A 230,686-nucleotide genomic window follows, 5' to 3' on the forward strand; every position below is an offset into this window, starting at 1 on the left:
GAGCGGGACGTCGGGGACCTTCCACGTCGGGCTCTTGAGGATCGGCCGGCCGTAGTAGGAGCTGAACTCGGCGTCGGGCACCATCAGCTGCTCGCCGCGGCCGCCCTTGTGGCGCCCCCGTCCGGTGGTCCCGGCCGTCATCCCCGCCCTCCCAGGAATGCCGCCGCCACGGTGCCGGCGACGGTCAGCGCGGCCACCGCCGCGTGCCTCCACATCGAGGGCAGGTCGCGGGTGGTGACGACCGGGTCCGGAGGCAGGCCGTAGACCTCTGGCTCGTCGAGCAGCAGGAAGAACGCGCCGTCGCCGCCCACGCCGTCGTCCGGGTCATGGCCGTAGAGCCGGGCCTCCGGTACGCCACGTTCGTGCAGCTCCTCCAGGCGGGCGGCGGCGCGCTCGCGCAGCCCGTCGAGGGGGCCGAACTGGATCGACTCGGTGGGGCACGCCGTGGCGCACGCCGGCTGCAGGCCGGCGCCGAGGCGGTCCTGGCACATCGTGCACTTGAAGGCGCCCCCGCCGCCCTTGTCCCGGTCCCCCTTGCGCTGGTCGATGACGCCGTACGGGCAGGCGGGGATGCAGTAGCCGCAGCCGTTGCAGATGTCGTCCTGCACCAGCACGGTGCCGTGCTCGGTGCGGATCAGCGCTCCGGTCGGGCAGACGTCGAGGCAGGCGGCGTGGGTGCAGTGCTTGCAGACATCCGACGCCATCAGCCAGCGGACCTCGGTGGCGTCTCCCTCGGAGTCCGCCCCGGGAAGCGCGGGCGACGGCATCCCCAGGTCCACCGTGGCCGACTCGCGCTTGGGCACCTTCTGCTCGATGAACGCCACGTGCCGGTAGGTGCTCGCGCCCAGGCCGCCGGTGTTGTCGTAGCTCATACCGGACAGGTCGAGCAGGTCGGGCTCGTCGTGGTGGCTGCCGTCGGCGGGCAGCGCGTTCCACTCCTTGCACGCCACCTCGCACGCCTTGCAGCCGATGCAGACGCTCGTGTCGGTGAAGAACCCGACGCGCGGCGGGTGCCCGTCGGGGTATCCCGCGTTCCCCGACGGGTCCTCCAGCGGTCCGTACAGCGAGTGGGACATCAGCTCTCCAGGCCGGCACGCCGGCGGTAGTCCGCGAGGTAGGGGACCAGGTCGGGCCCGTGCGGACGCCGGCCGGGGCGGATGTCGCAGGTGGCGGCCTTGGTCTCCATGATGTGGACGTTCGGGTCGAGCGCCACGCTCAGCAGCTCGTTGGCGGCGTCGCCGGTCGAGAGGCCGTTGGAGCCCCAGTGCCAGGGCACGCCGATCTGGTGGACCGTGGCGTCCCCCAGGCGGAGCGGCTTGGCCCGCTCGGTGACCAGGGCCCGGCCCTCGATCGCCGACCGGGCCGTGACGACGTGGCACCATTGCCCGTTCTCCAACCCGCGCAGGGTGGCCAGCTCGGGGGAGATCTCCAGGAACATCTCCGGCATCAGCTCGTTGAGGTGCGGCGTCCAGCGGCTCATGCCGCCCGCGGTGTGGTGTTCGGTGACGCGGAACGTCGTGAACACGAAGGGAAAGACGTGCGCGCCGGGCACCCCTGGTTCGGGGTGGTAGCGGTTCTCCGGCCGCTGGAACTCCTGCCGGGCGGGGTTGGCCCGCTGCCCCGGGTAGAGCGCGTTGGGCACCGGCGACTCCTGCGGCTCGTAGTGGGTCGGCATCGGCCCGTCGAGCAGCCCGGCCGGGGCGTGCAGCCACCCGCGCCCGTCGGCCTGCATGATGAACGGCTCGCTTCCGCCGATGGCCTCCTCGGCGCGCGCCCCCTCCGGCGGGCGGTAGTCCGGGGCGGTGGTGGCCGGGAAGTCCGGGACATCCGGTCCGGTCCACGAATCGCCGTCCCACCAGATCAGCTTCTTGCGCTCGCTCCACGGCCTGCCGTCGGGATCGGCGGAGGCGCGGTTGTAGAGCACGCGACGGTTCATCGGCCACGCCCAGCCCCACTCCGCCGCGATGATGTCCTGCTCGCCGCCGGGTTTGCGGCGCATCGTCCGGTTGACCTCGTCGGCGTACACGCCGGAGTAGATCCAGCAGCCGCAGGAGGTCGACCCGTCGTTCTTCAACGCGGTGTAGCCGCTCACCGCCTTGCCGTCGGCGTCGACGCCGTTGATCTCGCGGAGCACGTCGCCGGCGCTGGGCTCTCCGATGTCGTCGACCATGTAGTCCCAGGTCAGGTCCTGGATCGGCCGGTCGCGCGGATCCGCCGAGCCGGCCAGCCGGGCCTTCATCCGCTTGCCGAGCTCGTAGTAGAACCACAGGTCGCTGCGGCAGTCGCCCGGCGGCTCGACCGCCTTGTGGTGCCACTGCAGCAGCCGCTGGGTGTTGGTGAAGGTGCCGTCCTTCTCACTGTGCGCGGCCGCGGGCAGGAAGAACACCTCGGTGCCGATGTCCTCGGTGCGCATCTCTCCCGTCGCGATCTCCGGGCCGTCCTTCCAGAACGTCGCCGTCTCGATCATGTTCAGGTCGCGGACCACCAGCCACTCCAGCTTCGCGAGCCCCCTGCGCTGCTGGCGCGAGTTGGCCGTGCCGACGGCCGGGTTCTCCCCGATCACGAAGTAGCCCGGCACCTCGCCGTCGGCCTGGGCCATGACGGTCTCGAAGCTGGAGTGGTCGCCGTCGAGGCGGGGCAGGTGGTCGAAGCAGTAGTCGTTCTCCGGCGTGGCCGCGTCGCCGAACCAGGCCTTGAGCAGGCTGATCACGTAGGCGTCCATGTTGCCCCAGTAGCCCTTGTCGCCGGTGTTGGCGGCGATGTAGGTCTCGAGGTCCTGCTCGCGGTGGGCGTGCGGCATCGGGATGTAGCCGGGCAGCATGTCGAACAGCGTGGGGATGTCGGTGGAGCCCTGGATGCTGGCGTGCCCGCGCAGCGCGAGGATGCCGCCCCCGGGCCGTCCGATGTTGCCCAGAAGCATCTGCAGGATCGACGCCGCGCGGATGTACTGCACACCCACGGTGTGGTGGGTCCAGCCCACCGCGTAGGCGAACGCACTGGTGCGCTCGCGGCCCGAGTTGCGCGTCAGCGCCTCTGCGACTCGGGTGAACGTCTCCGGGGAGATGCCGCAGACCTCGTGCACCATCTCCGGGGTGTAGCGGGAGAAATGGCGCTTGAGCACCTGGAACACGCACCGGGGGTCCTGCAGCGTGTCGTCCCGGCGGGGTTCCTGGCCCATCGGGGCACCGCCGGAGCCGGCGATCTGCCCGCGCTCGTGCTCGGGGACCTTCGAGCGGTCGTCGCGGGGGCCGACCGCGGCGCCGACCTCGGTGTCCTCGTACTCCCACGAGCGCACCTCGTAGGTGCCCTTCTCGGGGTCGAACCCGGAGAACAGGCCGTCGAGGTCCTCGGTGTCCCTGAAGTCCTCGCGCAGAATCATCGGGGCGTTCGTGTAGGCGCGGACGTAGTCCTCGAAGTACGCGCCGGTCTCCAGCACATGGTGGATGAGCCCGCCGAGGAACGCGATGTCGGTGCCGGCGCGGATCGGCACGTGCAGGTCGGCCACCGCGGACGTGCGCGTGAACCGCGGGTCGACGTGGATCACCGTGGCGCCGCGCTTCTTGGCCTCCATCACCCACTGGAACCCGACCGGGTGCGCCTCGGCCATGTTCGAGCCCTGGATCACGATGCAGTCCGAGTTGACGAGGTCCTGCTGGTAGTTCGTCGCGCCGCCGCGACCGAAGCTGGTTCCCAGACCGGGAACGGTGGAGCTGTGTCAAATACGGGCCTGGTTCTCGATCTGCACCGCGCCCATCGCCGTGTAGAGCTTCTTCATGAGGTAGTTCTCCTCGTTGTCGAGGGTCGCCCCTCCGAGGCTCGCTATCCCCATGGTCCGGTGCAGGTGCCGGCCCTGGTCGTCCACGTCCTGCCAGGTGTGCTCCCGGGTGGCCAGCACCCGGTCGACGATCATGTCGACTGCCGTGTCGAGGTCGAGGTCCTCCCACTCGGTGCCGTACGGCCTGCGGTACCGGACCTTTGTCTGCCGCGTGGGCGCGGTGAGCAGCGAGAGGGTCGAGGAGCCCTTGGGACACAGCTTCCCGCGGCTGATGGGGGAATCCGGGTCTCCTTCGACGTGGATGACCTTCCCGTCCTTCGCGAAGATCTGCTGCCCGCAGCCGACCGCGCAGAACGGGCAGATCGACTTCGTGACGCTGTCGGCGTCCTGCGTCCGGGCCCGCTTGTCGACCATCCCGCCGTGCGACCGCGACGCGGTGCCACGACCGAGCGGGTCGTCGCCCGACACCTGACGGACCACCGGCCAGCTCTCGATCCAGGCGCGCACTCCCACGCGATTTTCTTCCCCGCGCCCTGGCCCTGCTAAACGCGGACGGCCGAGATCGCTGATCACCCGGGCCCGCCGCCAAGCCCCCCGATTACCCGGACGGGCCCGGGAAACCGCGAAGCGCAATCTGCGCGATGACCTCACTCACGCACGGCAACCAGCTGAAGCCCTCCGTATACAGCAGACGCAAGAGATATTCTGAAACGGACTCTGAACCGGAAATTGGTTTCAGAATGAGCTCGGGGGCCTTGGCGTCTCATGGAAGGAGGGCTCTGACCTTTTCGGGATCCGGCCCCCCTGGTTCGATCAGCACGACGGCGTCGTCGAAGCCGGCCTCCGCGTAGCGCTGGAGCTGCTCGCCGGTGGGCCCGAGGTCGTCCGTTCCGGACAGCCGGACAGCGCACACGATGGCCCGTTGGCCACCGGCGGCCCGGTACCGCTCGTGGGCAGCGATGATCTGGTCGGTCGTGCGGCGGTATCCGGAGGCCAGCCAGCCGTCGAACTCCCGGGCGGCCCGCTCGACGTTGGCACCCCACGAGCCGAGGAGGAGCGGCGGCCCGCCGGTGGCAGTGGCTGCGGGGGCGAGGTCGGCGCGCTCGTCCCGCCCGTGGGCGAGCAGGACCCGCAGCCGCGCCACGTTCTGGTCGAAGGTTCGGAAGCGCGCGAGGTAGTCCCGGTCGAGAGCGGCGTAGTCGGCCTCGGTCGATCCAGGGCTGATGCCGAGGGTCAGGCGGTCACCACACACGGACATCAGCGACAGGATCCGGTGCGCGAGGTCGGCGGGATGATGGAGCGGCACCTGCACGGTGGCCGTTCCCACTTCCACCCCCTCGGTGGCCGTGGCCGCCACCGCAACCGTCACGAACGGGTCCGGGACCAGGGAGCCGCGTCCGATGATCTGGGGTGTCCACAGACTCTCGAAGCCGGCACCCACCAGCCGTCTCGCCCACTCGGCGACCGCGAACGGCCGCGCGTCGGACAGGTGGGCGAGCGTCGCACCCAGGCGCATGGGCTACTCCAGCCGGTCGGCCGCGAACCGCGCGTACCAGCGCAGCGCGTCGGGGTCGTCGACGGAAGCGATGTTCGCAGCCTTCTCCAGCGGCCTGCCGGTCAGCAGCTTCTTGATCGGGACCTCGAGCCGCTTGCCGCTCAGGGTGTGTGGCACGGCGGGCGCCTCGACGATCTCGTCCGGGACATGACGGGGCGTCAGACGGGTCCGTAGCGTGGTGACGATCCGCTGCTTCAGGTCCTCGTCGAGCGCGTGCCCGGGGGCCGGGACGACGAACAGGCCCAGCCAGTACCCGTCGTCGGGCTGGTCGACCCCGACCACCAGGGTCTCGGTGATCTCCGGCATGGTCTCGAGTACGTCGTAGAAGTCGCTGCTGCCCAGCCGCACGCCCTGCCGGTTGAGCGTCGAGTCCGATCGGCCGTGGATGGCGAGGCTGCCGTCGGAGTACAGCGTCACCCAGTCCCCGTGCCGCCAGACGCCGGGCCAGGTCTCGAAGTACGACTCCGTGTAGCGCGCCGCGTCCGGGTCGTTCCACAGGTGCACCGGCATCGACGGCATCGGCTGGGTGACGACGAGGTCCCCCACCGAGTCGACGACCGGACGGCCGCCGGAGTCCCAGGCCGCGCAGTCGACGCCGGCGAGCCGGCCGCCGATGCGCCCCACCCGGACCGGGGCGTACTCGTTGGCGCCGACGAACGCGCCGGAGATGTCGGTGCCGCCGCTGGTCGAGTCGATCCGCACGTCTGGGCCGACGTGCTCCATCACCCAGTGGTAGCCGGCCGAGGGCAGCGCCGAGCCGCTGACCATCACGTGCCGCAGCCGGCTCAGGTCGTGCTCCTGCCGGGGCGACACCCCGGTGTCCGCCGTCGCGGTGACCACGGCGGCGCCGAGCAGCATGACGTCCGCCCGGGTACGGGCCGCGACCTCGAAGACCGCGCCCGCCGGGTGGCCGGGGCTGCCCTCGTACAGCACGATGCTCGCGCCCCGGGTGAGCGCGCCCAGCTGCATGTTCCACAGCGCCCAGCCGGTCGAGGTGAAGGCGAACATCCGCTCGCCCTCGCGCAGCCCGCAGTACAACCCGGACCACATCAGACCCTGCAGCGTCATCCCGCCGTGGCCGTGGACCAGGCCCTTGGGCAGACCCGTGGTGCCCGAGGTGAACAGCACCCACAGCGGGTGGGAGAACTCGACCTGCTCAAACTCGAGCGGCTCCTCCTGCGACAGCAACTCGTCCCACGGGATCGAGCCCTCAGGGTGCGGCCGGTCGAACAGGTACGGCACGTGGACGAAGTGATGCACCGTCGGAAGCTGCTCGCGCAGCTTCGCGACGACGTCGCTGCGGTCGATCTCCTTGCCGTTCCAGTGGTAGCCGTCCGACGCGATGAGCACGCTGGGCTCGAGCTGCGCGAGGCGGCCGATGGTGCCCTCGGCGCCGAAGTCCGGGAGCAGCACGACCACACCGCGCCGACCGCGGCGGCGGCGAGGAGGCCGATCACCGCGTGCTCGGTGTTCGGCAGGTAGGCGCAGACCCGGTCGCCGGGGCGCACGCCCGCCCGACGCAGCCAACCGGCCGCCGCCGCCACCGAGCGGCGCAGGGCGCCCCAGGTGATCTCGCGCGCGGGCGCGCCACCCTCCTGGACGCACACCAGCGCGGTGGCGTCGTCGGCCCCGCGGCGCAACGCGTGCTGCGCCCAGTTCAGCCGCGCCCCGGTGAACCACCGGGTGTGCGGCATCGGGTCAGCCGTGCGCACCTGCGTCCACGGCGCGGAGAACTCGACCCCGAAGTAGTCGACAATGGACAGCCAGAATCGGTCGATGTCCTCCACCGACCACGCCCAGAAGGCATCGTGATCAGGGAACGGCCGCCCCTCGCGCTCTTCCGACCAGTTCAGATACTCGCGCAGGGCGGAGTTCTCGATACGGGCCGCCGTCGGGCTCCAGAGCGTGTCGGTCATCGGCACCGCCTCCCTGTCGACGGGCCCGGCCGGGCGGGCCCGTCGACATCGTCACACGAGGGACGCGGTCAGCCCGCCGTCGAGGACATAGTGGCTGCCGGTGACCCACGACGCCCGGTCGGATGCGAGGAACGCGGCCACCTCGGCGATGTCCTCCGGCGTGCCGAGCCTGCCCTGCTTCATGGCGACGAGGTCGCCGAACGGGACCTGGGTCGCCGCCTCGAAGTCCGGGACGAGCCGTTCGACCATGGCGGTGTCGGCGAAGCCCGGGCAGACCGCGTTGACCCGCACGCCCGTCGGGCGCATCTCCACCGCGGCGACCCGGGTCATCTGGATCAGCGCCGCCTTGGTCGCGCAGTAGGAGCCGAGCAGCGGACTGCCACCGATACCCGCGATCGAGGAGATGTTGACGACGTTGCCCTTCGACTCGATCAAGTGCCCGATCGCCGCCTTCATCGCGACGAACGGACCTCGCACGTTGACCGCGTAGATCTTGTCGAAGCTCTCCGTGGACTGCTGCAGCAGCGGCGAGGAGACCTCGATCCCGGCGTTGTTCACCAGCACGTCGAGGCCGCCGAGGAGGTCGACCGCCTGCTGGATCGCGGCCTGCACCTGGCCCTCGTCCGTGACGTCGCAGTTGGCGACGCCCGCCGCACCGATCTCCTCGGCCGCCTTCTTGGCCGCGTCGGCGTCGATGTCGCTGATCACGACCCGGGCGCCGCGCTGCGTGAACAGCGTCGCGATCGCCTTGCCGATCCCGGCACCGGACCCGGTGACGAAGACCCGCTTACCCTCGAGCTCGGACATCCTCTTCCTCTCACTTCGTTGTGGGACGGGCGGAACCGACTTCTCAGGAGGCCTCGACCTTCGGCATGATGTCGTTCTTGAGCCGCTTGAGGTCGTCGAGCGTCTTCGCCACCGGGACGTCCGCGAACGGCGGCCAGATGAGCGGCATCGTCATCCCGGCCTCCTTGTACGCCTTCAGGCGGTCGGTGATCTGCCGCTCGGAGCCCACCATCAGGTTCGTGGCCTTGCCTGCCGGGCTCTGGTCGACGTCCTCGTCCAGGATCACCGTCCAGAGCATGCTGCTGATCTCGAGGTCGTCGACCTTGCGGGGGCTGTCGAGCTTCTCGAGCTCGCGCTCGATCCCGCCGCGCCACGTCGCGATGTCCTCCGGGGAGTCCTGGATCCCGATCCAGCCCGCGAGGTCGTACTTGCTGACGCGCTTCGCCGCCCGCTCCGGGTCCTTCAGCCCGCTGAAGAAGATCGGCGGTCCCGGCTTCTGCAGCGGCTTCACCCCGAACCCGCACCGCTCGAAGTCCGCGAACTCGCCGTGGTACTCGAAGAGGTCGTTGCCCCAGATGCCCTGCATGATCTCGATCGTCTCGCGCACGTGCTTGTGCCGCTTCGGGAAGATGTGCGAGGCGCTCGAGGCGGCGAACTCCTCGGGCATCCACCCGGACCCGACGCCGACGTTGAGCCGGCCGTTCGAGAGGTGGTCGATGGTGGCCATCTCGGCGGCCAGGACGCCGGGGGCGCGGTACGGCGTGTCGATGATGCTCATGCCGATCCGGACCTTCGACGTCTTCGCCGCGAGCCACGGGATCAGCGGCATCCCCTGGAGCCACTCGCCGCGCGAGGACACCGGCAGGGCCTTGGGCAGGCCCTCCATCATGCCGAACGAGTACTGCAGCTCCTGCCGGTCCGACGCCTCCGGGACGACGATCCGGTCGAGCGTCCACACCGAGTCGAAGTCGAGGTCCTCGGCGAGCGCGGTGAGGTCCTCCAGCTCCTTGACGGTCACCTTGTCGCGGAAGTTCGGCAGGTAGAGAGCGAGCTTCATGATGCGGCCTCCTTGCGGCATGCATGTGGCGAGCGCTGATTCGGTCAGCGGCCCGAGAGTGTGACGCGGATCTCTGTCTTGAGGATCTTACCGATGGTGGAGCGGGGAAGATCAGCCCAGATCTCGATCTGCTTGGGCGCCTTGACGCTGCCGATGCGCTCCTTGACGAACGCGATGAGGTCGTCGACGTCGACCTCGGCGTGAGGTTGGAGTTGGATCACGGCGGTGACCCGTTCGCCCCACTTCTCGTCGGGCAGGCCGATCACCGCGCAGTCGCGGACGGCGTCGTGGGCCATCAGCGCCTGCTCGACCTCGGCGGAGTAGACGTTGAACCCGCCGGTGATCACCATGTCCTTGGCACGGTCCACGATGTACAGGTAACCGTCCTCGTCGAGGTAGCCGATATCACCGGTGTGGTGCCAGCCGTGGGCGGACGTCTCGGCCGTGGCCTCCGGGTTGCGGTAGTAGCCGGCCATCACCAGGGAGCCCCGGACGCAGATCTCCCCGCTCCCCGCGCGGTACGGGCCGGCCCTGCTGGTCGAGGATCGCCACCGTGACCAGCGGCGAGGGCCGGCCCGCGGAGGACAGCCGTGCGGTGTCGATCGTCCCGTCGGGCAGGCGGTGCTCGGCCGGTGACATCGTCGAGATCATCATCGGGGCCTCGGACTGCCCGAAGAGCTGCGCCATCGGCCCGATGCGGTCGAGTGCCTCGGCCAGCCTGGCCGCCGACATCGGCGCCGCGCCGTACCAGAAGCACTGCAGCGACGACAGGTCCGTGCTGTCGAGTGCCGTGTGCCCGAGAACCATGTAGATCAGCGTCGGCGGCAGGAAGGTGTGAGTGACCCGGTGCCGCTCGATCAGCTCCAGGAACCGGCCGACATCGGGCTTGGCCATGATCACGACCTCCCCGCCGCGGGCGAGGATCGGGAAGCACAGCACGCCGGCCGCGTGGGTCAGCGGAGCCTGGGCCAGGTAGATCGGACGCCCTTCGAAGGGATAGCTCATCAGCGTGATCGCCGACATCGCCTCGATGTTGCGATCGGTGAGCATGACCCCCTTGGGGCGCCCGGTGGTGCCACCGGTGCCGACCAGTGCCACCACGTCCTCGGGCTGCGCGGCCTCGGCGGAGGGATCGTCCCGGGCGGCGTCGAGCCAGGGGTGGAAGGCCTGCGCCAGGTCGTCGCCGTTGCCGAGCCGGACGAGCGTGGTCAGCTTCGGGAGCTTCGGGGCGATCGCGGCGACCAGCTCGTCGAAGGCCGGCTGGAAGATCAACGCGGAGCAGTCGAACAGGTCGAGCAGCTCCGCGTTCTCGCCTGCTGCGTTGCGCGGGTTGATCGGGCACCACACCGCGCCCGCCCGGGCGATCCCGAAGACGCACGAGAACGCGGTCGGGTCGTTGGCCGAGAGGATGCCGACCTTGTCCCCGGGCTCGACGCCCGAGCGTCGCAGCGCCCTGGCGATCGCGTGGGAGAGCTCGACGACCTCGCCGTACGACAGCGACGCCCCGTCCAGGGTCAGGCAGGACGCCTCGGGATCCAGGGAGGCACCCTTGTCCAAATAGGAGGTCAGCGACATCGTCGTCTCTCGATCTTCGTCAGCACCAGTGGTGGCAGGCACGACCGTGGCCTGATCTTGGACGGATGTCAAGATTTTCTTGGACGAGTGGTCAGGAAATCCACTCGTTGGGTATCGTCGCCCCATGCCCAGCTCAGCCGCCGTGCGGTTGCAGTCCCGTGTCGACAAGTTCGAGGACCGCCGCCGCGAACTCGCCGACGCGGCGTTGCTGACCCTGGCAGACCTCGGCTACGCGCGCACCAGCCTGCGCACGATCGCGGACAACACGTCGTTCTCCCACGGGCTCCTGCACTACTACTTCGCCGACAAGATCGATCTGATCACCTACTGCGTGCGGCGCTACAAGGCCGCCTGCGTGCAGCGCTACGAGGGCCTCGTCGCCGAGGCGTCCACACCCGACGAGCTCGCCGCAGCCTGCGGGAACGGGCTGGCCGCCACGCTCGCCGACGCCCCGCTCATGCACCGGCTCTGGTACGACCTGCGCTCGCAGTCCCTGTTCGAGGAGGCCTTCCGCGACGACGTCGCCGAGATCGACGGCAGCCTGCAGGACATGATCTGGCGCCTCGTCCGCGCCTACGCCGACCTCACCGGGACCCGGCCGACCTGCTCGCCCTCCGCGGCCTACGCGATGTTCGACGGGCTGTTCCAGCAGGCGCTGCAGCGCCACCTCGCCGGCTCGGCGGCAGCACTCGATGACCTCCGTGCCAGCAGCCGAGACCTGCTGCCCCGGCTCTTCGTCTGACGTACACACGAGACCCTGGCTCAGTCGCCCTGCCTCGACGTCCTCACCGACTGGCGGCGCGGTATTCAAAATAGTCCGGCGACGGATGCACTCTCGCGTCCATTGGCAGCCTCAGGGCGCGACCGTCAAGAGCCATGGTCACGTTTTGATCGGCCCCAGTCCACCGCTTAGCCGATGAACCGTTCAGAGGACACGCGATTCTGTGATCCTGATCAATCGTTAGTACACCCGCATCGAATAGAGCGTGATGGCTCGCGCACAGCAAGACACCATTCCTCCCGAGGTTCGCGCACTCATGTCCCGCTAGCCACGGTCACATTCCCGGAACATCCCTCGCGAACCGGAAGGCCGTAGCCGGTAACGCCGGCCCCGCTCGTCCCGACTGCACCGTCACGAAGTCCAGAAAACGCGCGGCACGCCGCCTCGAAATCCGTGCACACGGCCTGGAACCGCAAGCCCGAGTAGAGAAGGAGAGTTCTCATGCCGTACTACCTCAGCCAGGTCGGCTACACCCCCGAGAGCTGGGCCGCGCAGATCCGCAACCCGCAGGACGTCCGCGAGCGGGTGGGCCGCGCAGCGGACGCCGTCGGTGGCCGGATGGAGAGCGCGTTCTACGCCTTCGGCACCCACGACCTGGTTGCGATCGTCGAGTTCCCCGACGACGCCGCGGTCGCCGCCTGGGCCATCGCCACCGCGGCCGGCGGTGCGCTGCGCTCGATGACGACCACACCACTGATCAGCGTCGACGACGGCCTGAACATCATGCGCAACGCCGCCAAGGTCACCCAGGTCTACCAGCCGCCCAAGTGACCGCAGCACACCGTGGCCGTCCTGGCCGGGCTTCTTCGACGGGCCCGCAGGGCCTAACTGCAACCAGAAGCGAAACCAACTCGACCGAGAACGATCATGCGGTCCAGCGTTGTCGCTGGTAGGTGGTGGAGCCGCCTTGGGGAGTCGAACCCTATACCTACGCATCGCGAGAATTTCCGTCTCCGGGGTCACGACAGGCGTCAATCGCATCAATGCAGTTCAGCGGCTCGTTGCGGCGCATCACCGGCATCGTGAAAACCAGTTGGAGGCCACGAAGGAGGCCACGCGGTCGTTGCTCAGCCGGCCCAGAGCAACGAAACGACTTGGACCTCTCGCTCGCGCTCAAGAATCAGGTAGGTGAGCATCCCGGCGCCCCCGCCGACACGGCAGCTTCCGCGGGGGTGCGTCCGGGTTGGCGAGCTCGTTCACCGACTGGCCGGTCGACGGAGACAATTCGAGGAGGGCGAAGACCTCAACGATGATCAGTTCCTCCACCTTCGACGTCTTCGCCAGCACGAGGCGACCCGAGAACATCGCTCAGCGCTGCTCGTCGGTCCAGACGGTGGCCTTCGGCCTGGCCGACGGAGTGATCGGCGGTCCGGCCGGCGCCCCGGAGTCCGGCACCCCTGCATAGTCGGGGAGCTCGACGCCGTTGATCGCGCGCTCGACCAGCTCCATGAGCGACTCCATGTCGGGCTCCGGGACCGGCTCGGCCTCCGGCCCGGAGACGTCGCGGCTGCGCGCGTGCATCCGGCCGATCTCCTGGTTGGCTTCGACGAACGGGCGCATCCGCGCCTCGTAGCCTGCGAACCCGGCCGCGGGGTCCCACCCGGCGGCAGCGAGCTCTCCGGCCAGCAGGTACGCGCCGACCAGGGCCAGCCCGGTGCCCTGCCCGGACATCGGCGACGAGCTGAACGCCGCGTCCCCGAGCAGCCCCACCCGCCCCTTCGACCAGCGGTCCATCACCACCTGGGCGACCTGGTCGAGGTAGAAGTCCGGGGTGTTGTCGAGGTGGTCGAGGATGCGCGGGGTCAGCCACCCGAAACCGGCCATCCGCTCACGCAGCAGGCGCTTCTGGGCCGCGACGTCGCGGTAGTCGACGTCGAAGTCGGCAGAAGGGAAGGAGAACATGGCCATCGCCCGGGTGGCGTCCTGGATGGGGCGCAGACCCGCCGAACGCCCGGAGTCCTGGTAGTCGATCAGCCAGCGATCCAGCCCGAACTCGTTGGGCACACTGTAGAAGGCCAGCACGAGCCCGAGGTGGCGGACGAACCGCTCGCGCGGCCCGAAGACCATCGCCCTCAAGCCCGAGTGCAGCCCGTCCGCCCCGATCACCAGGTCGAAGTGCCGCCGCTCGCCGCCGGCGAAGAGCACGTCGACGCCGTCCGCGTCCTGGGTGAGCTCGGCGATCCGGTCGCCGAAGACGTACTCGACACCGTCCCGGGTGTCCTCGTGAAGCACCCGGGACAGGGCCCCGCGCAGGATCTCGATCTCCGAGATGTACCCGTCGCCGCCGTCGTCGTCCGCGCGGTAGGTCTCCAGTACGTTCCCGTCCACGTCCACCGTGTACGCGCCGACGGTCTCCGTGCAGGCCGCGCGTACCGCCGCGTCCAGCCCCATACGCCGGATGACCTCCTTGGCCACCCCGCGCGCGTCCACCGCCTGCCCACCGGGACGCAGCCCGGGGGCCCGCTCCACCACGGTCACCTCGGCACCCCGCCGGCGCAACCAATGGGCCAACGCCGGCCCCGCGATGCTCGCCCCCGCCACCAACACCCTGACATCGCTCACCGGTACCCCCTTCGTCGACTCGTCGAGGGAAAGACGCCGACAAGGCCCGAAAATCATCGCGGCCGGAGCCGAGGACAAGCGTGTCGCGGTAGTCGCGCTCGGCTGAGTCGTCGACGAGCGTGAAGACCTGCTCAAGGCCGCCCCGAAGCTCATCCAAGGACGAGAAGGACCTGCTCAACATCGCCGAAAGCCTCGCGCTGCGCCCCCACAACGTAGAGCAGAAGCGGGACTTCAACTTCTGGCGGCTGCTGGCGGCCATCGAGGTCACCGATGCCGTCCCAGCCGTGAACCCCGACGGCACGGACGGGGGCCGTGACCGCCGAGCCCGGCGGACGCCGCGACCTTGCGAACGGTCCCGGACCCGGCTGAAGACCGAGTCGATCCCTCGCCCGCGCACGTCGACAGTCCACTCGCGCCACACAGCCAGCGGATCGCCGTAGAGCTCCTCCAGGTCGTCCCGCGAATGGCCCGTGCGGATGTATCCGGCCACCCGGCCCCAGCACCGTCGTGCCCTCATGACCGGCCGAACCCAGCTACCAGACGAACTCCTGCCGGACATGCACCAACTGAGCTACGCACACGGAGGAGGCCACGGCACATCTCTCTGACCTGCAGAAAGGCTGCGAATGGAGGCCACGACGCTAGCAGAGCCTCGACCGAGGCTACACAACAAGCCTCTGACCTGCGAAAATGGAGCCGCCTTGGGGAGTCGAACCCCAGACCTACGCATTACGAGTGCGTCGCTCTAACCGACTGAGCTAAGGCGGCGTGGTGCGGAGCAAGCGTAGCAACCGCCTGCGACGCCCTCACCGACCCCCCGGCTGTCACCTGCACGGGCGGGTCCGCCGGGCTGTCCGGCAGTTCGCGGACCCGGCAGTTTGCGGACGACGGTCTGGCGATGAAGGTCAGCACCGGGCTGCGGATCGCCTGACGTCTGGTCGCCGGGGAAGGACCAGCACGGAGCAGCGGGGCCGGGCGGTCGAGGTCGCGGCCCGCGACGGTCCGGCGCGGGTCTCAGCCCGTCGAGGCCGGGACCTCGAGGAACGCGGCGGTGTCGTAGTAGGTCCGCACCCCGAGGATCTTGCCGTCCTCGAAGGTCAGGAAGGTGGACCCGACGTAGTCGATGTCGCGCCCGTTGGCCAGCGTGCCCGTGCTCTGCCACTCCAGGCCGGCGTCGCCGTCGCCCTCGACCACGTTGGTGAACTGCGTGCTGATCTCCTTGAACTGGTCCACGTACTGCTGCCAGAACTCCTGCGCCTCGCCGCGACGGGTGCCGGCGCCGTCGAGCCGGAAGAGCTCGGCGTCGTCGGCGAACAGCGCGACGAGGTCCTCGACGTCGCCCTTCTGCTCCGCGGCGCGCAGCGCGGCGACGAACTCGCGGGTCACGTCCTGGCGAATGTCGTTGTCCTCTATGCGGGAGACCTACCCGGGACTCCCGGGGGCTCAACCCGTGTGGAGCGAGGTCATCATCGCCTCGACGGCGATCCGGGGCTTCACGTTCAGCTCCAGCGCGTCCCGGCAGGCGAGGACGGCCTCGAGGCGGCGCAGCGTCGACTCGGGCGTCCACTCCCGGGCGGCGAGGCGGACGTCGGCGTCCCGGTCCGGGTTGCCCAGCGCGACCCGGGCGCTGCTGCCTGCCACCAGGACGTCCCGGAAGAACCCCGCCAGATCGACGAGGGCGCGGTCCAGCGCGTCCCGCTGGGTCCGGGTGGCCCGGGACTTCTGCCTGCGCTCGAGCTCGCGCTCGGCGGCCTTGGCGCCGCGGGCCGCGGTGGCCGCGCCCTTGCCCGTGCCGCCGGCGCCCATGGCGATCGAGAGCTCCTCGCGCTCGGCCGCGTCACGCGTACCGCTGACGTCCGCCGCCTCGGCCTCCGCGGAGCGCACGAGCGTGTCCGCGAAGGCGAACGCGTCGCCGAGGTTCCGCAGCTTCAGCGGGACGCCCAGGATGCGCTCGCGGCGTTCGCGCGCCTCGGGGTCCCGGGCGAGCCGGCGCGCGCGGCCGACGTGCCCGCCCGACACCGACGCGGCCCAGGCCGCGGTCTCGGGGTCGATCCCGTCGCGCTCCACGAGCACCTCCGCGACGGCCTCGGGTACCGGCGTGCGCAGGGGTACGAGCCGGCACCGGGAGCGGATGGTGACGGGGACGTCCTCCGGATGATCCGACGGCGCGCACAGCAGGAACACGGTCTGGGGCGCAGGCTCCTCGACGGCCTTGAGCAAGGCGTTCGACGCGCCCTCGGTCAGCCGGTCCGCATCCGTGATGATCAGGATCTGGTAGCGGCCGGTGGACGGGCGGCGCGCCGCGAGCTGCACGAGCGCGCGCATCTCGGCCACCGAGATCGACAGTCCCTCGGGCACGACCTCGCGCACGTCCGCGTTCGTGCCCGACATGATCGTGCGGCAGGCCTGGCACTCGCCACAGCCGGACTCCGGGCACTCCAGCGCGGCGGCGAAGGCGCGGGCGGCGACGGAGCGACCCGAGCCGGGCGGCCCGGTGAACAGCCAGGCGTGGGTCATCGCGGAGGGGTTGCGCGCGGCGTGGTCCAGCTCCTCGACGGCGGCGGGCTGACCCACCACGTCCCGCCACACGCTCATCGCACTCCCTCGCTGCGCGAGGTCGGCGCTGCGCGCAGGCGCTGTGTCCACGGTTCGCTCGCGCGCTCGCTCACGGCCTGACCTCCGGCTCCCCGGCGGCCTCGATGCGCTCCTCGGGCGGGCCGACCAGCGCGTCGTCCGGCGCGCGCCCGGCGGCGGGCTTCAGCACCGGCGCGAGCCCCGCGGCGACCCGCGCGGCGACCTCGGCGGGCTCGCCGTCGGCATCGACCACGACGTAGCGGTGCGGCTCGGCCGCCGCCATGCGGGTCAGCAGCCGCTGCACGCGGACGTGCTCCTCGCCGGCGACCCCGGGCGGGGTCTTGGGCGCCGGGTCCTCGCCCGTGGCGGGGGCGCGGTCCAGCAGGACCGACACGTCCGGGCGGAGCCGGCCGGTGGCCCAGACGGCAAGGCTCTCCAGCTCGCCGGCACCGAGCTCGGCGTTCATCCGGTCCGCGACCACGCCGAACTGCACGAGCGGGCTCGCGACGAACCGGTCCATGACCACGACCGCGCCGTCCGCCAGGGCCGGGCGCACCACGCGTTCCACCAGGTCCGCGCGGAGCGCGGCGGCGGCGAGGGCCTGGGCACGCGCACCGGAGAACTCGACGTCCCGCATCGCGGTGACCCAGCGGGCGCTCTCCGACTCGCCGTCACTCGGGACGACGACGGTGTGCCCCTGGGCGCGGAGCGACTCGGCGAGGCGGTTCGTCTGGTCCGCGGTCTCGGCCGGGGTGGCGCCCTCGACCGCGATCAACACGCCGGAGTGCCGGCGGTCCCCGCGGCGCAGGGCCGCGAGCAGATCCGGGAGCAGCGGCTCGAGCCGCCGGTCGTCCATCTGCCGGTACGCGAAGCTGCCGACGACCGCGGCCACGAGACCACCCCCGAACAGGACCAGCCGCGTGCCGTCGATCTGGAACTCACGCCCGAAGAGGTCCACGGTGCGCGAGGCGACCACGCCGACCAGCAGCGGGACCACCGACATCGCCCCGAGCAGGACCAGCCGGACCAGGGACTGGACGAACGCGACCACCCGGCCGCGCACCTCGTCCGCCACCTGGGAACCGATGATCGTCAGCCCGGTCAGGAACGCGATCCCGGCGAACGCGCCGACGAGCGCGACGGTGAGGAGCGCGACCACCAGGTGCGGCGCGAGCGCGACGAGGCAGAGCGCGAAGCCGGCGGCGACGATCGCGGTGCCGAAGAGGCGGTTGTGCGGGAGCCTGCGCGCCAGCCGCGGCGCGGCGCCCATGCCGATCGCGAGGCCGATGAACACGGCGGTGAACAGCAGGCTGTAGGACGCGTCCCCGCCGCCGAGGCTCGCGGAGTAGAGCTTGGCCGTCGCGATGACCGCGCCGCCCGCCGTGAACGCCCCGATGATGCCGATGACGAGACCGCGCACCAGCGGCGTGCTGACGACGAAGGTGAAGCCGTCCTTGAGCAGGGCGAGCAGACCCGGCGGCTTGTCCCCCTGCGCCCGCGGGCCCGTCCGGCCGGAGATCTCCTTGATGAAGAACCAGACCGTGGCCGCGGTGAGCAGGTACGCGCAGCCGTTGAGCATCAGCGCCACGTAGACCGTGGTGATCGGCGAGCTGCCCGCGAACAGCGAGCCGGAGCTCGAGATGATCGTGAACAGCCCGGAGGCGAGGAGCACGGCGACGCCGTAGGTCATCACCAGGGCGAGCTGGTTGGCCGTCTCCACCTGGTCCGGGCGGCGCAGCAGGTTCGGGACCGCCGCGTCCTTGGCCGGGATCCAGAACATCGCGCAGACCTCGATGAGGAACGTCGCGGCGAAGAGCCACCACAGCGACCCGACGATCGGGATGGACACGAACAGGCCGAAGCGCAGGATGTCGCAGGTGACCATGACGCGTCGCCGGTCGAACCGGTCCGCGAGGGCCCCGGCGAACGCGCCGCCCAGCAGGGCGGGCAGGAGCTTGGTCGCGACGACGCCGCCCAGGGCGAAGCTCTGCGCCGAGTACCCGTTCGTGAGCTGGGTGGCGAGCGAGGTCAGCGCGAGCAGGCTCAGCCAGTCCCCCGTGGCGGACACCGCGGTGACGGCCCACAACCGGCGGAACGCGGGGATCGCCAGGACGCTGCGAACCCGGTGCGACGTGGGCGCGGCGATCGACGGCGTGCTTGGAGCGGCGTCGGAAACGATCGCGCTCATCCTCCTCCGGAAGGGCCGGATGGGGGGCCGGCCGGTCCGCGGTGGCTGCCCCACGGGCAGCCGAGTCACGCCCAGGGTAGCTGTGTGGCCCGGCGGTTCCGGGATGCGGGCACGTCAGGGGCCTCAGCGGCTTCTCAGAGCGACCGGGCCTCACCCGAGGTCACGGGTTCACCAGCGACACGATCAGCTGAACCAGGATCACGCCGTAGACCAGGACGAAGAACAACGCGAACGCCCGGTTGCCGAGCCTGCTGCGGGCGTGCCGGGAGAGGCCGAGGATGTCCGGCTCGTGCTCGACCGGGGGCCGGTGCACGCCGGCGGGACCCTCCCACAGCTCGGGTGGCGGGGGCTTGCGCGGGGCCGGGGGGCGGGGAACCGGGCGCGGCCGCGGTTCCGTGCCGTCCGCCCGCCTCGCCGCCCGCAGCCGCGCCGAGGGCCATGGCTCCTTGCGCGGCGCGGGGGCCGGAGCAGGCGGGTGGACGGCCGCGTCCGCGGGTCCTTCCTCACCCATGCGCGAGATGCTAGGCCGGACCCCCGGGGCTCCGCCGCGGACGCGACCCGTCCGGGTGACGGGTCAGCCGTTCCCGCCGTTCCCGTCGCCGGCGTTCCCACCGCCCTGGTCCCCGCCCTGCCGGCCGGGCTGGCCGGGGCGGCCCGGCCGTCCCCGCCGGTGCCCGGAGCGGGCGGCGGCGCGGGCACGGTCCCGCTGCTGACCTGCAGCGTGATCGTCTCGCCCGGGAGCGCGGTACCCCGGGGGCTCTGCCCGACGACCGTGCCGCGCGCGGCCAGGTTGTCCACCGTGGTGACGGTGACCTTCCAGCCGGTGCCTTCGAGGAGGGAACGGGCGTCGTTCTGGCCGCGGCCCACGACGTCGGGCACCCGGGACTCGGCGCCACCCTGCAGGTAGCGGTCCACGACCGGCGGCAGCGGGAGCACCGGGGTGCCGTCGACCATCGGCTTCACCGCGCCGAACCACGTCTCGGCCGGCGTCTTGCCACCGAAGATGGTGCCGCTGCCGCAGGCGAACGGGGCGCCCGCCCCGTCGCAGAGCGGGCGGGGCGCGTTGGAGTTGTCGAAGGTGATCACCGAGCCGGCGAGGTTCGGCAGGAAGCCGACGAACGCGGCGGACTTGTGCTGCTGGGTCGTGCCGGTCTTGCCGGCCATCGGCCGGTCCCAGCCGACCTGCCGGGCGGCCGTGGCGGACGTGCCGATCTGGTCGTCCTTGCTCAGCGCGGTGAACATCGTGTCCGCGAGCCCGGGGTCGACGGCCTGGTTGCACGCCGCCTCGGTGAGCGGCACCGCGGCCCCGTTGACGTCGGTGATCGTGTCGATCGGGCTCGGCGGGCACCACTTGCCGTGGCTGGCGATCGTCGCACCGACGTTGGCCAGCTCGAGCACGCTGGTGGGGCTGACGCCCAGGGTGAACGACGCCAGCTTCTGCGCCTTGGTGACCTCGGCGATCGAGCGGTCCGTGCGCCGGCCGGTGTTCGGGTCCACGAACGGGGTGGTGGACAGCGACTTCATGCCCAGCCGCACCGCCATGTCCACGACGTCCGGGACGCCGGTGAACTCCTCGAGCTTGATGAACGCGGTGTTCGGCGAGGTCGCGAGGGCGTCCGTGAGGCTCATCTGGCCCGGGTAGTCCCCGGCGTTCGCGACCGGGATCGGCCGGCCGTTGCCGTCGATGTAGATCGGCGAGGCGTACCCGCTGGGGGGCACCGTGAGCTGGTAGTTGATGCCCAGGCCCTTCTCCAGCGCCGTCGACGCCGTGAAGATCTTGTAGACCGAGCCCGCGCCCAGGTTGACCGGCTGGTACGGCAGCCCGTAGCTGGTCTCCAGCTTCTCCGCGTTCAGCCCGAACGTGCGGCTCGACGCCATCGCGAGCACCTTGTGCTTGTCCTGCCCGGGCTCGACCAGCGACATCACGTTCGCGACGTTCGGCTGGGTCGGGGGCACCTCGGCGTCCAGCGACGCCTTCATCTTGGTGAGCTTGTCCCGGTCCAGCGTGGTCTTGATCGTGTAGCCGCCGCGGTTGATCTGCTCGGTCGAGAAGCCCGCGTCGGTCAGGTACTCCACGACGTACTTGCAGAAGTAGCCCGCGTCCCCGGCGCCGATGCAGCCGTTGGGCCGGCCGGTCAGCGGGTTCGCGACCCCCAGCGACGACGACGCGGCCTGGCGCGCCTGGTCGTCGGTGATCATGCCCTGCTCGCGCATCGCCCCGATGACGACGTTGCGCCGGTCCAGCGAGGCCTGCGGGTTCTGCACCGGGTCGAACTGGGTGGTGCTGCGGACCATGCCGGCGAGCATCGCGGCCTGCGGGACGGTCAGCCTGTCGGCGGTGGTGTTGAAGTACGTGCGGGCCGCGGCCTGGATGCCGTACGCCCCGTTGCCCCAGAAGACGATGTTCAGGTAGCGGGTGAGGATCTCGTCCTTGCTCAGCTGGCGCTCCAGCTGCAGGGCGATCCGCGCCTCCTTGAGCTTGCGCGCGGGCGTCTGCTCGGTGGCCTTGAGCCGCTCCGCCTCCGTCTGGGCCTCGACGTAGAGCGTGTAGTTCTTCACGTACTGCTGGGTGAGGGTCGAGGCGCCCTGCACGACGTCCCCGGACGCCGAGTTCGCGACGACCGCACGGATCGTGCCCTGCCAGTCCACGCCCTGGTGCTGGTAGAAGCGCCGGTCCTCGATGGCGACGATCGCGGCCTTCATCGCCGGCGAGATCTGCTCGGCGGTGACCTGGGTGCGGTTCTGGTCGAACAGGTAGGCGATCGGCTGCCCGCTCGAGTCCGTCAGCGTGGTGGCCAGCGGCAGGTTGCCGGAGACCAGCGTGCTGGACGAGCTGTTGACGCTGTCCCCCGCGTCGTTGGACAGCAGGCCGACGCCGGCGGCGAACGGGAACGCGATGCCCGCGGTCACGACACCGGCGAGCAGGCACAGCCCGAGCAGGAGAGCGATGGGGCGCTTCAGGTCACGACGGCTGCTCGACACATCGGGGGAGGGAGCCACGACGTGGGAGGTTACCGCCCCGGACATGCTGCTCCTGTCAGGTTGAGTAGTTCTGCGTTCTTACCGGGGTCCGTGATCTCTCGAAGAATCCGACGTGGGTCGGGAACTGCGAGGACGGCGAGAGGTGCGGACGTGGCCAGCGATGCGGATTCGGGCAGGTGGAACTGGCGCGGGGCGGCCCGCTGCCGCACCGGCGACGCCGAGGAGCTCTTCGTGACCGGCGCCGAGCAGCGGCGGGTGCGAGACTTCTGCAGGGCCTGTCCGGTGCGCACCGAATGCCTCTCGCACGCCCTGGACCAGCGGATCGAGTTCGGCGTCTGGGGCGGGATGACCGAACGGGAGCGCCGCGCCCTGCTGCGGGAACGCCCGGAGGTGACGTCCTGGGCGCGGCTGCTGTCCGACGCCCGGGCCGCGCACTACGCGTCGGCGGCGGACGAGTCCGCGGCGCGGATGGCGACGGCCGCGGAGGAGACCACGGGCGCCGAGGGGCTCACCGAGACGGGCTGAGGGCGGCCGCCCCCCGGGCGTGTCACGGCGCCGGCCGCGGCTACAGGTGGTGGACCTTCCCGGCCGGCTCCGGCGACGCGGACCTCCCGTCGGGCTGCGCGAGCCGCTCGCCCACCTCGCGCAGGCCGTCGAGGTCCGCGATGTCCCCGGCCACCGCCGGGACCCGCGCCACCGGGACGTCCGGGTGCGCGCCCACGAAGCGGCTCAGCAGCCGTTCCTCCCGGTCCGCGAGGTCCACCCGGTCCGCGTGCAGCCGCAGCACTGCCGCGGCGAGCCGCGACGAGCCCGCGTTCCCCGCCGCGTGCCTGGCCTCCGTGGCCGAGAGCGGCGCGAACACCGGGTGCGTGCGGTTGAGGACGAGCCCGGCCAGCGGCATCTGCTCGCTGGAGAGCCGGTCCACGAAGTAGGCGGCCTCCCGCAACGCATCCGGCTCCGGCGCGGCGACGACCAGGAACGCCGTCCCCGGCGAGCGCAGCAGCTCGTAGGTCTTGGTCGCCCGCTCGCGGAACCCGCCGAACATCGTGTCGAAGGCCTGCACGAATGCCGACGCGTCCGCCAGCATCTGGCCGCCGAGGATCGTCGAGACGGCCTTCGCGAACAGCTGGAACCCCGCCCCGACGATCTTGCGCAGGCCCTTGCCCCCGGCCCGCGCGGGCGAGGAGAGCAGCCGGATCATCCGGCCGTCGAGGAAGTTCGACATCCGCTGCGGCGCGTCCAGGAAGTCCAGCGCGGAGCGGGACGGCGGCGTGTCCACGACGATCAGGTCCCACTGCCCGCGAGCGGTCAGCTGGCCCAGCTTCTCCATCGCCATGTACTCCTGCGTGCCGGAGAACGACGAGGAGATCGTCTGGTAGAAGGGGTTCGCGATGATCTTCTCGGCGCGGTCCGGGGCGGCGTGCGTGTGCACCATGTCGTCGAAGGTCCGACGCATGTCCAGCATCATCGCCTGCAGCTCGCCCTGCGCGTCGTCGGTGGAACCGATGCCGGGGACGGTGCCGGGCTCGTTGCTCAGCTCGGTCAGCCCCAGGGCCTGGGCCAGCCGTTTGGCCGGGTCGATCGTCAGCACGACGACCTTGCGGCCGCGCTCGGCGGCCCGCAGGGCCAGCGCGGCCGACGTCGTGGTCTTGCCCACGCCGCCGGAACCGCAACACACGATGATCTTCGTCTGCGGGTCGTCGATCACCGCGTCGACGTCCAGGAACTGCGGCCTCGCAGGGCTCACGCGGACGCTCCCACGGTGGTGCCGACGCCCTGCGCGGTGAGCGCCTCGGCGAGCTCGTACAAAGCGCCGAGGTCCACGCCGTCGAGCAGCTGCGGGAGTTCCAGGCGCGCGAGGTGCTCGGTGCCGGCGGCGGCCTCCAGGCGCGCCGCGGCCGCGGACTCCGACGCGACCCGCACGGCGTGCTCGACCGTCTCGGCCACCAGGCCGTCGATCACGTCCGGCGGCAGGTCCAGCCCGGCCGAGGCGAGCCCGGCCCGCACCCGGGCGGCGTCGACGCGGCCGTTCGCAGCGGGCGCCACGGACCGGTCGGGGAGCCACTGCTCGCGCACCCGGTTGACGATCACCGCGCCGACCCGCAGGTCCGCCTCGGCGAGCTCCCGCACGGTCTCCAGCGTCTCCGTGACGGGCAGGTCCTCGAGCAGGGTGACCAGGTGCACGGCCGTCCGCGGCGAGTGCAGGAGATCGACGACGCCCTCGGCCTGGTTGTGGATCGGCCCGGTGCGGGCGAGCTCCGACATCGCCTTGGTGACGTCCAGGAACGTGACCAGCCGGCCGGTGGGCGGCGCGTCGAGGACCACGGCGTCGTAGACGGGGCGGCCGTTCTCGGTGCGGGAGACGCACTCCTTGACCTTGCCGGTGAGCAGCACGTCCCGCAGGCCCGGCGCGAGCGTGGTCGCGAACTCGACGGCCCCCATGCGGCGCAGGGTCCGGCCGGCCATGCCGAGCCGGTAGAACATCTCGAAGTACTCCAGGAGCGCGGCCTCGACGTCCACGGCCAGGGCGCGGACCTCACCGCCGCCGGGCGCGACCGCGATGCGGCGTTCCTCGTAGGGCAGCGGCGCGGTGTCGAAGACCTGCGCGATTCCCTGCCGTCCCTCGACCTCCACGAGCAGGGTGCGGCGGCCTCCCGACGCGAGCGCGAGGGCCAGGGCCGCCGCGGCGGTCGTCTTGCCCGTACCGCCCTTGCCGGACACCACGTGGAGCCGGGCACCGGCGAGTTCGGCGGGCCAACCGGATGACGTCACGGCCCCAGCCTACGGAGCGCCCGGCGCATCGGCCCGGCCAACCGCCCGGCACCGACCGCCCGTCGACCCGACCCGGTCCGACGCACGTCCGGGTGAACACCCCCGACTACAGTCCCCGGCCATGAGCTCTCCGGGCATCGTGAGGTGGGAATACCTCACCGCACCACTGCTGATCCACAACACCAAGGCGATCCTGGACAACTTCGGCCGCGACGGCTGGGAGCTGGTCACCGTGACGTCGGGGGCGAACCCGGAGCAGCTCGTCGCGTTCTTCAAGCGCCCGGTGGCCTCGTGACGGCCCCGTCCCGCAAGCTCGCCGAGCTGGGCCTGACGCTGCCCGCGGTCGCCGCTCCCGCGGGGTCCTACATCCCCGCCCGGCGTTCCGGCTCGCTCGTCTTCACGGCCGGCCAGGTGCCGTTCGTCGACGGCGCTCTGCCGCTGAGCGGCAAGGTCGGGGACGCGGTCACCGCCGAGCAGGCCTACGACCTGGCGCGCACGTGCGCGCTCAACGCGCTCGCCGCCGTCGACGCGCTGGTGGGGCTGGACTCGGTCACCGGTGTGGTGAAGGTGGTCGGCTTCGTCGCCTCCGCGCCCGGCTTCAACGGCCAGCCGAAGGTGATCAACGGCGCGTCGGACCTGCTCGGCGAGGTCTTCGGCGAGGCCGGGCTGCACGCCCGGTCCGCGGTCGGTGTCGCGGAGCTGCCGCTGGACGCGCCGGTCGAGGTCGAGCTGGTCGTCGAGGTCTCCTGATGGCCAGGAGCTCCGGATGAGCAGCGCCGGTGAGGCCGGGCACGAGCTGCTACTGCGGCTCGCCGGCCGGCTCCCCGACGACGTGCTGTGGCGGCTGCGGGACTGGCTGGCCGCAGGGGCCGTCGATCCCGTGGCGGCGCTGCTGCCGCGGGCGCTGCTGCGCAACCGGGTCGCGCTGACGGAGTCCGAGCGCGAGCTGCTCGTCGCCGCGGCCGGCGACGGCCCGCAGCGCCGGCTGATCGACGCCGTCCTGCCGCTGAACGGACCGGACGAGCCGCGCTACCCGTTCGCGGCCGGACCCGGCCTGCCGGACCTGGCCGCACTCGGGGCGATGGCCGTCGTGCGCGGCGACCCCGGGGCCGTCGAGCTGCGGCAGAGCAGGCGCGGGTCCCGCGGCGAGCAGCGCGTGCTGCTGGTGCTGGACGCCGCCCGGCCGCTCGAGCTCACCGGGACCCTGCAGCGCCTGCTGCGCGCCCACGGGGACCGCACGCCGTGCGTCGAGGTGCTCCCTCCGGGCCTGGAGCCGCCCGCCTACCACCAGGCCGCGATCCTCGGGTCCGCCGTGCTCTGGTCCCGCATCCCCCGCACCGCCTCCCCCGAAGAAGAAGCTGTCGTCCCCGCGACAACTGACGATCCCGCCGGCACGTCGACCCCGACGCCGAGCGGGGCGAGCTGAGCGAAGGAGGGCCCATGTCGGCCCCACCTGCCCTGACCACCCACGAACTGCTGCTCGCCCTCGCCGGCCGGGTCGACGACGACCTGCTGGGCATCGGCCGCGAGCTCGCCGCGATCGGGGAGGACCCGCAGGCCGTCGAGCTGCTCGCGGCAGCACTGGTCGCGGACCGCGCGGTGCTGCCGCCGTGGATCCGGGAGGCGGTCGTCGCGGGCGCGCGGAGCCGGCACGTCGAGATCGACGTCGAGGGCGGGCTGCCCGCCGCCGTCGCCGAGGACCGCACCGCGCACCGCTTCCAGGCGGACGCGCTGCCCGCCGGCCTGATCACGGACACGGTGCGCCGGGTCCCGCCGCGCAACCTCGCCGGCTGCACGATCCGGCTGACCTGGCGGCTCACCCCCGCCGGCGCCGCCCCCGGGCCGCTGCCGCACCCCGTCCTCCTGGTCGAGCTGCCGGGGCCGAGCACGTCCGCCGAGGTCCTGGCGTACCGGCTGAGCTCCGTGCTGGACCGGGCCGGGATGCCGTCGTCCGTCGAGGCGTACGGCGCCGCGGACGCGCTGCCCGCGTACCACCTGGAGGCGCTGCGGAAAGCGCGCACGATCGTCGACGGCGGGAGCGGGCGTCCCGCACCCCGGCCGCCGGTCGAGCGCGGCGCGGTGGCCGCGCCCGTCACGGCGCCCGTCGAGACCGTGGACCCGGCGGAGCTGATCTCGTCGGGGCCCCTGTTCACGGCGCCGATCCCGGCGGAGCCGGTGACGGCCGTGCTCGCAGGTGCGGACGCGCCGGTGCCGGCACGCGAGAGCGCGGACCGCGAGGCACCGTCGCTGCTGTCCGGCGCACCGGTCGTCGAGCCGGGGGTGGCAGCCCCGTCCGCGGCCGCGCCGGAGGACATCGCCGCGCGCGAGGAGTCGCGGGCCGAGGAGACGACCGCGATCCCCGTCGCCGGCCGTCAAGCACCGGCGAGCCCGGCCGCCGAGGCCCCGCCGGCCCGCCCGGACAGCCGTGCCGCGGAGGCGGAGGCCGCGTCCGCGGCGACGCCCGCGGCCGGTTTCCGCAGCCAGGACGCCGCCCGGTTCCCGCAGCGCTCCCGCGCGTCGTCGCGGCCGGACACGCCGATCAGGGCCGTGCCGGATCCCGTCCCGGGGAGACCGGGCCCTCGCCTGCGGCCGCGGAGCTGCCGCCCCGCTCGCCCGCGATCGGGCAGTTGCCGCGGCTTCCCGAGGAGCTCGACTCCGCGTCGGCCCGGCCCGGCTCACCGTCCGGGCGTGACGGCGCGGCGCCGCGCGGGCTCCGGACACCCGTGCCGGGTCGTGACGAGCAGCCCGAGGTCTCGGGCCCGCCGGACACCGGCCCGCAGGCGCTGCCGTCCCGGACCCCGCGTCCCGCCCCCGTGCCGCGCATCGGGCCGCCGCTGTCGGTGGTCCCACCCGCGCCGGAGCGCCACGGCGCCCGCCCCGAGCCGGAGAGCCGGGCGGACGACGTGGACGCGCTCGGCGGCCCGCCGGACCGACCCCTCCTGGAGCCGCTGCTCGAACCGACGGACGAGTCCGCACCCCCGGTCGCGCCCGGCCCGGCCCCGGCGCCCGGTGCAAGGGAGCCCGGTGCGCGCGCGGCCTCCTGGGCCGCGGACTGGGCATCCGGGGACTGGGCCATGCCCGACGGCGGACGCCGGCGCCCGGACGTGCCGGCGCCGGAGGCACCTGCGGCCGCGGAGCCCGTCCCGAGCACCGTTAAGCCGGCCGTGCCCGAGCCCGAATGCCCCGCAGCGGAGGCGTCGGCGGACGACGTGCCGGCCGACGACGACCAGGCCGTGGACGGCGCCGAGGATCACGGCGTCCCGGACGACGCGCCGTACGGCCGCCGCGCCGCCGTCGACGGCAACCCGACGCTGCGTCCCCTCCCCGGTGGACGGCGACGGGCCCGGCACCGCTCGGACGTCACGGACACGACGCCCCAGGGCCTGCCCGCGCCGCGGCCCGTCCCGCGGCCGTCGTCCCGGGGCGGGGCCGGCCGGCCCGAGGACGCCGCGCCGCGCCCGGCCGAGCAGGTCGACGCGCCCGCGGCGGATCTGTCGGAGGCGCCCGCGCAGGACGTCCTGTTCGGCGGGAGCTCGGCGGACGACCGCCCGGCCGCCGGGCACCGGGCCGACGCGCCGGACCGTCCCCACCGCGCCTCGGAGCCGGACCACCTCTTCGGGCCCCTCCCCGGGTCGGAGCCCGAGGCGGACGCCGGGGACGTGGACCCGGGCGCGAGCTGGCCGGGCCTCGAAGGCCCGGCGGGCACCCGGCCCGATCCCGCCCGGCCCGAGCACACCGATCCCGACCACCGGCACGACGACCACGGCCCGGACGACCACGGCGGGGCTGAGGCCCCGGGGCCCCTCGGCGAGGAGCACGGCGGCGAGCCTCCGGCACCGGAGCCCCGGCGCCGTCGCGAGCCGGAGCCCGAGCGGCCAGACTTCGACAGGCCCGCCTACGACCGGTCCGCCTTCAGCCGTCCCGCGTTCGGTGGTCCGCCGCCCGGGGAGGCACCCGGCTCGCTCTTCGGCGAGTCGTCGGAACGGCCACCCGGGGCGGGCCGCAGCCGCCGCTCGTGGACCGGCCAGCAGGGCCCCCGGCACGTCGGCCGGGATCGCGTCGGCGACGACGGGCCCGGTGGCGACACCTTCGGCGGAGAGCGCTTCGGGGGCGAGGAGTTTGGCGGGGAGAGGTTCGGGGGCGAGGGGTTCGGCGCCGAGAATCCCGGTGACCGGCCTCGGAACACGAGCCCGGACCGCACCCGCCCGGGTGGCGCCGGGCCGCGCGACAGCCGGCCCGACGCCTCCGGGGAACCCGCGGCCTCGACCGGACCGGGCGGTCACGCCGACCTCCGCTCCCCCGTGTCCGACGGCCCGGTGGCCGAACCGAACGGCGCCGGACCCGGCGGACACGCCGAGGTGCGCACCCCGGACCCCGAGGGTCCGGCCGGCACCGGCCCCCGGGAGTCCCGCCGCGCCACCCCGGGAGTCCCGCGCACCGAGGGCCCGGCCGGCCCCGGTCCCGGCGAGTTCCGCCGCAACACCCCGGACGCCCCGCCCACCGACGCCCGGGGCGGCACCCCCTGGCCGGCCGACCCCGCGGACACCCGTCAGGACACCGCCCCCGCCGCCCCGCGGCCCGCGCCGGGCGAGGAGCCGTCGGCGGAGGCGCTGGCCGCGCTGTCCGGCCGTGAGCGGGAGCTGCTCCGCCGTCTCCAGGAGGAGCTGGCGTCCCGCGAGCGCCCGCCTGCCCGGGACACCGGGCCGTACCCCGGCCCGTCCCGCCAGGGTGCCCGTCCGCAGCAGGCCCACCCGGGCTCGGAGGCCGGGCAGAACGGCCACCGCAACGGGCACGCCCAGGGCCACCCGCTCGGGCCGCCGGACATCGCCTGAGCCGAGGATCCCGAGGTCAGGAGCCGGACGCGCGCTGCACCGCGGCCAGCACCCGCTGGAGGTGCAGCGCGCGCCGGGCGCTCTGCGGGCCGTCGACGCGGCCGGCGCGGACCGCGTCGACGAACTCGTCGAGCAGCACGCCGTAGCAGGCCACCGGGTCCGCCGGACGGGTCGCGAGGACGTGCCGGCCGGCCGCGCCGAAGGCCGTCACCTCGACCTCGGTGGGGTCCACCGGCAGCCGCAGGGACAGCGTCACCGTGCTGTGTGCGCCGCCCGCGTGGACGAGGCCGAAGCGCCAGAGGTCCGGCGTGTCGAGGCGCGCCCACTCGACGTCCCGCACCTCGCCCAGCGCGGCGTCGAGCAGGTCCACGACGTGCGGCCCGATGTCCATGAGGGCGCCGCGCTCGGCGCGCCAGCCGGAACCCGCGTAGGGGCCGCCCAGGAGCGCCCCGGAGAGCCAGCGCGCCGACCCGACGGTGTCGGCGCCGGCGGGGTCGCCGGAGAGGCCGGCCAGCCAGCCGCGCACCGTCGGGTCGAACCGCAGCGTGAGCATCGTCGTCGAGCAGACCCCGGCGGCCGAGACGGCCGCCTCGACCTGCTCCGCCGCGGGCAGGGAGTCCGCGAGCGGCTTGTCCAGCACGAGGTGCCTCCCGGCGGCGGCGGCCCGCGGCGCGAGCTCGCCCTGGACCTGCGGCGGAACGGCGAAGGCGACGGCGTCGACCGCGTCGAGCAGCGCCTCGAAGCTCCCGAACGCCTCCCCGCCGTGCTCCGCGACGAGCTCCCGGGCCGCTTCCGGCCGCCGCGTCCACACCCCGGCGAGCTCGGTCCGTGGATGTCCGGCGAGGCCCGGCGCGTGCACCCGGCGGCCCCACGGCCCGGCTCCGACGAGCCCGATTCGCAACTGGTCCACGCGGACATCGTGCCGGTCGGAGCGTGGCGTCGTTCACGCCGCACGCGCCGGACGTCGCGCTTCGCATGGCTTATGGTCCGAAGGTGAGCACCGAGGATGTCACCGCCGACACGCCTGCGACACCGGTCGCCCCCCGACCTGCCGCCACCGTCCTGCTGCTGAGGGACCACCCGAACCCGCCCGCCGGCCGCAGCCCGCTGCAGGTGTTCCTGCAGCGGCGCGTGCCGCAGATGGCGTTCGCCGCCGGCATGACCGTCTTCCCCGGCGGCAGCGTCGACCCGTCCGACGTCCCGGACGCGGACGGCTGGGCGGGTCCCTCGCCCGAGGCCTGGGCCGAGACGATCGGCGTCCCCGCGGACCTCGCCGGCGGGACCGTCTCCGCCGCCGTCCGCGAGACGTTCGAGGAATGCGGCGTGCTCCTGGCCGGCCCCCCGGGGCGCCTCCCCTGGCCCCACAACCGCAGGCCGCACAGTGGCGGGCGGACCTCGCCGCGCACCGCCGCCCGCTCGCCGACGTGCTGTCCGAGGCCGGGTTCGTGCTCCGCTCGGACCTGCTGCGCGTCTGGTCCCGGTGGATCACCCCACCCGGGCCGTCCCGCCGCTACGACACGGTCTTCTTCGTGACCCTCGTGCCGGAGGGCCAGGAGGCGGACGCGCTGACGACCGAGGCCGTCGAGGCGGGCTGGTGGCATCCGGCCGAGGCGTTCGAGCGCCGCGACGCCGGCGAGATCGAGCTGATGATCCCGACCACGCGGACGCTCGAGGACATGGCGACGTTCGAACGGGCCGCGGACGTCGTCGCGGCGGCCGAGCAGCGGACGATCGTCGCGATCCGGCCGGAGGTCAGGAGACGGAACGGCCGGATCGTGATCGCCGTCGAGGGTCAGCCGGACTTCACCGGCCCGATCCCGGAGGCGGAGCTCCGATGACCCCGCCCGGCGCGACGCCCCCGCCCGTCGGCCGCGTCGACCATCCCGCGTACGGGGTGCTGCGGCCGGTCACGGCCCTGGCGTCGGTCCTGCTCGCGGAGAACCCGTCGCCCATGACCCTCGACGGGACGAACACCTGGGTGCTGCGTGCGCCGGGCGTCGAGGAGTGCGTCGTGGTCGACCCGGGCGAGGAGGACGACGAGGAGCACCTCCGCCGCGTCGCCGAGCAGGGTCCCGTCGCGCGGATCCTGCTGACCCACCGGCACCCGGACCACGCGGGCGCGGCGCGCCGCTTCGCCGAGCTGACGGGCGCGCCGGTGCAGGCGCTGGACCCGACGCTCGTCCTGGGCTCGGAGGCTCTGGGCGACGGCGACGTGGTGGCCGCGGCCGGGGTGGAGCTCCGGGTCGTCGCGACGCCGGGACACACGTCGGACTCGATCTCGTTCCTGCTCGCCGGCCCGGGCGGCGGCACCCCGTCGGTTCTCACCGGGGACACGATCCTGGGCCGGGGGACCACCGTCATCGCGCATCCGGACGGCGCGCTGGGGCCGTACCTCGACTCGTTGAAGGCCCTCGCGGAGCTGCCGCCCGGTACCGCCGTGCTCCCCGGCCACGGTCCGGACCTCGCCGACGCACCGGCCGTCGCGGCGCAGTACCTCGCGCACCGGGAACAGCGCCTCGACCAGGTCCTGGCCGCACTGAAGGCGCTGCCGGAGGGGGCGACCCCGCGCGAGGTCGTCGAGACGGTGTACGCGGACGTCGACGAGAAGCTGTGGCCCGCCGCGGAACTCTCCGTCAAGGCCCAGCTCGAGTACCTGCGGAGCTAGACGGCCGCGGCGACGGGCGCCGGATCCGGCGTCCGCACCGTGCGACGGCGGAACCACAGGACCGTCGCCACGACCAGGCCGCCGAGACCACCCGCGACGAACGCCGCCGCCGGGCCCGACGCCTCCACCGCGACCCCCGCGACGGACTGCCCGAGCGCGATCCCGAGCGTCGCCGCCGTGACCACCCAGCCGAAGGCCTCCGTGGCGCTGCCGCCCGGGGCGACGAGCTCGACGCCCAGCGAGTGCCCCGTGACCTGCGGCGTGATCAGCCCGCCGGCCAGCAGCATGGTCAGGACCAGCAGGACGAGCGAGCCGCTCGCACCCGCCACGGACATCAGCACCGCCAGCGCGCCGAACGTCGCCATCAGGACCGGGATCCGCAGGTACAGCGGACGCGGCCACGGCCGCATGCCGTAGAGCAGCCCGACGAGCACGGACGTGACCGACCACGCGGAGAGCAGCACCCCGCCGAGCGACGGCGAGCCGAGCGCCGACGCCACGGCCGGGACACCCACCTCGACCGAGCCGATGACCAGGCCGAACCCGAGCGACGCGAGCGCGACCGTGAGCATGCCCGGGTTGGCGATGACGCCGACGACGCCGGAGAGCCCGCCGCCGGATGCGGCCCGCGGCGCGGGCCGGGTCGTCCGGACCGGACGGCACAGCGCGAACGCCACGGAGCCGACGACCATCGCGGACGAGGCGACGACCAGGCCGGTCCCGGACCACGGCGCCGTCACGAGGAACGCGGCGAGCGCCGGGCCGAGGATGAAGAAGACCTCGAGGCTGATGGCCTCGTAGCTGTACGCCGCCTCACGACGTGGCCCGGCCGGCACCAGCTCTGTCCACAGCGCACGGGAGGCCCCGGGCATCGCGGGCTGGGTGAAGCCGGTGAGCACGGCCAGCGGGATCAGCGCGAGGAGCGGCGCGCCGCTCTCGATCGATACGACGAGGCCGGCCGCGGCCAGCGCGAACAGGGCCGCGACCAGCAGCAGTACCTGCGACGGGCCGCGCCGGTCCATCGCCCGGCCCTGGACCACCGAGCCGACCGAGACACCGATCAGCGAGCCTGCCGACACGGCACCGGCCACCGCGAACGAACCGCTCTCGCGCTGCACGTAGAGCAGCGTGGCCAGGCTGAACATGGCGATGGGCAGCCTGGCGAGGGCGGACGCGAGCACCGGAACGACCGCGCCTGGTACGGAGACGGCGGCGCGGTAGTCGGACAGCGAGACGGACACGACCCGAGGGTCGCACAGTCTGGTACGGCCGTACCAGTTGTTTAAGGGCCAGGTCCGTCACAGGCCCTAACGGGCGCGGCGGGCCAGCCGCTCGGGCTCGAGGATCAGCACGCTCTTGCCCTCGAGCCGCAGCCAGCCGCGGTGCGCGAAGTCCGCGAGCGCCTTGTTCACGGTCTCCCGCGAGGCGCCGACGAGCTGCGCGATCTCCTCCTGCGTGAGGTCGTGCGTGACCCGCAGCAGGCCGGACTCCTGGGAGCCGAACTGGCGCGCGAGCTGCAGCAGCGACTTCGCGACACGGCCGGGGACGTCGGTGAAGATGAGGTCCGCGAGCATGTTGTTCGTGCGGCGCAGCCGACGGGCGAGCACGCGCAGCAACTGCTCGGCGATCTCCGGGCGCTTCCCGATCCACTCGCGCAGGGCGGAGCGGTCCATCGTGTAGGCACGGACCTCGGTGACGGCCGTGGCCGACGACGTGCGCGGGCCCGGGTCGAAGATCGAGAGCTCCCCGAACATGTCCGACGGACCGGCCACCATCAGCAGGTTCTCGCGGCCGTCCGGGGACTTGCGGCCGATCTTCACCTTGCCACTGCCGATGATGTACAGCCGGTCACCGGGCTCACCTTCACTGAAGATGACGTGCCCGCGCGGAAACTCCACGGGCTCCAGTGTCTGGGCCAGCACCTCAGCGGCGTGGGGTTCCACGCCCTGGAAGATCCCAGCCCGGATCAGAACATCGTCCACAACCCTGCTCCTCGTCCACCCGGCCACAGCGCGGCGGGTCATCGGCGCGCCAGTCTAGGGGGTCGTTCCGCACAGTGTGACGAGACAGGGCATACAAACCGCGCTCGAACGGAGGAATCGTGCTGGCGGACCGACCCGAACGGCCCCCCGCCCGGTCGATCATCGCGACCGATCGGGCTACTGCGATACCTTACTCCGCCTGGCCGGGCGCCTGGCGCCCCGGTTCCGCAGACGGAACAGCTCCAGAGCGCGGCCGGTTCCCTGCCGGAACAGCGCACGCAGCTCGTCCGGGCGGGGCTGCTCGAGCATCTCGTCGAGCTCATCCTGACGCAGGGTGGACTCCCGCAGCCGGGACTCGACGCGCTCCATTCCGAGCGCGAAGAACATCACCAGCAGCGGCACGAGGACGGACAACCAGGCAGTCATGTCCCCTCGATAATCGCGCACCGGCGGCGGGACCCGCCCGGCGGGGTCCGCGGCGCGCCGCGGCCGATACGCATTCGTGACGTTCGCCCTCGTCGGCACCGGGGCTGACGGGGACCGTCGGTGCGCGCCCGTACTCTCGGTCGGGTGACCACCCCGACACCCGGGACAACTCTCGGCAACCGACGTCCCACCCGCCGCGAGGTCGCGAAGCTGGCCGCCCGCATCGCGGCCGGGGAGAGCGACCTGGGCCGCGCCCGGCGCGTCGCCCGGACGTTGCGCGCCCTCGCCGTCGCCTACCCGGACGCGTACTGCGAGCTCGATTTCACGAACCCGCTCGAGCTCGCCGTCGCCACCATCCTGTCGGCCCAGTCCACCGACAAGAAGATCAACGAGGTCACGCCGGCGGTGTTCGCCCGCTACCGCACGGCGGCGGACTACGCGCAGGCGGACCGCACGGAGCTGGAGGAGCTGCTCCGCCCGACCGGCTTCTACCGGAACAAGGCGGCATCGCTGATGGGGCTGGGGGCCGCCGTCGTCGAGCGGTTCGGCGGCGAGCTGCCCGCGAACCTCGACGATCTCGTCACCCTGCCCGGAATCGGGCGGAAGACGGCCAACGTCATCCTCGGCAACGCCTTCGGCATCCCGGGGATCAGCGTCGACACCCACTTCGGCCGGCTGGTCCGCAGGTGGGGCTGGACGGAGGAGCAGGATCCGGTCAAGGTCGAGCACGCCGTCGCCGCGCTGGTCCCGAAGCGCGACCAGACGATGGTGTCGCACCGGGTGATCTTCCACGGGCGGCGGGTGTGCCATGCGAAGAAGCCGGCCTGCGGGGTCTGCACGCTGGCGATGGACTGCCCGTCGTTCGGCGCCGGGCCCACCGAGCCGGAGGCGGCCGCCGCGCTGGTCAAGGGTCCCGAGACGCCGCACCTGCTCGAGCTGGCCGGATTCGCGCCCGCCGACGTGCGCCCGTGAGCGAGGGCGCCCGGTTCCGGGCCGGCCGCACCGAGGTCGTCACCACGGTCGTGGTCGTCCTGCTGGTGGTGCTGGGGGTCGTCGCCCTGTGGCCGCGCTCCGCCGCGCCGGAGCCGGCTGCCTCCGCGCCCGCCGCGGTGGACCTCACCGCGGTGCGCGCCGCCGCATCCCTGTCCCCCTGCCCGGCGCCCACCGGTGCCGCACCCGCGGGCCCGCTCGCCGGCGTCTCGGTGCCGTGTCTCGGGCAGGAGGGCGTCACGGACGTCGGCGCGGCCGTCGCGGGGCGGACGGTGCTGGTCAACGTCTGGGCGTCGTGGTGCGTGCCGTGCCGCCAGGAGCTTCCCGGCCCTCGCGGAGTACGCGGCCCGGCCGGACGCGGTGCCCGTGCTGCTCGTGGACGTCCAGGACCAGCCGGGCGCGGCGTTGCAGCTGCTTGCGGACGTGGGCGTGCGGCTTCCGTCGGTGACCGATCCGGACGGCGCGCTGCGTTCGGCGCTGGCCCTGCCGCCCGCGCTGCCGGCCAGCTACGTGATCCGCCCGAGCGGCGAGCCGGTCCGGGTGGACCCGCCGACGCCGTTCGCGTCGGCGGACGAGGTCGCCACCACCGTGGGGAGGCTGGGCGGATGAGCGATTCCGGGTCACAGCGCCTGTGCACCGGGCCGAGCCCGCGCGGCGAGGAAGCTCCTCGGGTCGATCCCACCCGGGCACCGGAGTTCCTCGTGCCGCTGCTGGACGGGATCCGCGGGGTCGACGCCGCCGGGCTGCTCCGCTTCCGCACGCCCCCGCCGACCGAGGGTGGCCGTCGCGCCGCGGTACTGATGCTGTTCGCGGAGGGCCCGGCCGGTCCGGACGTGCTGCTCCTCGAACGGGCCTCGACGTTGCGGAACCACGCCGGCCAGGTCGCGTTCCCGGGCGGCGGCATCGATCCCGGGGACGCCGGGCCCGTCGCGGCCGCCCTGCGCGAGGCGAAGGAGGAGACCGGGCTGGACCCCGCGGGCGTCGTCCCGCTGACCGTGCTGCCCGACCTGTTCCTGCCGCCGTCGGGTTTCGTGGTCACGCCCGTGATCGCGCACTGGCCGTCGCCGGTGCCGGTGCGCGCTGTCGACGAGGCCGAGACCGCGCGGGTCCTGCGCGTCCCGATCTCCGAGCTCACGGACCCGGCGAACCGGCTGATGGTGGCGCACCCGCGCGGCGGCCGGGGCCCGGCGTTCGACGTGGGGGGCCTGCTGGTGTGGGGGTTCACCGGTGGCCTGCTGTCCGCGCTGGTGGAGCACGCGGGCTGGGCGCGGCCGTGGGACGGTGAGCGCGTCGTCGAGCTGGGGGCCGCGTGGCAGGCGGCCCGCGAACGGGGCCGGGGCATCGCCGGAACATGATCTTCGCCCCGGTACGGTGCCGGCACGAGCAGGTGAAGGAGAGCCGCGTGAGCTTCCCGGACGAACACAGGCAGTGAGGTCACTTCGTGAGTTGGGTCGACATCGTCGTCCTCGCCCTGGCGCTCATCGCGGCGGTCTCGGGGTGGCGGCACGGCATGGCCGTCGCCCTGCTGTCGTTCGTCGGCGTGCTCGGTGGCGCGATCCTGGGCGTGCGGATCGCCCCCCTGCTCGTCTCGGGGATCCAGGCCCCCAGCACGAAGACGATCGTCAGCATCGTCGTGGTGGTCATGCTCGTCGCGCTCGGCGAGACCACCGGCGTCTACTTCGGCCGCAAGATCCGGGACCGGATCAGCGGCGAGCGCACCCTCGCGATCGACTCCACGCTCGGTTCGTTGCTGCAGGCCATCACGGTGGTCGTCGCCGCCTGGCTGGTGGCGCTGCCGCTCGCGTCGGCCAGCTTCCCGGCGCTCGCATCGAGCGTCCGGAACTCCGAGGTCCTCAAGGGCGTGGACTCGGTGATGCCGGCGGGCGCCCGCGCGCTGCCCGCCGAGCTGCGCCAGCTGCTGGACGCCTCCGGGTTCCCGGACGTGCTCAGCCCGTTCCAGTCCACCCCGATCACGCAGGTCGGCAGCCCGAACCCCGAGCTGCTGAACCTGCCGGTCGTGAGCCAGGTCCGCAGCAGCGTGCTGAAGGTCCGTGGCCGCGCGCTGTCGTGCCAACGCCAGCTCGAGGGCACCGGCTTCGTCGTGGCCCCGCAGCGGGTGATGACCAACGCGCACGTCGTCGCGGGCACCACGGACACCACCGTCGAGGTCACCACCCGCACCGGACGCATCCGCCAGCTCGACGCCCGGGTCGTCAGCTACGACCCGGAGGTCGACGTGGCGGTGCTCGCCGTCCCCGACCTGGACGCGGACCCGCTGCCCTTCAAGCCGACCCCCGCGGCCGCGGGGGACGACGCGATCATCCTCGGCTACCCGCTCGACGGTCCGTACACGATCACCGCCGCCAAGGTCCGCGAGCGCATCCAGCTCCGCGGCCCGGACATCTACGACAGCGGCACGATCACCCGGGACGTCTACACGGTGCGCGCGGTGGTCCGCTCCGGGAACTCCGGCGGCCCGATGATCACGCCGGACGGCCAGGTCGTCGGGGTCGTGTTCGGCGCGGCCCTGGACGACTCGGAGACGGGCTTCGTGCTCACCGCCCAGCAGGTCAACGCCGCGTTGGTCGCGGCCGAGAACGACACCCGGTCGGTCGACACCGGGGCCTGCGCCGCCTGACCCGCGAGCCGCGGCCCGATGGACCGAGGGACGCACGGCCTAGGGCGTGTCCTGTAAGGGATCTGAGCTGGCCTGATTGATCATGTCCCGGTGGTCGGTCGCGGCGAGCTGACAGACAAGGCGTGGGCTCGGATCGAGCCGCTGCTGCCCGCGGTGGCCGGAAACGGTCGCCACTGGCGCGACCACCGCCAGGTGATCAACGCGATCCTGTGGAAGCTCCGCACCGGAGCGCCGTGGCGGGATCTGCCCGAGCGCTACGGGCCGTGGAAGACCGCCCATGAGCGGCTGCGCCGGTGGACCGCAGACGGAACCTGGGACCGGATCCTCGACGAGGCCGTAACCAAGGACGATTCCGTAGGCGCCGTCGAGTGGACGATCAGCGTCGACTCCACCCATGTCCGGGCCCACCAGCACGCTGCCGGTGCCCGGAAAAAGGGGGCTGCACCTCGACCTGGATCGAAGACCTTGCCGTCGACGGCGAAGCCCTCGGCCGGTCCCGTGGTGGGCTGACCAGCAAGATCCACCTCGCCGTCGACGGCCGCGGGCTGCCGATGTCGGTCCTGCTCACCCCGGGCCAGGCCGGGGACAACCCACAACTGTTACCGCTGCTCGACGAGATTTCCGTGCGCCGCGACGGGCCCGGCCGCCCGCGCAAGCGCCCGGACCGAGTCGTGGCGGACAAGGCCTACTCCCACCCCTCGACCCGCGCAGCGATGCGCCGCCGCGGTATCGCGTTCACCAGCCCCGAACGCGACGACCAGATCGCCCGCCGCCACGCCAAGGGCGCCCGGGGCGGGCGCCCACCAGCCTTCGACCCGGTCGTCTACGCCGGCCGCAACGTCGTCGAGCGCTGCTTCAACCGGCTCAAACAGTTCCGCGACCTGGCCACCCGCTACGCCAAGCGCGCCGCATACTTCCGAGCCGAGATCACCATCGCCGCCACGATCCTCTGGCTCCGCCAGGACTTACAGGACACGCCCTAGTCGATACAGCCTTTCGGCTCATCAGAATTGACTACATTCCGTATGTCTACGTGCGCGCGTCGTAACAGCTCCCTCGACCCTCTCGACGAGCGGACGTGACCACTCCGCGTTCTCCCTACGGCGAGCAGCCGTACGCCCAGGCCCCTTCGGACCGGCCCGTCTACAGCCGGCTCGACTACGGTCACGCGCCTCACGGCGCACCGCAGCAGCGGCCCTACCAGCAGATCCCGCCGCAGTACCAGCCGCCCCCGCAGCCGCCGCGGTACCAGCCGCCCGCTCCGGCGCCCGAGGCGACGAAGCGGCGCAAGTGGCCGTTCGTCGCCGGCGGCATCATCCTGCTGATCCTGATCGTCTCGATCGCCGACGGCCGTGGGGAGTCGAGCGGTACAGGGGCGCCCGGCGCCTCCGACCAGGCGGCCACGGGCGGCAGCGCCGTCGCCTTCGCGGGCTCGACGTCGAACGACATCGTCGGCAACGCCGGGGACACCCTCGCCGTCGGCGACCTCAGGATCACGGCGGCCCCGCTGAAGGCCGGCGACCCGACACTCGGCGAGACCCTCTGCTCGACCGTCACCTACGTGAACACCGGCTCGGGGCAGGAGAGCTTCAACGGCGCCCTCGACTGGAAGCTGCAGGACCCCGACGGCGCGGCCCTGACGACCGGATTCACCGGCTCGAGCTCCATGCTCTCCGCCGGCCGGCTCGCGCCGGGCGGTCGGACCACCGGCGACATGTGCTTCGACGACAAGGCCGGCGCAAAGGGCCGGTACGTCCTGCTCTTCGACCCGAGGAGCTTCTCCTCGGGGCGCGGCGCCTGGATCATGCCCCGCGGCTGACCCGCACCCGAGCGCCCCTGATCCACACCGGGCAGCACGGGGTGGTCACGGTCGAGGGGCCCGAGGGTCCCGGCCCGGTAACGGCGTGACCCGTCCGGCGACGGCCGGGCGGGTCACTGCGTTCTCGGACGTGCGGGCGTCGCGGAGATCTTCGCGGCTCGGTGACGGCTCCACCGCGACTCGCGGGGCACTGGGGCCCGACTCGCGCGGTTCCGGAGCGCGACTCGCGGAGGGGCTTCGGCGGCCGGGGCCGGCTCGGCCGTCAGACGTCGCGGGTGATGGTCTGGTCCCGGCCCGGGCCGACCCCGATCGCGGAGACCGGCGCGCCGGTGAGCTCCTCGATCCGGTGCACGTAGGCCTGGGCGTTCGCCGGCAGCTCCTCGAAGGTCCGGAAGGCCGAGAGGTCCTCGAACCAGCCGGGCATCTCCTCGTAGACCGGGACGGCGTGGTGCACGTCCGTCTGGGTCATCGGCATGTCCTCGACCCGTTTGCCGTCGACCTCGTAGGCCACGCAGATCGGCACGTTGTCCAGCCCGGACAGCACGTCGAGCTTGGTGAGGAAGAAGTCCGTGATGCCGTTGACGCGGGCGGCGTAGCGGCCGACGACGGCGTCGAACCAGCCGCAGCGGCGCGGACGTCCGGTGGTGACGCCGACCTCGCCGCCGGCCTTGCGCAGGTGCTCGCCCATGGCGTCGAGCAGCTCGGTCGGGAACGGACCCGAGCCGACGCGCGTCGTGTAGGCCTTGAGGATGCCGATGACCCGCTCGATGCGGTTCGGCCCGATTCCGGAGCCGACGGCCGCGCCGCCCGCCGTCGGGTTCGAGCTGGTCACGAACGGGTAGGTGCCGTGGTCGACGTCCAGCAGGGTGCCCTGCGAGCCCTCCAGCAGGATGGTCTCGCCGGCCTCGAGCGCCTTGTTCAGCAGCAGCCGGGTGTCCGCGATGCGGTGGGTGAAGCCCTGCGCCTGGGTGAGGACGGTGTCCACGACCTCGTCGACGTCCAGCGCGCGCCGGTTGTAGACCTTCACCAGCACCTGGTTCTTGAACGCCAGGGCCGCCTCGACCTTCTGGTGCAGGATCTTCTCGTCCAGCACGTCCGCCACGCGGACGCCGACGCGGGCGACCTTGTCCTGGTAGGCCGGGCCGATCCCGCGACCGGTGGTGCCGATCTTCGCCTTGCCGAGGAAGCGTTCGGTCACCTTGTCGATGGCGATGTGGTACGGCATGATCAGATGCGCGTCCGCGCTGATCAGCAGGCCGCTGGTGTCGACGTCGCGGGCCTCGAGGCCCGCGAGCTCCTCCAGCAGGACTCCCGGGTCGACCACCACCCCGTTGCCGATCACGTTCTTGGCGCCCGGTGTGAGGATGCCCGAGGGGATGAGGTGGAGCGCGAAGTCCTGGCCGTCCGGGAGGACGACCGTGTGGCCGGCGTTGTTGCCGCCCTGGTAGCGCACCACCCATTGGACCTGGCCGCCGAGGATGTCGGTGGCCTTGCCCTTGCCCTCGTCGCCCCACTGGGCGCCGATCAGCACGATCGCCGGCATGTGACACTCCAAGTCCTGGCTAGCGGGGAGGATGACCGATCACGTGGCTTCGATCGATCAGGAACTGGTGCTGCTGACCTGCGCACGCAGGATCCGGCCCCGTTTCCCGCATTACGGTAGCCGCCCGGCCGCCGGTCCCGGACGGGTCCCCGCGGTCCTGGCCGGAGTTCCGGCCGTCGCGGTGCCCGCGAGGCCGGGCAAGGGTGACCTCGATCCGCTGTTGAAGGACGCGCCGCCGCGGCGGCTGATCGTGCTCGGCGAGGACGCGGATCTGGGATCCGTGCTGGTCAGACTGTTGCGACGGGAGCTGCTGGAGAAGGTCGAGGTGGCCTACGTGCCCGTCTCCCGGCGCTCCGCGGCGGCGGCCGCCTGGGGCCTGCCGAAGGACACCGGGCAGGCCGCCGCACTCGCGCTCGACGGCAAGGCGTCCCCGGTGCCCCTGATCCGGGACGACGTGGGCGGCGTCCTGGTCGGCCGCGGCGAGATCGGCCGGTTCCGGGGCGAGGCCTACTGCGACGACGAGCTGGTCGCCCGCGGGACGGTGCGCCGGCTGCGTGCGGCACCGGGCCCGGACGGCGTCTCGTCGATCGCGGCGAGCGGGGTGAAGGCGGCCACCGGTCGGGCCCTGCAGGTCGGGTGCGTCGAGGCGTCCGTGCTGGTCGACGGCGTGGCGCATCCCCGCACGGTGACCCGCTGGACCTGGTACCGGCACACGTCGGACTGGCTGCTCGTCCGGTGACGACGAGGTCACCGTCGGTGACCTCATCTCTGTCCGGCGAAACCTGCGCGGAATCTGTGAGCAACAAGCGGGCCGTAGAACTGTCGCCATGCACCTGAGCCCCCAGGGGCGGGACAAGCTGCTCGTCCACGTCGCGGCGGACGTGGCCCGAGCCCGCAAGGCCCGCGGCCTGCGCCTCAACCACCCGGAGGCGGTGGCCCTGATCACCGATCACGTCCTGGAGGGCGCGTGGGACGGCCGCACCGTCGTCGAGCTGATGAGCAGCGGCCGAGAGGTCCTGGGCCGTGCCGACGTCATGGACGGCATCCCCCAGATGCTGGACTCGGTGCAGGTCGAGGCCACGTTCCCGGACGGTACGAAGCTCGTCACCGTCCACTCCCCGATCGTCTGATGGCCGGCGGTGGCGGTACCCCGGACGGCTGGGCCCCCGGGCAGATCATCCCGGGCGGCGAGCCCGTCGAGCTCAACCCCGGACGCGAGCGGACCACGCTCGTCGTCTCCAACAAGGCGGACCGGCCCGTCCAGGTCGGCTCGCACTTCCACTTCGCCGCGGTCAACCCGGGCCTCGCGTTCGACCGCGAGGCCGCCTGGGGCACGCACCTCGACATCCCGGCGGGCACCTCGGTGCGGTTCGAGCCGGGCGTCGAGAAGGAGGTCACGCTCGTGCCGCTGGCCGGCGCGCGTGTGGTCCCCGGCCTGCGGGTCGAGTACTCCGGTGAGCTGGACGAGCGGGGCCCCGAGCCGACCGAGAGGACCTACGGCTCATGACGAGCGTCGAGCGCGGCCGGTACGCGGACCTCTTCGGCCCGACGACCGGCGACCGCATCCGTCTCGCGGACACCGACCTGCTCATCGAGGTCACCGAGGACCGCAGCCGCGGCGCCGCCTCGGGCGACGAGGTGTTGTTCGGCGGGGGCAAGGTCATCCGCGAGTCCATGGGGCAGTCCGCGGTCACCTCCGCCCAGGGCGCCCCCGACCTGGTGATCACCGGCGCCGTCGTGCTGGACCACTGGGGCGTCGTCAAGGCGGACGTCGGGATCACGGACGGCCCGTCGGCATCGGCAAGGCCGGCAAGCCGGACACGATGGACGGCATCGACCCCGCGCTGGTCATCGGCCCGTCCACCGAGGTGAACTGGTCGGGGCGGCCTTCGCGGCGGCTTCGGCGGTCCGGGCGGCTGACGCCGGAGCCGCTCAAGCGTCAACCAGCGCCGCTTGCGCCACTCGAGCGGCGACCTGGGCCGAGCTGGACGGGGAGCTCGACGCGCGCACGCCGTCGGTCGCGCAGCGGAACGCGTCGCGGGCACTGGGGCGGGGCACGCTGCGCCCCCCTCGGGCGGTCGGCCGCTCATCTCGCCGGGCGGCGGGTGCTCGGTACCGAGGTGCTGATCTGGGGCGACGACCCCGGGTCCGGCGTCGCGGGGGACTGGTGGTCGCTCACCCCACTCGCCCGACGCGGCTCGCTCGCCACGGCCGTCGGGCCGGATGCCGTGGTCGCGCAGCGCGGGCTCGCCGAAGCCGTCGCGGCGCATCCCGGCTGGACGAACGCGGTGCTCGCGCCCGCACCCGTCCTCCGCTAGAGGCTTCTAGCCCCGTATCGCGGAGACCCTAGAAAGCCTGAGACGAGGAGATCCGATGCTCGATCTGGTGCTCCGCGGCCGCCGGGTGATCACCGGCTTCGGCGAGGTGGACCGCTGTGTCGGCGTGCGGGACGGCCTGATCGTCGCGATCGAGCCCTACGACTCGCCGATCGCCGAGGACACCCGCGAGCTGGTCGACCTGCCCGACGACGAGGTGCTGCTCCCCGGCCTCGTCGGCACCCACGTGCACGTCAACGAGCCGGGCCGCACTGAGTGGGAAGGGTTCGCGTCGGCGACGAAGGCGGCCGCGCTCGGCGGGATCACCACCCTCGTCGACATGCCGCTCAACTCGATCCCGCCGACGATCGACGTCACGGCCCCGGAGGTGAAGCGCAAGTCCGCCGAGCACGAGGCGTTCGTCGACGTCGGGTTCTGGGGCGGAGCGGTGCCGGGCAACGAGCACGAGCTGCGCGGCCTGCACGACGCCGGCGTCTGAGGCGGAGAACCGGGAGCGGCTCTGGGGCGGCCTGACCGACGGCATCATCGACATCGTCGTCTCGGACCACTCGCCCTGCACCGCCGAGCTCAAGCAGCGCGAGACCGAGGACTTCGGCACGGCCTGGGGCGGCATCGCGACGCTGCAGATCGGGCTGCCGGCGGTGTGGTCCGGGGCGCGCGTGCGAGGGCACTCGCTCGCCCAGGTCGTCGGATGGATGGCGGAGCGGCCCGCGAAGCTGGCGGGGCTGACGCACAAGGGGTCGATCGCCCTCGGCGGGGACGCGGACCTCTGCGTGTTCGCGCCGGACGCGGCGTTCGTCGTCGACGTCCACCGGCTCGCGCACCGCAACCCGGTCAGCCCGTACGACGGCCGCGCCCTCTCCGGGGTGGTTCGACGGACGTGGCTGCGCGGGGCCAGGATTGACGTGTCCGACCCACCCGCCGGACGACTGCTGCGACGAGGAGCCCGATGACCCGGCCGAGCACCCGACCCGCCCCTCGTACCGAGTCCACCCGCCTCGACGGGCCGGACATGGACGCGGACTTCGTGCAGCTCCCGGACCTGGCCGCCCGCCGGCTGGGCGGGGCCGTGATCGCCGCGAACGACGACTTCTTCGCGGACCGGGCGGCGCTCGTCATGCCCGGGCCGGTGCAGCCGCGAACCGAGTTCGGCTACCGCGGGAAGGTCTACGACGGCTGGGAGACCCGGCGGCGACGCGAGCCCGGTTCGGACCACGCGATCGTCCGCCTCGGCATCCCGGGGATCGTGCACGGCGTCGTCGTGGACACGGCGTACTTCCGCGGCAACTACCCGCCGGAGATCTCGGTGGAGGGCACCGCGCTGGAGGACTACCCCGGTCCCGCCGAGCTGGCGGCGGCCGAGTGGGAGACCCTCGTCGAGCGGTCACCGGCCAAGGGCGGCCGGCCCAACGTCTACGACGTCCACAGCCCCCACCGGTGGACGCACGCGCGGCTGACGATCTACCCGGACGGCGGGGTCGCGCGGTTCCGGGTGCACGGCGAGGCGGTCGTGGACCCGCGGCTGCTGCACGGCACCGTCGACCTCGCGGCGCAGGACCGCGGCGGGCTCGTGGTGTCCTGCTCGGACATGTTCTACTCCTCGCCGGCGAACCTGCTGCTCCCCGGACCCGCCCGCACGATGGGCGAGGGCTGGGAGACCGCGCGGCGCCGCGACGACGGCAACGACTGGGTGATCGTCAAGCTGTCGGGGCCGAGCCGGCTCCGGGACATCGAGTTCGACACCAGCCACTTCGTGGGCAACGCGCCGGGGGAGGTGCAGATCAGCGGCACCCGGGTGGACTCGCCGAACCCGGATCCGGATGCGCTCGCGTCCCGGGTCTGGACGCCGCTCGTGCCGCGGCGGACCGTCCGCCCGGACACGCCGCACCGCTTCGGGATCGGTCCCGGCGCTCCGACCGTCACCCACCTGAAGATCGACATCTATCCGGACGGCGGGTTCGCCCGGCTCCGGGCGAACGGCGAGCTCAGCGACGGCGGCGTCGAGACCGCGGCCCACCGCTGGCTGGACGCCCTGCCCCCGATGCACCTACGGGACGCCCTCACGGGTGCGGGCCTGGACCGGGCACTGGTCGCCGGTGCCCTGCGCGCCGCGGACCGCCGGGGCTGGCCCCAGGAGCTCCTCGACGCCTTCGCCCCCCGCCGCCCCTGACCCTGTGAGTGCACGGCCGCCCCGAGTACACCGGCGACACCCTGCGGGAGGGCTTGTTCGGGCTTGGCCACGCCCGGCTCGCGGCCGGCCACCCCGGGCGCGCCTCCGGGTCGACCCCGGAGCCCTCGGGGAGGCGCCTCCGGCGCTCGTGCGCGGAAATCGTCGCCCTGGCAACGTTTCCGCGCACGGGCGGCGCAGCCGCGCTGGTGGACGACCCGGGCCTGCCGGGCAGTCCGGGTCCGTCTCAGCTCCCCCTGTAGGTCGTGTACGAGTACGGCGAGAGCAGGAGCGGCACGTGGTGGTGCCCGCGCACCGGGTCGACGGTGAACGCCAGCGTCACCTCCGGGAAGAACCCCGCCTGCCCGGTCGCCGCGAAGTAGGTGCCCGTGTCGAACGTCGCGCGGTGCACCCCTGCCGCGAGCGGGCCGGTGAACAGGTCGCCGACCCGGCCGTCCTCGTCGGTCACGCCGCTGTACACCGTTCCGTCCGGGCAGACCAGGGAGACGGGGACACCGGAGGCCGGACGGCCGAGCGCGGCATCCAGGACGTGTGTGCTGATTCCTGCCACGTGCTCGATTCCTCCTGGGAAGTCCCTACCGCTCGGCGCCCTTCCTCCCCGGGTGCACCCGCGCACGGGGACGGATCGAAACCCGCGGGAATGAGCGCGGGCAATCGATTCACACGAACGTAACGTAGAGCCGCTGTGATTCCTCCGGTACCCGCAACACCTACCGTGGCGAATCCACACCGGGCGAGACGGAACGAAGGAGGCGGGCATGCTCATCACCATCATCAACCCGAACACGACGGAGTCGATGACGACGACGATCGGCAAGTGCGCCGCCCAGGTCGCGGGTCCGGGCACCGTGGTCCACGCCGTCACGCCGTCGATGGGCCCGGCCTCGATCGAGAGCCACTACGACGAGGCGCTGGCCGTGCCGGGGCTGCTCGCGGAGATCGCCGCCGGCGAGCGGGCGGGATCCGACGGGTACGTCGTCGCCTGTTTCGGCGATCCCGGGCTCGATGCCGCGCGGGAGCTGGCGCGCGGCCCGGTCGTCGGGATCGCCGAGGCCGCGATGCGCACCGCCTGCTACCTCGGCCGCGGGTTCAGCGTGGTCACGACGCTGGGCCGGACCATCGGGCGGGCCCGGGACCTGGCCGAGATCTACGGCGCGTCCCGGTTCCTGCGCAACGTCCGGGCGTGTGAGATCGGGGTCCTCGAGCTGGAGGACCCGGCGTCGGACGCCCGCCGGGTGATCACCGAGGAGTGCCGGCGCGCCGTCGTCGAGGACGCCGCGGACGCCGTCGTGCTCGGCTGCGCGGGTATGGCGGACCTCGCCTCGCAGATCTCCGACGCGGTCGGGGTACCGGTGGTCGACGGGGTGGCGGCGGCTACCCGGACCGTGGAGACCCTGGTGGCACTGGGCCTGCGCACCGGCTCGCGCGGGGAGTTCGCGACCCCGCCGGCGAAGCCCTAAACCGGGATCCTGCGCAATTTCCAGATTCCCTGAGCGGATATATGTCGAGTTCTTACTGCCGAGTCTCACATCCATGTGAAGAAATCGGATCATCCATCCCAGCGGGAACTCGTTCACCTACCGTTGCTTCCGATATCGATCGGGCACTCGTCGACGCGGAGGACGGGGACACGGATGACGGAACCGACGGCGGTGGAGACCGGCGGCACGCCGGTGGCCACCAGCGGCACCCCGGGTGAGGTGAAGGCGGACCACGACCCGCGCCTCACCAATTCCGACCTCGCCCCACTCGAGAAGCAGACGTGGAAGTCGTACAACTTCTTCGCCTTCTGTATGTCCGACGTGCACAGCGTCGGCGGGTACGTCACGGCCGGCAGCCTGTTCGCCCTCGGCCTCGCGGCCTGGCAGGTTCTCATCGCGCTGCTGGTCGGCATCGGGATCGTCTACTTCCTCTGCAACCTCGTCGCCCGGCCCAGCCAGGCGACCGGCACGCCCTATCCCGTGGTCTGCCGCTCGTCGTTCGGCGAGCTCGGCGCCAACGTGCCGGCGATCATCTGCGCGCACTGAGCGCGACCGGCCCCTCCGTGTCAGGCGCGACGACGAGCCAGGACGGCCAGATGGTCACGGTCCGTGCCGGTCGCACGTTCCACCTCGTCGACGTCCAGGGCTCCGCAGTCCACGCCCCGCAGCAGGAACCCGGCAAGGGCGACGGCGGTGGCGGGCTCGTCCATGAAGCCCGATTCCGCCCGCTCGAGGTACGCCTTCAACCGGGCCCCCGCGGACCCCGCGCCGTCCCGGTAGAACAGGTGCACGGCGACGAAGCGGCTCGGCAGCTGGGCCGGGTGCAGGTCCCAGCCCTGGTAGAAGCCGCGTTCGAGGGAGCGCCGGACGAGCCGGCCGTGCAGCGCCCAGGCCACGTGCACCGCCGCCCCGTCCCCGACCGGGATCCGGTTCGTCGAGCCGTCGGAGAGCCGGACGCCGGTGCCCGCCGCGGCGAGCTGCATGACCGCCTTGGCGTGGTCCGCCGCCGGGTGCTCCATGCTCTGGTACCGCGCGGCGATCCCGAGCGAGGCCGAGTAGTCGTAGGTGCCGTAGTGCAGGCCGGTGCACCGGCCCGCCGCCGCGGCGATCATTCGGGGCAGCGGGGACGCGCCGTCGGGGCCGAGGACCGACTGCGGGGTCTCGACCTGGATCTCGAACCGGAGCGGCGCGATCCCGTGCTCTGCCTCCAGCGCCTCCAGCACCCGCACCAGGGCGCCGACCTGCTCGACGGCCGTCACCTTGGGCAGCGTGAGCACGAACCCGTCCGGGATCCCGCCCGCCTTCACCAGCGCGCCGACGAAGCCGGCGAGGGTGCGGATGCCGCGCCGCCGGGTCGGGGCCTCGAAGCTGCGGAAGCGGAGACCGGTGAACGGCGGGGCGGTGCCGGCTGCGACCGACGCGGCGAGCTCGACGGCGGCGCGCTCGGCCTCGGCGTCCTCCTCCGCGTCGGACCGGGTGCCGTAGCCGTCCTCGAGGTCGATGCGCAGGTCCTCGATCGGCTCGGTGCCGAGCTTGCGCCGGACCCGGTCGGTGAGCTCGCCGGCCAGCTCGTCCGGCACGCCCCAGACGTCTGAGAGGTCCGGGGCGTGGGCGTCGAGCGCGGCGAGCGCCTCGGCGCCCCAGCGCGCGGCGGTGTCCCTGGTGTAGCGGTCCGCGGGGACGTAGACGGTGTGCACCGGCTGCCGCGACCCGGCGTCACCCGGGTAGGCCGCCGCCAGCCGCGCGTCGACGTCGTGCAGCTCACGGTCGAGCTCGGACGCGAGCGCGTCGGCGAGATCCGTCATGCGCCGATCCTTCCGGATGGTCACCGGCCCTCGCTCGTTCTGTGACGACCCGGCGCATGTCCTTCCGGGGCCACCTGATCACCGGGAGCGTGACGTGGCTGCGTCTCCGACCGCGCTGGTACGACCTTCGCGGCGAGCAGAGGACGGTCCGGTCAGGCGGCGGCCTGGTCGCCGGGGCGGCGGTGGTAGCTGTCCACGTACTCGGCGCCGGAGAAGCTCCGCGATGGCGTCCATGATCTCGTCCGTGACCGCCCGGCGGATGGCGGCGGAGTTCTCCAGGCCCTCGTAGCGGCTGAAGTCCAACGGCTCGCCGAAGCGCACCTCGACCGGCGCGATCCGCGGCAGCTTCGCGCCGACGGGCTGCACCTTGTCCGTGCCGAGCAGCGCCACCGGGACGACGACCGCGCCGGTGGACAGCGCCAGGGAGGCGACACCGGTGTGCCCACGGTGCAGCCGGCCGTCGAGCGAGCGCGTGCCCTCGGGGTAGATGCCGAACGCGCCGCCCTGCTCGAGGACCTTCCGCCCGGCGTCGAGCGCGGCGAGCCCGGCCTTCGCGTTGGCCCGGTCCACCGGGACATAACCGAGGGCGGTGAGGAACCGAGCGAGCAGCCTGCCCTTGATCCCGCAGCCCGTGAAGTACTCCGCCTTGCCCAGGAACGCGACGGGGCGGGGGGTGACGAGGGGGATCACCGCGGTGTCGACCGCGGCGCGGTGGTTGGACGCGAAGATCACCGGGCCGTGGAGCGGGACCCGCCGCGCGCCGTGCACCCGGGGCCGCCACACGACCCGCACGAGCGGAGCGAGCACCCACTTGATCAAGAACTGCATGTCCCCTAGACCTTCCCGACATCCCCGGCCGACCTGGACGTGCACCCGAGGGCGCCCATGCGCCCGCGCCAGTGTGGCGCTCCCATTGTGTCCGCTGGGTCACCGGGACGGAACGGCTCCGGGACGTGAAGTCGACGGCTCGCGTCGGGGCCGCCCGCTGCAGTCGCCGGTGATGCGGTGGGGCACGGCCGAGTCGGCGAGCCGCGGGAGTCCGATCCGGGTGAGGAACCCCTCGACGTCCAGCCGGAAGGTCGTAAATCGGTTGCGGGCCTCCCGCGGTCCGCGCGATGCTGCGGGAGACATGAGGCACTGACACCATCCCCGCCCGCGACCGCGGCTCCACGCCCGGCGGGCGCACACCTGTGATCACCGGTGGTGTCCCCATGCCTGCAGCAGCCCTCCTCGCGCACGACCTCGTCCGGAACCTCGGCGGCCGCCGGGTCCTCGACGGCGTCTCCCTCGCCGCGGCCCCCGGCCGGCGGATCGGCCTGATCGGGGAGAACGGCGTCGGCAAGTCCACGCTGCTGCGCCTGCTCGCGGGCGTCGACGAGCCGGACGGCGGCTTCGTCGTCCGGCCGCCGGAACTCGGGTTCCTGCATCAGGAGATGCCGTACGACCCGGCGTCGACGGTCTCGGACGTGGTCGACGACGCGCTGCGCGTCGCCCGCGCCGCGGTCGCGGAGCTCGACGAGCTGAGCGCGCACCTGGACCGGCCCGACGCCCTGCAGCGCTACGGCGAGCTCCTCGGGTGGGCCCAGGACCACGACGTCTGGGACGCCGACCGGCGCGCCGGGCTCGTCCTGGCCGGGCTGGGGCTCGGCGGGATCGCGCTCCACCGCGCCCTCGGGACGCTCTCCGGCGGGCAGCGCAGCCGCCTCGGGCTGGCGGCCCTGCTGCTGCGCCGGCCCGCGGCGTTGCTCCTCGACGAACCCACCAACCACCTCGACGACGACGCCGCGGCCTTCCTCGAGGAGCAGCTGCGGGGACTGCCCGGCGTCGTGGTGGCGGCGAGCCACGACCGGGCGTTCCTCGACGCCGTCTGCACGGACGTGATCGATCTCGACCCGGCCGTGAACGGACCGACCCGCTACGGCGGCGGCTACTCGGACTACCTCGCCGAGAAGCACGCCGAGCGGGAGCGCTGGGAACGGCGGTTCGCCGAGGAGCAGGAGGAGCTCGGCCAGCTCCGCCACTCGGTCGGCGTCACCGCGCACCGGGTCGCCCCCGACCGCCCGAAGCGGGACAACGAGAAGATGGCGTACGGGTACAAGGGCGAGCGGGTCCAGCACCAGATCGCCCGGCGGGTCCGCAACGCCACCCGCCGGCTCGACGAGCTGACCCGGGACCAGGTGCGCCGGCCGCCGGAGCCGCTGCGGTTCCGCGTGGAGAACCTGGCGGCGCCCCGCGGTACGGCTCCGCTGCTGGCACTGCGGGACGTGCGCGTCCCCGGCCGGCTCACCCTGGACCGGCTGGACGTCTCCGCGACCGAGCGACTGCTGGTCACCGGGCCGAACGGGTCGGGCAAGTCGACGCTGCTCGCGGTGCTCGCCGGACGTCTCGGGATCACCGATGGGACGCTGCACCGCCGCCGGGGACTGCGGGCCGGGCTGCTGGCCCAGGACACCGTGTTCCCGCGGCCGGACCGCACCGTCCGGGACGTCTACGCCGCGGCCCTCGGGCCGGAGCACGCCGAACGAGTGCCCCTGGCGTCGCTGGGCCTGGTGGCGCCCCGTGACGTCGGCCGCCCGGTCGGCGAGCTGTCCGTCGGGCAGCACCGGCGCCTCGCCCTCGCGCTGCTGCTCGCGGACCCGCCGGAGCTGCTGCTGCTCGACGAGCCCACCAACCACCTCTCGCCGCGCCTGTCGGACGAGCTGGAGGAGGCGCTGGGGACCGGCCCGGGCGCGGTGATCGTCGCGAGCCACGACCGCCGGCTCCGGGACCGCTGGGCCGGGCGCGAGCTGCGGCTGGCCCGATAGCGCGGGTGTGCGCAGAGCGCTCCGTGCACCCCCGCGCAACGCTCAGAGCTGGGCGCGCAGGGCTGCCTGGGCGGCCTGCCGGGTCAGGCCGGTGGCCTGCAGGAGGTCGATCGCGATCGAGCGGAGCTGCGCGATCATGACCTGTTCGGACACCCCGCGGTCACCGGCCCCGTCGCCGAGGACCGGCGAGTCGTGGACGAGCTCGAGGATCGGTTCGCGGGCCTTCGCCCGGTCCCCGTCCTCCCCGATCTGCTCGGTCAGCTTCTGCACCGCCGTACCCAGCTGCGCGACGGCGTCGGCCAGCTCCTCGACGGCGGGCTCGTCGTCCCCGATGGCCGTGACCGCGCGCCGGGCGAGCACCCGGGCGTTGCGCATCGCGTAGTCCGTGCGCTCGGCGAGCTCGGTGAACCGGAGCAGCGCGCGGCGGTGCGGGCGGCGCAGGGGGGCCACCGACGTCACCTCGCGGCCCGAGGCCAGGGCGGCCCGCAGCGCGTCGATCAGGGGTTGGCTCCGCCGGGCCCGGGCGAGCGCCGCGCTCGCCGCCTCCGGGTCCCGTCCGCGCAGGGCGTCCGCGATGCCGAACAGGACGCCCGCGAGCTCGTCGAGAACCGCGTGGGCCTGCCGGCGGACGGGGCCGAGCGGGTGCGACGGCAGGACTGCGGCGACGAGCAGCCCGACCGCGCCGCCGATCACCGCGTCGAGGGCGCGATTGATCCCACCGACGCCTCCGGGCGGCAGCAGCGTCGCGACGAGCACGGCGGACGAGCCGGCCTGCGCGACGATCAGCGTGGCCCCGTCGGTGAACACCGCGGCCGCCATCGCCAGCGCCACGACCAGCGCGATCTGCCAGGTCCCCGAGCCGATCGCGGAGATCAGCAGGTCCCCGACGAGCACGCCGAGGCTGACCCCGACGACGAGCTCGACCACCCGCCGGCGCCGCGTCCCGAGGGAGACGCCGAGGCACAGGACCGCGGCGACCGGCGCGAAGAAGGGCCGGTCGTGCCCGACCAGGTCGTTCGCGACCCACCAGGACAGCCCGGCCGCCACGGCGCACTGCAGGATCGGCAGCGCCGAGACCCGCAGCCGCCGTCCGCCGAGCTGCAGCCGCGAGCGGGCCCGGGAGCGCACCCGGCGGAGCACGGTCGTCAGGCCAGGCCGAGCGCGGACGGCGCCGTCGGGTCGGACTCCGCGATGAAGGCGCGGAGGCGCTCGACCTCGTCCGTCTCGCCGATCGCCTCGGACGCGCGCAGCAGCGCGGCGAGCGCCCGCAGGACGCCGCGGTTGGGCTCGTGCGACCACGGGATCGGGCCGAAGCCCTTCCAGCCGTTGCGCCGGAGCTGGTCCAGGCCGCGGTGGTACCCGGTGCGGGCATAGGCGTAGGCGGTGATCGAGGCGCCCTCGGCGAGCGAGTTCTCGGCGAGGGTGGCCCAGGCGATCACCGACGACGGGCTGGCCGCGGCCACGTCGGCCGGGTCCTCACCGTTCTCCAGCGCGGCCGCCGCGGGATCGATCGGGAGGCGGGTCGGCTCCGGGCCGAGAAGGTTGCCGTGCACACTCATGCCGACATACTGCCTCCTCGGGCCCGGAGCATCCCCGCGGGTCAGCCCGCCAGCGACTTCCCTGTGGACTTCAGGGACTCGCAGGCCTCGATGACGCGCTCGGACATCGCGACCTCGGCCTTCTTCATGTAGACGCGCGGGTCGTAGGCCTTCTTGTTGCCGACCTCGCCGTCCACCTTCAGCACGCCGTCGTAGTTCTTGAACATGTGGTCGGCGATGGGCCGGGTGAACGCGTACTGGGTGTCCGTGTCCACGTTCATCTTCACGACGCCGTAGGTGAGCGCCTCGTGGATCTCCTCCAGCAGCGAGCCGGAGCCGCCGTGGAAGACCAGGTCGAACGGCTTCTCGCCGTGGCTCAGGCCGAGCTTCTCCCGCGCGACCTCCTGCCCCTGCTTCAGGATCTCCGGGCGCAGCTTCACGTTGCCCGGCTTGTAGACGCCGTGCACGTTGCCGAAGGTCGCGGCCAGCAGGTAACGGCCCTTCTCCCCGGCGCCGAGCACCTCGACCACGCGCTCGTAGTCGCCCGGCGCGGTGTAGAGCTTCTCGTTGATGTCGTGCGCGACGCCGTCCTCCTCGCCGCCCACGACACCGATCTCGACCTCGAGGATGATCTTCGCCTTCGCCGCCTCCTCGAGCAGCTCCGCCGCGATCTTCAGGTTCTCCTCGACTCCACCGCCGACCCGTCCCACATGTGGGACTGGAAGAGCGGGTTCAGACCCTTCGCGACGCGCTCCTGGCTGATCCTGATGAGCGGCCGGACGAAGCTGTCCAGCTTGTCCTTGGGGCAGTGATCGGTGTGCAATGCCACGTTGATCGGGTACTTGTCCGCGACCACATGGGCGAACTCGGCCAGCCCGACCGCACCCGTGACCATGTCCTTGACCCGGGTCCCGGAGAGGAACTCGGCACCGCCGGTGGACACCTGGACGATGCCGTCGCTGCCCGCCTCGGCGAAGCCGCGCAGGGCCGCGTTCAGCGTCTCCGTGCTGGTCACGTTGATGGCCGGGTAGGCGTACTCACCGCTCTTCGCCTTGTCCAGCATCTCGTTGTAGATCTCGGGAGTGGCGATCGGCATGGTTGACCTCCTCGACGTCCACGTATTTCGGCAGCCAGTATCGCCTACCCGGGACGCGCGGTGAGGACCCCTGATCGACCTCGCCGTTAAGCTGACGGCGTGGGGGACCGGATCGAGGGCCGGATCGACGGCCGGCTCGACGTCGCGGGCGACAGCGGCGCCGAGGGTGCTGTCGAGCGCACCCTCACCCGGCTGCGGCGGATCGACAGCCGCCCGGACCCGACGGTGGCCCCGCCCGCGGCCCCGCCGGCGGGGGCGCCACCGGCCCCGCTGACGCTCGCGGACCTCTACCGGGACCACCGGATGCGGCTCATCCGGCTGGCCGTCCTGCTCGTGGACCAGCCCGCCACCGCCGAGGACGTCGTCCAGGAGGCCTTCACCGGCCTGCACCGGCACTGGTCGGGGCTGCGGGACGAGGCCGCGGCCGTCGCGTACCTGCGCACCGCGGTCGTCAACGGGTCGCGGTCCGTTCTCCGGCGCCGCCGCACCGCCCGGGAGTACGTCGCGCCGCACGGCGTCAACGCGCGCTCCGCGGAGTCGCTGGCCATGCTGTCCGCGGAACACCAGTCGGTGGTCGACGCCCTGGGGTCGCTCCCGCCCCGACAGCGTGAGGTCCTCGTACTGCGCTACTACGGTGGGCTCTCGGAGGCGGAGATCGCCGAGGCCGCCGGGATCAGCCGGGGCACCGTGAAATCGACCGCCAGCCGGGCCCTCGACACGGTCGCCCGGGTGCTCGCGGAACGATCCGGGGGACGCTGAATGGACGGGAGGGGGACGCCGTGAGCCGGCCGGGAGGACCCCCGCCGTACCCCGCGCCGGATCCGGAGCAGCGGCTGGCGGAGGCAATGCGCGCCCACGCGTCACAGTCCGGCGGTTCTGCGCCCTACGTGCCGGAACCCGGCCCGTCGGCCACCCGGTACCAGCCGCCGCCGCAGCACACCCCCGGCCCGCCTGCCGCCCCGTGGACGGCCCCCGACCGCGGCCGGGCGGCGCCCGGGAGCGCGCTCGGGCCGATCCTCTGGCCGTTGCTGATCGCCCTGCTGGCCGGCGCGGTGCTCGGGTGCGGGCTCGCGCTGATCTCCATCCTGCTCCCGGGAGTACTGCCCCCGATCGGCTGAGGGGGCCGACCGGTACCGTCGTGCCCTGTGACGCCTCTCGCCACCACGACTCTCGCGCTCGGCCCCGAATGGCTGAAGCCCGACACCATCATCGAATGGCTCGGCCCCTGGGCGCTCGTCGGCCTGGCGCTGATCGTCTTCGCCGAGTGCGGCCTGCTCCTCGGCTTCTTCCTGCCCGGTGACTCGCTGCTGTTCACGGCGGGCCTGTTCGTGGCGAGCGGCGCGATCAGGACGCCGCTGTGGCTCACCTGTCTGATCCTGGTCGTGGCCGCGTTCGCCGGGAACGCCACGGGGTACGCGATCGGCCGCAAGGCCGGGCCCGCGATCTTCGACAAGCCGAAGAGCAGGCTGTTCAAGCCGAGTCACGTGGCGAAGACGCAGGAGTTCTTCGACAAGTACGGCAACCGGGCGATCGTGCTGGGCCGCTTCGTCCCGGTCGTGCGGACCTTCATCACCGTCATGGCGGGCGTCGGGCAGATGGAGGCCAAGCGCTACCTGACGTACTCGCTGATCGGCGGCGTCGCCTGGGCCGCCGGCGTCACGGTGCTCGGCTACTTCCTCGGCCAGTTCGACGTCGTCAAGAACAACATCGAGCTGATGCTCATCCTCATCGTGCTCCTCTCGGTGATCCCGATCATCATCGAGATCCTGCGGGCGCGGCGTGACCGCCCCAAGGGCGCGCACGCCCGCTGACGCACGCGACGGCGCCGGCCGAACCTCCCTTCCGGCGCCCCTTCAGGAGATCCGAGACGACGATGACGCCTGCAGACCGCTACCTCGCCTTCGAGCCGCTCGGTTCCGCGGGGCCGGTCACCGTCTGGATCGTCGTCCTGGCCTTCGTGTTCCTGGAGTGCGCGTTCGTCGTCGGGCTGTTCCTGCCCGGGGACTCCCTGCTGGTCGCCGCGGGCGTCGTGCTCGCGGCGCACGGCCACGAGGGCGGCGCCTGGCTGCTCGCCGCGGTCGCCACCGGCGCCGCGGTGGCCGGCAACCAGGTCGGCTACCTCGTCGGGCGCTACACCGGGACCCGGCTGCTGGCCCGCAAGGACGGGAAGATGCTCAACCGGGCGAACCTGGACCGGGCCGGGGCGTTCCTGGACCGGCGAGGCTTCTGGTCGATCATCGTCGCCCGGTGGATCCCCTGGATCCGCACGCTGGCGCCGATGATCGCCGGGGCCGCGCGGATGGACAACCGGAAGTTCATCGTGGCCAACGCCGTCGGGGCGGTCCTCTGGGTGCCGGCGCTGATGATGCTCGGCTTCTACGGCGCCGGGGCGCTGGACGGCATCCCGTGGGTCAAGCACGTGGTCGTCGTCGGCGCGATCGCGTTCTTCGTGGTCGGGACGGTGCTGGGGCTGGTGCGGTTCCGTCAGGAGATGCGCAAGCCCGTCGACGAGGCCGCCGAGCCCTCGCCCGGGCAGCTCTGAGAGCGCCCTCCTCGTACTACCGGCCTCGCTCCAGGCGGGCGGCGGCCTCGAGCAGCATCCAGCCCGAGAGCTGCACGGACAGCGCGGACTCCGGCGTCCCGGCCCGTGGTCGGCGCGCGGGACGCCGCCAGTCGTGGGCGAGCACCGGGCCGGAGGCGTCGGCGGCCCGGTTCTCCCACGCCCGCTCCGCGCTCGCCGTCACCAGGTGCGCGGCCGTGGGGGCGAGCGCCGGCAGCCGGACCGCCGCGTCCGCCAGGTAGCGGGCCAGGATGCCGTTGAACAGGCCGCCGTCCCCGCCGTCGTCGTAGCCGCCGATCACCCCGTCCGGCTCCGCCAGGTGCTCCCGGACCGCCTCGACGACGGCCGCGGCGCGGCGCGCCCAGCGCGGGTCCCCGTCGCGTTCGGCCAACTCGACGCAGGCGCCCAGGTAGACGCCCTGGCAGTAGGTGTAGGCCAGGCCCTCGACGGCCCAGACCCCCGTCACCGGGTCGGGCCGGATCCCGTCCCGGACCAGGCCGGTCTCCGGATCGACGAGGGTCGCGGCCATCCAGTCGACGATCGCGACGGCGCGGGCGACGTCCCCGGTCCTGGCCAGCAGGATCGCCGCTGGACCGTTCGCCGGGGCGTTCTTGAAGTCGTCGCCCCGGCGCCACCAGATGCCGCCACCGCCGTCCGGGGTGTGGCCCGCGCGTAGCTGCGCGGTGATCGCGGCGACGGCATTCGGCCCGGTCCGCCGGAGCCGGACGCCGGCCCGCCGCACGGCCAGGGCCAACCAGGCGATGTCGTCGTAGTAGTCGTTGGTCCAGCGGCCGAGGTTGCGCAGCCGGATCCCGCGGACGAGCGCGGCGAGCTCGCGGCCGCGGCGGTCCGAGGGCTCGCGCAGCTGGGCGTCGAGCAGGCAGTCCAGCAGGTGCGCCTGCCACCAGTAGTGCCACGGACCGAGCAGGGTGCGCGGGCCCACCGGACGGTTCGTGGCGACCCGCCCGATCCGGGTCCCGGGGACGACGGCGAGCCGGCGCAGCGAGCGGCTCCGGACGGCGCGCTCGGCCTCCGCCGCCCGCTCGGCCCAGACCCGGTTCCGTGCCGGGGCGTGTCTGCGTGCCACGCGGCGATCATCGCAGCCCCTCCCGTCCGGGGTCACCCCTGATGCCCTCGTCCTGCCGGTGGCGGGATCCGAGGGACGCCCGTCGTCGGCGCCATCCTCGCGGACGAGCTCAGCCGCCGGGTGAAGAGCGGGCTCGCCGGGTAGAGCGGGGCGGTCACCAGGCCCGGGAGAGGTCGCCGTGCGCACGGACCCACGCGTGCATGGCGATCCCCGCGGCCACCCCGGCGTTGATCGAGCGGGTGGAGCCGAACTGCGCGATCGACACCACGAGGCCCGCCGCCGCGCGCGCCTCCGCGGTCAGCCCGGGGCCCTCCTGGCCGAACAGCAGCAGGCACTCGCGGGGCAGCTCGGTCGTCTCCAGCGGCACCGCTCCGGGGGTGTTGTCCACCGCGACCAGCACCAGGCCGTGCTCCGCGGCGAAGTCGCGCACGCCGGCGACGTCCGGGTGATGGTGGAGCTGCTGGTAGCGGTCGGTGACCATGGCGCCGCGCCGGTTCCACCGCCGCCGGCCGACGATGTGCACGCCCGCCGCGGCGAACGCGTTGGCCGTGCGGACGACGGTGCCGATGTTGTGGTCGTGGGCGAAGTTCTCGATCGCCACGTGGAACGGGTGGCCGCGGGTGGCGAGGTCCGCCGCGACCGCCTCCCGCCGCCAGTACCGGTAGGCGTCGACGACGTTGCGCCGGTCCCCGTGCTCGAGCAGCTCGGGGTCGTAGCGCTCGTCGACGGGCCAGGCCTCCCGCCCGCCAGGCCAGGGCCCGACGCCGACCTGCCCCGGCACCGCCCACTCGGTCGGCCCGGTCTCCGGGCCGACGTCCACGGCGTCCGATGGCGGCGTACTCACCCCCGGATGATCCCACCGCCCGTCCGGCCGACCGCGTCAAGGAGCCACAACGCGAGTTCCGGGGCCGCCGGACCGCGTTGTGGCTCCATGACGCGAGGTCAGGGGGCGGGAGTGGCCGCGGCGGAGGTGCCCTCGTCGCGTTCCCGGTGCGACGCGGGCAGCGCCAGGCGGATCTGGGCGTGTGCGCGGTGCGCCCCCGCCGCGGCCGCGTGGTACTCCTCGAGCCGGCGCTGGAACTCCGGGTCCGCGTAGACCCGGCCGTCGACGGTCGGGCCCTCGCGGCCGTTCATCACGGCCTCGACGTCCTCGCCGGTCAGCGTCTTGTGCGTCTCCAGGGCGTGGGCCAGGGCGAGCACCGACGAACGGTTGTCCCGCAGGATCTCCTCGGCCCGGTCCAGCAGGGTCGCGAGGTGGTCCTCGATCCGGTCCGCCAACGCACGCCGGAGCATCGCCTCGGGCTTCTCGTCCTTCCCCGCGCCGCGTCCGCCACCGGGCGAGCCGACCTCCAGCCGCCGGGCGGAGGAGTACGACGACACCGTCGCACCCATGCCCCAGAAGCCCTCCATGAAGGAGGCCACCGTCGTCGCGGACTCGAGGTCCCCGGAGACGCCGGACGAGCTGTCGCCGTCGAAGAACATCCGCTCCCCGGCCAGCGACGCCAGCGAGACGAGGATGTCCGCCTCGTACTCCGAGCGCCACCGGGTGAACTGGTCCTCCGGCGGGATGCTCGCGACCATGCCGAGGTAGTCGCTGCCCTTCTCGATCGTCGCGATGTCGATCTCCATGTGCGCCCGCACCCGGGCTGCGACGACCGCGTGGCAGCCCTCGTGCACGGCGACGGAGTGCCGCTCGCGCTCGATGTACTCGACGTCCTCGGGCGGCCCGAGCTCCTTGAGCTGCTTGGCCTTGAGGACGTCCTTCCACGTGATGACCTCGCGGCCGTCCCGGATGGCGGTGATCAGGGCCTCGTTCACCAGGTCCTTGATGGTCGCGCCGGTGGCGTACGGGGTGATCGTCGCGAGTTTCTCGAGGTTGTCGTCGGTGATCTCGTGCGGGACCTTGTCCAGGTACCCCTTGTAGGTCATGATCCGGCCCGCCCGGCTCGGGTAGCCCACCTTGTAGATCCGGTCGATGCGGCCCGGGCGGAGCAGCGCCTCGTCCAGCGACTCCGGCATGTTCGTCGCCATCATCACGAGGATCCGGTACTTGGGCGGCGGCTTCGGCCGCATGCCGAGCGCACGCCGTCCCCACCGGTTGAGCAGGCCGCGCGGCTTCTTCAGGCCGGAGAAGCTCGGTGAGCAGGGCCTGCAGCGTGCCGCCACCGCCTCCGCCGCCGCCGTTCATCCCGCCCATGATGAATCGGCTGCGCCGTGAGGTGTCCTCGACGGGTTCCGCCGCCGACGAGAGAGCCCCCGACGAGAGAGCACTGCGGGTCAGCAGCGTGCGGGTGTCCTCCGAGAGGTAGGAGAACCCGTGGCAGCCGCCGGAGTGGAAGGGCGCCGCTCCCATGCCCCGCACCCCGCCCGGGCCGACGCCGGCCAGCGAGCCACGGTTGCCCAGCGCGTCCGCCTCGTCGAAGAACACGATGACGCCGCCGTAGCGCAGCGAGAGCTTGCGCAGCTTCCGGAACAGCGACTTCACCTTGAGGATGCCGACACCCATGAACATGTTGATGAAGGCGCCCGGGTCCACGAACACGTACGGCTTGCCCGTCTCGCCGGCGACCGCCTCGGCCATCAGCGTCTTGCCCGTTCCGGGCGGGCCCCAGAGCAGCAGGCCGCCGGGCACGTACCCGCCCTTGGCCTCGATCTCCTCCGGCTTCTCCAGGAACATGATGTTCTCCCGGATCCGCGCGACGACGTGGTCCTGGCCCCAGACGTCCGCGAAGCGGGTCTTGATGTCGTCCGGGTAGTAGGTGTCGACGCCACCCGGGAGAGCAGCCAGAACAGGCCGATGAACTGGAATGCGACGAAGAAGAACGCGAAGGCCAGCTGCAGGATCAGCGGCGCCGCCTGCCAGATCAGCGCGGGCGCCTCGAAGAGCGCGAGGATCGGCGAGGTCTGGAGGATCTGGGCGGCGACCACAGCCACCAGCGCGACGAACGCGACGATCTTGAGGAGCCGGGCGAGCCGGAACCGCGTCCAGTCCGAGAACCGCCGCTTCAACGCGCGGTCCGTGCCGCCGAACACCTTCTGCGACCAGAACCGGTGGTAGCGGGAGGACCGCTCGCTGACGAGGAAGTGCAGCTGGCGGAGCACCTCGAGCCCGGCCAGCCAGATCAGCCACTGGGACTCGTGGGTCTGGATCCTGAACGCGTCGGAGAAGGTGATCAGCGGGTTGTCCGCGACCTGCGCCCACACGATGATCATGAACAGCAGGACGAGGAGCAGCAGCAGCCGCGTGCGGTCCCAGATCGACATCCGCTTGCGGGTCACGTCGGTCCGCGGGGGTGGCGGTTCGTGCACCGGGGGCATCGGGGAGCCGTCAGGGAGCCCGTCCACGGAATCGGTGGTGGTCATAGGGCCTCCCGGACCGTGAACGAGGAGACGACGGAGTCGATCTCCTGCTGGCGCTGCTTGAAGCAGTCGAGGGAGCAGCGCGCGAGGGCGATGGACAGCTTGCTGGCGTCGTCGTTGAGGTAGCCGGTGAGATCGAAGACCTGGGCGTCCCCGCCGCTGATGCGGTACGAGTACACGGTGTGCACGCCGCGGATGCCGTTCCCGGGCGTCAGCACCTCGTCCGAGACGGATGTGAAGCCGCTGTACGGGTTCTGCCGACCCACCGCCGTCAGCTGCTGCCGGGACGCCGGAGACACCGGATGGAAGAAGTCCCGCAGCGAGTCCAGCCCGAGCCGGCCGCGGCTCTGCGCCGGGATCGCCTGCACCACGACCAGGATGGCGGGTGCCGCCGGCCCGACCGGGCTGTCGAGGACGTGGCTGACCGACGGCGAGGCGTCCGCGTCGTAGGCCTCGAGCCACACCCCCTTCGAGCTGTCCTTCGCGGGCTCGACACCCACCTGCGACTTGATGTCCTTCGGATCGATCTGCCGCCAGGTGTTCGGGACCTTCAGATAGGCGCGGTCCGCCGAGTTGGTGACGTAGGTGTACGACGGCGCGCCGCAGCCCACCAGCACCAGACCGAGCACGGCCACCACCATCAGGCCACGCCCGTGAGGCCGCCGGATCCGCCTCCCCCGACACCAGCCGGGTCGCACAGTCATGGAGCCTCCTGCCGTGACCGTTCCGTGATCTGTACGAGTATGCGCCACGACCGTGACCGAACACTGCCCCGTTCAGGTTGCGAGGACGGTTCCCGGGAGCCCCAACCTGATGGAAAGCCATGATCGGAAGGGCCGAGACCGGCAGACGGCTGTGACAGCGCCGTACGCACCGCGGGGCTCGGCGAGCGGTCCGCGATTAGACCGATCCGGGGGGCAACGACCCGAGCCTGGGAGGTTGCTCAGCTTTCGGAGCAATTATCGCAGCGTTCGGAGCAACTACGCACCGTTCACCGCTCCCCGGCGTCGTCGTGACCGACGGCAACCCCATGGAACTCTCAGTTTCCGCCCCCTCGCTCTCAGGGGTGCCTACCTTCGCCGCGTGGAACGGACGAGGGCCAGAACGGCGTGGGCAGCGGTACTGCTCGTCGTGCTGACCGGACCGGCGCTGATCTGGCTGGTGCGGTCGGACCCGATCGGCATGTGGCGTCAGCTCTCGATCGTCACCGGCCTGCTCGCGCTCTCCGCGCTGGTGTGCACGGCGTGCCTGCCGTCGCGGCTGCGCGGACTGACCCGCACGTTCGGCATCGAGAACATCCTCGGGCTGCACCGCCAGCTCGGCGTCCTGTGCGCCGTCCTGATCGCACTGCACCTGGCGGCCGTCGTGGCCGCGAAACCGACGCAGGTCGCCCTGCTCATGTTCCCCACCGCCCCGAACCGGGCCCGGGCCGCCGTCGGCGCCACCCTGGCCCTCGCGGGCCTGCTCACCCTCGCCCTGCAGCGCCGCCGGCTGAAGATCGCCTACGAGGTGTGGCGCTGGCTGCACCTGCTGCTCGCGATCTCCACGCTCGGGCTCTCCGCCCTGCACGTGCTGTGGCTCAAGCACCTCGTCACCGACGCCGTCCTGGGTCCGGTGCTGACCGGCCTCGGCCTGTTGATGATCGCGGTCCTGGTCGCCCGCTGGCTCGGCCGCACGATGCGCACCAGCGAGGAGTTCGTCGTCGAGCAGGTGCGACGGGAGAACCCGACGGTCGCGACGCTGGTGCTCAGCCCCCGCCGCCGACGGGGCCGCGGTTTCGCGTTCTCGCCCGGCCAGTTCGCCTGGATCCGGCTGCAGCGCTCCGCCATCGAGGAGCACCCGTTCACGATCGCCTCCAGCGCACACGACCCGGAGTTCGCGGAGTTCACCATCCGCGGCACGGGGGACTTCGCCTCCTCGGTCCGGACCCTGCCCGAGGGCAGCTCGGTGTGGGTCGACGGCCCGTACGGCTCCTTCACCGTGGACGACGTCCCGGCCGCCGGCCTGGTGCTGATCGCCGCCGGCGTCGGGATCACCCCGATGATGAGCATGCTGCGGACCGCCGCGGACCGCGGCGACCTGCGCCCGCACCGCCTCGTCTACGTCGCGCGGGACACCACTGACCTGCTGTTCCGCGACGAGCTGCTGGTGCTGCGCAGTCACCTGGACCTCGTGGTGACCGAGGTGCTGCGCCGCCCGTCGGGCGACTGGACGGGACACACGGGCGAGATCGACGTCAGCCTGCTGTCCACCGTCCTCGCCTCCCTGGACAGCGGGGACAGGCACGACTACTTCCTCTGCGGGCCGCCGTCGATGGTCGACGACACACTCGGCGCGCTGCAGGCCATCGGCGTGCCCGACGACCGGATCCACACGGAGCAGTTCGACATGGCCTGACCCCGACCGCGACACACGACCCTGACAGCAGAGGACAAGGCCCTCGCCCCCGCTTCCCCCGGCGGGTGCAAGGGGTTCGCTCCCCGTCGCCCGGGTGCTCCCCACATCCGTGCTCCCCCGAAAGGCTCCCCGCCTGATGCTTCACCGCATACCGCGTTCCGTGCGCTGGACGCTGGTCCTCGCCCTGCTCGGCGCCGTCACCGTGTCCGTGGTCCAGTCCTGGGCGTCGGCCGCGCCCGGCACCGGTGGCTGGACCCAGACCCAGTGGGGTCCCGTCGGGCCCGCGGACCGGGACCTGCTGGTCAAGGTGCGGCAGGCCGGGCTGTGGGAGCTGCCGACCGGCCAGCAGGCCGAGCAGCAGGCCACCAACCCGCAGGTCAAGGAGGCCGGCAAACACCTGGCGATCGAGCACGCCGAGCTCGACGCGCAGGTGCGCCAGGTCGCGGACCAGCTCGGGGTGCAGCTGCCCACCAAGGCGACGGACCAGCAGGTCGGCTGGATGAACGAGATCTCCTCGTCCACGGGCACGGACTACGACAAGGTCTTCGTGCAGCGCGTGCGCCAGGCCCACGGCAACGTGCTGCCGGTCATCTCCGAGGTCAGGGTCAGCACCCGCAACACGCTGATCCGCCAGTTCGCCGAGACCGCGGACACCACCGTCACCCGGCACATCGGCTACCTCGAGGCGACGGGCCTCGTCGACTACAGCTCGCTGCCGGAGGCGCCCTCGCCGGGGCTGCTCAGCGGCGGCACCAGCTGGATGGACATGATCGTTCCCGCTCTGGTGTTCCTGGCCGCGGCGGGCGCCGCGATCGGCCTGATCGCGTCGCTGCGGCGGAGCCGGAAGAAGGACACGCCGGCCAAGGGCGGCCCGACGACCGGTCGTGACCTCGCGAACCTGCACTCCGGCCCGATCCCCATGATCCCGGCGCCCCGGCGGGAGCGACAGCCGGTGCCCGAGCAGTACGAGCAGTTGGAGGAGTCCCGCAGCCGGGCCTCGCGGCACTCCTACCGCAACACCAACCCGCTTCCCCGACGCGCCGCATCCGCCGCGTCGCACCGCTCCCCGACCCGAGGATGACCGCCATGCTTCCCACCCGAAGGCCGCTCGGCTCCGCCCGGGCTCGCAAGATCCTCGTCGCCTCCGCCGCCGCAGCCGCCGTGGTGCTCCTGCCGACGGCCTGTACCGCCGCTTCCGCGGCGACGGCGGTCGACGAGAAGTCCCAGCAGAGTCACAGCCACCGCAAACAGGACGGGCCCCAGGACGGGACCCAGAACGGAAACCGGGACGGAAACCGGGACGGCAACCAGAACGGCGCCACCCGGACGGCGGCGCCCGCGGCGCCGACCGGCGACAACGGCTCCGGCTCCTCGGGCGGCTCCGGCGCCGCCGGGGCCGGCGCCAGCACCGACGCATCGCCGGCCCCGGCCGCGGACAAGTCGGGCAACCGGTCGGGCAACCAGTCAGGCAATCAAACGGGCAATCAAACGGGCGACCAGACGGGCTCCGAGCCGGGCTCGGCCGTGCCGGTGGAGGACGCCGCGCCGAAGGCGAAGAACCCCGAGGCCGCCGCGCCGCCCCCGGCGGGCGGGACCAACGGCCTCGACGTCCTGGCGCGGGACTGCAGCAAGAGCAAGCTCACCCCGGCGGACGGCTTCGAGAAGGGGAACGTGTGCGTCGACACCGCGTTCGGTGAGGTCGGCGCGGCGGCGAAGAACCCGTCGCTGCTGATCACCGACGCGCCGCAGGAGGTCAAGACCGGGCAGGCGTTCGAGCTCAAGGTCAGTACCCGCAACCTCGTGCGGGACCGCTTCCTGGGCGCCGCGGCCGGCGGCTACTACCTCGAGAGCTCGCTGCTGAACGGCCAGGGCATCCAGCGCGGGCACTTCCACACCGCCTGCCGCATGCTCAGCAGCGAGAACGAGGCGCCGGACCCGTCGCCGAAGCCGGACTTCTTCGTCGCCACGCAGGACGGCGGCGGCGGGGACACCCCGGACACCGTGACGATCAAGGTCACCGGGATGCCGTCCGCCGGTGTCGCGCAGTGCTCGTCGTGGGCCGGTGACGGCTCGCACCGCATCCCGATGATGGAGCGCGCAAACGAGACCCCGGCGTTCGACTCGGTCCGGGTGGCCGTCAAGTAGCACCCGTCCTCGCACCGTGGAGCCATGACGCTGAAGGTCGCGTCATGGCTCCACGACGCGGTGGCGCCGGTCAGGCGAGGTTCAGGTCGGCAAGGGTGAGGAGCGTGCGGTACTGCGCGCCCTCGGCCTCGATGGCCTCCCGAGCCCCGGTGTCGCGGTCCACCACGGTGACGACGCCGACGACGGTCGCGCCGGCGTCGCGGGCCGCCCGGACCGCGGTCAGGGCGGAACCGCCCGTCGTCGAGGTGTCCTCGACGACCAGCACGTCCCGGCCCGCGATGTCCGGGCCCTCGATGAGCCGCTGCATCCCGTGTTCCTTCGTGGACTTGCGGACGACGAACGCGTCGACGGCCGGGACGTCGGGGTCCGCGACCCGCTCCGCCGCGGTGGCGTGCAGGACGCTGGTGGCCACCGGGTCCGCGCCGAGTGTGAGGCCACCGACCGCCGAGTAGCTCCAGTCCGCGGTGAGCGTGCGGAGCAGGCTCCCGATCAGCGGTGCGGCCTCGTGGTGCAGCGTCACCCGCCGCAGGTCCACGTAGTAGTCCGCCTCGGCGCCCGAGGACAGCGTGACCTTGCCGTGCACCACACCGAGCTCGCGGACGAGCGCGGCGAGGCGCTCCAGGTCCCGGGTGGCGTTGCGCACCGTGACGGCCATCAGCGCTCCCGGCCGAACGTCGCGACGAGGCGGCGGACCACGGCGCGGGGCAGCAGCCCCACCATCCCGGCGATCGCCTTGTACTGCAGGCTCGGCACGGACACCACCCGTCCCCCGGCCAGGTCGGCCAGGCACTCGTCGACGACCCGTTCGGCGTCCAGCCACAACGGGCCACTGCGGCCGCCGGCGTCGATGCCGGCGCGTTCGTGGAACTCGGTGCGCACGAAGCCGGGGCAGAGCGCGAGCGCGCGCACGCCCGTGCCGGCCAGCGACGCGGCGACGCCCTCGGTGAAGGCGGTGACCCAGGCCTTGTCCGCGGTGTACGTCGAGCCGCTGCCCGGGAGGAACCCGGCGACGCTCGAGACGTTCACGACGCTGCCGCGACCGCGGTCCACCATGCCCGGGAGCACGGCGCGGGTCAGCTGCAGGACGCTGGTGACGTTGAGGTCCAGCTGGCGCTGCAACGCGTCAGGCTCGGCGCGCAGGAAGCTCGCGCGCATGCCCATCCCGGCGTTGTTGACCAGCAGGTCCACCGGGGCGACGTCCGGGTCCGCGAGCCGGCGCAGCACTTTCGCGCGGGAGTCCACATCGGTCAGGTCCGCCGGGAGCACCTCGACCGAGACCCCGGCGGCGCGGTGGCGCTCGGCGCACTCCTCGAGCCGCTCGGCGGTGCGGGCGACGAGGACGAGGTCCCGTCCGTCGGCCGCGAGCCGCCGGGCGAACGCGGCACCGATGCCGGACGTGGCTCCGGTGATCAGGGCGGTGGGCACCCGGGAAGACTAGTCGGCGGGTGCCCGGCGTCGCGCTGTGCGGTGCCGGGGACGATCAGGGCCGGGTCAGCGGGGGCTCGCGGTGAGGGCGTCCTCGAGCACGCTCGCGACCTCGGCGAGGTCCGCGAGCAGGTCCTGCAGGCGCTCCGGCGTCGACGCGACCGGTGCGGCGGCGAGCACCCAGGTGTCCTCGGCCCACAACAGCTCGATGTCGTCCCCGACCGCGTCCGCCGCGTCCGCCAGCCGGTGGGTGAGCAGCGGGCGGACCATCTCCGCGTCCGCGACGAAGGAGTAGCGGTCCCCGACGGGCTCGAGCAGGTCCAGGCCGCCGCCGTCCGGCAGCGGCGCGGACGGGAGCCGCAGCTCCACGGCCGCGGGGACCGGCTCGCGCAGCGCGACCGCGACCAGCACCGAGCTGACCCGCCCGACCTGCTCGTGGTCGAACACGTAGCCCTGGCGGCCGCCGTCCGGCGTCGGGACGTCCCCGGTGACGATGTTCCGGGCGACCCCGGGGCCGCCCTGGTGGATGGTCCCGTAGCGCCACCGGTTGGTCAGGACGGGATCGCTCTCCGCCCACTCCCAGTCGTGCAGCGCCGCCCACCGACGGCGGTCGCGCACGCCCCCGGACCCCCGGGAGCGGTCGGCGAACAGCAGCGCGACGCCGATCAGCACCGCGACCACGGCGATGAGGAACCAGACCGTCGACATACCCACGAGCGCACCCTAACCCTCCCGGCAGGGCAGAACCGGAACGCCACGATCACCCGACCGGGCCCGATCCGCCACCGGCCGGCTCCTCGGCCCACTCCCGGCGGTGCTCCCGCTCGTCGCCCCCCTCCTTGCCGGCCTCGACGGCGAGCGGCACGCCCGGCATCTCCTTCGCCGCGGCGATCGTGGGCCACGCTCCGGGCAGCGCCGACGCAGGCAGGCCGACCGGCGCCGAAAGGACGTCGTCCACCCTCGGCATCCGCTCGACCAGCGCGGTGAGCTCGGCGGCCACGGCCCTGACCCCCGCCGCGCCCTGCTTCAGGGTGCGCATCAGCGCGCCGATCCGGTCCGCGATCCGCAGCGCCAGGCGCACGGCCTGGGCGACCATCGACGGCACCGCGACGGTGAGGGCGACCCCGGCGCTGATGATGCTCGCGACCAGCCACTCGGCCACCCGCGCGAGGAAGGACGCCACGGCGTCCCGGACGACGGACCGCAGCGCGCCGATCTCCGCCGCGTTGCGCAGCACGTCCTGTGCGAGGCCGGACGCGACGCTCGACGCCGCCGCGAGATCGTCGATCCGGCGCGCGGCGGAGGTGCGGTAGGCGTCCGCGGCCGGCCCGTTCCAGCCGCCGAGGTCCGCATCGAGGTGGGCCGAGTAGCAGGCCGACTGTTCGGCGAGCACCGCAGCCAGCCGATGCCACGAGTCGGCGCTCGCGACGATCCCGTCCGGGTCTCCCATCAGGGCGTCCAGCGGCTCGCGGAGGAACGCGACGTGCTCCATCGCCCACCCCACGCCCGCCGCGAAGAGGGTGCCGAAGGGGTCCGTCACTGCGCCGAGGGTGTCCAGCCCGGCGGCGACCGAGTTGGCCATGATCGCGCCGGGGTCCTGGCGGGCGGCGACGGCGCCGCCGAGGTCGGCGTAACTGGAGAAGATCCCCGCGCCCGCGAACGGATCGTCCTCGTCGGCCCGCCAGGACGAGCCGTCGGGCTCCGCGGACGTCACCGCGTCCCGCCGATCGTGCCGGCGGCGGACCGGTCCGCCGTGATGTAGCCGTCCGCGCACTCCCGCAGCGCGGCGGCCTTCGTGGTCAGGTCGTTCCGCAGCAGGTGCAGTGCGCCGGCCGCGTCGTCGATCGCGAGGATCACCGGCACCGCGAACACCTGCCCGATCACCCCATAGGAGTCCGGGGACAGCGGCGCGGCACCCGAGAGGACCCGGTCGATCGCCCGGTCCACTCCCGCCACGTGGTCCGCGTGCACGAGCAGCGCCCCGGGGTCCACCCCGAACCCCGGCGCGGTCGTCACGACCCCGCCGCGAGCGGCCGGACCACCGCGGCCACCCGGGCCGCCACCTCGGCTCCCGCGTCCCCGGCCGTGGCGAGGACGAGCTCCGCGAGCCGGGTACGGGAAAGGCCTTCGGCCGCGGGGCCGAAGGCCAGTCCGGACAGGGCGCCGTCCCGTCCGACGGTGGCGGTGACCGCCCCGTCCGTGCTGCTCGCGGTGGCGCTCAGGCCCGCGAGCTCCTCGCGCGCCCGCTCGGCACGCACGCGGATCTCCTCGATGCGTCTGCGGTAGTCCGCGAGCCAGGCCTCGGCGGACCCGTGCAGCTGTTCCATGGGCCGGGACGGTAGGAAACTCCGTCCCGGCCCGTGGGCGTTCGGGGAATCAGTTCACGATCGCAACCGGTGCGGCCGGCGCGGCCGTGCCCTTCCCGACGATCAGTTCGCCGGTCCCGCCGGCCGCGGTGGGGTCCAGGTCGACCCGGACGGTGTCGCCCTCGCGGATCACCCCGCCCAGCAGCTCCTTCGCCAGCTGGTCCCCGATCGACGCCTGGACGAGCCGACGCAGCGGCCGGGCGCCGTAGACCGGGTCGAACCCGTTCATGGCGAGCCACTCGCGGGCGGCGTCGGACACGTCGAGGGTGAGCCGGCGCTTGGCCAGCCGCGTCTCGAGCACCCGCAGCTGGATGTCCACGATGTGCGTCAGCTCCGCCGTCGACAGGGCGTGGAAGACGACCACGTCGTCGAGCCGGTTCAGGAACTCGGGCTTGAAGTGCGCGCGCACCACGGCCATCACGGCGTCGGTCCGGCCCTGCTCGTCCAGCGCCGGGTTGGCGATGGCCTGCGAACCGAGGTTCGAGGTGAGCACCAGGATGGTGTTGCGGAAGTCCACCGTGCGGCCCTGGCCGTCGGTCAGGCGCCCGTCGTCGAGCACCTGCAGGAGCGTGTCGAAGACGTCCGGGTGGGCCTTCTCCACCTCGTCGAACAGCACCACCGTGTACGGGCGGCGGCGGACGGCCTCGGTGAGCTGGCCGCCCTGGTCGTAGCCGACGTAGCCGGGGGGCGCGCCGACGAGCCGGGCCACCGAGTGCTTCTCGGAGTACTCGCTCATGTCGATGCGGACCATCGCCCGCTCGTCGTCGAACAGGAACTCCGCCAGCGCCTTGGCCAGCTCGGTCTTGCCGACGCCGGTGGGCCCGAGGAAGAGGAACGAGCCGGTGGGCCGGTTCTCGTCCGCGATGCCCGCGCGGGCCCGGCGCACGGCGTCGGAGACGATGCGCACGGCGTCGGACTGGCCGACGACGCGGCGGCGCAGCTCGTCCTCCATGCGCAGGAGCTTCGCGGTCTCACCCTCGAGCAGGCGCCCGGCGGGGATGCCGGTCCAGGCGCTCACGACGTCCGCGACGTCGTCCGGCCCGACCTCCTCCTTGAGCATGACGTCCTCGTGGCGCTCCACGACGGCGGTCTTCTCCGCCAGCTCCTTCTCCAGCGCCGGGATCCGGCCGTAGCGCAGCTCGGCGGCCCGGCCGAGGTCCCCGTCGCGCTCGGCGCGCTCGGACTCCCCCCGCAGCTGCTCGAGCTGCTCCTTGCGCTCCCTAGTGATCTCGATGGCACCCTTCTCGTTCTGCCACCGGGCCGTCAGCGCGGAGAGCTCCTCGCGCTTCTCGGCCAGCTCGGCCCGCAGCGCGGCGAGCCGGTCGATCGACGCGGCGTCGGACTCCTTGGCCAGTGCCATCTCCTCGATCTCCAGCCGGCGCACGGCGCGCTCGACGGTGTCGATCTCGACGGGCCGGGAGTCGATCTCCATCCGGAGCCGGGACGCGGCCTCGTCGACCAGGTCGATCGCCTTGTCCGGCAGGAAGCGCGCGGTGATGTAGCGGTCCGACAGCGTGGCGGCGGCGACGAGCGCGGCGTCGGTGATCCGGACGCCGTGGTGCACCTCGTAGCGCTCCTTGAGCCCGCGCAGGATGCCGACCGAGTCCTCGACGGACGGCTCGCCCACCAGCACCTGCTGGAAGCGCCGCTCGAGCGCCGGGTCCTTCTCGATGTGCTGGCGGTACTCGTCGAGCGTGGTGGCGCCGACCATCCGCAGCTCGCCCCGGGCGAGCATCGGCTTGATCATGTTCCCGGCGTCCATCGCGCCCTCGCCGGTGGCACCCGCGCCGACGATCGTGTGCAGCTCGTCGATGAAGGTGACGACCTCGCCCGCCGAATCGGTGATCTCCTTGAGCACGGCCTTGAGCCGCTCCTCGAACTCACCGCGGTACTTCGCGCCGGCGACCATCGAGCCCATGTCCAGGGAGACGACGCGCTTGCCGCGCAGCGACTCCGGGACGTCGCCCGCGACGATCCGCTGGGCCAGGCCCTCGACGATCGCGGTCTTGCCGACGCCGGGCTCGCCGATCAGCACCGGGTTGTTCTTGGTGCGCCGCGACAGCACCTGCACCACGCGCCGGATCTCGGTGTCCCGACCGATGACGGGGTCGAGCTCGCCGTTGCGGGCGCGCGCGGTGAGGTCCACGCCGTACTTCTCCAGCGCCTGGTAATTGCCCTCCGGGTCCGGGCTGGTCACCCGCGCGGAGCCGCGCACCTTGGCGAAGGCCTCGCGCAGCGCCTCCGGGGTGGCCCCATGCCGGCGCAGCAGCGCGGCGACCTGGCCGCCCTTGTCCGCGAGCCCGACGAGCAGGTGCTCGGTGGAGACGTACTCGTCGCCCATCTCGGTGGCCAGCTGCTGGGCGGCGGTGATGGCCGCGAGCCCCTCGCGGTTGAGATGCGGGGCGCTGACGCTGGAACCGGCGGCGGACGGCAGCCGGTTGCCGAGCTGGGTGAGCTCGGCGCGGACCGACGCCGCGTCCGCCCCGACGGCGGCGAGCAGCGGCGCGGCGATCCCGTCACCCTGGGCCAGCAGGGCGCCGAGCAGGTGCGTGGGGCCTACGTCCGGGTTCCCGGCGAGCGTGGCCGCCTGCGCGGCGGCCGAGATCGCCTGCTGGGTCTTGGTGGTGGGGTTGAAGGAGTCCATTCCCCGCGTTCTCCTACTCGTTCGTGCCGGTCACAAGGCGTCAGGGCGCGCCGGCCACGTCCGGTCCGTGCGTCCAGTGTGCCCTCTGGTGTGCCCAACGGCAGGAAACTTGAGTCTGTTCCGCTCAAGGCGAAGAAAGTCACGCGGAGCCGGTGATCGGGTGGGTCTCGGCGGCGATCGGCGTGTCCTTGACCCGGAAGTAGTCCCCGCCCTTCCGGCCGGGGTCGTCCGTGCCCCACGCGCGCTCCTGGTCCACCCGCTGCATCCGCGGGATGTGCTTGCGGCAGTGGATGTAGGCCTCGTGGACGTCGACCAGCACCCAGCGCTCGGCCTGCGGCCTCCGCCCGGGGTCGACGGCGACCTCCGGGTACCGCGAGCGGAACTCCGCGTCGTCGAGGATCATGGCGCCGCCGTTGACGTGCAGGCCGATCAGGTCCCGCTCCAGGTCCACCGTGAAGAGGCCGACGCGCGGGTTCTCCCTGATGTTGCCCAGGCTCGCGTGCACCCCGTTGCCGCGGTACTCCGGGTAGGCGAGCGTCCGGTCGTCGAGCACGCGGACGAAACCGGGCGGGCCCGCCCGCAGCGACGAGTCGCAGTCCCCGTTCCCGTCCGCCGTCGCGACGAAGAGCATCTCCGCCCGCTCGAGGAACTCGATCATGCGCGGCAGCAGCCGGTCCCGGACCTGGTCGGAGTAGAACTTGAGAGGCTCGATCGGCCGTTCCGTACTCGTCCTGGAGGACGTGTTCGCCGGCGGATCCGGGGGGATCAGTGGGGAATGACACGCCACCACCGTGCCATCACCGCACCCGGGTGATCACCCCACCCGGGGTAACGCGCTAGGCTGACCCGCGGGCGCCGTGTGACACCGGAGCCTCGCTGACCACCCCGAACGGGCGAACCACGAACGCCGCGACGGGGTGGGAGACCATCCGGCCCCGGGCCGTGGCGGGAACGAGGAGGGTGTCGGCGGTCATGACCACCGAGCAGCTGCGCAGCGCCGATGCCCCGGTGCCGCCCGTTCCGCGGTCCGAGACCACCGGGATGGTCGAGATCATCCGTTCCAGCTTCGAGCTCGTGGCCCCGCAGTCCGACGAGCTCGGCCGGCACTTCTACGCCACGCTGTTCACCCGCGCGCCCGAGACCCGCGACCTCTTCCCGGTGAACATGGAGGTCCAGCGCAGCCGGCTGCTCCGCGCGCTGGTGCACGTCGTGCAGATGGTCGACCAACCGGACGACCTGGTCCCCTTCCTCCAGCAGCTGGGCCGGGACCACCGGAAGTTCGGCGTGATCGCCCGGCACTACGACGCCGTCGGCGGTGCCCTGATCGACGCGATCGCCCACCACGCCGGCGCGGTCTGGACCCCGACGGTCGAGAAGGCCTGGACGGACGCCTACGGGATCGTGGCCGAGGCGATGCGGGCCGCCGCCGAGGGCGAGCGCGGCGCGGCGTCCTGGTCCGGGCGGGTGGTCGCGCACCGGCGGATCGGCTGGGACGTCGCCGTCCTCACCGTGCAGACGGACGAGCCGGTGCCCTTCCGCGCCGGCCAGTACGTGAGCGTGGAGACCCCGCAGCGGCCGCGGCTGTGGCGCTACCTCTCCCCGGCGAACGCCCCGCGCCCGGACAACACGCTCGAGTTCCACGTCCGCGTCGTGCCGGGGGGTTGGGTCAGCCGGGCGATCGTGGCGCACTCGGAGGTGGGCCAGACCTGGCGGATCGGCCCGCCGATGGGGCGGATGGCCGTGTCCCCGGACAGCACCCGGGACCTGCTGATGGTGGCGGGCGGCACCGGCATGGCCCCGATCAAGGCCCTGCTCGACGAGCTGGTGCGGCGCCCGAAGGACGCGCTGCGCCCGCGCGTGCAGGTCTTCGTCGGCGGCCGGACCTGGGACGACCTCTACGACTTCGCCGCGCTGCGCACCCTGTCCTACGACCACCCGTGGCTGGACGTCGTGCCGGTCGTCGAGGAGGACGGGACGTCCGGGGCCGAGCAGGGCACGCTCGCGGACGTCATCACGCGCTCCGGCTCCTGGGCGGACCACGACGTGCTGGTCTGCGGCTCACCGGCGATGATCCGGTCCACCGTGTCCCGGATGCTGGTGGCGGGCACGCCGCTGGACCGGATCAGCTACGACCCGTTCACCCTGGACTGATCGCCCGGGGCCGGTCGTCCATTCGCCAGTTACTCGCATCTGCACGTCATTGGCTCGACCACCGCCCTTCCAGCCTCCGGCCGAGCAGCGACACGACCAGGGACGTCCCGACGACCGCCGCCGCGGGGATCAGCACGAGCTGCGGGGCGACGAAGAGGAACTGCCGGCCCTCGGCGAGCATCGCTCCCCACTCCGGTGTCGGTGGCGGCGCGCCGAGGCCGAGGAACGAGAGCCCGGCCAGGGAGAGCAGCACGTTGGCGAAGCGCAGGCAGGCGTGGGCGACGAGCGGGCGCAGCGCGTTGGGCAGCACGTGCCGCACCGCGATCCGCACCGGTCCGGCGCCGATCGCCACCGCGCCCTCGACGTACTCGCGGGAGCGCTCACGGACCGTCAGCTGGTGCGCGAGCCGGGCGAACGGCGTCCATCCGGTGAGCAGGACGGCGATCAGCAGCGAGCCCAGCCCCGGCTCCCGCACGGCGACGACGACCAGCCCGACGATGACCGTCGGCACCGCCACGAGCACGTCGACGACGCGTTGGACGAACGCCGCGACGGCCCCGCCCGCGTAGCCCGAGAGCAGGCCCAGGACCGTGCCCACGAGCGCGCACGACGCCACCGCGAGCAGGGTGAACCAGACCGAGAGCCGGGTGCCGACGGCGAGCCGGGCGAGGACGTCGCGGCCCAGGTTGTCCGTGCCGAGGAGGTGCGCCGCCGACGGGCCCCGGAAGCGCTCGCCGAGATGGGTCGTGACCGCGTCGACCGGCAGCAGGGCCGCGACCAGCAGGACGGCCGCGATCCCGCACGCGAGGACGGCCTCGGGCCGCCTCACCGCAGCTCCCGGGAGCGCGCGACCGGGTCCATGGCGAGCGCCACGAGCTCGGTCGCGACGCTCGCGAGCACCGCGATCACGACGATCGCGAGCAGCCCCGCCTGGACCATCGGCAGGTCCTGGGCGAGCACCGCGTCGTACAGGAGCCGGCCGAGGCCGGGGATCCCGAACACCACCTCGACGACCACCGCGCCGCCGATCAGGCCGGCGAAGAACAGCCCGGAGAGCGCCGTGACGCCGGTCAGCGCGAGCCGTGCGGCGTGCTTCCAGAGGACTCGCCGCTCGGTCAGGCCCTTGGCCCGCGCGACGGGGATGTGCGGGCGGCCGAGAGCGTCGAGCGTCTCCGCGCGGGTCAGCTGCGCGGCCAGCGCGGTCGGAAAGGCGGCCAGGGTGAGCACCGGCAGGACGGCCTGCAGCGGTCCGCCCCAGCCCGTCGCCGGGAGGAGCGGGACCGCGATCGCCAGTACCAGGACCAGCAGCGGCGCCAGGATGAACTCCGGGACCGCGACGCCCAGCACCGAGACGCCGGTGACCACGCGGTCCAGCGCGCCCCCGGGCCGGCCCGCCGCCCCCACCCCGGCCGGGATGCCGACGAGCCCGGCCAGCAGCAGGGCCAGCAACGCGAGCAGCGCCGAGACCCCCAGCGCCGCCCCCAGCTGCGGCGCGATCGGGCTGCGGGTGGCGAAGGACAGCCCGAGGTCACCGGTCAGCGCGCGGCCCAGCCAGCGGAGGAACTGCTCGGCCCACGAGCGGTCCAGGCCCAGCTCCCGGGTGATCCGCGCGGCGACCTCCGGGTCCGGCTCGGCCTCCGCGACCCGGCTGCGCAACACCGAGCGCGCCGTGTCGATCCCGGCGAGCCGGGGCAGCAGGAACACCAGCAGCGACGCCGCCAGCACCACCACCGGCAGTGGCAGCAGCCGCCGCAGCAGGGTCGAGGCCATCTAGCGGAGCGTGGCGAGCTCGGGGGTGACCAGGTCCTTCGCCAGGGGGTCCACGGTGTAGCCAGCGACGTTGCGCGCCACGCCGTTCTCCTGCGAGTGCACCAGCGGGATCCCCGCGACGTCCGCGGTCAGCTTCGCCGAGGCGGCGCGGAAGACGTCCTGCCGCGCGGCCGGGTCCGCGGTCGTCCCCAGCGGCGCGAGCAGCGCGTCGAACTCGGGCGAGCAGTACCTGTTGAGGTTGTACGAGCCCGCGCAGGAGTAGTCGCTGGCGAGCGCGGCACCGGCGTCCGGGACGTCGGTGAGGTAGTTCCTGGAGAGCAGGTACAGGTCGTACCGCCCGGCGAGCAGGTCCGGCTCCTGGGTGGCGTACTCGCCGATCCGGATCTGCGCGTCGATCCCGATCTCGCGGAGCATCCCCTGCACCGCCGTGGCGAGCGTGGGCAGCTCGGGCCGGTTGGGGTAGGTCTGCAGGCGCACCGTCAGCGGGTTGTCCGGGCCGTGGCCGGCCTGGGCGAGGAGCGCCTTCGCGGCCTCGACGTCCGGGCCGGCGGGCGGTTCCTGGCCGCCCCAGGCGACGGCCGGTCCGAACAGCTCCGACGCGGGCAGTGCCGCACCGGCGAGGGCCTGCTCGGCGAGCGCGGTCCGGTCCAGCGCCTTCTCGACGGCCTGCCGCACCCGGATGTCCGCGAACGGCTGCGCGGACTGGTTCATCAGCAGCGAGACGGTGCGCGGGGCGGCGACGGCCGAGTGCGTGAAGCCGCTGTCCTCGGTGAACTCGAGCAAGGAGGACTCGGGCAGGCCCTGGGCGATGTCGACGTCCCCGGCGCGCAGCGCGAGCGCCCGGGCGGCGGGGTCCGACACGTAGGTCGCGGTGACCTTCCTGACGCCGGGCTTCGGGCCCCAGTAGCCGTCGTTCCGCTCCAGGACGGCCTGCCGGACGCCGTCGGCCGCGGTGAGGCGCATGGGTCCGGTTCCGGTGCCGAGGATCCTCGGCGGGGCATCCCCGCTGTAGGCGGCGGGCGACAGGATCGCGGTGTTCACGCTGCTCATCCGCAGCGGCAGGATCGGGTCCGGCTTCGTCGTGGTGATCCGCACGGCGGCAGGACCGTCCGCGACCGCCGTCAGGCCGAGGCCCTTGACCGCGCGCGGCGGCGCGGCGACGCCGGTCACCCAGCTCAGCGCGTTGACGACGGCGGCGGAGTCGAGCGCCGCGCCGTCCTGGAAGGTGACGCCCGGACGCAGCTCGAACCGCCACGTCGCCGGGTCGAGCCGGGACCAGGACGTGGCCAGCGCGGGCTGCGGCCGGCCGTCGGAACCGGCGTTCACCAGGGTCTCCGCGGCGCCGAGCTGATGCAGGAGGAACGCGTCGTCGGTGTCTATCGCGTAGCCGGCGCGCGGTGAGAACTGCAGCGCCAGGCGGAGCTCTCCGTCCGGCTGGATCGTGCCGGCGGCCTGCCCGCCCCCGCCGCACGCGGTGACGAGCGCCAGCCCGGCGGCGAGGCAGGCTCCGGCGAGCGTGCGGGATCTGCGCGTGGCGCGAGGCATCGGGCGACCTTCCTCGGGGTCCGGCGGACGGCGGGGACGGTGCCCCGGCGCCTCGCCGACCGTGCGGCCGGGACGGGTTCCGGGCCACAGGAGATCATCTGTTCATCGGAACAACCTGTCAACCTTGTGCACCGACCTGCATGAGTTCTCCCGAGGACGGCCGCGGAACCACTTTGTCACGGTTGAGGTGCAGCTGCTACAACAGGGCAACTATGGCCAGCAGCGAGCCCCGCACCGGTCTGCACCGGTGGCGTCTGCTGGCGGACCTGGACCGGCTCACGCCCGTCATGCGGCTCCTCGTGGGCACCCAGCTGGCGTTCAACGTCGGCTTCTACATGGTGCTGCCCTACCTCGCGACGCATCTCACGGACGACCTCGCGCTCGGCGGCGGCCTCGTCGGGCTCGTCCTCGGCCTGCGCACGTTCAGCCAGCAGGGCCTGTTCGTCGTGGGAGGTGCGTGCGCCGACCGGTTCGGGGCCAAACCGGTGATCCTCACCGGCTGCGCGCTGCGCGTCCTCGGCTTCGTGCTCCTCGGAATCGCGACCGGGCTGGCGGGGGTGCTCGCCGGTGCACTGCTCACGGGTTTCGCCGCGGCGCTGTTCTCGCCGGCCGTCGAGTCGGCGCTGGCGCGCGAGGCCGGTGAGCGGCAGGAGGCGGGCGGGCTCGCGCGGACGGACGTGTTCGCGATGTTCGCCGTCAGCGGCCAGGTGGGGTCGGTGGTCGGGCCGCTGGTCGGGACCGCGCTGCTGCTCGTCGACTTCCGGCTGGCGTGCCTCGTCGCGGCGGCCGCGTTCGTCCTGATCGGGCTCGCGCACCTGCGGTGGCTACCGCGCCGCGAGGCCGCGCACGCGGGCGAGCGGATGCTCGCGGGCTGGGCGGAGGTGCTGGCGAACCGGCGGTTCCTCGCCTTCGCGGCGGGATACTCGGGCTACCTGCTCTGCTACAACCAGCTCTACCTCGCGCTGCCCGCGGAGCTCTGGCGCGCCACGGGCAGCCGGGCCGCGCTCGGTTGGCTGTTCGTGCTGGCGTCCGTGCTCGTGGTCGTCGGCCAGCTGCCCGCGACGCGCTGGGCGCGGGGCATCGGCGGAACCCGCGCGATCGTCCTCGGGTTCGGGCTGATGGCGGCGTCGTTCGGGGTGGTGGCGGTGACGACGGTCCTGCCGGTCCCGCCGTCGGCGTGGCCCGCGGTGGTGTTCGTCGCGCTGCTGACCGCAGGGCAGATGCTCGCGGTGCCGATGGCGCAGGACCTGGTGCCGCGGCTCGCGGGGGAGCGGCGACTCGGGGCCTACTTCGGGGTGCTGTCCTCGGCGGGCGGGATCGCGGTACTCCTGGGGAGCACCGCGGTGGGCGCGCTGCTGGACCCGGCGGTCGCGCCGCCGGTGGTGCCCTGGCTGGTGTTGACCGCCGTCCCGCTCCTCAGCGCCGCGACGATCGCCGCGCTGGCCCGCAGAGGCGCCCTCTCGTAGCCGCACCATGGATGGAGCCACACCGCGCAGAAACCCGCGTCGTGGAGCCACGACGCGGGTTTCCGTACGGCGGTTACTTGCCCTGGGGCTTGGGGTGCCAGACGACGATCTGGCTGCGGCGGTCGACCGGGACGAGGTCCCGGCGGTAGGACTGGTGCACCATCGCCGCGGCCTGCTCCGCCGCGGCGTGGGCGGCCAGGACCTCGTCCGCCATCTCGGAGATCCGCGCCTTCAGGTCGTCGACCAGCTGCTCCAGCTCGATGATCCGCTTGATCCCGGCGAGGTTGACGCCGTCCTCCTGGGAGAGCCGCTGCACCTCGCGGAGCAACGCGATGTCCCGCGCGGAGTACCGGCGCCCCCCGCCCGGGGACCGGCCGGGGCTGACGAGCCCCAGCCGGTCGTAGCTGCGCAGGGTCTGCGCGTGCAGTCCGGACAGCTCGGCGGCGATCGAGATGACGAAGACGGGACTGTCCTGACCTGCCCCGGGGGCAGCGGCGAGCCCTGGCCGTCAGACGGTGTGGTCATCCCTCGTCACCTCGTCACCGCGCGCCCCCGAGCAGGCCCGCCCGGGGGTCGTACGACTTCGTCGCCTCGACGTAGCGCTCGAGCGCCTCGGCCGCGGCAGCGTCCAGCTTCTGCGGGACGGCGACCTCGACCGTGACGAGCAGGTCTCCCTTGCGCCCGTCACGACGCTCCACGCCCCGGCCGCGCACCCGCAGCGTCCGCCCGCTGGAGGTCCCCGCCGGGATCTTCAGCGAGACGGTCGAGTCGAGCGTCGGCACTGTCAGGGTGGCACCCATGACGAGCTTCCGGGTAGGTCACCGGCACCTTCAGGGTGAGGTCGTCCGAGTTCTTGGCCGACCGCCCGAAGATCCGGTGCGGCGAGACGTAGATCTTCACGTAGAGGTCCCCGGCCGGGGCGCCACCCCGGCCCGGTTCGCCCTGCCCGGCCAGCCGGATGCGCTGGCCGTCGTCCACACCGGCCGGGACGCGCACGGTGAGCGTGCGCGTCCGCGTGCTGACGCCGTCCCCACCGCACTCGGGGCACGGTTCGTCGACGATCCGGCCACTGCCGCGGCAGTCCCGACAGGGCTCGGAGAACGCGAACGCGCCCTGGCTCCGGCTGACCAGCCCCTGCCCGTTGCAGGTGGGGCAGGTGCGAGGCGACGTGCCCGGCCGCGCTCCCGAACCGCCGCAGGTGTCGCAGCGGCCCGGGGACGAGAGCCGGATCGGCACGGTGGCGCCGCGCACGGCGTCCTCGAACGAGATCCGGAAGCTCGCTCTCCACGTCCGCGCCGCGCCGGGCCCGGCTCGCCGTGGAGTAGCCCTGGGCGCCGCCCCGGCCGCCGCTGCCGAAGAGTCCTCCGAAGAGGTCCCCCAGGCCACCGGCACCGCCGGCGCCGGAACGTCCGAAGATGTCCCCGACGTCGAAGCCCTGCGAGCCGCCCGGGAAGCCTCCGGAGAAGCCCCCCGGGAAGCCGCCCGCGCCGCCGCCGAGCCCGCCGCCCGCGAAGAGCGCGCGGGTCTCGTCGTACTCCTTGCGCTTGGTGGTGTCCGACAGCACGCCGTAGGCCTCGGACACGGACTTGAACCGCGCCTCGGCCTTCGCGTCACCGGGGTTGGCGTCGGGGTGCAGCTCGCGGGCGAGCTTGCGGTACGCCTTTTTGATCTCGTCCGCGGACGCCGTGGAGGCGACGCCCAGCTCGCGGTAGAAGTCCTTCTCGATCCAGTCGCGCTGGGTCATTCCGCCTCCTCTCCGTTCCGCACGCCGGTCAGGCCGGGTTGGTGGGTTCCTCGGGGTTCACCAGCGGGTCGTTCTCGTCCGCCGGGGCCGGTGGGACCGGCTCGTCGGAGAGGAACTCGGGCTCCGGCTTGTCGACGACGGTCACCATCGCCGGCCGCAGCACCCGGTCCTTGAGCCGGTAGCCGCGCCGCAGCACCGCCGAGAGCACCGTGACGGTGGCTCCCGGGGCATCCGCGGGCTCGTGCTGGACGGCCTCGTGCAGCGACGGGTCGAACAGCTCGCCCTCGGCGCCGAACGTGTCCAGGCCGAGCTTCTCCACCACGCCGACGACCTTGTCCGCCACCGACTTGAAGGGCCCGTTGAGGTCCCCGTGCTGCTCGGCGCGCTCGATGTCGTCGAGCACCGTGAGGAGGTCCGCGACGAACGACGCCTTGGCCCCGTGGAGCACCGCCTCCCGGTCCCGGTCGACCCGGCGCCGGTAGTTCGCGTACTCCGCGGAGACCCGCTGCAGGTCTGCCGTCCGCTCCTCGAGCTGCTTCTCCAGGTCCGCGATCCGCGGATCCGCGAGCGACTCGGCGGGGGGCTCGTCACCGCTTCCCGCCGGGGCCGGGTCGGCCCCGGCCGGGGACGCCAAGGCGTCTCCGGCCGGTGCCCGCACCTCGCCCGTCAGCGGGTCGATGCGCCGCCGGTCGCGCACGACGACCGGCTCCTCCTGCTCCCCGGCCGGTCCCTGTCCCTCAGGTCCGTTCGGGGTGCTCACTTCTTGTCCTTGTCCTCGTCGTCGACGATCTCGGCGTCCACCACGTCCTCCGCGCCGCCGGCCTGCTGGCCGGCGCCCGGGGCGCCCTCGGCACCGGGAGCACCCTCGGCGCCCGGCTGCTGGTAGAGCGCGGCGCCGAGCTTCTGCGACTCGGTGGCGAGCTTCTCCATGGCGGCCTTGATGGCGTCCGTGTCGGTGCCCTTCAGGGCCTCCTGCGCCTCGCCCAGGGAGGCGTTCACGCCGTCCTTGACGTCCGCGGGGAGCTTCTCGTCGTTCTCCTTGACGAACTTCTCCGTCTGGTAGACGAGCGTCTCCGCCTGGTTGCGGACCTCGGCGTCCTCACGACGCTTCTTGTCCTCCTCGGCGTGCTGCTCGGCCTCGCGCATCATCCGGTCGATCTCGTCCTTGCTCAGGGCGGACCCACCGGTGATCGTCATGTCCTGGCTCTTGCCGGTGCCCTGGTCCTTGGCCGAGACCTTCACGATGCCGTTGGCGTCGATGTCGAAGGAGACCTCGATCTGCGGGACGCCGCGGGGGGCCGGCGGCAGGCCGGTCAGCTCGAACATGCCGAGCTTCTTGTTGTAGGCCGCGATCTCGCGCTCGCCCTGGAACACCTGGATCTGCACCGACGGCTGGTTGTCGTCCGCCGTCGTGAAGATCTCCGACCGCTTGGTGGGGATCGTGGTGTTGCGCTCGATGAGCTTGGTCATCACGCCGCCCTTGGTCTCGATGCCCAGGGACAGCGGGGTGACGTCGAGCAGCAGGACGTCCTTGACCTCACCGCGGAGCACACCGGCCTGCAGAGCGGCACCGACGGCGACGACCTCGTCCGGGTTCACGCCCTTGTTGGGCTCCTTGCCACCGGTCAGCTCCTTGACGAGCTCGGTGACGGCCGGCATGCGGGTGGAACCGCCGACGAGCACCACGTGGTCGATCTGGCCGACGGAGATGCCGGCGTCCTTGACCACCTGGTTGAACGGCGCGCGGGTGCGGTCGAGCAGGTCGGAGGTGATCCGCTGGAACTCGGCGCGGGAGAGCGTCTCGTCCAGGAACAGCGGGTTCTTGTCGGCGTCCACCGTGATGTACGGCAGGTTGATCGTGGCGCTCGACGAGCTGGACAGCTCGATCTTCGCCTTCTCCGCCGCCTCACGCAGGCGCTGCAGGGCCATCTTGTCCTTGGTCAGGTCGATGCCCTGGGAGTTCTTGAACTTGTCGACGAGCCACGTGATGATCCGTTCGTCCCAGTCGTCACCACCGAGGTGGTTGTCGCCGTTGGTCGCCTTGACCTCGACGACGCCCTCGCCGATCTCGAGCAGGGACACGTCGAACGTGCCGCCGCCGAGGTCGAAGACGAGGATCGTCTGCTCCTTCTCGCCCTTGTCCAGGCCGTAGGCCAGGGCGGCCGCGGTGGGCTCGTTGACGATGCGGAGCACATTCAGGCCCGCGATCTGGCCGGCCTCCTTGGTGGCCTGGCGCTGCGCGTCCTCGAAGTAGGCGGGGACGGTGATCACCGCGTCGGTGACGTCCTCACCCAGGTACGCCTCGGCGTCGCGCTTGAGCTTCTGCAGCACGCGCGCGCTGATCTCCTGCGCGGAGTACTTCTTGCCGTCGACGTCTCCCGTCGACCAGTCCGTGCCGATGTGGCGCTTGACCGAACGGATCGTCCGGTCGACGTTGGTGACGGCCTGGTTCTTGGCCGACTGGCCGACCAGAACCTCACCGTTGCGGGCGAACGCGACGACCGAGGGCGTGGTTCGGGCGCCCTCGGAGTTCGCGATCACCGTCGGCTCGCCGCCCTCGAGGACGGCGACGACGGAGTTGGTGGTTCCGAGGTCGATACCGACCGCACGAGCCATGGTGGTTGCCTCCGTGTTGCTGTACTGACAGGTCTGGTTGAGCTTGTCGGACTCAAGTCTCGCCGCGATCCTGCCATAGGGTCAATCGGGCCTTGAGCCGGATCCGCTCAACTTGCTCACCCGACCCAACGAGCGGGTCCGAAAACTTGTTCCCGCCCGGCTCAACTTCTCTATCCGCCCACGGACAACTCACAGGTACAACGACCCGATCCGGCCCCCCGAGCCCCGCGAGCCGCGCTCCGAGGCCGGGCGAGTCGCGATCCGGGGCCGGGCGAGTCGCGATCTGCGACCGGGCGAGTCGCGATCCGGGACCGGGCGAGTCGGGATCCGGCGCGCCCTGCGCGTCGACTACTCGCCCGGTCCTCCTCGCGACTCCCGCGGTCCCAGACACCGACTCGCGGGGCCTGAGACCGCGACTCGCCCGGCGCCAGATAGCGACTCGCGGTGTATCAAGCGGTCTCGGGGCGGCGCTAGAAAGCGCTAGAGAGCAGTACGGAGGGCTACAGGGGGGCGGCCGGCCGGGGTTCGACCCGGCCCTCGGAGGGCGCGGGCAGCGGATCCTCGACGGGCGCGAGCACCCGGTGCTGCAGCGGGTCCGCGACCGGCGTGCCAGAGGCGTCCCGGTACTCGAGCTCGCCCGCCGCATTCAGGTCCGCGACGTAGCCCGCGGCGGCGAGCTGCTCCTCGTCGAGGTCGGTGAGCAGCTCCCAGCGGCTCGGGACGACCCGGTAGTCCGGCCACCGCAGATGCCCGTAGGCGTCGTGCAGGTCCGCCAGCATCCCGGCGAACACCTGCTGCCAGCGCAGCGGCATGGATTCGGCGAGCGAGCGCGGGACGACGAGGTAGTCCGGGCCGGCGCCGGGGGCGGGGCGGTCCAGGTAGTCCGCGAGCGGGGTCGTGGAGGCCGGGGTGCGCGGGAGGGGTTGGCGCGGGTCCGTGCGGGCCATCGGGCGGAGCTCTCCGAGATCGAGGTCAGGCGGTGTTGGGGGTGGTGCCGGGGCGGGTGGCCAGCGGTACCAGTTCCCGATAGTCCCACGACACCTTCTGCACCCGGACGTTCTGCCCGCTGTACGGCGCCTCGACCATCTGGCCGTCGCCCATGTAGAGGAAGACGTGGTGGATCGTCGTCGGGTCCGAACGGTCGGTCGCGTAGAACATCAGGTCGCCGGGCTGGGCCTCGCGGACGGGGACGTGGCCGCCGGCGTTGAACTGGTCCCGGGAGACGCGGGGCAGGTTGATCCCGGCGATGTTGTAGGCCCACTGCATCAGCCCGGAGCAGTCGTAGGTGTCGGGACCCTCCGCGCCCCAGACGTAGGGCTTGCCCACTTCCCTCAGCGCCGCGTCGATCGCCGTCCTGGCGACGCCGACGGGCAGGCTCGCCGAGCCGGAGCCGCAGCCCGACGGGTCCGGCACGTCGGCGAGGGTCCCGACCAGCTGGGCGGCGAGGCTTTCCCACTTGGCGTAGGCGTTCGGGAAGGCCGAACGCTGGACGTCCTGGGCCGCCTTGGTGACCGGCTTGGCCTCCCAGTTCCCGCTGCCCTGCAGCGCGTCGTAGAACTTCCGCGCGCTGTACTGCGGGTCCGTGACCTCCGCCGGCGAACCCCAGCCCTGCGAGGGACGCTGCTGGAACAGGCCGAGCGAGTCACGGTCGCCGTAGTTGATGTTGCGCAGGGTGGACTCCTGCATGGCCGTCGCCAGGGCCACCAGCCACGCCCGCGACGGGAGACCCATCTCCTTGCCGACGGCGATGATCGTCGCCGCGTTCCGCTTCTGCTCGTCACTGAGCGTCTCGATCGTGCTGCCGGCCTGGCGGGCCGAGCTGAGCGGGCCGATCCCGGCGTCGCAGGTCCGCGGACCCGGTGTCCCGGTGCCCGAGTTGGGCGCGAACACCACGAACCCGATGGACAGGAACATCACCAGCGCGGCCCCGATCGCGACGAGGGGCAGGAGGAGCCGCAGCGGGCGCAAGGCTCTCGTGTTCACGCCCCCGCCTCCACCGGAGGGAGCACGTCGGCGGGCCTCATGCCTTGTCGTAGCCGGCGACCTGCCAGCCACCGCTCTCGGTCTGCACGACCAGCACGCGCAGCGTCAGCGCGTCCGTCGGGACGTCGACCCGGACCGAGCGGGGCGAGACCTGCACGGCCTTCGGCTCACCGGTCACCCGGCTCGCCGGGATGTTGCGCGGGTCGACGCCGGTCAGGGTGCCGATGTACTCGTCCGTCGTGTACGGACGCAGGCCGGCCACCCACTGCTCGGACGTCATCCCCTCCGGATGCGTCGCCCAGTTCCGGGACCAGTCCGCCGCGACGGACAGGGCCTGCGCCGGGGCGGCGGAGAGCGGCAGGGTCGTCGGGGTCAGCGGGGCGACGGGCGGCAGCGCGGTCGGCTCCGCGGAGGCGGAGCCCCGGGACGCCCCGGCTCCGGCGCCGACCGCAGTGCCGGACCGCCCGCTGACGACCGGATCCGGCGCCGGCCCGCGCAGGGACGTCGCGAGCGCGCTGACCCCGATCACCAGGCCGAGGACGACGACGGCGGTCACGGCGAGCCGCAGCGGGGACCGCAGGGGCCACGACCAGACGGACCGGTAGGCCGCCGATCGCCCGCGCGGGGACCTAATCGGCACTGCCGCTCCAACCGGGCCGGTTCGGTCCCGCCCCGTTCGCGGAGGAGCGCGGGCGGTAGATCCGGTAGACCGGGACCCCGTCGACGAGCTCGGGCTCGACGGTGCGGGCCGGCGGCCGCTCCGCGTCCGAGCGGCGGTAGATGCCGCGCTCGTCGACACCGTCCGGGTCCGCGCGGCCGGGCACGCCGCCGGCCACCCGGGTGCCGCTGCCCCCGCCCGTCGGCAGGGCCTGGCGCCGGGCTCCGGAGAGCGCGGCCGACGACGCGGGCTCGGCCTCCGCGCGCCGGCGCGGCGGCCGCGTGCCGGAGCCCGTCGCCCGGGTGTCGGTCGCGGTGGCGCGAACGGTCTCGGCCTCGGGCCGGACGCGCTCGCCGAGCGGCGCCCCGCCGCCCCCACTGCGCTCGGTCCACCAGCGGCCCTGCCGGTCCTCGGGCTCGGCGCCGCGGATCCGGTGCCAGACGCGGGACATCGGCCCGTCCCCGGCACCGGGGACGATGCCGCCGAACTGGTCCCGGGTGAGGGACACCATCGAGACGAGACGCCGGAAGGGCCGCGCCACGGCCCAGAGGACGACGGTGACGACACCGGTGACGAGGAGAGCGAGCCAGAGGTCGATGCCGGCGCCGGGCCGGAACAGGGACACGACGAGCAGGGCGTGCAACCCCGCCAGCGCCCCCACGACGATGGTGTTGACGATCGCGGAACCGGCCACCCGTAGCAGGGCGGGGAGGACGTCCGGTTTCAGCACCGCGACGACGGCGATCGCCGGTGCGGTCATCACCATGAGCCGGAGCAGCAGCATCGCGACCAGCACGAGGACCTTGGAGAGGAGCTGGAACAGCGCGATGCACACGGCCTGGATCACCGCGAGCACCCCGACGCCGACCCGGCTGCCGGACTCGCCCTGGAAGTAGCTGTAGCGGTCGCCCATCCGTCCGGCGAGCGCCGCGTAGTCGGCCTTCTTCTGCTCGGCGAGCTCGGGCGTCGCCCGGCCCTCGAGGACCTCGTCGATGGTGAACGCCTGCGCCCGCAGCAGGTCCCGGCCCAGCTCCTGGGCCTGCGGGACGTCCGGCGCGCCGAAGTTGCCGCGCAGCCAGTTCTGGTAGACGACCTGGTCCACGAGCACTGTCGGCAGCGTGTCCTTGTCGCCCAGCCCCACCTGCGACAGGAAGCCCTGCTGCATCTGCGTGACGCCGTCCAGCAGCAGCGCGTCGCCGGCCTTCGCCCAGTCCACCGGCGCGAGGTAGGCCACCCCGGCGATCACCAGGGCCCCGAGCGCGAACGCGGCGCGCTGGGTCTGCCGGGCGAGGTCGCCGCGCATCGCGAGGACCAGCAGGATCACCGCGAGGATCAGCAGCGCCACGCCGATCCACACCGTGAAGACGGATTCGTACATCGCCCTGGTGGCGTCCGTGATGACCTTGTCGAGCGGATCGAGGAGCGCGCCGCCGTCCGCGATCAGGTAGTGCGCCCAGTTCACCCCGCCGACCGTGACCTTGGCGAGGTTGAACGTCTGGTTGCCGAGCCAGGTGTCCGTGCTGGTCGCGGGGTTGAGCGCGGAGCCCGCGCAGCCGAGGTCGTAGTTGTGCCAGACGAGGCCCGCGTAGCCGACCTCGCGGTACACGCTGCCGATCTCGCCGCCGTCCGCGCGCGGTCCGTCGATCGAGCCGACGAGGCCCGTCCCCGGCCGGTCCGGCTCCGGGGACTCCTTGCAGTCGAAGGGCTGCGCCATCGCGGGCGTGCCCATGAGCACCGATCCGCCGACGAGCGCCACGACGACGAGCAGCGCCGCCCGGCGCCGCCCCTTCGGCCGCCCGGACGAGCCGTCGACCGGGACACCCACAGCACGCGCGGCCTGTCGCCTCTTGCGCCACGCCAACACCACGGCTCCCAGCAGCACCAGGAGCACCGGCCAGGCGCCCGAGCCCGTGAGCGGGTCCTCCCCGGTCACCGCCGCGCGGCCTCGCCGGCGGCACCCACGTGCGCCCCGGGATCGTGCTCGATCGCGTGCCCGTCGCCGTCGGCCCGCTCGCCCCCGTGCGCACCGGTCCCGTTCTGCACGGCGCCGGTCGGCCCGGGGTCACCCTCGGGGCCGTTCCCGTCGACGATCTCGTCGTCCGCGTCGTCCGCCCAGGGGTCGTCCAGGTCGTCGAACAGGTCGACGTCCTCGTCGTCGAGCAGCTGGGCCTCGCTCGGCACGATCTGCACCGATCCGGCGCGCCCGCCGTACCGGCCGCCGACCAGCTCGTCGTCCCCGCCGGGGCCGACCCGCGTGGCCCGGCCGCTGCGGATGTCCGGCGCCGACAGGTCGAGACCCGACTCGTCGTCGTCCAGATCGATTCCGCCGGGGGGCACGGGCCCTGGCCGGGCGGCGAGCGCCGCGGGCTCGTCGGGCGCGCGGACGGCCGAGGCGGAGGCGGGGACGCCGCGGACCGCGACCCGGTTCGCGTCCGGGTTCGTGTCCAGCGCCTCGCGGACGTGCTCGAGATGCGGCGCCTCGAGGTCGATCCGCACCTTCTCGACGCCGCCGTGCCCGTCCGCGAACACGAACTGGCGCGGGGTGTCGTCCGGGCGGTCGTCGTGGCGCGGGCGGGGGACAAGGTGCCGAGCATCTGCTCGTAGCCGACGCCGGTGGGCACGCGCAGCAGCCGCAGCGCCTCGGTCTGCGCCTCGTCGTCGTCCGTGCGGCCGACGAACACCGCGTTGACCAGCGACGCGAAGCCCGAGACCCGCAGCAGGTCGCCGGCCAGCTGGGAGGCGAACAGCGCGCGGACGTTGAACTTGCGGGAGTCCCGGGCGAGCCGGTCGATCAGGACCTTGCCGGTGGGCACCTGGGAGAGGAAGTGGGTCTCGTCCAGGGCGACGCCCTTGCGCGCGTTGCGGTCCGCGTCGTAGATCGTGCGCTGGGTGAGCCAGGACGCGAGGTTCAGCAACTCGACGGCCAGGGACTCGCTGTCCGTCCACTCCTCGCGCGGGCTGCCCGGCCGCGGCAGGGTCATCCCCTGCATGGTCAGGACGGTCAGCCGGTAGTCCCGGTCCGCGGCCCACGGGTCGTCCCGGCTGGTGTCCGGGAAGAGCAGGGCCGCCTGGGGAAGCTCGCGGCGCTCCTCGAGGAAGTCCGCGACGACGCCCGCGTGGTCCTCGCCGTCCCGCGCGTGCCGGCGTAGCGCGTCGATGACCAGGCCGGGGTGGCGGTCCGGGGCTCCGCCGACCTCGCGCACCGCCCGGAGCAGCACGATCCGGGTGTGTGGCAGGCGCGCGACGTCGAAGGGCAGCAGCCCGGTCAGCACGTCGAGCACGAGCCGGCGGCGGGTCGCGGCGGCCAGCGAGCGCTCCCGGCGCCAGGCGCGCTCCGGGTCCTCCTCGTCCGCGAAGTGCTCGGGCCGCGGCTCGGCGACGACCCGGTACGGGTTGAGGATGCCGGGATCCGCCCGCAGCAGGTTGATGTGCCGGGAGAACGGCGCCAGCTCGGGCAGCCTGGTCAGCTCGGCGAGCGGGCCGGACGGGTCCAGCACGGTCCACTGCGCACCCGCGCGGAGGGTCTTGTAGACGATCAGTCCGGTGAGGAACGACTTCCCGGAGCCCAGCCCCCCGACGACGGCGGTGAGGCCCGACGCCCGCCGGACCTCCTGGGCCAGCCACGGGTCCCACGCCACGGGCCGCCGGGTGGCCGTGCAGGTCTCGCCCAGCATGATCCCGCGCCGGTCCCCGACGCTCGCCGTCGCCGCGGGCACCGCGGCCGCGGCCCAGGTGACCGAGCCGCGCCGCCGGTACGCGGTCGACGCCAGTTGCTCGCCGGGGATGAACTCGCGGGCGTAGCGGTACTGCGCCTCCGGGTGCTCGATCTGCACCTTCGGCGCGTAGGTCTCGAGCACCTGTTGGGCGCGGGTGATGGCCTCGGCCTCGTCCTTGCCGGCGACGGCGATCCGCCACCACCCGTAGAGCCGGGTGTTGAGCTGGGTGAGCCCGGTGGTCAGCTCGTCCTCGACCTCGAGCACCCGGTCCGCCTGCCGCGCCAGCGACATCGGCGGTTCGAGATCGTGGTCGTGCGTGTAGTGCCGGATCTGGCTGCGTACCTTGCCCATCTGGCGCTGCAGCTCGCCCGCCACCTCCTCGGGCCTGCGGATGTAGATCCGCGCGGACCACTCCACCGGGAACGGGAGCCGGTCCGAGTGCTGCATCCACGGGTCGTCGACCTCCGGGATGCGCAGGCCCTCCATCAGCCCGACGGAGAGCACGGCGACGTTGCGCTGCACGGTCCGGCTGCGCACCCGGCCGACGACCCGGACCGTGGGCGCGTACGGCTCCTGGTGCAGCTCGACGCCGTCGGTGAACGACGCCAGGTCCTCGCCCTCCCACCGGTGCACGCCGGCAGGGACGGACGCGAGGCTGCGCGGCGCGGGCAGGCCGAGTGCGACGCTGCGGTGCATCAGCCAGGCCATGTCCTCGGCCGTGGCCGGGACGGCATCCAGCCCCGCGCCGGCGACCAGGACGTCCAGGTGGTTGATCTCGGACTCGAGCGCGGAGAAGCTCGGCGCGCACCGCCGCGGGCGCGACCTTGCCGAGCACCGGTGCGGCCTTCTCCACCCAGCGGTCCAGCATGCTGCGCCCGGAGACCTCGATGCCGAGGAAGACCTCCTTGTCCGACATGGACAGGCCCATGAGGTGCCGCTGCTCGCCCTCGAGGAACGAGTCCCAGCCGAGCGCGCCGGGCACGTCCGGCATCCGGCCCAGGGCGTTGTTGTCGAAGGACTCCGCCCACATGTGGACCGGGTACGGCCGCGTCGTGACGCGCAGGTGCAGCCAGCGGCCCTGCAGCTCGCCGAGCTGCGCGGCGATCTGGCGGATCAGGATCTCGCGCTGGGAGTCGCTCCGGAAGCTCCAGGCCTGCGCGGCCAGGCGGTACCAGGCCATGACCTGCGTACCGGTCCGGGTGACGTGGCCGTCGATGGAGCGCAGGGCGATCGTCGGCGTGAACCTGGGCAGACCGGACTCGCCGGCCAGCGCGCGCCCGGCCGGGCGCCGCCCGTCGCGCAACGGGCCCTGCCCGCGGTCGTCACGGGCGGCCACGTGCACGGTCCTTCCCGGGCGTCGCCCCGACGGACGGCAATGCCTTCGCCACCTTCGCCACCGAGCCCGACGACCGCGTTCCCGACGGCGGCGAACCCTTGGCAGACCGTCCGGACCACTCGCGCGACGGGGCGGTCCGGTTGCGGCCCAGGCCCCGCTCGACGGACGAGCGGATCCGCACATGACCCGCGCGGATCGGCCCGCCCCGCGGCCCGGTCCGCACCCGCGGGCCCGTGACCTCGTGCGAGAACAACGCGAAGACCTGTCCGAGCGGCCGCTCGTAGTCGATGCGCTTGCCGAGCAGTCGCGTCACCACCACCGTGATGATCAGCCCCCAGGCGACCGAGAAGAAGCTCAGCCCGATCCCGACCCGGCGCTGCAGGAACATCACGATGATCATGACGAGGAGGCCCACGCCGTAGCTCACGTAGCGGGCACGCCAGGGAAAGGTGGCGCGCGGCGGGCCGAGCCAGACGGAGTCGACGCGGTAGACCTCGTCATCGGTGCGGACGAGCACGACTCACCCCACGATGAGGTTGGCGAGGAACGCCCCGACGCGCGGACCGTTCCCGGACACCGCGATACCCAGCGCGACCAGCCCCACGATGAGCCCGACGCTCCGGCGCGCGACGCCGGCGTTGTCCCCGCGGCCGCCGATCCACAGAAGGATCACCGCGATGGTGAGCAGGATCAACGGAACCACGTTGTCCTGGATCCAGCCCTGCAGACCGTTGGTCGTCAGATTCTGGGCGTACCAGAGGGCTGTCGCCCCCGGTGCGTGCATGACGGCTCCTCCTGTTGACCCCGCGAGGCAGCTTAGCGAGCGATCGTCCGTGGCTGGGCCTGAACGCGCGGGCTCACACGATGGCACGTGATCAACACCCAGCGTGACGCACGCTAAGGGCCGATCAGGTGATCTCGCAGTGAGGCGCACCGGGACCGCGCTCGAGGAGATCCCTCTCACACCGCCCCGGTCCCGAACGGTACCGGAGCGGCTTCCGACCAGGCCCCGATCCGGTGAAGACGGGCAATCGGTGCGCGTCCGAGCACGTCACAAGGGCGAGTCACCGCGCGGGTGACTTATTCTCCGGCTCACGCGAAGTCGTCGCGGGACCGCAGTGAGGCCGTCACACCCGAGGAACAGCCGGGCATTACCGACGAGTAACTCTCCGCGTAGCCTCCCGGGCGGAACGCACAACAGGAGGGTTTCGACGAGATGAGCTGGCTGCAGATCGTCCTCGGCGTGATCACGGCGCTGTCCGCCGTGGTGGCCGTCGCGCTCGTGGCACGCACCGTGGCGAGGATGCTCAGCATCATCAAGCTGGGGCAGCCCGACCCGACGCGCACGGGGCCGTTCGGCCCGCGCTTCGCCACGATGCTGAAAGAGACGCTCGGGCACACCCGGATGCTCAAGTGGAGCCACGTCGGTGTCTTCCACTGGCTGGTCATGGTCGGCTTCGGCGGCCTGTTCCTGGCGCTGGTCGAGGCGTTCGGCGAAGTCTGGAACCCGACCTGGCACCTGCCGATCCTGGGCCAGTGGGGGCCCTACAGCCTCTTCGTGGAGATCCTGGGCGTCGGCACGGTCGTCGGGATCATCCCGCTGATCATCTACCGGCAGGTGAACCATCCGCGCCGGCTGGGCCGCGAGTCCCGCTTCTACGGCTCCCACCAGGGCCGCGCGTACTTCGTCGAGGCGATCGTGCTCCTCGAGGGCCTCGGCATCCTGGTGGTCCGCGCGGCCAAGCACTCGCTCGGCGTCTTCGAGGTGCCCGAGTGGTCCGCGCCGGTGTCGATCGCGCTGAGCAACATCATCCCCGCGTCGCCCGACGTGGTCACCGTCTTCGCGACGGTGAAGGTGCTGTCCGCGACGATCTGGCTGATCGTCCTGGCCGCGACGCCGACGATGGGCGTGGCCTGGCACCGGTTCACCGCGTTCTTCAACATCTACTTCAAGCGCGAGGACGACGGCCGCAAGGCGCTCGGCAACGTCAAGCCGATGATGAGCCAGGGCAAGGTGCTCGACCTGGAGGAGGCGGACCCGGACACGGACACGTTCGGCGTCGGCAAGGTCGAGGACTTCACCTGGAAGGGCCTGCTGGACTTCACGACCTGCACCGAGTGCGGGCGCTGCCAGAGCCAGTGCCCCGCCTGGAACACCGAGAAGCCGCTGTCGCCGAAGCTGCTGGTCAACGCGCTGCGCGATCACACCTACGCCAAGGCGCCGTACCTGCTGGCCGGTGGCCGCACGGACATGGCCGGCGACGAGGTCGGCATCACCGGGGACGACGCCGAGGCGCGGCTCGCCGCGATCCCCGAGTCCGCCCGCAAGGAGGCCGAGCGGCCGCTGATCGGCGGCGAGGACGTCCTCGGGGTCATCGACCCGGACATCCTCTGGTCCTGCACCAGCTGCGGCGCCTGCGTCGAGCAGTGCCCGGTGGACATCGAGCACGTCGACCACATCGTGGACATGCGCCGCTACCAGGTCATGATCGAGTCCGAGTTCCCGACGGAGCTGTCCGGGCTGTTCAAGAACCTGGAGAACAAGGGCAACCCCTGGGGCCAGAACCAGAAGGACCGCCTGGACTGGACCAAGGACCTGCCCTTCGAGGTCCCCGTGTTCGACGGCGAGCTGGCCGCGGAGACCGAGTACCTCTACTGGGTCGGCTGTGCCGGCGCGTACGACGACAACGCCAAGAAGACGACCAAGGCGACGGCGGAGCTCCTGCACCGCGCGGGCGTGAACTTCGTGGTGCTCGGCACCGAGGAGACCTGCACCGGCGACCCGGCGCGGCGCTCGGGCAACGAGTTCCTGTTCCAGATGATGGCGCAGCAGACCGCCGAGGTCCTCAACAGCGTGTTCGAGGGCCGCGAGCCCGGCACCCGCAAGATCGTGACGACCTGCCCGCACTGCCTCAACAGCCTCGGCCGCGAGTACCCGCAGCTCGACGGGCACTACGAGGTCGTGCACCACACGCAGCTGCTGAACAAGCTGGTGCGCGACGGCAAGCTCGTCCCGGTCGCCTCCGCCGAGCCGACGGCGCCGGTCACCTACCACGACCCGTGCTACCTGGGCCGGCACAACGAGGTCTACGAGGAGCCGCGCCAGCTCGTCGGCGCGGTCGCGACGCTGACCGAGATGCCCCGGCACGCGGACCGCTCCATGTGCTGCGGCGCCGGTGGCGCGCGGATGTGGATGGAGGAGCGGATCGGCCAGCGGATCAACGTCACCCGCACCACCGAGGCGATCGAGACCCTCGACGGCGCCGGGATGAACGGAGCGGGCGGCACCATCGCCGTCGGCTGCCCGTTCTGCCGCACGATGATCGGCGACGGTCTGACGCAGAAGCAGAGCGAGGGCTCGGGCGAGGGCGTGCAGGTCCAGGACGTCGCCCAGCTGCTGCTCGCCGCCGTGAAGCGCGGTGACGCCCCGGAGAAGCCGGCCGAGGCCGCCGACGACGCGACCGAGGGCGACGTCGTGCAGACGACGGAGACGCCGCTGACCGAGCACGCCGACGCCTCTCCCGCGGACGGCGACGAGCCGGGTGCGGACGCCGAGCCCGAGACGACCCCGGCAACGGCCGACGCGGCGGGGACGGACGGGCCGCCGGCGGACACGTCGAAGGCGGACGTGACGACGGAGATGAACGACGCCGCGCTGAAGGCCTCGGACGAGCCCGGCCCGGACGATGCGAAGGCCTCGTCGAACGGCACCAACGGTCAGGGCCCGGCTGCGTCGGCCGGCTCGGACGACCCGAAGCAGGAAGACGCCACGAAGTAGGATCTCGCCCGGCCCGAACGGGGTCGGTCCGCGACTGCGGACCGGCCCCGTTCGCCGTTCGTGCGGCACGGAGATCACCGGGTGCGGTACATCCCGGCCACCAGTGGCCGGGATGTACCGCAGGCGCTGATCAGCAGGGGCGGAACGCGGCGATCTGGTAGGTCTCCTTCGCCGCCGGCGTCCGGACCAGCTCGACCTTCCCGAGCGCCGCGCCGGCGGCCTGCACCCAGGACGTCGCGCAGGCGTCGACGACGGTGGTGGCTCCCGGCGGAAGCGGAGCTGCGCTCGTGGCGCGCGGGACGGTGGCGGGGGACTCCGAACCGGGCCTGAGGCGCGTGTGCAGCACCGCGACGGCGTCGACGCAGGTTCCCGTCCCCGTGGCCTGCGCGAGCTGTGCGACCGCGGCCGGCCGGGCGATCCGGCAGATCCGCTGCGGGTCCGGGTCCTGGATCCCCGCGGTCAGGTTGGTGAGGACGAGCGCGGGCCGGGTGACGCCGACGCTCTGCTGCAGCTGGGCGCCGGCCTGCGCCGCCACCTGGCTCTCCTGCTCCCGCACGTCCGCCGCCCGGAACCGGTAGCCGACGAGCGACACCGCGACCAGCACCAGCCCGACCGCCAGCAGCTGCCACCTCGGCAGCCGGAGCAGCCCCACCAGCGCCACCCCGACGCTCGCCGCGAAGGCCCACGCCCACGGGTTCTCGCTGGTCGCGGACACCAGCGCGGCGACGAGAACGACGCCCGCGACGTGCCAGGTCCAGCCCTTGAGCAGCCGGTCGAGCCGGAGCACCGCGAGCAGGACGAGGGTGCCGGCGCCGAGGCCGAAGGGGATCCACCAGCGGTTCGGCTCGTCGAGGAAGGGGACGAGCAGCACGGCCGCGCCGATCAGACCGAGGCCCGTGGCCCCGCGCCAGCTCCGCGGCCGCGAGCGGCGCACCGGCCGGTCACCCGGGGGGGTCCGGCGGAGCCGGTCCCCGACTCCCGCCCACCACGGCGGCGGGGCCGCCTGCCGGCTTCCCGACCCCGTCCGGGTGCCCCACGGGGGCCCGCCTCCGGGGTCGGCGTCCTCGGCCCGCTGCGGCGTGCGCTCCGCGGGGACGGCCGGCACGTGCGGTCGGGGGCGGTCCGAGGGCTCCATCGCGGGTCAGCGTACTGGCATGCCCGGGGAGGAGGCCCTCTCGCGGCCCTAGTCCCGCTTCGTGTCCACGCGGTGGAAGTTGCGGTGGGCCCGCGAGGGCGTCGGACCCCGTTGCCCCTGGTAGCGGGAGCCGACGCCCTCGCTGCCGTACGGGCGCTCGGCGGGGCTGGAGAGCCGGAACAGGCACAGCTGACCGATCTTCATGCCCGGCCAGAGCGTGATCGGCAGGTTCGCCACGTTCGACAGCTCCAGCGTGATGTGCCCCGTGAAGCCGGGGTCGATGAAGCCTGCGGTGGAGTGCGTCAGCAGACCGAGACGGCCGAGGCTGGACTTGCCCTCCAGGCGTCCGGCCAGGTCGTCGGGCAGGCTGACCGACTCGAACGTGGAGCCCAGCACGAACTCACCCGGGTGCAGGACGAACGGCTCGCCGTCCTCGGTCTCGTGCGGCCGGGTGAGGTCGTCCTGCTGCAGCGCGGGATCGATGTGGGTGTACCGGGAGTTCTGGAAGACGCGGAAGAACCGGTCCAGCCGGACGTCGATGCTCGACGGCTGGAGCATCTCCTCGTCCCACGGGTCCAGGACGAGACGCCCGCCTTCGAGCTCCTTGCGCAGGTCGCGGTCGGACAGCAGCACCGGCGACGCCTTCCCCTCGTGTCTCGATGACTTGCGAGACACTAGCCGGGCGTCAGCCGCCGCTCGCCTGCGGTGCGGGCAGCTTCGACGACGGGGAGAGCCCGAACATCCACGCGACGGCCTGTTCGACGCGGGCCGCCTCCAGCCCGTCGTACTCCTCGACCCGGGGCGTGGCGCGCAGCATCTGCTCGACCGTGCTCATCACCGCGGCGACCGAGATGCTGCGGATCGAGTCCCCGGGCTCCGGGATCCCCGTGCCCTCGACGTGGACGGCGGGGGCGCCGAGCCCGGGCGCGTCCGCGACCAGCTGGTCGTCGTCCGAGACGACGACCGCGCTGAGCGGGGCCAGCCGAACGAGCTCGGTGAGGGCGATGCCGGGAACGACGATCACACGCTCGTGCCGCGCGAGGTCCAGGCTCGCGTCCGACCCGGCCTGCGTCCCCCAGACGACGACCTCGGTGTCCGCCTCCCGTGCGAGCAGCCCGGGCAGGCCGTCCAGCACGCCGGCCGAACGGGGCCGTTGCAGGTTGACGAGCACCAGGTGCCGGCTGCCGTTGCGGATCCGGTCCATCAGCTCGACGAAGCGCAGGTCGGACGGCGCGGGGTTCGCGTGCAGGGGGTCCCCGGTGACGATCACGTTGGGCCCGGACCCCGCCCGCTCGGAACCGCCCGCGGCGAGGACGAGCGACGCGAGCTGGCCGATGATCCGCCGGTTCGCCTCCTGCGGGAACGGGCAGAGCAGGTCGTCCGTGGCGGTGCCGGCCTGCATGTGGATCACCGGGATCTGCCGCCAGTACGCGACCTGCGCCGCGACCGTGGCCGTCATCCCGCCGCCGTACACGACGATCGCGGTGGGGTCCTGCTCGACGAGCAGCGCGTCCAGCCTGGTCATCAACGACGACGCGATCTCCGCCGGGTTCGGCCCGGGCAGCCGGCCGAGGAGGTGGGTGATCTCCGCCGGGACGGCGAGGTCCTCCCACGCGATGTCCACGCGCATCGGGTCCGCGCCGCTGGCGACCGTGATGGCCCGGATCCGGTCCGCCGCGGCGAACGCCGCCGCCACCGGCGCGAGCCGCGCGACCTCGGGCCGCGATCCCGCGATGAGCAGGACGTCGTGATCGTGGTCCTGGGGCGGGAGCGGCCCCAGGAGCGGGTCGAATGCCGTCATCCGGGAGGCCCTTCGGAGCGAGGAGCGGCTGTGCGGGGCAGGGTCGTGGTCCGTACACGGGGCGTCGAGGACGCTGCGCCCAGTGGTGGGCCGATCATGCCTCAGCCACTCGGATGGACGCGCACGGGCGGGCGTTCGATCACCGCGGGTGGGATGCTAGAGTTCGTTCACGCACGCTGCGGATGTAGTTCAATGGTAGAACATCAGCTTCCCAAGCTGAATACGCGGGTTCGATTCCCGTCATCCGCTCTCACCACGAAGGCCCAGCTCACACGGTGTCCACACCGGAGCCGGGCCTTCGTCGTTTCACGATCCACTCGCCTCGCGTGCCCGCTGCGTGCCCTCACGCCATCGAGTCAAGCGCGCCGCCTCCCGCGGCGCCGGGCCGGCTACGACGGCCCGAACACGCCGATGCCGGGCCGCTGTGTCTCATAGCGGCCCGGCATCGGTACTACGGGTAGAGCCCTACTCGTCGGCGGGAACCTTGCCCTGCAGCCAGTCCATCGACGCCTGGAAGGCCTCCGGGGCCTGATAGAAGGCGTTCAGGTCGTGGCCCGGGCCCTTGATGACCTCGGCGTCGACCGACGGGGCCTCGGGGAAGAACGGCTTCTCCTGCTCCACGACGCGCTCCGGGGAGGAGCAGTCGGTGCCCAGGTCCAGCGGCTCCTGGTTGCAGAAGATCCCGTCCTTGTCGCCGTTGATGATGAACACCGGCACGTCGATCTGCAGTGGAGTGTTCTCGACGATCGGGTAGTTCACCAGCTCGCTCTGGGTGACCGTGCCCTTGGTGGCCTCGTCGCGTTCGATGATCCGCGGGTCGACGTCGGTGCTCGGTGCGTAGTAGAGGCCGCGGTGCGTACCGGGGCGGGGGGTGATGTAGCCCGGGTCGAGCGACTCGCCCGCGAACTGCGGGTCCAGGACCGCCGGGTAGTCGCTGGTCTCGATGTTCACCGGGGTGCGGGTGTTCACCTTGTGCGTGAATCCGGTGAGCATCACCGCGTCGACGTCCTTGAAGCGGGAGGCCTCGATCATGCTGGTGAAGCTGCCGTAGGAGTGCCCGACAAGCGCGACCTCGTCGAACGCAGCCTTCTGGCCCTCGACGTCGCCGGCGCGCAGGGCCTGGACCACGTTGTGCAGTGCGGTGGCGTTCGAGGTGATGTCGACGAAGGTCGACAGCGGGTGGCTGGACTCGCCGTTACCGATCCGGTCGATGGCCGCGGTGGCGTAGCCGGCCTTGTTGGCGGCCGCCTCCCACGAGTACGTATCGGCCTCGGGGTTCGCCGGATCGGCGATGTTCCAGTAGCGGTGGTCGTAGGTGATGCCGTGCGTCAGCACCTGCACCGCCTTGGGCGACCTGCCCTCCGGCATGCACAGCTTCACGACCACGAACTGGTCGCTCTTCTCCTTGTCGAGCGTCAGACCCAGGTCCGAGCCCGGGGCGACCACGACGCCCGGCTGCAGGTCCACCGGCAGCTTGCTGGTGGTGCAGGTGCGCCCGTTGTCGGGGGCGACGGACGCGGCCACGACATCAGGGTCGGAGTTCGGACCGGCCAACGCGACACCGGACCCCAGCACAGCAGCGCCCGAGGCCAGGGCCGTAACCGTGACAAGGCCTGCGATGGCTCGGCGCCGTGCCAATGCCAGGGGTTTCCTCATTGATCCTCCAGTCGACAGCGCAGCGGGGAGCGTGATCAGCGGACCGCGCGCGAACGGCCTAACGAGATCACTCGCCGTTAGTTCCGCCCCTTTTGTCGGCTTTCGTGTTCTCCGAAGCCCTGCCTCGAGCCCGAGCCGAGATCATCCGGGTCGGCAGCAACAGCGCGCCGGCTAGGAGGCGAAGCGGATGACCGCGAGGACGAGAGCCAACAGGCCCAACACGAGCGGCGGGACGAACTGCTCCTTGCGGCGGATGTGGACGACCACGGCGCCCGCCATCACGGCTGCGAGCCCGACAGCCGCGATCGGCGTGAGGATCGGCGCGACGTCCAGGAGCCAGGGAAGGATCAGACCGACAGCGCCGACGATCTCGATCATGCCGATGGCCTTGATCGAGCCGTCGGCGAAGTCGTCGGCGTAGCCCATGCCCGCGGCCACCAGGGCCGGCTTCGGCCGCGCGAGCTTCATCCCGCCCGCGGCCAGGAAGGCCACGGCGAGCACGATCTGCAGGATCCAACCGACGACGTTCATACGGACTCCAGGGTGAGTGGCCCGACCGGACCGGGCATGGTTGAACGCTCATCAACCTAACCCGAGAAATATGAATCCTGAAGTACTTCTGAGGGACGTCATGAAACCGTGATCCGCCGGCGGCCCAGAGCAGTCGAACGGAGCTCGTCGGGCTCGGCCTGCAGCGGATGGCGCCTCCGGACGTACAGATCGACTTCCAGGACGAGCCGGCCTGGCGGATCGGGGTCCGGGACGTCCTCGCGCGGCTCGCCGCGGCCCCCGCGATCAGCCGGTGACCGTGCCGATGACCCTGGTGGAACCTCGGGCTGGAGCTCCGGGCGCCTCGGCGCCGCCGGGCCGTCCTACGGTGCCTCCACCGGTGACGCCGGGACCAGCAAGATCCGCATCACCGGCGTCTCCCGGCCCAGCTCGGACGTCACGCGCCCGACCACCGTCGCCCCCTGCCGCTCGTAGAACCCGACGGCGTAGGGCTCGGCCTCCCACTCCATCCGGGTCGCGCCCCGGGCCGCGGCGCGGGAGACGGCGTCGTCGAAGAGCATCGCGCCGATTCCGGAGCCGATGTGCTCCGGGACGACCCAGAGGTCGTCGAGGACCGCGACGCCGCCGTGCAGGATCGCGCTGAACCCGATGGGCGTGCCGTCGTCGTCCTCGAGCACGCGGACGTCCCGGCGGGTCACGTAGTCGTCGTCGGGGACGATCACCGCCGCGAACCGGGCCAGGAACTCCGGGCCGTAGGACCAGTGGCCCTTCGCCGCGACGGCGATGCGCCGCAGTACGGGCCGGTCCGCCGGGGTGCCAGCACGGATCCGCACGGACCGAGCCTAGATCAGCGAGCCTCCTCAGCTGTCGAGGAACTCCAGGAGCGCCCGGTTGAACTCCTCGGGGTGGGTCGCGTTGAGCCCGTGCGGCCCGCCCTCGATCACGACCGTCGTGCTGTTCCTGATCGTCTCGGCGGAGCGCTTGCCGCTGACCTCGAACGGGACGATGGCGTCCGCGTCGCCATGGATGACGAGCGTCGGGACGTCGACGGCCTCGACGTCCTTGCGGAAGTCCGTGCGGCCGAACGCGGTGATGCAGTCCAGCGTGCCCTTCGGCGACGCGATCGCGGCCATGTCGCGGTGGTACTCCCGGTTGACCTCGCTGACCAGGTCCGTCCTGTCGCCCGCGGCGAAGAAGGTCCGGGTGAAGTCGTCCAGGAAGGCGATGCGGTCCGCCTTCACGCCGTTCCGGAACTGCTCGATCGTCGCGTCGTCGAGGCCGCCGTCCGGGTTGTCCTCGGACCTGTAGAGGTACGGCGGGACGGCCGCCGCGAGCACGGCCTTGGCGACCCGGTCCGAGCCGTGCGCGCTCAGGTACCGGACGACCTCGCCGCCGCCCATCGAGAAGCCCACGAGCGTCGCCTCCCTGGCGTCGAGGTGGATGAGCAGCGCATGGAGGTCCGCGGCGAAGGTGTCGTAGTTGTAGCCCTCCCACGGCTGCGAGGACTTCCCGAAGCCGCGGCGGTCGTAGGTGATGACGCGGTGCCCGGCGTCGACCAGCGCGGGGACCTGCTTCTCCCAGGAGCGGCCGGACAGTGGCCAGCCGTGGATCAGGACCACGGGCTTCCCGGAGCCGTGGTCCTCGTAGTACAGCTCGATCGGGCGGTCGTTCTCGGTGCCGACGTTGAGGAAAGGCATGTCTCCGGGTGCCCGGTACTGCCGCGCTCAATCATCGCGCTGCCTGCGGAGCCGAGCGGAGGCCTTGATCCGCCAGGCGTCCTCGACCAGCTCCACCAGCTGGTCCGGCCCGCCCTTCTCGAGGTCCACGAGGATGGACGCCTAGCCCCAGGTCATGGCCCCATCGTCGCGGTTCGGCCGCGCGCCGTCGGGGCGAAACCGGATCAGGTGGAATGTCCGGCCAGGAACTTCTCGACGGCCTCGCGGGCGGCCGGCCGGTCCGCCTCGGACTTCCAGGACTCGACGAGCGACGCGTTCGGCGCCCTCTCCACCAGGTGCCGCGACGCGCTCTGCGGGTGGTGCTCGTCGTCGCCCATGAGCACGAGGATCGGCGTCGGGAACGCGGCGATCTCGGATCCTGGAACACTCCACAGCACGTCGTCCCCGCCGTAGAGGTTGTCCCTGAAGCCGGCCCAGTCCTCGGGACCGGCCTCCGGGTGGGCGTCGCGCCTGTCGTCCGCGAACGTGTCGAACGCGGTGAGGAAGAGGTCCCGGTTGCCCTCGAGCCCGATCGGCTGCAGGGCCACCGCGGCCGCGACGCGCTCCGGCGCGGTGTGGATCAGGCTGAGGATGAACGCGCCGCCGATGCACATGCCCAGGACGTGGAACCGGTCGACGCCCAGGTGGTCCAGCAACGCGAGCTGGTCCGCGGTGTAGCTGGGCCAACCGTCCGACGCGTGTACCGGGGCGAAGGAGCGGCCGGCGTTGCGCTGGTCCATCGCGATGACGCGGAAGTGCGGGGAGAGCTGTTCGACCGGGTTCCAGGGCGCCCGGTCCCAGAGGTCGATCGCGGAGCTCAGGCCGCCCGGCGCGAGCAGCAGGACGGGGAACCCGGACCCGGTCTCCTCGTAGTGAATGGTCAGCTCGCCGTGCTCGAAGGTCGACATCTCCACCACCTCCCTCTCGCCGAGGATCCGACCACACCCGGGGCGGTGCCGCGGAACGAGAACGGCGCGACGCCCGTGGGACGTCGCGCCGTACCGATATCGCGTGACCGAAGTCACTCCTGCCCGTCAGACGCGGGGTGCACCCGCCCGGTTCACCGGGCCCCACGTCGTCGACCCGCCGGCGGCCACCCGCTGCACCGGAAGCTCGTAGAACCCGCTCATCAGCCCGCCCTGGGGCGGTCGCGGCTGCTTCCGCCGGCCCGCGCGGAACGCGGCCAGCCGGCGTCGCGGCTCCTCCGAGACGTGGACGACCAGCAGCACCAGCGCGGTCCCCACGATCAACGGCGCACCGACCACCAGCATCGGCCAGCCGAAGGCCAGATACGCCACGACCAGCGCCACGACCTCCATGGCGATGACCGCTCCTGCCATACGCACCACCGTGCGCACCTCCCCTGGACTCTTCCGCCCGCCCCCGCGGGCCCCACAGCTTCTATCTTGTCGGGGCGGGCGTTCGTCACGCCGACCGGCCGGGTCGAGACCGAAGCGAGACCTGCCGCGTTAGCGGGCGCTCGGCGCAGCTCCGGACGGGGGCGGAGCGGAGGCCTGACCGGCCGCTCCGGCTCTGGACCCGTCGGTCGACGAGGCACCGCCGGACGGAGCACGGTTCGCGGACCCCGGGGCCTGCTGCCGGGGCGGTGCGCTGCCGCCCGCCGGCGGGCTCGAGGCCGGCCCGGGCTGCGCGGGCGCCGAGCCCTGCGGCGGCGCGCTCTGGCGCCGGTCCTGCGGCGCGGCCGGCGACCCGCCCGGCGGGCCCGGGGCGGACGGGTCCTGGGCGGCGGGACCCTGTGCACGAGGAGTCGCTGCACGAGGATTCTGTGCAGGCGGATTCGGTGCAGGCGGATTCTGTGCAGGCGGGTTCTGTGCAGGCGGATTCTGTGCAGCCTCGTTCCCGGTCGCAGGGTCCTGCGCCGGGGGCTGCGCCGCCGCCGAGGATTCGGGTGCGGACGAGTCGGGCGGCGAGTCCTGCGCGTTCCGGGCGGACCCGCTCGGCGTGGTCGTCCTCGCCCAGGGCCGCGCCTCCCCGGCCTCCCCGGCCTCCCGCGCCCCCGTCGACTGCGGCGCCACGATCCCTGCGCTCCCGTCCTCGGCGACCGTGGGGCTCGTCGACAGCGGCGCAACGGACGGCGTGGGGGGACTGCTCGTGGTGCCGGTCCCGAGCACCGCCTCCGCACCCGGGCGGAGGGCCTGCTCGCGTGGCCAGGCGGCGACGATGCCGGTCAGGCCGAGGGCGACCAGCAGCACCGAGGCGCCGATCAACACCCCGGTGCGCCGGCGACGGGACCCACCGCCGTCGTCGTGCTCCCAGGCCGATTCGGCGGCGGGCAGGCGGGTGACGGGGGGCGCGGAGTAGGACGCCGGATCCACCGCGGGGACGGACGCCGCAGGGGTGTCGGCGACCGGCGGCACGAACGACGTCGGCGGCAGGCCCGGGACCGACGCCGGCACCGGACCCGTCGCGATCGCGGTGACCGCGCCCGCGTTCGCCGCGGTCGCGCCGGCCGCGAGCACGTACGCGGCCGTACCCCGGTCCCCGGCGTCCCCGGCGGGCTCCGGGACCCCCGGCTGGATCGCCAGCACGGTCCCGATCGCGGCGGCGTGCTCCGGCTCGGGGTCGATCCGCACCGGACGGCCGAGCGTCTCCGCGACGACCGTGCCCACCAGCGGGACGCGCGCGGAACCGCCCACCAGCAGGACGTCCGCGACGTCCACGCCGGATGCCTCCACCGTCCGCCGGAGCAGTGCGGCGGCCGCCGCGACGAGGGGCCGGGCCAGGTCGTCGAAGGTGTCCCGGTCCAGCCACGAGGCGGGCGGCGAGGCGTGCAGCGGCGACGGGTGTCCGGTCGGGACGGCGATCTCGACGGCCGGCTCCGCCGACAACCGCTCCTTCCCGCCCCGGCACGCGTGCAGGAGCGCCGCGTCGTCCGCCGGGCCACCCGTCGCGACCCGTTCGGCGAGCAGCCGGTCGAGCTCCGTGCCGGCGCCGCCGTCGACCCGCTCGACCGCGAGGACGTCCAGGTCCGCGCCGACCACGGCCGCGGTGCAGTGGCTCTCCCCGAGGTCCAGGACGGCGAGCGGCCCGGCGGACCACCCCCCGTCCCTGATCGCGACGGCCCGGGGCGCCGCCACGAACGTGACCGCCAGGCCGAAGCCCTCCAGCGCCGCCCCCAGCAGCGACTCGGCGTGCCGACTCCACGACGGCGGGCGGCTGAGCGCGATCCCCTCGGGCTGCCCGCCCTCGCGCTCGGCGATCCGGTCGACCAGCCGGCGCACGAGCACCGCGCACAGCGTCTCCGCTGCCCAGGACCGGCCCGCGACCAGCAGCGGCCCGGGGACGCCGACGCGGGCGGTGAAGCCGCGCGCCTCCCGGGCGGGGTCGGCGGAGAAGCCGGGGACCATCGCGCCGTCGGCGTTGAGCGACAGGACGGACGACAGCTCGTAGACGTGCGTGTCCGGGGGCCCGTCGGGCGCCGGGCGGCAGACGACGGCGACGGTGCGCGTCGCGCCCAGGTCGATCCCGAGCCGGTAACCCATCCCACCCCCCTGCCGTGCGGGGCCGACCGCCGCGTCCGCGGAGAGGTCCCTCCGGGAGGATCGGGATCCGGCGGGCGCCGGTGAACCGTCCATGCCCGGGGAGTACCCGAAGGTGGGTCATCCCTCCGGGCGCCGCCGGGCCCGCGCCGGGGGTTGCGCCCCGGGTGTTCCAGCAATGATGCCAGAATCGGCCGCGATGCGACCGGAGACCTCGTGACGCCGTCCGACCCCACCGTCCCCGGGGAGTCGTGGTGCGTCGTCCTCGCGGGCGGCCAGGCCCGGCGGTTCGGGCGCCCGAAGCAGTTCGAGCCCGTCGGCGGCATCCGGATGATCGACCGTACGGTCGCCGCCGCGCGCCGGACGTGCGACCGGGTCGCGCTGGTACTGCCGGCCGGCGTCGCCTGGGACGGCGACCGCGTGGACGCCCTCGCGGTGGGCGGCGACCACCAGTCCGAGTCGATGCGCGCGGCGCTCGCCGTGATCCCCGACGACGCCGGGATCATCGTGGCCGCGGACCCGGCGCACCCGTTGGCGTCGGACCGGCTGTTTCTCGACGTCATCGCGGCCGTGCGGGCCGGGGCGGACGGCGCGGTGCCGGTGGTGCCGCTGCTGGAGATCGTCCAGCGCGTCGTCGACGGGGTGGTGCGGGAGACCCTGCCCAAGGACGACCTGGTGATCACCCAGGCGCCGCACGCGTTCCGCGCCCCGGTGCTGCGGAAGGTGCACGAGACCCGACCGCGCCCGGTGGAGAACTCGAGCCTGCTCGTCGAGCACGGCTACACCGTGGTGACGGTCCCGGGTGACCCCGGGAACCTGCACGTCACGACCCCCGAGGACCTCGGCATCGTGCACAGGCTCACGGGCCTGTGACGGTGCTGTGATCGATCGATCGACCGCACGACACGGACCGGCTCCCCAGGTCCGCCAGTAGCGACAATGCCGAACGAGATCGGAGAACGATGAACCAGGACACGCCGGTGGTGATCCTCTGCGGAGGACAGGGAACCCGAATCCGGGAGGTCAGCGAGCGCCTTCCGAAAGGCATGGTCGAGATCGGCGGCCGCCCGGTCCTCTGGCACATCATGAAGCTCTACAGCCACTACGGCTACCGCCGCTTCATCCTCTGCCTGGGCTACAAGGGCTGGGAGATCAAGCAGTTCTTCCTGGACTACCGCTCGCACCTGTCGGACTTCACGCTCTCCCTGGCCCAGGGCGAGCACGAGCCGGCGTTCCGCAACGGGGTCGCGGACGAGAACTGGGAGATCACCTTCGCCGAGACGGGTCTCGAGGCGGGCACCGGCGCGCGACTCAAGCGGATCAAGCAGTACATCGACACCCCGCAGTTCATGATGACCTACGGCGACGGTGTCAGCGACGTCGCGATCGACCAGTTGGTGAAGAACCACGAGCAGGCCGGCCGGCTCGGCACGGTCACCGCGGTCCACCCGACGTCGAAGTTCGGCGAGATGAACGTCGACGGCGACCAGGTCGTCGAGTTCAACGAGAAGCCCACCCAGGTCACCGGCTGGGTCAGCGGTGGGTACTTCGTCTTCGAGAAGTCCTTCCTGGACGACTACATCGACGACCGCGAGGACAACTTCCTCGAGGAGGGCCCGCTGGGCGAGCTCGCCCGGGACAAGCAGCTCTCGGTGAACAGGCACGAGGGCTTCTGGGCCGCCATGGACACGTTCAAGGACTACGAGACCCTGAACAAGATCTGGGCCAAGGGCGACGCCCCGTGGAAGCTCTGGGACGACGAGCCCCGCAGCTGGTGAGTCGCGCGGCGCCCGGTGGTCACCCTCAACGAGGTGGGCCCACTGGGTCCGCGGACGTGTCCGCGGGCTCGCCCGACGTGCCGAGCAGCTCCTGCCACTCCGGATGCTCGACGACGTCCGGCACGCTCTCGACCTGACGCTCCTCGGCGAGAACGTTCACGGCCTTCTCGGCCTCGGAGCCCTCGCCCCGGCGCACCGTCCGGGCCAGCACCGGCCAGGACTCCCCGCCGATGATCCCGTTCGCGTCCTCGGCCTTGGTCTCCGTCTGGAAGCGGCGCACCGTGGCCGTCATGGCCGGGGAGTACGCGCCGTCCACCGGGACGTCGTGCCCGGCGTCGCGGAGCAGGTGCTGGACGGCCAGCACCGTCGCCCCGCTGTCGCCCGGGCGCACCAGGGGCCATGAGGCCTTCACCGTCGCCTCGGCCTCCAGCCGCCGGCCCAGGATGCCGGCGACCTCGCCGCGCAGCCGGGGCAGCATCCCGTAGAGGCGATCCCCCGGGCAGGCGGTGTTCTTGAAGTCGCGGTGCCCGTACAGCTCGGTCGGCGCGATCCCGTACTGCGCGCAGATGTAGGCGCACGTGTTCCGCAGCGAGTTCCAGAGCGCGGGCGGCGGGCCGACGTCGACGTAGATGCCCTCGTTCTCGATCCCGACGGCGACGACGTTCTGCCCGGTGCAGTGCGCACCCTCGACCTGCTTACGGCCCCCGCGCAGCACCTCCAGGCTACGGTGCCGCCCCTCCAGCACGAAGCCGCCACGGCTGATCGTGAAGTGCTGCCCGCTGTCCAGCCAGCGCCGGCGGTCCATGTGGTAGTTCTGGATCGACCTGGCCAGCGCGTCCGCGGCGCCGCGGTCGGTGTTCGCCTGGTTCGGCGACGCCGTGTGGTGCACCAGAACCTTCACCGGCCGCTGGTTCCAGATGGGCACGATCCGGTTGTTCGGCCGGGCGCCCCAGCCGGGGCAGGGGACGATGGCCGGTCCTGCCTCCGCGAGGGCCCCGGAGTCCGGAGAGGCCGAGCGGAGCGCCGGATCGGCCGCGGCGGTCCCGGTGCTGACCAGGGACAGGCCGCCGACGGCGAGACCGCCCACCATCAACCCCCGGCGGGACATCTCCCGACCCGATCTCTGACCCACTGCTGCCCCCAGCTAGTCCAGGTGATGCATCATGCGTCACAACGACCTCATCAGGACCATTCGAACCATCGTCTACACACACAACGTGCACAAGCCGGGAGCCCGAAGGTGTGATCCCCGGGATGGGGTGCTTCCGGCAGGGCGCTTGCCTTGGTTACTGACGAGTAATATCCTCAGCTGTAGTTACCGGCCGGTAGGAACAGGGCGGCCGGACGGTCGACGAATTCCGCTGGAGAGACCGATGGGCCACTTCAAGAGCAACCTCCGTGACCTCGAGTTCAACCTCTTCGAGGTCTTCCGTGTGCAGGACGAGTTTGGCGCCGACGGCGTCGACCTGGACACCGCCAAGGGTGTGCTGAAGGAACTGAACGCCGTCGCGACCGGCCCGCTGGCCGAGTCCTTCACCGACGCGGACCGCAACCCGCCCGTGTTCGACCCGAAGACCCATTCGGTGACGCTTCCGCAGTCCCTCAAGGACGCCTACCAGGTCCTCATGGACGGCGAGTGGTGGCGCCTCTCGCTGCCGGACGACCTGGGCGGCTACGGCATCCCGCCGACCGTGCAGTGGGCCGCCGCCGAGCTCGATTCTCGGCTCCAACCCCGCCGCGTTCATGTACATGGCCGGGCCGAACTTCGCCTCCGTCGTGCACCGCAACGGCACCGAGCAGCAGAAGCACTGGGCCGAGCTGATGATCGAGCGGGGCTGGGGCGCCACGATGGTGCTGACCGAGCCGGACGCCGGATCGGACGTGGGCGCGGGCCGCACGAAGGCCGTCCGGCAGGAGGACGGCACCTGGCACGTCGAGGGCGTCAAGCGGTTCATCACCTCGGCCGAGCAGGACATGACCGAGAACATCATGCACCTGGTGCTGGCCCGCCCCGAGGCTCCCGGCATCGAGCCGCGGCCCGGGACCAAGGGCCTCTCGCTGTTCCTCGTGCCGAAGTTCCACTTCGACCCGGAGACCGGCGAGCCCGGCGAGCGCAACGGCGCCTTCGTGACGAACGTCGAGCACAAGATGGGGCTCAAGGCGTCGACGACGTGCGAGCTCACCTTCGGCGCGCACGGCACCCCGGCCGTCGGCTGGCTGCTCGGCGACGTGCACGACGGAATCGCGCAGATGTTCCAGGTCATCGAGTACGCCCGGATGATGGTGGGCACGAAGGCGATCGGCACGCTGTCCGCCGGCTACCTCACTGCGCTGGACTACGCCAAGGAGCGCGTCCAGGGCGCGGACCTGACGAAGATGGCGGACAAGGCGGCGCCGCGCGTCGCGATCACGAACCACCCGGACGTCCGCCGCATCCTCATGCTGCAGAAGGCGTACGCGGAGGGCCTGCGCGCCGTCTACACCTACACCGCGACGTTCCAGGACCAGATCCGCCGCGGCGGGGACACTGTGCTCGCCGAGAAGGTCAACGACCTGCTGCTGCCGATCGTCAAGGGCGTCGGCTCGGAGCGCGCCTCCGAGATGCTGCTCCTCTCGCTGCAGACCCTCGGCGGCTCCGGCTACCTGCAGGACTACCCGATCGAGCAGTACATCCGGGACGCCAAGATCGACTCGCTGTACGAGGGCACCACGGCGATCCAGTCCCTGGACTTCCTGTTCCGCAAGATCGTGCGGGACAACGGCCAGGCGCTCGCGCACGTCGCCGGCGAGATCCAGGCCTTCCTGGGGAACGAGACCGGCAACGGCCGGCTCAAGGAGGAGCGGGCGCTGCTCGGGAAGGCCCTCGGCGACGTCCAGGGCATGCTCGGCGCGCTGACGGGCTTCCTCTACTCCTCCGCCGAGGACCAGGCGAACCTGTACAAGGTCGGGCAGCACACCGTCCGGCTGCTGATGGCGGTCGGGGACCTGCTCGTCGGCTGGCTGCTGCTGCGCCAGGCGGACGTCGCCCAGACCGCGCTGGCGGGCGAGGTGGCGGAGAAGGACAAGGCCTTCTACGAGGGCAAGGTCGGCGCGGCCAGCTTCTTCGCCAAGACCGTCCTGCCCCGGCTCACGGGCGAGCGGAAGATCGTGGAGAACGCGGACAACGCCCTCATGGAGCTGTCCGAGGGCGCCTTCTAGCCGCGCCGCCAGGCGCCGACAGGCAGCGTCATGGAGCCACAACGCGGTTCATCGGCCCCGAGAAGCGCGTTGTGGCTCCATAGTGCGGCCGGGCCTATTGCTTGATGTAGGACTCCAACTGCTCGCGCTCGACCTCCAACATGTCGATCCTCGCCTTGACGAGGTCGCCGATGCTGACGATGCCGCGGAGCTCCCCGTCGACGATCACCGGCAGGTGCCGCACCCGCCGGTTCGTCATCACCCGGGCGAGGTCCGCGGCACTGTCGTCCGGGGAGCAGGTGACCAGATCGGTCGTCATGATCTCGACGATCGGGGCCTCCAGCAGCGCGGCGCCACGCTCGTGGAGCCTGCGGACGATGTCGCGTTCGGACGCCATCCCGACCAGGACGCCGTCCCGGACCACCGGCAGGGCGCCGTAGTTCCCTTCCGCCAGCAGGGCGAGCAGGTCGCTCACCAGCGCGTCCGGTTCCACCGTCGCGACGGCTGTGCCCTTGCTGCGCAGTACGTCGGCAATACGCATGGCGTCCCCGATCGTCGTGACCACATTGTCCTGACGAAGGGTACGAGGAGTGCGCCGCGTCTCGCGACTGCCGGCCGGGTGCTTCCCCCGGTTACTGCCCGCAGACCACGATCGGTGACGGGTTGTACTTGACCGTGCGGGTCCTGTTCGTGACCTCGCCGGTCTGCACGTTCCGCATGGTCCTCGTGTCCGTGACCGTGAAGCCCGGCGCGCCCTTGCTGGGCGAGCAGGGCTCACCCGGCGGAATCGTGATCGTCTGCGGCTCCGTCGGGTTCGTGCGCGGCCCGGTGGTCGACGTGACGTCGTAGCGCTTGCTGCCGAACATCTTCACGGTGAGCGACGACGGGGTCCAGAAGGTCTGGATGAGGACACCGGTCGGACCGTCGTTGCGGAACTTCAGGTCGATGATGTCGTCGAAGACGGTCGCCTCGCGGCCCGCGGGGTAGCGGCTGATGTAGAAGCTGTGCTCCTTGTGCTCGACGTCGACCATGCCGGCGAAGTACGCCGCGTTGTACGTCGTCGTCGCCACCTGGGAGACACCGCCGCCGATGCCGCGCGACGCGTGACCGGCCTCGATGATCCCGGCCTCGACGTAGCCGTTGGCCGCGTTCCGCGGGTTGGTCGCCTGGTTCAGGCTGAACGTCTCGCCCGGGCCCACGATCGTGCCGTTGATCTGGTCCGCGGCCCGCTTGATGTTCTGCCCGGAGTCTGCCGCGAACCCGCCCGTGGTGAACGAGCTGATCTCGCCGGTGATGCCGAGCTTGTCGATCTGGTCCGTGGTGATCTTCGCCGGCTGGTCCGCGTAGACCGCGGTGACCTGCCGCGCGCCCTGCCCGGTGAGCACCGGGACCAGGTCCTTGAACGTCGCGGCGTAGTCGATGCCGCGGCCGTCCTCCGACGGCACGATGACCGGCGAGCCGGTGGAGAAGTCCAGGGTCGCGTCCCGGCCCGGCTTCTCGGTGGCCGCGAGCTGCGGCTGCACGGCCTCGGTCACCGTGTCGATGTTGATCTCCGGCACGAGGTGGGGGTCGGCGTTCTCGTCCGCCTTGAAGGTCAGTGCCCCGGCGATGGCCTCCGGGGCGAGCGTGGCCTGCGCCCCTTCGCCGAGCACCGTCACCGGCGCCGCGACCGCGGGCGTCGCGAACTGGTCGATGGCGCGCCGGACGTCCTCGAGGCTGGTGATCGTCGGTCGCCGGACGAGCGGGAGCGCGACCGGCGACCCGGTGGCCCAGTCCCGCTCGAGCACCCCGACCGCGGCCTGCAGGTCCAGCTGCTGGCCGGGGACCGGCGGCACGGCGGTCGGGACGATGCCGTCGAACTTCACGTTGCCCTCGACCGGGTCCTTGTCCACGACCGGCGCGAGCTGCTCGAGCGCGGTGGTCACCGAGCGCTCGTCCGCGGTGTTGACGACGCCGACCTCGCGGTCGGTGAAGAAGGACGTGACCCGGGTGATCGGGTTGAGCGGCTGCGCGCCGGCCGCGTCGATCGTCGCGGGGTAGTCGACGGCCAGGCCGGCCGCCTTCGGGTCGATCTGGCTGGTCACGGTGCCCGCGGTGATCTGCACGGGCAGCGACGACCGGGGCTCGACCTCGGCCTGCAGCCGGCGAGTGGCCTCCGCCTTGGACAGTCCGCCGATCTCCAGCCCGGCGACGGTGACGCCACGCGGGACGTTGCCCGTGCTGAACACCAGGTCGCCGACGTAGAGCAGGGCCAGCGCGGCGACGACGCCGGCCAGCACCAGGACGCGGCGCCTGTGCTTCGGCCGGGACGCGCCCTCGTCGTCTCCGCCGCCACCGGAGCCGGTGGGCGGGCCGGGGGCGGGGTCCCGCCCCCCGTGGCCGCGAACTGCTCGGTGGGCGGGTCGATCACCGAGGTGGCGGCCGCGGCCCCACCGGCGGCCCCACCGGCGCGGGGGATCGTGTCCGTGGGCTGCTCGCTCGCGGGGCGGTCGGTGCCGTTGGGCCCGTCGGCGCGGGACACGAGCGGGATGGCCTGGGTGGACTCGGCGCCCCAGTCCGCGGCGCGGGGGTCGCCCACGGCCGGCGCCGGAGTGGGCACGGTGGCGGCGGCGGAGCCGCTGGCTCCGCCCGGGTTCCCGGCACCGGGCCCCGTGGCTCCGGCCCCTGCGGTTGCGGTGGCCTCGCCTGCCGACTCGCCGGCGCCGGTGACGCCGGCCGTCTCGTTCCCGGAAGCGGGCGTGGGAGCGGGACCCGCCGCCTTCGTCTGCACGGACGACGCGCCGGAGGCCTCGGCGCTCGTCTCGGAGGCCACGGCACCGGCCGTCGAACCCGCTCCGGTGGTGGGTTCGGCTGCCGTCGATTCCGCCGCGGTCGTGGCGACCGTCGGCGAGTCGTCCCCGGCCGGCTGGGGCTGGGGACGGGGGCGCGGCCGTAGCGAGGAACCGGGCGCCGTGGAGGAGGCCGGGGAGGGGCTGGTGCCGCTCACCGCCGTGCCGTTCGTGGCCGGTGCAGGCTCGCTGCGGGCCGGAGCCTCGGCGTCGCCGCTCCCTGCCGGGCGCTCGGCCGGGCTGGGAGCCTCGGCCGGACGTGCCGGGTCACCGGACGGGCGGGCGTCGGTTGCCACCGACGTCTCTCGATCGGTCACCTCGCCGGACGAGGGCTGCCGCTCGGACATGAAGTGCGTGTTCCTTCCCCACGAATACCGCCGACCCGCCCCGCGTCGACGGGGCGTCAGAGATACAAACCGGTGCCCTGCGAGGCGCTCTCCGCGCTCGCCGTGGCGACGGCATGCAGGTCCCGCTCCCGCATGACGAGGTAGGAGGCCCCCTGGATCTCCACCTCGTACTGGTCCTCCGGGGCGAGGAGCACCCGGTCTCCCGCCTTCACGCCGCGGACGTGCTGACCGGTCCCTACGACCTCTCCCCAGACGAGCCGCTTCGCCACCTGCGCGGTGGCCGGGATGACGATGCCCGCCGTGCTGCGCCGCTCGCCGGATCCCTCGACCATCTTGATCATGACGCGGTCGTGCAGCATCTGGATCTCGAACTTCGGGTCCGACACCGGGCAGATGCTACGGGGGGGCCGCCGTACGCCACCCGGCGGTGCCTCCGCCGAGCTCCCGTGGCGGCGGCCCCGGACACGAGAACGCCCCGTGGAGCTGCCAGGTCGGGGGTCCGACAGCGCCACGGGGCTGTACTGGGAATCGGTACCCCGGCCCCCCGCGTTACCCCTCGGACCGCGATTCCCCGACTTCACCCGCTCGGCCTAATGTCTCTGCCTACGTGTGCGCCAGCAGGTAGCGGCCGAAATGCGGAACGGTGAAGGCGATCTGGCCCCGTTGCGCCGAGAACACCAGGCCCTTCTTCAACAGGCTGTCCCGCGCCGGGGAGAGTGACGACGGCTTCCGCGCCAGATGGTCCGCGATGCCCGAGGTGACGACGGGCTCGTCCGTCCCCTCCGCCAGCTCGGCCATCGCCCGCAGGTACTCGCGCTCCGCGGGGGTCGCCCGTTCGAAGCGGGATCCGAAGAAGCCGACGGCCAGCTCCGCCTCGGCCTCCGGCGCCGCCACCGCGACGTCCGTGACGCCGATGGGGCTCGTGGGCGCGGCGTCCCAGGCGGCCTTGCCGTAGGCCTGGACGAAGTAGGGGTAGCCGCCGGAGCGCTGGTAGAGGTCGTCGAGCGCCTCGCCGTCGAAGCCGGCCTCCTCGCGCTCCGCGGGCGCGCGCAGCGCGAAGTCCGCGTCCGCCCGGTCCAGCTGGCCGATCCGGCTGTACTTGAACAACCGCTCCGAGTACGACTTCGACGCCGAGAGCACCGCGGGCAGGTGCGGCAGCCCGGCCCCGACGACCACGAGGGGCGCCCGGGACTGGGAGAGCTCGTGACAGGCGGCGCAGAGGGCGGACACGTCGTCCGGCCGCAGGTCCTGCATCTCGTCGATGAGGATCGCGATGCCGGTGGAGACCTCGCTCGCCAGCTCGGCGACCTCGGTGAACAGCTCGACGAGGTCGATCTCGATGTCCCCCGAGTCCGCCCGCCCGTTCTTCACCGGAACGTCGATGCCGGGCTGCCAGCGGTCCCGCAGCCTGGCCTCCGACGGCGACGCCCGCAGCGCGAACGCCTTGAGCACGCCGAGGACCTCGTCGACGCGTTCCTGCCGTGGATGCTGGACGGCGAGGTCCCGGATCGCGCGGTGCAGCGCGGCGGCGAGCGGGCGGCGCAGGTCCGCGTCCGGCCGGGCCTCGATCTTCCCGGCGCCCCAGCCGGCGCGCAGCGCCATCGAGCGCAGCTCGCCGAGCAACACGGTCTTGCCGACGCCGCGCAGCCCGGTGAGCACCAGGCTGCGTTCCGGGCGCCCGCGCGCGACCCGCTCGAGCACGATCTCGAACGCGTCGAGCTCCTTGTCCCGGCCGGCGAGCTCGGGTGGCCGCTGACCAGCGCCGGGAGCGAACGGGTTGCGCACCGGGTCCATGGGATCGGACGGTATCCGGCCGTCTTGCCGGAACCCTAGATTTCGCTATCGGGCCCGATCGGCGTGTCGCCCGATCGGGACGTGGTGCGCGTGGAGCCGGACAGCGCCACGCGAAAGGCTCGCCCTCGCCGTCCGGGGTGACCGGACTCGGGGTGACCGCCGCCGGCCGACGCGCACGGTCCGGCGCGACGCGCGTGGGGCTGAAGAGCCCGCGTGGGCTGGGGCGTCCGCGCTCTCGGGGAGCTCGGTGGACGGCCCGGTCACGCCCTGCGGGTGAGCGCGTCCGCGATGCAGAACAGCCCGAAGGCCGCGAACCCCAGTGCCACCACGATCAGCACGGACGCACCCAGGGGGGTGGTCGCGAGCAGGCGCAGTGCCGCGTCCAGCCCGCCGGCGCGGGCGGCGTCCGACGCCAGCGCGGCGGTCCCGAGGAGTACCCCGACCACACCGAGCGCCAGCGCCCGGGCGACGTGCCCGAGCGCGCCGAGGATCTCGATGCCGTGCCGCACGCCCTCCGGCAGGTGGCGGACGTCGAGGTCGTCCATGAAGGTCCGGCGCACGCCCGTGTAGGTCATCGCCACCGCGATCACCAGCACGACGACCGCCGCGCAGGCCACCAGCAGCCGGCCGGCCGGGAGGGCGAGCAGGTCCGCGGTGGCGGCCCGGGCGCCCGCGTTCCCGGAGCGCCGGCCGCCGCCGAGGAATGCCACGGCCGCGGCCGCCAGGCCGAGCATCGCGATCGCCTTCGACACCGCGCCGACGCGCTTGCGCACCCGTCCGCCGCCGGACACCCAGCGGAAGCCGAGCACCGCGGCCGTCAGCTGCCAGAGCGCGAACGCCACCAGGCACACGACGCCGACCACGAGCGCCACCTCCCCGAACCGGGTCGAGGCGACGGACGCGACGGCTCCCTGGACGTCCGCGTTGCCGGCGGGCGTGCCGAGCGCGATCTGCACCGCCAGCCACCCGACGAGCAGGTGCACGACCCCGTACCCGGCGAGCCCGACCCGGCCGAGCAGGTCCACGACGGGACCCGGCGCGTCGGAGTGGCCCTGCCGCACGAGCCGGCGCAGGTGCGGGAGAAGGGCGACCACGGGATGCACGGTAGCGATCGCCTCCTCTACGGACGTCTAGCCCCGGCACGAGATAGGCCGAGACGGCCCGATCTGTTTGGCTTCGGTCATGACCCACATACCCGAGATCGTCACCGAGGGCACCGGGCACCACGAGGAGATCGCGGACCGGGCGGAGTTCGAGCTGGGCTTCTCGGCGAAGGGGCGTACGCGCGCCGCCGCCGTCACCGCACTCGGGAAGCTCGTCGCCGCGGCACAGCCGGCGCTGGACTCGCCCGCGGTGGCCGTCACCCACCGGCGGTTGTGGGTACACGACGAATGGCGGCGCGGCTCCCGGACCGGGACCTGCCGGGCCGAGGAGCACCTGACGCTGCGGGTCACCGCCCTCGACCGGCTGGAGTCCGTGCTCGGGTCGCTGCTGGCCGCCGAGCCCGCGAGCTTCTCCGGGCCGTCCTGGACCCTCGAGGACTCGGACGCCGCCCTGGCCGCGGCGCAGCGCGAGGCCGTGCGGGACGCCCGGCGCCGGGCCGAGGGCTACGCGGCGGCGCTCGGCGGCCGGCTGGGCGCGCTGCGCCGGCTCAGCGAGTCCGACGGGCGCGGGGCGCCGATGATGGCGATGCGGGCGGCCGTCGCCGAGGGCGGCCCGGACGTCGACGTCCACGACCTCGAACTGGAGCCGGAGCCCGTCCGCGTGACGGTCCGGTGCACGACCACCTGGGCGCTGGAGACTTGAGGCTCTTCACCCGTACGGGACAGGACACACCCCGACTCCGCCGTAGAACACGCTCTACAGGGTGATTCCTGCTCCTCGGCTGGCGCAGTGACCCGGCAGGCAACACACTCGTTCGGAGTAATCGTGTGTGCGCCTACTCGACGGGGAGGGTCCGTGGGATCCGGACGGCACAGCATGACGAAGAAGACGCGGCAGGAGCTGCGGATGCGGCCCGGCCACCACGCGCGGACGGGCGTCCGCGCCGGTCAACGCGCGCTCCTGGGCGGCGCGGTGGCGCTCCTGCTGACCGGTGGTGCCGCCACCGTGCTGAGCCACCAGCAGGGGCCGGTGCCGATCGCGTTCGTGATCTCGACGGACCGGTAGGTCAGTCGACGATCGTGCCCTCGATGACCGTCGGGCCGGCCGCGTCCGGCCGGCGCCGGGGGCCGCCGTCGTAGGTGGGCTCGCCGACGACCTCCGCGTCGACGATCGGGCCCTCGCTCCGGATGCGCGCGGTGCGCAGACCCGGGCTGCGGCGCTCGGCGGACGCCACGATCCGCCTGCGCACCAGCGCCCGGGTGGGCGGCAGCACGAGCAGCAGCCCGAGCACGTCCGTGACCAGGCCGGGGACGAACAGCAGCACGCCGCCGGCCGCGACGAGCATGCCGTCCGTCATCTCGGAGTGCGCGACCTCACGGCTGCGCGCGGCCTCGGCGAAGGCCTGCGCGGCGCGCAGCCCCTCGCGGCGGGCGAGCAGGAGTCCGATCACGGAGCTCGCCAGCACGACGAGCAGCGTGGCGGCGAACCCGATCCACGAACCCAGCGCGATGAAGGCCGCGATCTCGACGACGAGGTACAGCAGCACGAACGGCATACCCGTAGAACGTCGGAGATGCCGTCCGTGCTCCCGGTTCACCTGATTGTTCGCTGTGAGCCCTACCAGGTCAGGGCCAGGCCCGGGTCCTCCAGCAGCGCCCCCACGTCGGCGAGGAAGCGCGAGCCCTGCTCGCCGTCGACCAGGCGGTGGTCGAAGGAGAGCGCGAGCTGGCAGACCGTCCGGACCGCGAGCTCGCCGTCGACGACCCACGGCGCCGGTTTGATCGCGCCCACGGCCAGGATCGCCGCCTCGCCCGGGTTGAGGATCGGCGTGCCCGTGTCCACCCCGAACACGCCCACGTTCGTGATCGTGAACGTGCCGCCGACGAGGTCCGCGGGCGGCGTCCTCCCCGACCTGGCGGTGGCGGTGAGCGCGCCGAGCGCGCCGGCGAGGCCCGCGAGGTCGAGCGTGTCCGCGTCCCGGATCTTGGGCACGATCAGCCCGCGCGGGGTCGCGGCCGCGATCCCGAGCTGGACGTGGTCGTAGTAGACGATCTCGCCCGCCGCCTCGTCCCAGCTCGCGTTGACCTCCGGGGTGCGCCGGGCGGCGAGGCAGACCGCCTTCGCGACGAACGCCAGCGGGGTCGGCTTCACCTCCGCGTACGCACGGGTGCCGCGGAGCCGGTCCCGCAGCACCATCGTCGCGGTCACGTCCACGGCCAGGAACTCCGTGACGTGCGGGGCGGTGAAGGCGCTGGACACCATGGCCGCGGCGGTCGCCTTCCGGACGCCTCGGATCGGCTCGCGCCTGCTGCCGCCCCTGTCCGGGGCCGGAGCGCCCGCCGTGGTGCCGCCGGCCGGAACCGCCTGTTCGGCCGGCGCGCTCGCGGCCGCCCGGACGTCGTCCCGCGTGATCGCACCGGTCGCGCCGGAACCGGCGAGCGAGCGGAGGTCGACGCCCAGGTCCTTGGCCAGCTTGCGGACGGGCGGCGTCGCCAGCGGGACCCGCTCACCGGGTGAGGGCGCGGAGCCGTTCGCCGGCCTGCCCTTCGTGCCGCTGTCCGCCGGCGCCGGCTCGCGGTGACCCGCGGGCGGTCCGGGGGAGGCCGGCAGCTCGGGGGACGGCGGCTCGGCCGCGAGCGGCGGGACCGCCGCGGTACCGCCGGCCCGGCGCGGCCGGCGCCGGGCCGTGCCCTGCCGTGGCCCGTACCCGACGAGCGTCGCGATCCGTCCGTCCTTGCCCGCCTCGCCGATCTTCGCCCCGGCGTCGGCCTGGTCACCCGGAGCCGGGCCACCCGCCGTCTCGATCGCGATGATCGGCGTCCCCACCTGCACCGTCGCGCCGGGTTCGGCCAGCAGCGCGCCCACCGTCCCCGCGAACGGCGACGGCAGCTCGACGACCGCCTTGGCCGTCTCGATCTCCACCAGCACCTGGTTGACCGCGACCGTGTCCCCGGCCGCGACCTGCCAGCCGACGATCTCGGCCTCGGTCAGGCCCTCGCCGACGTCCGGCAGCCTGAACTCCTGTCGCACGCCGATCACCAGGCCAGCGAACGGTCGACGGCGTCGAGCACCCGGTCGAGGTCGGGGAGGAAGTCCTCCTCGCACGCGGACGGCGGGTACGGGGTGTCGAACCCGGTCACCCGCAGTACCGGCGCCTCCAGCGAGTAGAAGCACTCCTGCTGCACACGCGCGGCGATCTCCGAGGTCACCGAGGACTCGGGCGGCGCCTCGGACACGACGACGAGGTGCCCGGTGCGCCGCACGGACTCGAACACCGGCCCGAGGTCGAGCGGGGACAGGGCCCGCAGGTCGATCACCTCGAGGTCCAGGCCGTCCGCCTCCGCGGCGGTGGCCGCCTCCAGGCAGGTCTTCACGAGCGGGCCGTAGCAGGCCACGGTCACCTGCCGCCCCGGCCGCAGCACCCGCGACGCGAGCAGCGGCGCCGGAGCGTGCCCGGTGTCGACCTCGGACTTCTCCCAGTAGCGCCGCTTGGGTTCGAAGAAGATCACCGGGTCGTCCGTCTCGACGGCCTGCTGGATCATCCAGTAGGCGTCCTCCGCGTTCGAGCAGGCGACCACCTTCAGGCCTGCGACGTGGGCGAACAGGGACTCGGGGGACTCGCTGTGATGTTCGACGGCGCCGATCCCGCCGCCGAACGGGATCCGCACGACCACCGGCATCGGGACCTTGCCCTGCGAGCGGAAGCGGACCTTCGCCAGCTGGGAGACGATCTGGTCGTAGCCGGGGAACACGAAGCCGTCGAACTGGATCTCGCAGACCGGGCGGTAGCCGCGGATCGCGAGCCCCACGGCGGTGCCGATGATGCCGCTCTCGGAGAGCGGGGTGTCCAGGACGCGCTGCTCGCCGAAGTCCTTCTGCAGGCCGTCGGTGACCCGGAAGACCCCACCCAGCTTGCCGACGTCCTCGCCCATGACCAGGACCTTCGGGTCCCGTTCCATCGCGGCGCGCAGGCCGTCACCGAGGGCCTTCGCGATCGTCATCTGCGGCATCTCACTCACCACCCTCGAACGACGCGTGGTACGCCAGGTACTCGGCGCGCTGCGCCTCCAGCTGAGGGGAGGCGTCCGCGTAGACCTCGGAGAACATCCGGTCCGGCGACGGGTCCGGCATCGCCAGGCAGAAGGCCCGCAGCCGTTCCGCCAGCGCGTCCGCCTCGGCGTCGACGCCGGAGAAGAACTCGGGCTCCACGCCGTGCTCACGGACCAGGTTCACCCGGACCCGCTCGATCGGGTCCTTGAGCTTCCACAGCTCCACCTCGTCCGCGAGGCGGTAGCGGCTCGCGTCGTCCGACGTGGTGTGCGAGTCCATCCGGTAGGTGAACGCCTCGACCAGCACCGGGCCATTGCCGCTGCGGCACTCCTCGAGCGCCCAGCGCGAGACGGCGAGGCAGGCCAGGACGTCGTTGCCGTCGACCCGGATGCCGGGGAAGCCGTAGCCGCGGGCGCGCTGGTAGAGGGGCACACGGGTCTGCTTCTCCAGCGGCACCGAGATGGCCCACTGGTTGTTCTGGCAGTAGAAGACGACCGGCGCGTCGTAGGCGGCGGCCCAGACGAAGCCCTCGTGGACGTCGCCCTGGCTGGTGGCGCCGTCGCCGAAGAAGCACATCGTGGCCTCGTTCGTCCCGGTGTCGCCCGGGGACCCGCCGACCCTGCTGTCGAAGAGCTGGCCCATGGCGTAGCCGGTCGCGTTGAGGCACTGGTTGCCGATGACGATCGTGTAGAGGTGGAAGCGCTTCTCGATCGGGTCCCACGAGCCGTTGTCGGTGCCGCGGAAGATGCCGAGCAGGTCCGTCGGGTCGATGCCGCGGCACCACGCGACGCCGTGCTCGCGGTAGCTGGGGAACGCCATGTCCTGCGGCGCGAGCGCGCGGCCGGCGCCGATCTGTGCGGCCTCCTGGCCGAGCAGCGGCACCCAGATCCCGAGCTGGCCCTGGCGCTGCAGCGCGTTGCCCTCCCGGTCCGCGCGCCGGACCAGGACCATGTCCCGGTAGAGGTCCTTCAGTGCGGCGACGTCGACGTCGGCCGCGTACGCCTCGAAGCGCTCGTCGCGCACCCGGACGCCCTCGGCCGTCAGCATCTGCACGAGATCGGCGCCACCGGAGTCCGTCCCCCGAGCCCGGAGAGGATGTTCTCCCTGGTGGGGCGGGAACGGGGATCGCCCGGGATCCAGGCCTGCGGATCGGACACGGTGCCTCCTGTTGCCTCGCGGCCCGCGGCCGCTGGTGGCGGCGCGTGGACCTGTGGCGCCGGGGGCCCCGCGGGTGGGCGGGTCGTCCGGCGCCGGACGTCCTGGTGGGACCGATCCTGGCACGGCTCGCGGCCACCGGGGAGCGCGCGCGGCAACGTGATCGGTTCCGCGTCCGTGGGCGCGGCAACAGGGTGTGAGGACGTCCGACGCTCGGAACCACGGCCGTCGGACCCACACACGACGGGGCCCGGGCCACCGTCAGGTGACCCGGGCCCCGTCGTGCGTGCTCGGTCAGTTCGGCCGGTACGGCGACGTCGGTGGGGTGTCCTTCGCCGGTTGGCCGGCCGCGCTGTTGCCGCTGCCGGGGATGGACCCGGTGTGGGGCGCGTCGTACGCGGTGGTGGTGGTGCCGGGAGCGCCGTAGCCCGCGCCCGGCTGCGGAACGCCCGCGACGTCCTTGACCTTGCGCGTCGCGCTCGAGATCTGGCCCGAGTACTTGCCCTTCGTCTGCTTGTCGACGAACTGGGCCGCCTGGTCCAGGATCTTCCCGGCCTTGTCCGGGTTCTTCTTCGCATAGCGGCGGGCGGCCTCGGCCGCACCCGCCAGCGCGGTCAACTTCCTCATCATGGCCATGCCGTCCTCCGGGGCTCGGGGTGTGTCGTGAGAGGAACGCGTGGGCGCTCCGTCCGGTTCCGCTTACCCTCGGGCCGCTCCGGCCAACCGCGTGTCCCACAGATGTCCGCCCGGCCTCCGTCCGGTAACGGGGGCGACGAGAAGATGTCCCGCAGACACCGAGGTGGCACGATCCCCGCAGATCGAGCAACTCGTGGGTGACCCCGACCGGGTGGCCCGCTCCCCATTCACGGAGGTCCGCAGTGCACGCCCGAACCCGCACCACCATCCCCTGCGCCGTCGCCGCAGCGGCGTTGGCCGCCCTGCTCGCCGGCTGCGGCGCGGGTGGTGACGGCAGCGGGGGAACCGGCGGTGGTGCCGCCCCGAGCAGTGCCGCGATCCCGGCCGCGGCCAAGGACGACGCGCTCGCCGCGATGGTCCCGCAGTCCGTGGCCGCCGACGGCAAGCTCGTCGTCGGCACGGACGCCTCGTACGCGCCCAACGAGTTCACGGCCCCGGACGGCGTCACGATCATCGGGATGGACGTGGACCTGGGCACGGCCGTCGCGCAGAAGCTCGGTCTGACGCCGGAGTTCCAGAACTCCGCGTTCTCCGGGATCATCCCCGGCATCGAGGGCGGGAAGTACGAGGCCGGCATCTCCTCGTTCACGATCAACCCCGAACGCGTGCAGACCGCCGACATGGTGAGCTACTACATCGCCGGCACCAGCCTGGCGGTCAAGGCCGGCAACCCGGACGGAGTCACGCTGGACAACCTGTGCGGCAAGGCCGTCGGCGTCCAGGCGGGCACGGTGCAGGTCGAGGACATCGCGGCACGTACCAAGGCCTGCACGGACTCGGGCAAGCCGGCCATCCAGGTCACCGAGCTGCAGGCGCAGACCGACGTCACGCTGGCGCTGACGTCGAACCGGATCGTCGCCATGCTCGCGGACTCCCCGGTTGCGGCGTACGCGGTGACCACCACGCACGGCGCCGTCGAGGTCGTCGGCGAGCCGTACGCCACCTCGCCCTACGGCGTCGTGCTCAAGAAGGGCCAGGGGGACTACCCGAAGGCGGTGCAGGGCGCGATCCAGGCCCTGATCACCGACGGCACCTACAAGGCGATCCTGGACAAGTGGAACGTGGCGAACGGCGCGATCTCCACGTCCGAGATCGCGAGCTGACGTCGTGACCACCTCCTCGACGGACCGGGACGTCCGCTCGTCGGAGCCCCTCGACGCGGTCCCGGTCCGGCACCCGGGGCGGTGGGTGGCGGTCGCCGTGCTGGCGGTGCTCGCCGCCATGTTCGTGCACACCGTCCTGACGAACGACAACTTCCGCTGGAACGTCGTCGGCAGCTACCTGTTCTCCGGACCGGTGCTCAACGGGCTCGGGAACACGCTCGTGCTCACGGTGATCTCGATGGTGATCGGCATCGTCGGCGGGATCCTGCTCGCCGTCATGCGGCTCTCGCCCAACCCGATCCTGTCCTCGGTGGCCGCGCTCTACATCTGGGTGTTCCGCGGGACCCCGCTGATCGCCCAGCTGCTGTTCTGGAACTTCCTCTCCGCGCTCTACCCGCGGCTCGCGCTGGGGATCCCGTTCGGCCCGGAGTGGATCTCCTTCGACACGAACCAGCTGATCAACCAGTTCGCGGCCTGCCTGCTCGGCCTCGGCCTCAACGAGGCCGCCTACATGGCCGAGATCGTGCGCGGCGGCATCCAGTCCGTCGACCACGGGCAGACCGAGGCGGCCGGCGCGCTGGGGATGTCCCGGGCGCAGACGCTGCGCCGGATCGTGCTCCCGCAGGCGATGCGGGTGATCATCCCGCCGACCGGGAACGAGACGATCTCGATGCTGAAGACGACCTCGCTCGTCGTCGTCATCGGGTACTTCGAGCTGCTCACCTCGGTCCAGCGGATCTACTCGGTGAACTTCCAGACGATCCCGCTGCTCATCGTCGCCGCGGCCTGGTACCTGGCACTGACGTCGGTGCTGTCGATCGGCCAGGGGTTCGTGGAGCGGCGCTTCGGACGCGGTCTGCAGACCGGGCCCGCCGGGCCCCGGTTGTTCCCCGTCTCACCCGAACGACCCGCAACGAGGAGCGCACGGCATGACCCCGATGGTCGAGGGCATCGGCATCCACAAGAGCTTCGGTGCCACCAAGGTGCTCCAGGGCGTGGACTTCGTGGTGCAGCCGGGCGAGGTCGCGTGCGTGGTGGGGCCGTCGGGCTCCGGCAAGTCCACGATGCTGCGCTGCATCAACCACCTGGAGCGCATCGACTCCGGACGGCTGCGCGTCGACGGGCATCTCATCGGCTACCGCGAGGCCGGCGGGAAGCTGCACGAGATGCGGGAGTCCGAGATCGCGCGGCAGCGCCAGGACATCGGGATGGTGTTCCAGCGCTTCAACCTGTTCCCGCACAAGACTGCGCTGGAGAACGTGATGGAGGCGCCACTCGTCGTGCGGCGTTCGCCTCGCGATGCCGCCCGGAAGCAGGCCGAGGAGCTGCTGGACCGGGTGGGTCTCGGGGACCGGATGGGGAACTACCCGGCCCAGCTGTCCGGCGGGCAGCAGCAGCGCGTGGCGATCGCCCGCGCGCTCGCCATGTCGCCACGGCTCATGCTGTTCGACGAGCCCACCTCGGCGCTGGACCCGGAAGCTCGTCGGCGAGGTCCTGGACGTCATGCGCGGGCTCGCGAGGGACGGCATGACCATGGTCGTGGTGACGCACGAGATGGGCTTCGCCCGGGAGGTCGGGGACTCCCTGGTCTTCATGGACGAGGGCCGGATCGTCGAGTCCGGCGCCCCGCGCGAGGTCCTGGCCAACCCCCGGGAGGAGCGCACCAAGGCCTTCCTGTCCAAGGTCCTCTGACATTCCCGGGGTCCGGGCCGCACACCCCCCGCGAGTCGCGCTCCACGACCGCGCGAGTCGCGATGTGGAGCCCCGCGAGTCGCGGCCGGCGACCGCCCGAGTCGCGCCCTGAGGCCCCGCTCGGGATCGGACCGGAGGCGTCCGGCTCGGGGACGGCGTCGTCTCCGGTCGCGGTCGTTGCGGGGCAGACCGGACGAAGGGCCGTCTCGTCAGATTTGATGATCTGCCGAACAATCTTGTTGCACACTGCAAACACGTCCCGATGGAGGGACGTGAACCGCACGTCGCGCACCGTCGCGCTCTCCGTCCTCGGTCTCTTCGGCCTGTTCGCCGCGGGCTGCGCGTCCGAGGCCCCCACGCTCGCCGCCGCCCCCGTCACGATCACGGTGACCGCGGCGCCCGCCCCGACCACGACGATCGCGCCCGTCACGGAACCGGTGACCGCGGCCCCGACGACGACCCGCCCGCGCGCCACCACGACCACCCCGCGCACCACGACCCGCAGCCCGCGGGCCACGGTCGTCGCGCCCGAACCGGTCGTCGCCGCAGCCGCCCCGGCGCCCCGCCGGGCCGTCACGACCGCCGCCCGGCCCGCGCGCCCGTCCGGCTGCGACCCGAACTACAGCGGCTGCGTGCCGATCGACTCCGACGTGGACTGCCAGGGCGGCTCCGGCAACGGCCCGTCGTACGTCAAGGGCCCGGTGCGGGTGACCGGGAACGACATCTACGGGCTGGACGCGGACAAGGACGGGGTCGGCTGCGAGTAGGCCGGACGTCCGGAATCCGCGGCTCGGTGACCCGAGAACGCCGACTCGCGGGACGATCGCGAGGGGTGGCGGGCGGCGTCAGCGGGGGAGGCGGCCCATCAGGAAGAACTCCGGGTTGGGGCGCAGGGCCGTCAGGTGGGCCATCCGGTTCGAGAGGGCGAAGAGCGCAGTGATCGCGCCGACGTCCCAGATCTCGTCCTCGGACAGGCCCGCGACCCGCGCGTCGTCCAGCTCGGCCTCGGTGAGCGAGGCGGAGTCCGTCGCGATCATCAGGGCGAGGTCCACGATCGCGCGCTCGCGGGGGCTGAGCTCCACGGCGTAGGGGTTCGTCGCGACCCGGTCCGCGATCTCGGCGTCCTTCGTCCGGACCCGCAGGATCGCCCCGTGCGCGACGACGCAGTACGTGCAGTGGTTCGCCCCCGACGTCGCGACGACGACCAGCTCGCGCTCCGCCTTGCTCAGTCCGTCGTCCGAGTCCATCAGCGCGTCGTGGTAGTCCAGGAACGCGCGCAGCTCGCGCGGTCGGCGGGCGAGCGCGAGGAAGACGTTGGGGACGAACCCGGACTTCTCGGCGATCGCGCCGATCCTGTTCCGCAGGTCCTCCGGCATGTCCCCCAGCTCGACATGCCCGAATCGGCTCACCGACTGATCAGTCATTCCCGCGACGTTACCGTCCGATACCGGCTCCGCCAGACCCTTTCGCGGGGGCCGGCGGACCTGCATGATCTGCGGGCATGGCGATCCCCGAGGACGTCCGTGCCCGCGTCGCCGAGTGGTGCGCGGAACAGGTCCCGGACAGCACCAAGGACGAGCGCCGCATCGGCTACACGACGGCCGGCGACCACCTGACGATCCTGGACCGGCGCCCGCCGGCGATCCCCGAGCTGGGCGCGGCCTGGACGTCGACGTCCCTGGCGCAGCTGCGGGCCGACGACCCGAAGCCGGGCCGCTGGACCCTCTACATCGCCGGCCCCGAGGGCGGCCCCCGGTGGGAGCGCCAGGAACCCTCCGCGGACGACCCCGTCGCGCTGCTGGAGCGGATCGAGTCCGCGCTGCGTTCGGCCGGGCCCTAGTGCGGTGACTAGGCCTGCCGCTTCCCGGCCGACTCGACCCCGCCTCCCCGCGGGCCGCGCCGCGCCTGCGGCAGGTGCACCACGCGCCCGGACCCCAGCGCCGGGGACTGCCCCCGGACGGCCGGCGCACCCGCCTGCGCGAGCACGCCGAGCAGCGTGTTCGTCCCGGACCGGCGGGCCCCGGACGCGACGGCCACCAGGCGCGGTGCCGCGCCCGTGACCAGCAGCCGGTTCACCCCGAGCTCGGCGGCGTCGAGCAGGATCACGACGTCCAGGGCGTCCGTGCCGGGCAGCCCGGAGAGCAGCTCCTCCAGGGGCACCGGCCAGACGAACCCGAACCCGGCGGCGCCGGCGACCGCGGCCCGCTCCCAGGCCTGCGCCAACCCCGGGCTCGTCTCCTGCAACCCGCGGAGCAGCTCGACGGCCTCGCTCTCGTCCGCGATGTCGCGGCGGGCGGCGGCGAGCCGGCCCAGCGCCGCGGCGTAGGCCTGCGCGTCCCGCGCCCGGAGCGCCTCGACGACGTCCCGCAGCTCGACCGGGACGCTCCCGCCGGGGAGGGACTCCGTCAGCGCCCGCGCCGCGTCGTCCAGCCGGGCGGCGGCCTGCGCGGCCGACCCGTGCTGCCCGTAGTCCAGGATCGCGCCGGCGACCCGCTCCGCGGTCTGCAGGTCGGGGACCGAGAGCGGCGAGGACGGGTGCAGGAAGAGCACGTCGTGCCGCAACGCGGCGACCGAGCGGGAGGCCGCGGCGACGCGGGTCAGCCCGTCCGCGAGCTGTGCGAGCTCCTCGGCGTTGCGCGGAGCGGGGATGTCCAGCACGCGGCAGCCCGCGTCGATCCGGGTCAGCCGCTCGGCCAGCTCGACGTGCTCCAGGGCGAGCAGCACGTGCTCGGCCTCGGTGGGCTCCGCCCCGTCGACGCGGAGCACGCGCAGGACGGGGGCCACGTCCCGCTGCACGCCCGCGCGGAAGAGGTTGCGGTTGCGGCCGCCGCTGCGCAGGAAGTCCAGGTAGCGGTGCAGCAGGTCGGCCGCGTCGCGGGGCAGCGGGCCGACCACTGTGACCCGCGGGGTGTGCAGGGTCCGCTCGGCCGCGACCATGGCCTGCGCGGTGTCCGCGACCAGCGCGTCGAACTCCTGGCGGTGCCGGTTGTGCACGAGCTGCGAGAGCACGTCCCGCTCCCAGCTGCGCCCGGGCGCGAGCGCGCCGAGCGTGCGGCCCGCGCAACGCGCGACCGCCGTGACCGCTTCGAGCCGCTCCGGGTCCAGCTCCTCGAGCAGGCCGTGGACCATCGCGCTGCCGTCGCGGTCCGACGCGCGGTGCGCGGCGCGCCGGCACAGCTCCCCGACCACGTCGACCGTCGGCACCGCGTCCACCGGGGGCAGCTGCTGCCCCGCGCGGGCCCGGCGCTCGGGGGTGGAGGTGACGAGCAGGCGACGGAGCCGGCGCTGCTCGGCGGGGGTCTGCGCGGGCAGGTCCTCGACGAGCGGGCCGCGCGCGCTCACCCCCTCCAGGCGGGCGGTGTCCGTGGCGGCGACGGCGACCCGGAACCCGTCCTCGACGAGCGTCCCGACGGCCGCGACCACCTCGGCGGGCGTGAAGTCCTCGAGGACCACCAGGGACTCGGCGCGCACGGCGGAGAGGACGGACACCGGATCCTCGCTCGGCCGGCGCTGCTCCGGCAGCGTCCCGACCGAGGCGGCCAGCGCCTCGGCGAGCCGGCGCAGCCCGGCGGGTGCGTCGCCGGCGCCGATCCGGGCCGTGATCTCCTCGTGGGCGGCGACGGTGGCGTCGTCCGGCCCGGACTCGGCGATCCGGTTCACGAACGTCCCCAGGCCCGCGTCGTCCAGCTCACTCGACAGTCCGACATCGAGCATCCCGGTCACCTCCCACTGCCCCCGCGCCCGCGCGACGGTCCGGGTTGTATTTCGCCCGTCACGTCATGACGTTTCACCTCGTTCGGGTACATCCACAAGCCGAGGGCGCTCAGTGGTGACCCTATGCGCCCGTCGGGTGTCCGATCCGGGGATCTTTCTCACCCTTTCGACGCCGGGGAGGCGCTACACGCATGTCGTCGTGCCTGGTCGACCGTTCGAAGCGGGACTTCCGCGCAGGTCGGCGACCCGTCCCCCGCTGATCGTCACTCTCAGTGAGAGGAAGGTCGGGAGCCGAAAAGGGCTCCCAGGGCTTCACGACACGGGCTTCACGACACGGGAAAGGCCCGCCGCGAGCGAGGCTCGCGACGGGCCGTCCGCCGTGCTCGGGAGGATCAGGCGCCGAGGCGCTGCTTGAGGTTCTCCAGCTCGTCCCGCATGGAGGTGGGCAGGTTGTCACCGACCTTCTCGAACCACTCCTCGATCAGCGGGATCTCCGCCTTCCACTCCTCGATGTCCACCGCCAGGGCCGCGGCGACGTCCTCCTCGGTGGCGTCCACGCCGTCGAGGTCCATCTGGTCCGGCGTCGGGACGTAACCGACCGGGGTCTCGACCGCGGCGGCCTTGCCCTCGATCCGCTCGATGATCCACTTCAGGACGCGCGAGTTCTCGCCGAACCCGGGCCACAGGAAGCGGCCGTCCTCGCCGCGGCGGAACCAGTTGACGTAGAAGATCCGCGGCAGCTTGTTCGCGTCCGCGCCCTTGCCGGTGTCCAGCCAGTGCTGGAAGTACTCGCCGACGTTGTAGCCGAGGAACGGCAGCATCGCCATCGGGTCGCGACGGACCTGGCCGAGGCCGCCGGTGGCCGCGGCGGTCTTCTCCGACGACATCGTGGCGCCCATGAAGGTGCCGTGCTGCCAGTCCCGGGCCTCCGTGACGAGCGGGACGGTCGTCTTGCGGCGGCCGCCGAAGAGGATGGCCGAGATCGGCACACCCTTGGGGTCCTCCCACTCGGGCGCGACGACCGGGCACTGCGCGATCGGGACGGTGTAGCGCGAGTTCGGGTGGGCGGCGTCGGTGCCGGACTCGGGCGTCCAGTCGTTGCCCTTCCAGTCGATGAGGTGCTGGGGGTCACCCTCCAGGCCCTCCCACCAGACGTCCCCGTCGTCCGTCAGCGCGACGTTGGTGAAGATCGCGTTGCCGGCCTCGTTGGTCCGCATCGCGTTCGGGTTGGTCTTCCAGTTCGTGCCGGGCGCGACGCCGAAGAAGCCGAACTCCGGGTTGACCGCGTAGAGCCGGCCGTCCTCGCCGAAGCGCATCCACGCGATGTCGTCACCGACGGTCTCGGCCCGCCAGCCCGGGATGGTCGGCTGCAGCATCGCGAGGTTGGTCTTGCCGCACGCCGACGGGAACGCCGCGGCGACGTAGTAGGACTTCTCCTCCGGGCTGATCAGCTTGAGGATCAGCATGTGCTCGGCGAGCCAGCCCTCGTCGTGCGCGATGTTCGACGCGATGCGCAGCGCGTAGCACTTCTTGCCCAGCAGGGCGTTGCCGCCGTAGCCGGAGCCGAAGCTCCAGATCTCCCGGGACTCCGGGAAGTGGGTGATGTACTTGGTGTCGTTGCAGGGCCAGGGCACGTCCTTCTGGCCCGGCTCCAGCGGCGCGCCGACCGTGTGGATCGCGGGCACGAACGCGTCCCCCGCAGCCGTGTCGAACAGCGGCAGGACCGAGGCGCCCATCCGCGTCATGATCTTCATCGACACGACGACGTACTCGGAGTCCGTGATCTCGACGCCGAGCTTCGAGTTCTCGCCGTCCATCGGGCCCATGCAGAACGGGATGACGTACATGGTGCGGCCCTTCATGGCGCCGCGGAACAGGCCGGTGAGGGTCTCCCGCATCTCGGTGGGGTCGACCCAGTTGTTGGTCGGGCCCGCACCCTCGGGGGTGGCACTGCAGATGAACGTCCGCTCCTCGACGCGCGCGACGTCGTCGGGGTCGGAGACCGCCCAGAAGGAGTTCGGCTTCTTCTCCTCGTTCAGCTTCCGGAACGTCCCGGCCTCGACGAGGCGCGTCGTCATGCGGTCCCACTCGGCGTCGGACCCGTCGCACCACACGACGGCGTCCGGCGTGGTCAGTTCGGCGACCTCACGCACCCATGACAGCAGGCGCTCGTTGGTCGTGGGGGCGTCGTCGATCCCTGGAACGGTCGCTGCAGTCATTCTCGTCCTGTCTCCTCGCCCGGTCGGCCCCGCCCGTCCGGGAAAACGGCAATCAACCCGCCCGTGTCTTGAGCGGGGGGTGTAACGGGGAAAGGTGACTACGGAGGTTACCGGCGATGTACCGCTGACCCCACAGGGGAAAGCTGTCGGTCGGCTCACAACACCGATCATGGAATCGATTCAGAGACGGTCAGGGCGCTGTTGACCACCCGAAACGCCGCAAGGTTGCCCTGCGGTAAGGATCACCACCCCGGGCACGTCACAAGCGCGGTCGGCCGGCGTGGTTACCGGACATGACGGGCATGTGAAATCGACGCCCGGGCTTACGGTTTCGAAAGGCGGAATGGCGCCTGCAATTCACGCAGAAGCGCGGCGGAACCTGTCGGAACGATGGCCGGGGGAGATCGTCGCGATCTGGGGGAGCATCAGCGGGAGCCGGTGCGCCGTCACCTGCCAGTAGCGGCACTCGGGGTCGACCGCCCGCCAGGCGTCGGCGAGCCGCGTCGTCGCGTCGGAGTCCACGACCCGCCGGGGCCGCGGGCGCATCGCGCACCGTTCCCGGATCAGGGCGTCGAGGGCGCGCCACGCGTCGTCCGCGGTCGTGTGCACGCTCACCGTTGCGGGCTCCTCGTCGTCGCCCACCACGAGCGTGTACGCGCTCACTGCGTCGTAGGACACGGCTGTCACCCTCCTCGCACCCGCTCCGGCGGCACGCCACGTCGGTGGTGCGGCCTCCCGACACTCAACTGCATGCGGACCACGGAGGCACGCGGTTCGCTCCGCGACGCGCCGGGGAGTCGCCGAAGTACAGCCGTCGGTGCCGCGAACGGCAGGTCCGCCCGAAGACCGGTGGACGGAGGTGCCGCTCGCCGGGATCAGCCGAGCTCCGCGAGGAGCGACGCGAGGGCCTTCGGCTCCGAGAACATCGGCCAGTGGCCGGTCGGCAGCTCGGTGAAGGACCACTCCCGCCCGCTCATCTCCGCGAAGCCGGGGACGCCGGCGTCGATCAGGCCCTTGGCGTCCGCGGCGGTGAAGCTGCAGGCCACGACGGTCTTGGGCAGCGTCGGATCCGGGGTTCCGCGGCGGACGGAACCGGTGACGACGCCCTCGGGCTCGGGGCGGGAGCGCTCGTGGACCCGGGCGAACGTCGCGTCGTCCAGGCCGGCCGTGCTCGTGCCCTGGGCGTCGAACTCCTCGCGGGTGGGCATCGGGTTCACCCCGTCGTTCGCCGCGATCCGCGCCCGGGTCCACTCCTGGCCCTCCGGCGGGGCGAAGTCGATCTGCGCGAGACCGTCCGGCAGCGGTCCGGTGTCCACGAACACCAGGTGGGACACGGCGTTCCGGGCCTGCTCGGCCGCGGCGGCGACGACCGGGCCGCCACCGCTGTGCCCGACGAGCACCACTCCCTCACGGCCGCCGAGCGCGGCCACCACCTCGTCGACGTGTGCCTCGGCCGTCGACCCGAGGAGGTCCAACGGCACGACGTCGTGTCCCGACGCCCGCAGCTCGGCGCCCACCTCGTCCCACGCCCACGCGCCCAACCAGAACCCGGGGACCAGCACGTATGTCGTCATAGGAAGAACGGTAGAAGCGAATCAGGACGGTTCCTGCCCTGTTTCTCGGGCGGGATCCTCCGACATCTCCGCGGCCCGCGTCCTCGCCTGCTCGAACTGCTCAGCAGGTCTGAGCGAAAGTGCCGCTCGTGAAGATCACCGGGATCGCAGGCCGACCGCCACGGTGACGGCGACGGCCAGCAGGACCGCCGTGCCGACGCCCGCGGTGACGTCGACCCCGGTCGCGAACGCCTCGCGGGCGGAGTCGAGGAGGGCCGTGCCAGCCGGGGCCGGGAGGGTCACCGCCGCGTCGACGGCGCCGCCGAGCGTCTGGGACGCGGCGGCGTCGGCGCCCGCGGGGACCTCGACGCCCGCCCGGTAGACCGCGCTCAGCACGCTGCCGAGCACCGCGGTGCCCAGGACCGCGCCCACCTCGTACCCGGTCTCCGAGACCGCGGAGGCGGCGCCGGCCCGGTCCGCCGGGACGGCGGCGAGGATCGCGTCGTTCGTCAGGGTCTCGGACAGGCCGATGCCCGCGCCCAGCAGCACGGACGCCACCAGCAGCGTCAGCTCGCCGGAGCCTGCGCCGAGCATCGTGCACAGCGCGTAGCCCGCGGCGGCGGTCGTCAGGCCGGACGGGACCAGCAGGCGCAACGGGAACCGGCGGGCGAGGGCGGCGGCCCCGAGCCCGGCGACGATCGTCGCGACCATGCCCGGCACCAGCAGCAGCCCGGCCTGCATCGGCGAGTGGCCGAGCACGAGCTGCAGGTACTGCGCGGCGAAGAACAGCAGGCCGGTGCAGGCGAACATCGTCGTGGCGTTGGCCAGCACCGAGACCCGCAGCGCCGGGGCGGCGAAGAGGTCGAGGTCGATCAACGGCGCGCGGCCCGCGCGGACCCGGGCCCGGCAGCGGCGGACGAACGCGACGCCCGCGGCCACGGCGACGCCGGCCGTGAGGACGACCTCGGGGGTGATCCCGTGCTCGCCGACCAGCTTGATCGCCAGCACGCCCGGAACCGCGGCCAGCAGCGAGAGCACGACGCCGACCAGGTCCAGCCGCTCCGGCACGGCCATCCGCGACTCGGGCAGCATCGTCGGCACCGCGACGAGCAGGAGCACCGTCACCGGCACGTTCGCCGCGAACACCGAGCCCCACCAGAAGTGTTCCAGCAGCAGGCCGCCGACGAGGGGAGCGAGCGCGGCACCGGCCGCGAAGCCCGTCGCCCAGATCGCGAGCGCCAGCCGCCGCTGCGCCCGGTCGACGAAGAGCATGCGCAGGATCGCCAGCACGGACGGCATGAGCATCGCGCCGAAGACGCCGAGCAGCGCCCGGGCGACGACGAGGTGCGCCGCGTCCGTCGCGAAGGCGGCGAGCAGGGACACCGCACCGAAGCCCGTGACGCCGATCATCAGCAACCGTCGGCGACCGATCCGGTCACCCAACGTGCCCATCGTGACGAGCAGGCCGGCCAGTGCGAGGGGATAGGCGTCGACGATCCAGAGCAGCGTCGTGGCGTCCGGGGCGAGCGCGGTGCTGATCGCGGGGAGCGCGAAACCGAGCACCGTGTTGTCCACCGCGACGAGCAGCGTCGGCAGGAACAGCACCGCCAGGGCGAGCCATTCCCGCAGGCCGGCGCGGGTACGGGCAGTCGTGGGGAGGGACGACGAGCGGGGGGCGGGGAGGGTGGCGGTCATCGCGGGTCCTAGCGGCGCCCACCGGGCGCGTCGTGCGGATGAGAAGTCGGGACGAGCTGTACCGTCCAGACGGTACAGTAGCTCAACGTCACCGGAGCAGGCGAACTTCCGGGACGCCGGGTGAGCCGTCTCACCGCGATCACGCCCCCTAGACTCGGCAGGTGGCGAGCGCGCGGGATCGGGTCCTCGACGCCTACGAGACCCTGCTGATCGAGCAGGGGTCCGCGGGCGCGACGCTGGACGCCGTCGCGGCCGTGGCGGAGGTGTCCAAGGGTGGCCTCCTCTACCACTTCGCCTCGAAGGACGCGCTGGCCCAGGGCCTGTTCGAACGCCTCCGCGAGCGCAGCAAGGCGGACGCCGCGCTGATGCGGGAGAGCCCGGACGGCCCCGTCGCGTACTACCTCCTGACCTCGGTCCCCGGTGCGGCGTCGCCCGTCGGGCTGAGCCGCACCTACCTCGCGACCCTGCGTCTCGCGGACGCCAGCACGATCGGCGCGGCGGCGCGCGAGGCCGTGGCCGGCGTCGACGCGGACGGGCTCGCCGCGCTCGCCGAGGAGGTCCCGGACCCGGTGCTCGCCTGGCTGGTCCAGCTCGTCGGCGACGGCCTGTACCTGCGCACCCTCACCGGCGCTCCGCTCACCGGGGGCATCGCCGTGGACGACCTGCTGGACCGGCTCCGACAGATCATCGGCCGGTCCGGAACCGGCGCGACCGGCTAACACCGGTCCCCACGGCGCCGAACCCCCTCCCACGAGGGGGGATCGGAATGGTGGTGAGGACCCGGGGGACGGTCCGCGTCGACGTCCTGGAGAAGGGCTCGGGCCCGACGGTGGTGCTGCTGCCGGGCGCGCTGGCCGGGCTGTCGCGGTGGGAGGGCCTGGTCGAGGAGCTGGCCGACGACCACCACGTCCTGATGGTGGCGCTGCACGGGCACGGGGCGACCCCGCCCTGGTCCGCGCCGCGCCGGCAGTCCCTGACGGACCAGGTCCGGCTGGTGCACGCCGTCACCGCGGGGCGGGACGAGCCGGTGTCGCTGATCGGGCACGGGATCGGCGGGGCGGTCGCGATGCGCGCGGCGGTGGAGCTGGGCGAACGGGCCGAGACCCTCGTCCTGGTGGAGCCGGTGCCGTTCAGCCTGCTCGCCCGGGCGGGCAGGCACGACGTGTTCGACGACGTGTGCCGGCTCCGGGATCGGGTCGTCGAGACCGCCGAGGCGCAGCGCTGCGCCGAGGCGGCGCCGTCGGTCACGGACCAGTGGTTCGGCGAGGGCACCTGGGCGAGCCTCTCGCAGCGGTGCCGCACCCAGATCGTCGAGGCGATCGGGCCCGGGCGCCACGAATGGGACGCGATCACGGACCCGGGGCTCACCCTCGCCGAGGTCGCCTCGGGCTCCGCCGCGACGTTGCTGCTGGTCGGGCCGACGCCGCAGCCGTCCATCCGCGATCTCGTGGACGTCCTGGCGCAGGCCCGGCCGGACTGGACGGTCCGGGAGCAGCCCGGGGCCGGATCGCCGGCCGAGCCCGGGAGCGTCGCGGCGCTCGACTCCGTCGTCCTCGAGTTCCTGCGATCGGCCCGGTGACGACCGGTCCGTGCGGCGGATCCGATCACCGCATGCGTACGAGTGGGGCGAAACGGGTAATCGACTTCGCCACCGACCGGTGGCCGTGCGCCTGAGGAGAGTCGATGGGCACCACCGAGTACGTGATCTACCTGTTCGTCGCCGTCCTGTTGACCGTGGTGGTCGGCCAGGTCCTGCTGCGCAGTGGACAGCCCTTCCTGGAGGAGGTGTTCCGGAGCAATGAGACGGCGCACTCGCTCAACATCCTGCTCAGCGTGCTGTTCCACCTGCTCACCCTCGGGGTCCTGGCGCTCCTCTCGACCATCGACGTGCCGATCGAGGCGCCCCTGCAGGCCACGGTGACCCGGTTCGGGGTGGCGTTGCTGGTGGTCGGGATCGCCTACGGCGTCTCGATGCTGGTGCTGCTGCGGATCCGGGAACGCAGGCGCCAGGCCGTGGTGTCCGACCGGATCGACGAGCGGCTGGCCGAGCAGCGCCGTCGCCCCGCCCCGACCGCCGACCCGGTCCCGCCGCCCCCGCCGGCCTAGGAGGGTGATGTTCAGCACCCCTCCCAGGACGGGCTACCGCCCGAGGGACACCGAGCTCATGTGGAAGTCCGGCACCCGGACCGGCGGCATGGCCGTCCGGGTGAACCAGTCCTTCCACTCCCGCGGCAGCGTCGGGACCGTGGCGCCCACCTCGCTCGTCCGGCGCAGGAGGTCCAGCGGGGAGTAGTTGAACCGGAAGTTGTGGTCGACCTCGGCGACGACCTCGCCGTGCTCCACCAGGTAGACGCCGTCCCGGGTCAGGCCGGTGAGCAGCAGCGTCGTGGGGTCGACCTCCCGGATGTACCAGAGGCACGTCAGCAGCAGGGCGCGTTCGGTGCGCGCGACCATCTCCGGCAAGGACGTGTCGGCGCCGCCGGTCAGGATCAGGTTGTCCCCGGCCGGCGTGAACGCCGTCCCGAACTCCGCGGCCTCGGCCCGGCTGTAGACCAGCTCGCTGATCACGCCCTCACGCACCCAGTCCACCCGCCGGTTCGGCGCCCCGTTGTCGAACACGCTGGTCCCGCCCCCGGACGCGGTGGCGACGACGAACGGCTCGTACTCCATCCCCGGCGCGTCCGGGTCGCTGCTCAGGGTCAGCGGGAGCGACGTCAGCTGCTCGCCGATGCGCGGCCCGTCCGGCCCGGCGAGCGCGCTGCGCCCCTCCTGTGCGGATCGCCCCTCCATGGACCAGGACAGGTAGACGAGCATGTCCGCGACGGCCGACGGCGGCATCAGCGTCTCGTAGCGGCCGGGCTCCAGCGTGACCTTGCGGGCGCCCCAGGCCAGCCGGTCCGCGGCCTCGGCGGCGAGCGCGACGACGTCGACGTCCGTGAAGTCCGTCGTCGCCGCGCCGGCCCAGGCGGAGCCGGACAGGTCCGACGTCTTGACGTTGAGCTCGACGGAACCGGTGGGCTGCACCCAGCGGCGGCGCACGCCCGCCGAGGTGCCCAGCCATACCGTGGTGAGCGAGTGGCTCGCGAAGCCGTACTGCCGGTTCGGCCCGGCCAGCACCTCGGCGAGGCCGCTCGCCAGGTCCGAGTAGACGGCGATCGAGGTCTCCGCGGCGGGATCGCCCCACGCCACGTCCTCGCAGGTCGGCTCGGGGAGCGGCGCGGCGTCCTCCGCCGGACCCGCGTCCCGGGCGCTGCGCTCCGCCTCGCGCACCAGGTCCTCGAGCTGGGCCGGATCGGTGACGGCGACGCTGGAGCTGACCGTCCCGGCCGCCGTCCCGCCCTCGACGTCGACGAACGCGATCACCGTGACCCGGCGCGACGTCGTGTGCCCGTTGGTCGTCATCGTCGAGTTCGCCCAGCGCAGGACGGCCTCACCGGTCTCGCTGACGATCACCGCACAGCCGGCGAGCCCGGCCGACGCCGCCAGGACGCGCTCGACGATCTCCTGCGGGGACAGGGTGCTCACTTGCCCTCCTCCTGGGTGTTCAGCACCGAGATCCCGCGGAACCGCGCGGACGGGCAGCCGTGGCTCACCGGCGCGGCCTGTCCCGGCTGGGCCTTGCCGCAGTTCATCGCGCCGCCGAGGCGCCACGTGGACGGGCCGCCGACGGCGTCCATCGCGCCCCAGAAGTCCGTGGTCGTGGCCTGGTAGGCGACGTCGCGCAGCTGCCCGGCGAGCCTCCCGTTCTCGATCCGGAAGAAGCGCTGGCCGGTGAACTGGAAGTTGTGGCGCTGCATGTCGATGGACCAGGACTTGTCCCCGACGACGTAGATCCCGCGTTCGACGCCGGCGATCAGCTCGGCCGTGCTGGTGTCCTTCGCCGGGTCCGGCGCCAGGGACACGTTGGCCATCCGCTGGATCGGGACGTGGTGCGGGGAGTCCGCGAACGCGCAGCCGTTGGACCGGTCGAGGCCCAGCCGGGGTGCGAAGGTGCGGTCCAGCTGGTAGCCGACGAGCACGCCGTCGCGGACGAGGTCCCACTCGCCGGTCCGCACGCCGTCGTCGTCGAACCCGATGGTGGACAGGCCGTGCGGGACGGTCCGGTCGCCCGTGACGTGCATGTGCTCCGAGCCGTAGCGCAGCGTCCCGAGCTTGTCCGGGGTCGCGAACGACGAGCCCGCGTACGCCGCCTCGTAGCCGATCGCACGGTCGTACTCGGTGGCGTGCCCGACGGACTCGTGGATCGTGAGCCAGAGGTTGGTCGGGTCGATGACCAGGTCGTACACCCCCGCCTCGACGCTGGGCGCCTTCGACTTCCCGGCGAGGAGCTCCGGCATCTCGGCGAGCTCGGCGTCCCAGTCCCAGAAGTCCCCGGTGAGGTACTCCCAGCCGCGGCCGACGGGCGGGGCGAGGCTGCTCATGGTCTCGAAGCCGCCCGCCGCCCGGTCCACGGCGGTCGCGGTGATCCCGGGCTCGAGCCGGACGCGCTGCTGCAGCGTCGTGGTGCCGGCCGAGTCCGCGTAGAACTTGCACTCGCGCACCTGCAGCACCGAGGCCGCGACGTGGTCCACGCCGTCGCTCGCGAGGAGGCGCCGGGACCGGTCCGTGAGCAGCTCGACCTTGTCCCGGATGGGCACGGTGAACGGGTCGACGTCGTAGGCCGAGACCCAGACCGATCCCGGATGGACGGGCTCGTCCGCGCGCTCGACCCGTTCGAGCGCCACCGGGAGCAGCGTCCGCGCGACGGCGACGGCTCGTTCGGCGACCGCGACCGCGGACTGCGGGGTGAGCTCGACGTGCGAGGCGAACCCCCACACGCCGTCGACCAGCACCCGGACCGCGAGCCCGGTGACGGTGGAGTCCGCGACGCCGGTGACCGAGCCGTCCCGGAGCCGGATGGTCTGCGACACGATCCGCTCGACCCGCAGGTCCGCGTACTCCGCGCCGAGGAGCCGGGCCCGGCTCAGCGCGGCCCCCGCCAGGCCGGCGAGCGGGAGCGCCCGGAACTCGGGATCGATCAGGGTGTCGTCCACAGCGGGATCGGTGGCTGGCACCGCGTCAACCTACCGGCCGCCCCTGTCCGGGCCCGGAGTCAGTGCGGGCACGGAGTCAGTGCGGGCCCGGAGTCAGTGCGGGTCCGGGGGCAGCCACCACGGGTGGTCGTCGTCCGGGAACGCGGCGTCCATGAGCAGCGGACCGAAGACCGTGCCGGTCAGGAGCGGGCCGCCCGGGTCCACCGGGGCGAGGCGGAGGATCTGGTCCGCCAGGCCGTCGCCGTCCAGGTCGGTCGCGGCGACCGGCCCGTCGTCGTCGACGAGGATCGAGTCCGGCACGCCGTCGCCGTCCGTGTCGAGGTCCCACGGGCCGATGACGAGCTCGCCGAGGGGCTCGTCGGGCCGGTCTCCGTCAGCGCGCACCGGACGGCTCCAGGGCCCGCAGCTCGGCGACGACCTCGGCGCGGCGCGCGGCGACGGCCGCGTCCAGCGCCGTTCCCACCCGCCGTTCCACCTCGATCAGCCGCCTTCCGACCACCGTGTCGTACGCCGCGCCGAACCCTTCGAGGGCCTCGGCGACCCAGCCGCCCCAGCGGGCGCGGTCCGCCGCGGCGCGCTGCGCCACGATCGTCCCCGCCACGGCGGCCACGGACAACCCCATGAGCAGCGGCAGCAGCGCCCGGAGCCCGGTGAGCGGCAGGACCGGCAGCCCCAGCAGCGGCAACGCCGCCGCGAGCAGCGGGCGCCAGGCCCCGGGACCGGCGCGCAGCAGGAGGTGCGGCCACCCGGGAAGCGCGGGCGGCGGTGGCAGCCGGACCGGTGGGGGCTGCGGCGGGCTCCCGGGATCGACGAGGGCGGGATCGAGCCCGAGGCCGCCGGCGAGGGCGCGCAGCGGCGGCAGCGCCCGGGCGCGGACGCGCGGCTCCAGCCGGGCGGCGGCCTCGGTGAGCGCCGCGCCCAGGACCTCCGGGAGCCGGGCCCGGCCACGGTCACCCGTCCGGGCGATCCGGCGGCCGGCGTCGGCGCGCAGCCCGAGGACCTCCGCCCGGAGCGCGGCGGCCAGGTCCAGCCGGACCAGGGCCAGCGCGGAGCGGGTCTCGGCCCGGTGGCCGCCGCCCAGGGCGGCCCGCTCGGCCCGCAGCTCCCCCTGCCGGGTGCGTACCGCGGCGGCGTGGCGATCGTTCATGTCCGAAGAGTGCGGCACGGCCGGTGCTCCGCGGGGCCGGTCGGCAGGATCGTTCCCGGGAGTGAACGGTCCTGCGCTTTCCCACCGCCCGGGGGTGGACCGGGCCGCGCGTCGGGCGGGAGAGTGCAGGACCGGGATCCGGGGTGCCCGGTCGTTCGGGGGGAGGAATGCGCGGGTGGGGGACGGGTCTGTGCCGGTGAGGGCCGCTGCCGTCGTGCCGGCCGGGGGAGCCGAGCCGCCGGAGGGGGACTGGGCCACGCTGGACGGCCGCGCCGTCGCCGTGACCGTCGTGCTGGTCGCCGGGCTGGTCACCCTCGCCGGGGCGCTCACGCTCGTCGGTGTCGCGGTCCGCGACCCGGCCCGGCTGCCCGTCGCCCTCGCCGCGACGCTGACCGCCGCGCTCGCGATCGTGGCCGCCGCGGCGCTGGCGGCCCGGCTGAGCTGGCGGCGCGCCCGCTACCGCGTCACACCCGAGCGCGTCGAGGTCCGCTCCGGGGTCCTGGTCCGACGGCGGCGGAGCCTCGCGCTGCAGCGCGTCCGCACGGTCGACGTGACGGCCGGTCCGGTACTGCGGACGTTCGGCCTGGTCACGTTGCGGGTGGGCACCGGGCAGCGCAGCGGCACCGGCGAGACGATCCTGCAGCTGCGCCCGGTCGACCGCCTCGAGGCCGACCGGCTCCGGACGGTCCTGCTGGACCGGGTCCGCTCCGCGGGCGGCCCGCAGGCCGGGCCCGGGGACGGCCGCATCGCCAGCGGCAACCCCCGCTGGATGCGCTACGGACTGCTCACCGCCGCGACTCCGCTGCTCGCGATCGGCGTCCCCGGGATCCTGCTGCAGCTCGCGGACTGGCTCGGGCTCCGCGACGGCCTGTTCGACGCCGTCGGCACGGCTTCCCGGGCGGTCTCCCCGGCCGCCGTGGCGGTCGTCCTGGTGGGTGTCCTGCTGCTGGTCGGCGGGCTGTCCGCGCTCGCGCTCTACGCCGAGACGTGGGGGCACTTCCGGCTGGACCGCGAGCCGGGCGGGACGCTGCGGGTGCGCCGCGGCGTGGTGACCACCCGTTCGATCTCGCTGGAGGAGCGGCGGTTGCACGGAGTGGAGCTCGTCGAGCCGCTGGGGGCGCGGCTCGCCGGGGCCGCCCGGGTCGACGCCGTCGCCACCGGCCTGGTCGTCGGCGCGGACGCGGAGAGCACGGAGCACCGGACCCTGCTGCCGGCGGCGCCGCGCTCGTTGGCCGAGCGGGTGGCGGCGGCGGTGCTGGGCGAGTCGCTGTGCCCGACCGCGCAGCCGCTGACCCCGCACCCGGCCGCCGCCCGCCGCCGCCGGCTCGCCCGGGCGCTGCTGTGCGTCGCCGTCCCGGTGCTGGCGCTGGCGCTGCCCGGTCTGCTCGTGCCGGTGACCCCGCTGGTCGTCGCGGCGGTCGTGCTCATGGTGCCGGCCACGCCCCTCGCCCTGCTGTTCGCGCGGGACGCCGCCGCCAACCTCGGACACGGCCTGACCGGCCGCTACCTGGTGACGCGCTCGGGGTCGCTGCGGCGCAGCACGGTCGCCCTGCGCCGGGAGGGGGTCATCGGCTGGCGGATCCGGCAGTCCCCGTGGCAGCGCCACGCCGGCCTGGTCACCGTGACCGCGACGACGGCCGCGGGCCGGGGCGCGTTCACCGCCCACGACGCCGCCGCCGTCGACGGGGTGGAGTTCGCCGCCGGGGCGGTCCCCGGCCTGCTGTCCCCGTTCGTCCGGTCCTCAGGCCCCGGCCGGGGTTGAGGGCGTCTCCTCCGCCCGCGCCGGTTCCTCCTGGGCCGCGGCCACGACCTTCGCGTACCGGGTCCCGGCCGCGAGCAGCACCAGGCCGGCGCCCAGGAACGCGGCGACGCGCGCCAGGCCGTCGAGGGCCGTGAGGTCGAACAGCACCAGCTTCGCCACCGCCGCGGCGACGAGCACGAGCCCCGTCACCCGCAGCGCGGTCCGGCTGATCCCGCGGGCCAGCAGCACCAGCGCGGCGACCGCCCAGGACACCGTGACGGCGGCGTGCCCGAGCAGGAACCCGTCGCGGTCCGGCGAGATCAGCAACGCGGCGGCGAGCACCAGGCCCGCAGCGCCGTACAGCCCGACCAGGCCGGTCGGGACCCAGAGCCCGGCCGTCGACGAGTCCGCCCGGACCACCCCGGTCCGCCCGGCGGCGGCCAGCACCGCGACGGCGAGCGCCAGGATCAGCGCGGACAGCCCGAGCGCGGCCACGAGCGCGCCGGTGCGGACCTCCGCACCCGCGAGGAACGGCCACCGCGGGAACGCCGCCAGCGCCTGCGGCGGAACCACCTCGGCCACGGCCAGCAGCACCCCGACCAGGCCGTACACCCCGCCGACGAGCAGCGGCAGCCGCGCCCTCAGCACCGTCGCGAGGACGGCCAGGACGATGCCCTGGCCGAGGAGCACGGCGTGCTGGGGCGTGCCGTCGAAGGCGAGCATCGTGGCCTGGAAGAGAGCCACGGCACCGGCGGTCAGGGCGGTGATCCGGATCGCCTTCACCGGGGCGGGCCACGCACTGAACCCGAGCAGGACGACGGCGGCGCCGGCCGCGAGCACCGCACCGCGCCAGCCTTGCAGCAGCGCGCCGAGGGTGAGCGTCGGCAGGGCCGAGACGGCGAGCGCGGCCGCGACGGCCCCGGGCCCGGCCGCCGGCCGGACGGCCATGGGCGCGGCGAGCGCGACCCCGACGACCAGCACCGCGACGCTCGCGGCGATCGCGGCCGGGGTGCTGCTGTACCAGGACGTCCCGGCCGCGACCATGCCGTACAGCGCGGGCCAGGCGGCCGCGACGGGGACCAGCGTCGGCCAGCCGCGGCGCAGGACCGCCGCTGCCGCGGCGACCTGCAGCGCGAGCACGAGCGCGACCAGCAACGGGGTGAAGCCGTCGGTCACGAACGGCGCGAGCACCGCCGCGCCCACCACGGCGCCGACGGCGAGCAGCCGGGACCGCCAGGCGTCCGCGAGAGTGATCCCGCCCGCCGCGACGAGCAACGCCAGCGCCAGCCCGGCGACGTCGGGCAGGAAGCCGTACAGCGCCGTCGCGGCCGCGACGTCCAGGTAGAGGGCCGCGACGCCGGTCCCGGCCAGGGCTAGCGCACCGACCGGCGAGTCCTTGCGGTTCAACCGCACGGCGAGCCCGACGAGGGCGAGGCCGAGCACCGCCCCGAGGCCCACCCGGGCGCCGGGGGAGAACCAGCCGCGGGACGCCGCGAGCACCAGCAGCATGACGACGCCGAGCAGGGTCACCGCACCGCCGGTCCAGGCCAGCAGCCGGGCACCGGACAGCGAGGAGACCCAGGTCCTGAGCGCGCGGCCGGGCGCGGGCCGGGGCGGGCGCGGAGCGGGGTACCGAGGGATCCCGAGAGGCCGGGGGGCGCCGCGGTCCGGCCCGACACGCGGCGGGTAGGGCTGGGCACCCGGGTACGGCTGGGCACCCGGGTACGGCGGCTGCGAAACGCCCGCACCCGCGTGCTGCGGGCTCGGGTACGGCGGTCCCCCGTAGGCCGGGCCCGGGTACGGCCCGCTCGCAGGCCCCTGCGGATCCGCGGTCGGTCCACCCGTCGGCCGGCCACCGGGTGCGGCGGACGGCTCGGCGGCCTCGCCCGCTCTCCCCGGCGCGGCCGCGAGCGTGAGCAGCTCCGACCCCATGTCGTCGAGGCGGCGGCCGAGACGACCCAGCTCGGCGGCGAGCTCGGTGATCCGGTCGGGCTTTCCCGTCGGTGCGGACATGCCCGAAGACTCCCGGATCGCGGGCGGTTCCGGATCAGTACTAGTACGAGGATCCGCGCACGATCGGACCGTGATCACCCGAACGAGGACTCCCGCCGACCCCGGGGCAACCCCGTCGCCTGACGGTGCGTCCTAACGGGTGGAGATGTCGATCACGCACATCCGAGTGGTCGTGTCCTCGTTGTCATCATCGAGCGGACCTGTATGGAGGTTGTGTGAGCGCCGTTTCGACGCCCCGTCCGGCCCCCACACGTGGGGTGGTGCCGGGCGCGCCACCACGCCCGGGGCAGCAGCCGGGCCCGCACCCCGGTCCGGGCCAGTACCCCGGCCCCGGCCAGTACCCCGGCCCCGGCCAGTACGGCCCGCCGTACGCCGCCCCCCACGGGGCCCCCTACGGCGGACGGCCGCCGCTGCGGCCCGTGCCCCCGCCGGAGCTCAGCCGGCGTCCGCGGCCCCGCCCGTCGCCGCGGCGCTCGGCGAACCCGGCCGTCACCGTCATCGTCCCGACGCGGAACGAGGCCCGGAACCTCGAGGTCGTGCTCCCCGCGATCGCGGCGGTCCGCCCGGCCGTGCACGAGATCATCGTCGTCGACGGCAACTCGACGGACGACACGCTCGGCACCGCCCGCCGGACGCTGCCGTGGGTGCGCTGCATCACCCAGACCCGCAAGGGCAAGGGCAACGCCATGGCGTGCGGGTTCGCGGCGGCGACCGGCGACGTCATCGTCATGTTCGACGCGGACGGCTCCGCGGACCCGGCGGAGATCCCGGCGTTCGTCTCCGCCCTCGTCGCGGGCGCGGACTTCGCCAAGGGCAGCCGGTTCGCCCGCGGCGGCGGCAGCGAGGACATCACGCTGCTCCGCAAGACCGGGAACGCCGGGCTGAACACCGTGGCCAACGCGCTGTTCGGCACGTCGTACACGGACCTCTGCTACGGCTACAACGCCTTCTGGGCGGACCTGCTGCCGCTGCTCGAACTGCCCGACCCGGCGCTCCCGCTCCCCGAGGACGGCACCATGCTCTGGGGCGACGGGTTCGAGATCGAGACCGTGCTGAACTGCCGGATCGCGGCCGCCGGGCTGCGGATCACCGAGGTGCCGTCGGTGGAGAAGCTGCGGATCTTCGGCGAGACGAACCTGAGGACCTTCGCGGACGGCACCCGGGTGCTGCGTACCCTGCTCTCCGAGCATCGCCGAGCCGACCGCCGCAAGCCCTGACACCTGATCGGGTGCGGACGGCGGCCGCACGCACCGCCCGTGAGGAGACCGTCGAAGTGAACCCGGCCCAGCCCGACCCGGCCGTGACGGCGAGCGTCGTCATCTGCGTCTACACGGACAAGCGGTGGTTCGACATCGTCGCCGCCGTCGAGTCCGTCGCGGCGCAGGACGTCGCCGCGGCCGAGACGATCGTGGTCGTCGACCACAACGACGCCCTGCTCGAACGGGCCTCGCGCACCTTCGGCCCCCGCGGGGTGCGGGTGCTGCCGAGCGTCCACCGGCAGGGCCTCTCGGGGGCACGGAACACCGCCGTCGAGGCGGCGACCGGCGAGATCATCGTCTTCCTCGACGACGACGCCGCGGCCCGTCCCGGCTGGCTGCGGGCCCTGCTGACCCCGTACGCGGACCCGGCCGTCATCGGCGTCGGCGGCATCGCGCACCCCCGCTGGCCGGAGCGCCGCCCCGTGATGCTGCCGGGCTACGCGCCGGACAACCGCGACGCGACGGGCGAGCTGGACTGGGTCGTCGGCTGTACCTACACCGGCCAGCCCACCACGGCGGCCGAGATGCGCAACCTCATGGGCTGCAACATGTCCCTTCGCGCCGAGGTGTTCAAGCGGGTCGGCGGGTTCGCCGAGGACATCGGCCGGATCGGCAAGAACCCGCTGGGCTGCGAGGAGACCGAGCTCTGCATCCGGGCCACCCAGGCCTACAAGAAGGACGGCCGGCCGGCCCGGATCCTGTTCGAGCCGCGGGCCGCGGTGGACCACCGGGTCAGCGAGGACCGCGTGCACTGGGAGTACCTGCGCCGGCGCAGCTGGGCGGAGGGCCTGTCGAAGGCCGCCGTCGCCGGGCTGGTCGGCAGCGACGACGCCCTGTCCACCGAGCGCGGCTACGTCACCGGCGTGCTGCCCAAGGGCGTGCTCCGCGAGCTGCTGCGCCGCCGGCCCAAGGGCGCGGCCGCGATCGTCTGCTGCCTGGGCTGGACCGCCGCGGGCTACCTGCGCGGCAGGCTCCCCGGCGCCACCGCCCACGTCCGGCTGCCCGCCTCGAACGCCGGTGCCTGAGCAGGACACCCGGCCCGAGGTGGATCGCCCGGCACGCATCCCGAGCTTCGTCCAGCACCGCAACCGGCTGACGGAGGGCCAGCAGCGCGCCTGGGACGAGTGGTGGTCGGTCTACGGCGGTGACGTCGCGGACGCGGTCCGGGCAGGCACCTTCGACGCCGCCGCCACGTTCGGCCGGACGGCCCCGCTGATCCTGGAGATCGGCTCCGGGTCCGGGGAGTCGACGGCCGCGATGGCCGCCGCCGAGCCCGGGGTGAACCTGCTCGCCGTCGAGGTCTACGAACCGGGACTGGCGCGGCTGATCATGCTGATGCGCGCCGACGGCACGGAGAACCTGCGGATGCTGCGCGGGGACGCCGTGGAGCTGCTCGAACACGTCGTCGCGCCAGGATCGCTCGACGGCGTCCGGGTGTACTTCCCGGACCCCTGGCCCAAGCGCCGCCACCACAAGCGGCGCCTCGTGCAGCCGGAGTTCGCGGCACTCGTCGCGTCGCGGCTGGCGCCCGGGGCGACGCTGCACCTCGCCACGGACTGGGAGGAGTACGCGGAGCAGATGCGCGAGGTCTGCGACGCCGAGCCGCTGCTGCACCGGGCCCCCGGCACCGGGGCGGACGGGTGGTACCCGCGGCCGGACTTCCGGCCGCTCACCAAGTTCGAGCAGCGGGCGAAGGTCGAGGGCCGCGTGGTGCACGACCTGATCTACGTGCGCTGACCTCAGGGCAAGGTGGGGCCGGGCAGACCGGGCACCTGGCGGGACCGGCCGCGGAACTCCGCGACGACCTCGCCCGCGCCGGTCCGGACGGTCACGTCGTAGATCCCGGAGCGGCCGAGCGCGCGCTCGACGGCCTCGGCCACGAGTTCGTCGCCGAGCTTCGCGGGCCGCAGGAACGTGATGTCGCCGCCCTGCGCGACCGTCGAGACGCCGTGGCTGTTGCAGGCGTAGGCGAAGGCGCAGTCCGCGAGCATGAAGATGTAGCCGCCGTGGCCGATCCCGTGCCCGTTGACGTGGCGGTCCTCGACGGTCATGGCCGAGCGCGCCCGGCCCGGCCCGATCTCCACGAGCCGGATACCGGCTCCCCTCGCCGCCGCGTCGTGATGGGCCATGGCGGCCCCGACCCGTTCGGCCACCTGCTGCGGCGTCTCGCCCGACTGCGTTCCCACACCGATCATCCTGACGTGCCGCCGGGCGGCTCGCCCGGCGTGGTCCCGGCTCGGCCCCGGGGCCGTATAAGGTCGCGGGATGACCCGCCGCAGTGCCCCGGAGGACCGGACGTGACCGCCACCGGACCCCAGCCGCGCGTGCTGCTCGTGTGGGACGCCCCCAACATGGACATGAGCCTCGGCTCGCTGCTGGGGGCGCGCCCGACGTCGGCGTTCCGGCCGCGGTTCGACGCCGTCGGCCGCTGGCTGCTGGACCTCGCCGGTCCCGACGCCGTCGCCGAGGCCTGTGTGTTCACCAACGTCGTACCGGGCAGCACCGAGGTCGTCCGGCCCTGGGTGGAGGCGCTGCGGAACGTCGGTTTCGCGGTCTTCGCCAAGCCGAAGGTCACCGACGACAGCGACATCGACGACGACATGCTCAGTCACATCGAGCTGCGGCGGAACGAGGGGTCGCTGCGGCACGTCGTCGTGGCGTCCGGGGACGGGCGCGCGTTCCTGGACCCGCTCGAGAAGCTGATCTCCGAGCACGTCGACGTCACGGTGATCGGGTTCCGCGAGTACGCCAACTTCGCGCTCGGCTCGGAGACGATCTCGTTCCTCGACCTCGAGGACATCGACGGCGTCTTCCGCGAGCCGCTGCCGCGCATGACGCTGGAGTCCCTGCCGGACGACGGTGCCTGGCTGCCGCCGTTCCGCTCGCTGCGCTCGCTGCTGGAACCCCGCCGCTGATGTCCCTGCGGCTCGCCGCCGCGGTCGCTCTGACCTGCGGAAAGGGCTTCCCGGTCGTCCGCGACGCCGTGGTGGACGTCGACGACGCCGGCCGGATCGCGTGGGTGGGCCCCCGCGCAGAGGCGCCTGCGGCGCCGTCGACACCGGTGCGGGAGCTGCCCGGGCTGCTCATGCCCGGGCTCGTCAACACGCACTGCCACACGCCGATGTCCGTGCTCCGCGGGATGGGCGGGGACCTGCCGCTGATGTCCTGGCTGCAGGACGTCATGTGGCCGGCCGAGGGCATGCTCGACGACGACGACGTCCGCGCCGGGATGCTCGCCGGCTGCGTCGAGCACCTGCGCAGCGGCTGCACCACGAGTACCGAGATGTACTTCTTCACCGACGCGGTGATCGACGCCGTGCTCACCGCGGGCTCCCGGGTGCTGCTGACCCCCGGGATCATCGCCGCGCCCGGCTGGGACCGCCTGGGCACCTGGCAGGAGATGCGGGACGACGTGTCCGCCCGCATCGACGCCGGCGGGCTGCGGTTCGGGCCCGGCGAGCGCGTCGAGCTGGGGTACGGGCCGCACTCCGCCTACACGCTGTCGCCCGAGGCCCTGACGACGATCGCCGAGGCCGCCCGGGCGCGCGGCGCGCTGATGCACGTGCACGTCGCCGAGTCGAAGCAGGAGGACGTCGCGCAGCGGGCCGCGTACGGCTCGGTGCCGGCCGAGCTCCGGGAGATCGGCGCGCTGGGCGGCCGGGTGCTCGCCGCGCACTCCGTGCAGCTCTCGGACGCGGACATCGCGCTCCTCGCGGACGCGGGTGTGGCCGTCGCGCACTGTCCGGGCTCCAACGCGAAGCTGGCGGCCGGGGTCGCCCGGGTCCTGGACCTGCGCCGGGCCGGCGTCCGGGTCGGGCTGGGCACCGACGGCCCCGCCTCCGGGGACGACCAGGACCTCTGGCTGCAGGCCCGGCTCGCCGGCATGCTCGCCCGGATCGACGCGGGCGACGCCGCGGCGTTGACGGCCGCGGACCTGCTGCTGATGGCCACCCGGGACGGCGCCGAGGCGATCGGCCGGGACGACATCGGGGCCCTCGAGCCGGGTCGCTGGGCGGACCTCGTCCACGTGGACCTCGACGACTCCGTCTTCGTCGCCCCCGACGACGACGCCCAGCTCGTCTCGAACCTTGTCTGGGCGGGCGGGGCGAGGCTCGTGAAGGACGTCTGGGTCGCGGGGGAGCAGGTGCTGGCGGACACGGAGCCCACGCGGGTGGACCGCGCGGAGACCCGCGCGAACCTGCGAGCCGTCTCCGCCCGCCTCCGCGCCGCCCTCTGACAGCCGCCGGGCCGCCGCCCCACGACCTGCCGCCCCCCGCGAGTCGGTACCTGAGACCCCGCGAGTCGCGATGTGAAGCCCCGCGAGGCGCGATGTGAAGCCCGCCGAGTCGGGGCGGAGAGCCGCGGCTCGCCCGGCCCCACACCCCGACTCGCCCGGCCCCACACCCCGACTCGCCCGGTCTTGCGGACCGACTCGCGGGTTGGCTCGGGTGGGTCAGGGGCCGAGGAGGGTGTCCAGGTGGTCGTTGGTGAAGCGGCGGCCCGGGTCCAGGCTGTCCCGGACGTCCAGGAAGTCCGGCAGCCGTGGGTACGTCCGCTCCAGCTCGGCGACCGTCCAGTCGTGGCGGCCCGCCCAGTGCGGGCGGCCCTCCAGGTCCTCCAGGACCGCCGCGACCAGCCCGAACAGCGGTCGGTGATCGGCCCCCCGGGGGCTGCGGACGGCGATCCAGGCCGTCGCCCGGCCCTGCGCGGGATGCAGCCAGCCGGTCTCCGCGGGCCCCACCCGCACGTCGACGGGGCGGCGCAGCTCGAGCCCGCGCGCGGACGTCGCCGCTCCGAGCTCGCGCAGCGCCGCGCGCAGCGCCTCCCGCGGGATCGCCCACTCGGTGATCTCCCCGCGCCAGGGCCGGGGGTCCGGCAGGACGATGTGCGGATCGCCGATCGCCAGGCCGCCGTCCCACCTGCTCGACGGCTTCCACGCGGGGCGCGAGCCCGGCCACGGAGCGGGTGCGAGCCACGACACCACCCGACCCAGCGCCTCCGCGGACCCGCTGGCGGCCGCCAGTACCGGATTCGCCGGCGCCGCCGGCCCCTCGGCGGCGGCCCGGTCGTCCGCGCCGACGGGATCCCCCCGGCGCACCACGGCCTCCCCCGAGGGCACGTGCACCTCCAGCGCGGCCCAGGCGTGGGCGTCGAGGGTGCCGTCGGCGAGGGCGGCGTCGAACGGACGGAGCTCCTCCCGCACGGCCAGCTCCGTCAGCGGGACGGTGCGCAGCTCGACCTCGGTCAGGACGCCCAGCGCGCCCAGCCCGGTGCGGACCGCGTCGAGCTCGGGGCTCTCGGCGTCCAGGGCGCGGAGCGTACCGAGCCCGTCGACCAGCCGAACGCCGGTGACCTGCGCGGAAAGCGATCCGGTGGCGGCCGAGCCGCCGTGGGTCCCGGTACCGACCGCCCCGCCGACGCTGACCGCGAGCGCCTCCGGGATCACGGCGAGGGTGCGGGCGCAACCGGCGAGATGACCCAGCAGCGCGGCCAGCGACGTCCCGGCGCGGACGCGGACGCGGTCGCCGTCGAGGCTCACGACGCCGGTGAGCGCGGAACAGTCCAGGTGGACGTCATCGGTGACGGCGAGGGGACTTCCCGACAATCCCGCCCCGACGGGCCGTACCCGCGTCCCCCGCTCCGCCGCCCGCTGCACGGCGGCCACGACACCCGCCTCGTCGAGCGGACGGTCCGTACGCCGGGGGTTCGCCTGCTGCCCGCCCGACCAGTTGACCCACATCCGGACGAGCCTAGGCGAGAGGGCCACGCGGGGGTGCGGCGTCGCCCCGGGCAGGGGTGTGCGGACGTGCGGGAGGGCCGGCGGATGATCCACCGGCCCTCCCGTACGACGATGCCCCGCTCCCCAGCGGGGCATCGTCGGCCGCGGCCCGAAGCCGCCGCGGGTCGGTCACCAGTGCCGGGAGTACCCGGAACCGGCAGCGACGGGCAGGCGGTGGTGGCGTCCACCGTCCTGCGGTTCGTCGCGCAGCGCGTGGGCACCCGAGGCCAGCGTGGCGATCGCGGACCCGGACACCGAGGGGCGCCGCGGCTCGTGCACGGCGGCCCGGGGCTGGGCCACCGGGAGGGGCTGGGCCACCGGAAGAGGCTGGCGGGGTTCGGCCACGGGCAGCGCGTCGGCCGGCGGCGCCAGGATCGAGTACGCCTGCACCGGGACCGGCGCCGTCAGCGGGTCCTGGCGGAACGCCGCCAGGGACTCCCGGGACCGGCGCGGTGGCGCCGGCTGCTCGTGCTGGCGGCTGCGCCAGCCGCTCGCCGTCAGGGCGTGGAAGATCGGCGTCTCCGCTGCGATCTCGGTGCGGCTGGCGTGCCGCCCCGGAAGGGACCGGTGTCCTCGACGCCGCGGACACGCACCGCCGATCGTCGCTCGACCGACCCGTTGAAACCTCGTTCCGTTCCGGACACCCGTCGCACCTCCGTCATCAGCTCTGGCGTGCGCGCCGCTCGAATGAGTTCTCGCGGTCCCGTCGACCGCCGGCGATTCGGCGCACTCACACCCACAACGGGGTCACCTGCTCGGGGAAACGGTCGGGGTGCGGCCATTACCGCGATTTCGTCGACGTCCAATCGTTCGGGTGGTTTTTGCCCCTGCAGCCCTCCGGGTGGGTAGCGGAGAGCACTCATAGCGACGGCCGACGAGGTCCGTGCAACGTTTCCGCGGTCTCGCCGGCACCCGGAGCACGCCTGTGACCTGCGTCGTCACCCCCCTCCACCCGATCGGGGAGCCGCGGCCGGAATGGCCCTGATCTCCCTGCCCGACGCGCTTTCGTTCCCTGACGGAGACACATCCGTGACCGTCCCCCGACACGCCGTCATGAACGGCGGATCCGCTGGTCGGACCCGTCTTTCACGATCGAGCGAGGACAGGGTCCTCGCCGCGTGGTCCGCCGTCGGGAACACTTGTCCCGTAAACAGTCGAACGCCCACCGCGTGCCCTCCGGGACACCTCACCCGGGAGCATTGAGGCAGCCCGGACAGCGGTTTCTCCGCTCTGTCACCACTTTCAGCCCCGATGGAGCAGCGTGCCGTCGAGTGGTGGTCAACTACACGGGTGTAATTCGACGCTGCGTGACGATTAGCCGTGACAACTACTCCGGTTCAGCCATGGCTCGCGCGGGAGGTCACCGAAGCGGAGCAACACCTCGCTCGGGGCTCGAGAGCGTGAGAGAACCGGCCGGAACCCGGGGACCGGGCTATGTTCCGACCATGAGCGACGACACGGCGAACGCCCGCCCCACCGGCGACGCCACGCCACCGCGGATCCCGGCTCAGGCGGTCCCGCTCACCCCGCGCACGGCCGGGAACTTCGAGCGGCGGAGCAACCCGATCCCGACGCCGCTGCGCGTCTCGTCCGAGGTCTGCGCCCGGCTGCTGGTCATCGCCGCCGCGCTGGCTCTGTTGCTGTTCCTGATCGTCCAGCTGCGGATCGTGGTGATCCCCGTGGCGATCGCGGTCCTGCTCTCCGGCCTGCTCGCGCCGGTCGTGCACTGGCTCACGACCCGTCGCGTGCCCCGCGGGCCGGCCACCGCGCTGGTGGTCGTCGGCGGGCTGGCACTGATCGCGGGGCTGCTGTCGTTCGTCGTCAACACGTTCATCAGCGGCCTGCCGGCGTTGCAGAGCCAGCTGGCCTCCAGCTTCACCGCGATCCAGCAGTTCCTGGCGGGGCCGCCGTTCAACCTGTCGACCGAGCAGCTGAACAACCTGCCGGCCCAGATCGGCGACTCCCTGACCGCCAACCGGGACGCCCTGACCTCCGGCGCCCTGACGACCGCGACGACCGTCACCGAGGTCGGCGCCGGGATCGCCCTCGCCCTGTTCTCGCTGATCTTCTTCCTCTACGACGGCCCGCGGATCTGGAAGTTCCTGCTGCGCGGCGCGCCCCGCACGCGCCGGGAGCGGGTCGACGTCGCCGGCCGGCGGGCGTTCGCCACGCTCGTCGGGTACACCCGCGCGACCGTCCTGGTCGCGTTCGTGGACGCGATCGGCATCGGTATCGGGCTGTGGGCCGTCGGCGTGCCGCTCGTCGTCCCGCTCGCGGCCCTGGTGTTCCTCGGCGCGTTCATCCCCACCGTCGGCGCCGTGGTGACGGGTGTCGTGGCGGTGCTGATCGCACTGGTCGCGAACGGGCTGATCCCCGCGGTGATCGTGCTGGCCGTCGTCGTCGCGGTGCAGCAGCTGGAGGGGCACGTGCTGCAGCCGCTGCTGCTCGGGCGGGCCGTCAAGCTGCACCCGCTCGCCGTGGTGCTGTCGGTGGCGGCCGGCGTGGTCGTGGCGGGCATCCCGGGCGCGCTGCTGGCGGTGCCGCTGCTGGCGATCCTGTCCGCCGCGGTCCGCTCGATGAACGCGCCCACGGAGGCCGAGCCGGAGACGGTGAACGCCGTCGACCCGCACGAGGGGGACGTCCACAACGCCGGTGTGCCGCACGGCCCGTCATGGGCGCTGCGGCTGTGGGGCAAGATCACCGGCCGGCCCCTGAAGGGCGAGCGGGAGGCCGCGGCCGCGGAGCGGGCGGACGAGGCCGACGAGAGGGCCGAGCAGGCCGAGCGGCAGGCGGACGGCTGACGTCGAGGTGCCGATCCGCACCTGACCCGGGAGGATCGCGCCATGCGACACCTCGTCACCGGAGCGACCGGGTACATCGGCGGCCGGCTGGCGCCCCGCCTGCTCGAGAACGGGACGACGGTCCGCTGCCTCGTCCGTGACCCCGGCAAGCTCCGCGACGTCCCCTGGGCGGCGAAGGCCGAGATCGTCCAGGGCGACCTGCTCGACCCGGACGCGGTGCGGGCGGCGTGCGCGGACGTCGACGTCGTGTACTTCCTGGTGCATTCCCTGTCGGACTCGGACTTCGCCGCCAACGACCGCAGGGCCGCCCTGCTCGTCGCCCAGGCGGCGCGCGAGGCGGGCGTGCGGCGGATCGTCTACCTGGGCGGCCTGCACCCGGAGGGCGCGCTCTCCGAGCACCTGGCGTCCCGCACCGAGGTCGGCGAGATCCTGCTGCGCAGCGGCGTGCCGACGGTGGTGCTCCAGGCCGCGGTGATCCTCGGCTCCGGTTCGGCGAGCTTCGAGATGCTGCGCTACCTGACCGAGCGGCTGCCGGTGATGCTCACGCCGCGCTGGGTGCACAACCGCATCCAGCCGATCGCGGTGCGGGACGTGCTGCGCTACCTCGTCGCGGCCGCGGAGCTCCCGCCCGAGGTGAACCGCACCTTCGACGTCGGCGGCCCGGACGTGCTCACCTATCTGGACATGATGCAGCGCTACGCCGCGGTCGCCGGGCTGCCCCGGCGGCAGATCATCCCGGTCCCGGTCCTGACGCCCCGGCTCTCCGCCCACTGGGTCAACGTCGTCACGCCGGTGCCGAAGGGCATCGCCGCGCCGCTGATCGACTCGCTGGTGCACGAGGTCGTCTGCCGCGAGGACGACGTCCGGGCGTTCGTGCCGGACCCGCCGGAGGGCCGGATCGGGTACGACCAGGCCGTCGAGCTGGCCCTGCAGAAGATCGGCGGCGGGGACGTGGAGACCCGCTGGTGCGGCGCGTCGATCGGGGACACCCCGGCGTATCCGCTGCCCAGCGACCCGGACTGGTCCGGCGGCAGCGTCTACCTCGACGAGCGGGAGCAGCCGAGCACCGCGACCCCGGACGAGCTGTGGCGGGTCGTGCGGGGGATCGGCGGGGAGCGGGGCTGGTACTCGTTCCCGCTGGCCTGGTCCGTGCGCGGCTGGATGGACCGGCTCGCGGGCGGCGTCGGGCTCAGCCGGGGCCGGCGCGACCCGGACGAGCTGCACACCGGGGACGCGCTGGACTGGTGGCGCGTCGAGGAGCTCCGGAACCGGGTGGGCGGGGAAGTGGACGCGGGCGCGCTACTCAGGCTCCGCGCCGAGATGAAGGTCCCCGGGCAGGCCTGGCTGGAGATGGGCGTGCGGCCCGGCCCCGGCACCGGCTCGGTCTACCACCAGCGGGCGGTGTTCCTCCCGAACGGCCTCGCCGGACACCTCTACTGGTGGGCGGTGGCGCCGTTCCACGGGATCGTGTTCGGCGGCATGGTGCGCAACATCGCCCGCACCGCGGAGAGGTCCGCGCCCCGTCCGGGACGGGACCGGACCGCGGCGTGGCTCAGGACGCGGCCGCGCCGTCGAGCTGGTCGACCTCGTCCAGGGACAGGGTGAGCGTCGCGGCCCGGCAGTTGTCCTCGAGGTGGGCCAGGCTCGTCGTGCCCGGGATCGGCAGCATGACCGACGAGCGCTGCAGCAGCCACGCCAGCACGACCTCGGACGGGCTGACCCCGTGCGCGAAGCCGATCTCGGTGGCGACCTCGTGCGCGGAGAGCGAGCCCGCGCCGACCGGCGCCCACGGCATGAAGCCGATGGCGTTGGTCGTGCAGTAGCGCAGGACGTCGTCGCTGGACCGGGTCTCGATGTTGTAGCGGTTCTGCACGGTCGCGATCTCGACGATCCCGCGGGCCTGCTCGATCACCTCGACCGAGACCTCGGACAGCCCGGCCTCACCGATCTTGCCCTCGGCCTTGAGCTCCGCGAGCACGCCGAACTGGTCCGCGGCCGGGACGAGCGGGTCCACCCGGTGCAGCTGGAAGAGGTCGATGCGCTCGACGCCGAGGCGGCGCAGGCTCAGCTCGCACTGCTGGCGCAGGTACTCCGGACGCCCGCACGGGACCCACTTCCCCGGGCCTGGCCGGACGAGGCCGGCCTTGGTCGCGACGGTGACCCCGTCGTACGGGTGCAGGGCCTCGCGGATGAGGACCTCGGACGTGCCGGGTCCGTAGGAGTCCGCGGTGTCGATCAGGTTCACGCCGAGCTCGGCGGCCCGGCGCAGCACGGCGACCGCCGCGGCACGGTCCGCGGGAGGCCCCCAGACGCCCTCCCCGGTGATCCGCATGGCGCCGTAGCCGAGGCGGTTGACCGTCGGGCCGTCACCGACCTGGAACGTTCCGGCCACGGCGGCCGGGGTGTCGACGTGGTCCGCCGAGAGGCGATCGCTGTCGAGTGCGCTGGTCATCGTGCGAGGGTTGCACCGCCGCTCCGCGTCGTGCTGCCGATCGTGACCGGCGACGCTGTGCGTCTCGGCACATCGAACCCGGACGGGTGTAGCCGCGGTCGTCAGTGAAGCACGGCGGCGGCTGTGGTCAGCACGGACAGCACGATCAGCAGCCCGCTCGCGGCGAGCAGCGGGATGCTGGCGAACGCCGCTCCCAGCACGCCGCACCCGGTGAGCCGGGACGCGGCCGTCGGCGGCTCGGCGGCCGCCGCGAGGTACCGCAACCGCAGGTCGACGGCGTCGCGCGCCATGGCGAGCGCCTCCGCGGGGGTGCCGGCTCCGGTCACCGCGAGCAGGGCCGCCCGCATCGCGTCGGCCCCGCAGGCCCGCACGGCGCTGATGTCCGCGACGAGCTCCACCTGCTCGCGCACGGCGCCCGGCGCCGCGACGAACAGCGGGACGAACGGCAGCGCGCGGGCCAGCCCTTCGACGACGGCGACGAGCAGGTGGTGCCGTCCGCGGACGTGCGCCCGCTCGTGCGCCACCACGGCGTCGACCCCGGGACCCGGGAGCCGCTCGCGCAGCCCGTCCGTGAGCACGACCGCGCCGGGCCGCCCGCCCAGGCTGAACGCCACCGGGCTCGCCGAGCTCAGCCACAGCAGCGGGGCACCGGGCCCCGAGGCGGGGTCCGGGGTCCCGAGCAGGCGGACGACGTCGAGCTTGGTGCGGACGCGGATCCGGCGGGCCCGCCCGTCGCGCACCGTGACCCAGGCCAGCCGCAACAGCCCCGCGAGCAGCGCGCCCAGCGCGAGCCAGCCGACGACCCGGTAGGCGACGTGCGTGGGCGCCCCGGAGACCGCGTGCCACCACGGGCCGTGGACCAGCTCGTCGAGCGGGGTCTGCGACGCCAGCCCCGGCACGGCCAGGAACACCAGCCCCGCCGCCCCGGTACCCAGCACGCCGACGGCGGCGAGCGCCCAGCCGACCAGCACGACCACCGGGTCCACGGCGCGGCGGGCGAGCGTCCGCAGGGTGTGCGGGGCGACGACGGAGACGAGGGCGGTGCCGAGCAGGAGCATCACCCCGACCGTCACGAGCGGTCCTCCGGACCCAGTGCCTCCCGCAGCACGGCGGACTCGTGGTCGGACACCGACCGGGCGAAGTGCAGCAGCACCGCGTCGACGTCCTCGCTGGCGTCGAGCAGATCCCGCAGCGCGCGGGCCGTGACCACCTCGCGGCTCGCGACCGGCCGGTAGAGGAAGGCCCGGCCGTCGAGCTCGCGGGTCACCCAGCCCTTGCGGTGCAGGTTGTCCAGCACGGTCATGACCGTCGTGTAGGCCAGCGTGCGCCGCGGGGCCAGCTCGGCCAGCACCTCACGCACCCGCAGCGGTTCGTCGTGCTGCCACAGCACGTCCATCACCGCGGCCTCGAGCTCGCCCAGTCCTCGCATCCCGCCCCTTCCGCGGCGCCACGATATCTGGCTCTAGTGTCGCGGCAGACACGACGGAAGGGGTTCGCGGGTGCAGGTCCACACCACGGAGATCGACGGGGTCCTCCTGTTCGTTCCACAGCCGCATCCCGACGAGCGCGGCTTCTTCAGCCGGACGTTCGACGTCGCCGTGGCGAAGGAGGCCGGCGTCGACGGGACCGCGTTCATCCAGGACTCGCAGTCCCGCTCCGCGAAGGGCGTCATCCGCGGGCTGCACGGCCGGGTCGGCCTCGGCGAGTCCAAGCTGGTCCGCTGCGCGCACGGCGCGCTGTTCGACGTCGTGGTCGACGCCCGGCCCGGCTCGCCGACGTTCGGCCGGGTCGCGAGTTTCCGGCTCGACGACGAGAACATGGCGTCGATCTACATCCCGGCGGGCTGCCTGCACGGCTTCCAGGCGCTCAGCGACGTCGCGGACGCCTGCTACCGGATGGACCGCGAGCACGACCCGGGCGAGGACGTCGCCGTGCGGTTCGACGACCCGGACCTCGGGGTCGAGTGGCCGCTGCCGGCCGGCGTGATGAGCGCGAAGGACGCCGCGGCGCCGTCCTGGCAGGCGCTGTGCGCGCGGCTCGGCGTCTCCTGACGGGAGGACCTGGGCCCTTCCGTGCGATTGCCGGGCCGGACCGGCGGGGTTAGCGTTCCGGCGTGGCCACGATCGTGCCCCTGTCGGACGCCGTCGCCGACCTCGTCCGGGACGGGGACGAAGTGGCCCTCGAGGGGAACTCCGCGCTCATCCCGTTCGCCGCGGCGCACGAGGTGATCCGCCTGCGCCGCAGGGACCTCACGCTCGTCCGGATGTCGCCGGACCTCGTCTACGACCAGCTCGTCGGCGCCGGGTGCGCGCGCAAGCTGGTGTTCTCGTGGGCCGCCAACCCGGTCCTCGGCGTCGCCGGGTCGCTGCACCGGCTGCAGGACGCGCTGGTCGACGGCTGGCCGGCGCCGCTGGAGATCGAGGAGCACAGCCACGCGGGGATGGTCGCCCGCTACGTCGCCGGCGCCTCCGGGCTGCCGTTCGGGATGCTGCGCGGCTACGCGGGGACGGACCTGCCGCAGTACACGGCGTCCGTCGCGACCGTGCGCTGTCCCTTCACCGGCGAGGAGCTCGACGCGGTGTCGGCGCTGAACCCGGATGTCGCGATCGTGCACGCGCAGCGGGCGGACAAGTCCGGGAACGTGCAGTTCCGGGGGGCCGGCGGGATGCAGAAGGAGGCCGTGCTCGCCGCGCGGCGCTCGCTGGTGACGGTCGAGGAGATCGTCGACGAGCTGAGCCCGGTGCCGGACGCGACGGTGCTGCCCTCGTTCGCGATCACCGCGGTGGCGCACGCCCCCGGCGGCGCGGCGCCGTCGGCGGTGGACGGCTTCTACGACCGGGACGACGACGCCTACCGCGCGTGGGACGAGATCTCCCGGGACCGCACGCGCTTCAACCTCTGGCTCGAGGGGATCCGCGCCGAGGGGACGGACCCGGCATGACCACGCTCGACCAGCCGGCGACGGACGCCGGCTCCTGGACGTCGGACGAGATGCTGGCCGTCGCCGCCGCCCGGACGGTGCGGGCCGGCCAGGCCTGCTTCGCCGGCGCCGGGCTGCCGGCCCGCGCAGCGGAGCTGGCCCGCCGGCTGCACGCCCCGGACCTGCTGCTCGTCCACGACGACGGCCGGCTCGGCGAGCTTCGGGGCGGTGAGCCTGCCCGAGCTCTTCGGCTACTGGATCCAGTCCGGCCGGATCGACGTCGGCCTGCTGTCGGCCGCGCAGATCGACGTCTTCGGCAACCTCAACACCACCGTGCTCGGCGACTACGCCGAACCGGACCTCCGGCTCCCCGGCTCCGGGTCCGCGCCGGAGATCGCGGCGTCCTGCCGCGAGGTCGTCGTGGTGATGCGGCACCGGCTGCCGGCGTTCGTGGAGCGGGTGGACTTCGTCACCTCGGTCGGGTTCGGCGCCGGGCCGCTGGACCGGGCGATGCTCGGGCTGCGCGGCGGCGGCCCGCGGCAGGTGATCACCGATCTCGGCGTGCTGGAACCGGACCCGGACAGCGCCGAACTGCGGCTGACGGCGGTGCACCCCGGGGTCCGCGTCGAGCAGGTGCGGGCGGAGACGGGCTGGCCGCTCGAGGTGTCCGAGGACCTCGTGGTGACCGACGCGCCGACGCCGCACGAACTCGCGGCCCTCCGCTCGGTCATGACAGGGTCGGGGTCATGAGCACCGTTGTCCTGCACCACGAGATCGACGGCCCGGAGGACGCCCCGGTCCTCGTCCTGTCCGGTTCCCTCGGCAGCACCCTGGAGATGTGGGAGCCCAACCTCCCCGCGCTGACCTCCCGGTTCCGCGTCGTCCGGCTGGACCACCGCGGCCACGGCCGCTCGCCCGTCCCCGAGGGCCCCTACCGGATCGCCGACCTCGCGGGTGACGTCCTCGCGACCCTGGACGAGCTGGGCCTGGACCGCGTCGCCTGGTGCGGGCTGTCCATGGGCGGCATGGTCGGGATGTACCTGGCGTCCGAGCACCCGGAGCGGATCAGCCGGCTCGTGCTGTGCTGCACCTCCGCGCGCTTCCCGGACCTGACGGCCTGGAAGGACCGCATCGCCGCCGTCGCCGAGCAGGGCACCGCGCCCCTGGCTCCGGGCATCGTCGCCCGCTGGTTCACCGCGGAGTACGCGGCCGCCCACCCGGACGTCGTGAAGCGCGCCGAGAGCTGGGTCGCAGACTCCTCCGACGAGGGCTACCGCGCCTCCTGCCAGGCCATCGAGGCCTGGGACCACGTGGACCGGCTGCCCGCCATCACGGCGCCGACGCTGGTCATCGCCGGTTCGGCGGACCTGTCGACCCCGGTCGAGCCGCACGCCCGCACCATCGCGTCCGGCATCCCCGGGGCCCACCTCGAGGTCGTCGAGGGGGCACACCTGGCGACGATGGAGCTGTCGGAGGAGACCTCGCGGCTCATCGCGGAGCACGCCGGAGACTGACGGCGCAACCGCATTCGGCCGTCCGGGTGTGGGGAGGCCCGCAGCCGAGGTCACGATTCGATCACATAGGATCGTCGCAAGGCGGCACTCCCCGGATCAGCGGCGAGCGAGGGTGACGTCGGGGCCGAATCGGCCCCTCCAGCACCCGTCCCGTCACCCCGGGGGTCCGAGATCCACATGCTCAACGACCGCGAACGCAGCCTGCTCGCCCTGATCGAGCGTGACCTGCAGGCCACCGATCCCGGCCTGGCCGCGCGCTTCTCCCGCCTCGGTCGCCACCCCGGCACCCGGTCCGTCCGCGGTCCCGGGGTGATCCCCATGGTGCTGCTGGCCGGGGGCCTGCTCCTGCTGCTGGTCGGTGGGGTCACCGCGGCGGTGCCGGTGGTGGTCTCGGGCATCCTGATGGCGGTCGCGGCGCTCGCGCTCGCCCTCGTCGCGCCCCTTCCGGCGCGCCCGTTCCCCAGCTCCTGAGCCCGCGCTCAGACGCGCTTGAGGATCCGGGCCGCGCCCGCCGCCGCGGTCGTCGCGAGGAACGACGCGCCCTCGAGGCGCCAGCAGCCTTCCTGCCCGAGGCCGACGAAGCCGTCGTTCATCGCGCCGAGCTTCTCCACGATCGCCCGCCGTGTCCATCACTCGTCGGCGACGCCACGTGCGGCGAGCGCCTCGCCGAGCTCGTCGGCGTGCTTGAGCGTGCGGACGAGGAACGGCACCGCGAACGCGACGACCGAGCGTTCCACCCCCCGGGCCCGGGCCGCCTCGCGGACGGACGCGGCGATTTCGGACAGCGTGGCCACGGCCTGGAGGGTGAGGCCGACGAGCAGGCCCACCCGGTCCGGTCGCACGCCGAACCGGCCCAGCAACCTCGGCGAGCACAGCGGGCCCAGCGCCCGCTCGATGGCGCCCACGACGTCGTCGATCCTGGTGGTCAACGTGAACAGGCTCGCGGCTCCCAGCGCTGCGACGAGCCGCAGGACGGTGACCCCGGCGGACCGGACGTCGAGCAGCCAGGCCTGCAGCGCGAGGATCACGACGGCGAGCAGGAGCACCGAGCGGAGCAGCGGCCACACCCGGTCCCACGGGATCCGGGCCAGCGGGTAGCCCAGCGCGACCACGGCGCAGATCACGCCCAGCGCGATCGGCGATCGCAGCACGACCGTGACGGTGACGAGCGCGAGCATCCCGAGGAACTTCGCGCCCGCGGGCAGCCGGTGCAGGGGGCTGGCCCCGGGGACGTACAGGCCGAGGGGAGTCACCGGGCCAGCCCGCGGTAGTACGCGACGGCGGGGCCCGGCTCGTCGTCGGCGACCACCCGGCCGCCGTGGATCACGACGACGCGCTCGAAGCCGCCGAGCAGGTCCAGGTCGTGCGTCACGAGCACGACCTGCTGGCGCAGCCGGCCGAGCAGCTCGACGAACCGGCGCTTGTTGCGCAGGTCGAGCAGGGTCGTCGGCTCGTCGCAGACCAGCACGTCCGGGTCGAGCACGAGCATCCCGCACAGCGCCAGCAGCTGCTTCTGGCCGCCGGACAGCTGGTGCGCAGGGTGGTCCGCGTAGCCGTCGAGGCCGTGCTCGGCGAGCACCTCGGCGGCCCGGCGGGCCCGCTCGGGCCGGCTCAGCCCGCTACGCCGCAAGGAGAACGCCACGTCCTCGCCGGCCGTCGGCATCACGATCTGGCTGTCCGGGTTGGTGAAGACGAACCCGACCCTGCGCCGGACCGCGGCGCCCTTCTCGGCCGGGTCGAGGCCGTCGACCAGGACCCGCCCGCGCGTCGGGCGCACCAGGCCGTTGATCATCCTCGCGAGCGTGGACTTGCCCGAGCCGTTGAGCCCGACGAACGCGACGCGCTGTTCGGTCAGGGTCAGGTCCACCTGCTCGAGCACCGTCCGCTCGCCGTAGGCGTGCCCGACGCCGTCGAACTCGATCACACGACCTCCCACAGCGCGGCCACCCCGACGCCGCCCCCGGCGGACAGCGCGGTGAGCCCGCTCCCGCCTCCGCCCTGGCCGACCAGCCGGGCGAACAGCCGGACGACCAGCACCGCGCCCGACGCGCCCCAGGGGTGGCCGAGGGCGATCGCACCCCCGTCCGGGCTCACCGTCTCCTCGTCGATCCCTGCGGCGTCGAGACACGCCAGGGCCTGGCCCGCGAAGGCCTCGTTGAACTCGACCACGTCGGGCGTCCGGTCCAGCACGCGGGTCATCGCCGGGACCGCGCCGAGCCCGAGCAGGTTCGGGTCGACGGCGGAGGTGGCGGACGCGACGAGCCGCAGCCCGGGCAGGCCGCGCTCCCGCCGGATCCGCTCGCTGACGACCAGCACCGCGGCGGCGCCGTCGTTCACGCCGCAGGAGTTCGCGGCGGTCGCGGTGCCGTCCGGGGTGAAGGCGGGCCGGAAGCGGGCGAGCCGCTCGACGGTGAAGGCGCGCGGGCGCTCGTCGGCCGCCACCCCGGCGACCGGGACGAGCTCGCCGGCGAACCGCCCGGCGCGCTGCGCGGCGAGGGCCCGGGCGTGGCTGCGCGCGGCGAACCGGTCCTGTCGGTCCCGGGAGATCCCGGCCTCGGCGGCGACGCGGTCCGCGGCCGCGCCCATCTCCGGGTCGCCGATCTCCGGGGGCGCGAAGGGGGCCCGCGTGTAGGGGACGGGCGGGTCCGTGCGCCAGGCGCGGTGCGGGGCGGTGGACGCACTCTCCCCGCCGCCCGCGAGGTAGGCCTCGCCCTCGCCGGCGCGGATCATCGTGGCCGCCAGGGTGACCGCGGCGAGGCCGCTGGCGCACTGCCGGTCCACGGTCATGCCGGGCACGCCGGAGCCGAGGCCGGCACGCAGGGCGGCGACCCGCGCGGGGTTGCCGCCGGGGCCGAAGACGTTGCCCAGCAGCACGTCGTCGACGGTTTCGAGGCCCGCGTCGTCGAGCAGGGCGCGGAGGACGGGCGCGGCCAGTGTGTCGACGGACAGGTTCCTCAGCACCCCACCGGCGCTGCCGATCGGGGTGCGCCGGGCCGCGACGACGACCGGGGTCCGGTCGTTCATCGAAGGGGCTCCGCGGCGAGCGTGCCGTCCGCGAGCTGCTCCGCGACGAGCGCGCGGGCGGGTTTGCCGGAGGCCGTGCGGGGAAGCGCCTTGGTGCGCAGCCAGCGCCTCGGCCGCTTGCCGGGTTCCAGCGCGGCGCGGGCCGCGGCCCGCAGCTCCGCGAGGGCCGGTGCGGTGTCCGCCTCGACGACGGCGGTGACGAGCGCACCCAGCCGCGGGTGCGGGGTGCCGGTGACCAGGACGTCGTCGACGCCGGGGACGGCGCGGAGCACGGCCTCGACCTCCTCCGCGGACACGAGCCGGCCCCCGCTGGAGATCGTCGCCGAGTCCCGGCCGTGCACGACGAGCGTGCCGTCACCGCGTAGCTCGACCCGGTCGCCGACGCTCGACCACTCCGGTGCGGGCTCGAGCTCGCCGCCGCGCAGGTACCCGTCGAACGCGAGGGGCGAGCGCAGCCGGAGCACGCCGTCGCGGACGTCCAGCTCCACGCCGGGGACGGGCCGGAGGCCGGCGTCGTCCCGGCGGATCGCGATGAGGGAGTGCTCCGCCGAGCCGTAGTACTCGACCAGCCGAGCGTCCGGGAGCGTCCGGGCGAACCGTGCCCGCAACGCGTCGCCGACGTGGGCGCCGCCGCACACCACCGTGCGCAGCGCGCACGGGCCGGGCTCCCGCTCGAGCTCGCCGAGGAGGTTCACGAGCATCGCGGGCACGAGGTGGACCGCCGCGGCCTCCCGGGCGTCGGGGGCGCGCAGGTGGTCGCGGACGCGCAGCTCGGCGCCGCACCACAGCGCGTGCAGCGCGCCGAAGGTGAACAGGGACGAGCTCAGCGGGCCCGGGACCAGCACCGGGCCGGGCAACGGGCCCAGCGCCTCGAAGCTGCGCCGCCAGGACTCCCGCGAGCGCACCAGCACCTTGGGCCGGCCGCTGCTACCCGAGGTCGTGGGCAGGTAGAACGCGGTGCGCTCGTCCCCCCGGGCGGCACGGGGAGTCCGGGCGCCGGATCACCGTCCACGACGACATCCGGAAGGGCGTCGGCCACGATCGCGGCGCGTTCCCGGGCCGTCCACCGCGGCTCGACGACGAGGGTGGCGGCGCCGAGCAGGTCCGCGCCGAGCAGCCAGGCCAGGACGTCTCCGCCGTCGACCGCGACGCGGGATCCCTGCCTGACGCCGCGGGCGGCGAGCACGCGCGCCGCGCCGTGCGCGCGGGCGGAGAGCTCGCCGGGCACCTCACCGAGGATCATCGGGACCGGGCCGGCGGCGCCGCGAACCTTCCCGGCAGGGCGCGGTGCACGACGGCGGCCACCAGCGCCGTGACCACGACCTTCGCCACGTCACCGGGGACGAAGACCAGCGATCCGACGAGGGCGGTCCGGACGTCCCCGAGGTAGACGGCGAGGAAGCCGATCCCGAGGACGTAGTCCACGACGAGCCCGGCGAACGCGGCGAGCAGCAGGATCGGCAGGAGCCGCCCGTTCCCCTCGCTACGCATCAGGCGCTCCGCGACGAGCCCGGTGACCAGCGCGGACAGGATCCACCCGAGGAGGAAACCGGCGCTCGGGCCCGCGAACGGCGCGAGCCCGCCCCTCCCGCCGGAGAGCAGCGGCAGGCCGATCGCGGTGAGCGCCAGCAGCAGGACCACGGACAGCGTGCCGCGCCGGGCGCCGATCACCGCCCCGGCGATCAGCGGCCCCATGTTCTGCAGGACGATCGGCACCCCGGACCCGCCGACGTAGAGGCCCGGGAAGATGCCGAGCACCGCAATGAACGCGGCGAAGACGACGACCGTGGCGAGGTCCGCGGCGGGGGACGCCGAACGTGAGGCGGGCACCGTGGAAGGTAACCACGCCTGCCCACGGGTCCCACAACCCAGCGCCCGCCGATGTGAGCGATCAGCCGTGGGCGAGGTCGGTGAACCGGCTGTAGTGCAGCTGATGGGCCACCGTGATGGTGCCCTGCGGCCCGTTTCGGTGCTTGGCCAGGATCAGGTCCGCCTCGCCCGCGCGGGGGTCGTCCCGCTCGAAGGCGTCCGGACGGTGCAGCAGGATCACCATGTCCGCGTCCTGCTCGATCGAGCCGGACTCACGCAGGTCCGACAGCATCGGCCGCTTGTCCGTGCGCTGCTCCGGTCCACGGTTGAGCTGGCTCATCGCCACGACCGGGACCTCGAGCTCCTTGGCCAGCAGCTTGATCTGCCGGGAGAACTCCGAGACCTCCTGCTGCCGGGACTCCACCTTGCGGCCCGACGTCATCAGCTGCAGGTAGTCCAGGATCACGAGCTTGAGATCGTGGCGCTGCTTGAGCCGGCGCGCCTTGGCCCGGATCTCCATCAACGTCAGGTTCGGCGAGTCGTCGATGAAGATCGGCGCCTCGCTGATCTCGCTCATCCGCCGCGCCATGCGGGTCCAGTCGTCATCGCTCATCCGCCCGGCGCGCATGTCCGCCAACCGGATCTTCGCCTCCGCCGAGAGCAGCCGCATCACGATCTCGGACTTGCTCATCTCCAGCGAGAAGATCGCGCTGGTCATGCCGTGCTTCACCGAGCACGACCGGGCGAAATCCAGTCCGAGCGTGCTCTTGCCGAGCCCGGGACGGGCCGCCACGACGACCATCTGGCCCGCGTGCAGGCCGTTGGTGATGGCGTCCAGGTCCGCGAACCCGGTGGGGACGCCCAGCGCCACGCCGCCGCGGGAGGCGATCGCGTCGATCTCGTCCATCGTGGGCTGCAGCAGCTCCTCGAGCGGGGTGTAGTCCTCGCTCGTGGTCCGCTCGGTGACCTCGTAGATCGCGGCCTGCGCGCGGTCCACGACCTCCTCGACCTCGCCGCCGTCGGCGCCGTGGTAGCCGAGCTGCACGATCCGGGTGCCCGCGTCCACCAGCCGGCGCAGGATCGCCTTCTCCGCGACGATCTCGGCGTAGTAGGCCGCGTTGGCCGCCGTCGGCACCGTGGCGATCAGCGTGTGCAGGTAGGGCGCGCCGCCGAGGCGGATCAGGTCGCCCTTGCGCTGCAGCTCCGCGGCCACGGTGACCGCGTCCGCCGGCTCGCCGCGGCCGTAGAGATCCAGGATGCAGTCATAGACCGTCTGATGGGCCGGGCGGTAGAAGTCGTCCGGGCGCAGCACCTCGACGACGTCCGCGATCGCGTCCTTGCTCAGCAGCATGCCGCCCAGGACGGACTGCTCCGCGGTGAGGTCCTGCGGAGGCTGGCGGTCGAACGGGGCCGGCGAGTCGTCGCGGGCGCCATCCCCTTCCCGGACCGCACGCGGCCGGCCGGCCGGGCGATCATCTGTCACCGCCATCCGCCGTATCACCTCCACGTCGTCACTTCCGGGGCGTCGCCGGGGTGCGGCGCGTCTCGTGGAGGGGTGACCCCCCGTGACGAACAAACGTCAGCCTATCGAACATGAGTTCGATCCGCGAGTGGTGGAACCGTGACCTCCACCGCCGTTCCGACGGACGAGGCGGGGAAGCCGGGCACGGATGCGCCGCCCGGGCGGACCGGGAGACCCGAGGCTAGGCCGATACCGACCCGGGGCGCGAACGAGCATGTGTACGGACCTGGGGACGGCGTGGGGACCAATCGGCTCCCGTGCAGGTCGCTGTCCGGAGGGCGTTGTGGACGGAGTGGGGACAACTACGGATCTACGGGCGTTTCCGCTGGTGAAGGCCAGGGGGGAGGCTGTGGACAACTTTACCCGGCGTGTCGTTCGGTGAGCGGTGCCCGGGAGTGTCCGCTCGTCGCACCGAGGCCCACCCGGCGCAATCGGACGGTCACCCGACGACGTCACCGTCACTCCTGGCCGGTCGTTCGGACAGCCTGCCACGCCGAGTCGTCGATCACCGGACACCGGTCGGACCGGCCCGGGCACGACTCAGGGCGGGACCCGGGTCCCGTGGACCTGGATCCCGCCCTGATGACGGAACGTGACCGGCAGCCTGCGCCGGGCGAACCGGGCTCAGCTGGCGACGACCGCCACCTGCAGCTCCGCGGTGACCTCCGGGTGCAGCCGAACCGTGACGGGGTGCGTGCCGACCGTCTTGATCGACGACGACACCTCGACCGCGTGCCGGTCCAGCACCGGGCCGCCGGCCGCCTTGACGGCGTCGACGACCTGGGCCGGGGTGACCGAGCCGAAGAGCCGGCCCGAGTCGTTCGCGGCCTTGGCCTTCACGGTGACGGACAGGTCGCCGAGCTGGCCGGCGACCTCCCGGGCGTGTCCGAGGTCCCGGATCTGGCGGGCCTTCTGGGCCCGGCGGATCTGCTCGACCTGCTTCTCGGCGCCACGGGTGGCGGGGATCGCGAACTTGCGCGGCAGCAGGTAGTTACGGCCGTAGCCGTCCTTGACCTCGACGACGTCGCCGGGGGCCCCGAGGTTGGGGACGTCAGCGGTGAGGATGAGCTTCATGGCTGGATCTCCTTCCTCAGCGCGCGGTGGACGTGTACGGCAGCAGGGCGACCTCGCGGCTGTTCTTGACCGCGACGGCGACGTCCCGCTGGTGCTGGCGGCAGTTGCCGGTGACGCGGCGGGCCCGGATCTTGCCGCGGTCGGAGATGAACTTCCGGAGCAGTCCGGTGTCCTTGTAGTCGATCTCCTGGGCCTTGTCCTTGCAGAATGCGCAGACCTTCTTCTTGGGCTTGCGCAGGACGGGCTTGGGCATTGCTGATGCTCCTGGTTACTGGTCCCCGCCGTGGGCGGACCCGGGCGGGAGTGTCTGGAGAGGTCTGGGGTTAGAAGGGGGGCTCGTCGTCGGCCGCGGGACCGCTACCGGCGGGCGGTGCGGAACCCCACGGGTCGTCGTAGCCGCCGCCTCCGGAGTTGCCTCCGCCGGAGCCGCCGAAGTTGCCTCCGCCGCCACCCTGGCCGCCGTCGAAGCCGCCGCCACCGCCACCGAAGCCGCCGCTGCCTCCGCCGCGGCTGACCTTGTTGATCTTGGCCGTGGCGTACTTGAGCGACGGGCCGACCTCGTCGACCTCCAGCTCCACGACGGTGCGCTTCTCACCCTCGCGGGTCTCGAAGGACCGCTGCTTGAGCCGCCCCTGCACCATCACGCGCGCGCCGCGGGTGAGCGTCTCGGCCACGTTCTCGGCCGCCTGACGCCACACGTTGCAGCGCATGAACAGCGCCTCGCCGTCCTTCCACTCGCCGGACTGGCGGTCGAAGGTGCGCGGGGTGGACGCGACGGTGAAGTTCGCGACCGCGGCGCCCGAGGGGGTGAACCGCAGCTCCGGGTCGGCGGTGAGGTTGCCGACCACGGTGATGACAGTCTCGCCGGCCATGTGTGGCTCCTCAGCTCGCGGCGGGGGCGGGCGTGCGCTTGGGCTCCCGGCGCAGCACCTTGGTGCGCAGCACCGACTCGTTGAGACCCAGCTGCCGGTCGAGCTCGGACACGGTGGCCGGCTCGGCGGTGACCTCGAGGACCGCGTAGATCCCCTCGGCGTTCTTGTTGATCTCGAAGGAGAGCCGGCGCTTGCCCCAGACCTCGACCTTCTCGACCGAACCGCCATCGGTGCGGATGACGTTCAGGAAAGTCTCGAGCGACGGCTGCACGGTGCGCTCGTCGAGGCTCGGGTCGAGGATGACCATGATTTCGTAATGACGCATGAGAACCACTCACCTCCTGTGGACTGGACGGCCGCGGTACTTCCGCGGCAGGAGGTTCTCACGCCACCCCGACAGAAACGGGCCGCTCGACGCCGGTGACCGGCGGGCGGCCCTGCTCGCGGTGCCCGGGAGGGCGCCGTTCAGGGCAGCGCAAGCCAGGTTACCAGCGGCGATCCACCCACCCGGCACCGCCCGCACGGGCGAGCGCCCACCACGGGTGGGCACGAACCCGCACAGCGGTACATCGTCGTCGATCACGGCCCACCGGTCGTCGAACAGCAGCGACCCACGGCCGGGAGGCCGCCCTCCGCAGAGGCGGCTCCGGACCGTGGTCCGCCGGGCGCCACGCGGATGCTGTCCGGGCGCTGTGCGGTGGCGGCCGCGCGGTGATCAGGGCCCGGGGGGCGCGGAACCGTCGGGGGGCCGCACTACTCTCGACCCATGCTCATCGGCGCCCATGTCCGTGACGACGATCCGCTCGCCGCGGCGGAGGAGCGCGGTGCGGAGATCGTGCAGTTCTTCCTCTCCGACCCGCAGGGCTGGAAGAAGCCGCAGCCGCATCCGCACGCCGAGGCCCTGGTCGCCTCCGACGTCGCGGTGGTGGTGCACTCGCCCTACGTCGTGAACGTCGCGTCGCCGAACAACCGCATCCGCATCCCGTCGCGCAAGATCGTGCAGCAGCACGCCGAGGAGGCGAAGCGGGTCGGCGCGATCGGGCTCGTGGTGCACGGCGGGCACGTGACGAAGGACGAGGACCCGGCGGTCGGCGTGGACAACTGGCGCAAGTTCGTGGAGCGCCAGCACGGCGAGGGCGGCTTCGCCGTCCCGGTGTTCATCGAGAACACCGCGGGCGGGGACAACGCCATGGCGCGGCGGTTCGACGCGCTGGCCCGGCTGTGGGAGGCGGTCGGCGAGTTCGGCGTCGGCTTCTGCCTGGACACCTGCCACGCGTTCGCCGCGGGCGAGGACCTGGTCGACGTCGTGGACCGGGCCAAGGCGATCACCGGCCGGATCGACCTGGTGCACCTCAACAACTCCCGGGACGAGTTCGACTCGGCCCGCGACCGGCACGCGAACATCGACTCCGGGACCATCGAGCCGGAGGTGCTGGCCGCCGTGTGCGCCTCGGCCGGGGCCCCGGTCGTGGTGGAGACCCCGGGCGAGGGCCAGACCGCGGACATCACGTTCCTCCGCGAGCGGCTCGGTCGGTGACCGGTGCCGGGCGCCGGCCGCTCGGCTGGCTCGCGCTCGCGCTGCTCGTCGCGCTGACCGGGATCACCCTGGTCCTCGGCTACGCGAACAAGGCCCGCTGCGTGGGCCCGGAGTTCGACGGAGCGGGCCGCTCCCAGCCGGACTTCACGATCCGCGGCTACCGGGACATCTGCTACTCGGACATCCAGAAGCTGTGGCTCGGCCGCGACATCGACACCCACGTCGTCCCGTACGTGGACGGCTCCATCACCCCGGACGGCGAGCTGCGCGGCGGCACCGTCGAGTACCCGGTGCTGACCGGCCTGCTGATCTGGGTGAGCGCGCTCGGCGCGGACACCGACGGCGGCTTCCTCCTCGGTTCCGCGCTGATCATGGCCCCGTTCGGGCTGCTCACGGGCTGGTTGCTCGGGCGGCTGGCACGCTGGCGGGCGCTGCTGTGGGCGCTCGGCCCACCGCTGGTGCTCTACGCCTTCCACAACTGGGACCTCCCGGTCGTCGCGTGCGCGGTCGCCGCGGTGGCCGTGATGCACCGGCCCCGGCGGTGGCCGCTCGCCCGGCGCGGGGTCGTCGCGGCGGTGCTGCTCGGCCTCGGGTTCGCCTTCAAGCTCTATCCGGGGATCTTCGTCCTGCCGCTCGCGCTCTACGTCCTGACCCGGGGGCAGGACGGGACCGGCGCGCTGGACAGGCGCGGCGCGTTGCAGGTCTGCGGCGCCGCGATCGCCACGGCCGTGCTGGTCAACCTGCCGTTCGCGCTCGCCGGCTACGAGGGCTGGCGCGCGTCGATCACCTTCCAGCAGCTGCGCAAGGTGGACCTGACCACCAACTCCATCTGGTACTGGGCTTTCCGGCCGTACTCGGAGCCCGGGAACGCGGTGTTCCAGTCCGCGATGGACCGGGTGACCCCCACGCTCGTGCTGCTGTCGTTCGCGGTCGCGGCGGCGGCCGGCTGGCGGCGGTGGCGGCGCGAGGGCGTCTACCCGTGGCTCGGGGTCAGCGCGGCGATGCTGTGCGGGTTCCTGCTGCTGCACAAGGTGCACTCCCCGCAGTACACGCTCTGGCTGCTGCCGTTCTTCGTGCTGCTGCGGGTGCCGTGGCGCTGGGTCGCGGCCTACCTCGTGGCGGACGCGGTCATGGGGATCTCGATCTTCCGCTGGCTGTGGCTGCTCAACACCGGCGGGGACCAGAGCATCCTCGGCGGGCTCAGCGCGCAGGGCGTGGTGCTCGGCGTCTGGGGACGGGCGGTGCTGCTCGTCGTGCTGTTCGTGCTGTTCCTCCGGGTGCCGGACACGCTCACCCGCAGCGCCCCACCGGCGAGCGGCTCAGCGCCAGGCGAAGACCGGCTGCTCGAGGTGCGCGACGCGGGTCGGGCGCCCGTGCAGGACGACCTCCCGGAACTGGTGCAGCACCGCTCCGGTGGGGGCGTGCACGAACCGTTCGAAGAGCGGGACCTGGATGACCGGGGCGTCGGACTCCGGAATGGTGATGAAGCGCGGCTCGACGTCGATCATCCGTAGCGGGAGCCGGTGCAGCTCGCCGACCTCGTCCGGGTTCGGGGTCAGCTCGTCCACCCGGCCGGCCCACAGCACCACCGGCGTGATCACGTAGCCCGAGCGGCTCACGTAGTCGTCCAACAGGCCCAGCACCGCCTCGGGCCCGAGGTGCAGGCCGAGCTCCTCGCCGAGCTCGCGGCGGGCGGCGTCGACGAGCGTCTCACCGGGATCGGCGCGGCCGCCGGGGAGCGCCCACTGGCCGCGGTGCCCGCGCAGGGTCGCGGCGCGCCGGGTGAGCAGGAAGGCCAGGCCGTCCGCGAGGCCGTCCCCCTCGCCCGTGGTGACCAGCGTGATCGTCACCGCGGCGGCCTTGAGGTCCGGCCGGTCCGCCGCGATCCGCTCGAACCCCGCCAGCTGCTCCACGACGGCGGCCCGCAGGTCGCTCTCCGCGGACGTACCGTCGATGCACACGCCTCATCAGTACCAGACGCGGCAGGCGGGGTCGACGCTCGAGACGGACCGGGACCGGGAGGCGTCAGACCCGGACGACGGAGGCCGGTACCGGACGGGCATCCGCGTCCGCGGCGGGCCAGTCGGGGTCCGCCGCCGATCCCGGGGCCCGCAACGGATCCGTCTCCGGCCGCAGCACGGACCGCACCACCAGCACGCACAGCACGACGACGAACGCGTCCCGCACCAGCACGGCGCCGAGGAACCAGTCCGGCGGGAGACCCTTGTGGTCCGTGCCGAGGTAGTAGAACATCCGCGGCACCCAGACCAGGGCGTCCACGGCCATCCACGCGAGGAGCAACCGCCAGCGCGGCAGGGCGAGCACGGCCAGGGGCACGAGCCACAGCGAGTACTGCGGGCTCCACACCTTGTTGACCAGCAGGAACGCCGCCACCACCAGGAACGCCAGCGACGCGAGCCGGGGCGGCCGGGGCGCCCGGGCGGCCAGCACCGCCAACCCCGCACAGACCACGACGAACAGCCCGGCGGTCACGGCGTCGAGGATCACGGGTACCTCGCCGTGCTTCAGCGGGCCGTCGAACCCGTCCCAGCCGGTGAAGTAGCTCAGCGCGTAGTAGAGCGAGTCGGGATCCGCCGGGCGGGACTGGTTGAGCCGGAAGAACTCCCACCAGCCTGCGGGATAGGCGACGGCGACGGGCAGGTTCACCGCCAGCCAGGAGACCGCCGCGCCCACGACCGTGCGCCACACCGGCCCCGGCTCCCGCCGGCGCAGCCCGACCATGATCACCGGGAGCAGGAGCAGCAGGGGATAGAGCTTCGCGGCGCCACCGAGGCCCAGCAGGATGCCGCCGAGCACCGGTCGTCGACGCGCGACCGCGACCAGCCCGCCGAGCGCGAACGCCACGGCGAGGGCGTCGAAGTTCGTGAACGCGTGCACCAGGACCAGCGGCGAGATCGCGACGAGCGCGGCGTCCCACGGGCGGTGGGGCCGCAACCGGTGCACCGACCGGACGACGACGAGCCAGGACAGCGCCAACCACACGGCGACGAGGTCGAAGTAGACGACGACGGGCAGCCCCGACGGCAGCGGGACGTGCGACGCGACGGCCAGCCAGCCGTCCGCCAGCCGCGCGTTCGCCCACTGGAAGAAGCCGGTGAGCACCGGGTACTCCATGTACCGCACCGTCTCCGAGCCGTCCTGCGCGGTCTCGGTCCACGGATCCCGGTAGGGCAGCGCGGCCGGGTCGTCGAGGCGTTCGATCCCGTAGAGCGGCACCGTGTCCGAGTAGCACATCGCCACGTACTGGCGGCTGTTCTGCCAGTCCAGGGCGAGGGTGCCGTCAGCGGTGGGGTACTGCTGCAGGCAGGCGGACTTGCCCAGCCAGGACATCGCGAGCACGACGACGGCCATGAGGAGCACCACCCGCAGCGGCGTCCAGAACCGGCTGCGTCCGACGAGCGCGTGCCGGCCGAGCGGACCGCCGACGACCCTGCTGGCCGAGGCCGCGAGCGGTTCGGCCCAACTGGGCACCACACGGGCCGGTGGGCGCGGCGCCGGCCCCCCGCCGGCGCCGGGCCTCATCCTCCGTCCGGGGTCGTGCCGCCGTTCCCGCCGGGCAACACGTCTGCGTTGTTCGTGCTGCCGGAGTCCGGGTTGTTCCCGTTCCCGCCGCTCCCGCTGCCGTTCCCGCCGTTCCCGTTCCCGCCGCTCCCGCTGCCGTTCCCGCCGCTCCCGCTGCCGTTCCCGCCGTTGCCGTTCCCGCTCCCGTTGTCGGCGTTGTCACCATTGCCGCTGTCGCCGTTGCCGTCGCTGTTCCCGCTGTCGCCGTTGCCCCCGGGCTGGTTCTCCGTGGACGGGGTGGCGGAGCGGGTGGCGTCGGACACGGGCGGCTGGCCGATCGGGTCGAACGCCGAGAACTGCTCGCGGGGTGTCCCGCTGAGCACGGCGTTCATGTACTCCTCCCAGATGGAACCCGGGAGCATGCGGCCGTAGATGGGCCGGCCGGCGGAGTTCTTGATCGGCTGGTTGTCGTCGGTGCCCACCCAGACGGCCGTGGAGACGGACGGGGTGTACCCGACGGTCCAGGCGTCGTTGTTCTGCCCGGCGACGCTGCTCTGCACCGTGCCGGTCTTGGCGGCGACGGGACGGCCACCGTTGAGCGGGATGCGCGAGGACTGCGCGACGTCCGTCATCGACTCCGTGACGTTGCGGGCGACCTGCTCGGGGAAGGCCTGGGTGCCCGCCGTGCCCGTGCCGTGGTCGTAGATGACCCGGCCGTCGCTCGTGGTGACCCGGGAGACGAGGTACGGCTCGCGGTACACGCCGTCGGCGGCGAAAGTGGCGAACGCCGACGCCATGTCGGCCGGGTGCACCTCCTTGTCTCCCAGGGCGATACCGGCGCTGAGCTTGTCCGCGGGCAGCAGGTTCGCCGGGATGCCCGCCTTGTGGGCGGCCTCCGCGACCGCGGCGGGGCCGACGTCGATCGCCATCTTGTAGAAGACGGTGTTGATCGACTGCGTCATGGCCGTCTTCACCGAGCACCGGCCACAGCTGACGCCCTCGGAGTTCGAGACCTTCTGGCCCGCGAGGACCTGCGGCGACGAGCCGTCGTACTGGGTGCCCAGGCCGATCGGGTCCGGCTGCTGCAGGGCCGCGGCCAGCACGAACGGCTTGAACGACGACCCGGGCTGCTTGAGCGCCTGCGCGTAGTCCAGGCCGACGCCGTTGTCCCCGCCGTAGTAGGCCAGGACGGCGCCGGTCTTCGGGTCCACCGACACCACGGCGGTCCGCAGGTTCTCGGGCTGGCTCTTCATCACCTTCTCGACGGCGTCGACCGCCTCCTGCTGTTTCGCCGGGTCGATCGTCGTCTGGACCGTCAGGCCCTCGGTGTTGATCTCCTGGTCCGTGATGCCCTTCGCCTCGAGCTCGGCGCGGACCTGGTTGTAGATGTGGCCGCGGCTGTCGCCGGGGATGCCGCCCTCGTTCACCGACGGTTGCTTCCACTGGGGGTAGACCTGCGCGGCGCGGTCCACCGGGGTCATCCACCCCTGCGCGACCTCGCCGTCCATCACGAAGTTCCAGCGCTCGAGGGACTTCTCGGGGTTCTTGGCCGGGTCCCAGCGCGACGGGGACTGGATGAGCCCGGCGATCATCGCGCCCTCGGACGGTGTCATGTCCTGGACGTTCTTGCCGAAGTACGCCTGGCTGGCCGCCTGGATGCCGTACGCGCCGCGGCCGAGGTAGATCGCGTTCAGGTAGTTCTCCAGGATCTGTTCCTTGGTCTGCTCCTTGGAGATCTTCGCGGCGAGCACGATCTCCCTGTACTTGCGCCAGAGCGAGACCTGGTCCTGCCCGGTCGTCACCTTGATGTACTGCTGGGTGATCGTCGACCCGCCGCCGATGCCGCCGGTGAGCTGGCTCCACACCGCGCGGCCGATGCCGGACACGTCGAAACCGGGGTTGGAGAAGAAGGAGCGGTCCTCCGCCGAGAGGACGGCGCGCTGCACCGGCAACGGCACCTGGTCCAGCGTGACGTTCGTGCGGTTGACGTTGTTCGGCCGGACCGTGGCCAGCGGGGAGCCGTCGGTGTAGTTGAACGTCGCGACCTGCGTGACGGCGGCGTCGTCCGCGCTGGGCACCTTGAAGATCATCCAGCCGACGGCGAAGGCGATCGTCGGCACGACGACGAACAGGCCCAGCAGCACGTAGAGCACCCGGCGCACGAGGCGCCACGTTATGTCCTCGCGGCGCAGGGCCCACCACCGTCGGGGCGGCTCGTCGCCGCCACCACCCGTTCGGGCGGCGGGCGGGCGGCCGCCGGCCGGCGGGACGAACGCCCCGGCGGCGCGGTCGGCGCCGGGACCGGCCGGGCCGGGGACCGGCCGGGGCGGCCCGGACGGGGCCGACGAGGCGAGCTCCTCGTGCGTCAGCAGCTGCGGCGGCCCGGAGCCGGGGGCGCCGCCGTCCGGACGGAAGCGGGCGGGCACCGGCCTGCCGGGGGGCGGGGGAGGACCGGCCTGGGAAGGGCCGGGCCGCGGTGGACCACCCGGCCCGGGCACGGCACCGCGCGGCCCGGGAGCGGCCGGCCTCGGCCTGGGAGCGACACCGGGCGGGCCCGGGCGCCCCTGCTGGTTCGCGAACGCCTGGCCTGGCCCGTCGGGCCGCGGCGGGGGCGTCCCCGCCGGGCGGGACCGGGCGGGCCGGCGGCGGCGTCGGGATCGGGGGTGCCGCCGGGGAACGGCATGCGCCCCGGCCTGCGCCGGGAGTCACTCTGGTCGGTCACCGCGGGCTCCGTGGTTCTCCCCGGCCCGCCCTACTGGGGAGCGGGACGGCCGGGGCGGGGGGATCGACGGGGTCGGATCGAGAAGATCGGCGGGTGGGGTCGACGGGGGTGGGCGGGCGGCTCACTCGGCGGCGGTCCTTCGTCGCTGGTTGCGCCCGGGGCTGCCGCCCTTGCCCAGGACGTAGGACTGCACCAGGTGGTTCCAGCTGCAGGAACGACAGACCTCGACGACGTAGACGGAGAACTCGTCGAAGGAGTTCTCCAGCGCGGCGAGCTCCTCGGGCTTGCGCGCGGACCCGGACGCCTGGCGCAGGGCCTCCCCGAAGATCCAGCTGACCTGCGTGAGCCGCTCGCGGCGGCACACCGGGCACTGCTGCTCACCGGCCTGGCCGTGGAAGCGGGCCGCTCGCAGCAGGTAGGGGCTGGCGTCGCAGACCTCGGCCACGCCGACACGACCGGAGTGGACATCTGCGAGCAGCGCGCGACGCTGCAACGCATAGTCGACGACCTGTCGCTGGGTGAGCACCCGACCAGGGTACGCGCGGGGGCCACCCCGGAACCCGGAGCCGCCTCCGGAGATCGCCGCCGGTCAGATGATCACGGCCTCGACACTGCGCGCAGATGTATCGGACCGATATAGTCGGGTTACCGATCGGCCGGAGGACAGCGGGGTCGTCCGGCGGGACGGGAGGAGGCAGGGCACGATGCTCGAGTTCGCGATCCTGGGGCTCCTCTTCGAGGCGCCGATCCACGGTTACGAACTGCGCAAGCAGCTGGGCCTGCGGCTCGGCGGCTTCCGCGTCTTCTCCTACGGCTCGCTCTATCCGGCGCTCCGCAGGCTCACCCGGGCCGGGCTCATCGTCGAGGACCCGGACCGTTCCACCGGCCCCGACGCGACCGGGGCCGGCGGCTGGTCCAAACGGGCCCGCCGCGTCTACCGGATCACCGCGGAGGGCAAGGAGCGCTTCGCCACGCTGCTCTCCGAGGCCGGTCCGCAGACCTGGGACGACGAGAGCTTCGGCGTGCACCTGGCCTTCTTCTCCCGTACCCCCGCCGAGACCCGCATGCGGATCCTCGAGGGACGGCGGCGGACGGTCGAGGAACGCCGGGAGGGCATGCGTTCGGCCCTGGCCAGGGCGGGCGAGCAGATCGACCGCTACACCCGCGAGCTCCATCAGCTCGGGCTCGACACCACCGAACGCGAGGTCCGGTGGCTGAACGAGCTGATCGCGAGCGAGCGGCAGCAGGACCCCGGCGACGGCGCCGGAGCAGATCACGACCAGGTTCCACGAGAGAAGGAGAACCCGCATGAGTGAGGTGCGAGTCGCCGTCGTCGGCGTCGGCAACTGTGCGGCGTCGCTGGTCCAGGGCGTCCAGTACTACGCGGACGCCGACCCGGCCGCCCGAGTCCCCGGCCTGATGCACGTGGACTTCGGGGGCTACCACGTCCGCGACGTCACGTTCGTCGCCGCGTTCGACGTGGACGCCAAGAAGGTCGGGCGCGACCTCTCGGAGGCCATCGGGGCCAGCGAGAACAACACGATCAAGATCGCGGACGTGCCGCCGATGGGCGTGCCGGTGCAGCGCGGGCACACCCTCGACGGGCTGGGCCGCTTCTACCGCGAGACGATCACCGAGTCCGACGAGGAGCCGGTGGACGTCGCGGCGGTGCTGCGCGCGACGAAGGCGGACGTGCTCGTCTCCTACCTCCCGGTGGGCAGCGAGGCCGCGGACCGCTTCTACGCACAGGCGGCCATCGACGCGAAGGTCGCGTTCGTCAACGCGCTCCCCGTGTTCATCGCCTCGGACCCGGTGTGGGCGCAGAAGTTCCGCGACGCCGGTGTCCCCATCGTGGGCGACGACATCAAGTCCCAGGTCGGTGCCACGATCACGCACCGCGTGCTGGCGAAGCTCTTCGAGGACCGCGGCGTGCAGCTGGACCGCACGATGCAGCTCAACGTGGGCGGGAACATGGACTTCCTGAACATGAAGGAGCTCGAGCGCCTCGAGTCCAAGAAGGTCTCCAAGACCCAGTCGGTGACCTCGCAGGTCGACCGGGACATGGGCAAGGACAACGTGCACATCGGCCCGTCGGACTACGTGGCCTGGCTCGACGACCGCAAGTGGGCCTACGTGCGCCTCGAGGGCCGTGCCTTCGGTGACGTCCCGCTGAACCTGGAGTACAAGCTCGAGGTCTGGGACTCACCGAACTCCGCCGGCATCATCATCGACGCCGTGCGCGCCGCGAAGATCGCGAAGGACCGCGGCATCGGCGGGCCGATCCTGTCCGCGTCGAGCTACTTCATGAAGTCCCCGCCCGAGCAGTACGGCGACGACGTCGCGCGGGACGCCGTGGAGGCGTTCATCCGCGGCGAGCGGCAGGACTGACCTCCCCCGCACCTTACCCACCCGGCGGCCCCGGCCGCGACGCTCCTGGCGAGCGTCGCGGTACGGGGCCGCCGTCGTCGGCGAGCACTTTTGCTTCAGGACCGGAAATATTCGTGACGCTTCCGAACCGGAAATGTTTTCACTCGCCCAGAGTAATCACGAGCAGATAACGGCAATACCGGCTGCGCGCTCGACCTGCAACGATGCAGATGACGGTCGAAGGAGTGGCGCACAGCACTGAAACTGCTCCGCACGAGAACATTTGCCGTGAGTACGCTCACTCTGATGCGGCCGGCTTTATGAGACCTTCGTCATGACACGGCCTCGTAATGGTTTCGTAATTTGCATAACGGCCACGAACACCAGCGCTCACCGGGAGTGCCGGGTTCGGGGTCACCGTCCGAACGGGCGGGGTGCGGCTCGGCCGAGTCCTTCACCGATGGCCGCAGTGTCCAGACGCCCCGCTGTCGCGACCGCCGTTTCTCCCGAACCGGCGCGCTCCTGTCCACGTTCGGCGGTGCTACCTCCAAGGAACCCGCGTGTCGTCTCTTCGACCTGCACTGGCGCTCCGCACCGCCACCGTCGCCGTGCTGACCACCGCGACCGCCGCCCTCTTCACCCTGGTCCCGGCCACGGCCGCGACCGCCCCCGCCGCGTCGGCCACCACCGCCGTCACCACCCCCGTCACCGCCCCCGTCCGCAACGTCGCCAACTCCTCCTCCGCCTTCGCCTCGCCGGCCGCGGCGGTCGCCGCCGCGAAGACCGGCGCCTCGCCGGCCGCGGCCCGGGCCTCCGCGGTCCAGAAGGCCCTGGGCAAGGTAGGCGCCCCCTACCGCTGGGGCGCCTCCGGCCCGTCGGCCTTCGACTGCTCGGGCCTCACGTCGTGGGCCTTCAAGCAGGCCGGCATCTCGCTGCCGCGCACGAGCCGGGCGCAGTCCAGGGTCGGCACGCCCGTCTCCAAGGCGAACCTGCAGCCCGGGGACCTGGTGTTCTTCTACAAGCCGGTCAGCCACGTCGCCATCTACATCGGCAACGGCAAGGTCGTGCACGCGAGCAGGGCCGGGCAGCCGGTGAAGATCAGCAACCTGAACAGGATGCCGTTCAACAGCGCCCGCCGCGTCTGACGCGTTAGCGTTCGTGGCTGTGAACGAACCACGTCCGCTCGCCCTCGTCACCGGCGCCTCCCGGGGCATCGGGGCCGCCGTCGCCCGCGCCCTCGCGCCGACCCACGACCTGCTGCTCGGCGGCCGCGACGCCGCCGCGCTGGAGAAGCTGGCGGCCGAGCTGCCCGGGTCCCGCCCCTGGGCCGTCGAGCTCACCGATCCGGAGGCGACGGCCGCCGCCGTCGAGGGCATCGAACGACTCGACGTGCTCGTGCACTCCGCGGGCGTCGGCATGCTGGGCACCGTCGCGGAGACGCCGCCCGAGACCTGGCGGCGCCAGTTCGACGTCAACGTCGTGGCGGTCGCCGAGCTCACCCGGCTGCTGCTGCCCGCGCTCCGGGCCGCCGACGGCGACGTCGTGCTGGTCAACTCGGGGTCCGGGCTCGTGGCGCGCGCGGGCTGGGGCTCCTACGCCGCCAGCAAGTTCGCGCTCCGTGCCTTCGGCGACGCCCTGCGAGCCGAGGAGCCCGCGTTGCGGGTGATCTCCGTGCATCCCGGGCGGGTGGACACCGACATGCAGCGCGACGTCGTCGCGCACGAGGGCGGGGAGTACGACGGTTCGAGGTTCCTGCGTCCCGAGTCCGTGGCCGCCGCCGTGCTCGCCGGCGTCACCGCGTCACCGGACGCCCACCTCACCGAGATCGTCGTGCGGCCCAGAGGCTGACCTGCGGGGCTAGCATTCCGCGCATGCTGGATCCGGAGCAGGTGAACCTCGAGGAACTCGGCACGGCACTCGAGGACCGGACACCCGAGACGAGCTGGTGGATCCACCCGGAGACCGGGGAGGTCGTGCCGCACGTCCCCGTGGAGTACACCGGCGTCGACGAGTCCGAGGCCGACCTCGAGGACGCCGGCTGGGTCCGCATCGAGCCCGCCGAGGGCCGCGAGGGCTACCGGGACATGGCGGACTTCACCGCCGGCGTGCAGCACCGCCGGGCCGCCGAGCTGCTGGACCGGGCCATCAACGGGCGCGGGGCGTTCCGCCGGTTCAAGAACACGCTCTTCGAGTTCCCCGAGGTCAGGGACCAGTGGTACCGCTTCCGGGACGCCCGTTCGCGGCGCCGGGCGCTGGGCTGGCTGGCCGACTCCGGCCTCGTCGAGCCGGCGGCCGCCGAGCGCGCGGCGGCGCGCTACCCGGACCCCTCCCCGCAGAACGAGGACGTGCCCGCGGTCGTCGCGGCGGACCTCGCCTCGCTCTACGGGCCGCGTCTGCGACAGGTCCTGCTGTTCGGCTCCTGGGCGAGCGGGGAGGGGTCCGTCGAGTCCGACCTGGACCTGCTCGTCGTGCTCGACGAGCTGGAGTCGCCGTGGACCGAGCTGCGCCGGATGGACGCGGTGCTCTGGCCGCACACCGAGCGCTCCGGGATCACGCTGACGGCGCTGCCGGTGAGCCAGGAGGCGATGTCGCAGCCGAGCGAGCCGTGGCTGGTCCGGGCGAAGGCCGAGTCGGTGCGACTGCGATGAACAGGCAGCCGGGATGAACAGGCAGCCGGGATGAACAGGCGAATGGGATGAGCGAACCGCAACCCGCACCCCGACCACCGGCCGATCTGCTCGCCCTGCCCCGGCCGGGGATCGCCCGCGCCCGCCAGGAGCTCGGCGCGGTCCGCATGCTGCGCGACGGCGGCTACCCCGCCCAGGCCGTCTCCCGTGCCTTCCACGCCGCCCGTTTTGCGGCCGAGGCGGCGCTGGGTGCGCTCGGCGAGACCCGGGACCGGCCGTCGGACGTCGTGTCCGCGTTCGTCCGCCGGGTGGTGCGCGAGCGGGCCATGGACCCGGTGAGCGGACAGCTGCTCCGCTCGCTCTTCAACCGCGCGGTGCTCGCGGACCGGACCTTCCTCACCGTCCCGGGCGACGAGGCGGACGCCGCGCTCGCGGACGCCGAACACGTCGTCGCCACGGTCGGCGAGTGGCTCGACGACCCCGCCCGGAGCACGCCGGCCCACGGCGGGGCGACCCGCCTCCCCGCCCGGCCGGCCAGGCGGCGCCGGGCTACCTGACGACGTTCACCAGGCGGCCCGGGACCACGATCACCTTGCGCGGCTCCGCGCCGGCCAGCGCGGCGACGATCTTCTCGTCCGCCAGCGCCGCCGCCTCGACGTCCGCGACCGCGCTGTCCGCCGGCACGACCACCCGGGAGCGGACCTTGCCGTTGACCTGGATCGGGTACTCGACGGTGTCCGCCACCAGGTACTTCTCGTCCGCGACGGGGAAGTCGGCGTAGGCCAGCGAACCCTCGTGGCCCAGGATCGACCACAGCTCCTCGGCGATGTGCGGGGTCAGCGGCGCCATCATCAGCACCAGCGGCTCCGCCACCGAGCGCGGCACCCCGACGGACGCGTACGTCTTGGTCAGGTGATTGTTCAGCTCGATCAGCTTCGCCGCGGCCGTGTTGTAGTGCAGCGCCGGGTAGTCCTCCCGGACGCCGGCGATCGCCTTGTGCAGGGCGCGCAGGGTGTCGTCGTCCGGCACCTCGTCCGTGACCCGGGAGCGGCCCGTCTCCTCGTCCACCAGGTTGCGCCACACCCGCTGCAGGAACCGCTGCGGGCCGACGACGTCCCGGGTCGACCAGGGGCGGGAGGCCTCCATCGGGCCCGTGTACATCTCGTAGAGCCGGAAGGTGTCCGCGCCGTAGCGTTCGCTCATCTCGTCCGGCGTGACGACGTTCTTGAGCGACTTGCCCATCTTCCCGTACTCACGGTTGACGGGCCGGCCGTTCCACGTGAAACCGCCGTCCCCGTCCTCCACGACCTCCTCCGCCGGGACGTAGGTCCCGCGGGCGTCGGTGTAGGCGAACGCCTGGATGTAGCCCTGGTTGAACAGCTTGCGGAAGGGCTCCTCGCTCGTGACGTGGCCGAGGTCGAACAGGACCTTGTGCCAGAAGCGCGAGTACAGCAGGTGCAGCACCGCGTGCTCCACGCCGCCGACGTACAGGTCGACGCCGCCGGGATCGTCCGGCCCGCGCCGCAGGTCCTTGCCGACCCAGTACTTCTCGGCCTCCTCGGAGACGAACCGCTCCGTGTTCGTCGGGTCCAGGTAACGCAGGTAGTACCAGCACGAACCCGCCCACTGGGGCATCGTGTTCGTCTCGCGCGTGTAGTCCTCGAACCCCCTGTCCCCGTTGTCCGAGCCCAGGTCCAGCTCGACGTTCACCCAGTCCAGCGCGCGGGACAGCGGCGGCTCGGGCTCGGTGTTCGCGTCGTCCGGGTCGTAGGTCTTGGGGGAGTAGTCGTCGACGTCCGGCAGCAGGACCGGCAGCTGGTCCTCGGGCAGCGCGACGGGGCCGTGCTCGTCCCACACGATCGGGAACGGCTCGCCCCAGTAGCGCTGCCGGGAGAACAGCCAGTCCCGCAGCTTGTACTGGACGACGCCCTCACCGGTGCCCTGAGCGGCCAGCCAGTCGATGATCGTGCGCTTCGCGTCCGCAACACCCAGCCCGTTCAGGCTGATGTCGTCGTTCGCCGAGTTGATCGCCGGGCCGTCGCCGGTGAACGCCTCGCCGTCCCAGCCCTCGCCGGGGTCGACAGTGCGCACGATCGGCAGCCCGAAGGCCGTCGCGAAGTCCCAGTCCCGCTGGTCCTGGGCGGGAACAGCCATGATCGCGCCGGTGCCGTAGCCCATCAGCACGTAGTCCGCGACGAACACCGGGACGTACTCGCCGTTGACCGGGTTCACCGCGTACGCGCCGGTGAAGACACCGGTCTTGTCCTTGTTCTCCTGGCGGTCGAGCTCGGACTTGCGGCCGGCCTGCTCGCGGTAGGCGGCCACGGCCTCACCGGGGGTGGCGGCACCGCCGGTCCAGCGCTCGTCCGTGCCTGCGGGCCAGGCGGCCGGGACCAGCGCGTCGACCAGCGGGTGCTCCGGCGCCAGCACCATGTAGGTCGCGCCGAACAGCGTGTCCGGGCGGGTGGTGAAGACCTCGATGCTCTCGGGGCCGCTCGCGAACCGGACCCGGGCGCCCTCGGAGCGGCCGATCCAGTTGCGCTGCATGGCCTTCACCGAGTCCGGCCAGTCCACCCGGTCCAGGTCGGACGCCAGCCGGTCCGCGTACGCGGTGATCCGCATCTTCCACTGCTTGAGGCTGCGGCGGAACACGGGGAAGTTGCCGCGCTCGCTGCGGCCGTCCGCGGTGACCTCCTCGTTCGCCAGCACCGTGCCCAGGCCGGGGCACCAGTTCACCGGCGCCTCGGAGATGTAGGCCAGGCGGTATCCGTCGATCACGGCGCGCCGCTCGGCCTCCGACAGGGCGGACCAGTCACGGCCGTCCGGGGTGGCCCGGGTGCCGGCGGCGAACTCCGCCGCCAGCTCGGCGATCGGCCGGGCGCGCGCGGCGTCCGTGTCGTACCAGGCGTTGAAGATCTGCAGGAAGATCCACTGCGTCCACCGGTAGAACTCGGGGTCCGTGGTCGCGACGGAGCGCCGGTCGTCGTGGGCCAGGCCCAGCTGGCGCAGCTGCTCCTTGTAGCGGGCGATGTTGGCCTCGGTGGTGGTGCGCGGGTGGGTGCCCGTCTGCACCGCGTACTGCTCGGCGGGCAGGCCGAACGCGTCGAAGCCCATCGCGTGCAGCACGTTGCGGCCGTTCATCCGCAGGTAGCGGCCCAGCACGTCCGTGCCGATGAAGCCCAGCGGGTGCCCGACGTGCAGTCCCGCGCCCGAGGGGTACGGGAACATGTCCAGCAGGTAGACCTTCTCGCGCTCCGAGCCCGGCTCGCCGGGGTTGGGCGCGTGGAACGTGCCCTCGGCCTCCCAGCGGTCCTGCCACTTGCGTTCGATGCTCGCAGCCAGGTTCGCGCCGTACCGGAACGGCGGTGCGGCGGGGGCGCCCGCTCCGCTGTCCGCCTGACCGGCGATGGTGGTCTCCGTGGTCATGTCCCGCTCACCTCGTGAAAGAACCGTGACGACCCGCCGGTGACGACGGATCGGCCTGTGACACAACTGACCCCTCCGGCCGAGGGCACTGGAGGGGTCGCCGCGCCGGGGGATGCTCAGCTCGACGCGGCGCCGAGAAGGCCGGTCCGACGGGTCGCCTGCACACCCTCAGGGTAACGCCGCTGGCCGCGGGCCTGCGACGGGGTTGACGGCGGACGCCGTCTAACCTGGTGTCGTGCCGCAGACCCTCCGCCTCGTGCTCGGCGTGCTGTTCGTCCTCGCCGGTGTCGCCCTGCTCGCCGTCGCCGTGCTCGGCGGCCGTTCGCGGCTGCGGCGCAACCGGTACGCGGGCGTGCACACCGCGGCCACGATGGCGTCGGAACGCACGTTCGCGCTGGCCAACCGGGTCGCCGCCCCACTCCTGGGTGCCGCGGGGGCCGTGCTCGTGGCCGCCGCGGCCGTGCTGCTGGCCGCCCCCGCCGCCGTGCTCGCCTGGATCGTCACCGCGGTCGGCGGCATCGGCGCGGTCCTGCTCGCCGGGGCCGGCGGCACGCTGGGGGACCGGGCCGCGGCCCGGCTCGCGGCCACCGAGCAGCCGGAGTTCGCGTGCGCCGGGGCCTGCGCGGGCTGCTCCCTCGTCGAGGGCTGCCAGCCGAACCCGTGACGCCGGCGGGTCACCAGCCCCAGGAGCCGGGGCCTCCCTTGAACGGCCCGGCGATCTCGTCGGTGATCCAGCCCCCGTAGAAGCCACCGGGTTGGGGGACGACCTTCTCGGCGTCGAGGGTGATCTCGTCGAACGGGCCCGCGTACAGCGCGACCCTGTCCGTCACCTCGGGATAGCGGCGGTCCGGCGCCGGGTACCACCAGCCGATCGCTTCCAGCGGCGGCGCGCCGGGCACCACGACGTCGACGTACCGGGCGACGCCCTTCCATTCGCAGAAGGTCTCGCGCTCGACGGGGCGCAACACGCCGTCGGTGAAGGCGGTGCGGGGCAGGTAGTAGGTCGGCGGGTGGCTGGTCTCGAGCACCCGGACCAGGTCGTCGGTGTCCACGACGACCGTGCCGCGGTGGGTGACGACGGCGCGACGAGTGATCCGCTCGGCCCGCGGCGGGCGGGGGTAGTCCCACACGGACTCCTGGCCGGGGCCCGGGACCTGCGGGGTGGGGCGTGGCATGTGACCTCCGTGCGTCGGACCCCCAGTGTCGGACCCCCAGTGTCGGACTCCCAGTGTCGGCCGCGCACCACCCGGGCGCGCGCCGAACTCTCGTTCACACGTTCGTCCTGGACGATCGTATGAACGGGACGGTCGTCAGAACGCGGACCCGACCTGGTAGTCCCCGTTGCTGTCGAGGATCGTGACCGGCACGCTCAGCCGCAGCCCGTCCCCCGTCACGTCGCAGAACACCACCAGGTTGCGGTCCGCCGGGACGTCCCGCGGGCAGACGACCCGGGCATCGGCCGCGGCGTCCCTCGTGGCCGGGTCCGCGGCCACCACCTCCCGCACGTCCCGCTCGACGGCGGTCGAGTCCAGCACCCGGCGCGGCTCCGCCGTGGCCGTGCCGGCGACGGGGTGCGTGCACCCCAGGAGGAGCAGGGGCAGGGCTAGCACCACGGACCTGCGCGCACCCGACATGGGGGCTCCTCCCGCCGGCGGACCGCTCCAGGGTCCCCGCCCACGGGCCGTCGCGGAAGGCCTCGGCCGAGGCCCGCCGTCAGTTCAGGCCGATCTCCGCGGGGAACGTCGCCAACAGCGCCAGTGGTACGCCCTGACGGCGCAGGACGCGGCCCCACAGGTCCGAGTGCCGGCCGGTGAGGACGTCGTCCGGCAGGCCCGGGACGACGATCCAGTCCCCGCGGGCGATCTCCCCGGCGAGCTGCCCGGAGTCCCAGCCGGAGTAGCCGGCGAACACCCGCAGCCCGCGCAGCCGGGGCGCGATCCGGCGCACGTCGCCGTCCAGGTCCACGAGCACCACCGGTCCGCGCACGACGACGACCCCGTCCAGCCCCTCCGCGTCCTGCCCCGTGCGCAGCGCGGCCAGGCACAGGGCGGTCGTCCCGTCGACGGGGCCGCCGGTGAACACCGTCCGGGGCTCCGACGCGGCGGATCCCCAGGCCGGGAGCACGTCTCGGACCTCGGCGTCCCCCGGTCGGTTGAGCACCACGCCCAGGCTGCCCTGCGCGCGGTGCTCGACCACGTACACGACGGTGCGTGCGAAGTTGGGGTCGGTCAGACCCGGTGCGGCCACGAGCAAGGTGCCCGGACCGACAGGGGTGGAGGCCCCGGGGCCGGTGCGGTCGTCCCTCACGTGGTCCATCGTCGCACCCTCGCCGGCGCAGTAACCTCCCACCCGTGTCAGTTCCTCGCACCACTTCACCGGCGAGTGACGAGGACGTCACTTCCTGCGACGGGCAGGTTCGGAAGCTCGGGATCGCCGGGCTCCTGCACAGCCCCGGTTTCGCCAGGTTGATGGCCGTCCGGCTGCCCGCGCAGTGGGGCGACGGCATGTTCCAGGCCGCGCTCGGCGGCGCGGTCCTGTTCAACCCGGAACGGCAGGCGGACCCGATGGCCGTCGCCGCCGGGCTCGCGGTGATGCTCCTGCCGTACTCCGCGCTCGGCCCCTTCGCCGGGGCGCTCCTGGACCGCTGGGACCGCCGGCGGGTCCTGTTCGTCGCGAACCTGCTGCGGGTCGTGCTGATCGGCCTCGTCGCGGTGGCGGTGGGCGCCGGGGTGGCGGGGGCACCGCTCTACCTCGGGGCGCTCGCCGTCATGGGGGTGAACCGGTTCGTGCTGTCCGGGCTGTCCGCGGCGCTCCCGCACGTCGTGCTGCGTCGACACCTGGTCGAGGCGAACGTCCTGGCCGTCACGATCGGGGCCGGGATCGCGGCGCTGGGCGGGGCGTCGGCCGTCGGGATCCGGATGCTGGCCGGGGCCGGAAATGCCGGGTCGGCGATCACGACGGCCCTGGCCGCGGTCGGACCGCTGGTCGCCGGGCTCGTCGCGGCGACCTTCGCCCGGAAGGTCCTCGGACCGGACTCGCGCGACGAGCCGGACCGGGCACTCACGGCCGTCGCGCACGGGTTCGTGGACGGCGCGCGGGCGGTCTTCCGGACACCCACCGTCGCCGCCACCTTCCTCGCCCTCGCCGCGCACCGGCTCGCGTTCGGCGTGAGCACGCTGGTGTCCCTGCTGCTGTTCCGCTACGCCTTCACGGGCTCGGGGCTGCTGTACGGCGGCATGGCGGGGCTGGGCGAGGCGGTTGTCGCCGCCGCGGCCGGGATGGGCGTGGCCGCGTTCCTGACGCCGTTCCTGGTGCATCGGATCGGCCGGCCGCGGACCGTGCGGGTGGCCTTGCTCGTGGCCGCCGCGGCGATGGTCGTCGTGGCCCTGACGCTGTCCCCGCCGAGCGTGCTCGCGGGCGCGTTCGTGCTGAGCACTGCGGGGCAGATGGTGAAGCTGTGCGCGGACGCCGGCGTGCAGAGCGAGACCGACGACGCGGTGCGCGGCCGGGTGTTCGCGCTCTACGACGGCGTCTTCAACGTCTGCTACGTCCTGGCCGTCACCGTGGCGGCGCTGCTCAGCCCTCCGGACGGGGTGGCCCCGCTGCTGCTGGGGTCCGCGGCGGCGGTCTACCTGGTGGGCCTGCTGGCCCACGACCGGCTGCTCCGCCGCCGCGCCTGACCGGCTACTCCGCCGGGACGTTCTCCGCGGCCCAGGCCCGCAGCTCGCGCTCGGCCTCGTCCCGGCCCAGCGGGCCGCGCTCCATCCGCAGGCCCAGCAGGTGCTTGTACGCCCTGCCGACCAGCGGCCCCGGCTTCATGCCGAGGATCTCCATGATGGCGTTGCCGTCGAGGTCCGGGCGGATCGCGTCGAGCTCCTCCTGCTTGCGCAGCTCGCCGATCCGGTCCTCGAGGGAGTCGTACGAGCGCTGCAGGGCGGCGGCCCGGCGCTTGTTCCGCGTCGTGCAGTCCGAGCGGACGAGCCGGTGCAGGCGCTCCAGCAGCGGGCCCGCGTCGGTGACGTAGCGGCGCACCGCCGAGTCCGTCCACTCGCCCTTGCCGTAGCCGTGGAACCGCAGGTGCAGGTAGACGAGCTGGGCCACCTCGTCGATCAGGTGCTTGGGGTAGCGCAGCTCCCGCAGCCGCTTGCGCACCATCTTCGCGCCGACGACCTCGTGGTGGTGGAAGCTCACCCGGCCGTCCGGCTCCTTGCGCCGGGTCGGCGGCTTGCCGACGTCGTGCAGCAGCGCGGCGAGGCGCAGCACGAGGTCCGGGCCTTCGGTCTCCCGGTCGATCGCCTGCTCCATGACCACGAGCGAGTGCGTGTAGACGTCCTTGTGCTGCATGTGCTCGTCGATCGCCAGCCGCATCGCGGGCACCTCGGGCACCACGTACTCGGCCAGCCCGGTGTCCACGAGCAGCTCGATGCCGCGCCGCGGGAACTCCCCGAGCAGCAGCTTGCTGAACTCCGCCTGCACCCGCTCGCGGGTGATCCGGGCGAGCTCGCCGGCCATCGCGGTCATCGCCGCGACGACCCGCTCCGACGGCGTGAACCCCAGCTGGGAGACGAACCGCGCGGCGCGGAGCATGCGCAGCGGGTCGTCGGCGAAGGAGTCCTCCGGGGCGGCCGGGGTGTCCAGGATGCCGGCGGACAGGGCCGCGACCCCGCCGTGCGGGTCCACGAAGCGCCGCTCGGCCAGCTCGACGGCCATGGCGTTGACGCTGAAGTCCCGGCGGACGAGGTCGTCGTCGATCGAGTCCCCGAACCGCACGACGGGGTTGCGGCTCACCCGGTCGTACGCGTCCGCGCGAAAGGTCGTGATCTCGACGACGTGGTCGCGGCGGCGCGCGCCGATCGTGCCGAACTCGATGCCGGTGTCCCAGACAGCGTCCGCCCAGCCGGAGAGCAGCCGCAGCACCTCGTTCGGACGCGCGTCCGTGGTGAAGTCCAGGTCGTTGCTGCCGCGGCGCAGCAGCGCGTCCCGCACGCTGCCGCCGACGAGGTAGAGCCGGTGGCCGGCCGCGGCGAACCGGGAGGCGAGGTCCTCGGCGACCGCGGGGATGTCGAGCAGCTCCACGAGTGCATTCTCCTGGGCCCTGTGCAGTGCAGCCGGTTCGGGCACGGCGGCCGGTACGGACGGGGTACCCCGATCGAGGGCACCGTCGGCGGGGTGGGCCGCGACGGCGGTTCCCGGGATCACGAGCGGAGAAGACACGGCGGGCCAGTGTAGGCGCCGCCCCGGACGTCCGGCGCACCCGTACTTCTCCGGGGGTTCAGCGGCCGTCGACGTGCCCCGTAGCTGGCGGGAAGCTCCGAACGGCGGGGACGCGACGGAGGCCCGCCGAGCGAGTGGACCACCGTCGACCTGCTCCCTCGTTACCATCGCCACATGTCCTCTTCCCGCGGTCGCTCCGGAGGGCGCCGCGCGGGCCGTCCCGCCGACCGGCGTCGCCGGCTGCGGACCGTGGACGAGACGTCCGCCGGGGGACTGGTCGTCGACCACGAGCACGGCACGGCTGCGGTGATCGGCCGGCTGGACCGCCGCGGCCGGCTGCTCTGGTCGTTGCCGAAGGGACACATCGAGGCAGGGGAGACCGCGGAACAGGCGGCGGTGCGCGAGGTCGAGGAGGAGACCGGCATCATCGGGCGGGTGGTCGCACCCCTGGGCACCATCGACTTCTGGTTCATCGCCGAGGACCGCCGCGTGCACAAGACCGTGCACCACTTCCTCATGCGGGCCCTCGGCGGCGAGCTGTGCGACGACGACGTCGAGGTCTCCGAGGTCGCCTGGGTGCCGCTGGGCGAACTGGAGTCCCGGCTCGCCTACGCCGACGAGCGGCGGTTGATCCGCCGGGCCACGGAGTTGCTGGAGGAGACCGCGTGAGAGGGGCCGCGGCCGCGGCCGTGCTCGTCCTGCTCATGCTCACCGGGATGGCCGGCAGCGCATCCGGTGCGGTCCCGGCCGCCCCGCCCCGGAACCCGGCCGCGGGTCCGCTGCAGCTCACGCTGGACCAGCTCGCGCCCGGCCTCGTCACGTCGGACGGGCCGGCCGAGCTCACCGTCACCGGCACCCTGACGAACACCAGCGCCACCGCGGTCGACGGGATCGGTCTGCGGATCCAGCGCGGGGACGCGCTGACCGCCGAGGGCCAGGTGCGCGACGCGCTGGAGGGCAGTGCCGCCGTCGACGCCGTCACCCCGACCTTCACGGACCTGCCGGACGCGCTGGCCCCCGGCGGCTCCGTCCCGGTGCGGATCACGCTCCCGTTCGCCGGCCCGCCGACGACGAGCCTCGCGCTGACCCGGCCGGGCGTCTATCCGCTGCTGGTCAACGTCAACGGTGCGCAGGACGGGGTCCGCGCACGGCTCGCCGCGGTGCGGACCCTGCTCGCCGTGCAGTCGCTGCCGGGCAGCAGGCCCCCGCCCGTCGACGGGGCCGCGACGCCGTTCACGATGCTCTACCCGATCGCGGACGTGCCGCACCGGCTGCCGGTGGTCCCGAGCGAGCAGACCACGCTGACCGACGACGACCTCGCCGCCTCCTTCGCCCCCGGTGGCCGCCTCTACGGCCTGGTGTCCACCCTGGCCTCGCGAGCCCCGGCCGGGACGCCGCTGCGGGCCGGGATGTGCGTCGCCGTCGATCCGGAGCTCGTGCAGACCGCGGCCGCGATGCGCGACGGGTACGTCGTGCGCACGCCGTCCGGGACGATCCCCGGCGCGGGTGCCCAGGCCGCGGGCCGCTGGGTCGACCGGCTCTCCACCGTGCTGCGCGGCAGCTGTGTGCTCGCCCTCCCGCAGAACGACGCGGACCTCGTCTCGCTGGTCCGCAACGGCGCCCCGGACCTCGCCGCGCGCGCCGTCGACGACGGCCGTGCCATCACCGCGGCCACCCTCGGGACCCCGGTCCTCGCGGACACCCTCTGGCCCGCCGACGGCCTGATCGACGACGCGACGCTGGGCCGGGTCGGGATCGCGCAGGACAGCTCGTCGGCGGTGCTGCTGTCCGCGGACGGGATCGCGCAGGGGCGTGCCACCCAGACCTCCGGCGTGGTGGCGCTGGAACCGCCCGCCGGGACCCCGACCAACACGGCGGTCACCGCCGTGATCACGGACCCGCTGCTCACCGAGGCGGCCGCGGGGACGACGGACCCGGGGACCGGTGCCGCTGGCACGGGCGCGCCCAGCACGTCGCTCTCCGGCAGCGACGGGCCGCTCTCGACCCAGGACGCCGTCGGGGCCCTGGCCTTCCGGGCCCGGGCCGCCGCCGCGGCCGCCCTGGGGAGCGCGGACCGGCAGGGGCCGCTCGTGCTCGCCCCGCCGCACCGCTGGCAGGCGGAGGGGGCCGGCGCCGACGCCCTGCTCGCAGCGGCCGCCCGGCTGTTGCAGGACGGCCTGCTGGCGCCGCGCGCGCTCGGGGCCTCCGTCTCCGCGGGACCCACGCGCGGCGCCCCGCCGACGGCCGTGGCGTACCCGGTGCGGGCCAGCGCCGCGGAGGTCCCCGCATCGGTCGTCGCGGGCCTGGTCGCGGACCGGGACGCCGTCGAACGCCTGCGAGCCGCCTCGACCTACGAACCGGGCGTCGGCGCGAGGCCGGCGGACGCCTTCGACCCGCTGCTGCGCGGACTGCTGCGGGGCGCCTCGTCCGCCTGGCGCGGCGACCCCGGCGCCGCGGCCGCCGCCGCGGCAGCGGTGCGCACCCGCATCTCCGAGTCGTCGGCTCGGTCCGGGTCCTCGAGCCGCCGGGCCCCTACTCGCTCGGCACCCGGGACGCGCCGATCCTGCTCACCGTGGCGAACGGGTTGCCCGTGACCATGACGGTGCAGGTCGAGCTGGCGAGCGTCGGCGGCGGCCTGCGGGTCCCGACCATCCCGGTGCAGCGCGTCCCGCCGCTGGGCCGCGTCCAGGTGCGGGTCGACGCCGAGGTGACCCGGTCGGGCACCTTCCCCGTCGAGGCGGCGGTCCGGACCCCGGACGGCGGCACGCTGGGCCCGCCGACCCGGCTGCAGGTCCGGTCCACGGTCTACGGCGTGGTGACGGTCTGGCTCACCGTGGTCGCGGGCGTGGCGCTGGTGATCCTGGCCGGATTCCGGATCGTGCGGCGCATCCGCTCCGGGGACGGCGGCGCGCCGGGCGCCGGCGTCCCGCCGCCCGGCCGCGGGCCCGACGAGGCTCCGACCGGCGAGATCGCCGGGGTGACGGGTGCCGGGAGCACGGCGTCGCCGCCCGTCCGGCCGGCCCGTCCCGCGCGCGACAGCCGGCCGCCGAACGACCAGCCGGGACGCGCATCCCGGGGACCGGGGGCCGGGGGAGACCCGACCGGACCCACGGTTCCGCTGCGGCGGCCGCCGTCGCGTCACTAGTGCGCGGCACGCCACAGTGGTTGCAGCGCAGGGGTGCGCGCCGGCGGATTCGGGCCTCGGCTCGCCGGGCCCGAATCCTCGTCGCGGGCACGTCACCTGACGTAGGCTGGGCCCGGCACACGACGACGGACCGGAAGGTCGCTGGGGAGGGGTCGACGCCGGTGAGCGGGCAGACGGGACCGCGGCCCGCCGCAGGTGGAGACCGCCCTGCGGTGCGTGGCAACGCCGTAGGTGTCCGTACCGCCGAGGAGCCGATCGTGCCCGCGCAGCAGACTCCCTCCGAGCAGGTCCGGCCGCCGAGCGGGCTCCGCGCCCCCGATCCCGCCGGCACCTCCGCCGGCGACGTCATCGCCGAGCGCTACGCCCTGCGGGCCCGCGTGGGCGCGGACCTGCGCGCGGGAGCCGAGTTCTGGCGGGCCGAGGACACCGTGCTGCAGCGGGACGTCGCGATCACCGTGCTGCGCCGGTTGCCCGTCGACGGCACACCGGACCCGGACTCGTCCGCCCGGGCCGAGGACATGATCGTGCGGGCGCTGCGGGCGGGTTGTTTCGAGCACGCCGGATGCGCCCGCCTGCTGGACGTGCTGGCCGCCGGGTCCCGGGGCATGCCCGAGGACGTCCTGGGCGCCGCCGTCACCGAATGGGTCCCGGGCCGCAGCCTGGCCGAGACCGTCGCGGACGGCCTGATCCGGCCCCTGGCCGCGGCCCGGATGGTCGAGCCGCTCGCCGCCGCCGCGGAGGACGCGCACGGCCACGGCCTGGTCCTGGGCTGCGACCACCCGCAGCGCATCCGGATCACCCCGGACGGCCGGGCGCAGGTCGCCTTCGTGCTGCCGCGGCCCGGGCTCACCCCCGCGGACGACGTGCGCGGCCTCGGCGCGATCCTCTACACCCTCCTGACCTCGGCGTGGCCGCTCTCCGGCTCGGACGCCGCGCGCGCCGGGCTGGCCGCCGCGGACCGGTCGAACGGCGAGCCGCCCGCCCCGTCGGCCGTCCGCGAGGGCGTGCCCGTCGAGCTGGAGGCGGTCTGCACCGGCACCCTCGGCATCGGCGGCGAGACCGCCTCGGGCCGGGTCCACACCGCGGCCGCGGTGCGCTCCATGCTGGACGAGGTCGTCGCGGAGGAGGACCGCTCCGCCCTGTTCCCGCCCGTCCACGACGGCACCTCCACCAGCCCGGGTGACGTCTGGCAGGACCGCAGGCGGGACAGCGGGACCGGGGACCCGGACCGCCGGCGCAAGCTGCTGGTCGGGCTCGGGGTGCTCGCCGTCGGCGTGCTCGTCGTGCTCGGGTACCTGGGCGTGCAGCTCGGGGCCCTGTTCGGGAACGGCGGGGGCGGGCCGCCGATCGTCGTCGGCGGGTCGGCCACCCCCGGCCAGGACGACCAGGCCACCCCGCCCACCCCCGGCGTCGCCATCGCGAACCCGCAGGCCAGGGTGTTCGACCCGGTCGGGGACAGTGACAACGCGGCCCGGGTGTCCAGGGCCGTCGACGGCAACCTCACCACCAGCTGGGCCACCGCGGAGTACCGGCAGCCGTTCCCCGCGCTCAAGCCGGGCATCGGGATCATGACGTCGTTCGTGTCCGTCGAGCAGCTCTCCCGGCTGACCGTCCAGTCCCCCAGCGAAGGCACCGTGGTCGAGATCCGGTCGGCCCCTTCGGAGAACGCACAGCTGGGCGAGACGGTGCTGCTCGCGAAGCAGACGCTGAAGTCCGGCAGCACCACGATCTCGCTCGCGGACAGCCAGCCCGTGGAGCACGTCCTGGTCTGGATCACGAAGCTCGGCGGGGGCGGCAGTGACAACGTCACCGAGATCGACGAGCTGACGTTCTACCGCGCGGACGTCTGACCCGCGTTCCGTCCGACCTGCGTTCACTGTCGCTAACGGCTTCCCGGAACCGTCGCGGGGGACAGCGGCACCGACATAGCGTCGTTCCGTGTCCGCACCCACCCGTCCACCTCGGGGCCCCGCGCCCGGCCCGGTGCGCGCGGACCGGGAGCTGTTGGACGCGCACCTCGCCGGGGAACGGGCGGCGTTCGACGAGCTGGTCCGCCGGCACGGGGACCGCCTCTGGTCCGTCGCCCTACGGATCCTGCGCGATCCCGAGGACGCGAAGGACGTCCTGCAGGAGGCGGTGGTGTCCGCCTACCAGGGCGCGGGCCGGTTCCGCGGGGACGCGTCGGTGTCGACGTGGCTGCACCGCATCGTCGTCAACAAGTGCCTGGACCTCGTGCGGTCCCGACTGGTCCGGCCGCCGGCGGCCGGCTGGCCTGCGACGGACCCCGCCGACCCGCGGGACGTCGCCGCCACCCTGGTCACCCGGATCACGATCACGGACGCACTGGCCCTGCTGCCCGTCGAGCAGCGGGTGGCGGTGATCCTGGTCGACGTCCAGGGGTGTCCGGTCGCCGAGGCCGCGGAGATCCTCGGGGTACCGGCCGGGACGGTGAAGAGCCGGTGCGCGCGGGGACGGCGGCGCCTGGCGCCGATCCTGGGCCATCTGCGGGAGGAGGCGCCGTGAGCGACCCCGAGATCGTCCGCAGGGCGCTGGCCGCCACCCGGGCCGAGCTGGCCGCCGCACCGCCCCTGCGGATGCCCAGGGACCTCGCGAGACGGCTCGCGGAGGAGCTCGACCGGGTCGACCGGGAGGCGGACGGGGTGGCTCGGACACCGGGGTCCCCCGCAGCACGACGGCGCCGGCCCCTGGTGCTCACGGCCGCCGCGGCCGCGGCGGCGGTCGCGCTCGCGCTGCCCGTGGCGCAGCGGCCCGCCGATCCGGGGGACGCCGCGCCCGATCTCGCGGGGGCGGTCGCCGCGACACTGGCCGCCCCGCCCGGCGGACCGTTCACCGACCGCTCCCGGCTCGGCGCGTGCCTGTCGGCCGTCGGCGCGGCCCCGCCCGGACCGGTCGTGGGCACCCGGGAGACTACGATGAACGGCAGGTCAGGGGTTCTCGTCGTCATGACGACAGGGGTTCTGGGGCGGTTCCGGGTGGTCCTCGCCGAGCCTGGATGCGGCCTCGACGCTCCCGCCGCCGGCGGTGCCCTGCTCGTCGACTCCGTCGTGGGCGGGTGACCGGGCTCACCAGCAGGTGGCGGCGGGCGTGGCACGGGGAATGACCGCTCCTAGGATCACGTTGAGCAGTCTGCGACCGGCGAAAGGACAAAGAACCCGTGACCACCCAGAGCAGCAGCGCCGACCAGGTGCGCAATCTGATCATCATCGGGTCCGGGCCCGCCGGCTACACCGCAGCCGTCTACGCCGCCCGGGCCCAGCTCGAGCCACTCGTGTTCGAGGGGACGCAGTTCGGTGGCGCGCTGATGACCACCACCGAGGTCGAGAACTACCCGGGCTTCACGGACGGGATCATGGGTCCCGACCTGATGGAGCAGATGCGCGGGCAGGCCAAGCGCTTCGGCGCCGAGCTGCGCGCGGAGGACGTCGAAGAGGTGAAGCTCGAGGGCGCGGTCAAGGAGGTCACGGCCAACGGCGTGACCTACCGGGCCCGTGCCGTCGTCCTCGCGATGGGTGCCGCGGCGCGCTACCTGAACGTCCCCGGAGAGCAGCAGCTCCTCGGCCGCGGCGTCAGCGCCTGCGCCACCTGTGACGGCTTCTTCTTCCGGGACCAGGACATCACCGTCGTCGGCGGCGGGGACTCCGCGATGGAGGAGGCCACGTTCCTCACCCGTTTCGCGAAGTCCGTCACGATCATCCACCGCCGGGACGACTTCCGTGCCTCGCGCATCATGCTCGAGCGCGCACAGAACGACCCGAAGATGCGCTGGGAGACGAACAAGGCCGTCACCGAGGTCGTCGGGGACAAGAGCGTGTCCGCGCTGAAGCTGAAGGACACGGTCACCGGCGAGGAGTCGACGCTGGACGCCACCGGCATGTTCGTCGCGATCGGCCACGACCCGCGTTCGGAGCTGGTGAAGGGCCAGGTCGAGCTGGACGACGCCGGCTACGTGAAGACCAAGTCGCCCACCACGTACACGAACCTCCCGGGCGTCTTCGCCTGTGGCGACCTCGTGGACCACACCTACCGGCAGGCCATCACCGCGGCCGGCTCCGGCTGTTCCGCCGCGATCGACGCCGAGCGCTGGCTGGCGGAGGAGCCGATCGACCCCGAGCTCGCCGGCGGCGGGTACGGCTCGTCCTCCCAGGACGTCGCCGCCGCCCTGAGCTGAACTTCGACCTCGCCACACCGATCCGAGGAGATCATCTGATGGGAAAGAACACCGTGGACGTCACCGACGCCTCCTTCGAGGCGGACGTCCTGAAGAGCGACAAGGCCGTGCTGGTCGACTTCTGGGCCACCTGGTGCGGTCCGTGCAAGATGGTCGCCCCGGTCCTCGACGAGATCGCCGGCGAGCACGCCGAGACGCTGACCGTCGCGAAGCTCGACATCGACGCGAACCCGGCCACGGCGCGTGACTACCAGGTCATGTCGATCCCGACGATGATCCTCTTCAAGAACGGCGAGCCGGTGAAGCAGATCGTGGGCGCGAAGCCGAAGGCCGCGCTGCTGTCCGATCTGTCCGACCACATCGGCTGAGCCGGAAAACCTCCAGCGTGTCCCGGCCGGCAACGGTCGGGACACGCCCGTGTACGCCCCGCTGTCGCCCGACCGGGAAGGAGCAGGGCACAATGGTCGACGGCCGACGCCGGGAGATCCGGCGGTGACGGTGCGTCGCCGAAAGCCTCCCGGGCACCACGCCGGGGTGCTCAAGGGGCCGCCACGATCGATCGAGCGAGGGGTGCATGCAGCTGCTCCGCCGCGGGGACAGTGGTCCGGCGGTCGTCGAGATCCGGGCGAAGCTGCGGGAGTACGGCCTGTTGGCCCCTCCCGGTCCGGCGCCGTCCGAGAACTACTTCGACGACGACGTCGAGCACGCCGTCCAGGCCTTCCAGCAACGCCGGGGGCTGATCACCGATGGCATCGTCGGGCACGCCACCTACCGCGCGTTACGTGAGGCGAGCTGGAAGCTCGGGGACCGCATGCTCGCGCTGCTGATCTCCTCCCCGATGAGCGGCGACGACGTCGCCCAGCTCCAGGAACGGCTGCTCGAGCTCGGGTACGACCCGGGCCGCCCGGGCGGCGTGTTCGACGACATGACCGAGAACGCCCTGCGCGGGTTCCAGCGCGACTACGGGCTCACGCCGGACGGTGTGTGCGGGCCGGCAACGCTGCGCTCGCTGCGACAGCTCGGCCGCAAGGTGACCGGTGGGCGGCCGGGACTGCTGCGCGAGCAGGAGCTTCTGCGGCGCGCCGGGCCCCGGCTGCGGGGCAAGCGGATCGTGGTGGACCCGGGGCACGGCGGACAGGACCGCGGGGTCCAGGTCTCCGGGGTCGACGAGGCGGGCCTCGTCTGGGACCTCGGGCGCCGGCTGGTCGGGCGTATGGCCGCCACCGGCATGGAGGCGCTGCTCTCCCGCCGCGAGGACACGTGCCCCACGGACGCCGAGCGCGCCGCGTTCGCGAACGCCGCGGGCGCAGACCTCGTCCTCTCTCTGCACACCGACGCGAACCAGAGCATGCACGCGCACGGGCTCGCGACCTTCCACTTCGGCAACGGCTCCGGCGCGACGTCCACCGTGGGCGAGGCGCTCGCGGGGCTGATCCAGCGCGAGCTGCTCACCCGCACCGCGATGCTGGACTGCGGCAGCCAGGCGCGGACGTGGGAGCTGCTGCGGCTGACGCGCATGCCCACGGTCCGGGTGGAGATCGGCTACCTGACGAACATGGGGGACCGGCAGAAGCTGCTGGACCCCGCGTTCCGGGACATCGTCGCCGAGGGCATCCTCGTCGCCGTCAAACGGCTGTACCTGCTCGGCCAGGACGACCAGCCGACCGGGACGTTCACGTTCTCCGACGTCCTCGCCCGCGAGCTGGGTCGGGGCCAGGCACAGGCGATCTAGTCCGGTCACTCCGGGGCCTACTCGCCCCTACGACGATCTGAGGGCCGGGAACGGGCATTCGCCCGTTCCCGGCCGTCTCTGTCTCGGATGGATCTTCCAGGCCGCTGGCGGGGCGCTCAGCGAGCCCTCAGAACGTCGCTGGCAGCACCTGGGCCGGGGCCGGTACCCGGGGTGCGGGGCGCTCGACCGGCGTCGCAGCCTGCATCGGGATGGTCACGGTCCCGAGGAGTTGCTCGAGCGCGTGCTCGACGTCCTCCTTCCACGTGATCCCCGAGCGGAGCTCCATCCGCAGCCGGGGCCAGCGCGGGTGCGGCCGGACGGTCTTGAAGCCGACGCGGCGGAGGAAGTCCGCGGGCATGACACAGCCCGGCTCCGATCCGGAGCGCGCGTCCCCGAACGCCTCGACCGCCTTGACGCCGCGGCGGGTGAGGTCCTTCACGACCGCCTGGGCGAGCATCCGACCGAGACCCTCGCCGGAGAACTCCGGCATCACCTGCATCGTGGTGAGGAGAACCGCGTCCGCGCTCACGGGACCGGTCGGCATCTCCTCGGCGCGGGGGACGGCCGACGGCGGCGCGTACACGACGTAGCCGGCGGGGACGCCGCGCATGTAGACGACCTTCCCGCAGGAGCCCCACTCGAGGAGGATCTCCGAGATCCAGGCCTCCTTCTCCAGCTCAGTGGAGGCGAAGTCCTCCGCCTGCCGGGAGAGATGCGGTGAGCTTCCCAGAAGACACAGCGACGACACCGCTTGGGCAGGTCGTCGAGATTGTCCAAGTTGAGTGAGTCGACGTGCCAGGACAACGAGAGGACCTCCGGCAGGCAGCCCGGAGTACGGGCGGCCGTCGTGACGACACTGAACTGACAGATGCTGCACTGACAGCTGTACCGGATGCCCCCGGCGCTCGACGAGCTTAAATCGATACAGCTCCACGCAACACCCCGAGTGAGGCGACCGGCGGCCCAGCCTCGCCGAAGGGCAGGAGGACCACCCGTCCCGGTTACACTCGCCGGGTCCTTTCCCCGTGAGCAGGAGGATCCCCGTGTCGATCCCGCCGTACAGCCAGCCCGAGTTCCCCGTCTCGCGGGCGGCGGCACCGGCGGCAGCGGCGGCGCTCGTACCTCCCACCGAGCGGTTCGCCACCCGCACCTCGGGGATGATCGCCTCCGAGATCCGGGCCCTGTTCGCCGTCGCGAGCCGGCCCGAGGTCGTCTCGCTGGCCGGTGGGATGCCCAACCTGGCGGCGCTGCCGCTCGAGTCGCTGTCCGCCGAGGTCGCCGATCTGGTGGCGCGGGACGGCCAGGTGGCCCTGCAGTACGGCTCCGCGCAGGGCGTCCCGCGGCTGCGCGAGCAGATCTGCGAGGTGATGCGCGAGGAGGGGATCGAAGCCGATCCGGACGACGTCGTCGTCACCGTCGGGTCGCAGATGGCCCTGGACCTGATCACGCGGATCTTCTCCGACCCCGACGACGTCATCCTCGCCGAGGGTCCCTCGTACGTCGGCGCGCTGGGCAGCTTCGCGGCCTACCAGGCGCGCGTCGTCCACGTGGCGATGGACGAGCACGGACTGGTGCCGGAGCTCCTGGAGGACGCGCTGCGCAGCCTCGCCGCCCAGGGGATCACGCCGAAGTTCCTCTACACGATCCCGAACTTCCACAACCCGGCCGGCGTGACGATGGCCGTCGACCGCCGGCAGCGGGTTCTGGACCTGTGCGCCGAGTACGGCGTCGGCGTCGTCGAGGACAACCCGTACGGCCTGCTCGGCTTCACGGGGACGGTCTACCCGGCGCTGCGGTCCATGGACCGGGACGTCGTGTACCTCGGCTCCTTCTCCAAGACGTTCGCGTCGGGGCTGCGCGTCGGCTGGGCGCTCGTCCCGCCGGCCGTGCGGGACCGGCTGGTGCTGGCCGCGGAGTCCGCGACGCTGTGCCCGCCGAGCTTCACGCAGATGCTCGTGTCCCGGTACCTCGAGAACCACGACTGGCGCGCCCAGATCAAGACGTTCACCGAGGTGTACCGGGAGCGCCGGGACGCGATGCTCACCGCGCTCGAGACCCATCTGCCCGCGGGCTGCACCTGGACGGTTCCGGACGGCGGCTTCTACGTGTGGCTCACCGTGCCCGAAGGCGTGGACAGCAAGGCGATGCTGCCCCGCGCCGTCACCGCGCGGGTCGCGTATGCGTCCGGCACGGGCTTCTACGCGGACGGCCTCGGCAGCCGTCAGTTGCGGCTCTCCTACTGCTACCCGACGCCGGAGCGCATCACCGAGGGCGTCCGGCGGTTCGCCGCCGTGCTCGAGGCGGAGCTGGACGTGATGAGGACGTTCGGGGTGCAGGGGAGGCCCGACCGCGCGGTGCTGGGTCAGGGGCCACAGGCCCCGTCCCCGGACACCGCCTGATCCACCTCTCCCAGGCCGACCACAGCGGGCCCTGAGTGCGCCTCTCCGGCGCATTCAGGGCCCGTTGCGCGTGGCGGGACTCTGTGGTCGGCAGCTGCGGTGGGGGGTGTCGGTGCTGATGCGGCCCTACGGCCCCCGCCGAGCCGAGTACGCCGTCGTCGACCTCCGGACCTCGGGTGTCCCGCGCTGGACCCGGCGGCACGGGCACGCACGTGGTGGTGCCGAGCTGCAGCGGTGGCCACCGGCGGCTCATCGCAAGGAGTCGGGGGCTCAGCGGTGCGGCTGCCGCTGTTTCACGTGAAACAGCACGTTTCCAGCACCCCCGGCGGGCTCGGCGCGTTTCACGTGAAACCGTGCCTGCCGGGCGCCGGGCGTGCTCGCACTCCTTCCGCGTGCGGACTTCAGCACCCGCCCGAACGCACTTCACAGTGTCGAAGTGAACCGGGGGAGCGGCCTGTTCGACCTCGTCCGGAGTGCAGCCGTTCCGTGCGCGGTTCCACGTGAAACAGGGCCTTCCCCGGCGCCGGGAGACGGAGTCCTGGTGCCGGCCCGATTCAGGGCGACTCGGTGCGTCGCCTCTTCGAGTCCGGCTCCCCTTCGTGCTCTGCGCCGCCGCGTGGGCGCACCGAACGGCAAAGCCCCCTTTCGCCGCGTGAATCCCGTACCGCGTTCCCGCACAACAAGGTTGACGAGCGCCGATGTTCCACGTGAAACGACGTCGCTCGGCCAGTGCCGCGCGGTTGACGACGTCCACGTCGACGCGGCGCCGCGCGCGGGTGGCCAGCATTCACTGGTCCCGCAGGTCGCCCGGCCACTTCGCGGGGGCAATTCGACAGGCGCTGTTCGCCGTGTTTCACGTGGAACACTCTGAACACGTGGAACAAGGGCACCGACCGCGGAGCGGTGTTTCACGTGGAACATCGAGCACCCGCCCCGTCCGATGTCGTCTGTCGGCGCCCCCGGCCGCACCCGGCGCTACACGCCTCCACGGCGGACGCGCAGCCCCTGATGATCCCGACCCGATCGGACATCGGCTGTACGGCGTCACCCGGACGGCGCGCACGTGCTGCGTCGCGCCCGTCGCAGCAGCCGAGGTCTCCGGCTCTCCGCCACCTCGTGCGCCGTGGTGAGCGCGTGCCGGACGAGAGGGCGGAGCCGATCGACGTCCGGCGCTGGTCGGGGATGCGGTCCTCGGACGATGCGGTCCCCGGACGCCGCGCCGGCGCCTCGCCGCGGCGTGGGAGCGACGCGTCCTCCGCGCCGTTCGGATCTCTTCGCCCCGCCTGCCAAAAGGCGGGGCGACCAGCCGGCCGGAGGAGGCAGCTGGGGCCGACCGCGCCTCCGCAGATTCCCGTACCGGCTCGCGTGAAGCGGTGGCCCGCCTGCCCGCCTCGGACGGATGCCGCCCGCGACGTCCCGTGTCCCGGCTCCCTGCGATCCAGGGGAGCGCGCCCTCGCAGCGACGACGGATGGACAGACCCGAAGACGCGGCAGCACCTCGACCGCGAGAGCCGGGCGACGCGGCAAGGCCGGGGGTCCAGTGAGCGGCCACCAAGGAGCAAGAACTCGAGGATCCCGGCGAGTTCCTCGGGCGTCGCCGACGAGGCGCCCGGACACGATCTTCCGCCGAACCACCAGACCCGCACGCCGGGACCGAGCAGCTCGAAGGCTCCCGTTGCTGTTTCACGTGGAACATCGCCCCGCTCGCGCCGGCCGGATGACCGGGCACTCCGGGCCGTAGCGCAGAATGCCGGCGTGACCGATCGAACCGTGGCCGTGTTGGCGGGTGGGCTCTCCCATGAGCGCGAGGTGTCCCTGCGATCGGGCAGGAGGCTCGCCGGGGCGCTGCGCAAGGCCGGGGTCGACGTCCGTGAATGGGATGCCGACGCGTCACTGATCGAACGGCTGCGCACGGACCGGCCGGACGCCGCCGTGGTCGCGCTGCACGGGGGAGAGGGCGAGAACGGCTCCGTGCAGGCGGTGCTGGAGCTGCTCGGCATCCCGTTCGTCGGCACCTCGGCCCAGGCCTCCCGCCGCGCATGGGACAAGCCGACCGCCAAGGCCGAGCTCGCGCGCTCGGGCCTGAGCACGCCGGACTGGGTCGCGCTTCCGCACACGACCTTCCGTGAGCTGGGGCACAGGCCGTGCTCGACGCCATGGTCGAGCGACTCGGCCTGCCGCTGATGCTGAAGCCGGACCAGGGCGGCTCCGCGCTCGGCGCTCAGGTGGTCCGGGCCGCCGCGGACCTGCCCGCCGCGATGGTCAGCTGTCTCGCCTACGCGGACACCGTCCTCGCGGAGCGGTTCGTCGTCGGCACGGAGGTCGCCGTCTCCGTGGTCGACGACGGCGCCGGCGGCCCGCGCGCCCTGCCCCCGGTCGAGGTCGACGTGCCTGGCGGCGTCTACGACTACACGGCTCGCTACACCCAGGGTGCCGCGACCTTCCACTGCCCGGCCCGGCTGCCCGAGGAGACCGTGGAACTCCTGAAGGAGACCGCCCTCCAGGCGCACCAGCTCCTCGGGCTCCGGGACATCTCCCGTATGGACGCCGTCGTCGATGCCGACGGACGGGTGCAGATCCTGGAGGTGAACGTGTCTCCGGGGCTCACCGACACGTCGCTGCTCCCGATCGCCGTCGCGGCAGCCGGGATGGACCTCGGCGAGCTGTTCGCCGCCCTCGTCGAGCGCGCCGTCGAACGCGGGTAGCGCCCGACCGGAAACGCCACGAGGCCCGATGTTCCACGTGGAACATCGGGCCTCGTCGTCTGTACGGCGGGGGAGCGCTCAGTCCTCGGCGCGCCCCATCAGCTGCGCGATCCGCTCCAGGTCCTCGACCGAGCCGAACTCGACGACGATCCGGCCCTTGCGCTGCCCGAGCTCGACCTTGACCCTGGTGTCGAAACGGTCCGACAGGCTCTCCGCGAGCCGGTCGGCCCCGGGGGCGTGGATCGGCGCCCGACGGGCCTTGCGGGCCGGGGCGGCCCGCTCGCTGCGCGCCAGCACGACGGCCTCCTCGGTGGCCCGCACCGACATCCCCTCGGCGACGATCCGGGCGGCGAGCTCCTCCTGCTTCTCCGCCTCGTCGAGCCCGAGGAGCGCGCGGGCGTGCCCGGCCGACAGCACGCCGGCCGCGACCCGGCGCTGGACCGGCACCGGCAGCTTCAGCAACCGGATCATGTTCGTGACGACCGGCCGGCTGCGGCCGATCCGGTCCGCCAGCTCGGTGTGGGTGACGCCGAACTCGCCGAGCAGCTGCTCGTAGGCCGCGGCTTCCTCGAGCGGGTTCAGCTGGACGCGGTGGATGTTCTCCAGCAGCGCGTCCCGCAGCATGGCGTCGTCGCCGGTCTGCCGCACGATCGCCGGCAGCACCTCGAGCCCGGCGCGCCTGGACGCCCGCCAACGGCGCTCGCCCATGACGAGCTCGAAGCTGCCGGGGCTCGTCTCCCGCACGACGATCGGCTGCAACAGGCCGAACTCGCGGATGGAGTGCTCGAGCTCGGCGAGGTGCTCGTCGTCGAACTGGGTGCGGGGCTGCTTGGCGTTCGGCCGGATCGCCTCGACGGGGATCTCGCGGTACACGGCGCCGTACCCGTCGCCGTCCGCGGACGGCTCGTCCGGCACCGAGGCGAGCGGCCGACTCCACCGGTCCGGCACGTCCGCCGAGGGGGTCGACGGGCGGGGGACCGGCGTCTCAGCGGAGGAGCCGGGCGGGGGACCCGTCGGGATCAGCGCGGCCAACCCTCGGCCCAGACCGCCCTTGCGCTCGGCCATCATCGCTACCGCCCGTTCGTCTCATGCGTACCCATCTCGGCGCCGTAGGCGGCGATCTCCCGGGCGGCGTCGACGTAGCTCATCGCGCCCCGCGAGCCGGGGTCGTAGGCAAGCACGGTCTGGCTGTATCCCGGCGCCTCGGAGACCTTGACGCTGCGCGGGATCACCGTACGCAGAACCGTGCCCCCGAAGTGCTGCCTGACCTCCGACGTCACCTGATCGGCGAGCTTCGTCCGCCCGTCGTACATGGTGAGCAGGATCGTGGAGACGTGCAGCGCGGTGTTCAGGTGCGACCGCACGAGGTCGATGTTGCTGAGCAGCTGGCCGAGCCCCTCCAGCGCGTAGTACTCGCACTGGATCGGGATCAGCACCTCGGCGGCGGCCACGAGCGCGTTGACCGTCAACAGGCCCAGCGACGGCGGGCAGTCGATGAGGACGTAGTCCACGTCCAGCTCGTCGAGCACCGCGTCGGAGAGGGCCTGGTTCAGCCGGGACTCCCGGGCCACCATGCTCACGAGCTCGATCTCGGCGCCGGCGAGGTCGATCGTTGCCGGCACGCACAGCAGGTTCTCCGACGCCGTGCTCTGCGCCGCCGCTTCCACGAGGCTGATCTCGCCGAGCAGCGCCTCGTAGATCGACGGCGTACCCGCGCGGTGCTCCACCCCGAGGGCCGTGCTGGCGTTGCCCTGTGGGTCCAGGTCGATGACGAGCACCCGGATCCCGTGCAGCGCGAGCGCTGCGGCGATGTTGACGGTGCTGGTCGTCTTGCCGACGCCGCCCTTCTGGTTGGCGACGGTGAGGACACGCCTGTGCGCGGGCTTCGGCATCGAGTGCCGGTCCGGATGCAGGACGCGCGCCGCGCGTTCCGCCTCCTCCGCGATGGGGGTCCAGCCGATGCTCACGCGGGGACCTTCCTTCGATGTTTCACGTGGAACAGCAGTCACGGCCGCTGCCCCTTCTTCCGGTCCCGGCGTCCGGCCCGCCCGCTCGGCCGGGACTCCCGGTCGACGGCGATCACGGTGCTCGGGGGATCGACGAGGCCCACTCCGCAGTGCAGGACCCGCGGGGTGCCACCGCCCAGCTTGCGAACGGACGCGGCGTCCCGGGCGATCTCCTCGGGTGCGGAGGCGCCCTTCACGGCGAGCATCGTGCCGTCCTGGCGGAGCAGCGGGATGGCCCAGCCGGCGAGGCGGTGCAGCGGTGCAACAGCACGAGCGGTGACCACGTCGGCCCCCTCCCATCGACGCCTGATCGCATTCTCCTCCGCCCGGCCCCGCTCGACGATGAGCGACAGGCCCAGATCCGCGATGACCTCGTCCAGCCACTCGACCCGGCGGGCGAGCGGCTCGACGAGCACGATCCGAAGATCGGGACGGGCGAGCGCCAACGGTATCCCGGGCAGGCCCGCTCCCGAGCCGATATCGACCACGTTCGCGCCGTCCGGCATCAGTTCCGCGACGACGGCACAGTTCAGCACGTGCCGATCCCACAACCGGGCGGTCTCGCGGGGCCCGATCAGGCCTCGCTCCACCCCGGACGTCGCCAGGTGCTCGACATAGCGGGCGGCCAGATCGAGCCGGGGGCCGAAGACCTCGGCGGCGGCCGGCGGTGGATGTTCCACGTGAAACACATCCTCCTCGGAAGCCGTTCCGGAGCCGGGTACGGGTACGGAAGCGCCCCCCGGCCCGTGGGGACCGGAGGGCGCCACGACCGGTTCGGCTCGCCCGGTCCCGCTCACTTCGTCCGGGAGACGACGACCTGACGGCGCGGCTCCTCGCCCTCGCTCTCGCTGAAGACGCCCTTCACCCCCGCGACGGCGTCGTGCACGACCTTGCGCTCGAACGGCGTCATCGGGCGCAACCGGACCGGCTCGCCGGTCTCCAGGACGTCGGTGGCCGTCCGCTTGCCGATCTCGGTCAGCTCGTCCCGGCGACGCTGCCGCCAGCCCGCGATGTCCAGCATCAGTCGGCTGCGGTTACCCGAGGACTGCTGCACGGCGAGCCGGGTGAGCTCCTGCAGCGACTCGAGGATGTTGCCCCGGTCGCCGACGAGCTTCTCCAGGTCCTCACCGCCGTCGATGCTCACGATCGCACGGCCGGCCTCGACGTCGAGGTCGATGTCCCCGTCGAAGTCCAGGATGTCCAGCAGCCGCTCGAGGTAGTCGCCCGCGATGTCACCCTCGCGGATCAGCTGGTCCTCGCCCGACGTCGGCGTGTCCGCCTTGGGGGTGGCGGTGGGCGCCGAGCCCTCCTCTGCCGTCTTCGGCACGGTGGTTCTCCCTTCGAGGTGTTCCGATGGACGACGAGACCTGCCCGTCGGCCCACCGAGGAGCCCGCACCCGGGCGGGCTCCGGAGGTTCGTGGGCGCCGCGGCGGCTGCGACGTGCGGCGCCTGTACGGCTGCTCGACGACGTGGCCGCGGCGCGTCAGCGTCGCTTGCGTCCCTTGTTCCGGGCGGCCTGCGGACGGGAGCCTCCACCACCCGAGCGGTTGCCCTGGCCGCCCGGCCGCTTGGCGCTCACCGGCTTGGCCCCGGGCTTCTTCGCGGGGGCGGAGCTGCCGTTCCCGTTGTTCGGTGTGGTGCCGTTCGACGACGGCTCCGCCGGGGTCTCGGACCCGTCGTCCCCCTGCGGCCGCACCTGCGGCTTCTGACCGACCTGCGGCTTCTGGCCCGGCTTCGGGGCGAGGGCGTTGCGGTTGGCGACGGCCTGCTCGCGCTTCTCCGACTCCTCGGCGTCGATCTTCCGGTAGACGAGGTACTGCTGGCCGAGGGTCCACAGGTTGTTCGAGACCCAGTAGAAGAGGATGGCGAGCGGCAGGAACGGGGCTCCGACGACGACGCCGATCGGGAACACGTACAGCATCAGCTTGTTCATGATCGCTGCCTGCGGGGCGGCCGCCTGAGCCTCCGCCTGGCGGGCGACGGAGTGCCGCGCGGTGATGTGGGTGAAGATGCCCGCCGCGATCATCAGCGGGACCATCACGATCAACATGCTCGGGATGTCCGTACCCAGGCTCTCGAGGCTGGGCGCGCCCTGCAGCGGGACCACCGAGGCGCCGAGCTTGGCGCCGAACAGGTCCGCGTCGATGAACGACTTGACCTCGTCCGCGCCGAAGAAATAGTTCTCCGTCTTGCCCGGCTTGAACTCGCGGAGCACGTGGAACAGGCCGATGAACACCGGCACCTGGACGAGCACGGGGAGGCAGCCGGCCAGCGGGTTCGCGCCGTTCTCGGACTGCAGCTTCTGCATCTCCGCGGCGAGCTTCTGCTTGTCGTTGGCGTACTTCTTCCGGAGCTTCTGCATCTCCGGGGCCATCTCCTGCATCTTGCGCATGGAGCGGACCTGCCCGACGAAGGGCTTGTAGAGGATCAGTCGCAGCGTGAAGACGAGGAACACGACCGACAACGCCCAGGTGATGCCCTTGTCCTCGCCGAGGACGTAGCCGAACGCCTGGTGCCAGACCCACATGATGAAGGACACGGGGTAGTAGATGAAGTTCAGCACGGCGCTTGCTCCTCGCAGTTCCTGGCGCAGTCGTGGGGCTCGTGGTGGGCGCGCGCGGCCCCCGCCGCAGGGTCGGCAGACGCCGCAGGTCCGGGGCCGGCCCGCGCCCGGCGCTCCGGCACGGGGTCCACACCGCCAGGGTGCCACGGTCCGCAGCGCAACAGTCGCAGAACTGCCATACCCGTCCCGCGCAGCGCCCCGTGCACCTGGACGGCCTCGACCGCGTAGGCGCTGCAGCTCGGGTAGAACCGGCAGGTCGGAGGCAGCGCCGGGGAGATCCAGTGCTGGTAGAAGCGTACGGCGCCGATCAGGATGCGGGCGACCGGCCCGGGACGGGGGCCGTCCGCCGTGCTCGTGTCGGTGGTGACGTCGTCCGGTCCCGGCCCCTCGGAGGTGGGATGCCCGGAGACGGGCTCGTCGGAGGCGGGGCCGGTCACGGGCTGCTCGCCGTCGCGCGGAGTTTGCGGAGCGCGGCGCGCAGGCCGGAGTCCAGGTCCTCGCCCAGCTCGGCGGACGTGGCGTCGGCCGCCGGCGGGAGCGCCCGGACGACGAGGAGCGCCCCGGCGGGCAGGTCCGCGATCCGGGGCGCGACGAGGTGTCGGAGGCGACGCGTCACCCGGTGCCGCACGACGGCGTTGCCGACCGCCTTGCTCACGACGAACCCGGCGCGCGCCGAAGTGGACGGCGCGGCCGGGTCCGGGGTGGTACTCACCTGCAGATGTACGACGAGACGGGAGCGTCCGGCCCTGCGGCCACGGCGGATCGTCGAGGCGAAGTCGTCCCGACGGGTCAGCCGGGCGTCGGCCGGAAGCACTCCGACGCCGCGATGATCAGGCGGAGAAGCTCGGCGCGGCCCTTACGGCGGCGCCCAGCGAGGATGGCGCGCCCCGCGCGGGTACGCATGCGCAGCCGGAAACCGTGCGTCTTGGCCCGGCGGCGGTTGTTCGGCTGGAAAGTGCGCTTGCCCTTGCTCACGGTCGGCTCTCCCGGTCGACGGCGTCCTGGCGCGGAGCCGGGCCGTCTGTAGCTGTCGTCACTGAGGTCTGGTTCGTACTGGTCTGGTCGTGCTGCGGTGTCCGGGAGCGAGCGGAGCGCGGTAGCACGAACAGCAGCGCGCACCGATCCTCACGGACACGGTTCGTCCCAGGGTACGCAGCCGCTCGGAAGAGGGTCAAACCGCCCCATCACCTGCGCCGCGAGGGGCCCCGAAGCGCCGTCACGATCGCGCAGGGCGACGGCCACGTCACCCGTAGGGCTCGACACGCGGGGGCGCCTTGTGGCCGCGACCAGGGTGTTGTTAACGTGCCCGCCTCGCAGTTCCGTCCCGCTGGGATCGGAACACGTCCGCTCCGAGCGAGCCGGGCGGGCCCGCCCGGGGTCCGCCCCACAGTCCTGCGTAGGGTCTGTGCACATGTGTGGATAGGTCTGGGGATACCCGATGCCGGACCCGCACCCGTCCGACCGCAGGTCGGACCAAGGACGACACCCGGTGACCGCCCCTTGCGGCCCGGTTACGACTTCGGGGAGAGGAGGAGCCGGACGGTGGCCGACCAACCTGGTGATCTCGGACAGGTCTGGAATCAGGTCATCGCGGACCTCTCCGGCTCACCCGAACACGGCTCGCCCGGGCTCTCCGCGCAACAGCGCGCGTTCCTCCGGCTGACCCGGCCGCTCGGCCTGCTCGACGGCACCGCACTCCTCGCCGCGCCGAGCGAGTTCGCCAAGGACGCGATCGAGCGCATCCTGCGCCGGCCGATCAGCGACGCGCTCGGCCGCCATCTCGGCGTGCAGGTCAACCTCGCCGTCGTCGTCGACGCCTCCGCGGCGTCCGGCGGCACCGAGGTCCCGGATCCGCCGGAACGCGTCCATCCGTCGCGCAACAGCGGGGCACCGGCCCGTCCCGCACGCGACGACGACCGCCTGCCGGAGCCGATGCCCCTCGGCGGCGACGCCCTCCCGGGCACGGGGAGCGAGCCGCTCGGCCTCGACATCCCGACGCCGCCCGGCGGCACCCCTCTCGTCGGCATCGGCGCGAACGACGGGGAGGGCCCTCTCGGCTCCCTCGCCGCGTCGGGGGCCGCCCGTCCGGAGGCGTGGCCGACCTACTCGGCCCCCCGCGCGGGAGATCCGGTCGCCCCCCGCTCGCAGACCCGGCTGAACGAGAAGTACATCTTCGACACGTTCGTCATCGGCGCGTCGAACCGGTTCAGCCACGCCGCGGCCGTCGCCGTCGCGGAGGCGCCGGCCCGGGCCTACAACCCGCTCTTCATCTGGGGCGAGTCCGGGCTGGGCAAGACCCACCTGTTGCACGCCGTCGGGCACTACGCCCAGCGGCTGTTCCCGGGCATGCGCGTGCGGTACGTCAGTACCGAGGAGTTCACCAACGACTTCATCAACTCGCTGCGCGACGACCGGAAGGTGGCCTTCCAGCGCCGCTACCGCGACGTCGACGTGCTCCTGGTGGACGACATCCAGTTCCTGGAGGGCAAGGAAGGAACCCAGGAGGAGTTCTTCCACACCTTCAACACGCTGCACAACGCGAACAAGCAGATCGTCGTCTCCTCGGACCGGCCGCCCAAGCGGCTGGAGACCCTCGAGGACCGGATGCGGACCCGCTTCGAGTGGGGCCTCATCACCGACATCCAACCGCCCGAGCTCGAGACGCGTATCGCGATCCTCCGGAAGAAGGCGGCCCAGGACCGGCTCGCCGTTCCCGGTGACGTCCTGGAGTTCATCGCCGAGCGCATCGAGCGGAACATCCGCGAGCTCGAGGGCGCGCTGATCCGGGTGACGGCGTTCGCGTCGCTGAACCGGCAGCCGGTCGACACCCAGCTCGCGGAGATCGTGCTGCGCGACCTCATCCCGGACGCGGCGGCGTCGGAGATCACGGCGCCGACGATCATGGCCGTCACGGCGGACTTCTTCAACGTGTCCCTCGACGAGCTGTGCGGGCCGGGCAAGACGAAGGCGCTCGCCCAGGCCCGGCAGATCGCCATGTACCTCTGCCGCGAGCTGACGGACCTCTCGCTGCCGCGGATCGGGCAGACCTTCGGCGGCCGGGACCACACGACCGTCATGCACGCGGACAAGAAGATCCGCAACGAGATCTCGCTCCGCCGCAAGACCTTCGAGCAGGTCCAGGAGCTCACCGCGCGCATCAAGCAGCGCGCCCGCCACTGACCCTGACCTGTCCCTGCCGCGTCCGGGCCGTGCCCCGGGCCCGGGGCACCACGCGCACCGTCCGGCCCCACGCTCCCGGTCGACCGCGCGCCACCCGCGCCGCCGGCACCCCCGGCCCGGGTCTCGGGTCGATCACCGTTCGGCGGTGGGCCGATCTTCACGGAACCCCTGACCGACCACTCGACGTCGAGTTGTCCCCAGGCATCCACAACCGCAGGTCAGCGCCCCGGAACGAAAACACCCCCGAACCGGACCGACCGCCCACTCACTCCCCGCATCGAGTCGAGGCGGGCCGAGCACCCACACGGAAACACCGCTGAGACGACCGGAGAGCGCCGATCTCGCTCCGGCCGGGCTCCCCGGAATCCCCGCGCCGACGACCGGACACAGCCGAACCCCGCGTGCATCGATCCGGACACGATCTCGATCCGGTGCATCCCGCAACTCCGCGCGTGTCGCGCCACCGTGTACCGCTCGGCGGCCGCTAATGGGCGTTCATCGCTCGGCCGTGATCACGAAACGGGAGCGCCGGCTCGCTGCTGGTCACCGAGCGTCATCGCACATGTGCAAGGTGGGGTTCCTGAGGGTTTCCCCGCGCGACATCGTGACGTGCCGGTCCCGCCGAGCGGTCGCACAGCGTGGACGCGCGGCCACGCTTCACCCACATCTGGGGACAAGTCTGTGGATGGTCGGTCAGCAGCCCGTGGACGAACGACCCCCAACCCGTGGACAACTCACCTCGGATCGGGGGATGGATCCGGGACAAGGTGGCTCGATCGCCGTCCATCCACGGTTCGCCCGGCCCGTCAACCGGTAGTCCCCGGGTTCCGTCCCCACGACGCCGCGCCGTGCGACCTGCGGCGACGGGCTCCATCCACACTGTCCACAGGTGTTATCACTGCTTCTGGAGTTCTCTCTTGGAGAGATCTAAAGAGAAACAACGCGGTGGATGGAGCCCCGAACGTGTCCCCGGCCGCGCCTCACCCGGTCGCTCCGGTCGGCCGACGGCCGACGTGACACCCGGGCTCGGAAGGCTCTACGGTGGGCCGACCGATCTCGAACCGCTCCGGGGCCCCTCGCCCGGTCCACGGCGACGGTCGATGCACGTTCAGTCGAGTTCCGTGTCCGTCCAGGCGTCCGACGAGAGTCCCGCGCCTTCGGTCCCCCTCAGCACCATCGGTGAAAGGTCCATCCCGCCATGAAGTTCCGGGTCGAACGCGACGTCCTGGCCGATGCGGCAGCGTGGGTCGCCCGCAGCCTGCCTGCGCGGCCCCCGGTCCCGGTCCTGGGCGGTGTCCTCATCGAGGGGAGCAGCGGCGACGGCGGCGACAAGCTGACCGTCTCCGGCTTCGACTACGAGACCTCGGCCCGCGTCGAACTCGACGCGACGATCGGCGATCCGGGCAAGGTCCTCGTCTCCGGCCGGCTGCTGGCGGACATCACGCGCGCCCTGCCCTCGAAGCCGGTGGACATGGTCGTCGACGGCTCGCGAGCCACGATCAACTGCGGGAACAGCCGGTTCTCCCTGCCGATCATGCCGGTCGAGGACTACCCGCAGCTGCCGTCGATGCCCCAGCGCGCGGGCAAGATCGACGCGAACCAGCTCGCCGAGGCCGTCGCGCAGGTCGCGGTGGCGGCCGGGCGGGACGACACGCTGCCGATGCTCACCGGCGTCCGGGTCGAGATCGAGGGCGGGCGCCTCACGCTCGCCGCGACGGACCGGTTCCGGCTCGCCGTCCGCGAGCTGAACTGGCAGCCCGAGGACGAATCGATCTCCACCGCGGTGCTGATCCCCGCCCGGACCCTGGCCGAGGTCGCGAAGACCCTCGCCGGCTCCGGCACGGTCGAGATCGCGCTGTCCGCGGGCGACGGGATGCTGGGCATGACCGGGGGCGGCCGCCGGTCCACGACCCGCCTGCTCGACGCCGAGTTCCCCCGGTTCCGCCAGCTCATCCCCACCGAGCACACCACCGCCGCCGAGCTCGAGGTGGCCGCGCTGGTCGAGGCGATCAAGCGCGTGTCGCTCGTCGCGGACCGGGTCGCCCAGATCCGGATGGAGTTCGGCGAGGACGGGCTCCGGCTCGCCGCAGGTGGGGACGACGTCGGCAGCGCGGAGGAGGAGCTCCCCTGCATGCTCGACGGGAACCCGCTCACCATCGCGTTCAACCCGGGCTACCTGCTGGACTCCCTCGGCGCCCTGCACACGGCCCGGGCCCAGCTCACCTTCACCACGCCGAACCGGCCCGCGCTGGTGCGCCCGGTCGTCCCGCCGCCGGCCGAGGGCGAGCCCGCCCCGGACCCCGGCTACCTGCACCTGCTGATGCCCGTCCGGCTGCCCGGCTGACGCACCGGCCTGCCATCGGGGGAACGGGCGGACCGGGCGAGCCCGCCGGTCCGCCCTGGTGCACGATGGTCGGCATCAGATCCATCCCGGCGGAGGAGCAGCGGACGTGCAACTCGGACTGATCGGCCTCGGCCGCATGGGCGGCAACATGCGGGACCGCATTCGTGCGGCGGGCCACGAGGTCGTCGGCTACGACCCCCGCCCCGAGGTGACGGACGTCGGCTCGCTGCAGGACCTCGCGGCGGCGCTCGAGTCCCCCGGGTCGTCTGGGTGATGGTCCCGTCCGGGGACGCCACCCGCAGCACCGTGCAGAAGCTGAGCGAGGTCCTCTCGCCCGGTGACCTGGTGATCGACGGCGGCAACTCCCGCTACACCGACGACGCCCCGAATGCCGCGCTGCTCGCCGCCAAGGGGATCGGCTACCTGGACTGCGGGGTCTCCGGCGGCATCTGGGGCAAGGACAACGGCTACGGCCTGATGGCCGGCGGGTCGGACGAGCACATCGCGCTCGCCATGCCGATCTTCGACGCGCTGCGGCCGGAAGGCCCGCGCGAGGAAGGCTTCGCGCACGCGGGCCCGGTCGGCGCCGGCCATTTCTCGAAGATGGTCCACAACGGCATCGAGTACGGCCTGATGCAGGCCTACGCCGAGGGCTTCGAACTGATGGAGGCCGCGCCGCTGGTCACGAACGTGCCCGCGGTGATCCAGGCGTGGTCGCGCGGCACGGTCGTCCGCTCCTGGCTGCTGGACCTGCTGGTCAACGCGCTCAAGGACGACGCGCACCTCGAGGAGCTCGAGGGCTACGTCGACGACTCCGGCGAGGGCCGGTGGACGATCGAGGAGGCCATCACCCACGCCGTCCCGCTGCCCGTGATCTCGGCGGCACTGTTCGCGCGGTTCGCCTCGCGGCAGGACGAGTCGCCGGCGATGAAGGCCGTCGCGGCGCTACGGAACCAGTTCGGCGGGCATGCGGTGAAGAAGAGCGCCGGCCCGGCCGGCCGGCCGGGTGACACCGCGGGTCCGAGCTCGGGCACCGGCTCGACCCAGGGCTAGGTCAGGGCTTGTCCTAGTGCATCTGCGGAGACTGGCCGTCGAGGACTTCCGCTCCTGGGAACGCGCCGAGCTGGAGTTCGGGCCGGGGGTCAGCGTGCTCGTCGGGCCGAACGGCGTCGGCAAGACCAACCTGGTCGAGGCGATCGGGTACCTGTCGACGCTCGGGTCGCACCGGGTCTCGAACGACGCGCCGCTGGTCCGCCGTGGTGCGGAGCACGCGATCGTCCGCGGGCAGGTCGTACACCTCGGCCGGCAGCTGGACGTCGAACTGCAGATCACGCCGGGCCGGCAGAACAAGGCGCGGGTCAGCCGCGCGCCGGTGCCGCGGCCCCGCGAGATCCTCGGGATCCTGCGCACTGTGCTGTTCGCGCCCGAGGACCTCGCGCTGGTCCGGGGGGATCCGGGGGAGCGGCGGCGGTTCCTCGACGAGCTGCTCGTCGCCCGGTACCCGCGCTATGCGGGCGTACGCGCGGACTACGACAAGGTGCTGCGTCAGCGGTCGGCGCTGCTGAAGACCGCGAAGAGCGCCAGGTACAACGGGGGCGGCGGCGATCTCTCGACCCTCGACGTCTGGGACGGGCACCTCGCGAAGACCGGCGCGGCCCTGCTCGCCGGCCGCCTCCAGCTCGTCGACGCCATCGCGCCGCACGCCGAGAAGGCGTTCTCGGAGGTCGCGCCGTCCTCCGATCCGATCGGGCTCGCCTACCGGTGCTCCGTCCCGGGGGACCTCCCGCCGACCCCGGTGGAGCTCGAGGCCCTGCTCCTGGACGAGCTGGCGCGGGTCCGCCGGCAGGAGATCGAGCGCGGGGTCTGCCTCGTCGGACCGCACCGCGACGATCTCGAGCTGCGGCTCGGCCAGGGACCGGCCAAGGGGTACGCGAGCCACGGGGAGTCCTGGGCGCTGGCCCTCGCGCTCCGGCTCGCGTCCTACCGGCTGCTCCGCGCGGACGACGTCGAACCCGTCCTGATCCTGGACGACGTGTTCGCCGAGCTGGACGCGGCGCGGCGGCGCGCGCTGGCCACGGTCGCCGCAGAGGCGGAACAGGTCATCGTGACGGCGGCCGTCGCGGAGGACGTCCCGGCCGAATTGGACGGGACGCGGTTCGCGGTGGGCGGCGGCGCGGTGGTGCGTGTGGAGACAGGTGGATCGGAGACGAACCCCTCCTGACGAGGGAGGGGACTTCAGGCGCTGAGAGACCGATTTTGGGCCTCTCCTGGGGACAAGGCTGTGGATACTGTGGATAACTACCACCTTTCTGGTGATGGCGGTCACTCGGAACCGCCGGGCGACGCCGATCGACCGTCGACCTCGCCCGGTATGCACAGTCCTGTCCACACCCCTGGGGACGAGGGTTCCGGCACCGCTCGTCGTGGCTCGGATCTTGCGCGCGACGCGCTCCGGGCGGCCCGGGAGGCGTCGGCGAAGCAGCGGGAGGAGCGCAACGCCGAACGCCGTGGGACACCGGTGCGCGGATCCCGTCGCACCGGCCGCCGCCGCCGCTGGTCCGGTCCGGGCCCGGACGACCGGGACCCGCAGCCGTTCGGCCGCCTCGTCTCCAGGGTGTCCATGGATCGCGGCTGGTCGTCCCGGCTGACCGACGCGACCGTGCTGAGCCGCTGGCCCGAGCTCGTCGGCCCGGACATCGCGGACCACTGCACGCCGGTCTCCCTGCGGGACGGCGAGCTGACCCTGCAGGCGGAGTCGACGGCCTGGGCGACGCAGGTGCGCACCCTGCAGCGCCAGCTCCTCGGCCGGCTCGCCGCGGCCGTGGGCCGCGACGTCGTGCGGCGGATCCGGGTGGTCGGCCCGAGCGGGCCGAGCTGGCGGCACGGCCCGCGCTCCGTCCGGGGCGGCCGGGGCCCGCGCGACACCTACGGCTGAGCCCGCCGGGCGGGGTGGGCAGGCTCCCTCGCCCCAGGACCCCCGTGTGAGAACGGCCTGCCTGACACCCGCGCGGACCGGCTTGCGCGCCGCAGGGCCGAAATGAGCGCGACATGACGCCGCGGCTGCACTTCGGGAGCCCCGTACCCGCCGTCGCGACCCGTCCTCATCCACGAACGGGCGCCTGTGACGATTCTGGCCGTGTCCTAGCCGCACTCCTGTCGGACCGGACCAGTAGAATAAAGGGAGTGTTCCGCGCGGCTCCCCTCATCGGTGCTCGCAGGCGACGCCTGTCGGCGTCCCGCGGCAGATGACGGAAGGGCCGCTCGGTCGTTGAGCAGGTGTGCCCGCGCGTCCGGCGCGGGGCGGCACCGGTTCTCGTGGCGAGGAGACCAACAGCCCGTGGCGGAGAAGAAGAGCGGCTACAGCGCGTCGTCGATCACCGTGCTCGAAGGCCTGGAGGCGGTGCGCAAGCGCCCCGGCATGTACATCGGGTCCACCGGTGAACGCGGGCTGCACCACCTCATCTGGGAGGTCGTGGACAACGCGGTCGACGAGGCGATGGCCGGCTATGCGACGCGGGTGGAGGTCACCCTGACCGCCGACGGCGGTGTCCGCGTGGTCGACGACGGCCGCGGCATCCCGGTGGACATGCACCCGGTCGAGAAGAAGCCGGCCGTCGAGGTCGTGCTCACCGTGCTGCACGCGGGCGGCAAGTTCGACGGCAAGTCCTATGCGGTCTCCGGTGGCCTGCACGGCGTCGGCGTCTCCGTCGTGAACGCGCTGTCCAGCGCGCTCGACGTCGAGATCCATGTCAGCGGGCACGTCTGGCGCCAGCACTACGACCACTCGGTGCCCGGGAAGCTGCACAAGGGCGAGGAGACGAAGAAGACCGGCACGGCCCTCACGTTCTGGCCGGACCCGGAGATCTTCGAGACCACGACGTTCAGCATCGAGACGATCCAGCGCCGGCTGCAGGAGATGGCCTTCCTCAACAAGGGCCTCACGATCGTCCTGCGGGACGAGCGCAACGGCGACACCTCCGACGCGGAGGAGCCGGACGCCGAGGGCTACGTCGCGAAGGTCAAGGAGCACGTCTTCCACTACCCGGGCGGGCTGGAGGACTTCGTCGCCTTCATCAACCGGTCCAAGGAAGCCATCCACAAGAAGGTCATCGGCTTCACCGGAGAGGGCACCGGCCACCAGGTCGAGGTCGCGATGCAGTGGAACTCGGGCTACTCCGAGTCCGTCTACACGTTCGCGAACACGATCAACACGCACGAGGGCGGCACCCACGAGGAGGGTTTCCGCTCCGCGCTCACCAGCACGGTGAACCGCTACGCGCGGGACAAGAAGCTGCTCAAGGAGAAGGACCCGGCGCTCTCCGGGGACGACATCCGCGAGGGCCTCGCCGCGATCGTCAGCGTGAAGGTCGCCGAGCCGCAGTTCGAGGGCCAGACCAAGACCAAGCTCGGCAACACCGAGGTGAAGTCGTTCGTCCAGCGCGTCAGCAACGAGTGGCTGGCGGACTGGTTCGAGCGCAACCCGGCCGAGGCCAAGGTCATCGTCAACAAGGCGGTGTCCTCGGCGCAGGCCCGGATGGCGGCACGCAAGGCCCGCGAGCTCGTCCGGCGCAAGAGCGCCGGGGACATCGGCGGCCTGCCCGGCAAGCTCGCGGACTGCCGTTCGACGGACCCGACCAAGTCCGAGGTCTACATCGTGGAGGGTGACTCCGCGGGCGGCTCGGCCAAGTCCGGCCGGGACTCGATGTTCCAGGCGATCCTGCCGATCCGCGGCAAGATCATCAACGTCGAGAAGGCCCGGATCGACCGCGTCCTCAAGAACACCGAGGTCCAGGCGATCATCACTGCGCTCGGCACCGGCATCCACGACGAGTTCGACATCAACAAGCTTCGCTACCACAAGATCGTGCTGATGGCGGACGCCGACGTCGACGGCCAGCACATCCGCACGCTGCTGCTGACGCTGCTGTTCCGCTTCATGCGTCCGCTGGTCGAGGCCGGCCACGTCTTCCTGGCGCAGCCGCCGCTCTACAAGATCAAGTGGGGTGGGCGCGGCGCGGAGCCGGAGTTCGCCTACTCGGACCGCGAGCGGGACGGGCTGATCGAGGCCGGTCGCGCCGCGGGCAAGAAGCTGCCCAAGGAAGAGGGCGTGCAGCGCTACAAGGGTCTCGGCGAGATGAACGCCAAGGAGCTGTGGGAGACCACGATGGACCCGGCCCACCGGGTGCTCCTGCGCGTCACCCTGGACGACGCCGCGACCGCGGACGAGCTGTTCTCCGTGCTGATGGGCGAGGACGTCGAGTCCCGCCGTTCGTTCATCACCCGCAACGCCAAGGACGTGCGCTTCCTCGACGTCTAGTCACACGAGTGTTCTAGACGGACGTACGGATCGCACGAGCAGAAGAAGGACCACGTGACGGACACCCTGGACCCCACACTCCCGCCGCCGCCCCCGGGCGGCGGGGACCGGATCGAGCCGGTCGACATCCAGCAGGAGATGCAGCGCTCCTACATCGACTACGCGATGAGCGTGATCGTCGGCCGGGCGCTCCCGCTGGTCGAGGACGGGCTCAAGCCGGTGCACCGGCGCGTCCTGTACTCGATGGGGGAGAACGGGTTCCGGCCCGACCGCTCCTACGTCAAGTGCGCCCGTGTCGTCGGCGAGGTGATGGGTAACTACCACCCCCACGGCGACAGCTCGATCTACGACGCGCTCGTCCGGCTCGCGCAGCCGTGGTCGATGCGGTACCCGCTGATCGACGGGCAGGGCAACTTCGGCAGCCGAGGCAACGACCCCGCGGCCGCCATGCGGTACACGGAGTGTCGCCTCACCCCGCTCGCGATGGCGATGCTGCAGGACATCGAGGAAGAAACCGTCGACTTCCTCGACAACTACGACGGCAAGACGCAGGAGCCTGTCGTCCTGCCGTCCCGCGTGCCGAACCTGCTGATCAACGGTAGCTCCGGCATCGCGGTCGGCATGGCCACGAACATCCCGCCGCACAACCTCCGTGAGGTCGGCGAGGGCGTCGTCTGGGCGCTGGACAACTACGAGGCCTCCGACGAGGAGCTCCTCGAGGCGCTGATGGCCCGGATCAAGGGCCCGGACTTCCCGACCGCCGGCCTGATCGTGGGCCGGGACGGCATCGAGTCCGCCTACCGCACGGGCCGTGGCTCGGTGCGGATGCGCGCCGTCGTCGAGGTGGAGGAGGACGGCAAGGGGCGCACCATCCTCGTCGTCACCGAGCTGCCGTACCAGGTCAACCCGGACAACCTCGTCGAGTCGATCGCCGGGATGATCCGCGACGGCAAGCTCGCCGGGATCTCCGAGATCAACGACGAGTCGTCGGACCGCATCGGCATGCGGATCGTGTTCACGCTCAAGCGGGACGCGGTCGCCAAGGTCGTGCTGAACAACCTCTACAAGCACAGCCAGCTGCAGTACAGCTTCGGCGTCAACATGCTGGCGATCGTCGACGGCGTGCCCCGCACGCTGCGGCTGGACCAGGTCGTCCGGAACTACATCCGGCACCAGATCGAGGTCATCGTCCGGCGGACGCGCTACCGGCTGCGCAAGGCCGAGGAGCGCGCCCACATCCTGCGTGGCCTGGTCAAGGCGCTCGACGCGCTGGACGAGGTCATCGCGCTCATCCGGGCGTCGGAGACCGTCGACGTCGCACGCCAGGGCCTGATCAGCCTGCTCGAGGTCGACGACATCCAGGCGCAGGCGATCCTGGACATGCAGCTGCGTCGGCTGGCCGCCCTGGAGCGGCAGAAGATCGTCGACGAGCTGGCCGAGATCGAGCTCGAGATCGCGGACTACGAGGACATCCTCGCCCGCCCCGAGCGACAGCGGCAGATCGTCCGGGACGAGCTGCAGGAGATCGTCGACAAGCACGGCGACGAGCGGCGCAGCCGGCTCGTCCCGGACGACGGCGACGTCACCAACGAGGACCTCATCGCGGTCGAGGACGTGGTCGTCACGATCACGCAGACCGGCTACGCGAAGCGCACCAAGACGGACCTCTACCGGGCGCAGAAGCGCGGCGGCAAGGGCGTGCAGGGTGCCACCCTGAAGCAGGACGACATCGTCGCCCACTTCTTCGTGTGCTCCACCCACGACTGGATGCTGTTCTTCACCAACAAGGGCCGGGTCTACCGGCTCAAGGCCTACGAGCTGCCCGAGGCCAACCGGAACGCGCGCGGTCAGCACGTCGCGAACCTGCTCGCGTTCCAGCCGGACGAGCACATCGCCCAGGTCATGCAGATCAAGGACTACCAGGCCTCCCCGTATCTCGTCCTGGCGACGAGAAACGGTCTGGTCAAGAAGTCGAAGCTGGAGGACTTCGACTCCAACCGCTCCGGTGGCCTGATCGGCATCAACCTCCGGGACTCCGACGAGCTGGTCGGTGCGGTGCTCTGCTCCGCCGAGGACGACCTCCTGCTCGTCTCCGCCGAGGGCCAGTCGATCCGCTTCACGGCGAGCGACGAGGTGCTGCGCCCCATGGGTCGCGCCACGTCCGGCGTGCTGGGGATGCGCTTCAACTCCGGGGACCGGCTGCTGTCCATCGCGGTCGTCCAGCCGGACAGGTTCGTGCTGGTCGCCACGGCCGGCGGCTACGCGAAGCGCACGCCGATCGAGGACTACCCGGTGCAGGGTCGCGGCGGCAAGGGAGTGTTGACCCTCCAGTACGACCGGCGGCGTGGCACGCTGGTCGGGGCGCTCATCGTCGGGATCGACGACGAGCTGTACGCGATCACCTCGACCGGTGGCGTCATCCGGACCTCGGCCCGCGAGGTGCGCAAGGCCGGTCGGCAGACAAAGGGAGTGCGCCTGATGAACCTCGGCGAGAGCGCCACCCTACTGGCGGTGGCACGCAATGCCGAGGACGATGCGGACGACCCCGAGGTGACCGGGACGTCGAGCTGATCGCCGCAGGCGAGCAGATCGTGACCGTGCCGTGCGCCCAGCCGACGACCGAGGAGATCCCCACCTCGTGAGCGAGAACGAGAAGACCCCGCCGGCGCCGTCCGGCGACGGGACCGAGCCCGGCCGCAGCGTCGCGACGGACTCACAGGCCCTCCCCGGAGGTGCGGTGGGTGGCGTGTCACCGTCCGGGCAGACAAGGCCCAACGGCGCGCCGACCCCCGTCGGGGGGGCGCCTGTGGCGCACGGCACACCGACCCCGGTCGCAGGCGTTCCGGTGGCGAACGGCGGGTCCGGCAACGGCTCGGCGGCGGGTCCGGTGTCCGGTGGGACGGCTGCTCCGGCGCCGTCCGCCGGCTCGTCCGGTCCGCAGCCGCCGTCGCCGACCAGCCGGAGCGCCGGGCGCCCGGATGCCGGTGCCGTACCGGAGGCGTCGTCCCACGCGGCTCCCGCGTCCGGTGAGCTGCCTACGCAGCGTCCGGCCGAGCCGGGGACGGTTGCGGACGCCGGTCCCCCCTCGGACGGCTCGCCGCCCCCGTGGCGTCGCGTCCCGGGGGACGAGAGCGCCACCCAGCAGGTGCGCCGTCCGGCCCCGGCCGCGCCGGCCCCGTCGGTGGCGGACAGCCTGCTGAGCGAGGCACCGACCGCCTACCTCGACCGCAACGCGGCCGGCATGCCGCCGGCAGCGGCCGCGGCGCCGCTCCTCGGCGGTCAGGGCCAGCCCGAGGGCACCGACGGACGCCCCGAGGCGCCGCCGGTCCGCAGCCGCGCCCCCCGCCAGGCGCTGCTGCAGGTCAAACGGTTCGACCCGTGGTCGGTGCTGAAGCTGGCCCTCGTGCTGGCCGTCGTGCTGTTCTTCATCTGGCTCGTGGCGGTCGGCGTGCTCTACGGCGTGCTCGACGGCATCGGCGTCTGGGACCGGCTCAACGGCACCTACGCGGACCTCGTGTCCGGCGAGACCCGGACCGGCAGCTCGCTCATCAGCGCGGGCCGGGTGTTCGGTCTCGCGGCCGTCGTCGGGGCGATCAACAGCCTGCTGTTCGCCGTCGCGATGACGGTGGGCGCGTTCGTCTACAACGTCTCCGCCGACCTGGTCGGCGGGGTCGAGGTCACGCTCTCCGAGCGGGACTGACCAGCGGTTTCGGGTTCTGCACCGCCGCAGGGGAGGGGGTGCAGAACCCACTGGAGGGCTCCTGTAGAGTTCTCCATGCCGCAGGGGCCTATAGCTCAGTTGGTTAGAGCGCGTCGCTGATAACGACGAGGTCGCTGGTTCAAATCCAGCTAGGCCCACTCCCATCGGCACCGGTCATCGAAGGTGGACGACGATGAAGAAGATCCTCGCTCTCCTCGCCGTCGCCGGAGCCGCGTTCCTGGTCCTCGCCAAGCTTCGTTCGAAGTCGGACGAGGACCTGTGGCACGAGGCCACCACGCGCTGACCGCCCGCTCCCGCGGGGCCACGGGGTACCGTGACCTGCACGGGGACGTAGCTCAATTGGCAGAGCACTGCCTTTGCAAGGCAGGGGTTAGGGGTTCGATTCCCCTCGTCTCCACCACAGCCTGACCAGCACGAACGCTGGCACCGGGCTTGCTCGTCACGAGGCCGTCGAGGTGTTCGTGCCCCCCGCGTGCCCCTTCTCGTCGGGATCGCGCCCATCGTGCCCCTCAGCGAGTCGCCCCGATCGGTGGTTCGTGATCTGTTCGTTGAGCCTGTCGGCCCGCCATGTACGAACGCGCGGATCTCGGCGACCGCCTTGTCTCCGAACGTCGGCACCAGGTGGAGACGGAACGCGTAGCCGTAGCGCTGCCGGGTCGTCTCGCTCAGCTCACGCTCCACCAACCAGCGCCCGCCGAACTCGGCGAAGGACACGCGGCCACGGTCCGGGTCGATCCAGTCTCCGCGCGCCATCTCGGTGCGGATCTCGGCGAGCCAGTCTGTCGCCTCACGCTTCCGGTCGAAGGTGCGCGGCGCCGGTCGGAGGACTCCGTCGGGACCGGGGTAGCGGACCTGCCATCTGCCGGAGGGAAGTTGCCGGACGCGTCCGAAGTCGCGGCGCGCCATCAGGCAGCCCGCCCGGAGCGTACGACGGCCGGCACTCGGCCGCGGTCGATCAGGCCGTCCACCGTCGACGCCGCCACGCGAGATCAGGGAACGTCCAGTGCGGTGGCGACCTCCTCGCGGCGCGCCAGAGGCGCTGCCTGTAGGCGAACGCTGCGCACATACCTACTTCCGCACGCGGAAGCGGAGCATCGTAACGGGACCCGACTGCCTGTTGCTGAACGGTTCAAGGTCGATTCTGCCGAGCCCGGAGGTCGAGAAACGCACGCCGTCGCCGAGCAGCACTGGCAGGACATACACCAGAACCTCGTCGACGAGACCTCGCTGTAGGCACTGACTGGCCATGTCGGCTCCGAGGATTTCCAGGTTCTTCCCACGCGCGGCGGCGCGCGCCGTCGCGACGGCCTCCCCGAGATCGCAGGTGAGGAATGTGACCCCCTGCTCCGGTTCGTCCGGCGGCTGGTGCGTCAGGACGAACACAGGCCCCCCGTCGTAGTTGGTGTCCTCGTCGGGCATCCGCTTGGCGACCTCGTGGGTACCCCGGCCGGCCAGCATGGCGCCGGTGGCCTGCATGACCTCAGGAAACGGGTCCCCTTTCATGCACTCGATGATCCAGTCCATCGCGTTGTCGGGGCCGGCGATGAAGCCGTCCAGCGACATCGCCCTGTTCACGACGACCTTGCCCAGGCCGGCATCCGTATCGCTCATGCCGGTGACGACCCGGCGCAAGTCACGAACTCATCGGCGTCGGCGGAAAGATCTGTCCCAGCGACGACGAGGGACACGCTCCTCGGCAGGTCAGCACGGGAGAGACCGCACGCGTACGGGTCCCGACAGATCTCGGAAGCGAGTGACGAGGCGAGCGCGGACCATGCACAGACGCAGGAGAGCGGTCCGCGGCTCCGCCGCAGGTCAAGGCCCGGTTGACAGTGGTCTGTAAATCCACTCCCTCTAACCGTGACGGTCCACGCTGAGCCGTTAACACCCACTCGCACGACGAGTTCGAGCAACGGCATGAGCGAGGGGATGGCCCGTGCCCGCGGCGTGCCCCATCCGTGCCCGTACCCGCCGGTCGCCTGCGGGGACTCACCGCTGGGCGCAGGCCCGGGACGCGATCTACGACCAGATCATGGACAAGGGCTGGGACCAGCAGCGGCAGGCGTTCGTCCAGCACTACGGCAGTCAGGTGCTGGACTCCTCGCTGCTGCGGATGTCCAGTGTCGGCTTCATCGCCCCGCAGGATCCGCTGTGGCTCTCCACCCTGCGGGCGATGGACGAGGAACTGGTGACCGACAGTCTGGTCTACCGCTACGACCCGGGAGCCTCGCCGGATGGCCTGCTCGGCGACGAGGGGACGTTCTCGCTCTGCACGTTCATGTACGTCGACGCGCTCGCCCGCGCCGGCCACCTCGACGACGCCCGGCTCGCGTTCGAGAAGATGCTCACCTATGCCAACCACGTCGGGCTCTATTCCGAGGAGAGCGCCCTGACGGGAGAACAGATCGGCAACTTCCCGCAGGCGTTCACCCACCTCGCGCTGATCGACGCCGCCATCACCCTGGACGAGGCGTTGAATACGGCGGGCCGGCGGTGAAGTGATCGGCCGGTTCACCCGCGATGGCCACGCTCGTGACTGAGCTGTCGAGAGTCCCGCCGTCGCCCCGTCTACTTCGTCAACACGCTGGTGCTCAGGCACGCGGGTTCTGGCGCCGCCTGCGAGCGGCGGCACCGGAGGTCACTCTTGCGGCAGCGGTGGGTCGGCGTCGACTCGACCGCTTGTGTTTGTCGGTCAGTGCAGTGCCAGCTTCAGCAGAATGACTGCAACGCCGAGCATGGCGCTCGCGGCCGCCCACCCGAGAGCGCTGAGCAGACTGGCGTCCGAGCGGCGTGCGGCTCCGTAGCCGAGGTTGGCGAGCAGCACGGTTGACAGGCACAGCGCCGCGAGCACCGCGGTCGGCAACTCTGCACCGAGCGCCGATGCGACCAGTAGCGCGACTACTGGCAAATAGGAGGCCTGCAGCATCGGCCAGCCGTGGTGCAGTGCGACTATCACGGCTTGCCGGTCGGGAACCGAGCCGCGGGCTCCGGCGGCGAGTAGCTCGGCGTAGCGCTCGGTCACCCAGTAGACGAGCAGCGTGACGACGACCGAGATGACGACCTGGCCGAGCGCGCCGTGGAGGCTTGCGGCCACCATCACCGCCGAACCCACCACGGTGCCGTAGATTGCGTGAGCGAGCTCCCGCTCGTCCCTCCAGCGAGAGCCGAGGCGGCCAATGGCCTGTCGGGCTCCGGTCTCCCTGCTCCGGCGCGGTCTCCCTGCTCCGGCGCTCCGGTCGGCACCGTTGCCGGTTGGTTGCGGTGTCGCGGTCACGTGGGTGAAGGGACTGCGCGGTCGTCTACGGGCGCCAGAGCGGCCGACCCGGGCTCCATCCCTAGCACTTTCGCCTTCGCGTGGCGGAACTCCTCGTCGGAAATGGTGCTGCGGTCCCGGAGGTCGGCGAGTTCGTCCGCGGTGCTCGGTGTGGCGGCTCCAGCTGTCTCCCGGACGTGGAAGTCGCGCTTGTTCCGTCGTGCGTCTGCCCGGACGCGCTCGTTCATCGATCGCCCGCGCGCGATCAGGGAGACGAGGGTACCGAGCCACGGCGCGACGATCAGGAACAGTGTCCAGAGCGCTTTGCCCCATCCCGACAGCTCGCGCCGGAAGAGGTCGCCCAGGATGGCGATCAGCAACCAGGCCCAGGCGAAGAGGATCATGAACCAGAAGATGGGCACCACCACGTCCCACAAGTGCATGTCGAACTCCTTCATCCACGCACGGCGTGACCGGTACAGCGGAGGCACCCGCTGAGCACGCAACCGTCGCTCGGACGCCGCTAGTCGGCATCACCCGCAGGGGGCGAGGTAGGGCGGTCGTCCCTGGCCGACGAGGACCACTGGGGTGCCATCAGTCCTCGGGCTCCCCGCGTCGGGGCCGGGAAGCCGATCGCGTCCGCCGCATCACCACCGCCGGCGCCGCCCGGCACGCGCACCGATTCGGCTGACGCTCCTCGCGCGACGGTCGCGACCGCTACCCGCAGGTCACCCGCCTGGCCAGGCCGGAGGTGATCCGGCTACGTCCCCGCGCCCTCGCCCCACAACACAGACCGCCGCGGCGCTGTCCCCGGGTGATGCGCCCGCACGACAGCCAAGCCGTTGAGGACGTGATCGAGGTCGCCGTCCTGGTCCGGATCGACTTCGCCTCCGCGCTGGTCGCGCGAGTGGAACTCGCCGGGCCCGACGCGTGGTGCTGCACCGCCATCCGGCTCGGACAGAACCACATGCATCGAAGCAGCAGCTCGGCGCTTCGACGCACGCTCGCCGGTCTACCTCTGGACGAACAGGGCTCCGCACCCGATGGACGAGCCGCGTCGTGCGGATCGACGAGGACGAGCTTCCGACTCGCCAGCTGGATGACGGACAAGCTCAAGGCCTCTCGGGTCGAGCACCCGCAGCCGCGAACCGTCGAAGCAGCCATCGTCTGAGAGCTACATTCGCCGCTCAACGTCAACGGAGCTGGCTCGGGCAGTTGGTGGCGACGGCCCTGAGGTCGGTCGCATTCTTGCCCACAATCGAGTATTTCTCCGACTGTGGTCACCTTTTGCAGGTGGTGACGACCCGCACGGTGCACCGGTACGGTCAACAGCCGGCACATCCACGTCTGATACATCGTTGACGGCGTGCGGGCGGGGATCGACTATGAACCCGCCGAATCGACCACTGCGATGTTCGGTGGCAACTCGAACTGGCGCGGCCCGCTGTGGTTCCCACTGAACTACATGGTGATCAGCGCGCTGGAGCGCTACGACCGCTTCTTCGGCGACGACCACACGGAGGAGTAGCTGCTGTTCTCCGACGGCCTGGCCGTGATGCCGCTGGTGATCGTCGCCGTCGTGGTCGCGCAGGTCGTGGCTGCCCGGCTGGCGCCGCCGCCGGTCATCCCCGCGGGGTGATGCCTTTCCGGCACCGGTGCTGCGACGCTCGCCGGAAAGACCTCCCGGGTGGTGGGCAGCGGATCAGGCGATGCGAGGAGATGTGGGATGAGCGACCTCTCCCTGGCCGGGCGCGCGCGGGCAACGTGGTCGCAGGCCGCGGCCCGGCGCGACGCCGGGTGCGCCGGGAGACTGGGTGCGCCGTGAGGGACGACAGGTTGCCCGCACCGGAGCCCGCGCCGATGAGCCGGCGGGAGCGGCGCACCCTGCGCGCGATCGAGGTGGCCCTGACCGACGACGATCCCGATCTCGCCCTGCTGCTGCGCGCCGACCGCGGGTCCGGCCGCCGGGAGCAGTGGACGCGGATCGCCCGGAGGACGGTGGGCCTCGCGGTGGTCCTGTTCGTGGCCGGGCTGATCCTGGCCGTCCCCGTGCTGATGGCGGTCGGTGCGATGATCCTGCTGGTCCTACCGCCGCTGGCCTGGGTGGTCGCGCACTTCCAGCCGCCGCCCGGGTGAGCCCGTTCGCCCGTCGCGGGTGAGGCCGGGTGCGCGGTGCGGTTCTAGCGTCGCCCCGGTGACGACGTCGGCTGCCGATGATCCGAGCGTCCCCGCCGTCCGCCGGCGGAGGCGGCGAAGGCGGAGCGCAAGCAGGCCCGGCGCCGCACGCACACCGCCGCGCCGCCCGCCCCGGAGCCGGTGGCTCACAGCGTCCCCGGGCAGCAGGTCGGCGGTCCGGGGGCGGGGTGGCACCGCCCCCGGCGCCGCGCGGCTGACCCGCAGGTCGTGTCCCTGCGCGGCGTGAGTACCGAGGCGATGCTGCTGGCCTTGTCCGCCGTGATCCGGCCGACGGCGTGGCCGCGCTGTTCGCGAACGGCGGGTGATCACGGTGGTGTTCCTGGGTGTCGTGGGCGGATCGGCCGTGTCCGGCGTGGTCGGCCCGGGAGCTTCGTCGGTCTGGGGGCGTCGTCGGTCTGGGGGGCGGGGTGGTGGGTGCTCGCCCGTGAGGGGTGATGTCGCCCGGTGGCCGGGTCCGCAGAATGCGGGCGACCGGCCGGGCGGACGCGGCGTTCCCTGTGGGGGGCTGCACCGGGCCCGGGTCGCGACCGGGCAGATGTGGACGCCGTGCGGATGTGGATGTCGTGCGGGTGTGGATGTCGTGCGGGTGTGGATGAGGAGGCTGGGTATGGGGACTTTGACGGTGTGGAAGTTCGATTCGGCGGGTGGGGCTGAGAGTGCTCTGCAGTTGTTGAAGCAGCTGCAGAAGGAGGAGTTGATCCGGATCGACGATGCGGCTTACGTTTTCTGGCCTGCGGATCGGAAGAAGCCGAAGACCCAGCAGCTTCACGATATGAGTGGTGCGGGTGCGTTGGGGGGGAGTTTCTGGGGTCTGTTGTTCGGGTTGATCTTTTTCGTGCCGTTGCTCGGGCTGGCGGTGGGGGCCGCGATGGGGGCGCTTTCCGGGTCGATGGCCGATGTGGGGATCGATGACGGGTTTATCAAG

General features: G+C 72.9%; 203 protein-coding genes, 4 tRNA genes and 21 pseudogenes (2 of these 228 cut by a window edge). 99 read left to right on the forward strand and 129 right to left on the reverse strand.

Features of this window, described 5'->3' with window-relative positions; genetic code table 11:
• From nrfD to WBK50_RS30835, 8 genes and pseudogenes are all read right to left on the reverse strand, one after another.
• Positions 1–141, reverse strand: partial view of an NrfD/PsrC family molybdoenzyme membrane anchor subunit gene (gene nrfD, locus WBK50_RS30795; RefSeq protein ID WP_341338923.1) — the 5' portion only. Its footprint begins 828 nt before the window's first position; the window shows 141 of its 969 coding nt (coding positions 1–141); it begins with the start codon at positions 139–141; its stop codon lies off the left edge, out of view.
• Positions 138–1,076, reverse strand: a complete 939-nt coding sequence (locus tag WBK50_RS30800; RefSeq protein WP_341338924.1) for a 4Fe-4S dicluster domain-containing protein — start codon at positions 1,074–1,076, stop codon at positions 138–140. The genes nrfD and WBK50_RS30800 overlap by 4 nt, the downstream gene beginning before the upstream one ends.
• Positions 1,076–4,288: a formate dehydrogenase gene (gene fdh, locus WBK50_RS30805; protein WP_341338925.1), complete on the reverse strand. Its 3,213-nt coding sequence runs from the start codon at positions 4,286–4,288 to the stop codon at positions 1,076–1,078. Before fdh ends, WBK50_RS30800 begins: the two co-directional genes overlap by 1 nt.
• A 250-nt stretch (positions 4,289–4,538) precedes the next feature.
• Entirely contained in the window at positions 4,539–5,291 is a 753-nt protein-coding gene (locus WBK50_RS30810; protein WP_341338926.1) for an LLM class flavin-dependent oxidoreductase, read from the reverse strand.
• Between the two features lie 3 nt (positions 5,292–5,294).
• Positions 5,295–7,246 (reverse strand): annotated as a pseudogene (locus tag WBK50_RS30815) (acetoacetate--CoA ligase).
• A gap of 51 nt (positions 7,247–7,297) precedes the next feature.
• Positions 7,298–8,053, reverse strand: a complete 756-nt coding sequence (locus WBK50_RS30825; protein WP_341338927.1) for an SDR family NAD(P)-dependent oxidoreductase — start codon at positions 8,051–8,053, stop codon at positions 7,298–7,300.
• Between the two features lie 43 nt (positions 8,054–8,096).
• Positions 8,097–9,089, reverse strand: coding sequence for an LLM class flavin-dependent oxidoreductase (locus WBK50_RS30830; RefSeq protein ID WP_341338928.1), 993 nt, complete (start codon positions 9,087–9,089; stop codon positions 8,097–8,099).
• Positions 9,090–9,133: 44 nt separating this feature from the next.
• A pseudogene (locus WBK50_RS30835) lies at positions 9,134–10,664 on the reverse strand (acyl-CoA synthetase).
• 124 nt (positions 10,665–10,788) lie between these two features.
• Between WBK50_RS30835 and WBK50_RS30840 the strand changes: the two are divergent.
• Entirely contained in the window at positions 10,789–11,406 is a 618-nt protein-coding gene (locus tag WBK50_RS30840; RefSeq protein WP_341338929.1) for a TetR/AcrR family transcriptional regulator, read from the forward strand.
• Between the two features lie 43 nt (positions 11,407–11,449).
• Here the strand turns inward: WBK50_RS30840 and WBK50_RS35510 are convergent.
• Positions 11,450–11,677 (reverse strand): annotated as a pseudogene (locus WBK50_RS35510) (hypothetical protein); the annotation flags it as partial.
• A gap of 209 nt (positions 11,678–11,886) precedes the next feature.
• On the opposite strand from WBK50_RS35510, the gene WBK50_RS30845 reads away from it, so the two are divergent.
• Positions 11,887–12,216, forward strand: a complete 330-nt coding sequence (locus WBK50_RS30845) for a GYD domain-containing protein (RefSeq protein WP_341338930.1) — start codon at positions 11,887–11,889, stop codon at positions 12,214–12,216.
• 537 nt (positions 12,217–12,753) lie between these two features.
• Here WBK50_RS30845 and WBK50_RS30850 read toward each other — a convergent pair.
• The 6 genes from WBK50_RS30850 to WBK50_RS30875 form a co-directional block, all read right to left on the reverse strand.
• On the reverse strand, positions 12,754–14,007 hold the full coding sequence (locus WBK50_RS30850) for an FAD-dependent monooxygenase (protein ID WP_341338931.1): 1,254 nt from the start codon (positions 14,005–14,007) through the stop codon (positions 12,754–12,756).
• A 691-nt stretch (positions 14,008–14,698) separates the two neighbouring features.
• A tRNA-Thr gene (locus tag WBK50_RS30855) sits at positions 14,699–14,775 on the reverse strand.
• 246 nt (positions 14,776–15,021) lie between these two features.
• Positions 15,022–15,393, reverse strand: coding sequence for a nuclear transport factor 2 family protein (locus tag WBK50_RS30860; protein ID WP_341338932.1), 372 nt, complete (start codon positions 15,391–15,393; stop codon positions 15,022–15,024).
• A gap of 57 nt (positions 15,394–15,450) precedes the next feature.
• Positions 15,451–16,602, reverse strand: a complete 1,152-nt coding sequence (locus tag WBK50_RS30865) for a DNA polymerase III subunit delta' (RefSeq protein WP_341338933.1) — start codon at positions 16,600–16,602, stop codon at positions 15,451–15,453.
• A gap of 70 nt (positions 16,603–16,672) precedes the next feature.
• Positions 16,673–18,769, reverse strand: a complete 2,097-nt coding sequence (locus tag WBK50_RS30870) for a bifunctional MFS transporter/dTMP kinase (protein WP_341338934.1) — start codon at positions 18,767–18,769, stop codon at positions 16,673–16,675.
• Positions 18,770–18,967: 198 nt separating this feature from the next.
• A complete protein-coding gene (locus tag WBK50_RS30875) occupies positions 18,968–21,769 on the reverse strand; it encodes a transglycosylase domain-containing protein (RefSeq protein ID WP_341338935.1) in 2,802 nt (933 codons plus the stop codon).
• Between the two features lie 132 nt (positions 21,770–21,901).
• On the opposite strand from WBK50_RS30875, the gene WBK50_RS30880 reads away from it, so the two are divergent.
• Positions 21,902–22,276, forward strand: coding sequence for a WhiB family transcriptional regulator (locus WBK50_RS30880; protein WP_341338936.1), 375 nt, complete (start codon positions 21,902–21,904; stop codon positions 22,274–22,276).
• A gap of 40 nt (positions 22,277–22,316) precedes the next feature.
• Here the strand turns inward: WBK50_RS30880 and WBK50_RS30885 are convergent, their stop codons facing one another.
• Together WBK50_RS30885 and WBK50_RS30890 are read right to left on the reverse strand one after the other, a co-directional pair.
• A complete protein-coding gene (locus tag WBK50_RS30885) occupies positions 22,317–23,498 on the reverse strand; it encodes an ArsA family ATPase (protein ID WP_341338937.1) in 1,182 nt (393 codons plus the stop codon).
• Positions 23,495–24,523, reverse strand: coding sequence for an ArsA-related P-loop ATPase (locus tag WBK50_RS30890; protein WP_341338938.1), 1,029 nt, complete (start codon positions 24,521–24,523; stop codon positions 23,495–23,497). The genes WBK50_RS30885 and WBK50_RS30890 overlap by 4 nt, the downstream gene beginning before the upstream one ends.
• Before the next feature lie 121 nt (positions 24,524–24,644).
• Here WBK50_RS30890 and WBK50_RS30895 point away from each other — a divergent pair, with 121 nt between their 5' ends.
• From WBK50_RS30895 to WBK50_RS30905, 3 genes are read left to right on the forward strand one after another with little or no spacing between them, the layout of a single operon-like run.
• Positions 24,645–24,818, forward strand: a complete 174-nt coding sequence (locus WBK50_RS30895) for a DUF4177 domain-containing protein (RefSeq protein WP_297493341.1) — start codon at positions 24,645–24,647, stop codon at positions 24,816–24,818.
• Positions 24,815–25,273, forward strand: a complete 459-nt coding sequence (locus WBK50_RS30900; protein ID WP_341338939.1) for a RidA family protein — start codon at positions 24,815–24,817, stop codon at positions 25,271–25,273. The genes WBK50_RS30895 and WBK50_RS30900 overlap by 4 nt, the downstream gene beginning before the upstream one ends.
• Before the next feature lie 16 nt (positions 25,274–25,289).
• The gene (locus tag WBK50_RS30905) at positions 25,290–25,949 is read left to right on the forward strand and encodes a hypothetical protein (RefSeq protein ID WP_341338940.1); all 660 of its coding nucleotides are present in this window, start codon (positions 25,290–25,292) and stop codon (positions 25,947–25,949) included.
• 946 nt (positions 25,950–26,895) lie between these two features.
• Here the strand turns inward: WBK50_RS30905 and WBK50_RS30910 are convergent.
• Positions 26,896–27,057 (reverse strand): hypothetical protein, encoded by a 162-nt coding sequence (locus WBK50_RS30910; protein ID WP_341338941.1) that lies wholly within the window; start codon positions 27,055–27,057, stop codon positions 26,896–26,898.
• Between the two features lie 93 nt (positions 27,058–27,150).
• On the opposite strand from WBK50_RS30910, the gene WBK50_RS30915 reads away from it, so the two are divergent.
• Positions 27,151–29,355 carry a hypothetical protein gene (locus tag WBK50_RS30915; RefSeq protein ID WP_341338942.1) on the forward strand — a complete coding sequence of 735 codons (2,205 nt, stop codon included), beginning with the start codon at positions 27,151–27,153 and terminating at the stop codon, positions 29,353–29,355.
• Positions 29,356–29,371: 16 nt separating this feature from the next.
• Here WBK50_RS30915 and WBK50_RS30920 read toward each other — a convergent pair whose 3' ends face one another.
• The gene (locus WBK50_RS30920; RefSeq protein WP_341338943.1) at positions 29,372–30,265 is read right to left on the reverse strand and encodes a Gfo/Idh/MocA family protein; all 894 of its coding nucleotides are present in this window, start codon (positions 30,263–30,265) and stop codon (positions 29,372–29,374) included.
• 406 nt (positions 30,266–30,671) lie between these two features.
• Between WBK50_RS30920 and WBK50_RS30925 the strand changes: the two genes are divergently transcribed.
• Both WBK50_RS30925 and WBK50_RS30930 read left to right on the forward strand, forming a co-directional pair.
• The gene (locus WBK50_RS30925; RefSeq protein ID WP_341338944.1) at positions 30,672–31,193 is read left to right on the forward strand and encodes a hypothetical protein; all 522 of its coding nucleotides are present in this window, start codon (positions 30,672–30,674) and stop codon (positions 31,191–31,193) included.
• The gene (locus tag WBK50_RS30930; RefSeq protein WP_341338945.1) at positions 31,190–32,020 is read left to right on the forward strand and encodes an MBL fold metallo-hydrolase; all 831 of its coding nucleotides are present in this window, start codon (positions 31,190–31,192) and stop codon (positions 32,018–32,020) included. Before WBK50_RS30925 ends, WBK50_RS30930 begins: the two co-directional genes overlap by 4 nt.
• Here the strand turns inward: WBK50_RS30930 and WBK50_RS30935 are convergent.
• The 3 genes from WBK50_RS30935 to WBK50_RS30945 all read right to left on the reverse strand — a co-directional run bounded on the left by WBK50_RS30935 (position 32,017) and on the right by WBK50_RS30945 (position 34,428).
• The gene (locus tag WBK50_RS30935) at positions 32,017–33,261 is read right to left on the reverse strand and encodes an MFS transporter (RefSeq protein WP_341338946.1); all 1,245 of its coding nucleotides are present in this window, start codon (positions 33,259–33,261) and stop codon (positions 32,017–32,019) included. The genes WBK50_RS30930 and WBK50_RS30935 overlap by 4 nt on opposite strands.
• A gap of 66 nt (positions 33,262–33,327) precedes the next feature.
• Positions 33,328–34,002: a Crp/Fnr family transcriptional regulator gene (locus tag WBK50_RS30940; RefSeq protein ID WP_297504038.1), complete on the reverse strand. Its 675-nt coding sequence runs from the start codon at positions 34,000–34,002 to the stop codon at positions 33,328–33,330.
• 177 nt (positions 34,003–34,179) lie between these two features.
• Positions 34,180–34,428 carry a hypothetical protein gene (locus tag WBK50_RS30945; RefSeq protein WP_341338947.1) on the reverse strand — a complete coding sequence of 83 codons (249 nt, stop codon included), beginning with the start codon at positions 34,426–34,428 and terminating at the stop codon, positions 34,180–34,182.
• Between the two features lie 210 nt (positions 34,429–34,638).
• Here WBK50_RS30945 and nth point away from each other — a divergent pair, with 210 nt between their 5' ends.
• The 6 genes from nth (at position 34,639) to WBK50_RS30975 (ending at position 39,875) form a co-directional block, all read left to right on the forward strand.
• Positions 34,639–35,400, forward strand: coding sequence for an endonuclease III (gene nth, locus WBK50_RS30950; RefSeq protein WP_445942412.1), 762 nt, complete (start codon positions 34,639–34,641; stop codon positions 35,398–35,400).
• 384 nt (positions 35,401–35,784) lie between these two features.
• Positions 35,785–36,027, forward strand: a complete 243-nt coding sequence (locus tag WBK50_RS30955; RefSeq protein WP_341338948.1) for a hypothetical protein — start codon at positions 35,785–35,787, stop codon at positions 36,025–36,027.
• Positions 36,024–36,773 carry an NUDIX hydrolase gene (locus WBK50_RS30960; RefSeq protein ID WP_341338949.1) on the forward strand — a complete coding sequence of 250 codons (750 nt, stop codon included), beginning with the start codon at positions 36,024–36,026 and terminating at the stop codon, positions 36,771–36,773. The genes WBK50_RS30955 and WBK50_RS30960 overlap by 4 nt, the downstream gene beginning before the upstream one ends.
• A gap of 86 nt (positions 36,774–36,859) precedes the next feature.
• A complete protein-coding gene (locus tag WBK50_RS30965) occupies positions 36,860–38,056 on the forward strand; it encodes a MarP family serine protease (RefSeq protein WP_341338950.1) in 1,197 nt (398 codons plus the stop codon).
• Positions 38,057–38,146: 90 nt separating this feature from the next.
• A protein-coding gene (locus WBK50_RS30970; protein ID WP_445942244.1) for an IS5 family transposase occupies positions 38,147–39,039 on the forward strand; the annotation gives its coding sequence in 2 pieces (ribosomal slippage) (positions 38,147–38,522 and positions 38,522–39,039; 894 coding nt in all).
• Positions 39,040–39,134: 95 nt separating this feature from the next.
• The gene (locus tag WBK50_RS30975) at positions 39,135–39,875 is read left to right on the forward strand and encodes a DUF4352 domain-containing protein (RefSeq protein ID WP_341338951.1); all 741 of its coding nucleotides are present in this window, start codon (positions 39,135–39,137) and stop codon (positions 39,873–39,875) included.
• Between the two features lie 262 nt (positions 39,876–40,137).
• Here WBK50_RS30975 and WBK50_RS30980 read toward each other — a convergent pair whose 3' ends face one another.
• Positions 40,138–41,418, reverse strand: a complete 1,281-nt coding sequence (locus WBK50_RS30980; RefSeq protein ID WP_341338952.1) for an adenylosuccinate synthase — start codon at positions 41,416–41,418, stop codon at positions 40,138–40,140.
• A gap of 43 nt (positions 41,419–41,461) precedes the next feature.
• Here WBK50_RS30980 and WBK50_RS30985 point away from each other — a divergent pair, with 43 nt between their 5' ends.
• From WBK50_RS30985 to alc, 7 genes and pseudogenes are all read left to right on the forward strand, one after another.
• Complete coding sequence (locus tag WBK50_RS30985) at positions 41,462–42,157, forward strand: hypothetical protein (RefSeq protein WP_341338953.1); 696 nt, start codon at positions 41,462–41,464, stop codon at positions 42,155–42,157.
• An 88-nt stretch (positions 42,158–42,245) separates the two neighbouring features.
• On the forward strand, positions 42,246–42,548 hold the full coding sequence (locus WBK50_RS30990) for an urease subunit gamma (protein WP_341338954.1): 303 nt from the start codon (positions 42,246–42,248) through the stop codon (positions 42,546–42,548).
• Positions 42,548–42,925, forward strand: a complete 378-nt coding sequence (locus WBK50_RS30995) for an urease subunit beta (RefSeq protein WP_341338955.1) — start codon at positions 42,548–42,550, stop codon at positions 42,923–42,925. The genes WBK50_RS30990 and WBK50_RS30995 overlap by 1 nt, the downstream gene beginning before the upstream one ends.
• Positions 42,922–43,289 (forward strand): annotated as a pseudogene (ureC, locus tag WBK50_RS31000) (urease subunit alpha); the annotation flags it as partial. The gene WBK50_RS30995 and the pseudogene ureC, both read left to right, overlap by 4 nt.
• Positions 43,290–43,523: 234 nt before the next feature.
• The gene (locus tag WBK50_RS31010; protein ID WP_341339606.1) at positions 43,524–43,736 is read left to right on the forward strand and encodes a hypothetical protein; all 213 of its coding nucleotides are present in this window, start codon (positions 43,524–43,526) and stop codon (positions 43,734–43,736) included.
• A gap of 55 nt (positions 43,737–43,791) precedes the next feature.
• Positions 43,792–44,707, forward strand: a pseudogene (locus WBK50_RS31015) (amidohydrolase family protein).
• Positions 44,704–45,924, forward strand: coding sequence for an allantoicase (gene alc / locus WBK50_RS31020; RefSeq protein WP_341338956.1), 1,221 nt, complete (start codon positions 44,704–44,706; stop codon positions 45,922–45,924). Before WBK50_RS31015 ends, alc begins: the two are co-directional and overlap by 4 nt.
• Positions 45,925–46,168: 244 nt before the next feature.
• On the opposite strand, the gene uraH is transcribed toward alc, so the two are convergent.
• Positions 46,169–46,492: a hydroxyisourate hydrolase gene (uraH, locus tag WBK50_RS31025; protein ID WP_341338957.1), complete on the reverse strand. Its 324-nt coding sequence runs from the start codon at positions 46,490–46,492 to the stop codon at positions 46,169–46,171.
• Between the two features lie 208 nt (positions 46,493–46,700).
• Between uraH and WBK50_RS31030 the strand changes: the two genes are divergently transcribed.
• Both WBK50_RS31030 and WBK50_RS31035 read left to right on the forward strand, forming a co-directional pair.
• Positions 46,701–47,402 carry an aspartate/glutamate racemase family protein gene (locus WBK50_RS31030; RefSeq protein ID WP_341338958.1) on the forward strand — a complete coding sequence of 234 codons (702 nt, stop codon included), beginning with the start codon at positions 46,701–46,703 and terminating at the stop codon, positions 47,400–47,402.
• A 174-nt stretch (positions 47,403–47,576) separates the two neighbouring features.
• Positions 47,577–47,969, forward strand: a complete 393-nt coding sequence (locus tag WBK50_RS31035) for a cytosine permease (protein WP_341338960.1) — start codon at positions 47,577–47,579, stop codon at positions 47,967–47,969.
• 20 nt (positions 47,970–47,989) lie between these two features.
• Here the strand turns inward: WBK50_RS31035 and WBK50_RS31040 are convergent, their stop codons facing one another.
• On the reverse strand, positions 47,990–49,228 hold the full coding sequence (locus tag WBK50_RS31040) for a DUF6986 family protein (RefSeq protein WP_341338961.1): 1,239 nt from the start codon (positions 49,226–49,228) through the stop codon (positions 47,990–47,992).
• A gap of 152 nt (positions 49,229–49,380) precedes the next feature.
• Positions 49,381–50,056, reverse strand: a pseudogene (locus WBK50_RS31045) (lysophospholipid acyltransferase family protein).
• Positions 50,057–50,439: 383 nt separating this feature from the next.
• Here WBK50_RS31045 and WBK50_RS31050 point away from each other — a divergent pair.
• Complete coding sequence (locus WBK50_RS31050) at positions 50,440–52,032, forward strand: ATP-binding cassette domain-containing protein (RefSeq protein WP_341338962.1); 1,593 nt, start codon at positions 50,440–50,442, stop codon at positions 52,030–52,032.
• Between the two features lie 42 nt (positions 52,033–52,074).
• Here WBK50_RS31050 and WBK50_RS31055 read toward each other — a convergent pair whose 3' ends face one another.
• The 3 genes and pseudogenes from WBK50_RS31055 to fbaA all read right to left on the reverse strand — a co-directional run bounded on the left by WBK50_RS31055 (position 52,075) and on the right by fbaA (position 54,666).
• Positions 52,075–53,172 (reverse strand): FUSC family protein, encoded by a 1,098-nt coding sequence (locus tag WBK50_RS31055; protein ID WP_341338963.1) that lies wholly within the window; start codon positions 53,170–53,172, stop codon positions 52,075–52,077.
• 5 nt (positions 53,173–53,177) lie between these two features.
• Positions 53,178–53,591 (reverse strand): DUF3151 domain-containing protein, encoded by a 414-nt coding sequence (locus tag WBK50_RS31060; protein WP_341338964.1) that lies wholly within the window; start codon positions 53,589–53,591, stop codon positions 53,178–53,180.
• 41 nt (positions 53,592–53,632) lie between these two features.
• Positions 53,633–54,666: pseudogene (gene fbaA / locus WBK50_RS31065) on the reverse strand (class II fructose-bisphosphate aldolase).
• 99 nt (positions 54,667–54,765) lie between these two features.
• Here fbaA and WBK50_RS31070 point away from each other — a divergent pair.
• The 4 genes from WBK50_RS31070 (at position 54,766) to WBK50_RS31085 (ending at position 57,208) form a co-directional block, all read left to right on the forward strand.
• Positions 54,766–55,425, forward strand: a complete 660-nt coding sequence (locus WBK50_RS31070; RefSeq protein ID WP_341338965.1) for a SigE family RNA polymerase sigma factor — start codon at positions 54,766–54,768, stop codon at positions 55,423–55,425.
• 20 nt (positions 55,426–55,445) lie between these two features.
• Positions 55,446–55,784 carry a hypothetical protein gene (locus WBK50_RS31075; protein WP_341338966.1) on the forward strand — a complete coding sequence of 113 codons (339 nt, stop codon included), beginning with the start codon at positions 55,446–55,448 and terminating at the stop codon, positions 55,782–55,784.
• A 27-nt stretch (positions 55,785–55,811) separates the two neighbouring features.
• The gene (locus tag WBK50_RS31080) at positions 55,812–56,477 is read left to right on the forward strand and encodes a DedA family protein (protein WP_341338967.1); all 666 of its coding nucleotides are present in this window, start codon (positions 55,812–55,814) and stop codon (positions 56,475–56,477) included.
• Between the two features lie 62 nt (positions 56,478–56,539).
• Positions 56,540–57,208 carry a DedA family protein gene (locus WBK50_RS31085; protein ID WP_341338968.1) on the forward strand — a complete coding sequence of 223 codons (669 nt, stop codon included), beginning with the start codon at positions 56,540–56,542 and terminating at the stop codon, positions 57,206–57,208.
• Between the two features lie 16 nt (positions 57,209–57,224).
• On the opposite strand, the gene WBK50_RS31090 is transcribed toward WBK50_RS31085, so the two are convergent.
• The 6 genes and pseudogenes from WBK50_RS31090 to WBK50_RS31115 form a co-directional block, all read right to left on the reverse strand.
• Positions 57,225–58,313, reverse strand: coding sequence for a glycoside hydrolase family 76 protein (locus tag WBK50_RS31090; protein ID WP_341338969.1), 1,089 nt, complete (start codon positions 58,311–58,313; stop codon positions 57,225–57,227).
• A 154-nt stretch (positions 58,314–58,467) separates the two neighbouring features.
• Positions 58,468–59,157: a TrmH family RNA methyltransferase gene (locus WBK50_RS31095; RefSeq protein WP_341338970.1), complete on the reverse strand. Its 690-nt coding sequence runs from the start codon at positions 59,155–59,157 to the stop codon at positions 58,468–58,470.
• Between the two features lie 98 nt (positions 59,158–59,255).
• The gene (locus tag WBK50_RS31100) at positions 59,256–60,479 is read right to left on the reverse strand and encodes a hypothetical protein (RefSeq protein WP_341338971.1); all 1,224 of its coding nucleotides are present in this window, start codon (positions 60,477–60,479) and stop codon (positions 59,256–59,258) included.
• A 283-nt stretch (positions 60,480–60,762) separates the two neighbouring features.
• A pseudogene (locus tag WBK50_RS31105) lies at positions 60,763–60,990 on the reverse strand (AAA family ATPase); the annotation flags it as partial.
• Positions 60,894–61,676 (reverse strand): hypothetical protein, encoded by a 783-nt coding sequence (locus WBK50_RS31110; protein WP_341338972.1) that lies wholly within the window; start codon positions 61,674–61,676, stop codon positions 60,894–60,896. The pseudogene WBK50_RS31105 and the gene WBK50_RS31110, both read right to left, overlap by 97 nt.
• Entirely contained in the window at positions 61,673–62,308 is a 636-nt protein-coding gene (locus tag WBK50_RS31115; protein WP_341338973.1) for a hypothetical protein, read from the reverse strand. Before WBK50_RS31115 ends, WBK50_RS31110 begins: the two co-directional genes overlap by 4 nt.
• A 448-nt stretch (positions 62,309–62,756) precedes the next feature.
• Between WBK50_RS31115 and WBK50_RS31120 the strand changes: the two genes are divergently transcribed.
• The 3 genes from WBK50_RS31120 to WBK50_RS31130 all read left to right on the forward strand — a co-directional run bounded on the left by WBK50_RS31120 (position 62,757) and on the right by WBK50_RS31130 (position 66,215).
• A complete protein-coding gene (locus tag WBK50_RS31120; protein WP_341338974.1) occupies positions 62,757–64,070 on the forward strand; it encodes a ferredoxin reductase family protein in 1,314 nt (437 codons plus the stop codon).
• A 160-nt stretch (positions 64,071–64,230) separates the two neighbouring features.
• Positions 64,231–65,151 (forward strand): DUF4142 domain-containing protein, encoded by a 921-nt coding sequence (locus WBK50_RS31125; protein WP_341338975.1) that lies wholly within the window; start codon positions 64,231–64,233, stop codon positions 65,149–65,151.
• 5 nt (positions 65,152–65,156) lie between these two features.
• Entirely contained in the window at positions 65,157–66,215 is a 1,059-nt protein-coding gene (locus WBK50_RS31130) for a hypothetical protein (RefSeq protein ID WP_341338976.1), read from the forward strand.
• 70 nt (positions 66,216–66,285) lie between these two features.
• On the opposite strand, the gene pyrE is transcribed toward WBK50_RS31130, so the two are convergent.
• From pyrE to WBK50_RS31170, 8 genes are all read right to left on the reverse strand, one after another.
• The gene (pyrE, locus tag WBK50_RS31135; protein ID WP_341338977.1) at positions 66,286–66,870 is read right to left on the reverse strand and encodes an orotate phosphoribosyltransferase; all 585 of its coding nucleotides are present in this window, start codon (positions 66,868–66,870) and stop codon (positions 66,286–66,288) included.
• Positions 66,870–67,640, reverse strand: a complete 771-nt coding sequence (locus WBK50_RS31140; protein WP_341338978.1) for an SDR family NAD(P)-dependent oxidoreductase — start codon at positions 67,638–67,640, stop codon at positions 66,870–66,872. The genes pyrE and WBK50_RS31140 overlap by 1 nt, the downstream gene beginning before the upstream one ends.
• A 66-nt stretch (positions 67,641–67,706) precedes the next feature.
• The gene (locus tag WBK50_RS31145; protein ID WP_341339563.1) at positions 67,707–68,348 is read right to left on the reverse strand and encodes a hypothetical protein; all 642 of its coding nucleotides are present in this window, start codon (positions 68,346–68,348) and stop codon (positions 67,707–67,709) included.
• A gap of 52 nt (positions 68,349–68,400) precedes the next feature.
• Complete coding sequence (locus WBK50_RS31150; protein WP_341338979.1) at positions 68,401–69,354, reverse strand: hypothetical protein; 954 nt, start codon at positions 69,352–69,354, stop codon at positions 68,401–68,403.
• Positions 69,351–69,656, reverse strand: coding sequence for a type VII secretion target (locus tag WBK50_RS31155; RefSeq protein ID WP_341338980.1), 306 nt, complete (start codon positions 69,654–69,656; stop codon positions 69,351–69,353). Before WBK50_RS31155 ends, WBK50_RS31150 begins: the two co-directional genes overlap by 4 nt.
• Positions 69,653–69,967 (reverse strand): YbaB/EbfC family nucleoid-associated protein, encoded by a 315-nt coding sequence (locus WBK50_RS31160; protein ID WP_341338981.1) that lies wholly within the window; start codon positions 69,965–69,967, stop codon positions 69,653–69,655. Before WBK50_RS31160 ends, WBK50_RS31155 begins: the two co-directional genes overlap by 4 nt.
• 49 nt (positions 69,968–70,016) lie before the next feature.
• Positions 70,017–72,650, reverse strand: a complete 2,634-nt coding sequence (gene clpB, locus WBK50_RS31165; protein WP_341338982.1) for an ATP-dependent chaperone ClpB — start codon at positions 72,648–72,650, stop codon at positions 70,017–70,019.
• Positions 72,651–72,789: 139 nt separating this feature from the next.
• On the reverse strand, positions 72,790–73,308 hold the full coding sequence (locus WBK50_RS31170; protein WP_341338983.1) for a pyridoxamine 5'-phosphate oxidase family protein: 519 nt from the start codon (positions 73,306–73,308) through the stop codon (positions 72,790–72,792).
• 314 nt (positions 73,309–73,622) lie between these two features.
• Here WBK50_RS31170 and WBK50_RS31175 point away from each other — a divergent pair, with 314 nt between their 5' ends.
• Positions 73,623–74,801 carry a globin domain-containing protein gene (locus tag WBK50_RS31175; RefSeq protein ID WP_445942323.1) on the forward strand — a complete coding sequence of 393 codons (1,179 nt, stop codon included), beginning with the start codon at positions 73,623–73,625 and terminating at the stop codon, positions 74,799–74,801.
• A gap of 46 nt (positions 74,802–74,847) precedes the next feature.
• Here the strand turns inward: WBK50_RS31175 and WBK50_RS31180 are convergent, their stop codons facing one another.
• The 3 genes from WBK50_RS31180 to WBK50_RS31190 are packed head-to-tail and all read right to left on the reverse strand — an operon-like array spanning position 74,848 to position 78,116.
• Positions 74,848–75,630 carry an ABC transporter permease gene (locus WBK50_RS31180; protein ID WP_341338984.1) on the reverse strand — a complete coding sequence of 261 codons (783 nt, stop codon included), beginning with the start codon at positions 75,628–75,630 and terminating at the stop codon, positions 74,848–74,850.
• A complete protein-coding gene (locus WBK50_RS31185; protein WP_341338985.1) occupies positions 75,627–76,571 on the reverse strand; it encodes an ABC transporter permease in 945 nt (314 codons plus the stop codon). The genes WBK50_RS31180 and WBK50_RS31185 overlap by 4 nt, the downstream gene beginning before the upstream one ends.
• The gene (locus WBK50_RS31190; protein WP_341338986.1) at positions 76,572–78,116 is read right to left on the reverse strand and encodes an ABC transporter substrate-binding protein; all 1,545 of its coding nucleotides are present in this window, start codon (positions 78,114–78,116) and stop codon (positions 76,572–76,574) included.
• A 212-nt stretch (positions 78,117–78,328) separates the two neighbouring features.
• Here WBK50_RS31190 and WBK50_RS31195 point away from each other — a divergent pair, with 212 nt between their 5' ends.
• Positions 78,329–79,582 (forward strand): MDR family MFS transporter, encoded by a 1,254-nt coding sequence (locus tag WBK50_RS31195; RefSeq protein ID WP_341338987.1) that lies wholly within the window; start codon positions 78,329–78,331, stop codon positions 79,580–79,582.
• A 73-nt stretch (positions 79,583–79,655) separates the two neighbouring features.
• On the opposite strand, the gene WBK50_RS31200 is transcribed toward WBK50_RS31195, so the two are convergent.
• The 11 genes and pseudogenes from WBK50_RS31200 to WBK50_RS31250 all read right to left on the reverse strand — a co-directional run bounded on the left by WBK50_RS31200 (position 79,656) and on the right by WBK50_RS31250 (position 92,419).
• Entirely contained in the window at positions 79,656–80,036 is a 381-nt protein-coding gene (locus WBK50_RS31200) for a heat shock protein transcriptional repressor HspR (protein ID WP_341339565.1), read from the reverse strand.
• 85 nt (positions 80,037–80,121) lie between these two features.
• Positions 80,122–81,326: pseudogene (dnaJ, locus tag WBK50_RS31205) on the reverse strand (molecular chaperone DnaJ).
• Between the two features lie 28 nt (positions 81,327–81,354).
• Positions 81,355–82,086: a nucleotide exchange factor GrpE gene (gene grpE, locus WBK50_RS31210; RefSeq protein WP_341338988.1), complete on the reverse strand. Its 732-nt coding sequence runs from the start codon at positions 82,084–82,086 to the stop codon at positions 81,355–81,357.
• On the reverse strand, positions 82,083–83,942 hold the full coding sequence (gene dnaK, locus WBK50_RS31215; protein ID WP_341338989.1) for a molecular chaperone DnaK: 1,860 nt from the start codon (positions 83,940–83,942) through the stop codon (positions 82,083–82,085). Before dnaK ends, grpE begins: the two co-directional genes overlap by 4 nt.
• A 500-nt stretch (positions 83,943–84,442) precedes the next feature.
• Positions 84,443–84,889, reverse strand: coding sequence for a hypothetical protein (locus WBK50_RS31220; protein ID WP_341338990.1), 447 nt, complete (start codon positions 84,887–84,889; stop codon positions 84,443–84,445).
• A gap of 25 nt (positions 84,890–84,914) precedes the next feature.
• A complete protein-coding gene (locus WBK50_RS31225) occupies positions 84,915–85,856 on the reverse strand; it encodes a C40 family peptidase (RefSeq protein WP_445942413.1) in 942 nt (313 codons plus the stop codon).
• A gap of 106 nt (positions 85,857–85,962) precedes the next feature.
• On the reverse strand, positions 85,963–86,565 hold the full coding sequence (locus WBK50_RS31230) for a hypothetical protein (protein ID WP_341338992.1): 603 nt from the start codon (positions 86,563–86,565) through the stop codon (positions 85,963–85,965).
• Positions 86,555–88,516 (reverse strand): hypothetical protein, encoded by a 1,962-nt coding sequence (locus WBK50_RS31235; RefSeq protein ID WP_341338993.1) that lies wholly within the window; start codon positions 88,514–88,516, stop codon positions 86,555–86,557. The genes WBK50_RS31230 and WBK50_RS31235 overlap by 11 nt, the downstream gene beginning before the upstream one ends.
• 370 nt (positions 88,517–88,886) lie before the next feature.
• Positions 88,887–91,641: pseudogene (locus WBK50_RS31240) on the reverse strand (ATP-binding protein); the annotation flags it as partial.
• Positions 91,622–92,152 (reverse strand): hypothetical protein, encoded by a 531-nt coding sequence (locus WBK50_RS31245; RefSeq protein ID WP_341338994.1) that lies wholly within the window; start codon positions 92,150–92,152, stop codon positions 91,622–91,624. The pseudogene WBK50_RS31240 and the gene WBK50_RS31245, both read right to left, overlap by 20 nt.
• A 3-nt stretch (positions 92,153–92,155) precedes the next feature.
• Positions 92,156–92,419 carry a hypothetical protein gene (locus tag WBK50_RS31250; RefSeq protein ID WP_341338995.1) on the reverse strand — a complete coding sequence of 88 codons (264 nt, stop codon included), beginning with the start codon at positions 92,417–92,419 and terminating at the stop codon, positions 92,156–92,158.
• A 432-nt stretch (positions 92,420–92,851) separates the two neighbouring features.
• On the opposite strand from WBK50_RS31250, the gene WBK50_RS31255 reads away from it, so the two are divergent.
• Entirely contained in the window at positions 92,852–95,413 is a 2,562-nt protein-coding gene (locus WBK50_RS31255; protein WP_341338996.1) for a (Fe-S)-binding protein, read from the forward strand.
• Positions 95,414–95,543: 130 nt separating this feature from the next.
• Here WBK50_RS31255 and WBK50_RS31260 read toward each other — a convergent pair whose 3' ends face one another.
• From WBK50_RS31260 to WBK50_RS31270, 3 genes are read right to left on the reverse strand one after another with little or no spacing between them, the layout of a single operon-like run.
• Positions 95,544–96,548 carry a hypothetical protein gene (locus WBK50_RS31260; RefSeq protein WP_341338997.1) on the reverse strand — a complete coding sequence of 335 codons (1,005 nt, stop codon included), beginning with the start codon at positions 96,546–96,548 and terminating at the stop codon, positions 95,544–95,546.
• A 48-nt stretch (positions 96,549–96,596) separates the two neighbouring features.
• The gene (gene dcd, locus WBK50_RS31265; RefSeq protein ID WP_341338998.1) at positions 96,597–97,181 is read right to left on the reverse strand and encodes a dCTP deaminase; all 585 of its coding nucleotides are present in this window, start codon (positions 97,179–97,181) and stop codon (positions 96,597–96,599) included.
• A gap of 52 nt (positions 97,182–97,233) precedes the next feature.
• Entirely contained in the window at positions 97,234–98,349 is a 1,116-nt protein-coding gene (locus WBK50_RS31270) for a UDP-N-acetylglucosamine 2-epimerase (RefSeq protein WP_341338999.1), read from the reverse strand.
• A gap of 178 nt (positions 98,350–98,527) precedes the next feature.
• Between WBK50_RS31270 and WBK50_RS31275 the strand changes: the two genes are divergently transcribed.
• Positions 98,528–98,598: transfer RNA gene (locus WBK50_RS31275), tRNA-Gly, on the forward strand.
• 216 nt (positions 98,599–98,814) lie between these two features.
• On the opposite strand, the gene WBK50_RS31280 is transcribed toward WBK50_RS31275, so the two are convergent.
• The 7 genes from WBK50_RS31280 to WBK50_RS31310 all read right to left on the reverse strand — a co-directional run bounded on the left by WBK50_RS31280 (position 98,815) and on the right by WBK50_RS31310 (position 105,733).
• Positions 98,815–99,873, reverse strand: a complete 1,059-nt coding sequence (locus WBK50_RS31280) for an alpha/beta hydrolase (RefSeq protein ID WP_341339000.1) — start codon at positions 99,871–99,873, stop codon at positions 98,815–98,817.
• Between the two features lie 303 nt (positions 99,874–100,176).
• Positions 100,177–100,536, reverse strand: coding sequence for a DoxX family protein (locus WBK50_RS31285; protein ID WP_341339001.1), 360 nt, complete (start codon positions 100,534–100,536; stop codon positions 100,177–100,179).
• 341 nt (positions 100,537–100,877) lie between these two features.
• Positions 100,878–101,348: a GNAT family N-acetyltransferase gene (locus tag WBK50_RS31290; protein WP_341339002.1), complete on the reverse strand. Its 471-nt coding sequence runs from the start codon at positions 101,346–101,348 to the stop codon at positions 100,878–100,880.
• Between the two features lie 27 nt (positions 101,349–101,375).
• Positions 101,376–102,212 carry an alpha/beta fold hydrolase gene (locus tag WBK50_RS31295; protein WP_341339003.1) on the reverse strand — a complete coding sequence of 279 codons (837 nt, stop codon included), beginning with the start codon at positions 102,210–102,212 and terminating at the stop codon, positions 101,376–101,378.
• Between the two features lie 203 nt (positions 102,213–102,415).
• Positions 102,416–103,138 (reverse strand): alpha/beta fold hydrolase, encoded by a 723-nt coding sequence (locus WBK50_RS31300; protein WP_341339004.1) that lies wholly within the window; start codon positions 103,136–103,138, stop codon positions 102,416–102,418.
• Between the two features lie 126 nt (positions 103,139–103,264).
• Positions 103,265–103,570, reverse strand: a complete 306-nt coding sequence (locus tag WBK50_RS31305; protein WP_341339005.1) for a hypothetical protein — start codon at positions 103,568–103,570, stop codon at positions 103,265–103,267.
• Between the two features lie 129 nt (positions 103,571–103,699).
• A complete protein-coding gene (locus WBK50_RS31310) occupies positions 103,700–105,733 on the reverse strand; it encodes an Hsp70 family protein (RefSeq protein WP_341339006.1) in 2,034 nt (677 codons plus the stop codon).
• A 213-nt stretch (positions 105,734–105,946) separates the two neighbouring features.
• Between WBK50_RS31310 and WBK50_RS31315 the strand changes: the two genes are divergently transcribed.
• Both WBK50_RS31315 and WBK50_RS31320 read left to right on the forward strand, forming a co-directional pair.
• A complete protein-coding gene (locus WBK50_RS31315; RefSeq protein WP_341339007.1) occupies positions 105,947–106,603 on the forward strand; it encodes an IspD/TarI family cytidylyltransferase in 657 nt (218 codons plus the stop codon).
• 89 nt (positions 106,604–106,692) lie between these two features.
• Positions 106,693–107,508, forward strand: a complete 816-nt coding sequence (locus WBK50_RS31320) for a glucose-1-phosphate cytidylyltransferase (protein WP_341339008.1) — start codon at positions 106,693–106,695, stop codon at positions 107,506–107,508.
• Positions 107,509–107,533: 25 nt separating this feature from the next.
• On the opposite strand, the gene WBK50_RS31325 is transcribed toward WBK50_RS31320, so the two are convergent.
• Positions 107,534–108,616, reverse strand: coding sequence for a peptidoglycan recognition protein family protein (locus WBK50_RS31325; protein WP_341339009.1), 1,083 nt, complete (start codon positions 108,614–108,616; stop codon positions 107,534–107,536).
• Positions 108,617–108,881: 265 nt separating this feature from the next.
• Here WBK50_RS31325 and WBK50_RS31330 point away from each other — a divergent pair.
• A pseudogene (locus tag WBK50_RS31330) lies at positions 108,882–110,706 on the forward strand (acyl-CoA dehydrogenase).
• Positions 110,707–110,800: 94 nt separating this feature from the next.
• Here WBK50_RS31330 and WBK50_RS31335 read toward each other — a convergent pair.
• The 5 genes from WBK50_RS31335 to WBK50_RS31355 form a co-directional block, all read right to left on the reverse strand.
• Positions 110,801–111,226 carry a CBS domain-containing protein gene (locus WBK50_RS31335; protein ID WP_341339010.1) on the reverse strand — a complete coding sequence of 142 codons (426 nt, stop codon included), beginning with the start codon at positions 111,224–111,226 and terminating at the stop codon, positions 110,801–110,803.
• A gap of 91 nt (positions 111,227–111,317) precedes the next feature.
• Complete coding sequence (locus WBK50_RS31340) at positions 111,318–112,964, reverse strand: VanW family protein (RefSeq protein WP_341339011.1); 1,647 nt, start codon at positions 112,962–112,964, stop codon at positions 111,318–111,320.
• 952 nt (positions 112,965–113,916) lie between these two features.
• Entirely contained in the window at positions 113,917–114,246 is a 330-nt protein-coding gene (locus WBK50_RS31345; RefSeq protein WP_341339012.1) for a GroES family chaperonin, read from the reverse strand.
• A 217-nt stretch (positions 114,247–114,463) separates the two neighbouring features.
• Positions 114,464–115,654: an ATP-binding protein gene (locus WBK50_RS31350; RefSeq protein WP_341339013.1), complete on the reverse strand. Its 1,191-nt coding sequence runs from the start codon at positions 115,652–115,654 to the stop codon at positions 114,464–114,466.
• 260 nt (positions 115,655–115,914) lie between these two features.
• A complete protein-coding gene (locus WBK50_RS31355) occupies positions 115,915–116,748 on the reverse strand; it encodes a DUF1206 domain-containing protein (RefSeq protein ID WP_341339014.1) in 834 nt (277 codons plus the stop codon).
• A gap of 88 nt (positions 116,749–116,836) precedes the next feature.
• On the opposite strand from WBK50_RS31355, the gene WBK50_RS31360 reads away from it, so the two are divergent.
• Together WBK50_RS31360 and WBK50_RS31365 are read left to right on the forward strand one after the other, a co-directional pair.
• Positions 116,837–117,460 carry an SIMPL domain-containing protein gene (locus tag WBK50_RS31360; RefSeq protein WP_341339015.1) on the forward strand — a complete coding sequence of 208 codons (624 nt, stop codon included), beginning with the start codon at positions 116,837–116,839 and terminating at the stop codon, positions 117,458–117,460.
• Between the two features lie 174 nt (positions 117,461–117,634).
• On the forward strand, positions 117,635–117,823 hold the full coding sequence (locus WBK50_RS31365; protein ID WP_341339016.1) for a hypothetical protein: 189 nt from the start codon (positions 117,635–117,637) through the stop codon (positions 117,821–117,823).
• A gap of 1 nt (position 117,824) precedes the next feature.
• Here the strand turns inward: WBK50_RS31365 and WBK50_RS31370 are convergent, their stop codons facing one another.
• The 5 genes and pseudogenes from WBK50_RS31370 to WBK50_RS31390 all read right to left on the reverse strand — a co-directional run bounded on the left by WBK50_RS31370 (position 117,825) and on the right by WBK50_RS31390 (position 122,593).
• Positions 117,825–118,313, reverse strand: coding sequence for an FxsA family protein (locus WBK50_RS31370; RefSeq protein WP_341339017.1), 489 nt, complete (start codon positions 118,311–118,313; stop codon positions 117,825–117,827).
• Between the two features lie 62 nt (positions 118,314–118,375).
• The gene (locus WBK50_RS31375; protein ID WP_445942324.1) at positions 118,376–119,797 is read right to left on the reverse strand and encodes a dihydrolipoamide acetyltransferase family protein; all 1,422 of its coding nucleotides are present in this window, start codon (positions 119,795–119,797) and stop codon (positions 118,376–118,378) included.
• Positions 119,794–120,768: an alpha-ketoacid dehydrogenase subunit beta gene (locus tag WBK50_RS31380; protein WP_341339018.1), complete on the reverse strand. Its 975-nt coding sequence runs from the start codon at positions 120,766–120,768 to the stop codon at positions 119,794–119,796. The genes WBK50_RS31375 and WBK50_RS31380 overlap by 4 nt, the downstream gene beginning before the upstream one ends.
• Before the next feature lies 1 nt (position 120,769).
• Positions 120,770–121,965 (reverse strand): annotated as a pseudogene (locus WBK50_RS31385) (thiamine pyrophosphate-dependent dehydrogenase E1 component subunit alpha).
• A gap of 292 nt (positions 121,966–122,257) precedes the next feature.
• Positions 122,258–122,593 carry an antitoxin gene (locus WBK50_RS31390; protein ID WP_341339019.1) on the reverse strand — a complete coding sequence of 112 codons (336 nt, stop codon included), beginning with the start codon at positions 122,591–122,593 and terminating at the stop codon, positions 122,258–122,260.
• A 248-nt stretch (positions 122,594–122,841) separates the two neighbouring features.
• Here WBK50_RS31390 and WBK50_RS31395 point away from each other — a divergent pair, with 248 nt between their 5' ends.
• From WBK50_RS31395 to WBK50_RS31410, 4 genes and pseudogenes are all read left to right on the forward strand, one after another.
• Complete coding sequence (locus WBK50_RS31395; protein ID WP_341339020.1) at positions 122,842–123,762, forward strand: ABC transporter substrate-binding protein; 921 nt, start codon at positions 122,842–122,844, stop codon at positions 123,760–123,762.
• A 118-nt stretch (positions 123,763–123,880) separates the two neighbouring features.
• Positions 123,881–124,618, forward strand: a pseudogene (locus tag WBK50_RS31400) (amino acid ABC transporter permease); the annotation flags it as partial.
• A gap of 73 nt (positions 124,619–124,691) precedes the next feature.
• A pseudogene (locus tag WBK50_RS31405) lies at positions 124,692–125,454 on the forward strand (amino acid ABC transporter ATP-binding protein).
• A 272-nt stretch (positions 125,455–125,726) separates the two neighbouring features.
• Positions 125,727–126,221: a hypothetical protein gene (locus WBK50_RS31410; protein ID WP_341339607.1), complete on the forward strand. Its 495-nt coding sequence runs from the start codon at positions 125,727–125,729 to the stop codon at positions 126,219–126,221.
• Between the two features lie 78 nt (positions 126,222–126,299).
• Here WBK50_RS31410 and WBK50_RS31415 read toward each other — a convergent pair whose 3' ends face one another.
• On the reverse strand, positions 126,300–126,878 hold the full coding sequence (locus WBK50_RS31415) for a peroxidase-related enzyme (protein ID WP_341339021.1): 579 nt from the start codon (positions 126,876–126,878) through the stop codon (positions 126,300–126,302).
• Positions 126,879–126,955: 77 nt separating this feature from the next.
• Between WBK50_RS31415 and WBK50_RS31420 the strand changes: the two genes are divergently transcribed.
• Positions 126,956–127,294, forward strand: coding sequence for a DUF3024 domain-containing protein (locus WBK50_RS31420; RefSeq protein WP_341339022.1), 339 nt, complete (start codon positions 126,956–126,958; stop codon positions 127,292–127,294).
• An 8-nt stretch (positions 127,295–127,302) separates the two neighbouring features.
• Here WBK50_RS31420 and WBK50_RS31425 read toward each other — a convergent pair whose 3' ends face one another.
• From WBK50_RS31425 to WBK50_RS31445, 5 genes are all read right to left on the reverse strand, one after another.
• Positions 127,303–129,168, reverse strand: coding sequence for a hypothetical protein (locus tag WBK50_RS31425; protein WP_341339023.1), 1,866 nt, complete (start codon positions 129,166–129,168; stop codon positions 127,303–127,305).
• Between the two features lie 392 nt (positions 129,169–129,560).
• A complete protein-coding gene (locus WBK50_RS31430) occupies positions 129,561–131,387 on the reverse strand; it encodes a phosphoenolpyruvate carboxykinase (GTP) (RefSeq protein ID WP_341339024.1) in 1,827 nt (608 codons plus the stop codon).
• A gap of 357 nt (positions 131,388–131,744) precedes the next feature.
• Positions 131,745–132,065: a hypothetical protein gene (locus WBK50_RS31435; RefSeq protein ID WP_341339025.1), complete on the reverse strand. Its 321-nt coding sequence runs from the start codon at positions 132,063–132,065 to the stop codon at positions 131,745–131,747.
• A 197-nt stretch (positions 132,066–132,262) separates the two neighbouring features.
• Positions 132,263–132,961 carry an esterase/lipase family protein gene (locus tag WBK50_RS31440; RefSeq protein WP_341339026.1) on the reverse strand — a complete coding sequence of 233 codons (699 nt, stop codon included), beginning with the start codon at positions 132,959–132,961 and terminating at the stop codon, positions 132,263–132,265.
• Positions 132,962–133,096: 135 nt separating this feature from the next.
• On the reverse strand, positions 133,097–134,635 hold the full coding sequence (locus WBK50_RS31445; RefSeq protein ID WP_341339027.1) for an MFS transporter: 1,539 nt from the start codon (positions 134,633–134,635) through the stop codon (positions 133,097–133,099).
• A 161-nt stretch (positions 134,636–134,796) separates the two neighbouring features.
• Between WBK50_RS31445 and WBK50_RS31450 the strand changes: the two genes are divergently transcribed.
• The 3 genes from WBK50_RS31450 to WBK50_RS31460 all read left to right on the forward strand — a co-directional run bounded on the left by WBK50_RS31450 (position 134,797) and on the right by WBK50_RS31460 (position 136,741).
• The gene (locus WBK50_RS31450; protein ID WP_341339028.1) at positions 134,797–135,354 is read left to right on the forward strand and encodes a TetR/AcrR family transcriptional regulator; all 558 of its coding nucleotides are present in this window, start codon (positions 134,797–134,799) and stop codon (positions 135,352–135,354) included.
• A 47-nt stretch (positions 135,355–135,401) separates the two neighbouring features.
• Positions 135,402–136,214, forward strand: coding sequence for an alpha/beta fold hydrolase (locus WBK50_RS31455; protein ID WP_341339029.1), 813 nt, complete (start codon positions 135,402–135,404; stop codon positions 136,212–136,214).
• A 104-nt stretch (positions 136,215–136,318) separates the two neighbouring features.
• Positions 136,319–136,741: a hypothetical protein gene (locus WBK50_RS31460; RefSeq protein WP_341339030.1), complete on the forward strand. Its 423-nt coding sequence runs from the start codon at positions 136,319–136,321 to the stop codon at positions 136,739–136,741.
• Between the two features lie 33 nt (positions 136,742–136,774).
• Here WBK50_RS31460 and WBK50_RS31465 read toward each other — a convergent pair whose 3' ends face one another.
• The 4 genes from WBK50_RS31465 to WBK50_RS31480 all read right to left on the reverse strand — a co-directional run bounded on the left by WBK50_RS31465 (position 136,775) and on the right by WBK50_RS31480 (position 140,815).
• Entirely contained in the window at positions 136,775–138,160 is a 1,386-nt protein-coding gene (locus tag WBK50_RS31465; RefSeq protein WP_341339031.1) for a metallopeptidase TldD-related protein, read from the reverse strand.
• On the reverse strand, positions 138,157–139,689 hold the full coding sequence (locus tag WBK50_RS31470) for a TldD/PmbA family protein (protein ID WP_341339032.1): 1,533 nt from the start codon (positions 139,687–139,689) through the stop codon (positions 138,157–138,159). The genes WBK50_RS31465 and WBK50_RS31470 overlap by 4 nt, the downstream gene beginning before the upstream one ends.
• A gap of 72 nt (positions 139,690–139,761) precedes the next feature.
• The gene (locus WBK50_RS31475; RefSeq protein ID WP_341339033.1) at positions 139,762–140,052 is read right to left on the reverse strand and encodes a hypothetical protein; all 291 of its coding nucleotides are present in this window, start codon (positions 140,050–140,052) and stop codon (positions 139,762–139,764) included.
• Positions 140,042–140,815, reverse strand: coding sequence for a hypothetical protein (locus tag WBK50_RS31480; protein ID WP_341339034.1), 774 nt, complete (start codon positions 140,813–140,815; stop codon positions 140,042–140,044). The genes WBK50_RS31475 and WBK50_RS31480 overlap by 11 nt, the downstream gene beginning before the upstream one ends.
• A gap of 196 nt (positions 140,816–141,011) precedes the next feature.
• Between WBK50_RS31480 and WBK50_RS31485 the strand changes: the two genes are divergently transcribed.
• Positions 141,012–142,577: a PH domain-containing protein gene (locus WBK50_RS31485; protein WP_341339035.1), complete on the forward strand. Its 1,566-nt coding sequence runs from the start codon at positions 141,012–141,014 to the stop codon at positions 142,575–142,577.
• Here the strand turns inward: WBK50_RS31485 and WBK50_RS31490 are convergent.
• On the reverse strand, positions 142,557–144,569 hold the full coding sequence (locus tag WBK50_RS31490) for a DUF2339 domain-containing protein (protein ID WP_341339036.1): 2,013 nt from the start codon (positions 144,567–144,569) through the stop codon (positions 142,557–142,559). The two genes, WBK50_RS31485 and WBK50_RS31490, sit on opposite strands and share 21 nt — an antisense overlap.
• A gap of 215 nt (positions 144,570–144,784) precedes the next feature.
• Between WBK50_RS31490 and WBK50_RS31495 the strand changes: the two genes are divergently transcribed.
• From WBK50_RS31495 to trmB, 3 genes are read left to right on the forward strand one after another with little or no spacing between them, the layout of a single operon-like run.
• Positions 144,785–145,786, forward strand: a complete 1,002-nt coding sequence (locus tag WBK50_RS31495) for a glycosyltransferase family 2 protein (protein WP_341339037.1) — start codon at positions 144,785–144,787, stop codon at positions 145,784–145,786.
• 56 nt (positions 145,787–145,842) lie between these two features.
• Positions 145,843–146,853 carry a glycosyltransferase family 2 protein gene (locus tag WBK50_RS31500; protein ID WP_341339038.1) on the forward strand — a complete coding sequence of 337 codons (1,011 nt, stop codon included), beginning with the start codon at positions 145,843–145,845 and terminating at the stop codon, positions 146,851–146,853.
• Positions 146,854–146,872: 19 nt separating this feature from the next.
• The gene (gene trmB, locus WBK50_RS31505; RefSeq protein WP_341339039.1) at positions 146,873–147,565 is read left to right on the forward strand and encodes a tRNA (guanosine(46)-N7)-methyltransferase TrmB; all 693 of its coding nucleotides are present in this window, start codon (positions 146,873–146,875) and stop codon (positions 147,563–147,565) included.
• 2 nt (positions 147,566–147,567) lie between these two features.
• On the opposite strand, the gene paaI is transcribed toward trmB, so the two are convergent.
• A complete protein-coding gene (gene paaI / locus WBK50_RS31510) occupies positions 147,568–147,957 on the reverse strand; it encodes a hydroxyphenylacetyl-CoA thioesterase PaaI (RefSeq protein WP_341339567.1) in 390 nt (129 codons plus the stop codon).
• 168 nt (positions 147,958–148,125) lie between these two features.
• Here paaI and WBK50_RS31515 point away from each other — a divergent pair, with 168 nt between their 5' ends.
• Both WBK50_RS31515 and WBK50_RS31520 read left to right on the forward strand, forming a co-directional pair.
• Complete coding sequence (locus tag WBK50_RS31515; RefSeq protein ID WP_341339040.1) at positions 148,126–148,743, forward strand: NYN domain-containing protein; 618 nt, start codon at positions 148,126–148,128, stop codon at positions 148,741–148,743.
• Positions 148,743–150,065 (forward strand): amidohydrolase family protein, encoded by a 1,323-nt coding sequence (locus tag WBK50_RS31520; protein ID WP_341339041.1) that lies wholly within the window; start codon positions 148,743–148,745, stop codon positions 150,063–150,065. The genes WBK50_RS31515 and WBK50_RS31520 overlap by 1 nt, the downstream gene beginning before the upstream one ends.
• Before the next feature lie 216 nt (positions 150,066–150,281).
• Here WBK50_RS31520 and WBK50_RS31525 read toward each other — a convergent pair whose 3' ends face one another.
• Together WBK50_RS31525 and WBK50_RS31530 are read right to left on the reverse strand one after the other, a co-directional pair.
• A complete protein-coding gene (locus tag WBK50_RS31525) occupies positions 150,282–151,568 on the reverse strand; it encodes a D-arabinono-1,4-lactone oxidase (RefSeq protein ID WP_341339042.1) in 1,287 nt (428 codons plus the stop codon).
• 168 nt (positions 151,569–151,736) lie between these two features.
• Positions 151,737–151,925, reverse strand: a complete 189-nt coding sequence (locus WBK50_RS31530) for a hypothetical protein (RefSeq protein WP_341339043.1) — start codon at positions 151,923–151,925, stop codon at positions 151,737–151,739.
• A gap of 1,127 nt (positions 151,926–153,052) precedes the next feature.
• On the opposite strand from WBK50_RS31530, the gene WBK50_RS31535 reads away from it, so the two are divergent.
• Both WBK50_RS31535 and WBK50_RS31540 read left to right on the forward strand, forming a co-directional pair.
• Positions 153,053–154,408: an AI-2E family transporter gene (locus WBK50_RS31535; RefSeq protein WP_341339044.1), complete on the forward strand. Its 1,356-nt coding sequence runs from the start codon at positions 153,053–153,055 to the stop codon at positions 154,406–154,408.
• 42 nt (positions 154,409–154,450) lie between these two features.
• Entirely contained in the window at positions 154,451–156,013 is a 1,563-nt protein-coding gene (locus tag WBK50_RS31540) for an SDR family oxidoreductase (protein WP_341339045.1), read from the forward strand.
• On the opposite strand, the gene WBK50_RS31545 is transcribed toward WBK50_RS31540, so the two are convergent.
• The 3 genes from WBK50_RS31545 to WBK50_RS31555 form a co-directional block, all read right to left on the reverse strand.
• Complete coding sequence (locus WBK50_RS31545) at positions 155,961–156,860, reverse strand: aldo/keto reductase (RefSeq protein ID WP_341339046.1); 900 nt, start codon at positions 156,858–156,860, stop codon at positions 155,961–155,963. The two genes, WBK50_RS31540 and WBK50_RS31545, sit on opposite strands and share 53 nt — an antisense overlap.
• Positions 156,861–156,961: 101 nt before the next feature.
• Positions 156,962–157,933, reverse strand: coding sequence for a M56 family metallopeptidase (locus WBK50_RS31550; RefSeq protein WP_341339047.1), 972 nt, complete (start codon positions 157,931–157,933; stop codon positions 156,962–156,964).
• On the reverse strand, positions 157,930–158,289 hold the full coding sequence (locus WBK50_RS31555; RefSeq protein WP_341339048.1) for a BlaI/MecI/CopY family transcriptional regulator: 360 nt from the start codon (positions 158,287–158,289) through the stop codon (positions 157,930–157,932). Before WBK50_RS31555 ends, WBK50_RS31550 begins: the two co-directional genes overlap by 4 nt.
• A gap of 70 nt (positions 158,290–158,359) precedes the next feature.
• Here WBK50_RS31555 and rfbC point away from each other — a divergent pair, with 70 nt between their 5' ends.
• The 5 genes from rfbC to WBK50_RS31580 all read left to right on the forward strand — a co-directional run bounded on the left by rfbC (position 158,360) and on the right by WBK50_RS31580 (position 161,765).
• Entirely contained in the window at positions 158,360–158,911 is a 552-nt protein-coding gene (rfbC, locus tag WBK50_RS31560; RefSeq protein WP_341339049.1) for a dTDP-4-dehydrorhamnose 3,5-epimerase, read from the forward strand.
• A gap of 62 nt (positions 158,912–158,973) precedes the next feature.
• Entirely contained in the window at positions 158,974–159,801 is an 828-nt protein-coding gene (locus WBK50_RS31565; protein ID WP_341339050.1) for a CoA transferase subunit A, read from the forward strand.
• A gap of 207 nt (positions 159,802–160,008) precedes the next feature.
• Positions 160,009–160,530: a CoA-transferase subunit beta gene (locus WBK50_RS31570; RefSeq protein ID WP_341339051.1), complete on the forward strand. Its 522-nt coding sequence runs from the start codon at positions 160,009–160,011 to the stop codon at positions 160,528–160,530.
• Positions 160,527–161,294, forward strand: coding sequence for a 3-oxoadipate enol-lactonase (gene pcaD / locus WBK50_RS31575; protein WP_341339052.1), 768 nt, complete (start codon positions 160,527–160,529; stop codon positions 161,292–161,294). Before WBK50_RS31570 ends, pcaD begins: the two co-directional genes overlap by 4 nt.
• 177 nt (positions 161,295–161,471) lie before the next feature.
• Positions 161,472–161,765, forward strand: coding sequence for a DUF3040 domain-containing protein (locus WBK50_RS31580; RefSeq protein ID WP_341339053.1), 294 nt, complete (start codon positions 161,472–161,474; stop codon positions 161,763–161,765).
• An 8-nt stretch (positions 161,766–161,773) separates the two neighbouring features.
• Here WBK50_RS31580 and WBK50_RS31585 read toward each other — a convergent pair whose 3' ends face one another.
• The 13 genes and pseudogenes from WBK50_RS31585 to rpsF form a co-directional block, all read right to left on the reverse strand.
• Complete coding sequence (locus WBK50_RS31585; RefSeq protein ID WP_341339054.1) at positions 161,774–161,905, reverse strand: hypothetical protein; 132 nt, start codon at positions 161,903–161,905, stop codon at positions 161,774–161,776.
• Positions 161,906–161,923: 18 nt separating this feature from the next.
• Positions 161,924–162,547, reverse strand: a complete 624-nt coding sequence (locus tag WBK50_RS31590) for an energy-coupling factor transporter transmembrane component T family protein (protein ID WP_341339055.1) — start codon at positions 162,545–162,547, stop codon at positions 161,924–161,926.
• The gene (locus WBK50_RS31595; protein ID WP_341339056.1) at positions 162,544–163,218 is read right to left on the reverse strand and encodes an energy-coupling factor ABC transporter ATP-binding protein; all 675 of its coding nucleotides are present in this window, start codon (positions 163,216–163,218) and stop codon (positions 162,544–162,546) included. The genes WBK50_RS31590 and WBK50_RS31595 overlap by 4 nt, the downstream gene beginning before the upstream one ends.
• Positions 163,215–164,318 (reverse strand): thiolase family protein, encoded by a 1,104-nt coding sequence (locus WBK50_RS31600; RefSeq protein ID WP_341339057.1) that lies wholly within the window; start codon positions 164,316–164,318, stop codon positions 163,215–163,217. The genes WBK50_RS31595 and WBK50_RS31600 overlap by 4 nt, the downstream gene beginning before the upstream one ends.
• The gene (locus tag WBK50_RS31605; RefSeq protein WP_341339568.1) at positions 164,315–164,806 is read right to left on the reverse strand and encodes an AMP-binding enzyme; all 492 of its coding nucleotides are present in this window, start codon (positions 164,804–164,806) and stop codon (positions 164,315–164,317) included. The genes WBK50_RS31600 and WBK50_RS31605 overlap by 4 nt, the downstream gene beginning before the upstream one ends.
• A 39-nt stretch (positions 164,807–164,845) precedes the next feature.
• Positions 164,846–165,235 (reverse strand): annotated as a pseudogene (locus tag WBK50_RS31610) (hypothetical protein); the annotation flags it as partial.
• A complete protein-coding gene (locus WBK50_RS31615) occupies positions 165,142–165,561 on the reverse strand; it encodes an AMP-binding protein (protein ID WP_341339058.1) in 420 nt (139 codons plus the stop codon). The pseudogene WBK50_RS31610 and the gene WBK50_RS31615, both read right to left, overlap by 94 nt.
• Entirely contained in the window at positions 165,558–166,148 is a 591-nt protein-coding gene (locus WBK50_RS31620) for a biotin transporter BioY (RefSeq protein WP_341339059.1), read from the reverse strand. Before WBK50_RS31620 ends, WBK50_RS31615 begins: the two co-directional genes overlap by 4 nt.
• Before the next feature lie 61 nt (positions 166,149–166,209).
• The gene (gene dnaB / locus WBK50_RS31625) at positions 166,210–167,616 is read right to left on the reverse strand and encodes a replicative DNA helicase (protein ID WP_341339060.1); all 1,407 of its coding nucleotides are present in this window, start codon (positions 167,614–167,616) and stop codon (positions 166,210–166,212) included.
• A gap of 657 nt (positions 167,617–168,273) precedes the next feature.
• On the reverse strand, positions 168,274–168,723 hold the full coding sequence (rplI, locus tag WBK50_RS31630; protein WP_341339061.1) for a 50S ribosomal protein L9: 450 nt from the start codon (positions 168,721–168,723) through the stop codon (positions 168,274–168,276).
• A gap of 16 nt (positions 168,724–168,739) precedes the next feature.
• On the reverse strand, positions 168,740–168,976 hold the full coding sequence (gene rpsR, locus WBK50_RS31635) for a 30S ribosomal protein S18 (protein WP_037042067.1): 237 nt from the start codon (positions 168,974–168,976) through the stop codon (positions 168,740–168,742).
• A gap of 70 nt (positions 168,977–169,046) precedes the next feature.
• A complete protein-coding gene (locus tag WBK50_RS31640) occupies positions 169,047–169,595 on the reverse strand; it encodes a single-stranded DNA-binding protein (protein WP_341339062.1) in 549 nt (182 codons plus the stop codon).
• Between the two features lie 10 nt (positions 169,596–169,605).
• The gene (gene rpsF, locus WBK50_RS31645; protein ID WP_297502874.1) at positions 169,606–169,920 is read right to left on the reverse strand and encodes a 30S ribosomal protein S6; all 315 of its coding nucleotides are present in this window, start codon (positions 169,918–169,920) and stop codon (positions 169,606–169,608) included.
• A gap of 441 nt (positions 169,921–170,361) precedes the next feature.
• Here rpsF and WBK50_RS31650 point away from each other — a divergent pair, with 441 nt between their 5' ends.
• Positions 170,362–171,132 carry a deoxyribonuclease IV gene (locus WBK50_RS31650; RefSeq protein WP_341339063.1) on the forward strand — a complete coding sequence of 257 codons (771 nt, stop codon included), beginning with the start codon at positions 170,362–170,364 and terminating at the stop codon, positions 171,130–171,132.
• Between the two features lie 524 nt (positions 171,133–171,656).
• Positions 171,657–172,217 (forward strand): annotated as a pseudogene (locus tag WBK50_RS31655) (glycosyltransferase 87 family protein); the annotation flags it as partial.
• 234 nt (positions 172,218–172,451) lie between these two features.
• On the opposite strand, the gene WBK50_RS31660 reads toward WBK50_RS31655, so the two are convergent.
• From WBK50_RS31660 to WBK50_RS31675, 4 genes are all read right to left on the reverse strand, one after another.
• Entirely contained in the window at positions 172,452–173,093 is a 642-nt protein-coding gene (locus WBK50_RS31660; protein WP_445942325.1) for an NUDIX hydrolase, read from the reverse strand.
• 64 nt (positions 173,094–173,157) lie between these two features.
• Positions 173,158–174,675, reverse strand: coding sequence for a glycosyltransferase family 87 protein (locus WBK50_RS31665; RefSeq protein WP_341339064.1), 1,518 nt, complete (start codon positions 174,673–174,675; stop codon positions 173,158–173,160).
• Entirely contained in the window at positions 174,672–177,080 is a 2,409-nt protein-coding gene (locus tag WBK50_RS31670; protein ID WP_341339065.1) for a transglycosylase domain-containing protein, read from the reverse strand. The genes WBK50_RS31665 and WBK50_RS31670 overlap by 4 nt, the downstream gene beginning before the upstream one ends.
• A 417-nt stretch (positions 177,081–177,497) precedes the next feature.
• A complete protein-coding gene (locus WBK50_RS31675) occupies positions 177,498–177,902 on the reverse strand; it encodes a DUF5318 domain-containing protein (protein WP_341339066.1) in 405 nt (134 codons plus the stop codon).
• A gap of 178 nt (positions 177,903–178,080) precedes the next feature.
• On the opposite strand from WBK50_RS31675, the gene WBK50_RS31680 reads away from it, so the two are divergent.
• The 6 genes from WBK50_RS31680 to WBK50_RS31705 all read left to right on the forward strand — a co-directional run bounded on the left by WBK50_RS31680 (position 178,081) and on the right by WBK50_RS31705 (position 182,927).
• Positions 178,081–178,692: a PadR family transcriptional regulator gene (locus tag WBK50_RS31680; protein WP_341339067.1), complete on the forward strand. Its 612-nt coding sequence runs from the start codon at positions 178,081–178,083 to the stop codon at positions 178,690–178,692.
• Complete coding sequence (locus WBK50_RS31685) at positions 178,685–179,764, forward strand: inositol-3-phosphate synthase (protein WP_341339068.1); 1,080 nt, start codon at positions 178,685–178,687, stop codon at positions 179,762–179,764. Before WBK50_RS31680 ends, WBK50_RS31685 begins: the two co-directional genes overlap by 8 nt.
• A 539-nt stretch (positions 179,765–180,303) precedes the next feature.
• A complete protein-coding gene (locus WBK50_RS31690; RefSeq protein WP_341339069.1) occupies positions 180,304–180,888 on the forward strand; it encodes a C40 family peptidase in 585 nt (194 codons plus the stop codon).
• Between the two features lie 19 nt (positions 180,889–180,907).
• On the forward strand, positions 180,908–181,591 hold the full coding sequence (locus WBK50_RS31695) for an SDR family oxidoreductase (RefSeq protein WP_341339070.1): 684 nt from the start codon (positions 180,908–180,910) through the stop codon (positions 181,589–181,591).
• Positions 181,592–181,614: 23 nt separating this feature from the next.
• Positions 181,615–182,391, forward strand: coding sequence for a UPF0158 family protein (locus WBK50_RS31700; protein WP_341339071.1), 777 nt, complete (start codon positions 181,615–181,617; stop codon positions 182,389–182,391).
• Positions 182,392–182,438: 47 nt separating this feature from the next.
• On the forward strand, positions 182,439–182,927 hold the full coding sequence (locus WBK50_RS31705) for a hypothetical protein (protein WP_341339072.1): 489 nt from the start codon (positions 182,439–182,441) through the stop codon (positions 182,925–182,927).
• Here the strand turns inward: WBK50_RS31705 and leuS are convergent.
• Complete coding sequence (gene leuS / locus WBK50_RS31710) at positions 182,920–185,796, reverse strand: leucine--tRNA ligase (protein WP_341339073.1); 2,877 nt, start codon at positions 185,794–185,796, stop codon at positions 182,920–182,922. The genes WBK50_RS31705 and leuS overlap by 8 nt on opposite strands.
• 235 nt (positions 185,797–186,031) lie before the next feature.
• On the opposite strand from leuS, the gene WBK50_RS31715 reads away from it, so the two are divergent.
• The gene (locus WBK50_RS31715) at positions 186,032–186,460 is read left to right on the forward strand and encodes an SdpI family protein (protein ID WP_341339074.1); all 429 of its coding nucleotides are present in this window, start codon (positions 186,032–186,034) and stop codon (positions 186,458–186,460) included.
• A gap of 10 nt (positions 186,461–186,470) precedes the next feature.
• On the opposite strand, the gene WBK50_RS31720 is transcribed toward WBK50_RS31715, so the two are convergent.
• From WBK50_RS31720 to WBK50_RS31730, 3 genes are all read right to left on the reverse strand, one after another.
• Positions 186,471–186,971 carry a DUF427 domain-containing protein gene (locus tag WBK50_RS31720; RefSeq protein ID WP_341339075.1) on the reverse strand — a complete coding sequence of 167 codons (501 nt, stop codon included), beginning with the start codon at positions 186,969–186,971 and terminating at the stop codon, positions 186,471–186,473.
• Between the two features lie 135 nt (positions 186,972–187,106).
• Positions 187,107–187,430: a DUF4333 domain-containing protein gene (locus WBK50_RS31725; protein WP_341339076.1), complete on the reverse strand. Its 324-nt coding sequence runs from the start codon at positions 187,428–187,430 to the stop codon at positions 187,107–187,109.
• A 79-nt stretch (positions 187,431–187,509) separates the two neighbouring features.
• The gene (locus tag WBK50_RS31730; protein WP_297502860.1) at positions 187,510–188,112 is read right to left on the reverse strand and encodes a YqgE/AlgH family protein; all 603 of its coding nucleotides are present in this window, start codon (positions 188,110–188,112) and stop codon (positions 187,510–187,512) included.
• Positions 188,113–188,147: 35 nt separating this feature from the next.
• Between WBK50_RS31730 and WBK50_RS31735 the strand changes: the two genes are divergently transcribed.
• Positions 188,148–189,476, forward strand: coding sequence for an MFS transporter (locus tag WBK50_RS31735; RefSeq protein WP_341339077.1), 1,329 nt, complete (start codon positions 188,148–188,150; stop codon positions 189,474–189,476).
• 4 nt (positions 189,477–189,480) lie between these two features.
• Here WBK50_RS31735 and WBK50_RS31740 read toward each other — a convergent pair whose 3' ends face one another.
• A complete protein-coding gene (locus WBK50_RS31740) occupies positions 189,481–190,917 on the reverse strand; it encodes a CCA tRNA nucleotidyltransferase (protein WP_341339570.1) in 1,437 nt (478 codons plus the stop codon).
• Between the two features lie 267 nt (positions 190,918–191,184).
• On the opposite strand from WBK50_RS31740, the gene WBK50_RS31745 reads away from it, so the two are divergent.
• The 9 genes from WBK50_RS31745 to WBK50_RS31785 all read left to right on the forward strand — a co-directional run bounded on the left by WBK50_RS31745 (position 191,185) and on the right by WBK50_RS31785 (position 200,076).
• On the forward strand, positions 191,185–191,679 hold the full coding sequence (locus tag WBK50_RS31745) for an NUDIX hydrolase (protein ID WP_341339078.1): 495 nt from the start codon (positions 191,185–191,187) through the stop codon (positions 191,677–191,679).
• A complete protein-coding gene (locus WBK50_RS31750) occupies positions 191,676–193,604 on the forward strand; it encodes a hypothetical protein (RefSeq protein WP_341339079.1) in 1,929 nt (642 codons plus the stop codon). Before WBK50_RS31745 ends, WBK50_RS31750 begins: the two co-directional genes overlap by 4 nt.
• Entirely contained in the window at positions 193,583–194,155 is a 573-nt protein-coding gene (locus WBK50_RS31755; protein ID WP_341339080.1) for a DUF6049 family protein, read from the forward strand. The genes WBK50_RS31750 and WBK50_RS31755 overlap by 22 nt, the downstream gene beginning before the upstream one ends.
• Before the next feature lie 257 nt (positions 194,156–194,412).
• Positions 194,413–196,005, forward strand: coding sequence for a protein kinase family protein (locus WBK50_RS31760; protein ID WP_341339081.1), 1,593 nt, complete (start codon positions 194,413–194,415; stop codon positions 196,003–196,005).
• Between the two features lie 88 nt (positions 196,006–196,093).
• Positions 196,094–196,678, forward strand: a complete 585-nt coding sequence (sigM, locus tag WBK50_RS31765) for an RNA polymerase sigma factor SigM (RefSeq protein WP_341339082.1) — start codon at positions 196,094–196,096, stop codon at positions 196,676–196,678.
• Positions 196,675–197,232 carry a hypothetical protein gene (locus WBK50_RS31770; protein ID WP_341339083.1) on the forward strand — a complete coding sequence of 186 codons (558 nt, stop codon included), beginning with the start codon at positions 196,675–196,677 and terminating at the stop codon, positions 197,230–197,232. Before sigM ends, WBK50_RS31770 begins: the two co-directional genes overlap by 4 nt.
• A 98-nt stretch (positions 197,233–197,330) precedes the next feature.
• Entirely contained in the window at positions 197,331–198,344 is a 1,014-nt protein-coding gene (gene trxB, locus WBK50_RS31775; RefSeq protein ID WP_341339084.1) for a thioredoxin-disulfide reductase, read from the forward strand.
• 38 nt (positions 198,345–198,382) lie between these two features.
• A complete protein-coding gene (trxA, locus tag WBK50_RS31780; RefSeq protein ID WP_341339085.1) occupies positions 198,383–198,712 on the forward strand; it encodes a thioredoxin in 330 nt (109 codons plus the stop codon).
• A gap of 206 nt (positions 198,713–198,918) precedes the next feature.
• On the forward strand, positions 198,919–200,076 hold the full coding sequence (locus WBK50_RS31785; protein WP_341339086.1) for an N-acetylmuramoyl-L-alanine amidase: 1,158 nt from the start codon (positions 198,919–198,921) through the stop codon (positions 200,074–200,076).
• A gap of 127 nt (positions 200,077–200,203) precedes the next feature.
• Here WBK50_RS31785 and WBK50_RS31790 read toward each other — a convergent pair.
• Positions 200,204–200,880 (reverse strand): annotated as a pseudogene (locus tag WBK50_RS31790) (GNAT family N-acetyltransferase).
• Positions 200,881–201,113: 233 nt separating this feature from the next.
• Here WBK50_RS31790 and WBK50_RS31795 point away from each other — a divergent pair.
• Positions 201,114–202,475: an aminotransferase-like domain-containing protein gene (locus tag WBK50_RS31795; protein WP_445942414.1), complete on the forward strand. Its 1,362-nt coding sequence runs from the start codon at positions 201,114–201,116 to the stop codon at positions 202,473–202,475.
• A 1,755-nt stretch (positions 202,476–204,230) separates the two neighbouring features.
• A pseudogene (locus tag WBK50_RS31800) lies at positions 204,231–205,180 on the forward strand (D-alanine--D-alanine ligase family protein).
• Positions 205,181–205,258: 78 nt separating this feature from the next.
• Here the strand turns inward: WBK50_RS31800 and WBK50_RS31805 are convergent.
• The 8 genes and pseudogenes from WBK50_RS31805 to rpmH all read right to left on the reverse strand — a co-directional run.
• Positions 205,259–206,245: a ParB/RepB/Spo0J family partition protein gene (locus WBK50_RS31805; protein WP_341339088.1), complete on the reverse strand. Its 987-nt coding sequence runs from the start codon at positions 206,243–206,245 to the stop codon at positions 205,259–205,261.
• Positions 206,246–206,250: 5 nt separating this feature from the next.
• On the reverse strand, positions 206,251–207,147 hold the full coding sequence (locus WBK50_RS31810; RefSeq protein WP_341339089.1) for a ParA family protein: 897 nt from the start codon (positions 207,145–207,147) through the stop codon (positions 206,251–206,253).
• 38 nt (positions 207,148–207,185) lie between these two features.
• Complete coding sequence (rsmG, locus tag WBK50_RS31815; protein ID WP_445942326.1) at positions 207,186–207,875, reverse strand: 16S rRNA (guanine(527)-N(7))-methyltransferase RsmG; 690 nt, start codon at positions 207,873–207,875, stop codon at positions 207,186–207,188.
• 104 nt (positions 207,876–207,979) lie between these two features.
• Complete coding sequence (locus WBK50_RS31820) at positions 207,980–208,513, reverse strand: Jag family protein (protein WP_341339091.1); 534 nt, start codon at positions 208,511–208,513, stop codon at positions 207,980–207,982.
• A 157-nt stretch (positions 208,514–208,670) separates the two neighbouring features.
• Entirely contained in the window at positions 208,671–209,750 is a 1,080-nt protein-coding gene (gene yidC / locus WBK50_RS31825; protein ID WP_341339092.1) for a membrane protein insertase YidC, read from the reverse strand.
• The gene (gene yidD, locus WBK50_RS31830; protein ID WP_445942327.1) at positions 209,744–210,187 is read right to left on the reverse strand and encodes a membrane protein insertion efficiency factor YidD; all 444 of its coding nucleotides are present in this window, start codon (positions 210,185–210,187) and stop codon (positions 209,744–209,746) included. Before yidD ends, yidC begins: the two co-directional genes overlap by 7 nt.
• Entirely contained in the window at positions 210,184–210,564 is a 381-nt protein-coding gene (gene rnpA, locus WBK50_RS31835) for a ribonuclease P protein component (protein ID WP_341339093.1), read from the reverse strand. Before rnpA ends, yidD begins: the two co-directional genes overlap by 4 nt.
• 26 nt (positions 210,565–210,590) lie before the next feature.
• Positions 210,591–210,725 (reverse strand): annotated as a pseudogene (rpmH, locus tag WBK50_RS31840) (50S ribosomal protein L34); the annotation flags it as partial.
• A 567-nt stretch (positions 210,726–211,292) separates the two neighbouring features.
• Here rpmH and dnaA point away from each other — a divergent pair.
• The 11 genes and pseudogenes from dnaA to WBK50_RS31895 all read left to right on the forward strand — a co-directional run bounded on the left by dnaA (position 211,293) and on the right by WBK50_RS31895 (position 224,712).
• Complete coding sequence (gene dnaA / locus WBK50_RS31845) at positions 211,293–212,930, forward strand: chromosomal replication initiator protein DnaA (protein ID WP_341339094.1); 1,638 nt, start codon at positions 211,293–211,295, stop codon at positions 212,928–212,930.
• A gap of 1,198 nt (positions 212,931–214,128) precedes the next feature.
• Complete coding sequence (gene dnaN / locus WBK50_RS31850) at positions 214,129–215,274, forward strand: DNA polymerase III subunit beta (RefSeq protein ID WP_341339095.1); 1,146 nt, start codon at positions 214,129–214,131, stop codon at positions 215,272–215,274.
• 136 nt (positions 215,275–215,410) lie between these two features.
• Positions 215,411–216,327 (forward strand): annotated as a pseudogene (gene gnd / locus WBK50_RS31855) (phosphogluconate dehydrogenase (NAD(+)-dependent, decarboxylating)).
• Between the two features lie 16 nt (positions 216,328–216,343).
• Positions 216,344–217,495, forward strand: a complete 1,152-nt coding sequence (recF, locus tag WBK50_RS31860; RefSeq protein ID WP_341339096.1) for a DNA replication/repair protein RecF — start codon at positions 216,344–216,346, stop codon at positions 217,493–217,495.
• Between the two features lie 150 nt (positions 217,496–217,645).
• A complete protein-coding gene (locus tag WBK50_RS31865) occupies positions 217,646–218,209 on the forward strand; it encodes a DciA family protein (protein ID WP_341339097.1) in 564 nt (187 codons plus the stop codon).
• A gap of 402 nt (positions 218,210–218,611) precedes the next feature.
• Positions 218,612–220,591: a DNA topoisomerase (ATP-hydrolyzing) subunit B gene (gene gyrB / locus WBK50_RS31870; RefSeq protein ID WP_341339098.1), complete on the forward strand. Its 1,980-nt coding sequence runs from the start codon at positions 218,612–218,614 to the stop codon at positions 220,589–220,591.
• A gap of 66 nt (positions 220,592–220,657) precedes the next feature.
• Positions 220,658–223,162: a DNA gyrase subunit A gene (gyrA, locus tag WBK50_RS31875; protein WP_445942415.1), complete on the forward strand. Its 2,505-nt coding sequence runs from the start codon at positions 220,658–220,660 to the stop codon at positions 223,160–223,162.
• A 574-nt stretch (positions 223,163–223,736) separates the two neighbouring features.
• Positions 223,737–224,291, forward strand: a complete 555-nt coding sequence (locus WBK50_RS35515) for a DUF3566 domain-containing protein (protein ID WP_445942328.1) — start codon at positions 223,737–223,739, stop codon at positions 224,289–224,291.
• Between the two features lie 84 nt (positions 224,292–224,375).
• Positions 224,376–224,449, forward strand: a tRNA-Ile gene (locus WBK50_RS31885).
• 35 nt (positions 224,450–224,484) lie between these two features.
• Positions 224,485–224,595: a DLW-39 family protein gene (locus WBK50_RS31890; RefSeq protein WP_341339100.1), complete on the forward strand. Its 111-nt coding sequence runs from the start codon at positions 224,485–224,487 to the stop codon at positions 224,593–224,595.
• A gap of 41 nt (positions 224,596–224,636) precedes the next feature.
• Positions 224,637–224,712, forward strand: a tRNA-Ala gene (locus WBK50_RS31895).
• Between the two features lie 668 nt (positions 224,713–225,380).
• On the opposite strand, the gene WBK50_RS31900 is transcribed toward WBK50_RS31895, so the two are convergent.
• Positions 225,381–225,944: a dihydrofolate reductase family protein gene (locus tag WBK50_RS31900; protein ID WP_341339101.1), complete on the reverse strand. Its 564-nt coding sequence runs from the start codon at positions 225,942–225,944 to the stop codon at positions 225,381–225,383.
• Positions 225,945–226,272: 328 nt separating this feature from the next.
• Between WBK50_RS31900 and WBK50_RS31905 the strand changes: the two are divergent.
• Positions 226,273–226,809 (forward strand): annotated as a pseudogene (locus tag WBK50_RS31905) (glycoside hydrolase family 15 protein); the annotation flags it as partial.
• A 195-nt stretch (positions 226,810–227,004) separates the two neighbouring features.
• Here WBK50_RS31905 and WBK50_RS31910 read toward each other — a convergent pair.
• A complete protein-coding gene (locus WBK50_RS31910; RefSeq protein ID WP_341339103.1) occupies positions 227,005–227,424 on the reverse strand; it encodes a hypothetical protein in 420 nt (139 codons plus the stop codon).
• Positions 227,425–227,582: 158 nt separating this feature from the next.
• Entirely contained in the window at positions 227,583–228,023 is a 441-nt protein-coding gene (locus WBK50_RS31915) for an SHOCT domain-containing protein (protein WP_341339104.1), read from the reverse strand.
• A 392-nt stretch (positions 228,024–228,415) separates the two neighbouring features.
• Between WBK50_RS31915 and WBK50_RS31920 the strand changes: the two genes are divergently transcribed.
• From WBK50_RS31920 to WBK50_RS31935, 4 genes are all read left to right on the forward strand, one after another.
• Positions 228,416–228,736 carry a hypothetical protein gene (locus WBK50_RS31920; protein WP_341339105.1) on the forward strand — a complete coding sequence of 107 codons (321 nt, stop codon included), beginning with the start codon at positions 228,416–228,418 and terminating at the stop codon, positions 228,734–228,736.
• A gap of 195 nt (positions 228,737–228,931) precedes the next feature.
• A complete protein-coding gene (locus WBK50_RS31925) occupies positions 228,932–229,093 on the forward strand; it encodes a hypothetical protein (RefSeq protein ID WP_341339106.1) in 162 nt (53 codons plus the stop codon).
• 308 nt (positions 229,094–229,401) lie between these two features.
• Positions 229,402–229,701, forward strand: coding sequence for a DUF3040 domain-containing protein (locus WBK50_RS31930; RefSeq protein ID WP_341339107.1), 300 nt, complete (start codon positions 229,402–229,404; stop codon positions 229,699–229,701).
• A gap of 667 nt (positions 229,702–230,368) precedes the next feature.
• On the forward strand, positions 230,369–230,686 hold the 5' portion of the coding sequence (locus WBK50_RS31935; protein ID WP_341339108.1) for a DUF1269 domain-containing protein. Its footprint extends 180 nt past the window's final position; the window shows 318 of its 498 coding nt (coding positions 1–318); the start codon lies at positions 230,369–230,371; its stop codon lies off the right edge, out of view.

The organism is Pseudonocardia sp. T1-2H (genome assembly GCF_038039215.1).
Classification (GTDB): Bacteria; Actinomycetota; Actinomycetes; order Mycobacteriales; family Pseudonocardiaceae; genus Pseudonocardia.

Coding starts and splice junctions, on each gene's coding strand:
- WBK50_RS31030 (WP_341338958.1), top strand. CDS start 46,701: ATGCTCATCACCATCATCAACCCGAACACGACGGAGTCGATGACGACG.
- WBK50_RS30980 (WP_341338952.1), bottom strand. CDS start 41,418: ATGCCGGCGATCGTGCTGATCGGCGCCCAGTGGGGCGACGAGGGCAAG.
- pcaD (WP_341339052.1), top strand. CDS start 160,527: ATGAGCACCGTTGTCCTGCACCACGAGATCGACGGCCCGGAGGACGCC.
- WBK50_RS31545 (WP_341339046.1), bottom strand. CDS start 156,860: ATGACCAGCGCACTCGACAGCGATCGCCTCTCGGCGGACCACGTCGAC.
- WBK50_RS31415 (WP_341339021.1), bottom strand. CDS start 126,878: ATGACTGATCAGTCGGTGAGCCGATTCGGGCATGTCGAGCTGGGGGAC.
- WBK50_RS31555 (WP_341339048.1), bottom strand. CDS start 158,289: ATGCGAGGACTGGGCGAGCTCGAGGCCGCGGTGATGGACGTGCTGTGG.
- WBK50_RS31680 (WP_341339067.1), top strand. CDS start 178,081: ATGCTCGAGTTCGCGATCCTGGGGCTCCTCTTCGAGGCGCCGATCCAC.
- pyrE (WP_341338977.1), bottom strand. CDS start 66,870: ATGGCCGTCACGGTGCGCAACGCCACCCGGGACCTGGAGCGCCTCGCC.
- WBK50_RS31685 (WP_341339068.1), top strand. CDS start 178,685: ATGAGTGAGGTGCGAGTCGCCGTCGTCGGCGTCGGCAACTGTGCGGCG.
- WBK50_RS31535 (WP_341339044.1), top strand. CDS start 153,053: ATGAGCGACGACACGGCGAACGCCCGCCCCACCGGCGACGCCACGCCA.
- WBK50_RS31145 (WP_341339563.1), bottom strand. CDS start 68,348: ATGTCGACGGTCTGGTTCCTCATCGCCGTGGTCGCGGTGCTGATCGGC.
- WBK50_RS31705 (WP_341339072.1), top strand. CDS start 182,439: ATGAGCGAACCGCAACCCGCACCCCGACCACCGGCCGATCTGCTCGCC.
- WBK50_RS31700 (WP_341339071.1), top strand. CDS start 181,615: ATGCTGGATCCGGAGCAGGTGAACCTCGAGGAACTCGGCACGGCACTC.
- WBK50_RS31365 (WP_341339016.1), top strand. CDS start 117,635: ATGACGAAGAAGACGCGGCAGGAGCTGCGGATGCGGCCCGGCCACCAC.
- WBK50_RS31580 (WP_341339053.1), top strand. CDS start 161,472: ATGCTCAACGACCGCGAACGCAGCCTGCTCGCCCTGATCGAGCGTGAC.
- WBK50_RS30995 (WP_341338955.1), top strand. CDS start 42,548: ATGGCCGGCGGTGGCGGTACCCCGGACGGCTGGGCCCCCGGGCAGATC.
- WBK50_RS31490 (WP_341339036.1), bottom strand. CDS start 144,569: ATGTCCGCACCGACGGGAAAGCCCGACCGGATCACCGAGCTCGCCGCC.
- WBK50_RS31915 (WP_341339104.1), bottom strand. CDS start 228,023: ATGAAGGAGTTCGACATGCACTTGTGGGACGTGGTGGTGCCCATCTTC.
- WBK50_RS30825 (WP_341338927.1), bottom strand. CDS start 8,053: ATGTCCGAGCTCGAGGGTAAGCGGGTCTTCGTCACCGGGTCCGGTGCC.
- rpsR (WP_037042067.1), bottom strand. CDS start 168,976: ATGCCCAAGCCCGTCCTGCGCAAGCCCAAGAAGAAGGTCTGCGCATTC.
- WBK50_RS31250 (WP_341338995.1), bottom strand. CDS start 92,419: ATGCACGCACCGGGGGCGACAGCCCTCTGGTACGCCCAGAATCTGACG.
- WBK50_RS31350 (WP_341339013.1), bottom strand. CDS start 115,654: ATGGACCCGGTGCGCAACCCGTTCGCTCCCGGCGCTGGTCAGCGGCCA.
- WBK50_RS30895 (WP_297493341.1), top strand. CDS start 24,645: ATGAGCTCTCCGGGCATCGTGAGGTGGGAATACCTCACCGCACCACTG.
- WBK50_RS30830 (WP_341338928.1), bottom strand. CDS start 9,089: ATGAAGCTCGCTCTCTACCTGCCGAACTTCCGCGACAAGGTGACCGTC.
- WBK50_RS31390 (WP_341339019.1), bottom strand. CDS start 122,593: ATGATGAGGAAGTTGACCGCGCTGGCGGGTGCGGCCGAGGCCGCCCGC.
- WBK50_RS31310 (WP_341339006.1), bottom strand. CDS start 105,733: ATGGGTTACCGGCTCGGGATCGACCTGGGCGCGACGCGCACCGTCGCC.
- WBK50_RS31300 (WP_341339004.1), bottom strand. CDS start 103,138: ATGTCGACCTTCGAGCACGGCGAGCTGACCATTCACTACGAGGAGACC.
- paaI (WP_341339567.1), bottom strand. CDS start 147,957: ATGGCCCATCACGACGCGGCGGCGAGGGGAGCCGGTATCCGGCTCGTG.
- dnaB (WP_341339060.1), bottom strand. CDS start 167,616: ATGGCGGTGACAGATGATCGCCCGGCCGGCCGGCCGCGTGCGGTCCGG.
- WBK50_RS31520 (WP_341339041.1), top strand. CDS start 148,743: ATGTCCCTGCGGCTCGCCGCCGCGGTCGCTCTGACCTGCGGAAAGGGC.
- WBK50_RS31325 (WP_341339009.1), bottom strand. CDS start 108,616: ATGTCCCGCCGGGGGTTGATGGTGGGCGGTCTCGCCGTCGGCGGCCTG.
- WBK50_RS31040 (WP_341338961.1), bottom strand. CDS start 49,228: ATGACGGATCTCGCCGACGCGCTCGCGTCCGAGCTCGACCGTGAGCTG.
- alc (WP_341338956.1), top strand. CDS start 44,704: ATGACCCGGCCGAGCACCCGACCCGCCCCTCGTACCGAGTCCACCCGC.
- WBK50_RS30845 (WP_341338930.1), top strand. CDS start 11,887: ATGCCGTACTACCTCAGCCAGGTCGGCTACACCCCCGAGAGCTGGGCC.
- WBK50_RS31195 (WP_341338987.1), top strand. CDS start 78,329: ATGGCCAGCAGCGAGCCCCGCACCGGTCTGCACCGGTGGCGTCTGCTG.
- WBK50_RS31260 (WP_341338997.1), bottom strand. CDS start 96,548: ATGGAGCCCTCGGACCGCCCCCGACCGCACGTGCCGGCCGTCCCCGCG.
- WBK50_RS31805 (WP_341339088.1), bottom strand. CDS start 206,245: ATGGCCGAGCGCAAGGGCGGTCTGGGCCGAGGGTTGGCCGCGCTGATC.
- WBK50_RS31035 (WP_341338960.1), top strand. CDS start 47,577: ATGACGGAACCGACGGCGGTGGAGACCGGCGGCACGCCGGTGGCCACC.
- WBK50_RS30870 (WP_341338934.1), bottom strand. CDS start 18,769: ATGAGCGCGATCGTTTCCGACGCCGCTCCAAGCACGCCGTCGATCGCC.
- WBK50_RS31745 (WP_341339078.1), top strand. CDS start 191,185: ATGTCCTCTTCCCGCGGTCGCTCCGGAGGGCGCCGCGCGGGCCGTCCC.
- WBK50_RS31110 (WP_341338972.1), bottom strand. CDS start 61,676: ATGACCACCACCGATTCCGTGGACGGGCTCCCTGACGGCTCCCCGATG.
- WBK50_RS31185 (WP_341338985.1), bottom strand. CDS start 76,571: ATGGCCTCGACCCTGCTGCGGCGGCTGCTGCCACTGCCGGTGGTGGTG.
- WBK50_RS31305 (WP_341339005.1), bottom strand. CDS start 103,570: ATGGCAGGAGCGGTCATCGCCATGGAGGTCGTGGCGCTGGTCGTGGCG.
- WBK50_RS31615 (WP_341339058.1), bottom strand. CDS start 165,561: ATGATCCTCGGTGAGGTGCCCGGCGAGCTCTCCGCCCGCGCGCACGGC.
- WBK50_RS31285 (WP_341339001.1), bottom strand. CDS start 100,536: ATGAACGTCGTCGGTTGGATCCTGCAGATCGTGCTCGCCGTGGCCTTC.
- WBK50_RS31430 (WP_341339024.1), bottom strand. CDS start 131,387: ATGACTGCAGCGACCGTTCCAGGGATCGACGACGCCCCCACGACCAAC.
- WBK50_RS31320 (WP_341339008.1), top strand. CDS start 106,693: ATGAACCAGGACACGCCGGTGGTGATCCTCTGCGGAGGACAGGGAACC.
- WBK50_RS31190 (WP_341338986.1), bottom strand. CDS start 78,116: ATGCCTCGCGCCACGCGCAGATCCCGCACGCTCGCCGGAGCCTGCCTC.
- WBK50_RS30840 (WP_341338929.1), top strand. CDS start 10,789: ATGCCCAGCTCAGCCGCCGTGCGGTTGCAGTCCCGTGTCGACAAGTTC.
- WBK50_RS31380 (WP_341339018.1), bottom strand. CDS start 120,768: ATGCCGCAGATGACGATCGCGAAGGCCCTCGGTGACGGCCTGCGCGCC.
- WBK50_RS31665 (WP_341339064.1), bottom strand. CDS start 174,675: ATGAGGCCCGGCGCCGGCGGGGGGCCGGCGCCGCGCCCACCGGCCCGT.
- WBK50_RS31730 (WP_297502860.1), bottom strand. CDS start 188,112: ATGGACCACGTGAGGGACGACCGCACCGGCCCCGGGGCCTCCACCCCT.
- dnaN (WP_341339095.1), top strand. CDS start 214,129: ATGAAGTTCCGGGTCGAACGCGACGTCCTGGCCGATGCGGCAGCGTGG.
- clpB (WP_341338982.1), bottom strand. CDS start 72,650: ATGGACTCCTTCAACCCCACCACCAAGACCCAGCAGGCGATCTCGGCC.
- WBK50_RS30960 (WP_341338949.1), top strand. CDS start 36,024: ATGAGCGATTCCGGGTCACAGCGCCTGTGCACCGGGCCGAGCCCGCGC.
- WBK50_RS31175 (WP_445942323.1), top strand. CDS start 73,623: ATGACCACCGAGCAGCTGCGCAGCGCCGATGCCCCGGTGCCGCCCGTT.
- WBK50_RS31480 (WP_341339034.1), bottom strand. CDS start 140,815: ATGAACGATCGCCACGCCGCCGCGGTACGCACCCGGCAGGGGGAGCTG.
- WBK50_RS31420 (WP_341339022.1), top strand. CDS start 126,956: ATGGCGATCCCCGAGGACGTCCGTGCCCGCGTCGCCGAGTGGTGCGCG.
- WBK50_RS31335 (WP_341339010.1), bottom strand. CDS start 111,226: ATGCGTATTGCCGACGTACTGCGCAGCAAGGGCACAGCCGTCGCGACG.
- WBK50_RS31370 (WP_341339017.1), bottom strand. CDS start 118,313: ATGCCGTTCGTGCTGCTGTACCTCGTCGTCGAGATCGCGGCCTTCATC.
- WBK50_RS30930 (WP_341338945.1), top strand. CDS start 31,190: ATGACCCCGCCCGGCGCGACGCCCCCGCCCGTCGGCCGCGTCGACCAT.
- WBK50_RS30905 (WP_341338940.1), top strand. CDS start 25,290: ATGAGCAGCGCCGGTGAGGCCGGGCACGAGCTGCTACTGCGGCTCGCC.
- WBK50_RS31225 (WP_445942413.1), bottom strand. CDS start 85,856: ATGTTCCTGTCCATCGGGTTCGTGGTGTTCGCGCCCAACTCGGGCACC.
- WBK50_RS31890 (WP_341339100.1), top strand. CDS start 224,485: ATGAAGAAGATCCTCGCTCTCCTCGCCGTCGCCGGAGCCGCGTTCCTG.
- trxA (WP_341339085.1), top strand. CDS start 198,383: ATGGGAAAGAACACCGTGGACGTCACCGACGCCTCCTTCGAGGCGGAC.
- WBK50_RS30925 (WP_341338944.1), top strand. CDS start 30,672: ATGCGGCGTGCTCCTGGCCGGCCCCCCGGGGCGCCTCCCCTGGCCCCA.
- WBK50_RS31425 (WP_341339023.1), bottom strand. CDS start 129,168: ATGCTCGATGTCGGACTGTCGAGTGAGCTGGACGACGCGGGCCTGGGG.
- WBK50_RS31525 (WP_341339042.1), bottom strand. CDS start 151,568: ATGTGGGTCAACTGGTCGGGCGGGCAGCAGGCGAACCCCCGGCGTACG.
- WBK50_RS31540 (WP_341339045.1), top strand. CDS start 154,451: ATGCGACACCTCGTCACCGGAGCGACCGGGTACATCGGCGGCCGGCTG.
- WBK50_RS31600 (WP_341339057.1), bottom strand. CDS start 164,318: ATGAACGACCGGACCCCGGTCGTCGTCGCGGCCCGGCGCACCCCGATC.
- WBK50_RS31720 (WP_341339075.1), bottom strand. CDS start 186,971: ATGCCACGCCCCACCCCGCAGGTCCCGGGCCCCGGCCAGGAGTCCGTG.
- rplI (WP_341339061.1), bottom strand. CDS start 168,723: ATGAAGCTCATCCTCACCGCTGACGTCCCCAACCTCGGGGCCCCCGGC.
- WBK50_RS31050 (WP_341338962.1), top strand. CDS start 50,440: ATGCCTGCAGCAGCCCTCCTCGCGCACGACCTCGTCCGGAACCTCGGC.
- WBK50_RS30990 (WP_341338954.1), top strand. CDS start 42,246: ATGCACCTGAGCCCCCAGGGGCGGGACAAGCTGCTCGTCCACGTCGCG.
- WBK50_RS30800 (WP_341338924.1), bottom strand. CDS start 1,076: ATGTCCCACTCGCTGTACGGACCGCTGGAGGACCCGTCGGGGAACGCG.
- WBK50_RS31640 (WP_341339062.1), bottom strand. CDS start 169,595: ATGGCCGGCGAGACTGTCATCACCGTGGTCGGCAACCTCACCGCCGAC.
- WBK50_RS31295 (WP_341339003.1), bottom strand. CDS start 102,212: ATGCCTTTCCTCAACGTCGGCACCGAGAACGACCGCCCGATCGAGCTG.
- WBK50_RS31270 (WP_341338999.1), bottom strand. CDS start 98,349: ATGACGGCATTCGACCCGCTCCTGGGGCCGCTCCCGCCCCAGGACCAC.
- WBK50_RS31170 (WP_341338983.1), bottom strand. CDS start 73,308: ATGATCGAGTTCCTCGAGCGGGCGGAGATGCTCTTCGTCGCGACGGCG.
- WBK50_RS31255 (WP_341338996.1), top strand. CDS start 92,852: ATGAGCTGGCTGCAGATCGTCCTCGGCGTGATCACGGCGCTGTCCGCC.
- leuS (WP_341339073.1), bottom strand. CDS start 185,796: ATGACCACGGAGACCACCATCGCCGGTCAGGCGGACAGCGGAGCGGGC.
- WBK50_RS31865 (WP_341339097.1), top strand. CDS start 217,646: ATGCACAGTCCTGTCCACACCCCTGGGGACGAGGGTTCCGGCACCGCT.
- WBK50_RS30945 (WP_341338947.1), bottom strand. CDS start 34,428: ATGACTGCCTGGTTGTCCGTCCTCGTGCCGCTGCTGGTGATGTTCTTC.
- WBK50_RS31440 (WP_341339026.1), bottom strand. CDS start 132,961: ATGACGACATACGTGCTGGTCCCCGGGTTCTGGTTGGGCGCGTGGGCG.
- WBK50_RS30810 (WP_341338926.1), bottom strand. CDS start 5,291: ATGCGCCTGGGTGCGACGCTCGCCCACCTGTCCGACGCGCGGCCGTTC.
- WBK50_RS31085 (WP_341338968.1), top strand. CDS start 56,540: ATGACGCCTGCAGACCGCTACCTCGCCTTCGAGCCGCTCGGTTCCGCG.
- WBK50_RS31060 (WP_341338964.1), bottom strand. CDS start 53,591: ATGAGTGTGCACGGCAACCTTCTCGGCCCGGAGCCGACCCGCCTCCCG.
- WBK50_RS31160 (WP_341338981.1), bottom strand. CDS start 69,967: ATGGAACAGCTGCACGGGTCCGCCGAGGCCTGGCTCGCGGACTACCGC.
- WBK50_RS30865 (WP_341338933.1), bottom strand. CDS start 16,602: ATGAGCGTGTGGCGGGACGTGGTGGGTCAGCCCGCCGCCGTCGAGGAG.
- dnaK (WP_341338989.1), bottom strand. CDS start 83,942: ATGGCTCGTGCGGTCGGTATCGACCTCGGAACCACCAACTCCGTCGTC.
- WBK50_RS31725 (WP_341339076.1), bottom strand. CDS start 187,430: ATGTCGGGTGCGCGCAGGTCCGTGGTGCTAGCCCTGCCCCTGCTCCTC.
- WBK50_RS31455 (WP_341339029.1), top strand. CDS start 135,402: ATGGTGGTGAGGACCCGGGGGACGGTCCGCGTCGACGTCCTGGAGAAG.
- WBK50_RS31785 (WP_341339086.1), top strand. CDS start 198,919: ATGCAGCTGCTCCGCCGCGGGGACAGTGGTCCGGCGGTCGTCGAGATC.
- WBK50_RS31445 (WP_341339027.1), bottom strand. CDS start 134,635: ATGACCGCCACCCTCCCCGCCCCCCGCTCGTCGTCCCTCCCCACGACT.
- WBK50_RS31650 (WP_341339063.1), top strand. CDS start 170,362: ATGCTCATCGGCGCCCATGTCCGTGACGACGATCCGCTCGCCGCGGCG.
- WBK50_RS31460 (WP_341339030.1), top strand. CDS start 136,319: ATGGGCACCACCGAGTACGTGATCTACCTGTTCGTCGCCGTCCTGTTG.
- rpsF (WP_297502874.1), bottom strand. CDS start 169,920: ATGCGTCATTACGAAATCATGGTCATCCTCGACCCGAGCCTCGACGAG.
- WBK50_RS31130 (WP_341338976.1), top strand. CDS start 65,157: ATGCTTCCCACCCGAAGGCCGCTCGGCTCCGCCCGGGCTCGCAAGATC.
- WBK50_RS31220 (WP_341338990.1), bottom strand. CDS start 84,889: ATGGCCCGCACGGACCCGCGCCAACCCCTCCCGCGCACCCCGGCCTCC.
- WBK50_RS31360 (WP_341339015.1), top strand. CDS start 116,837: ATGACCCACATACCCGAGATCGTCACCGAGGGCACCGGGCACCACGAG.